The 230,686-nt window shown below is 35.5% G+C and carries 222 protein-coding genes and 9 pseudogenes (2 of these 231 running past the window's edge); 54 read left to right on the top strand and 177 right to left on the bottom strand.

The features are described 5' to 3' along the window. From DFR56_RS02190 to DFR56_RS02180, 3 genes and pseudogenes are all read right to left on the bottom strand, one after another. Window positions 1–328, bottom strand: the beginning of a protein-coding gene (locus DFR56_RS02190; RefSeq protein WP_244916400.1) for a DUF6179 domain-containing protein. It extends 1,112 nt beyond the left edge of the window; 328 of the gene's 1,440 nt are visible here — the first part of the coding sequence; it begins with the start codon at window positions 326–328; the stop codon falls past the left edge of the window. Then, entirely contained in the window at window positions 328–798 is a 471-nt protein-coding gene (locus DFR56_RS02185; RefSeq protein WP_110393768.1) for a DUF6323 family protein, read from the bottom strand. Before DFR56_RS02185 ends, DFR56_RS02190 begins: the two co-directional genes overlap by 1 nt. Window positions 799–1,150: 352 nt before the next feature. Then, window positions 1,151–1,409, bottom strand: a pseudogene (locus tag DFR56_RS02180) (conjugal transfer ATPase TcpF); the annotation flags it as partial. Between the two features lie 309 nt (window positions 1,410–1,718). Between DFR56_RS02180 and DFR56_RS02175 the strand changes: the two are divergent. From DFR56_RS02175 to DFR56_RS02135, 8 genes and pseudogenes are all read left to right on the top strand, one after another. Then, window positions 1,719–2,480, top strand: a complete 762-nt coding sequence (locus tag DFR56_RS02175; RefSeq protein WP_110393766.1) for a MerR family transcriptional regulator — start codon at window positions 1,719–1,721, stop codon at window positions 2,478–2,480. 6 nt (window positions 2,481–2,486) lie between these two features. Then, window positions 2,487–3,401 carry an ABC transporter ATP-binding protein gene (locus tag DFR56_RS02170; protein WP_110393765.1) on the top strand — a complete coding sequence of 305 codons (915 nt, stop codon included), beginning with the start codon at window positions 2,487–2,489 and terminating at the stop codon, window positions 3,399–3,401. After that, window positions 3,398–4,162, top strand: a complete 765-nt coding sequence (locus DFR56_RS02165) for a hypothetical protein (protein ID WP_110393764.1) — start codon at window positions 3,398–3,400, stop codon at window positions 4,160–4,162. The genes DFR56_RS02170 and DFR56_RS02165 overlap by 4 nt, the downstream gene beginning before the upstream one ends. A gap of 379 nt (window positions 4,163–4,541) precedes the next feature. Beyond that, window positions 4,542–4,982 carry a carboxymuconolactone decarboxylase family protein gene (locus DFR56_RS02160; RefSeq protein WP_110393952.1) on the top strand — a complete coding sequence of 147 codons (441 nt, stop codon included), beginning with the start codon at window positions 4,542–4,544 and terminating at the stop codon, window positions 4,980–4,982. Between the two features lie 649 nt (window positions 4,983–5,631). Beyond that, a pseudogene (locus DFR56_RS02150) lies at window positions 5,632–5,739 on the top strand (conjugal transfer protein); the annotation flags it as partial. Between the two features lie 76 nt (window positions 5,740–5,815). After that, a complete protein-coding gene (locus DFR56_RS02145; RefSeq protein ID WP_110393763.1) occupies window positions 5,816–6,412 on the top strand; it encodes a TetR/AcrR family transcriptional regulator in 597 nt (198 codons plus the stop codon). 12 nt (window positions 6,413–6,424) lie between these two features. Further along, window positions 6,425–6,964 carry a GNAT family N-acetyltransferase gene (locus DFR56_RS02140; protein ID WP_110393762.1) on the top strand — a complete coding sequence of 180 codons (540 nt, stop codon included), beginning with the start codon at window positions 6,425–6,427 and terminating at the stop codon, window positions 6,962–6,964. A gap of 10 nt (window positions 6,965–6,974) precedes the next feature. Beyond that, window positions 6,975–7,196, top strand: coding sequence for a cysteine-rich KTR domain-containing protein (locus DFR56_RS02135; protein WP_425326631.1), 222 nt, complete (start codon window positions 6,975–6,977; stop codon window positions 7,194–7,196). Window positions 7,197–7,298: 102 nt separating this feature from the next. Here the strand turns inward: DFR56_RS02135 and DFR56_RS02130 are convergent, their stop codons facing one another. Then, the gene (locus tag DFR56_RS02130) at window positions 7,299–8,237 is read right to left on the bottom strand and encodes a helix-turn-helix transcriptional regulator (protein WP_110393760.1); all 939 of its coding nucleotides are present in this window, start codon (window positions 8,235–8,237) and stop codon (window positions 7,299–7,301) included. An 83-nt stretch (window positions 8,238–8,320) separates the two neighbouring features. On the opposite strand from DFR56_RS02130, the gene DFR56_RS02125 reads away from it, so the two are divergent. Then, window positions 8,321–8,749: a VOC family protein gene (locus DFR56_RS02125; RefSeq protein ID WP_110393759.1), complete on the top strand. Its 429-nt coding sequence runs from the start codon at window positions 8,321–8,323 to the stop codon at window positions 8,747–8,749. Between the two features lie 485 nt (window positions 8,750–9,234). On the opposite strand, the pseudogene DFR56_RS23380 reads toward DFR56_RS02125, so the two are convergent. The 4 genes and pseudogenes from DFR56_RS23380 to DFR56_RS23270 form a co-directional block, all read right to left on the bottom strand. Continuing rightward, window positions 9,235–9,579 (bottom strand): annotated as a pseudogene (locus DFR56_RS23380) (GrpB family protein). 177 nt (window positions 9,580–9,756) lie between these two features. Beyond that, the gene (locus DFR56_RS02115) at window positions 9,757–10,446 is read right to left on the bottom strand and encodes an MBL fold metallo-hydrolase (protein WP_110393758.1); all 690 of its coding nucleotides are present in this window, start codon (window positions 10,444–10,446) and stop codon (window positions 9,757–9,759) included. Window positions 10,447–10,582: 136 nt separating this feature from the next. Continuing rightward, entirely contained in the window at window positions 10,583–10,864 is a 282-nt protein-coding gene (locus DFR56_RS22760) for a hypothetical protein (protein WP_244916415.1), read from the bottom strand. 132 nt (window positions 10,865–10,996) lie between these two features. Further along, window positions 10,997–11,179, bottom strand: a complete 183-nt coding sequence (locus DFR56_RS23270; RefSeq protein WP_211320590.1) for a MerR family transcriptional regulator — start codon at window positions 11,177–11,179, stop codon at window positions 10,997–10,999. A gap of 965 nt (window positions 11,180–12,144) precedes the next feature. Here DFR56_RS23270 and DFR56_RS02100 point away from each other — a divergent pair. The 5 genes and pseudogenes from DFR56_RS02100 to DFR56_RS02080 all read left to right on the top strand — a co-directional run bounded on the left by DFR56_RS02100 (window position 12,145) and on the right by DFR56_RS02080 (window position 16,513). Continuing rightward, window positions 12,145–12,801: an NAD(P)-dependent oxidoreductase gene (locus DFR56_RS02100; RefSeq protein WP_110393756.1), complete on the top strand. Its 657-nt coding sequence runs from the start codon at window positions 12,145–12,147 to the stop codon at window positions 12,799–12,801. An 11-nt stretch (window positions 12,802–12,812) separates the two neighbouring features. After that, the gene (locus DFR56_RS02095) at window positions 12,813–13,349 is read left to right on the top strand and encodes a hypothetical protein (RefSeq protein ID WP_146214231.1); all 537 of its coding nucleotides are present in this window, start codon (window positions 12,813–12,815) and stop codon (window positions 13,347–13,349) included. Between the two features lie 45 nt (window positions 13,350–13,394). Beyond that, window positions 13,395–13,709 (top strand): annotated as a pseudogene (locus tag DFR56_RS02090) (Hsp33 family molecular chaperone HslO); the annotation flags it as partial. A gap of 14 nt (window positions 13,710–13,723) precedes the next feature. Continuing rightward, a complete protein-coding gene (locus DFR56_RS02085) occupies window positions 13,724–14,440 on the top strand; it encodes a MerR family transcriptional regulator (protein ID WP_110393753.1) in 717 nt (238 codons plus the stop codon). 249 nt (window positions 14,441–14,689) lie between these two features. Beyond that, on the top strand, window positions 14,690–16,513 hold the full coding sequence (locus DFR56_RS02080; protein WP_244916399.1) for an IS1182 family transposase: 1,824 nt from the start codon (window positions 14,690–14,692) through the stop codon (window positions 16,511–16,513). On the opposite strand, the gene DFR56_RS02075 is transcribed toward DFR56_RS02080, so the two are convergent. The 9 genes from DFR56_RS02075 to DFR56_RS22755 form a co-directional block, all read right to left on the bottom strand. Beyond that, the gene (locus tag DFR56_RS02075) at window positions 16,472–17,680 is read right to left on the bottom strand and encodes a tyrosine-type recombinase/integrase (RefSeq protein WP_110393752.1); all 1,209 of its coding nucleotides are present in this window, start codon (window positions 17,678–17,680) and stop codon (window positions 16,472–16,474) included. The genes DFR56_RS02080 and DFR56_RS02075 overlap by 42 nt on opposite strands. Continuing rightward, the gene (locus DFR56_RS02070; protein WP_077604216.1) at window positions 17,673–17,879 is read right to left on the bottom strand and encodes a DUF3173 domain-containing protein; all 207 of its coding nucleotides are present in this window, start codon (window positions 17,877–17,879) and stop codon (window positions 17,673–17,675) included. The genes DFR56_RS02075 and DFR56_RS02070 overlap by 8 nt, the downstream gene beginning before the upstream one ends. 412 nt (window positions 17,880–18,291) lie before the next feature. Continuing rightward, on the bottom strand, window positions 18,292–18,546 hold the full coding sequence (locus DFR56_RS02065; protein WP_110393751.1) for a helix-turn-helix domain-containing protein: 255 nt from the start codon (window positions 18,544–18,546) through the stop codon (window positions 18,292–18,294). Beyond that, on the bottom strand, window positions 18,539–18,967 hold the full coding sequence (locus DFR56_RS02060; RefSeq protein ID WP_110393750.1) for an RNA polymerase sigma factor: 429 nt from the start codon (window positions 18,965–18,967) through the stop codon (window positions 18,539–18,541). The genes DFR56_RS02065 and DFR56_RS02060 overlap by 8 nt, the downstream gene beginning before the upstream one ends. Before the next feature lie 374 nt (window positions 18,968–19,341). Continuing rightward, window positions 19,342–19,644, bottom strand: a complete 303-nt coding sequence (locus tag DFR56_RS02055; RefSeq protein ID WP_110393749.1) for a metal-sensing transcriptional repressor — start codon at window positions 19,642–19,644, stop codon at window positions 19,342–19,344. 102 nt (window positions 19,645–19,746) lie between these two features. Beyond that, window positions 19,747–22,167 carry a heavy metal translocating P-type ATPase gene (locus DFR56_RS02050; protein ID WP_110393748.1) on the bottom strand — a complete coding sequence of 807 codons (2,421 nt, stop codon included), beginning with the start codon at window positions 22,165–22,167 and terminating at the stop codon, window positions 19,747–19,749. Between the two features lie 114 nt (window positions 22,168–22,281). Continuing rightward, complete coding sequence (locus DFR56_RS02045; protein ID WP_110393747.1) at window positions 22,282–22,497, bottom strand: copper ion binding protein; 216 nt, start codon at window positions 22,495–22,497, stop codon at window positions 22,282–22,284. A 148-nt stretch (window positions 22,498–22,645) separates the two neighbouring features. Beyond that, a complete protein-coding gene (locus DFR56_RS02040) occupies window positions 22,646–22,927 on the bottom strand; it encodes a glutaredoxin family protein (protein ID WP_110393746.1) in 282 nt (93 codons plus the stop codon). Between the two features lie 71 nt (window positions 22,928–22,998). After that, window positions 22,999–23,169 (bottom strand): hypothetical protein, encoded by a 171-nt coding sequence (locus DFR56_RS22755; protein WP_158525462.1) that lies wholly within the window; start codon window positions 23,167–23,169, stop codon window positions 22,999–23,001. Between the two features lie 185 nt (window positions 23,170–23,354). On the opposite strand from DFR56_RS22755, the gene DFR56_RS02035 reads away from it, so the two are divergent. Then, a complete protein-coding gene (locus DFR56_RS02035) occupies window positions 23,355–23,882 on the top strand; it encodes a hypothetical protein (RefSeq protein ID WP_110393745.1) in 528 nt (175 codons plus the stop codon). A gap of 35 nt (window positions 23,883–23,917) precedes the next feature. Here DFR56_RS02035 and copZ read toward each other — a convergent pair whose 3' ends face one another. Then, window positions 23,918–24,127: a copper chaperone CopZ gene (copZ, locus tag DFR56_RS02030; protein WP_110393744.1), complete on the bottom strand. Its 210-nt coding sequence runs from the start codon at window positions 24,125–24,127 to the stop codon at window positions 23,918–23,920. 233 nt (window positions 24,128–24,360) lie between these two features. On the opposite strand from copZ, the gene DFR56_RS02025 reads away from it, so the two are divergent. Further along, a complete protein-coding gene (locus DFR56_RS02025; RefSeq protein WP_110393743.1) occupies window positions 24,361–24,897 on the top strand; it encodes a CueP family metal-binding protein in 537 nt (178 codons plus the stop codon). Window positions 24,898–25,079: 182 nt separating this feature from the next. Here DFR56_RS02025 and DFR56_RS02020 read toward each other — a convergent pair whose 3' ends face one another. Further along, the gene (locus tag DFR56_RS02020; RefSeq protein ID WP_110393742.1) at window positions 25,080–25,382 is read right to left on the bottom strand and encodes a hypothetical protein; all 303 of its coding nucleotides are present in this window, start codon (window positions 25,380–25,382) and stop codon (window positions 25,080–25,082) included. Beyond that, complete coding sequence (locus tag DFR56_RS02015) at window positions 25,369–26,580, bottom strand: D-alanyl-D-alanine carboxypeptidase family protein (protein ID WP_244916398.1); 1,212 nt, start codon at window positions 26,578–26,580, stop codon at window positions 25,369–25,371. The genes DFR56_RS02020 and DFR56_RS02015 overlap by 14 nt, the downstream gene beginning before the upstream one ends. A 241-nt stretch (window positions 26,581–26,821) precedes the next feature. On the opposite strand from DFR56_RS02015, the gene DFR56_RS02010 reads away from it, so the two are divergent. Continuing rightward, window positions 26,822–27,346: a hypothetical protein gene (locus DFR56_RS02010; protein WP_110393741.1), complete on the top strand. Its 525-nt coding sequence runs from the start codon at window positions 26,822–26,824 to the stop codon at window positions 27,344–27,346. 535 nt (window positions 27,347–27,881) lie between these two features. On the opposite strand, the gene DFR56_RS02005 is transcribed toward DFR56_RS02010, so the two are convergent. From DFR56_RS02005 to DFR56_RS01985, 5 genes are all read right to left on the bottom strand, one after another. Next, a complete protein-coding gene (locus tag DFR56_RS02005; RefSeq protein WP_110393740.1) occupies window positions 27,882–30,293 on the bottom strand; it encodes a heavy metal translocating P-type ATPase in 2,412 nt (803 codons plus the stop codon). Continuing rightward, window positions 30,286–30,651, bottom strand: a complete 366-nt coding sequence (locus DFR56_RS02000; RefSeq protein WP_110393739.1) for an ArsR/SmtB family transcription factor — start codon at window positions 30,649–30,651, stop codon at window positions 30,286–30,288. Before DFR56_RS02000 ends, DFR56_RS02005 begins: the two co-directional genes overlap by 8 nt. 320 nt (window positions 30,652–30,971) lie before the next feature. Further along, window positions 30,972–31,391, bottom strand: coding sequence for an arsenate reductase (thioredoxin) (gene arsC, locus DFR56_RS01995; RefSeq protein WP_110393738.1), 420 nt, complete (start codon window positions 31,389–31,391; stop codon window positions 30,972–30,974). Between the two features lie 14 nt (window positions 31,392–31,405). Next, complete coding sequence (locus DFR56_RS01990) at window positions 31,406–32,704, bottom strand: arsenic transporter (protein ID WP_110393737.1); 1,299 nt, start codon at window positions 32,702–32,704, stop codon at window positions 31,406–31,408. A gap of 15 nt (window positions 32,705–32,719) precedes the next feature. Next, on the bottom strand, window positions 32,720–33,064 hold the full coding sequence (locus DFR56_RS01985; RefSeq protein ID WP_110393950.1) for an ArsR/SmtB family transcription factor: 345 nt from the start codon (window positions 33,062–33,064) through the stop codon (window positions 32,720–32,722). A gap of 267 nt (window positions 33,065–33,331) precedes the next feature. On the opposite strand from DFR56_RS01985, the gene DFR56_RS01980 reads away from it, so the two are divergent. Further along, a complete protein-coding gene (locus tag DFR56_RS01980; protein ID WP_110393736.1) occupies window positions 33,332–34,297 on the top strand; it encodes an arsenic resistance protein in 966 nt (321 codons plus the stop codon). A gap of 80 nt (window positions 34,298–34,377) precedes the next feature. On the opposite strand, the gene merA is transcribed toward DFR56_RS01980, so the two are convergent. Continuing rightward, window positions 34,378–36,018 carry a mercury(II) reductase gene (merA, locus tag DFR56_RS01975; RefSeq protein ID WP_110393735.1) on the bottom strand — a complete coding sequence of 547 codons (1,641 nt, stop codon included), beginning with the start codon at window positions 36,016–36,018 and terminating at the stop codon, window positions 34,378–34,380. A gap of 21 nt (window positions 36,019–36,039) precedes the next feature. Further along, window positions 36,040–36,432, bottom strand: a complete 393-nt coding sequence (gene merR, locus DFR56_RS01970; protein WP_110393734.1) for a mercury resistance transcriptional regulator MerR — start codon at window positions 36,430–36,432, stop codon at window positions 36,040–36,042. Between the two features lie 264 nt (window positions 36,433–36,696). Here merR and DFR56_RS23375 point away from each other — a divergent pair. Beyond that, window positions 36,697–36,942, top strand: a pseudogene (locus DFR56_RS23375) (AAA family ATPase); the annotation flags it as partial. 460 nt (window positions 36,943–37,402) lie between these two features. Here the strand turns inward: DFR56_RS23375 and lgt are convergent. Further along, a complete protein-coding gene (gene lgt, locus DFR56_RS01960) occupies window positions 37,403–38,236 on the bottom strand; it encodes a prolipoprotein diacylglyceryl transferase (RefSeq protein ID WP_110393733.1) in 834 nt (277 codons plus the stop codon). A gap of 275 nt (window positions 38,237–38,511) precedes the next feature. Between lgt and DFR56_RS01955 the strand changes: the two genes are divergently transcribed. The 3 genes from DFR56_RS01955 (at window position 38,512) to DFR56_RS23800 (ending at window position 39,976) form a co-directional block, all read left to right on the top strand. After that, window positions 38,512–38,925, top strand: coding sequence for a cupredoxin domain-containing protein (locus tag DFR56_RS01955; RefSeq protein WP_110393732.1), 414 nt, complete (start codon window positions 38,512–38,514; stop codon window positions 38,923–38,925). Window positions 38,926–39,097: 172 nt separating this feature from the next. Beyond that, window positions 39,098–39,355: a hypothetical protein gene (locus DFR56_RS23805; RefSeq protein ID WP_342353135.1), complete on the top strand. Its 258-nt coding sequence runs from the start codon at window positions 39,098–39,100 to the stop codon at window positions 39,353–39,355. Between the two features lie 81 nt (window positions 39,356–39,436). Further along, window positions 39,437–39,976, top strand: a complete 540-nt coding sequence (locus tag DFR56_RS23800) for an endonuclease (protein WP_342353134.1) — start codon at window positions 39,437–39,439, stop codon at window positions 39,974–39,976. 104 nt (window positions 39,977–40,080) lie between these two features. Here DFR56_RS23800 and DFR56_RS01945 read toward each other — a convergent pair whose 3' ends face one another. Together DFR56_RS01945 and DFR56_RS01940 are read right to left on the bottom strand one after the other, a co-directional pair. Beyond that, on the bottom strand, window positions 40,081–40,485 hold the full coding sequence (locus tag DFR56_RS01945) for a hypothetical protein (protein WP_110393731.1): 405 nt from the start codon (window positions 40,483–40,485) through the stop codon (window positions 40,081–40,083). Window positions 40,486–40,576: 91 nt separating this feature from the next. Then, complete coding sequence (locus DFR56_RS01940; RefSeq protein WP_110393730.1) at window positions 40,577–42,658, bottom strand: heavy metal translocating P-type ATPase; 2,082 nt, start codon at window positions 42,656–42,658, stop codon at window positions 40,577–40,579. Between the two features lie 568 nt (window positions 42,659–43,226). On the opposite strand from DFR56_RS01940, the gene DFR56_RS01935 reads away from it, so the two are divergent. Both DFR56_RS01935 and DFR56_RS01930 read left to right on the top strand, forming a co-directional pair. Next, window positions 43,227–43,553 (top strand): four-helix bundle copper-binding protein, encoded by a 327-nt coding sequence (locus DFR56_RS01935; RefSeq protein WP_110393729.1) that lies wholly within the window; start codon window positions 43,227–43,229, stop codon window positions 43,551–43,553. A gap of 94 nt (window positions 43,554–43,647) precedes the next feature. After that, window positions 43,648–44,103 carry a YdhK family protein gene (locus tag DFR56_RS01930; RefSeq protein ID WP_110393728.1) on the top strand — a complete coding sequence of 152 codons (456 nt, stop codon included), beginning with the start codon at window positions 43,648–43,650 and terminating at the stop codon, window positions 44,101–44,103. A 208-nt stretch (window positions 44,104–44,311) separates the two neighbouring features. On the opposite strand, the gene DFR56_RS01925 is transcribed toward DFR56_RS01930, so the two are convergent. The 15 genes from DFR56_RS01925 to DFR56_RS23645 form a co-directional block, all read right to left on the bottom strand. Beyond that, the gene (locus DFR56_RS01925) at window positions 44,312–44,548 is read right to left on the bottom strand and encodes a hypothetical protein (protein WP_110393727.1); all 237 of its coding nucleotides are present in this window, start codon (window positions 44,546–44,548) and stop codon (window positions 44,312–44,314) included. Window positions 44,549–44,787: 239 nt separating this feature from the next. Then, a complete protein-coding gene (locus DFR56_RS01920; protein WP_110393726.1) occupies window positions 44,788–46,314 on the bottom strand; it encodes a multicopper oxidase family protein in 1,527 nt (508 codons plus the stop codon). A 370-nt stretch (window positions 46,315–46,684) separates the two neighbouring features. After that, complete coding sequence (locus DFR56_RS01915; RefSeq protein ID WP_110393725.1) at window positions 46,685–48,160, bottom strand: multicopper oxidase family protein; 1,476 nt, start codon at window positions 48,158–48,160, stop codon at window positions 46,685–46,687. 99 nt (window positions 48,161–48,259) lie between these two features. Beyond that, window positions 48,260–48,925 (bottom strand): response regulator transcription factor, encoded by a 666-nt coding sequence (locus DFR56_RS01910; protein ID WP_110393724.1) that lies wholly within the window; start codon window positions 48,923–48,925, stop codon window positions 48,260–48,262. Continuing rightward, window positions 48,918–50,306: a sensor histidine kinase gene (locus DFR56_RS01905; RefSeq protein WP_110393723.1), complete on the bottom strand. Its 1,389-nt coding sequence runs from the start codon at window positions 50,304–50,306 to the stop codon at window positions 48,918–48,920. The genes DFR56_RS01910 and DFR56_RS01905 overlap by 8 nt, the downstream gene beginning before the upstream one ends. A gap of 9 nt (window positions 50,307–50,315) precedes the next feature. Further along, complete coding sequence (locus DFR56_RS01900) at window positions 50,316–51,047, bottom strand: cytochrome c biogenesis CcdA family protein (RefSeq protein WP_110393949.1); 732 nt, start codon at window positions 51,045–51,047, stop codon at window positions 50,316–50,318. A 34-nt stretch (window positions 51,048–51,081) separates the two neighbouring features. Then, window positions 51,082–51,996: a F510_1955 family glycosylhydrolase gene (locus tag DFR56_RS01895; protein WP_110393722.1), complete on the bottom strand. Its 915-nt coding sequence runs from the start codon at window positions 51,994–51,996 to the stop codon at window positions 51,082–51,084. 249 nt (window positions 51,997–52,245) lie between these two features. Then, window positions 52,246–52,374, bottom strand: coding sequence for a class I SAM-dependent methyltransferase (locus DFR56_RS23655; RefSeq protein WP_280523435.1), 129 nt, complete (start codon window positions 52,372–52,374; stop codon window positions 52,246–52,248). A gap of 16 nt (window positions 52,375–52,390) precedes the next feature. After that, on the bottom strand, window positions 52,391–52,516 hold the full coding sequence (locus DFR56_RS23650; RefSeq protein WP_280523434.1) for a class I SAM-dependent methyltransferase: 126 nt from the start codon (window positions 52,514–52,516) through the stop codon (window positions 52,391–52,393). 177 nt (window positions 52,517–52,693) lie between these two features. Beyond that, entirely contained in the window at window positions 52,694–52,915 is a 222-nt protein-coding gene (locus DFR56_RS01880; protein ID WP_110393719.1) for an SHOCT domain-containing protein, read from the bottom strand. Between the two features lie 278 nt (window positions 52,916–53,193). Next, complete coding sequence (ccsB, locus tag DFR56_RS01875; protein WP_110393718.1) at window positions 53,194–54,384, bottom strand: c-type cytochrome biogenesis protein CcsB; 1,191 nt, start codon at window positions 54,382–54,384, stop codon at window positions 53,194–53,196. Further along, window positions 54,377–56,056, bottom strand: coding sequence for a cytochrome c biogenesis protein ResB (resB, locus tag DFR56_RS01870; RefSeq protein WP_110393717.1), 1,680 nt, complete (start codon window positions 56,054–56,056; stop codon window positions 54,377–54,379). Before resB ends, ccsB begins: the two co-directional genes overlap by 8 nt. A 22-nt stretch (window positions 56,057–56,078) precedes the next feature. Beyond that, window positions 56,079–56,654 (bottom strand): thiol-disulfide oxidoreductase ResA, encoded by a 576-nt coding sequence (resA, locus tag DFR56_RS01865; RefSeq protein WP_110393716.1) that lies wholly within the window; start codon window positions 56,652–56,654, stop codon window positions 56,079–56,081. Between the two features lie 54 nt (window positions 56,655–56,708). Further along, the gene (locus tag DFR56_RS01860; protein WP_110393715.1) at window positions 56,709–57,416 is read right to left on the bottom strand and encodes a cytochrome c biogenesis CcdA family protein; all 708 of its coding nucleotides are present in this window, start codon (window positions 57,414–57,416) and stop codon (window positions 56,709–56,711) included. A 389-nt stretch (window positions 57,417–57,805) separates the two neighbouring features. Then, on the bottom strand, window positions 57,806–57,964 hold the full coding sequence (locus DFR56_RS23645) for an aspartyl-phosphate phosphatase Spo0E family protein (protein WP_110393714.1): 159 nt from the start codon (window positions 57,962–57,964) through the stop codon (window positions 57,806–57,808). A gap of 243 nt (window positions 57,965–58,207) precedes the next feature. Here DFR56_RS23645 and DFR56_RS01850 point away from each other — a divergent pair, with 243 nt between their 5' ends. Beyond that, on the top strand, window positions 58,208–58,435 hold the full coding sequence (locus tag DFR56_RS01850) for a helix-turn-helix domain-containing protein (RefSeq protein WP_110393713.1): 228 nt from the start codon (window positions 58,208–58,210) through the stop codon (window positions 58,433–58,435). Between the two features lie 326 nt (window positions 58,436–58,761). Here DFR56_RS01850 and DFR56_RS01845 read toward each other — a convergent pair whose 3' ends face one another. The 36 genes and pseudogenes from DFR56_RS01845 to DFR56_RS01660 all read right to left on the bottom strand — a co-directional run bounded on the left by DFR56_RS01845 (window position 58,762) and on the right by DFR56_RS01660 (window position 90,702). Beyond that, window positions 58,762–58,992, bottom strand: a complete 231-nt coding sequence (locus DFR56_RS01845) for a hypothetical protein (protein ID WP_110393712.1) — start codon at window positions 58,990–58,992, stop codon at window positions 58,762–58,764. Between the two features lie 271 nt (window positions 58,993–59,263). After that, entirely contained in the window at window positions 59,264–60,175 is a 912-nt protein-coding gene (locus DFR56_RS01840) for a conjugal transfer protein (RefSeq protein WP_110393711.1), read from the bottom strand. A 15-nt stretch (window positions 60,176–60,190) separates the two neighbouring features. Further along, window positions 60,191–61,201: a bifunctional lytic transglycosylase/C40 family peptidase gene (locus DFR56_RS01835; protein WP_244916413.1), complete on the bottom strand. Its 1,011-nt coding sequence runs from the start codon at window positions 61,199–61,201 to the stop codon at window positions 60,191–60,193. Between the two features lie 8 nt (window positions 61,202–61,209). After that, window positions 61,210–63,387, bottom strand: coding sequence for a CD3337/EF1877 family mobilome membrane protein (locus tag DFR56_RS01830; RefSeq protein ID WP_110393709.1), 2,178 nt, complete (start codon window positions 63,385–63,387; stop codon window positions 61,210–61,212). Window positions 63,388–63,391: 4 nt separating this feature from the next. Further along, window positions 63,392–65,845 carry a conjugal transfer ATPase TcpF gene (gene tcpF, locus DFR56_RS01825; RefSeq protein ID WP_110393708.1) on the bottom strand — a complete coding sequence of 818 codons (2,454 nt, stop codon included), beginning with the start codon at window positions 65,843–65,845 and terminating at the stop codon, window positions 63,392–63,394. Further along, window positions 65,829–66,230, bottom strand: a complete 402-nt coding sequence (locus DFR56_RS01820; RefSeq protein WP_425326632.1) for a conjugal transfer protein — start codon at window positions 66,228–66,230, stop codon at window positions 65,829–65,831. The genes tcpF and DFR56_RS01820 overlap by 17 nt, the downstream gene beginning before the upstream one ends. Window positions 66,231–66,281: 51 nt before the next feature. Continuing rightward, window positions 66,282–66,782, bottom strand: coding sequence for an antirestriction protein ArdA (locus DFR56_RS01815; RefSeq protein ID WP_110393707.1), 501 nt, complete (start codon window positions 66,780–66,782; stop codon window positions 66,282–66,284). A 168-nt stretch (window positions 66,783–66,950) separates the two neighbouring features. Continuing rightward, on the bottom strand, window positions 66,951–67,172 hold the full coding sequence (locus tag DFR56_RS01810) for a hypothetical protein (RefSeq protein ID WP_050349780.1): 222 nt from the start codon (window positions 67,170–67,172) through the stop codon (window positions 66,951–66,953). A 25-nt stretch (window positions 67,173–67,197) separates the two neighbouring features. Further along, a complete protein-coding gene (gene mobT / locus DFR56_RS01805; RefSeq protein ID WP_110393706.1) occupies window positions 67,198–68,400 on the bottom strand; it encodes a MobT family relaxase in 1,203 nt (400 codons plus the stop codon). Between the two features lie 226 nt (window positions 68,401–68,626). Next, window positions 68,627–69,967 carry an FtsK/SpoIIIE domain-containing protein gene (locus DFR56_RS01800; protein ID WP_110393705.1) on the bottom strand — a complete coding sequence of 447 codons (1,341 nt, stop codon included), beginning with the start codon at window positions 69,965–69,967 and terminating at the stop codon, window positions 68,627–68,629. Then, on the bottom strand, window positions 69,967–70,347 hold the full coding sequence (locus DFR56_RS01795; protein ID WP_110393704.1) for a YdcP family protein: 381 nt from the start codon (window positions 70,345–70,347) through the stop codon (window positions 69,967–69,969). The genes DFR56_RS01800 and DFR56_RS01795 overlap by 1 nt, the downstream gene beginning before the upstream one ends. A gap of 13 nt (window positions 70,348–70,360) precedes the next feature. Continuing rightward, on the bottom strand, window positions 70,361–70,675 hold the full coding sequence (locus DFR56_RS01790) for a YdcP family protein (RefSeq protein ID WP_110393703.1): 315 nt from the start codon (window positions 70,673–70,675) through the stop codon (window positions 70,361–70,363). 107 nt (window positions 70,676–70,782) lie between these two features. Next, on the bottom strand, window positions 70,783–70,977 hold the full coding sequence (locus tag DFR56_RS01785) for a hypothetical protein (RefSeq protein WP_110393702.1): 195 nt from the start codon (window positions 70,975–70,977) through the stop codon (window positions 70,783–70,785). A 68-nt stretch (window positions 70,978–71,045) separates the two neighbouring features. Further along, on the bottom strand, window positions 71,046–72,107 hold the full coding sequence (locus DFR56_RS01780; RefSeq protein WP_110393701.1) for a DNA cytosine methyltransferase: 1,062 nt from the start codon (window positions 72,105–72,107) through the stop codon (window positions 71,046–71,048). 1,333 nt (window positions 72,108–73,440) lie between these two features. Continuing rightward, on the bottom strand, window positions 73,441–74,181 hold the full coding sequence (gene erm / locus DFR56_RS01765) for a 23S ribosomal RNA methyltransferase Erm (protein WP_110393699.1): 741 nt from the start codon (window positions 74,179–74,181) through the stop codon (window positions 73,441–73,443). Window positions 74,182–74,238: 57 nt separating this feature from the next. Continuing rightward, window positions 74,239–74,298, bottom strand: coding sequence for an ErmCL family antibiotic resistance leader peptide (locus DFR56_RS23900; protein WP_146214239.1), 60 nt, complete (start codon window positions 74,296–74,298; stop codon window positions 74,239–74,241). Window positions 74,299–74,792: 494 nt separating this feature from the next. Then, window positions 74,793–74,918: pseudogene (locus DFR56_RS23895) on the bottom strand (IS4 family transposase); the annotation flags it as partial. Window positions 74,919–75,651: 733 nt separating this feature from the next. After that, window positions 75,652–75,855 carry a hypothetical protein gene (locus tag DFR56_RS23265; protein ID WP_211320589.1) on the bottom strand — a complete coding sequence of 68 codons (204 nt, stop codon included), beginning with the start codon at window positions 75,853–75,855 and terminating at the stop codon, window positions 75,652–75,654. A 215-nt stretch (window positions 75,856–76,070) separates the two neighbouring features. Further along, window positions 76,071–76,592, bottom strand: coding sequence for an RDD family protein (locus DFR56_RS01755; protein ID WP_110393697.1), 522 nt, complete (start codon window positions 76,590–76,592; stop codon window positions 76,071–76,073). Between the two features lie 108 nt (window positions 76,593–76,700). Next, the gene (locus DFR56_RS01750) at window positions 76,701–77,285 is read right to left on the bottom strand and encodes a phosphotransferase-like protein (RefSeq protein WP_110393696.1); all 585 of its coding nucleotides are present in this window, start codon (window positions 77,283–77,285) and stop codon (window positions 76,701–76,703) included. A 57-nt stretch (window positions 77,286–77,342) separates the two neighbouring features. Beyond that, window positions 77,343–78,146 carry a nucleotidyltransferase domain-containing protein gene (locus DFR56_RS01745; protein WP_110393695.1) on the bottom strand — a complete coding sequence of 268 codons (804 nt, stop codon included), beginning with the start codon at window positions 78,144–78,146 and terminating at the stop codon, window positions 77,343–77,345. 662 nt (window positions 78,147–78,808) lie between these two features. Next, window positions 78,809–79,171 (bottom strand): hypothetical protein, encoded by a 363-nt coding sequence (locus tag DFR56_RS01735; RefSeq protein WP_110393694.1) that lies wholly within the window; start codon window positions 79,169–79,171, stop codon window positions 78,809–78,811. Window positions 79,172–79,349: 178 nt separating this feature from the next. After that, entirely contained in the window at window positions 79,350–79,937 is a 588-nt protein-coding gene (locus DFR56_RS01730; protein ID WP_110393693.1) for a TetR/AcrR family transcriptional regulator, read from the bottom strand. A gap of 14 nt (window positions 79,938–79,951) precedes the next feature. Then, window positions 79,952–80,734 (bottom strand): annotated as a pseudogene (locus DFR56_RS01725) (DNA alkylation repair protein). Between the two features lie 22 nt (window positions 80,735–80,756). Then, window positions 80,757–81,164: a VOC family protein gene (locus tag DFR56_RS01720; RefSeq protein ID WP_110393692.1), complete on the bottom strand. Its 408-nt coding sequence runs from the start codon at window positions 81,162–81,164 to the stop codon at window positions 80,757–80,759. A 221-nt stretch (window positions 81,165–81,385) separates the two neighbouring features. Beyond that, window positions 81,386–82,207, bottom strand: coding sequence for a CPBP family intramembrane glutamic endopeptidase (locus DFR56_RS01715; protein ID WP_110393691.1), 822 nt, complete (start codon window positions 82,205–82,207; stop codon window positions 81,386–81,388). A 433-nt stretch (window positions 82,208–82,640) separates the two neighbouring features. Next, entirely contained in the window at window positions 82,641–82,859 is a 219-nt protein-coding gene (locus DFR56_RS01710) for a DUF1516 family protein (RefSeq protein WP_244916396.1), read from the bottom strand. After that, complete coding sequence (locus DFR56_RS23640) at window positions 82,829–82,900, bottom strand: hypothetical protein (protein ID WP_280523433.1); 72 nt, start codon at window positions 82,898–82,900, stop codon at window positions 82,829–82,831. The genes DFR56_RS01710 and DFR56_RS23640 overlap by 31 nt, the downstream gene beginning before the upstream one ends. Before the next feature lie 46 nt (window positions 82,901–82,946). Continuing rightward, a pseudogene (locus DFR56_RS23890) lies at window positions 82,947–83,159 on the bottom strand (DUF899 family protein); the annotation flags it as partial. A gap of 222 nt (window positions 83,160–83,381) precedes the next feature. Continuing rightward, window positions 83,382–83,831, bottom strand: coding sequence for a GNAT family N-acetyltransferase (locus tag DFR56_RS01695; RefSeq protein ID WP_110393690.1), 450 nt, complete (start codon window positions 83,829–83,831; stop codon window positions 83,382–83,384). A gap of 260 nt (window positions 83,832–84,091) precedes the next feature. Further along, entirely contained in the window at window positions 84,092–84,754 is a 663-nt protein-coding gene (locus DFR56_RS01690) for an MBL fold metallo-hydrolase (protein ID WP_110393689.1), read from the bottom strand. Then, window positions 84,751–85,392, bottom strand: coding sequence for a TetR/AcrR family transcriptional regulator (locus DFR56_RS01685; RefSeq protein ID WP_110393688.1), 642 nt, complete (start codon window positions 85,390–85,392; stop codon window positions 84,751–84,753). Before DFR56_RS01685 ends, DFR56_RS01690 begins: the two co-directional genes overlap by 4 nt. Before the next feature lie 772 nt (window positions 85,393–86,164). Continuing rightward, a complete protein-coding gene (locus DFR56_RS01680) occupies window positions 86,165–86,626 on the bottom strand; it encodes a DoxX family protein (protein ID WP_110393687.1) in 462 nt (153 codons plus the stop codon). 909 nt (window positions 86,627–87,535) lie between these two features. Next, window positions 87,536–88,345, bottom strand: a complete 810-nt coding sequence (locus DFR56_RS01675; protein ID WP_211320588.1) for an alpha/beta fold hydrolase — start codon at window positions 88,343–88,345, stop codon at window positions 87,536–87,538. Window positions 88,346–89,282: 937 nt separating this feature from the next. Then, window positions 89,283–90,065: an alpha/beta fold hydrolase gene (locus tag DFR56_RS01665; protein WP_110393685.1), complete on the bottom strand. Its 783-nt coding sequence runs from the start codon at window positions 90,063–90,065 to the stop codon at window positions 89,283–89,285. Between the two features lie 295 nt (window positions 90,066–90,360). Continuing rightward, on the bottom strand, window positions 90,361–90,702 hold the full coding sequence (locus tag DFR56_RS01660; protein ID WP_110393684.1) for a MerR family transcriptional regulator: 342 nt from the start codon (window positions 90,700–90,702) through the stop codon (window positions 90,361–90,363). Between the two features lie 333 nt (window positions 90,703–91,035). On the opposite strand from DFR56_RS01660, the gene DFR56_RS01655 reads away from it, so the two are divergent. Next, window positions 91,036–92,223 (top strand): MFS transporter, encoded by a 1,188-nt coding sequence (locus tag DFR56_RS01655; protein WP_110393683.1) that lies wholly within the window; start codon window positions 91,036–91,038, stop codon window positions 92,221–92,223. A 27-nt stretch (window positions 92,224–92,250) separates the two neighbouring features. Next, window positions 92,251–92,910 (top strand): NAD(P)-dependent oxidoreductase, encoded by a 660-nt coding sequence (locus DFR56_RS01650; protein ID WP_110393682.1) that lies wholly within the window; start codon window positions 92,251–92,253, stop codon window positions 92,908–92,910. 163 nt (window positions 92,911–93,073) lie between these two features. Here the strand turns inward: DFR56_RS01650 and DFR56_RS01645 are convergent, their stop codons facing one another. The 10 genes and pseudogenes from DFR56_RS01645 to DFR56_RS01605 all read right to left on the bottom strand — a co-directional run bounded on the left by DFR56_RS01645 (window position 93,074) and on the right by DFR56_RS01605 (window position 100,956). Next, on the bottom strand, window positions 93,074–93,463 hold the full coding sequence (locus DFR56_RS01645) for a helix-turn-helix transcriptional regulator (RefSeq protein ID WP_244916395.1): 390 nt from the start codon (window positions 93,461–93,463) through the stop codon (window positions 93,074–93,076). 11 nt (window positions 93,464–93,474) lie between these two features. Then, window positions 93,475–95,637, bottom strand: a complete 2,163-nt coding sequence (locus DFR56_RS01640; protein WP_110393681.1) for an ATP-binding cassette domain-containing protein — start codon at window positions 95,635–95,637, stop codon at window positions 93,475–93,477. Between the two features lie 254 nt (window positions 95,638–95,891). Beyond that, window positions 95,892–96,037, bottom strand: a pseudogene (locus tag DFR56_RS23355) (IS1595 family transposase); the annotation flags it as partial. A 9-nt stretch (window positions 96,038–96,046) separates the two neighbouring features. Next, window positions 96,047–96,598, bottom strand: a complete 552-nt coding sequence (locus DFR56_RS01635) for an alpha/beta hydrolase (RefSeq protein WP_110393680.1) — start codon at window positions 96,596–96,598, stop codon at window positions 96,047–96,049. A 116-nt stretch (window positions 96,599–96,714) separates the two neighbouring features. Beyond that, the gene (locus DFR56_RS01630; protein WP_158525458.1) at window positions 96,715–97,188 is read right to left on the bottom strand and encodes a DinB family protein; all 474 of its coding nucleotides are present in this window, start codon (window positions 97,186–97,188) and stop codon (window positions 96,715–96,717) included. Between the two features lie 263 nt (window positions 97,189–97,451). Next, the gene (locus DFR56_RS01625) at window positions 97,452–98,066 is read right to left on the bottom strand and encodes a dihydrofolate reductase family protein (protein ID WP_110393678.1); all 615 of its coding nucleotides are present in this window, start codon (window positions 98,064–98,066) and stop codon (window positions 97,452–97,454) included. A 72-nt stretch (window positions 98,067–98,138) separates the two neighbouring features. Beyond that, a complete protein-coding gene (locus DFR56_RS01620; protein WP_110393677.1) occupies window positions 98,139–98,930 on the bottom strand; it encodes a helix-turn-helix domain-containing protein in 792 nt (263 codons plus the stop codon). A 557-nt stretch (window positions 98,931–99,487) separates the two neighbouring features. Beyond that, window positions 99,488–99,865, bottom strand: coding sequence for a YisL family protein (locus tag DFR56_RS01615; protein ID WP_110393676.1), 378 nt, complete (start codon window positions 99,863–99,865; stop codon window positions 99,488–99,490). A gap of 62 nt (window positions 99,866–99,927) precedes the next feature. Next, window positions 99,928–100,362 (bottom strand): DUF4267 domain-containing protein, encoded by a 435-nt coding sequence (locus DFR56_RS01610; RefSeq protein ID WP_110393675.1) that lies wholly within the window; start codon window positions 100,360–100,362, stop codon window positions 99,928–99,930. A 3-nt stretch (window positions 100,363–100,365) separates the two neighbouring features. Continuing rightward, window positions 100,366–100,956, bottom strand: a complete 591-nt coding sequence (locus tag DFR56_RS01605) for a TetR/AcrR family transcriptional regulator (RefSeq protein ID WP_110393674.1) — start codon at window positions 100,954–100,956, stop codon at window positions 100,366–100,368. Window positions 100,957–102,038: 1,082 nt separating this feature from the next. Between DFR56_RS01605 and DFR56_RS01595 the strand changes: the two genes are divergently transcribed. Both DFR56_RS01595 and DFR56_RS01590 read left to right on the top strand, forming a co-directional pair. After that, a complete protein-coding gene (locus DFR56_RS01595) occupies window positions 102,039–102,290 on the top strand; it encodes a DUF3173 domain-containing protein (protein WP_110393946.1) in 252 nt (83 codons plus the stop codon). Then, window positions 102,283–103,461: a site-specific integrase gene (locus tag DFR56_RS01590; RefSeq protein ID WP_110393672.1), complete on the top strand. Its 1,179-nt coding sequence runs from the start codon at window positions 102,283–102,285 to the stop codon at window positions 103,459–103,461. Before DFR56_RS01595 ends, DFR56_RS01590 begins: the two co-directional genes overlap by 8 nt. A gap of 66 nt (window positions 103,462–103,527) precedes the next feature. On the opposite strand, the gene guaA is transcribed toward DFR56_RS01590, so the two are convergent. Beyond that, window positions 103,528–105,063, bottom strand: coding sequence for a glutamine-hydrolyzing GMP synthase (guaA, locus tag DFR56_RS01585; protein WP_110393671.1), 1,536 nt, complete (start codon window positions 105,061–105,063; stop codon window positions 103,528–103,530). A 111-nt stretch (window positions 105,064–105,174) separates the two neighbouring features. On the opposite strand from guaA, the gene DFR56_RS01580 reads away from it, so the two are divergent. The 4 genes from DFR56_RS01580 to DFR56_RS01560 all read left to right on the top strand — a co-directional run bounded on the left by DFR56_RS01580 (window position 105,175) and on the right by DFR56_RS01560 (window position 109,230). Continuing rightward, a complete protein-coding gene (locus DFR56_RS01580; RefSeq protein WP_110393670.1) occupies window positions 105,175–106,056 on the top strand; it encodes a PucR family transcriptional regulator in 882 nt (293 codons plus the stop codon). Window positions 106,057–106,820: 764 nt separating this feature from the next. Next, window positions 106,821–107,918: an ABC transporter ATP-binding protein gene (locus DFR56_RS01570; protein WP_110393668.1), complete on the top strand. Its 1,098-nt coding sequence runs from the start codon at window positions 106,821–106,823 to the stop codon at window positions 107,916–107,918. A gap of 80 nt (window positions 107,919–107,998) precedes the next feature. Next, complete coding sequence (locus DFR56_RS01565) at window positions 107,999–108,709, top strand: glycerophosphodiester phosphodiesterase (protein WP_110393667.1); 711 nt, start codon at window positions 107,999–108,001, stop codon at window positions 108,707–108,709. Window positions 108,710–108,774: 65 nt separating this feature from the next. Then, window positions 108,775–109,230 (top strand): GNAT family N-acetyltransferase, encoded by a 456-nt coding sequence (locus tag DFR56_RS01560; RefSeq protein WP_211320587.1) that lies wholly within the window; start codon window positions 108,775–108,777, stop codon window positions 109,228–109,230. 71 nt (window positions 109,231–109,301) lie between these two features. Here the strand turns inward: DFR56_RS01560 and DFR56_RS01555 are convergent, their stop codons facing one another. The 20 genes from DFR56_RS01555 to DFR56_RS01460 form a co-directional block, all read right to left on the bottom strand. Beyond that, window positions 109,302–110,195, bottom strand: a complete 894-nt coding sequence (locus tag DFR56_RS01555; RefSeq protein WP_110393665.1) for a fumarylacetoacetate hydrolase family protein — start codon at window positions 110,193–110,195, stop codon at window positions 109,302–109,304. A 111-nt stretch (window positions 110,196–110,306) separates the two neighbouring features. Continuing rightward, window positions 110,307–110,771, bottom strand: a complete 465-nt coding sequence (locus DFR56_RS01550) for a RidA family protein (protein WP_110393664.1) — start codon at window positions 110,769–110,771, stop codon at window positions 110,307–110,309. 13 nt (window positions 110,772–110,784) lie between these two features. Continuing rightward, window positions 110,785–112,332, bottom strand: a complete 1,548-nt coding sequence (locus DFR56_RS01545) for an N-acyl-D-amino-acid deacylase family protein (protein ID WP_110393663.1) — start codon at window positions 112,330–112,332, stop codon at window positions 110,785–110,787. Window positions 112,333–112,363: 31 nt separating this feature from the next. After that, window positions 112,364–113,461, bottom strand: coding sequence for an alanine racemase (locus tag DFR56_RS01540; protein ID WP_110393662.1), 1,098 nt, complete (start codon window positions 113,459–113,461; stop codon window positions 112,364–112,366). An 89-nt stretch (window positions 113,462–113,550) separates the two neighbouring features. After that, window positions 113,551–114,393 carry an amidohydrolase family protein gene (locus DFR56_RS01535; RefSeq protein WP_110393661.1) on the bottom strand — a complete coding sequence of 281 codons (843 nt, stop codon included), beginning with the start codon at window positions 114,391–114,393 and terminating at the stop codon, window positions 113,551–113,553. A 22-nt stretch (window positions 114,394–114,415) separates the two neighbouring features. Further along, entirely contained in the window at window positions 114,416–116,128 is a 1,713-nt protein-coding gene (locus tag DFR56_RS01530; protein WP_110393660.1) for an IlvD/Edd family dehydratase, read from the bottom strand. A gap of 20 nt (window positions 116,129–116,148) precedes the next feature. Then, window positions 116,149–117,033, bottom strand: coding sequence for an SMP-30/gluconolactonase/LRE family protein (locus tag DFR56_RS01525; protein WP_244916394.1), 885 nt, complete (start codon window positions 117,031–117,033; stop codon window positions 116,149–116,151). 40 nt (window positions 117,034–117,073) lie between these two features. After that, entirely contained in the window at window positions 117,074–117,826 is a 753-nt protein-coding gene (locus DFR56_RS01520; protein WP_110393659.1) for an SDR family NAD(P)-dependent oxidoreductase, read from the bottom strand. Between the two features lie 47 nt (window positions 117,827–117,873). Further along, window positions 117,874–118,764: a carbohydrate ABC transporter permease gene (locus DFR56_RS01515; protein ID WP_110393658.1), complete on the bottom strand. Its 891-nt coding sequence runs from the start codon at window positions 118,762–118,764 to the stop codon at window positions 117,874–117,876. After that, window positions 118,764–119,657 carry a carbohydrate ABC transporter permease gene (locus tag DFR56_RS01510; RefSeq protein WP_110393657.1) on the bottom strand — a complete coding sequence of 298 codons (894 nt, stop codon included), beginning with the start codon at window positions 119,655–119,657 and terminating at the stop codon, window positions 118,764–118,766. Before DFR56_RS01510 ends, DFR56_RS01515 begins: the two co-directional genes overlap by 1 nt. A gap of 67 nt (window positions 119,658–119,724) precedes the next feature. Continuing rightward, window positions 119,725–121,014: an ABC transporter substrate-binding protein gene (locus DFR56_RS01505; RefSeq protein ID WP_158525455.1), complete on the bottom strand. Its 1,290-nt coding sequence runs from the start codon at window positions 121,012–121,014 to the stop codon at window positions 119,725–119,727. A gap of 43 nt (window positions 121,015–121,057) precedes the next feature. Beyond that, entirely contained in the window at window positions 121,058–122,347 is a 1,290-nt protein-coding gene (locus DFR56_RS01500; RefSeq protein WP_244916393.1) for an aspartate aminotransferase family protein, read from the bottom strand. 46 nt (window positions 122,348–122,393) lie between these two features. Beyond that, on the bottom strand, window positions 122,394–123,143 hold the full coding sequence (locus DFR56_RS01495) for an IclR family transcriptional regulator (protein WP_110393655.1): 750 nt from the start codon (window positions 123,141–123,143) through the stop codon (window positions 122,394–122,396). 304 nt (window positions 123,144–123,447) lie between these two features. Beyond that, entirely contained in the window at window positions 123,448–124,941 is a 1,494-nt protein-coding gene (locus DFR56_RS01490; RefSeq protein ID WP_110393654.1) for an amidase, read from the bottom strand. Between the two features lie 143 nt (window positions 124,942–125,084). Next, entirely contained in the window at window positions 125,085–125,798 is a 714-nt protein-coding gene (gene nagB / locus DFR56_RS01485; RefSeq protein WP_110393653.1) for a glucosamine-6-phosphate deaminase, read from the bottom strand. Window positions 125,799–126,440: 642 nt separating this feature from the next. Further along, window positions 126,441–127,154 carry a glucosamine-6-phosphate deaminase gene (gene nagB / locus DFR56_RS01480; RefSeq protein ID WP_110393652.1) on the bottom strand — a complete coding sequence of 238 codons (714 nt, stop codon included), beginning with the start codon at window positions 127,152–127,154 and terminating at the stop codon, window positions 126,441–126,443. Next, window positions 127,151–128,323, bottom strand: coding sequence for an N-acetylglucosamine-6-phosphate deacetylase (gene nagA, locus DFR56_RS01475; protein ID WP_110393651.1), 1,173 nt, complete (start codon window positions 128,321–128,323; stop codon window positions 127,151–127,153). The genes nagB (DFR56_RS01480) and nagA overlap by 4 nt, the downstream gene beginning before the upstream one ends. Window positions 128,324–128,338: 15 nt before the next feature. Continuing rightward, a complete protein-coding gene (locus DFR56_RS01470) occupies window positions 128,339–129,214 on the bottom strand; it encodes an ROK family protein (protein WP_110393650.1) in 876 nt (291 codons plus the stop codon). A 44-nt stretch (window positions 129,215–129,258) separates the two neighbouring features. Further along, on the bottom strand, window positions 129,259–129,990 hold the full coding sequence (locus DFR56_RS01465; protein WP_110393649.1) for a GntR family transcriptional regulator: 732 nt from the start codon (window positions 129,988–129,990) through the stop codon (window positions 129,259–129,261). Window positions 129,991–130,019: 29 nt separating this feature from the next. Next, a complete protein-coding gene (locus DFR56_RS01460; RefSeq protein ID WP_110393648.1) occupies window positions 130,020–131,321 on the bottom strand; it encodes an ABC transporter substrate-binding protein in 1,302 nt (433 codons plus the stop codon). Window positions 131,322–132,016: 695 nt separating this feature from the next. On the opposite strand from DFR56_RS01460, the gene DFR56_RS01455 reads away from it, so the two are divergent. Further along, on the top strand, window positions 132,017–133,039 hold the full coding sequence (locus tag DFR56_RS01455; RefSeq protein ID WP_110393647.1) for a glycoside hydrolase family 3 N-terminal domain-containing protein: 1,023 nt from the start codon (window positions 132,017–132,019) through the stop codon (window positions 133,037–133,039). Between the two features lie 60 nt (window positions 133,040–133,099). On the opposite strand, the gene DFR56_RS01450 is transcribed toward DFR56_RS01455, so the two are convergent. The 8 genes from DFR56_RS01450 to DFR56_RS01415 form a co-directional block, all read right to left on the bottom strand. After that, window positions 133,100–134,473: a serine hydrolase domain-containing protein gene (locus DFR56_RS01450; RefSeq protein ID WP_110393646.1), complete on the bottom strand. Its 1,374-nt coding sequence runs from the start codon at window positions 134,471–134,473 to the stop codon at window positions 133,100–133,102. Window positions 134,474–134,700: 227 nt separating this feature from the next. After that, complete coding sequence (locus DFR56_RS01445; RefSeq protein ID WP_110393645.1) at window positions 134,701–136,053, bottom strand: MATE family efflux transporter; 1,353 nt, start codon at window positions 136,051–136,053, stop codon at window positions 134,701–134,703. Window positions 136,054–136,461: 408 nt separating this feature from the next. Beyond that, the gene (locus DFR56_RS01440; RefSeq protein ID WP_110393644.1) at window positions 136,462–137,184 is read right to left on the bottom strand and encodes an amino acid ABC transporter ATP-binding protein; all 723 of its coding nucleotides are present in this window, start codon (window positions 137,182–137,184) and stop codon (window positions 136,462–136,464) included. After that, on the bottom strand, window positions 137,184–137,825 hold the full coding sequence (locus DFR56_RS01435) for an amino acid ABC transporter permease (protein WP_110393643.1): 642 nt from the start codon (window positions 137,823–137,825) through the stop codon (window positions 137,184–137,186). Before DFR56_RS01435 ends, DFR56_RS01440 begins: the two co-directional genes overlap by 1 nt. Before the next feature lie 155 nt (window positions 137,826–137,980). Beyond that, window positions 137,981–138,817 (bottom strand): transporter substrate-binding domain-containing protein, encoded by an 837-nt coding sequence (locus DFR56_RS01430; RefSeq protein ID WP_110393642.1) that lies wholly within the window; start codon window positions 138,815–138,817, stop codon window positions 137,981–137,983. Between the two features lie 236 nt (window positions 138,818–139,053). Beyond that, a complete protein-coding gene (locus DFR56_RS01425) occupies window positions 139,054–139,776 on the bottom strand; it encodes an amino acid ABC transporter ATP-binding protein (protein WP_110393641.1) in 723 nt (240 codons plus the stop codon). A gap of 5 nt (window positions 139,777–139,781) precedes the next feature. Then, window positions 139,782–140,528: an amino acid ABC transporter permease gene (locus DFR56_RS01420; protein WP_207521160.1), complete on the bottom strand. Its 747-nt coding sequence runs from the start codon at window positions 140,526–140,528 to the stop codon at window positions 139,782–139,784. A gap of 100 nt (window positions 140,529–140,628) precedes the next feature. After that, entirely contained in the window at window positions 140,629–141,453 is an 825-nt protein-coding gene (locus tag DFR56_RS01415) for a basic amino acid ABC transporter substrate-binding protein (protein WP_110393640.1), read from the bottom strand. A gap of 501 nt (window positions 141,454–141,954) precedes the next feature. Here DFR56_RS01415 and DFR56_RS01410 point away from each other — a divergent pair. The 4 genes from DFR56_RS01410 (at window position 141,955) to DFR56_RS01395 (ending at window position 145,949) form a co-directional block, all read left to right on the top strand. Further along, window positions 141,955–143,796, top strand: a complete 1,842-nt coding sequence (locus tag DFR56_RS01410) for an SLC13 family permease (protein WP_110393639.1) — start codon at window positions 141,955–141,957, stop codon at window positions 143,794–143,796. Between the two features lie 180 nt (window positions 143,797–143,976). Next, window positions 143,977–145,086, top strand: a complete 1,110-nt coding sequence (locus DFR56_RS01405) for an MBL fold metallo-hydrolase (protein WP_110393638.1) — start codon at window positions 143,977–143,979, stop codon at window positions 145,084–145,086. Beyond that, window positions 145,087–145,344 (top strand): DUF3006 domain-containing protein, encoded by a 258-nt coding sequence (locus DFR56_RS01400; RefSeq protein WP_110393637.1) that lies wholly within the window; start codon window positions 145,087–145,089, stop codon window positions 145,342–145,344. Between the two features lie 8 nt (window positions 145,345–145,352). Continuing rightward, window positions 145,353–145,949: a class I SAM-dependent methyltransferase gene (locus tag DFR56_RS01395; RefSeq protein WP_110393636.1), complete on the top strand. Its 597-nt coding sequence runs from the start codon at window positions 145,353–145,355 to the stop codon at window positions 145,947–145,949. A 44-nt stretch (window positions 145,950–145,993) separates the two neighbouring features. On the opposite strand, the gene DFR56_RS01390 is transcribed toward DFR56_RS01395, so the two are convergent. The 5 genes from DFR56_RS01390 to cshA form a co-directional block, all read right to left on the bottom strand. Then, on the bottom strand, window positions 145,994–146,872 hold the full coding sequence (locus DFR56_RS01390; RefSeq protein ID WP_244916392.1) for an LCP family glycopolymer transferase: 879 nt from the start codon (window positions 146,870–146,872) through the stop codon (window positions 145,994–145,996). 181 nt (window positions 146,873–147,053) lie between these two features. Then, window positions 147,054–147,989 (bottom strand): MBL fold metallo-hydrolase, encoded by a 936-nt coding sequence (locus tag DFR56_RS01385; RefSeq protein ID WP_110393634.1) that lies wholly within the window; start codon window positions 147,987–147,989, stop codon window positions 147,054–147,056. Window positions 147,990–148,105: 116 nt separating this feature from the next. Then, on the bottom strand, window positions 148,106–149,674 hold the full coding sequence (locus DFR56_RS01380) for a PH domain-containing protein (RefSeq protein WP_158525454.1): 1,569 nt from the start codon (window positions 149,672–149,674) through the stop codon (window positions 148,106–148,108). After that, window positions 149,667–150,146 carry a PH domain-containing protein gene (locus DFR56_RS01375; protein ID WP_110393632.1) on the bottom strand — a complete coding sequence of 160 codons (480 nt, stop codon included), beginning with the start codon at window positions 150,144–150,146 and terminating at the stop codon, window positions 149,667–149,669. The genes DFR56_RS01380 and DFR56_RS01375 overlap by 8 nt, the downstream gene beginning before the upstream one ends. Window positions 150,147–150,457: 311 nt before the next feature. Beyond that, window positions 150,458–151,927: a degradosome RNA helicase CshA gene (cshA, locus tag DFR56_RS01370; protein WP_110393631.1), complete on the bottom strand. Its 1,470-nt coding sequence runs from the start codon at window positions 151,925–151,927 to the stop codon at window positions 150,458–150,460. 482 nt (window positions 151,928–152,409) lie between these two features. Between cshA and DFR56_RS01365 the strand changes: the two genes are divergently transcribed. After that, the gene (locus tag DFR56_RS01365) at window positions 152,410–153,324 is read left to right on the top strand and encodes a DMT family transporter (protein ID WP_110393630.1); all 915 of its coding nucleotides are present in this window, start codon (window positions 152,410–152,412) and stop codon (window positions 153,322–153,324) included. Window positions 153,325–153,411: 87 nt separating this feature from the next. On the opposite strand, the gene DFR56_RS01360 is transcribed toward DFR56_RS01365, so the two are convergent. The 4 genes from DFR56_RS01360 to DFR56_RS01345 all read right to left on the bottom strand — a co-directional run bounded on the left by DFR56_RS01360 (window position 153,412) and on the right by DFR56_RS01345 (window position 157,429). Next, window positions 153,412–154,140, bottom strand: coding sequence for an alpha/beta hydrolase (locus DFR56_RS01360; protein WP_110393629.1), 729 nt, complete (start codon window positions 154,138–154,140; stop codon window positions 153,412–153,414). Between the two features lie 658 nt (window positions 154,141–154,798). After that, on the bottom strand, window positions 154,799–155,245 hold the full coding sequence (locus tag DFR56_RS01355) for a YppG family protein (protein WP_110393628.1): 447 nt from the start codon (window positions 155,243–155,245) through the stop codon (window positions 154,799–154,801). A 131-nt stretch (window positions 155,246–155,376) separates the two neighbouring features. Next, a complete protein-coding gene (locus tag DFR56_RS01350) occupies window positions 155,377–156,741 on the bottom strand; it encodes a hypothetical protein (protein ID WP_110393627.1) in 1,365 nt (454 codons plus the stop codon). After that, complete coding sequence (locus DFR56_RS01345; RefSeq protein ID WP_110393626.1) at window positions 156,734–157,429, bottom strand: ABC transporter ATP-binding protein; 696 nt, start codon at window positions 157,427–157,429, stop codon at window positions 156,734–156,736. The genes DFR56_RS01350 and DFR56_RS01345 overlap by 8 nt, the downstream gene beginning before the upstream one ends. 87 nt (window positions 157,430–157,516) lie before the next feature. Between DFR56_RS01345 and DFR56_RS01340 the strand changes: the two genes are divergently transcribed. Together DFR56_RS01340 and DFR56_RS01335 are read left to right on the top strand one after the other, a co-directional pair. Further along, window positions 157,517–157,744: a YuzF family protein gene (locus tag DFR56_RS01340; RefSeq protein WP_242694913.1), complete on the top strand. Its 228-nt coding sequence runs from the start codon at window positions 157,517–157,519 to the stop codon at window positions 157,742–157,744. A 73-nt stretch (window positions 157,745–157,817) separates the two neighbouring features. After that, complete coding sequence (locus DFR56_RS01335) at window positions 157,818–158,711, top strand: manganese catalase family protein (protein ID WP_110393624.1); 894 nt, start codon at window positions 157,818–157,820, stop codon at window positions 158,709–158,711. 267 nt (window positions 158,712–158,978) lie between these two features. Here the strand turns inward: DFR56_RS01335 and DFR56_RS01330 are convergent, their stop codons facing one another. Continuing rightward, the gene (locus tag DFR56_RS01330) at window positions 158,979–159,398 is read right to left on the bottom strand and encodes a hypothetical protein (protein WP_110393623.1); all 420 of its coding nucleotides are present in this window, start codon (window positions 159,396–159,398) and stop codon (window positions 158,979–158,981) included. A gap of 889 nt (window positions 159,399–160,287) precedes the next feature. On the opposite strand from DFR56_RS01330, the gene DFR56_RS01325 reads away from it, so the two are divergent. Then, entirely contained in the window at window positions 160,288–160,935 is a 648-nt protein-coding gene (locus DFR56_RS01325) for a VOC family protein (RefSeq protein ID WP_110393622.1), read from the top strand. A 31-nt stretch (window positions 160,936–160,966) separates the two neighbouring features. Here the strand turns inward: DFR56_RS01325 and DFR56_RS01320 are convergent, their stop codons facing one another. Beyond that, window positions 160,967–161,773 carry a DUF368 domain-containing protein gene (locus tag DFR56_RS01320; protein ID WP_110393621.1) on the bottom strand — a complete coding sequence of 269 codons (807 nt, stop codon included), beginning with the start codon at window positions 161,771–161,773 and terminating at the stop codon, window positions 160,967–160,969. A 400-nt stretch (window positions 161,774–162,173) separates the two neighbouring features. Between DFR56_RS01320 and DFR56_RS01315 the strand changes: the two genes are divergently transcribed. Beyond that, window positions 162,174–163,670 carry a catalase gene (locus DFR56_RS01315; RefSeq protein ID WP_110393620.1) on the top strand — a complete coding sequence of 499 codons (1,497 nt, stop codon included), beginning with the start codon at window positions 162,174–162,176 and terminating at the stop codon, window positions 163,668–163,670. Between the two features lie 1,440 nt (window positions 163,671–165,110). On the opposite strand, the gene DFR56_RS01310 is transcribed toward DFR56_RS01315, so the two are convergent. From DFR56_RS01310 to fadH, 9 genes are all read right to left on the bottom strand, one after another. After that, entirely contained in the window at window positions 165,111–167,273 is a 2,163-nt protein-coding gene (locus tag DFR56_RS01310) for a Tex family protein (protein WP_244916391.1), read from the bottom strand. A 526-nt stretch (window positions 167,274–167,799) separates the two neighbouring features. Next, window positions 167,800–168,591 carry an RNA polymerase sigma factor SigB gene (gene sigB, locus DFR56_RS01305; protein ID WP_110393618.1) on the bottom strand — a complete coding sequence of 264 codons (792 nt, stop codon included), beginning with the start codon at window positions 168,589–168,591 and terminating at the stop codon, window positions 167,800–167,802. Further along, window positions 168,569–169,048 (bottom strand): anti-sigma B factor RsbW, encoded by a 480-nt coding sequence (rsbW, locus tag DFR56_RS01300; protein ID WP_110393617.1) that lies wholly within the window; start codon window positions 169,046–169,048, stop codon window positions 168,569–168,571. Before rsbW ends, sigB begins: the two co-directional genes overlap by 23 nt. 13 nt (window positions 169,049–169,061) lie before the next feature. Beyond that, window positions 169,062–169,391 carry an STAS domain-containing protein gene (locus DFR56_RS01295; RefSeq protein WP_342353136.1) on the bottom strand — a complete coding sequence of 110 codons (330 nt, stop codon included), beginning with the start codon at window positions 169,389–169,391 and terminating at the stop codon, window positions 169,062–169,064. Between the two features lie 66 nt (window positions 169,392–169,457). Then, window positions 169,458–170,468 carry a SpoIIE family protein phosphatase gene (locus tag DFR56_RS01290; protein ID WP_110393615.1) on the bottom strand — a complete coding sequence of 337 codons (1,011 nt, stop codon included), beginning with the start codon at window positions 170,466–170,468 and terminating at the stop codon, window positions 169,458–169,460. Between the two features lie 251 nt (window positions 170,469–170,719). After that, on the bottom strand, window positions 170,720–171,100 hold the full coding sequence (locus DFR56_RS01285; protein ID WP_110393614.1) for a DUF4870 domain-containing protein: 381 nt from the start codon (window positions 171,098–171,100) through the stop codon (window positions 170,720–170,722). 461 nt (window positions 171,101–171,561) lie between these two features. Beyond that, the gene (gene cypC, locus DFR56_RS01280) at window positions 171,562–172,854 is read right to left on the bottom strand and encodes a CYP152 family fatty-acid peroxygenase CypC (protein WP_242694719.1); all 1,293 of its coding nucleotides are present in this window, start codon (window positions 172,852–172,854) and stop codon (window positions 171,562–171,564) included. A gap of 380 nt (window positions 172,855–173,234) precedes the next feature. Further along, on the bottom strand, window positions 173,235–175,595 hold the full coding sequence (locus DFR56_RS01275) for a penicillin acylase family protein (protein ID WP_110393612.1): 2,361 nt from the start codon (window positions 175,593–175,595) through the stop codon (window positions 173,235–173,237). Between the two features lie 83 nt (window positions 175,596–175,678). After that, window positions 175,679–176,446 (bottom strand): 2,4-dienoyl-CoA reductase, encoded by a 768-nt coding sequence (gene fadH / locus DFR56_RS01270; protein ID WP_110393611.1) that lies wholly within the window; start codon window positions 176,444–176,446, stop codon window positions 175,679–175,681. Between the two features lie 942 nt (window positions 176,447–177,388). Here fadH and ectA point away from each other — a divergent pair. From ectA to DFR56_RS01255, 3 genes are all read left to right on the top strand, one after another. Beyond that, window positions 177,389–177,892, top strand: a complete 504-nt coding sequence (ectA, locus tag DFR56_RS01265) for a diaminobutyrate acetyltransferase (protein WP_280523432.1) — start codon at window positions 177,389–177,391, stop codon at window positions 177,890–177,892. Between the two features lie 59 nt (window positions 177,893–177,951). Beyond that, window positions 177,952–179,235 (top strand): diaminobutyrate--2-oxoglutarate transaminase, encoded by a 1,284-nt coding sequence (gene ectB, locus DFR56_RS01260; RefSeq protein WP_110393609.1) that lies wholly within the window; start codon window positions 177,952–177,954, stop codon window positions 179,233–179,235. A 107-nt stretch (window positions 179,236–179,342) separates the two neighbouring features. Beyond that, a complete protein-coding gene (locus DFR56_RS01255; RefSeq protein WP_110393608.1) occupies window positions 179,343–179,732 on the top strand; it encodes an ectoine synthase in 390 nt (129 codons plus the stop codon). A gap of 284 nt (window positions 179,733–180,016) precedes the next feature. Here DFR56_RS01255 and DFR56_RS22740 read toward each other — a convergent pair whose 3' ends face one another. Together DFR56_RS22740 and DFR56_RS01250 are read right to left on the bottom strand one after the other, a co-directional pair. Further along, a complete protein-coding gene (locus DFR56_RS22740; RefSeq protein WP_158525452.1) occupies window positions 180,017–180,157 on the bottom strand; it encodes a hypothetical protein in 141 nt (46 codons plus the stop codon). A 71-nt stretch (window positions 180,158–180,228) separates the two neighbouring features. Next, complete coding sequence (locus DFR56_RS01250; RefSeq protein WP_110393607.1) at window positions 180,229–180,492, bottom strand: metal-sensitive transcriptional regulator; 264 nt, start codon at window positions 180,490–180,492, stop codon at window positions 180,229–180,231. Between the two features lie 268 nt (window positions 180,493–180,760). Here DFR56_RS01250 and DFR56_RS01245 point away from each other — a divergent pair, with 268 nt between their 5' ends. Together DFR56_RS01245 and DFR56_RS01240 are read left to right on the top strand one after the other, a co-directional pair. Further along, complete coding sequence (locus DFR56_RS01245) at window positions 180,761–181,120, top strand: rhodanese-like domain-containing protein (protein WP_110393606.1); 360 nt, start codon at window positions 180,761–180,763, stop codon at window positions 181,118–181,120. 207 nt (window positions 181,121–181,327) lie between these two features. After that, window positions 181,328–182,083, top strand: coding sequence for a class I SAM-dependent methyltransferase (locus DFR56_RS01240; RefSeq protein ID WP_110393605.1), 756 nt, complete (start codon window positions 181,328–181,330; stop codon window positions 182,081–182,083). 515 nt (window positions 182,084–182,598) lie between these two features. On the opposite strand, the gene DFR56_RS01235 is transcribed toward DFR56_RS01240, so the two are convergent. The 3 genes from DFR56_RS01235 to DFR56_RS01225 form a co-directional block, all read right to left on the bottom strand. After that, window positions 182,599–183,618 carry an acyltransferase family protein gene (locus tag DFR56_RS01235; protein ID WP_110393604.1) on the bottom strand — a complete coding sequence of 340 codons (1,020 nt, stop codon included), beginning with the start codon at window positions 183,616–183,618 and terminating at the stop codon, window positions 182,599–182,601. 755 nt (window positions 183,619–184,373) lie between these two features. Beyond that, window positions 184,374–185,150, bottom strand: coding sequence for an aspartate dehydrogenase (gene nadX / locus DFR56_RS01230; RefSeq protein ID WP_110393603.1), 777 nt, complete (start codon window positions 185,148–185,150; stop codon window positions 184,374–184,376). 182 nt (window positions 185,151–185,332) lie between these two features. Beyond that, the gene (locus DFR56_RS01225) at window positions 185,333–186,301 is read right to left on the bottom strand and encodes an MBL fold metallo-hydrolase (RefSeq protein WP_110393602.1); all 969 of its coding nucleotides are present in this window, start codon (window positions 186,299–186,301) and stop codon (window positions 185,333–185,335) included. 84 nt (window positions 186,302–186,385) lie between these two features. Between DFR56_RS01225 and DFR56_RS01220 the strand changes: the two genes are divergently transcribed. The 4 genes from DFR56_RS01220 (at window position 186,386) to DFR56_RS01205 (ending at window position 190,307) form a co-directional block, all read left to right on the top strand. Beyond that, window positions 186,386–186,808, top strand: coding sequence for a hypothetical protein (locus tag DFR56_RS01220; protein WP_110393601.1), 423 nt, complete (start codon window positions 186,386–186,388; stop codon window positions 186,806–186,808). A 231-nt stretch (window positions 186,809–187,039) separates the two neighbouring features. Further along, on the top strand, window positions 187,040–187,681 hold the full coding sequence (locus tag DFR56_RS01215; protein ID WP_244916390.1) for a TetR/AcrR family transcriptional regulator: 642 nt from the start codon (window positions 187,040–187,042) through the stop codon (window positions 187,679–187,681). Between the two features lie 85 nt (window positions 187,682–187,766). Then, window positions 187,767–188,672, top strand: coding sequence for an ABC transporter ATP-binding protein (locus DFR56_RS01210; RefSeq protein WP_110393600.1), 906 nt, complete (start codon window positions 187,767–187,769; stop codon window positions 188,670–188,672). 33 nt (window positions 188,673–188,705) lie between these two features. Then, the gene (locus DFR56_RS01205; protein ID WP_110393941.1) at window positions 188,706–190,307 is read left to right on the top strand and encodes an ABC transporter permease; all 1,602 of its coding nucleotides are present in this window, start codon (window positions 188,706–188,708) and stop codon (window positions 190,305–190,307) included. A 1,958-nt stretch (window positions 190,308–192,265) separates the two neighbouring features. Here the strand turns inward: DFR56_RS01205 and DFR56_RS01200 are convergent. The 3 genes from DFR56_RS01200 to DFR56_RS01190 all read right to left on the bottom strand — a co-directional run bounded on the left by DFR56_RS01200 (window position 192,266) and on the right by DFR56_RS01190 (window position 195,239). After that, window positions 192,266–193,894 (bottom strand): hypothetical protein, encoded by a 1,629-nt coding sequence (locus tag DFR56_RS01200; protein WP_110393599.1) that lies wholly within the window; start codon window positions 193,892–193,894, stop codon window positions 192,266–192,268. Continuing rightward, window positions 193,891–194,685 (bottom strand): ABC transporter ATP-binding protein, encoded by a 795-nt coding sequence (locus DFR56_RS01195; protein WP_110393940.1) that lies wholly within the window; start codon window positions 194,683–194,685, stop codon window positions 193,891–193,893. The genes DFR56_RS01200 and DFR56_RS01195 overlap by 4 nt, the downstream gene beginning before the upstream one ends. 74 nt (window positions 194,686–194,759) lie before the next feature. Continuing rightward, a complete protein-coding gene (locus DFR56_RS01190; protein ID WP_110393598.1) occupies window positions 194,760–195,239 on the bottom strand; it encodes a PaaI family thioesterase in 480 nt (159 codons plus the stop codon). A 159-nt stretch (window positions 195,240–195,398) separates the two neighbouring features. On the opposite strand from DFR56_RS01190, the gene DFR56_RS01185 reads away from it, so the two are divergent. Next, window positions 195,399–196,601 (top strand): MFS transporter, encoded by a 1,203-nt coding sequence (locus tag DFR56_RS01185; protein WP_207519986.1) that lies wholly within the window; start codon window positions 195,399–195,401, stop codon window positions 196,599–196,601. A 653-nt stretch (window positions 196,602–197,254) separates the two neighbouring features. On the opposite strand, the gene DFR56_RS01180 is transcribed toward DFR56_RS01185, so the two are convergent. From DFR56_RS01180 to DFR56_RS01165, 4 genes are all read right to left on the bottom strand, one after another. Further along, complete coding sequence (locus tag DFR56_RS01180; RefSeq protein WP_110393596.1) at window positions 197,255–197,896, bottom strand: hypothetical protein; 642 nt, start codon at window positions 197,894–197,896, stop codon at window positions 197,255–197,257. Window positions 197,897–198,519: 623 nt separating this feature from the next. Then, window positions 198,520–199,257 carry an SDR family NAD(P)-dependent oxidoreductase gene (locus DFR56_RS01175; protein ID WP_110393595.1) on the bottom strand — a complete coding sequence of 246 codons (738 nt, stop codon included), beginning with the start codon at window positions 199,255–199,257 and terminating at the stop codon, window positions 198,520–198,522. Window positions 199,258–199,505: 248 nt separating this feature from the next. Then, window positions 199,506–200,213, bottom strand: a complete 708-nt coding sequence (locus DFR56_RS01170; RefSeq protein ID WP_110393594.1) for a Crp/Fnr family transcriptional regulator — start codon at window positions 200,211–200,213, stop codon at window positions 199,506–199,508. Between the two features lie 15 nt (window positions 200,214–200,228). Beyond that, on the bottom strand, window positions 200,229–202,112 hold the full coding sequence (locus tag DFR56_RS01165) for a heavy metal translocating P-type ATPase (protein ID WP_110393593.1): 1,884 nt from the start codon (window positions 202,110–202,112) through the stop codon (window positions 200,229–200,231). 482 nt (window positions 202,113–202,594) lie between these two features. Between DFR56_RS01165 and DFR56_RS01160 the strand changes: the two genes are divergently transcribed. Next, on the top strand, window positions 202,595–203,203 hold the full coding sequence (locus DFR56_RS01160; protein ID WP_110393592.1) for a protein kinase family protein: 609 nt from the start codon (window positions 202,595–202,597) through the stop codon (window positions 203,201–203,203). A gap of 551 nt (window positions 203,204–203,754) precedes the next feature. Here the strand turns inward: DFR56_RS01160 and DFR56_RS01150 are convergent. The 25 genes from DFR56_RS01150 to DFR56_RS01030 all read right to left on the bottom strand — a co-directional run. Then, window positions 203,755–203,976 carry a heavy-metal-associated domain-containing protein gene (locus DFR56_RS01150; RefSeq protein WP_110393590.1) on the bottom strand — a complete coding sequence of 74 codons (222 nt, stop codon included), beginning with the start codon at window positions 203,974–203,976 and terminating at the stop codon, window positions 203,755–203,757. A gap of 91 nt (window positions 203,977–204,067) precedes the next feature. Then, entirely contained in the window at window positions 204,068–205,060 is a 993-nt protein-coding gene (locus DFR56_RS01145) for a coiled-coil domain-containing protein (protein ID WP_211320586.1), read from the bottom strand. Between the two features lie 302 nt (window positions 205,061–205,362). Then, the gene (locus DFR56_RS01140) at window positions 205,363–206,004 is read right to left on the bottom strand and encodes an L-fuculose-phosphate aldolase (protein WP_110393588.1); all 642 of its coding nucleotides are present in this window, start codon (window positions 206,002–206,004) and stop codon (window positions 205,363–205,365) included. Between the two features lie 40 nt (window positions 206,005–206,044). Continuing rightward, window positions 206,045–206,845 carry a DeoR/GlpR family DNA-binding transcription regulator gene (locus DFR56_RS01135; RefSeq protein ID WP_110393587.1) on the bottom strand — a complete coding sequence of 267 codons (801 nt, stop codon included), beginning with the start codon at window positions 206,843–206,845 and terminating at the stop codon, window positions 206,045–206,047. Window positions 206,846–206,883: 38 nt separating this feature from the next. Further along, window positions 206,884–207,927, bottom strand: coding sequence for an S-methyl-5-thioribose-1-phosphate isomerase (gene mtnA, locus DFR56_RS01130; protein ID WP_110393586.1), 1,044 nt, complete (start codon window positions 207,925–207,927; stop codon window positions 206,884–206,886). Between the two features lie 15 nt (window positions 207,928–207,942). Then, on the bottom strand, window positions 207,943–209,151 hold the full coding sequence (gene mtnK, locus DFR56_RS01125; protein WP_110393585.1) for an S-methyl-5-thioribose kinase: 1,209 nt from the start codon (window positions 209,149–209,151) through the stop codon (window positions 207,943–207,945). A gap of 16 nt (window positions 209,152–209,167) precedes the next feature. After that, entirely contained in the window at window positions 209,168–210,145 is a 978-nt protein-coding gene (locus DFR56_RS01120; RefSeq protein ID WP_207520022.1) for an ABC transporter permease, read from the bottom strand. Window positions 210,146–210,176: 31 nt separating this feature from the next. Beyond that, window positions 210,177–211,667, bottom strand: a complete 1,491-nt coding sequence (locus DFR56_RS01115; RefSeq protein WP_110393939.1) for a sugar ABC transporter ATP-binding protein — start codon at window positions 211,665–211,667, stop codon at window positions 210,177–210,179. A 222-nt stretch (window positions 211,668–211,889) separates the two neighbouring features. Next, window positions 211,890–212,966, bottom strand: coding sequence for a sugar ABC transporter substrate-binding protein (locus DFR56_RS01110; protein ID WP_110393583.1), 1,077 nt, complete (start codon window positions 212,964–212,966; stop codon window positions 211,890–211,892). Between the two features lie 836 nt (window positions 212,967–213,802). Further along, window positions 213,803–214,579, bottom strand: a complete 777-nt coding sequence (locus tag DFR56_RS01105; RefSeq protein ID WP_110393582.1) for a 3-hydroxybutyrate dehydrogenase — start codon at window positions 214,577–214,579, stop codon at window positions 213,803–213,805. A gap of 81 nt (window positions 214,580–214,660) precedes the next feature. Continuing rightward, window positions 214,661–216,139 (bottom strand): class I adenylate-forming enzyme family protein, encoded by a 1,479-nt coding sequence (locus DFR56_RS01100; RefSeq protein WP_110393581.1) that lies wholly within the window; start codon window positions 216,137–216,139, stop codon window positions 214,661–214,663. Between the two features lie 13 nt (window positions 216,140–216,152). Then, window positions 216,153–216,893: a 3-oxoacyl-ACP reductase FabG gene (gene fabG, locus DFR56_RS01095; protein WP_110393580.1), complete on the bottom strand. Its 741-nt coding sequence runs from the start codon at window positions 216,891–216,893 to the stop codon at window positions 216,153–216,155. Window positions 216,894–216,904: 11 nt separating this feature from the next. Further along, entirely contained in the window at window positions 216,905–217,786 is an 882-nt protein-coding gene (phaZ, locus tag DFR56_RS01090; protein WP_110393579.1) for an intracellular short-chain-length polyhydroxyalkanoate depolymerase, read from the bottom strand. Beyond that, window positions 217,787–218,806 carry a 3-oxoacyl-ACP synthase gene (locus DFR56_RS01085; protein ID WP_110393578.1) on the bottom strand — a complete coding sequence of 340 codons (1,020 nt, stop codon included), beginning with the start codon at window positions 218,804–218,806 and terminating at the stop codon, window positions 217,787–217,789. 21 nt (window positions 218,807–218,827) lie between these two features. Continuing rightward, the gene (locus tag DFR56_RS01080) at window positions 218,828–219,784 is read right to left on the bottom strand and encodes a branched-chain amino acid ABC transporter permease (protein WP_110393577.1); all 957 of its coding nucleotides are present in this window, start codon (window positions 219,782–219,784) and stop codon (window positions 218,828–218,830) included. A gap of 4 nt (window positions 219,785–219,788) precedes the next feature. Beyond that, complete coding sequence (locus DFR56_RS01075; protein ID WP_110393576.1) at window positions 219,789–220,649, bottom strand: branched-chain amino acid ABC transporter permease; 861 nt, start codon at window positions 220,647–220,649, stop codon at window positions 219,789–219,791. Between the two features lie 12 nt (window positions 220,650–220,661). After that, window positions 220,662–221,369: an ABC transporter ATP-binding protein gene (locus DFR56_RS01070; RefSeq protein WP_110393575.1), complete on the bottom strand. Its 708-nt coding sequence runs from the start codon at window positions 221,367–221,369 to the stop codon at window positions 220,662–220,664. Then, a complete protein-coding gene (locus DFR56_RS01065) occupies window positions 221,347–222,120 on the bottom strand; it encodes an ABC transporter ATP-binding protein (RefSeq protein WP_110393574.1) in 774 nt (257 codons plus the stop codon). The genes DFR56_RS01070 and DFR56_RS01065 overlap by 23 nt, the downstream gene beginning before the upstream one ends. Before the next feature lie 231 nt (window positions 222,121–222,351). Further along, entirely contained in the window at window positions 222,352–223,560 is a 1,209-nt protein-coding gene (locus DFR56_RS01060; protein WP_207520025.1) for a substrate-binding domain-containing protein, read from the bottom strand. Window positions 223,561–224,298: 738 nt separating this feature from the next. Beyond that, the gene (locus DFR56_RS01055; protein ID WP_110393572.1) at window positions 224,299–225,531 is read right to left on the bottom strand and encodes a substrate-binding domain-containing protein; all 1,233 of its coding nucleotides are present in this window, start codon (window positions 225,529–225,531) and stop codon (window positions 224,299–224,301) included. A 51-nt stretch (window positions 225,532–225,582) separates the two neighbouring features. Further along, complete coding sequence (locus tag DFR56_RS01050) at window positions 225,583–226,593, bottom strand: 3-oxoacyl-ACP synthase (RefSeq protein WP_110393571.1); 1,011 nt, start codon at window positions 226,591–226,593, stop codon at window positions 225,583–225,585. Continuing rightward, entirely contained in the window at window positions 226,586–227,002 is a 417-nt protein-coding gene (locus tag DFR56_RS01045; protein ID WP_110393570.1) for a MaoC family dehydratase, read from the bottom strand. Before DFR56_RS01045 ends, DFR56_RS01050 begins: the two co-directional genes overlap by 8 nt. A 4-nt stretch (window positions 227,003–227,006) precedes the next feature. Then, on the bottom strand, window positions 227,007–228,488 hold the full coding sequence (locus DFR56_RS01040; RefSeq protein WP_110393569.1) for an o-succinylbenzoate--CoA ligase: 1,482 nt from the start codon (window positions 228,486–228,488) through the stop codon (window positions 227,007–227,009). 17 nt (window positions 228,489–228,505) lie between these two features. Then, window positions 228,506–229,075, bottom strand: coding sequence for a TetR/AcrR family transcriptional regulator (locus DFR56_RS01035; RefSeq protein ID WP_110393938.1), 570 nt, complete (start codon window positions 229,073–229,075; stop codon window positions 228,506–228,508). A 327-nt stretch (window positions 229,076–229,402) separates the two neighbouring features. Further along, window positions 229,403–230,686 carry the 3' end of a BTAD domain-containing putative transcriptional regulator gene (locus DFR56_RS01030; protein ID WP_110393568.1) on the bottom strand. The gene runs 1,926 nt beyond the window's last position, so only the last 1,284 of its 3,210 coding nucleotides appear in the window; its start codon lies beyond the right edge, outside the window — the gene reads right to left on this strand; its stop codon occupies window positions 229,403–229,405.

The following is a 230,686-nucleotide window of genomic DNA, read 5'->3' as shown; positions in this document are numbered from 1 at the left end:
TGTCATTTTTTAACACGTCGATTGCCTTTTCCGGATTTTTAAAATGTAACAGATACGCATCAACGGCATATAAAACAGAAGTTAATATACTTACCGCTGTTTCAGACGTTACGGAAGAGCTTTCTCCTTGGGTGTACCGTCTAATCAAATTCTCTAATATAGACATCAATTGCCTCTCTGTACCATATACATCTTCACTATTTAGTAAACCTACTCGTAATCCTTCATTCAAAATAGATATCGTATACTGGTTTTGTAACAGACGAGCTTGATTCATCTTTCCTTGTGTCACTAAGGAGTGATTATTGCATCGTTCTTCTGATTTCACTATCGTTCATCCCTTTCAAAAAAAGACTTCCTAAATGGAGTATCACTTCTAAACCGTTCCGCAAATTCTTCAAGCTTACTCTTTAAAAGTTCCAAAGAACCGCTGCAAATATCATCAAAGTAATCCTTCATCATGCCAATCAATTGAAAATCGCCAATCATATCTTCCGTCTCATTTTTTAAGTAGTAAAATATCTCTTGCAACTCATATAGAGTAGATACATAATTCTTATCATCAACATAGGGAGAGGTACAAAAAACCTCGGCTAACTCTTTTGTTACTTCAACACTTAACTCTACTCGACCATAGCTATGGAGTACTTGATTTCTAGAAACAATGATATTTTTTATTTCATCCCGAGTTAACACAAGCCCAAATTCTTTTGCTTTTTGATTTATCTTTATTATTTCATCCGTATATTTTTCCAACGTCACGGAATCTAGGGAATGAAATATTTCAGCTAAAAACATATACCCATTACCTCCTTTAAAATCCCCCAAAAACTATTGACTTTAATCCCTATTCATGTTACAATTTAAATAGGTGCGTAAATTTTTATTAAGATTTATAGTTTACTCTTTTCTTCGTTCTTTGTCAACGTCTTTTTCTTCTCTTGAATAGTCTGAACATTATAACAACTTTCAGGGTATCTACATACTTTGTCATAAATAACAGTTCGCGCGCAATCCTGCAAGTACCTGTTTTGACAGATATTAAAGCGCATGGACTTTCATTTCTTTTCACTTATTTAACAATCATCCAGTTAGAATCCTTTTCTAATATAAGCTCTTACTGTAAAATTTGACCTCTTCTTCATTTATTTAAAAGCTTAAAACCGATGAAAAAGCAATAATCGACTTGATGTTCACCAATCATCGAAACAAGCTCTTTTGTCTGGTCATCGATGCATCATACGCAATGTCTTGTAAACTGCTTTACTATGTTCCTGCACTGTTCGGATGCTTCTTGCAGCACTAATTTGTAAAGCATGAAATTTCCCGTCTAGATTTTTTGCAATCAACTGATGAAATTGATCACGTGCTTGTATTTTTTCATCTGGTGATAAAAACGAATAATAAAAGCAATTCATAAAACATAATCGTGTGGAGAACGATAAAAACTAACGTATGTTTATAGAATGATGTTTCATACTTCGCCTACAAAATTAAAATTACAGCTTATTAATCTATTTTAAAAGTCTGAATTTTTTTAGTATAATAGTACAAAATATCCAATCAAATGACCACCTGCTTAGTCAGGTGGTCATTTGATTTACATAATCGAGTTTAATAACTTCGTAGATATTAAGGATAATTTATATTTAAATTCTTTTATAACACTTGCATATGACGTAACGTAACATGATTTAATTAATTTAGGAGGACTTGGAATGAATGAAAAAAGGTTATATTCGGTGGGGGAGTTGGCTGTATTATCGGGAACTACAATTAGAACGATTCAATATTACGATAAAATTAATTTACTTAAAGCAAAACGAGATGAAAGTAGAAACTTAAGGTATTATACTCAAGCAGATTTATTAACACTTCAGCAAATCTTATTTTATAAAAAACTGGGTGTCTCACTTAAGGATATTAAAAAATACCTTGTGAATACTAAAAACTTATCTGAAATTAAAGAGATTTTAAAAAAACAATCTGAGATCCTATTTCAAAAAGAAATGGAAATAAAAATGAATATAGCCATTATCGAAGCTATCGTAGCAACACTCGATACCGACAAAAATTATGACTTAGAACCAATGATGAAGATTGCACTTGGCTTGAATAAACAATCCATCTTAGATTATACCAATATTGAATTTGATCAAAAGACAAGTGAAAAATTTGAGGAAAAATATCCAAATTACAATGACGTAATTGAATTTTATTGGCAGTGGAAACAGCTAATTTTAGAAGCAACATCTTATAAGCTAAATAACACGCCTTATCAAAGTGACATAGGTTATCAGTTTGGCAAGAAATGGGATGAATTTGTTAAAAATGCCACAGGCAATGATCCTGAAATGATTGCGGCTTTTGAAAAAGGACTTGAACAAAGTCATCAGTGGCCCGAGGAAGACATATTTTTATATAACTTTTGTAACGATTTTATAGAAGGTACACATAACTATTATTGTAAAAAAAGGTGATGCATAATGATTAAATTAGATAATTTAACAAAGAAATATGGGGATAAAACTGTTGTAAATCAACTAAGTCTAACCCTTAAGCCTGGTGTAGTTACTGGTTTATTAGGACCTAATGGCTCTGGTAAATCTACAACCATGAAAATGATTATCTCCCTCGTTCATCCAACCTTTGGAAATGTTACAGTGGGTGAAAAAAAATATAGCGATCTTCTTAAACCGACTGCAAAAATCGGAACATTAATTGATCCTTCTGCGGTAGATAACAATCTTACAGCACGACAACATCTGTCCTTAATTTCAACAGCTGCCAATATTAATAAAAGTAGGGTAGATAAAATGCTGAAAATTACTGGGTTAGAAATGGCTCAAAACAAAAAGATAAAAGATTATTCCCTTGGCATGAAACAACGACTAGGTATTGCGACCGCCTTAATGGGCAACCCAGAAACTGTTATTTTAGATGAGCCATTTAATGGGCTGGATGTGGATGGCATTAAATGGCTTCGGAAACTATTTAATCAACTTGCGGCAGAGGGAAAGGCGGTTATCGTATCAAGTCACTTAATGAGTGAAATACAAGCCGTTGCTGACCGGATTATCATTATTGGACAAGGGAAACTACTCGCGGATATGACAATGGAAGAAATGAACAAAAAGAGCCTTAGTTCGTATATCTACGTTAAAACTAATAATATAGATAAAATGTCAAGAGTTTTAACAGAAAATCAGGCAATGGTTCAGCAACTTAATCAAGGATTAGAAGTTCGAAACATAGAGGCAAGAGAGGGTGGCCAGTTAGCTTATGATCATCATATAGTCGTTTATGAACTTAAAGAAGTACAACCAACGTTAGAGGAGTTATTTACTGAAATCACCTACGGGAAAGTGGATTATGTTTCACAAGGAGTTGAAAATAAATGATGCATTTAATTAAAACAGACTTCAAAAAAATTACCTACCTATCAGGGTACAGAAATTTTTTGATTGCCACATTTTTACTTAGTATCTTATTTGGTATAACATTCTTATTCACCATCGACATCACCCAAGGAAAAAAATTAACGGAGCTATCCAGTATTGAGGTTCTTGATATTACATTACTCGGAATAGATGTAACAGCTATCATGTTAATCATTTTTACAGCCAATTTAATCTCCAAGGAATTTACGACAGGGGCGATTCATACATCTTTAGCAATTACACCTTTACGTCGAAAATACTTTATGTCCAAGATTTTGTTTATTGCAATACTATCTTTTCTAGTAAGTATAACTTTAACATGCTTCATTTTCGCAATAAATCAATTTGTTTTATCGATATACAACCTGGATAGGTTACCTCTCTTTGAACAAACATTATTCATAAAACTCATTGGGATTATTATCATGCCAATATTCTACAGTTTACTAAGTGCGGCGGGTGCATTTTATATGAAATCAGCTTCTGGTGGAATAACCTATGCATTAGGTGTAATGTTTTTACCTGCACTCATTAAAATGTTCCCAGCTAATTTTTCAGATGTTACTTTATCAATTTTTCCAGAAAAATCTCTTCATATGTTTTCAGAAATAAATACAAATTCAATTAGTAGTTCACTGATTTATGCAGTACTAATTCTTATGTTGTGGATACTTATTTCCTGCTCTTTAGGAATTAGGAAATTTAAAAAATCCAATTTCTAATTAAACATCCTATTGATCATGGATAGAAAGGAAATAGGAAATGTTAACTAAAATACTCAATCTTCCAAATTTAAAATCCTAGACGAAGCCCTAAATCGCTTAATTAAAACAATGAACCATGTTGGTCATGGATATTCTTTTGAGGCACTTAGAAGTGTGGCACTCTAAACAACCTTCGCTAAGTAAAGTCCTTGTATTATTCTTTCTTGATTATTGTGATTATGGCAATTTTTACTTAGATTATCATTGATGGATACGATTTCTTCAAATTTGCTACAGCGGCTTAATCAATAAAATAGTTTAAAATTATATGAAAAGGAGAGATAGCATGAGCAAGCTCGTTAATAAAGGTATTGTAAAGGCAGCAGGGTTTATGAATATGAAAAATAGAATTAACTATTTCAAAGTGGCACCAAATGCTTTAGAAAAAGTAATGGGGTTGGAGCGATATGTTGGAAAATTAGTCATTGATAAAAAATTAGCGGAACTAATCAAGTTAAGAGTATCGCAAATTAATGGTTGCTCCTATTGTATAAACATGCATACAAAAGGGGCAAAAAAGTTAAAAGTAACAAATGACCAGCTTGATCAATTAAAAACATGGAATGTAAGTGATATTTATAGCCCAAAAGAGAAAGTGGCACTACATTTAGCGGAAAATATGACTTTAATTTCGGAAAAAGGCGTTAGTGATGAGTTGTATGACCAAGTAAGAGAGCATTATGATGAAAAAGAATATGTAGATTTAGTGATGATTATTAATCAGATTAATATGTGGAATAGGCTATCTATATCCATGGGCAATCAAGCTAGTGAGTAAATGACAATTTGATTAACATATGAAAGTGCTCAATAATAATTGCCATTTTAAAATTAGATATTAAAATGAGAGATCTTTTGAACCTACGGCATATTTCTATATTCACTAATTTTATAGATCCCGAAGGTAAGAATGCTAGTCAATAGTATCCATAAACTATCACTAATTTTTTGCGTGTTCCAACATCCCTTACTTTCGGTTTTTTAGATTTTGTTTCTAGCGTTTGTTTTTCTTTTTTCTTAAAAAAGCTTTTCATTTGTTCCAATCCTTTCTATTGTTTAATACGTCCAGCTCCAACTGTAGGCCATATAAAGTAACTATTTTCATTTTACCAGCGACGTCAAAAATATCTTCGCATTTTTCAATATCAATCAACCTTCAATTTCTAACCCATCCCAAACATCATCTAAATGGGCATCTACATGAATTAATGTTGCATTGTTTTTAACCTTCCCTGCTAATTTGTACAGTTCCCATGCTGCAAATGCCTAATTATGGTTAGCAGATATGTAAACTTTCTTATCAGGAAAGCAATTTCTAAAGTTTCTAGGGATCTTCATAATTTCTCTCCTTAATTCCTTATTGAGGGAACCTTCCCTATAGTTTAAAGTATCATAACATACACAGCACAGTCATAAGGCCAGTGATAATTATGTTGACTGTGAAATATATCGACAAACAGACAAAGGCAACACAAGTTTTACAGTTTGATTTGGTTTTGGAAAAGAACGAAGATATTTGGAAGATTGTTAAGTAAAATATTGACAAATTGAATTTATAACTCTACACTAAAATAGACACATGTGTCTATTTTAGTGTAGAGGAGATTATCCATGCCACAGGTAAGTAAAGAATATTTAGTAACTCGAAGAAGTAATATAGCAAAATCTGCTATAAATGTCTTCTCTAGAAAAGGATATTCTAACACTTCAATGAAAGATATTATGAATGAAGCTAAAGTATCGAGAGGTGGATTATATGCACATTTTGAAAATATTGATTCTGTTTTTATAGCTGCATTAAAATATGATGATTCATTACAAGTCAATCAATTATTAGCTCCCAATATAAAGGAGCCTTTACTGCCTCAATTAAACGACTGGATTTCTGAAATAGTTCTTTCCATTCAAGATAAAGAAATTAATTTAGTTCGTGCCAAGTCAGAGTTTTTTCTTGCTCATAATATTGAAGAAGTTCCATATTTACGAGAAAGGCATGAAAGGCTATCACATAATATTCAACAATTTATTAATATCGGGATTGAAAAAGGTGAATTTCAAAAGCACATTGATGTAAGTTCTTTTTGTGAATTGCTTATTTCTATGATTGATGGAGTTATGCTACATCAATATTATCAATATTCTTCTAGCAACAACCTTTCAGATATACTTAATTTAGTGAATAAAATGATTGAAAATATTTTAACTTAAGGAGAGATATGAATGTTTGAAAATAAAATTATTAAATTACGGAAATTATCTGCTAATGATTATACAACTTATCATGATTGGCGTAACGATATAGAAGTCATGGAAACTACTAGTCCTCAACTTGACATATACACTTTAGAAGAAACGGAACAATATATTTCTGCAATTGTTTCTCAGTCTACTGCTAAAGGTTATCTAATTGAATATAAAGAAACTGAACAAACTGTCGGTATTGTTTCTCTAATTAATATAGATTATAAAAATCGTTCTGCTGAATGTATAATTGATATTGGTGTAAAAGATATGTGGGGAAAAGGTATTGGAACAGCAGCTATTTCTTTAATACTTGATTTTGCATTTAATGAATTAAATTTACATCGAGTATATTTACAAGTGTTTTCTTTTAATGAAAGAGCAATAAAACTTTATGAAAAAATGGGATTTATACATGAGGGGAAATTTCGACAAGCACTTTATCGTACGGGAAAATGGCATGATATTGTCATTATGGGCATTTTGAAAGATGAATATAACCAACATTTTGTGAAATGAATTCATAAAGATGTATTCAGGAAAGGATTATGTTGATTATATGAATGAAAAAAGCAAATGGATATTCTGCCCTATTTGTAAATCAAAGACACGTACTAAGGTATGTGTAGATACGGTATTAATTAACTTTCCCCTTTACTGTCCTAAATGTAAACAAGAAAGTTTAGTCAATATAAATAAATATAAGATCACTTTAGTTAAAGAGCCAGACGCTAAGACGCAGAGCCAATAATATGAGATTTCAACTCATATTATTGGCTCTTTGTAGATTTTTCATCTATTAATCACAATTACATTGCATTTAAAAAGTGATCATACCTTTAAATTAGAAGTCCTAGCTATTCTGATACATTGCTAAGACTTCCTCTAACTCGTTGGTTATTTTCTGTATTAAAGGCGCTGGGGAGACTACTTTAATATGTTTACCCATTTTACTTAGTAAAGAGGAAATAAAATTCAAATCCTTTTCATTCACATACGTTTCAAAGAGATACATATTATCGCTTATTCGGGAAATCGTTACGCTATCCCAAAGATGATTCTTTAGCATATTGAGACCTCTCTCCTGACAATGAATTTCTATTTTGATTTTATTATCAGGACGAAACATATACTTTTGAAAGTTATCCATCGTTATCTTTGGTATTTCCTTCATTTCAGTTATTTCTTGAAGTCCATTAATTTTTTCTGCATTTAGAATCTTGGTACAGTTCATCGATTCATTTATAATAACCATATACCAAAGTCCATTTTTAAAAAGAAAGCCAATGATAAAATAAAGTCCGTTCATTTTTGTATCAGCATAAATAATATGCAGCCATTTCTTTTTAGCCATAACTTGAATAAAAGGAGTTACATCAAACTCACTCTTATTTACATGGATATGATGGTACTTCACTTTATTTTTAAAGAAATCAATGCTATCCCTCTGTTCAGTAGTAGAATTGGTGTATATTTTATGAAAAATATCTTCATAAGTAGTGCTGAATGGCAGAGAATTCATATTCGAAATGCTGGTTAAGGCAAATATCAGAGCGTTACTTTCCTCATTCGTTAAATCAATTTTTGTTAAATTTCTTTCTCGGATGATTCGATATCCGCCGTGTTTTCCAGCTTCACTATATATGGGAACGCCAAGTATTTCCATTTCTTGAATATCTCGTAATGCTGTTCTCCTTGAAATATTAAATTTCTCCATCAAATCAGAGAGGTTGAAGAAGGTCTTTGTATTGACAAAGTGAATCATATGATATAAACGCATTGATTTTTTCATACAATATTCTCCTTAAGGTGCCGTAAAGTGGCACCATTTAATTTTATACTTGTATTATATCAAAATGATAAGGAGGATTTATAATGGAGTTTGAAGTATCGCCCTATTTTTTAATAACAACCGATGCAGAAGAAGCACGATTGTTTTATGAAGAAATTTTTAATGCAACAACAGTCTATATGCAAAGGGTGAAAGACAGACCAGAACAAGCAAAGAAAGGTATTTCTAAAGATGATTACAATCGAATTGACCAATCCGTACTACAATTTGGGAATATTAAAATAATGCTGGCTGATGATACAGAAGGTCTTCCTATTACAGAAGGGACTAATGTTTCTATTTGTCTCACCTTTAATACAGCGGAAGAAACAAAAGCTATCTATGACAGAATGATTGAAAAAGGTTCAAGCATATTAAGAAAATACAAAGGCGATTTTTATACAGAAGGTTATGGATATGTAAAGGATCCATTTGGAGTATGCTTCCATTTATTTACGAAAAGACGAGCATGAATTAATCTGATTGGCGTGAACATTTATCACTGGTGCAAGTATCACACTGGAAAATAGCATGACATTGTCATCATCAGTATTTTGAAAAATGAACAAACTTCAATACTCTTAATAGGGCGTTCAAGTCTTTGAACGTCTTTTCATTTGTCTAGTCACTTAACTTTTTCCAAGTGAGTCTAACAGTTTCAATCCACGTCAAAAACCCAGCCAAAAGTTTCACTGTTATACTCACCTAATTGGCTGTGAACGGCACGATTTAAAACACCTGTAATATCTATATCAATGATCTTTCACCGATAGTAATGATATTGTTTTTTGATAAAATGTTAGTTATTTTTACTTAGACCAAGTCGTTGACCATCGAGATTGTTCTTTTCAACTAATTTAATCAATGTGTTTTCTAACTCAATTCTTAATCCTGCAAGAGCAAGTTTTGGATCTCTCATATCTTAATTTATTTTGCAATCGAGCCCGATTGCGGCATTTTATTTATAACCCTTTTCTTCCTTTGCCTTTTTAATAATCTCTCGAATAAACGCCTCTTTAGGTTTCGTGTAAGCAGGTCTGTCAAATTTACATTCTTTTTTTAACTGATGATATTGCTTTCGTACAGATGAATGGCTTTTTAAGTAATCCCGAAATAATATTTTATGATTCCAATCCTCACTTTCATATTTATAAAAGGGCAGATGATGCGTGCCAGCTCTTCATACTCCTTTCCGAAAGAATCCTCTGTTGGGAAATTCCATATGAACAACATGCTCATATCCCATTTTCTCAAGAGGAATAATGAACTGATTAACCTCTTCCAAATCACTGACACCAACCATAATATCTAAGATTGGTTTTGCCCCTAATCCTGCAACAGATGTACTACCAATATGCTCTATCAATAATTTTTCCGTTTAGTATTTTCCATAACGCGTTTTTCTCTTGTTCATATTCCTTCAACCAATCTGAATTGTAATCTTCAATAACAACTGGTTCATTCATATTGTCTCCCCTTATCACCTTACAAATAATGTTCCACCATGATAACAATAGTAATTCACAGCTTTAAGCCTTTTAATTTTTGTTAAAGACTGTTCTGCTTTCTCAACATTTAAACAAAAGTGTGGATTAGCAATGACCAATTCATGATTCTCATGAACAGCTGCATCACCTGTAATTACACTTTTTACACTTGGAAAATATAATGAAATATGCCCTGAAGTATGCCCAGGTGTTGCTACTACTTTACATTTATTATCTAAAATCATATCGCCATCATGTACCTTTTCATCAATTGAAACATGCTTTAAATTCTTTAATTGCTGTATAAACCATTTACCAAATTCGCTTTCTTCATTTGGCATATTTTCTAACATTTCTTCGGCTTGAATCAATCTCTCTGACTTCATTTCACCACTAATGTATTTTGATTCCATTTCACTCGCTATAATGTTAATCCAAGGATACTTTTCTTTGAAATCATATAAGGAACCTATATGATCATCATCATAATGAGTAATAATTATATTCTTTAAATTCTTTATTTCATATCCATTTTTTAAAATTTCATTTTCAATTAAAGTTAAAAAATTTGTATATCCTGTATCGACCAAGGTTAATTCATTATTCAATATAATTAAGCTAGGATAAATGTAATTTTTTTGTCCATTAAATTCAAATTCAATTGGTAGTTCTAATATCTCCATTTTTCTTCCTCCATACTGCTCGTTAGTTTTAATACATCGCACGAACTTTAAAGTACGTTAAAATATTTTAATAACTCAGTTAATCTAGTTTACAATAATTCATCTTAGAGTTATCACTATAAATATTTGATATCTTCTACAAAAGACTATAGAACTTTTCAAAATCCCCCAATAAATCATTCACCTTTTCTATCCCTTTATCTATACCTGTTTCAAGATCGCCTCGATTATAATTCTGTAATTTATTTTGTACTTTAATTGGTTTTTCTAAATTCTCCTTAATATTTTTCTCAAAATGTCTTTTCGTTTCTTTGTATACAATTTCGGACATATAAAAAGTTAAGTCCTTACACTCTCTAGCTAATTTTAAAAAATTCCGGTTATAATTTCTTTTGAAAAATGGGTCTGAAAAGGTAATAGTTGTATCTAAATAAAAATATATTCATAGTTTTCCTCACTTATATATTTCTTAATCTCATCTAAATCTGGCATCATATCAGCTAGCTTACGAAAAGCCTCGTTTAACGTAACCATCCGTTTTTCCACTTTTTTAATCGCTGCATTTAATGAAAACCTTCATTATCATTTCTTGAATAAGGAGCATCTTTTTCACATTTAAATAATTATATCTTCTCGTGGAACCTTCTGCACCGGACTCAGATTGAATGGCTCCTTTTTCTTCCCAGATAACGAATTTTACGAGTCGGAATTCCAGTGATTTTGGATACCCCACCGATTCCAACCACCAGCTTCAACAAATTTAAGTCCATCAGAGCATTAGATTTTGATCCTTTTCATTCATAAGGCACTCTCCTATCTCATTATCAGAATCACTTTCATATCTATTCATTTCTTCTATGTTGTTGGAGAAATACTGCTTTCTATTTTTAGAAAGCTTATTTACGTTGTACCTTGTAACTATTCTACAATAAAAGTAGTTAATCTACAAATCACCTATTGACTTGCATTTGCAATTAAATTACAATATACATCAATAGATTTCAATTTAAGTAATTTATATTCAATAGGAGGTTTGTTATGGAGTTAAGTAAAGAAAATACATCCCTACACCATGTTTACTGGACTATTAATGTTGACTTTTAGTACATTTGCAGTTCCCATTTTTAACAACTTATCTTGGGTGATTGCATTACGTTCTATTCAAAGATTCGCCGCAGCGGAATGAAGACGGAATCTTATATGTTCGAATGGTTGGAATTATTGGGATGGTATTTGCACCTTTTGCAGGCAAATTAGCCAATAAATATAACTTACTTACCGTTTTGCGAGGTGGGCTTACGGTAGGAGTGATAGGTATCTTTGTTGTTGGGATGAGTACCAATCTCTTTTTCTTAGTTGTGAATGAGTGTAGTATTTGTTACCAGCATTGCTATCACCGTACCTACTCTGATTTCCTTAGTAGGTCATCTTGGCGGAAAAAATCATGGGGCAGTCTTGTTTATTGGAACGAGTCTTTGCCCGATCATAATCGTATTGTTATTAAAAACAGGAAGTTATATGATTAGCTTTTGTGTCATTAACGTAAATCTTCGGAATGGGATTAGCCATTTCATTTTTTATAACTAAACGTAGACAGTGAAAAGGGACTTTCGCTGTTCTTGAAATTTTTTAGTTTGAGGTAAGAACACAGATCAGAGAAAAAATAAATTATAACAAACTTTGAGGAGTTGATTGTCCATGACACGTTTATTACTTTTAGGAGCGACTGGACGCACAGGAAATTCGATTCTCAGACAATTATCAGAGTATGAGCATATTCAGGTGACAGCAGCCATACGAGATGTAAGTGATTCTTCTAGGCTTCCAAAAATTAAACGACCTATTCACACTACGATTGTAGATATAGACGATATATTGAGCCTACGTAAGGCTACATTTCAGGCTGATATTATTGTGAATGCAATTAGACTCAGAGGGAATATTCCTCGGGCAGCATTGGTCACACTTGACAAGCGGATTCGGGAAGGCGTTGGAGATATGGAGGGTCGTTTAATAATCACCGTGGGTGGTGCCGGATCTTTACATACGCTTTACGGCCAGCGATTTTGGCAAGATTCTACTTTTCCTAAACGCACATTGCCTAGAGGCATAGCACACGCTGAGCTACGCGATTATCTAGAAGAATTACCTCAAGCTTCGTGGGCTTACTTAATTCCACCACCAGCCTATATTCCTGATGGACTGCGTGTTGGAACTCATAAACGTTGGAAAGCCTCAAATGACGAAATGGAGTTTTTGAAGAAAAGTATCAGTTATGAAGATTTTGCAACAGCTGTGTGTGATGCGGTAAGAGAACGATGGCAAGGTGTACATCTCATTGCAGGTGTCGATTAAGAATTAAAACATTGATATTAAAGTCAATACTTATTAACTTTCACCCAACTGTCTTATATTCAGTTGGGCTTTCTTTTTTCTTTAAAAAATCTCTCAATCTTTTGTATCTTAAAGGTGAATCTATCACCCACCCTCGCAACAAGGAAATGCGTGAGAAAGCCTATCGTACAGAGCAGAATGACGAGCGTGGCTTACTAAGTATACGAAAAAAACAATACTTGTGTATCACGTTACGTGATATAGTAGAGTTGATCTTAGAGGTGATAGAAATGAATAATATTATAAAAATGCTTTCCGTAAATCAAGACTTTAGGATGGTTATTGCTGATACACATAAAATTTTAGAAAAGGAATTAAATAATTTTACAGGGGCCAAGTGTATACGCAAGTTTTTAGAGCAAATTATTACAAATTGTACACTATTATCTGCTATAAATGACTTTAATACAAAAATAAGTTTTTACTTCCAACTTTCTCAAGGAATATCTATCTTTTGTCAAATCAACGATTCAAATTTCAGGATGGAGTATAAAGATAAACTTAATTAATTCGATGGAAGTGTAACTGATTTTTTTGACAATAAATCTGTATTATCAATTACAACAGGAGATTGGAAAACAGGATTACACACAGGAACCGTTGAGGCGCATATGGATAGTATCGATATGATATTGTCTCATTTTACAGTACAGAGTGACCAGCTTCCAAGTCATTTTATAATGGCAGGTGACAATCATTCAAGAGGAGTTTTGATGCAACCTTTACCTTTTGCTGATAAAAAATTAATTTCTAAAAGTGATGATGAATTGGTATATTTATCAAAGGAGTTAGAACAAGTAAATTGGAATAATGCCGCAAATATATATAGTCATATAGCAAATATAATAGCAGAAAACAAGATAGAATAGAGTGTGTTTAAGTTATGGAACAATATATAAAAATTAAAGAGCTTTCAGAATTGACTGGTGTAAGTGTACGAACATTACAATACTATGATGAAATAAACCTACTTAGTCCAGCATATACCAATGAGTATGGTCATCGATTTTATGATTCAAATTCTTTTTCAAAAATGTTCGTCATCATTTCACTTAAGAATATGGGAATGAGCCTAAATAACATAAATCAGTATGTAAATAATAATGACTTTGATATCCGACTTTTTATTAAAGAAGAAAAACGTAGGATTGAGGCTGCAATTACAGATTTACAATTACGGTTAATGCGATTGTCCAGTCTTGAAGAGCAAGTTGGCGAAAAACAGGATATAACCCCTTATATTCTTCCGTTTTTTTCACAAATAACAAATGATACTAGCATTTCAAAGTTACAGATTGAAAACTTAATACCGAATCAAGATAAAAATTTCACCTTCAATATAAAAGGTTGGAATGAATTTATAAAAGACTTGAATTTTTGCTTGGAGAATAGATTATCTTCGAAGGATAAAAAAACAATTAAATGTATGAAATATTGGAAGGAAAACATTCTTGAGGCAAATCAAGTATCAGATGATATGATAAAATTTGCAGAAGAATATTATCAAGAAAATCCTACAAATACTTTTGGTATTACAGAAGAAAACTATAAATATTTAGTCGGAATGATCAATGAATATGATAATAATCAAAAAATCTAATATGAAATTAAATAATTATATTTAAGGACTTAGAAACAAATAAATCAATAACAATGAAATAAAAATAGAGTAAAGGAGACTGGGACAAATCCCCAGTAAATGTAAAAAAGAAGTGTGGTATCCGCCACTGTAATTTGGCGGATACCACACTTCTTTTATTTTATTAAAACATTTAAACTTTTAGTAAACAAAAAGGACACCATTTGATAAAATTAAAGTAACTACACAATAACTATCGGAGGTGTCCTTATGTTTAAACATTATACCATGAATCAGGTAATTTTGCCTTTAGATCTAGAAGTTAAATTAGATAAAAATGATATTGCTTTCGCTATTAATGATTTGATTGAAAGTATTCCAGAAAAGTCTTTTGAAGATTTTGCACGCGAAACAGGGTGTCCTGCTTATCATCCTCGTATGATGATGAAAATTATTTTATGTGCATATACACAGTCCGTATTTTCCGGACGGAAAATAGAGGCATTATTAAAAGACAGTATTCGTATGATGTGGTTAGCTCGAGGCTATGAGCCGAGTTATCGTACCATTAATCGCTTTCGCACGAATCCTCTAGTTGCGGAATTATTACGTCAATGTTTTGTTCAATTCCGCTCTAAACTAGTTCAAGAAAAGGAAATCGATGCAGAAGCTATTTTTATAGATGGCACAAAAATCGAAGCGAATGCGAACAAATTTACATTTGTTTGGCGTAAATCGGTTGAAAGATACAGTTCAAACCTCATTGAGAAATCTAATATAATGTATGACGAGTTATTGGAGAAAGAAATTATTCCGGCGATTGAACGTGAAAATAAAGAAGAACTTTCGGTGAAAGAATTAGAGTCTATTGTCAAAAAGCTAGACAACACAATTGACACGTATACGAAAATGATTGACAAGTCTGATGTGGTAAGTGAACGTAAACAATTGCGCTCAGAGCGCAAAGATCCTAAGAAGTATCGGAAACAATTTGGTGATTTTCTTATCAGGAAACAAAAATATCAGCGCGATATGGAAATCTTTAAGAATAGAAATAGTTACTCCAAAACAGATCATGACGCAACGTTTATGCGGATGAAAGATGATTATATGAGAAACGGCCAATTGAAAGCTGGATATAACTTACAAATTGCGACGGAAGGGCAATATGCGCTAGCGTATGAAATCTTTCCTAATCCGACAGATACACGCACATTGATTCCGTTTTTAAATACGATTGAAAAGGATTATTTTGACTTACCAAATTACATTGTTGCTGATGCAGGTTATGGCAGTGAACAAAACTATGATGATATCTTGAATAAACGTAATCGCACACCACTTATTACATACAATCAATATCGGAAAGAGAAGAAAAAGAAGTTTAAAAATAACCCATTTAAAACTGCGAACTGGGAATATGATGAAGCAACAGATTCATTTATCTGTCCAAATAATCGAAGATTAAACTATTTATATGAATCCAATCGTACAGATAAATATGGCTTTAAAAGGACATTTAAAGTTTATAAGAGCGAAGACTGTTCTGATTGTCCATTACGTTCCTTATGCACAAAGGCTGCAGAAGGTAAAAACAGAAAGTTATTTTACAATGAAAAATGGGAATTCCAAAAAGAATATGTGAGAGAGAAGCTTTCAAACGAAAAAACAGGTGAAATCTATGGGAAACGTAAAATAGACGTTGAGCCAGTTTTTGGATTTTTGAAAGCTAATTTGGGCTTCACTCGTATGTCTGTACGGGGAAAACCTAAGGTACATAATGAATTAGGATTTGCGTTAATGGCGGTAAATATGAGAAAGTACTCCGCCATTAACAATGAAAATGGGACATTTTCACATAAAGACATGAGAAAAAACGGTTGTGTTTATCTTTTAGTGATAAACACAACCGTTTTTATTTGTTTGAGGCTAGTTATGTCCCAGCCTCCTCCTTCTACTACTCCCACTCCAAGTGTGCAGGTGACGTCAAAACATTGTTACATCAACGTTTATCATACCTTCAACTTATTTTGGCGGGGATTCTGGCGGAACTTATTTTTTTACTGCTTGGTTACCATTAAATGCTATACCTGATTTTTCCGCAGTTCGTATATTAATGTTACCTGTCATCTCTTCCGCAATGAGTTCATCTACACCTGACCACATATGTGAATAATGCTTTAACGTAATTTCGGGGCTGGAATGTCCCATCCGCTTTGATAAAATCAAAACAGATACGTTAAATTCATTAATGAGATAAGATGCATGTGAATGTCGAAGCCCTTTAGCTTGAATACGATGAACATTTGCGAGCTTTGCATAGCGTTGAATAATTCTAGCAAGTGTCGATTTAATCATCGGTGTTCCATCATAACTAAAAACAAAATCGTCAATCCCTATTTTTGATTGTCGTTGTTTCCATGCTTGCAACACTTGTATCGTATCTTCATCCAAAGAAATGATTCGTTTTCCATCCTCTGTTTTCGTATAATCTTTTCGCTTCCAATTACTTTTATTTCGTAAATACAAGGAATGATGGACACGAAGTCGTTTGTTTTTAAAATCGACATCATCCCACCATAAGGCTGTTCCCTCACTAACTCGTATTCCTGTCATGAAATACGTCCACAACATCACAAAACATAAGTGTTCATAAAAATCATCCAGACAAATCGTAGAAATTACCTTCTCAAATTCCGTTTTTGTCCAATAAGGAACAACCGCTTTTCCTTTAGGAATAGCTTTTACTTTTTTAGATACATTTACTTCTAGATATTGCATATCAACTGCCATATCCAGACTTTTTCGAAACATACCAAATACCAAACTTGCATATGCTTGGGAATACCCAGCTCCTTTATCAGAAAGTAACCAGGTTCGATAACGTTGGACATCTTCTACCGCTATAGAACGAAGCTCAATATTTGCAAAACGGTCTCTCATACTTTCTAACGTTCGTTTACGAACATAAAAGGTACTTTCTTCTACTTCCGTTTCATATGCGGGAATATACACGGTATTCATGAACTGACCATAAGTCATATGGTAATTTCCATAACCATTTACTTGATGGTATTCATTTTTCACTCGTACCAGTTCTTTATAAGCTTGCAAAGCAGAAGTAAACTTTCTTCCTTGTTGGTTCGTACGTCCTTTTTTTCGAAGTCTTTTTCCAGTAATGCGATCCGTTCCTAACTCCGTTTCATAAAAATATTGGCCATTGTTATCAATATAAACCCCTACATATTTGGTTTTAGCCATGACTGTCTTCCTCCAATTCTAGTTCACAACCTAGAATTGATTCGACTGTCATTTTTGGTACACGCCCTAAGCGTTTATTATTATAAAATGGATACCCTTTTTGTACCATGATTTGTTTGGCTTGTCTAATAATTCGTATCGAAGTATATTTAGGATACCCAAGTTGAATTAAATCATCTTTTGTAATCAGTTCTTTCATTATATATACCTCCTTTTCAGTAACAGAAGAATACATACTAGAAACAACGATAATTTAATACTATTAAAAAATCAGACGGCTGTTGGTACAGCTCCACGGGAATTTCACCCCTGCAAGTATTTCTTCCAGCCCTACTCATAGCTTGCGACGCTTTGAACGCTCGAACCATGACGATAGGGGAGTATCATTATCCATACTGATGGGTTATCGCCAGCAATCCACCACGATTGCATTAAATTCATAGATTTTCGCTCGTTTCTAACGAAGTTCATGGCGTATGAATCAAAATAGCTCATCATCAGTAAAACGTATCTGATTTTTTTGTGTATACTGCACGGAGTTATCTTCCGTGCTTTCTTTGTCAAAGAACAAATATATGATTAATGAAAGGGAAAACCTAACCATTATTTCATCAAATCTTGAAAGCTAAAATAGATTGCATAAGCTTCGCTCGTAAGCGTTCGCGTGTATCTTCATCAATGCCCCAGTAGGTACTTCCTTGTTCATCACGCAGCTTACGCATGGACAGACTTGTCATATAGCTCCCATAATGCAGAACAACTACTTTCATTGCTTCGGCTTCACCCTTATTTGCAGCTAAAATAATTGGGTACGGCAATAAACCACTTTCGTTGTTTTCAGTAATAGAGTTATTCCTCCTATTCATCTGCATGTTCCTCCAAAAATCGCTTTAACCGTTCAAAAGAACTTGTCCGTCTATACTGAACTGTACTGCGTGGAATATCGAGTAGTTGAGCAATTTCCACATCAGACAGTTGAAAGAAATAGTATAGTAGGACAGTGATACACTTTTCTTTTGGCAAGGTACGCATTGCTTCAGCAAGCAATTTCGGAGTAATTTTCTTTCCAGCCACTTGAAAACCTTGTATTTCTTCTCCATCATATTGTTTATCTAAGGAATAGAGTTGATTTTCTTCTTGTGGGGTGAGATCAGAAAACGTCATCTCCTTTGCTTGTCGTTGTCTCCTTTCGTTGTAAATATTGATTGCTTCATTCTTTAATACTCGTTTACAAAAGGCATTAAATGCACAGCGAACTTGCCACTCAGTGCGATCTGGTTCTATCATGCATTTCCTCTCCCTTCGCAACTGCAAAGGTGGGTGATGATTTCCCCTTTCATAACCTTCAACAAGTTTTTTTATAAAATGCCAAAATTAACGGTAATTTTATTGAAAGAAAATATAATATAAGAAAGCCCAACTGAATATCAAACCAGTTGGGCATAATAATTTAAATATTTTATTTCGAAATAGAGGGGGAATCTACTTAATAAAACTAAAGCATCTAAAATAAGTAAATCAGTATCCTATAATACCGTGATAACTAACAAAAAGTATCTCCTCATCTAAACTTTCACAACCAGATTTGAACTTTCGTTTTACAACAGTGCTAGATAAGATGAGATGGTTTTGAAATCACTTCTAAAGCTAGGTAACGCATTTCATTTGGAAAAATGTTTCATGACTTCTAACAATTCTTCAATTGCCAAATCACCTTCACCATCATTAATCGCATGGCTAATACAATGCTTCATATGACGTTCTGTAACCGTATGACCAACTTTTTTTAAGGCCGCATTGATGGCACTAATTTGTACTAAAATATCTACACAGTAACGATCTTCTTCAACCATACGTTGAATTCCACGAACTTGCCCTTCAATTCGTTTCAATCGATTGATCACAGCTTGTTTTTCTTCATCTGTTCTTGGCACAATCGGATTTTCATGAAGAAACTTTTCCATTTTTTTAACCCCTTTCTTAATGGGAGAGAGTCTTTCTATCATATGACTCTCTCCGTATATAAATATTTTAACTTGTGCTTTTTTAACGATATGACCTAGAATTTACTTTTTCAAATCAACACGTTGTAAGCGTAAGGCGTTTAACACAACCGATACAGAACTAAATGCCATTGCCGCACCCGCAACCCATGGAGCAAGTAAACCAATTGCCGCAATCGGAATGCCAATCGTGTTATAAATAAACGCGAAAAATAGATTCTGTTTAATGTTACGCATTGTCTTTTGACTCATGATGACTGCATCAGCAACACTATTTAAATCTCCACGCATGAGTGTGATATCGGCTGCTTCAATTGCAATGTCTGTTCCTGTTCCTACAGCCATTCCGACATCTGCCATTGCTAATGCTGGAGCATCATTAATTCCATCTCCAACCATGGCAACTTTTTTCCCTTGAGCTTGTAATTTTTTAATTTCATCACTTTTTTGATCTGGTAATACTTCAGCAATAACTTGGTCAATGTCGACTTGTTTCGCAATCGCATCTGCTGTTCGCTCGTTATCACCGGTTAACATAATCACTTCAAGTCCGAGCTTATGCATTCTGGCAATTGCTTCTTTGGATGTTTCTTTTACTGTATCTGCTACTGCAATGACTCCTGCAATCTGTCCAGCAATCGCAATGAGCATCGCTGTTTTTCCATCTTGCTCTAATTTCTCCATCATTTTTTCTGTTTCATCTAAAATTGAAATTTCTTGTTCTCGCATTAATTTTCTTGTTCCAGCGAAAAGTTCCTTCCCTTCAATTACGGCGCGAATACCATAACCAGGTAATGCTTCAAAACTTTCTGCTTCAAGTAATGCGATGTTTTTTTCTTCCACACCTCGAACAATTGCTTGTGCTAATGGATGTTCCGATTGATTTTCGGCAGTTCCTACTAATTGTAGTACATCTTTTTCTTGAAATCCATCTGTAACAACAAGGTCTGTTAATGTTGGTTCTCCTTTTGTTACTGTACCTGTTTTATCTAGCACAACGGTATCAATGGATTGCGTCGTCTCTAGGTGCTCTCCGCCTTTATAAAGCAAGCCCATTTCTGCCGCTCGTCCAGAACCTGCCATAATCGATGTTGGTGTCGCTAATCCAAGCGCACAAGGACAAGCAATGACAAGAATCGAAATCATTGGGATTAAACTTGAGCGAAAATCTCCTGGTGTGACAACAAAATACCAAATCAAGAAAGTAGCAATCGCAACAACGACAACAATTGGAACGAATACACCGGAAATTTTATCGGCTAAGCGTTGAATATCTGCTTTGGAACCTTGCGCATCTTCTACGACTTTTACAATTTGTGCAAGTGCTGTATCTTTACCAACATTCGTTGCTTTTAATTGTAAAGAACCATTTTTATTTATTGTCGCACCAATGACTAAATCACCAGGAACCTTGTCAATCGGGATACTTTCTCCTGTTAACATAGATTCGTCAACTGCTGATTGTCCTTCGATAATTTCCCCATCAACAGGCACTTTTTCCCCAGGGCGAACAATAATCGTATCGCCGACAATCACTTCTTCAATCGGTATCTCCTGTTCAACACCATCTCTTACAACACGAGCTGTCTTCGCTTGTAAATCAAGCAGCTTTTGAATCGCTTGGCTCGTTTTCCCTTTGGCTCGTACTTCAAATAATTTTCCTAAGACAATTAATGTAATAATCACTGCAGCAGCTTCAAAATAAAGTTCTGCTTCACCGACACTTCCTGCGTTCATCCACTCAAAGGATAAATATAAACTATAAAAATAGGCGGCACTTGTACCGAGCGCTACTAAAACATCCATATTCGCACTTTTATTTTTCAGTGACGTATAAGCACCTTTATAAAATTGCGCTCCTACAATAAATTGAACAGGTGTTGCAAGTACTAATTGGAACCAAGGATTCATGAAAATATCCGGTAAATAAATGAACGATAAAAAACTAAAATGCGCTACCATCGTCCACAGTAATGGTAAAGTTAAAATAGCAGAAAAAATGAACTTTCTATATTGCTTTTTAATTTCTGCCTCTTGATGATCCATTTTCTCCTCGCTACTCTGCTTCGGAATCAGCTCATATCCTAGTTTCTTTACTGCAGAAACCATATCGGGAGTTTGCACTTGTTTCTCATCATATGCTACCGAAATTGTTTCCAAAGCAAAGTTGACATTTGCATTGGATACCCCTTCCATCTTGCTAATTCTTTTTTCAATTTTTGTTGCACATACTGCACAAGTCATACCGGAAATATCAAATTCTGCTTTTTGGTGTATAACTTCGTAACCGAGATCCTTAACTTTTTCCTTAAATTCTTCTACATTTGTTTTATTTGGGTCATACACAACTGTTGTACGTTCTAATGCAAAGTTTACATTAGCCTTTTCCACACCATCTATTTTAGAAATACCTTTTTCAATACTTGCTGCACAAGCAGTACATGTCATTCCACTAATTTGTAATGTACTTTCTTCTGTTGCCATATCTTTTCCTCCAATACGTGGTAGGGGTATATTATTTTTGAAAAGAAAGATCATACCTAAAAGTATAATCTCCTATCAACCGATTTTCATCCCCCGAATGCTATCGGCAAATGCTTATTTTTCATTCGAGACGATTTGATATCCTTGTTCTTCAATCTTCCCTTTAATTTGTTCCATCGTTACTGTATCATCATTAAATGCTACCTGAACTTCTTTATTATCCACGTCTACCTCTACAGAAGAAACACCGTCCAATTGATTGATGCCCTTCTCAACTTTACCTACACAACAACTACATGTCATTCCTTCTACTTTTAATGTCTCTTTCATTTTTCAATGACCTCCTGATCGTTTACTATTTATATCTTACAATACCCCCCCATAGTATGTCAAGAGTAAAATTTTATTTCTTAATTAAAATATAAATCGGATCTATTCGTTTCAAAAACCGAATAAGATCGAATTCTACCTTCAAAACTTAGGTATCTATCTTTAAAATATTTTTAATTTCATCCAAATTATTTTCATAACCAATCATCACTTTTGGTTTACTCAACCAGCCTAATAAAGACTTTTCTTTAAAAACAAACGTAGGAACCATTCGAGTACCAGTTAATTTACGCAAGTCTTTTTCCATTTCGGGATGGACAGATAAATCATAATCGATATATGGTATATCGTGTTTTGCAAGAAATGATTTTCCTGCTTGGCAATCCGAGCAAGTTGGATGAGTATAAAGTCCTAATTGTACTTTCTGCATATTTCACACTACTTTCTATTTAGAATAGAAGCCATGTACTCACAACATTACACGGCTCCCTCTTTTTTTGATTAATTAACTTTTATAACAAAAGGATAGGCATTAACTTGATCACCAAATTTAAACTCTGCCCACATTTTATATAATCCTGGTTCGTCAAATTGCGTAACAAAGATTGTTTCATCTTCAGCATGTGGGTGAACGTGAATAAACTTTTCTCCCGATTCGTCTGTTATAACCACATGACCTAAAGCACCTAAATAAGGCTCCGGTTTACCATTTTTTATGTAAAATTAAACGTGACTTCTTTATTTACCTCTATTTCTTCAGTAATCAATTCTACCGTGTACCCATTGCAGGGTACAATGTCTTTACTACAAAAGATAAAGAACAAAATCTTGCTACAAAGGAATTGGAGGAAATAAGTATGGATCATCAGCATCATGGAAGCCATGGATCACATGAAATGAGTGAGGTAAGCCCTAATGTAACTTATAAGGACGGAGAGCTTCTAATCGAGTTAAAGGATAAGGATGGTAACGTCCCTGAATTAGAAGTTTCTCATGAGAAAATGATGCACCTCGTTGTTATCAGTTCCGATTTAAGTGCATACCATCACCTGCACCCAGAGGATAGAGGTAATGGAAAGTATGCACAAAAAATAAAGCTACCTCATGACACTTACAAAGTTTTTGTTGATATTAATCCAAAAGGTTTGAATTATTCAGTAAAACCTATAGATTTAACGATTGGTGAGCCAAAGAAAGATTTAGGTGAAAACGAGCTAGTAGCTGATACGGATTTTACAAAAAAAATGAATAATGAGACTGATACAAAAGACAGATGTGAAGATCCAAACGCCATTCATTTAATCATATACTTCTCCTACTTTCGTTATATTTTGAAGCTATCTACAAAGAGAAGGTATATTTTAAAAATAATCATGCCGATGTAGGCATGATTATTTATGAATAATGTTCCTACGAATGGTTACGCAGCTACATTATATCCTTGATCTTCAATTTCATTTTTTATTTCTTCCAGACTAACTGTATTTGGATCATACTCGACATCTACAGTACCATCATTTAAATTTACCTTAACAGATTTTATCCCGTTTAAGTTGCCTACACTTCCTTCAATTGAATTTACACAACTTCCACAGGACATCCCTTGTACTTGTAATATAATTTGCTCCATGTATATAACCTCCTATTTTTAAACTCAACTCCATTTTACTATACCCCTGTACAGTATTTCAAGTGTAAAAGCTTATAAAGTTTCTATTTAGTTTTACACATAATAGAATTTTCATGCTGTTATAAATCTACTTTTAAAAATGAATATATTGTGTCTTTTCTAGGAAAAGCATATGTAAAAGCGATAGAAGTAGTATAATGATATAGAATTAATTTAAAATGGAGTGAAATTTAATGAGAAAAAAATTCATTGCAATCATCTTATTGATGTTAGTTTTATTAGCTGCTTGTAACGGAAAAAGCGCCAATGAAGAATTAGAATCCAAAGATAATGAACCGACAGATATTAAGGAATTAGTATATAATTATAGTGTAGGAAAAATAAAAAATCAATCAGCTTCAATTACATCAAAACAACTTATTGTAACTGACAGCGACGACAAGGAGTTAGTCTATGACTTACCTGAAGAGGAATTTTTTGTTTCTATCGCACCTTTCATCAATGAAACTCACCCCTGCGAAAATCATAGTTTAACTGGATGTCAAGGAGAATTGGTTAATCAGGATTTTGATCTTTACATTGAAGACATGGATGGTAATGTAGTACTTGATGAAACGATGAACTCAGAATCGAATGGATTTATTGACTTATGGCTTCCACGAGATAAGACATATAATGTAAATATTTCTCACGAAGGAAAACGAGTGGAATCAGAAATTTCTACATTTGAAAAAGATGGCACTTGTATTACCACTATGCAATTAACATAAAACAAAAAGTATAAACTGAACAATAAAAAAGGTATAAGACCCCTTCTCACAATCGATGGTATTTATACCTTTTTTATTTGTACAATTTTGGTATCATTCAAAAGGCTCTAAGTGATTACCAACTTGAGATTTTTAGTCACTCTAATTGAAATTTAGTTTTTAGTTTAAGCATCAAGATTTATTTATTCAAATGGTCTTAAAATAACATATTTGTTTACCACGTCAATAAATACCTTAAAACATTCTATTCCTTTTAACCGAAAATGATTACGAACTTCAGTAGGGATGTAAATCTGCCCCCCCTCACCTATTGTACTTGAAACTTCAGTAGTATATTGATTACATGCATTTATTAAAATTGAGTTATTTTTGATACGTATTTTAGCGATATTTCCTTGTATAAAATTCATTTCTTCTCTCCAGGGTGAAGGCATTCTAAATGAAATACGACTTGACATTTTTACTGTTTTTCTAATTGGTATCATCAATCTTCCCCTTCTTAACTATAAAAAATGTTTTCCTCGTTTGAATAATAAATATTATACCTATAATTAATAAACCGAATATTGCTATTGTAGTAAAATGATTCTCAAATAGTTTGTTTGTCTCTACATTCTTTTTCTCTTCCCTAGTAATCTCCTTGGGTGTATTTATTATATTAGACTTCTTTTTAATTTTTTCTAAAGGTAACGCGGTTATAACTATATCATCTTGATTAATCATCTCTACTGTCCCGTTATCTTTAATCTCTTGCTTAATTTGATCATCTTGAGAATGGGTATAATATAACTTTGTACTTGTCTTATATTCTTGTTCATCTAACATGAATGTGGTTCCCTCTGGAATACTAGATGTTTGGAAATTATCAAATGCATAATCTAACAGATTTATAGTGTCGTTATATGCTTCGGATTTTAGGTTACTATTTAGAGTAATCACGATTAAACTTAAGTTTTCTCTTTCAGCCGTTGTAGCCAAAGTAAAACCTGATTCGTTTACAAATCCAGTTTTCCCACCGTTTATTCCTTCATAAGGTTTTTCTCTCAATAACTTATGATGAGTAAATAGAGTGGTATCCCATGATTGTCCATCCCATTCTAATTCTTTAGTTCCAAATATTTCCCTAAATAACTGATTATTCATCGCATATTGCGTTATTTTGCTCATATCAGTTGCTGTTGTAACATGATCGGGATCAAAAAGGCCGTGTGAATTTTCAAAGTGTGTATTTTGCACACCAACTACGTTTTTTAAATACTCATTTATGTCAAAAGAGAACTGATCCATACTTCCACTCAAGTGTTCTGCGATTGCAACTCCTGCATCGTTACCAGAATTAATTAACAATCCTTGAATAAGCTTTTTTATAGATACTTGTTCTCCTTCTTCTAAATAAACTGATGATCCTCCCGTATTACTTGCCTTTCTACTAACTGTTACTATTTCTTCGATGTTACCCTTTTCTATTGCATAGATAGCTGTTGCAATCTTAGTTAGACTTGCAGGATACATATGAGTATTTGAATCTTGTTCATAAAGTACTTTTCCAGTTCTGGATTCTATAACAATTGCTGCTCCACTGTTTAGTGTTGGGGGAGAAATATCAGGATGTCCAAAAGTATGATTGGTAGATATGGTATTTATGATTACTAAAATAATGAAAAACAATATAGCTTTTCTCACGTTGTCACCTATTTCAATTAACGTATTACTTTTCGAGTACTTGTCCAATAAAATTATAAACCTTTTTTAATATTAACCTTTTTTTGTGCAGAAATTATGGAGTTACATTGTACGTAATAAACACGTAATATTGTTAACTGTTTGTAATAATATTTACGTTTTATAAAGCTTCATATTAAACATATCTTTCGTTTGTAGATACATATAGTAAAATAATGGACGGGCTGAAAGGGTGATAAAAATGGGTGCGACATTATATTTAATGTTTATAAGCATTGTACTTCTATCAATCTTCATCATTTACAAAACTATATACTACAGAAATAAAATAACATCTATGACAGGGATGATGATTGCTATGACCCTAGGTATGAGTGTTGGCTTAACTGTCGGAGTTATATTAGGGATATTGATATCAGATAACTTTTTTATTGCAACTGTTTTCGGAATGCTTGCAGGAATGTTTGTAGGGTTTTTAGCGGGTTTACCCATAAGTCTTGTCGCAACATTGGACGGATTACTTTCGGGGCTTATGGGTGGTATGATAGGAGCTATGCTTGGTGAAATGATTACAGCAGAATATCAAGATGCAATCGTTAAAATAATGTTTTTTTTATTCCTCGGTACATTGTTAATTCTTGTTAAGATGATTAACCAAGAGGTAAATAAAGCGGTGAATTTTTATAGGAGTCTGTATATCACAGTTGTTCTTTTTGGAATGCTCTTTGTTATATTTGAACAATTGGGTTCAATTTTTATTCAATAATTGTCACTTTAGACGCTATCTTGCACCTGTTTTAATTGATATTTTGCATGTAGGGCTACCGCCAACTTCTGGATTTTTTGTAGACTAAATTTTAACTTATTAATTTTACGGGTTATTTATATTGCACATAGGGGTCTGATAATTATGGATCTATTTAATCAATTAGCCGTTCAATTACTCATGTTAAAACTATCCTATCGTGCAAGATTAAAAAAGTAACTGCAAATAACCAATAAGATGGATATAAGTGTAAATTCCTTCCAATACTGGTTATTGCAAATTTCTGTTTTAAAAAGGGATATTTGATTTGCCTAAATGGTATTTATAAGTGATGGAACATATCAGCAGAAATAACATTTAAGAATGACAGAGTTTTTTTCAATATATGCTTATACAACAGCAAGAGACCTGGACACAATGCCCAAAAAGTCCGTAACAGTTGAAATAGATAATGATGAATAATAGAGTTATCATGTAGCTAATTGGTAAAGTCCCAAGAATTAGAGTCACACTCTAACTCTTGGGACTTTGTGTACTATTCTTTTACTTTCATAAGTCGTAAACTATTCAATGCTACTAAAATAGTGGCTCCCATATCGGAGAGAATCGCAATCCAAAGGGTTAACCAACCTGGAATAACCAATAATAAAGCAATTAATTTAATTCCAATAGCAAATGTAATGTTAGCTTTAATTATATTAAGAGTTTTTCGGCTGAGTCTTACGGCAAATGGAAGCTTACTTAAGTCATCTCCCATTAAAGCAATATCAGCCGTCTCAATGGCAGTGTCCGTACCAGCCCCACCCATTGCAATCCCAACAGTGGATGCTGCTAAAGCCGGAGCATCATTCACACCATCGCCAATCATGGCTACATTGCCATACTCGGCTTTCATTTCTTTAATATAAACTAATTTATCCTGTGGCATCAATTCAGATTGAATATCAGATACACTTACATGGGCACCGATTGCATCTGCAGTACCTTTGTTATCACCTGTTAGCATAATTGTATTCTTGATTCCTAACTGATGAAGTTTTTGTATCACATCTTTACTTGTTTCACGGACTTCATCTGCTACAGCAATCACTGCTAGGATAGTTTGTTCCGTTCCAATAATCATGGCAGTTTTTCCTTGGTTTTGTAAGACTTTCACCTTATTTTCAAATTCAAGGCTAAAATCAGAAACATTTAGTTCTCTAAAAAGCCTTGGACTGCCAATATAATAGATTGTTCTATTTATAGTCCCTTGAATACCACGTCCCGTAATAGAAGTAAAATCTTCCACTCTAACATCCGAATAGGAAATATTATCTTGCTCTGCTTTCTTCATAATCGCTGAAGCAAGCGGATGTTGTGATCGATATTCTAAAGCTGTAATGATGGAAAATAGCTCTTTTTCTTCCACTTGATCATTTACAACCTTAAAATCTGTGACCACTGGTACACCTTTTGTCAATGTACCGGTCTTATCAAATGCGATTGCCTTAACGGAGCCCAATTCCTCCAGATAAACACCGCCTTTGATCAACACACCTTTTTTCGCGGCATTTCCGATTGCCGAAACAATCGAGATTGGAGTAGAAATAACTAATGCACAAGGACATCCAACTACAAGTACTGCTAATCCTTGGTAAACCCATGTATCCCAACTTCCCCCAAAGAATAAAGGTGGAACGATTGCAACTAAAGCTGCAATAACCATAATGATAGGAGTGTAATATTTTGCAAACTTGTCTACGAACGCTTGGGCTGGAGCACGTTCCCCTTGCGCTTCCTCGACAAGATGAATAATCTTGGCAATCGTTGTGTCCTCTACATATTTCGTTATTTTTACTTCTAACAGACCCTCTTCGTTAAGCGTACCTGCAAACACTTCATCATCTACCGTTTTGGCAACAGGAACTGATTCTCCTGTTATAGCTGCCTGATTGACAGCCGATAAGCCATTCACAATTATCCCATCCATGGCAATTTTTTGGCCTGGTTTGACAATCATAATATCTCCTACAGCAATATCATCCACATTAGTCATTATTTCCTGACCATTTCGTCTTACAAGTGCTTCTTTTGGGGAGATAACCATCAATGAGCGAATAGATTGTCTTGCTCTATCCATAGAGAACCGTTCAAGTGCTTCACTGATTGCAAAGAGAATGACAACAATGGACGCCTCTGCCCATTCACCGATGATGGCAGCTCCAATAACGGCCACTGTCATCAGGGTTTTCATGTCAAAATCGAAGCGTATCAGGTTTTGAAAACCGACTTTAAATAATGAATATCCACCAATTACAATCGAACCTACAAATAACATTGAAGTTACAAGATTATCTTCTCCATTCACAAAGTGGGAAAGGTAACCAAAAGCAATGAGTAAAGAAGCAAATAATAACGTACTATGTTTTTTATAAAATGGTATTTTTTCTTCTTTAGGACCCTTATTAGCTTCTTTGACCTCTTGTATCGATTGATTCTCCAATTTTTCAGGAAACACTTTAAGATTCTCGAAGGCACCTGCTTTTTCAAGTTCTTCCACTGATGTATTTCCAAAAACATCAATTTTGGAAGCACCAAAGTTTACTTTTGCATCCCGGATTCCCGGTAATTGTTTTACATTTTTTTCAAATTTTCCTGCACAGTTTGCGCAGGAAAATCCCTTAACACGGTAAACATTTTTATCTTCAATTATCACCGGTTCGACCCTTCTTCTAGTTTTCTCTGGTGCCACTTTAAGATTCTCGAAAGCACCAGCTTTTTCTAACTCTTCAAGGCTTGCATTACCGAAGACATCAATTTTAGAGGCTCCAAAATTGACCTTTGCATCCTGTACTCCTGGTAATTGTTTTACATTTTTTTCGAACTTCCCTGCACAGCTTGCACAGGAAATACCTTCAACACGATATACATTTTTATCTCCTGCTAAAGTTTTTGCAGCATTATCCAACTTTTATAACCTCCCTCTGATGTTCGAAGGCTTTTTCTATGAGCAGTTCAACATGTCCATCATCTAATGAATAATAAACCAACTTCCCTTCTTTGCGATATTTTGCTATACCTAAGTTTTTCAATAACCTTAAATGATGGGATGCTGTAGCCGTTGAAGACTCTATAATATTCGCAACATCACAAACACATAATTCTCCCTCCATAGACAAAACATATGCAATTTTAACTCTTGTATCATCTGACAGAGCCTTAAAAACCTTTGCTACTTCCGTGGGGTTTTGTTTAGCAAGGTCACTTTTAGCTCTGTTAACTTTATCTTCATGAATACAGGTGACTTCACAAATATCTTTTGCCATAATTACCCTCCTCATTCAAACAGTTATTTGGATATTATTTATACTTATAATATATTCTATTACAAACAAATAGTCAAATGTTTGTTTGAATGATACTTGTTAATAATACAATAAAAAAGGTTAGTTTCAATCAATTGAAATGGACTAACCTTTTTTGGAAATTTTAATCTTATTTATTATTTAAATGAATCTCAAGCTAGCCTGAGATTCAATCAGTTTTTATAAAGAATTAATAAAACAACCATTAACATTTCGATTCTTATAGGTTTATTTATTAATACAAAGAATATCTCTATAACAAAAATACCGAGGGATTTTTGTTATTCCCCTGTCTCAGCGAATCGTTTAATTCGTTCACCAATTTCGTCACGAACACGTTGGAAAACAGCCCATTTCTCTTCATCTGTTCCCTGTGCCTTCGCAGGATCATCAAAACCCCAATGTTCTCTTCTAACATGTGGCGGTGTCATTGGACAACGATCAACTGCATCACCGCAAAGAGTTACTGCTAAGGTCGCTTGATTGAGATACTCATTATCAATCAGTTCTGATTTTTGATCAGAAATGTCTATTCCTGCTTCATTCATTGCTTTGACAGCATTCGGGTTCAAGCCATGTGCCTCAATTCCAGCACTTCTAACTTCCCATTCATCTCCAAGAAGTTGCTTCGCCCAACCTTCTGCCATTTGGCTTCTGCAAGAGTTACCAGTACATAAAAAGTAAATTGTTTTTTTATCCATACAAATGCTCCTTTTTAGAATATAGTCAACGTTAAATATAGACCTAATAATGTGATGAACAGGATTGGTATTGTTAAAATAATACCAGTTTTGAAATAGGTACCCCAAGAAATCTTAATACCTTTTTGAGATAACACATGGAGCCATACTAAGGTTGCTAAGGATCCTATTGGTGTGATCTTTGGACCTAAATCTGCCCCGACAATATTTGCATAAACAAGTGCTTCCCTTAACACACCAGAAGTATTTGTTTCAGCAATTGCTAAAGCGTCAATCAATACCGTTGGCATATTATTCATGATAGATGATAGAAAAGCAGCAATAAACCCCATACCAACTGTAGCAACAAATAAGCCTTCATCGGAGACAGCTTGAATCACACTTGCTAATGCAGATGTGAGACCAGCATTTCCTAATCCATACACTACAACATACATTCCAATGGAAAAGAACACAATATCCCAAGGTGCTCCCTTAATAGCTTTTTTTGTATTCACTGCACTACTTTTTCTACTCATAGCGATGAAGAATATGGCGATGGTTCCCGCAATAATAGAAACAGGTATATTAATAAATTCGCTAGTAAAGTATCCAATTACTAATAACCCAAGGACATACCATGATAAACGAAACATTCTATGATCCCTAATTGCATCTTTAGGTTCACTCAATTTAGTAACATCATATGATTTTGGAATACTTTTTCTAAAGTAAATTAGCAGCACCGAAATGGTTGCAACTAGTGAAAATAAATTCGGTATAACCATTCGTAAAGCATATTCAACAAATCCAATCCCAAAGAAGTCTGCAGACACTATATTTACAAGGTTACTTACAATGAATGGTAATGAAGTTGTATCAGCAATAAATCCACTCGCCATGATAAACGGAAAAATCATTTTTTCTTTGAAATTCAAATTACGCACCATTGCAAGTACGATTGGTGTTAGGATCAATGCTGCACCATCATTCGCAAATAAGGCGGCAACAATTGCACCTAATATACTGATATAGACAAACATTTTTATTCCATTGCCCTTTGCAAATCGGGCCATATGTAAAGCAGCCCATTCAAATAATCCTATCTCATCTAATATTAAAGAGATAAGAATAATGGCAACAAAGGCAAGGGTTGCATTCCATACAATTTCTGTTACTTCGATTACATCACTAAACCCTACGACTCCCACTAATAAAGCAATAACTGCTCCGCCCATTGCAGACCAGCCAATGTTTAAACCTTTTGGCTGCCAAATTACGAAGACTAGGGTTGCTACAAAAATTAATATTGCGAGTAAAAGCGTTGTTGACAAAATAATACCTCCAATTTAACAACAAAAAATTCGTGTGCCTTTTTCTTCTAATTCCTTTATTTTATCGTTTTGGCTTGGCAATTGATCGAGAATATCTTTAATAAAGGAATAATACTCATTATTCTTATTGACCGAGTAAAAAATCCATTGCCCTTTTCTTTCTTCCTCAACTAATCCTAAATCTTTTAGCTTACGTAAATGTTGACTAATTGCTGGTTGACTCATTTGAAATATTTCCACGAATTCACATACACAACAAGCATGATCATCCATTAGTTTCATCATTGTCAGCCTCGTCTTGTCACCAAGCAGTTTTAAAATGTTCACAGCTTTATCCATTTCAATCGTTGTTTTTAGCATAACCATTCATTCCCCCTTCTTGATTATTATGAAATAAGTATATAACTATTTGCTTATATATACAATGTAAAAGAACGTAAATATGTGATATTTTTGTAACAACTGCTAATACCTTTAATTTTATCTGTTTAAACTAGAGTATAAGCCACGTCTCTATATTGCGGAATAATAAATCGAAATAAAAGCAGTAATTATTAAATTGTATTATACTAATTTGTAGGAAAATTAATTGTACACAACGACATTTTAAATGAAGAGAGATTTTTTATGGGGATATTAGATAAACTACAAACCATTATTATACTATTTGCTGTCGGCTTAGGTTTTTTATTGGGACAAGTAAACATAATTGAACAATATGCGAAGACTTTAGTTATTCCATTTCTATTTTTGATGCTATATGGGTTGTTTTTAACAATTCCATTGCAACAATTAAAAAGGGCTTTTTTAAATATTCAATTCCTTGGAGCAAACACAATCATTAATTTTATATGGACACCAGTAATGGCTTGGGGTTTAGGTTCCATTTTCTTAGCTGATTATCCAGCTTTATGGATCGGTTTTATTATGCTTATGGTGACACCTTGTACAGATTGGTATCTAGCATTTACTGGCATAGCAAAAGGAAATGTATCTCTCTCAACCTCAGTTTTACCGATTAATTTAATTCTACAAGTCGTACTTTTGCCAGTATATTTGTTACTATTTGCTGGAACGATTGAAACGATACCTATATCAACGCTTGTGGAAAGTATATTAATTGTATTGGTTATTCCTTTTGCACTTGCTCGCCTTACACAATTCTTATTAAGAAAAAAATCCGTTTTAAATAATAAGATTATCCCTTTTTTCGCCAATGCTCAGATATTCTTTTTATCATTAGCTATTATGGCAATGTTTTCTTCTCAAGGTTCTTACTTACTTGAAAACCTGGAAGTCATTTACATTTTAATTATTCCAGTTTTATTGTTTTTTATTATTAACTATATAATAGGACGCTTGGTTGGAAAATTTTTAAAGTTTTCCTATGATGATTCGGTTAGCTTAAATATGACGATTATTGCTAGAAATTCACCGGTCTCTTTAGCTATAGCTGTGACAGCATTCCCAGATCAGCCTCTCATTGCTTTAGCTCTGGTTATTGGACCATTGATTGAATTACCAGTGCTCGCCATTGTTTCGCAAATACTACTTTACACAAGTAAAAAGAAGGCTGTCTTTAAGTTTGGATAGCCTTTACTCTTTATTTCACAAAATGACTCGTTTGTGATGAAACGGAAACAACTACTAACCTGCCCCATAAAATCAGAACTTTACCCTGCACAACAAGATAATTTTGAAACATCTTTATCAAATGTAAGTGCAGCTAGCCTTAGCCCTTCAGCCATTGTTAAATATGGTGCAAGGCTATCTTTTAAATCGTTCACAGTTAAACCATGTTTTACTACTAGCGAAGCTGCATAAATCACATCACCTGCATTTTCAGATACAATATGAACCCCAAGAACTTTTAATGTTTTAGCATCAGCAACGATCTTAAATACACCAATCGTTTCATGATTTACTAATGCCCTTGGAAACGCATCTAAAGATAATACCGATGTTTTTACTTCATAGCCTTTTTCATTTGCTTGTTCTTCAGTTAACCCAACTGTTGCAACCGATGGATTTATAAACGTGACAGCAGGAACAACGGATAAATCTAATTTTTTATTTAACCCACCAATCGCATTATCAGCAACAATTCCACCTTCATAGGCTGCTACATAAACAAATTGGGCCCCTAATGTTCCATCTCCTGCTGCATAAATCTTCTCATTACTTGTTCTAGCATAATCATTTATCAGGATTTCATTTCGTTTTCCAATTTTAACACCTGCTACACTTAAATTTAAAGAATCCGTATTTGGCTTTCTTCCTGTTGCAATAAGTAGTTGCTCTGATTCCACGACTTTTTTCTGACCATCTACCGTTATATTAACCTTTTTTATCTCTCCAACTTGCTCTATACGTTCATAAGTTACCTCTTTAATAAGGTTTATACCCTGTTCGATTAAAACTCTTTCTACGGCTTCTGAAATTTCTGGGTCATACTCTTTTAATAGGCGATCACTTCTTTGTATAAGCGTGACTTCTGAACCTAAATTATGAAACAGTTGCCCAAGTTCCAATCCGATATAGCCTGAACCAATAACAGTTAATCGTTTAGGCACCTTTTTTAATTCGAGTAGCGTTGTACTTGTTAGATAGTCCACTTCATTAAGTCCTGAAATCATTGGTATAGATGGCGAAGCACCTGTTGCAATTAAAAAGCGTTTTGCAGAAAGTTTCTCCCCATTTACCTTAACTGTATTTTCATCAACAAACCTAGCTTCACCCTTTATTAAATCAATACCATATTCATCAATTAAATCTATATATTTTTGACTTCGAAGTTCGCTAACTAATTCATCCTTTTGATTCACCAAAGAGGCTAAATCGACTTCCCCAGCAGATGTTTGTAAACCTGTGAACGGATTTGCCTTTGCTAAATGATTGATTTCCCCCGCCCTAAGAAGAGTCTTTGATGGAACACAGCCAATATTTACACAAGTACCTCCTACTGTTCCACGCTCAACCATTCCAACTTTTGCATCGTATTCAATAGCTTTAATTGCAGCAGAGAAGGCAGCACTGCCAGAACCAATAATAAGAAAGTCATAATCTTCTTCATTATCTAAAACCATATTTTCTTCTGGTGATACTTCTTCAATTTCTCTGGGACGGTAATTTGCTTCATCAATCACATTTTTTACACTATCAATCCCGATATCGTCTGGCAATTCAAATACTGCTTCACCACGACGAAAACTAGCTTCAACATTTTTAGCACCTATATTTTCAAGTGCTGATGCCACGTGTTTTTCACAGCCTGTACAAGTCATTCCTTGAATGATTGCTTTAAATTTATTCATAAAAAAACTCCTTTCGCAATCTCAGGTTAATGTTTCTATTATTGGACAAGAATGTAATTGCTTTTCATCTGGACATCGTTGTTTTAAGTCATCTAACATTGTTTCAATTCGTTTTAAATCCTCTATTTGCTTTTGAACTTCCTCTTGTTTTCTAGAAACAAATTCAAACATATCTTGGCAACGAACTTCATCTTTATCTACAACCCCAAGTAATTTATAAATTTCACTTAAAGAGAAACCAAGCTCTTGTATTCGTTTAATAAATCCTACACGCTTAACGTCATCGTCTGAATATATCCGATACCCAGATTCCGTTCGGGGAGGTTCTTTTAATAAATCTTTTCGTTCGTAATACCTAATCGTTTCTTTGTTAACTCCACATTTATCTGCAAACTCACTAATACGATAAATCACTTTATTTCACCCCCATAAAAATTATAAACCGCGTACCATAGTACACGGTCAAGTAAGTATAGTTTCTTGTTCCAGGATTCTGCCCGTTGTACATTGTTTCACAAACTTTCATATATCATTTCAATTATATCTATAAATTCAGTTTACACTAAGGCAATATGCCAAGTTCCTTTCAGAAATTTGCCAAACGTTTGTAGAATAAGTAATCATAGGAAAACACCTCTTATAATTGGAAAGTCTTTAAAACATTAAGTTTGATAAACTAATAAAGATGAACCCAACCATAATTTAGAGTATAAATGGAAAGAGTTAGGACTTTCTATAAAACTTGGGGATTTTTCCAATTACGCAGCAATTACAAGCATTATTAAGATTACTGGAGGAAACTTCAGGCTAATATAAAGACTCTTCACCCAGATTGAAAGAATACTTGAAATCAATAATTTTGAAACCATCACAACAGAAGTTGTCGAAGTTGCACGAGACAGTTTAGTTATCGCAATCAAGTAAGTATTAAAATCTATCTTCTAAAGTGAAGATAGATTTTTTATATGTCAGATAGTGTAAAATAATACTTAAAATACGTGCAAAATAAAATCAAAAGTGACAAATAATTTAGATAATCTAAAAATATTTATTTATAAAAATTGACGCTGTTTTAACGATACAAATCAGCATCAATTTGTTACACAAATATAACCCTAAAGGTGAAAAATCTAGTGTGGACGTTTTATTGTCCCAAAATAACTCAATAATTTCTTTCAATGTTGCATTTGTTACTATCGTTTAATACAATTCCAGTTTATTAATAATACCCTCATGAGCTGCCAAATTATTCACCCATTAATCCCAAATCTATAGATGAGATGGTAACTATGCCATGACAACACCTCTTAATTGAAATTAGATTACTTACCACACCGTATAAAATCCATTTAAATTAACTACCCTAATCACGCTTAAACTATAGTTAAGTGCTTTTTTTAATAACGCTTTTATCCTCATAATTTTCTTGTCCCATTTTACGTCGATAGAAAATTAATGAAATTGCTCCAACAATTAATAGAACTGAAACCAATTGTGCAACTCGAAATTGACCTAAATACAAACTGTCCATACGCATACCCTCAATTACAAATCTTCCAATTGAATATAGCGTGACATAGCTTAAAAACACTTCCCCCCTTAATGGATTGTATTTTCTTAATATTAATAACAAAATAAGGACTATAATATTCCAAAACGATTCATATAAAAATGTCGGATGGTACATTACTCCATCAATCGTCATTTGATTCATAATAAAATCTGGTAAATATTGATGAAAATTGTTATATATAGTCTCTGATATCGGCCCGCCATGGGCCTCCTGATTCATAAAATTTCCCCAGCGGCCAATTGCCTGACCAAGAATAAGGCTTGGTGCCAAAATATCAACTATTTGCCAAAAGGATATTTTTTTTATATGTGTATAAATAATCACTGTTAGTACAGAACCGATTATAGCACCGTGAATGGCAATACCACCATTCCAAACTGCAAAAAGTTCTGAAAATGGTTGATTCACATATTGTTTCCATTCGAAAGTAACATAGTAAATTCGTGCAAAAATAATAGCAATCGGAATTACAAATACCATTAAGTCAGTGATGATATCTTTTTTCAATCCAAGCCGGTCTGCTTCCTTATTTGCTAAAAATATCCCAATAATAATTCCAGTGATAATAATGACACTATACCAGTAGATAGTAAAAGAACCGTATTGGAAAAAAATACGATCTATCGCAGGGGTACTATTACTCAAAAGAACCACTCCTTCTTTATTTACATTATTATTTTTTGAATATGAATTTGTAATCAAGTCTAGCGATTTTTTGTGCAGTTTCTATCAATTATTAATTACAAAAGTTTTCAGAACGGTGTTTTGGGAAAAAGTAATAACGATTAATCAATCATTTCTATCAATATCCCATTTTCGTCTTTATTTCTGCACAGTTAGTTGATATTTAGGCGATATAATTGTTTTTGTAGGGATTTTCTGACTACCAATTAAGGAAAATCAAATAGGAGGGAATTTGTTTGAAAAAAAGTATTTTAGCAACAATATTTCTAGGTTTAATTCTAGTACTTGCAGCTTGTGGGGGAAGTAACAATGATAGTGACGCGAGTAACGAGATAGACGACTCAGCTGAGGAGACAGAAGATAATAGTTCTCGGGAAAATTCCACTGCTAATAATGATTTTGAAATCGTAGCAACAAACTGGGATTTCGACCAAGCTGAGTACACCGTAACAGCTGGTGAAGAAGCTAAAATAACCCTAGTAAATGAGGAAGGAATGCACGGAATTGCCATTGATGATCTTGATGTAAAAATTGATGGTGATGGAGAAGCAACTTTTACACCAACAGAGCCTGGAGAATACACAATATATTGTAGTATTCCTTGTGGGCAAGGTCATAGCGACATGGTATCTACTTTAATTGTACAGTAATTTGGAAAAATGCTACATATGGCTTTCTATTTAGAATTGTAAATCTTTAGGATATAAAGCTTGGGTAAACTTTTGTTATCCAAGCTTTTTGGTATAATTTGATTTAAGCATTAATACAATCTTGTCAATTGATAGGAATGAAAAATGTAATTGAAAGGTAGCTGATTAAGATATGATCCAAAGCGAACTCGAAAAATTAGAGTGTATGGAAAAATGCGATCCAAATGTCCTTATTGCTGAATTAATAGATAATCAACGTAAAATTAAAACAAATTATGAATTATACTATGATGAAAAACAGGATCAATCTTGGATCAACCATTATTACTGTAATATTTCCCCTAATACAAGAGATTTATTTCAAGAATATCATGAACTTATTACAAAGATGCATCAATATAAGCACCGATATTATATTAGTAAAGACTAGTATTTATACACATGGGTAGATCTCCAGCCAAATGGACAACTAAAGAGTATTTACTCAGGAAAGAATAAAAACCCTCAAACATTGATAGAGGAAGATTTTAAAACAATTCAAAAGCGATTTGAAAGCTATCGTAATCTAATTAATATTCAAAGATTTTCCAATGACAGGTTAATAGATCATGTACAAAGAATTTCAAATCAACATAAATTTAACACAGAACATGTAGTTCCTCAGTCTTGGTTTCGGGCAAGGGAACCAATGAAAGGCGATTTACACCACCTATTTGCTTGTGAGCCTACATGTAACAGTTTACGATCCAATTTCCCCTATTATGAATACGAAGTAGAAGTATTCCCATTAAACTATCGGAGCGATTGTGGTAAACAAGAGATGAATCGATTTGAACCATCATATGGGGAGGGCATCGTTGCACGCGCTACTTTATACTTTTTATTACGATACCCTAAAAAAATAACGAGAAAGTTCCGCAAAAGTATTGATATACCCTTACTTACTCGCTGGCATGATCAGTTTAAAGTAACAGCATATGAAAAACATCGTAATAAAACAATTTTTGAAATTCAAGGAAATAGGAATCCGCTCATTTCTAGAACTAATTAGTAAAATTTATTTTCCTATTAGTTAAATGTAATATCCAGTTAAAATAACCCTAGGTAACAAGGTATACCTAGGGCAAAGATGATTAATCATTTAACTTGGAGTGCTTAAATAATAGTTTTAACATATCCATCTTCTGTATATGGGTCTATTTCAATGGTTTCACCGGGAGATAGACAACGATGTTTCATCATATTATGTGGCATGATAAATTCAATTTCATCTCCATTTTCCAACAATACTTTTTGATTACAACGACTAAGACCTTCCTCATCCTTTTCACAGTTTTCATCTGTCAAAACTTCTCCTTTTATTTCTTCTTCAATTTCCCCTTGAATTAATTTAACTATATATTCTCCTCCTTTTCCGTTATGTTGCCAATCAAAACTTTCTGGAGTAAATTCTTCAGATTCAGGAATGTTTCCAGCTGTATTATCAATAATATAAACAGTCAATCCCAATAAGATGCCAGCAAAAATTGTAAAATATAATACCTTGTCGAACATTGTCATTACGTCGTTCACTCACCTTCATTTTAACGGAATCAAGATACTTTTATAAAAAAACAATTTTTGCTAAATCACCGTAAATTAAAATTCCCTTTTACGCCTTCAATAATTTCGCATTGATCGCTACAATTATCGTACTTAAACTCATTAAAACCGCCCCAACTGCTGGACTTAAGATAATACCAATTGGTGCTAAAATTCCCGCAGCCAATGGGATTGCAAAAATATTATATCCTGTCGCCCACCATAAATTTTGGACCATTTTCTGGTACGTCTTTTTCGATAAATCCATTAAATCGACAACATCTTTAGGATTACTTTTAACTAGCACAACGTCTGCGGTTTCCATTGCTACATCCGTTCCAGCACCAATTGCAATCCCCAAATCAGCTGTTGCAAGGGCAGGGGCATCATTTACCCCATCACCTGTCATCGCTACTTTCCATCCTTTTGATTGAATTTCTTTTACTTTATTTGCTTTATCATCTGGTAACACTTCTGCATAAACTTCATCGATATCCAACTGTTTCGCTACCCAATGAGCCACTTTTTCATTGTCTCCTGTTAGCATGATGGAATGAACTCCTTTTTCCTTCAACTCGGAAATGGCTTCTTTTGCTGACTCACGAATGATATCTGCAAGTGCAATCATACCGATTAGTTCCTCATCTAGTAATACAAATATTACCGTTTTACCTACTTCAGACATTTCATTGAATTTTTGTTTGTCATAATCCATATTGTTACTATTAACAAAACCAGGACTTACAGCATTCACTTTTTTACCCTCGATTATTCCCTCGATCCCTTTACCAGTTATTGAATTAAATTCAGTTATAGACTTAAGGGCAATACTTTGGTCAAGTGCTGACTTTACAATACCAGCAGCAATTGGATGCTCTGAATTTTGTTCCAAGCTTGCACCCCAGACCAGAACCTCTTCTTCACTAAATCCTTCACTAGGTATAATATCTGTAATCCCAAATTTACCTTCCGTAAGTGTACCAGTTTTATCAAAGACGACCGCATTTAGATTACGTGCATTTTCAAAATTTGCACGGTTACGTATTAATAACCCTTTATTCGCTGATAACGCAGTAGAAACTGCGACAACAAGTGGCGCTGCTAGACCTAAGGCATGGGGACAAGTAATAACCATTACTGTAACCATACGTTCTATTGCAACATATAAAGGGTAACCCAACGTCAACCAAATAAACAATGTTGCAAATCCAGCCCCTAGTGCAAGATAAAACAGCCATTTAGCTGCTCGATTCGTTAAATCTTGTGTTCTTGATTTCGATTCCTGTGCTTCTTTTACCAATGTTATAACTTGAGATAAATAGGATGCTTCCCCTGTTTTTTCAACTTGGATGGTCAGAGACCCTTCATTATTCACTGAACCACCGATAACTTCATCTTTTTTACCCTTTTCAACAGGTACTGATTCACCAGTTAACATTGATTCATCCACAGTTGATTTACCGTCAAGGATTGTACCGTCTACTGGGATTTTCTCTCCGGGTTTAACGAGTACCCTATCTTCATGCTTGAGTTCGGAAATTGGAACTTCATGAACTTCATCATTTTCATCAAGTTTATGTGCTTCATTCGGCATCAGCTGTACAAGTTTCTCTAATGCATTAGAGGCCCCCATGACAGAACGCATCTCAATCCAATGACCAAGTAACATAATATCAACTAGTGTTGCTAGTTCCCAAAATAAATTATGCCCTTTCCAACCAAATACGACAAAGGAGCTATAAACGTATGCAATCGTAATAGCAAGACCGATAAGTGTCATCATTCCGGGATTCTTGTCTTTTAATTCACTAATACCGCCAGCAATAAAGGGCCAGCCCCCATAGAAAAATACAAACGTGGAAAGGACAAATAGAATATATTGATCATTTACAAATCTCCAGTCCACTCCCATAAAGTCCTGAATCATTGGTGATAATGCAAGAATTGGAATGGTAACGATTAAAGATATAAAAAAACGTTTTTTAAAATCTTCTACCATGTCACCGTGGTCATGGTGACCGTGTCCTCCGTGAATGCCATGGTCATGACCATGACTTCCGTGATCAACGTGACTATGTACATGCTGGTGGTCTTGATGGTTATGATGCTCGTGTTCGTTGTGCCTTTTCTTCTCATCCTGATGTTTTTCCATTAATATCACTCCTTCTATATGTATTTTATACAATAAACCCTTTCTTATTTCACTATAACACACAATACCCCTATATGGTATTTGTTAAACCTTATTATTTAAAATAAATGTAGAACTACCGTGATTAAGATAGTTCTACATTTTATATAAACTAAGGGGGATTTATACACAATTAAATTGAGTTATCCATCGGAATCTTTTCATTAACAGTATGTGACAATCTTGATACGTGCACTTCTTTCCTATTTGACGGCATAACTGCAAATGGTCTAGCAAGTTTCTACACCATCACTATGTGGGAAGAATACATTACCTATGCATAAAACTAAAGTAGCTATTATTGCATAGATACCATCTTCTTTCCATTTCCAACCCTTCATTTACCATATTAAATTGAAAGTATCAAGAATTTATCAAGAAAATGTTACAAATCATACATATGGTTTAAATTATTGCAAACCTTCAAACATTATGCACTTTTTGTCGAGTTTCATATTTTTTGTTTATAAAAATTAATGTTGGGAAATTTATATATCATAAGACGAAATTTAATAAGGAGGATTTAACCATGGCACATGAGCAACATCAAGAACTACTGCAAATTTTGCATGAATGTATGACGGCATGTAACCACTGCTATGATGCATGCTTGCAGGAAGCCGACATACAAATGATGGCTAATTGCATACGATTAGACAGAGAATGCGCAGATATTTGTGGCTATCTGGAACAAGCCATCACAAGAGGTACACCATTTATATCTGAATTAGCATCAGTTTGTGCAACTATTTGTGAGGCATGTGGAAACGAATGCGAAAAACACACCCATGATCATTGTAGGCAATGTGCAGCAGTATGCTTCAAATGTGCAGAAGCCTGCGGAAAGATCGCTTAACCTTTGTATTAACTCAAAGTTGCTCAGTATGACAGATATATTGGGCAATTTTATATTATCTTAATACATGATCCAAAAGAAAAGGATTTTAGTAATGAAATTTAAAAGATCCATTGTAGTATTTATTGCAATAATTTCCTTACTAGCGTTAACCGCTTGTTTAGGAAGTAATGGGGAACAGAATATGGACAATAATAGCACAAATGTGGAAACAGAACCTAATAAGACTGAACCAGAGAGTGAATCTGAATCTCATGAGGATATGAATCATTCGGGTTCAGGCGAAGTTCCCGCAGGATTAAAATCTGCAGAAAATCCAACTTATGAGGTTGGTAGTAAAGTAATCATAAAGACGGATCATATGAAGGGGATGAAAGGGGCGGAAGCAACGATTGTGGGTGCCTTTTCTACAAATGCCTATGCAGTTTCTTATACCCCTACAACTGGTGGCGAAAAAGTAAATAATCACAAATGGGTTATCCAGGAGGAAGTGACAAACCATAAATGGGTAACAGAAAGTGAACTCTCACCACTAGATAAAAATAAATAAGTACATTAAGGAAGACCTTTCATTATTGCTTACGGGAAAGTTTTATGCTCCTATGGATAGAAAAGCAGCCAAAGTATATTCAGTTTTGGAAGTATAAATGTTAATATTAATAACACATCAATAACATCATAAAGCCCAGACTCCAGTTTGGGCTTTAAAATGTTAAAGGGTTACTATTTTTAAGGGAATAAACATTTCATTAACTCGATTAATTAGTCCGTTTACCACGATATTTTACAATCATTGCAATTCCTGCGATTATTTCAAGAGTGGCCAATCCAAATACGTATAATCCAATTGAAGGAAGCGATAAAATCCCCAAGGCTATATGGAAAAGTGCAGCAATATATAATCCCATCGGTTTTTTTAAATATACACTAAAAATTGCATAAAATAATACAGCGACTATGAGTCCCACAGTAATCCAAGAAACCCAAGATGACATTGAGATCCCCTACCTTATAGCGTTTTTTATTGATTGTTACAACATTGCTCCCTTGATACATTTAATGTCCTTTACAAGATCCTTAATTGTAAATATTAACCACATTAATAAGCACTATTAGACTTGGCATCCAATCAATTTTTGGCTGTGATCTTCCACAATATTAAAAAGTCCAATTTCTCAATTTAATCTTGAGAAAATTGGACTTTTTCCCATACATTACGGTTTTAAATTGAAGCTTACTCCACCTTGACCTGAGACATCATGCCGTTGTCTTCATGTTCAAGAATATGGCAATGGAGCATATACACGCCTTTATTCTTAAACTGCACGGCTACTTTCACCGTCTCATCAGGTTCCAGTGAGAAACTGTCCTTCCATCCCTGCTCATTTTCCGATGGCTCTTCTCCATTTCTAGAGAGTATTTTAAACTGGGTTCCATGAATGTGGACTGGATGGATCATTCCACCCATATCATCCGGTTTATTGTAAAATTCCCACACTTCAGTGACACCTTGTTCTTGTGTGAAATCAATTCGATCTTTATCAAATTTCTTTCCATTTATCGTTACTTTGTCCATCATCCCAAAGAATTCCACATTCTTTGTAACTGGCAAGTTCATCTCTTCTTCTGTTATTGTAAAATCATTCATCTTTTCAGGAATGTTGCTGTCTTCCCCACCTTGTTCAGAAACCTGAAAAGGTAAAAGTATCGATCCATCCTCATCATTTATTAATGCCAAATCGTCATCTGTATCAAGCTTTGAAAAGTCAATAATGATTTCAGCTCGTTCAGATGGTGTCAGTGTAATTTCTTTCAATGTTACTGGTTCATTCAAGAAACCTCCATCTGTCGCGATCTGCTCAAAGGAATCCCCTGTATTCAATTTAAAAGTAAAATTCCTCGCATTAGATCCATTTAATAGACGAAGTCGAACCTTTTCTTTCTTGACAGACAACATCGGATTCAATGTCCCATTGATCAATAACGTTTCACCGATTGTTCCATCCTCATTCATTGCAGCATCGTAATTCAATTGATACTTATCATCAAATGTTTTATCTTGAAAAATCAAAGGAATATCATTCTGCCCATACTCATTTGGTAAACCAAGACTTTTCGAATTATCATCCTCAATATATATTAATCCTGCAAGTCCATTGTAAACCTGTTCTGAAGTTGAGCCTTCAGGATGGGGATGAAACCATAATGTTGAAGCCTCTTGTGTCACTTTAAATTCAACCATATTTTCTTCCCCCGGTTTTAACGATGCATGTGGTCCCCCATCTGCATCCCCAGGTACTTCTAGTCCGTGCCAATGAAAAGTTGTGTCCTCATCCAGTTCATTTATCAATTTAATTTTAACCGTATCACCCTTACTGAGATGAAGCACCGGTCCTAAAAATGCCCCATTGTATCCAAGCGTTTTTGTTTTAGTACCATCGAATATTTCAGTCTCTCCCTTTTGAGCCCGAACAGTGTATGCAATTTCTTCTTCTTTTGCATTCTCGTCTTCAAGCACTGGAGGTATCTTCAATTCATTTTCCCCTGTTGAGTCATTTAAACTTACCACTTCATCATGACTCATATGGCCATCCATTCCCTCCATGGAATCAGACCCTTCTTTGTTCATATCCATATCTTCATGGGATTCTTCCCCTGTATTAGCACCATCATTTGGAGTGGGTTCTTTATCGCCGCTGCAGGCTGCCAAAACCAATGCTGTAATTAAAGCAAGTAAACCTAGTGTTATTTTTATTTTCAAATTTCTTCCTCCTACCTAAGACTTGGTGATCAAATTTATTTTACAAATATACCCATACACAGTATATTTATCAAAGTTTAATTATCATAGTTTCTTCTATACTTTGTTCAAATAATCCCTCATTTCTTAAAATGTGGCTGAGAATGTGTGGGAAGTTAATGGAATAACTAGAAGAATTAATAAGATTAAAATGAATGCCATCGAAATCCTACTTCTCACCAGTAACCACCCCTGTATAAGGTATACTTTATTATATAAGGTTCTAGACTAATAGCAGGTGAAAACTACAACTGAAGTATCTCTTTTAACAAATTGAAGAGGGACAAATCAAATGACGGTTCCTCTTCATTCAAAATAGGAAAAATGAATATTATTCTACCTTAATCTGTCCCATCATACCATTATCCTCATGCTCTAAAATATGACAGTGATACATAAATACCCCTTCTTGCTCAAATTTTACAGCAATTTTTGCCTTATCACCTGGATCTAACGCAATTGTATCTTTATATCCTTGTAAATTTTCAGGAGGATCTTCCCCATTAATAGAAATCACTTTGAATTGTGTACCATGGATGTGAAACGGATGAATCATACCACCCATCATGTCAGGTTTGTTATAAATTTCCCATACTTCCGTTTCTCCTACTTTTTGTGTGAAGTCAATCCGATTCATATCGAATTTTTTACCATTAATCGTAACGTGCTGCATCATTCCAAATAACACAATTTCTTTACTCACTTCTTTTTGCATTTCTTCTTTAGTAATTGTAATAGGATTTTGCGGTTTTTGTATTTCCTCTTGAACCTTGTTTTCTTCATTTTTTACTTTAAACGGTAATAGAACGGTACCATCATCCATGACTAACTCCACATCTTCATTTTCTTTAATTTTAGAAAAGTCAATAACAATTTCTGCTCTTTCCGAGGGTGTTAATTGTATGTCAGTTAATTCCACTGGCTCATTTAATAACCCACCATCTGATGCAATTTGCTGAAACGATTGGTTGTTACTGAGTTTAAATGTATAATTTCTCATGTTGGAACCATTCAATAATCTTAAACGAACTTTTTCTTTATTAACTGTTAAACGAGGGTGTAATGTACCATTTATAAGTAATGTTTCCCCCATTGTCCCATCCGCATTTTTTACAGTTTCATAATCTAATTGCTTCTGATCGTTAAAGGTTCTGTCTTGTATAATTAAAGGAAAGTCATTTTCTCCATGTACATATGGATCGTCCATGTCATCTTCAATATACATTAAACCAGCAAGCCCTTCGAAAACTTGCTTTGCAGTTTTTCCTTTGGGATGGGGATGGAACCATAATGTCGCTCTTTCTTGCTGTACATCAAAAGTGATTTCCTTTTCTTCTCCAGGTTGAATAACATCGTGTGGTCCACCATCTGCATCTCCAGCAATAATGAGACCATGCCAATGAAAGGTCGTTTCCTCATCCAAACTGTTTTTTAACTTTATATGTGCCGTTTGTCCCTTTTTTAGCTTCATCACTGGACCTAAAAATGTTGAGTTATATCCTAATGTTTCTGTTTGAAAGCCTTCAAATATTTCAGTCTGTCCTTTTTGGGCTTCAATCGTATAATAAATGTCATTTCCCTCTAATTTATCACTTTTTAAAATAGGGGGGATTATTAACTCATTTTCTCCCGTTGAATCTTGTAATGAGATATTACCATGCTCATGTCCCATCATCATTGAACTTCCAGAACGATCATCAGAAGAAGTCATCATTTGGAATGGATTCATGTTACTAGGATCCGTACTGCATGCCCCCAAAATCAAAATAAAGGTTAAGCTCATTGAGATTAAAATAATTCGTTTCATTCAAAACACCCTCTGTATATTCACGACTTTCTTATTATGTTAAATATATATTGTGCAGAAAGTGTGTAGAAAAAGTTACAACTTGTAAAACCTATCTTTTCACACCCACTTATAACCAACACCCCATACCGTTTTAAAGTGATCATCAATTGGAAAGCCTGATTGACGAATTTTATCCCTCATATTCCGTACATGAGAATCAACCGTCCTACCCTCCGTTTCTGAATCAAATCCCCAAATCAAATCAATTAATTGTTCCCTTGCAAATACTTGATTTGGGTTTTTCATAAAATGACCAATCATAATAAATTCTTTAGGCGTTAATTTTATTGGGACAGTTTTATAAGTTAAATTGAATTTCTCCTTGTTCCACAGTAAACCATTTACTTCAACATGAACCTTTGGAACCCTTCTACGTAATATAGCTGTCATTCTAGCTAATAATTCATCTTCATTAAATGGCTTTGTAATATAGTCATCGGCGCCTAGTTGCAACCCTTTTATAATATCATCTCGTTGGTCACGTGCAGTTAACATGATAATGGGGACATCGGAAACACGTCTAATTTCTTGACACAATTCCCACCCATCCACCTCAGGCATCATTATATCCAGTAAAACAATATCAAATGTTTCATCCTCTATATATGACAATGCTTCATTGGCCCCTTGTGCTTTTTGACAAACATAATTATGTGGACGTAAATATAATGCAATCAGATCCAACATTCGTTTCTCATCATCAACGATAAGAACTTTATTCATTTAGGTCCCCCCTTACCAACTTAATAATCACACTCGTTCCTTTTCCTGGTTCGCTTTGTACCTCAATACTACCATCATGGGATTCAATAATTTCCTTCGTAATGGAAAGCCCTAGCCCAGCACCACCACTTTGTCTTGAGCGTGATTTTTCTACACGGTATAATCGGTCAAAGATATATGGTAGATCTTGTTCATGAATACCTTCTCCTTCATCAATAGTTGTAATAGTGATATGCTGGTTAGTCTGTTTCACCTCTATAGAAATTTTTGAGCCTCCATCAGAATGTTTTTTCGCATTATCCAAAATATTTACTAATACCTGTTGAAATCTTTCCGGATCAATAAAAACTATCAATTCATTAGGGCAATCCACATGAAGCAATATTTTTTTCTCAGCCAATACTGGCCGGATACGTTCAATTATATTTTGGAGAAATTCACATAGTTCCACACGTTCTCGTTTAATTAGAAAATTATTTTGATCTATTTTAGCTAGTTGAAATAGGTTCTTAATTAATACCGTTAATTGCTCTGTCTCCTCTCGAATTATATCAACATATTCTTTTACTTCTTCTTCAGACGTATCTGGGCGATTAATGATATCGGCATATCCTTTAATATATGTTAGTGGTGTCCTAAGTTCATGTGATACACTTGCTAAAAATTCATTTCTGGCCGTTTTCAATCTTTTTAGGTCTTGCGATAACTTTGTAATAGAATTGGCTAATTCACCTAATTCATCTTTCCGTTCTGTATGGAGCTCAACATTGTGATTTCCTTTACTTAATTGTTCTGTCGCTTCTTTCATTTTTATTAAAGGATGAGCGATAAACCTAGATAAAATAAATATTGTAACAATTGTTAATACAACAGTAACGAGGCTAGCAATTAAAAACTGGTTGCTAAGCTGATCAACCGCTCTTATTACATAACTTGTCTTTGCAAACATAAACACATGTCCCTTATGTTCGCCATTTATTGTAATTGGACTATCTGTCGCAATATACTTTCCTTCATTCCACTGATCATCAACGATTTTACCTTCTGTAGGTATTTCATCGTTATTAATATGGTTTACTACATCCATCATGTCCTCTTCTACTGGGTCAGATGAAATAATAATATCTCCATATTCATCTGTAATGATGACGATAAATTCAGATGCTGATTCCATAATTCCAACATGCTCTAATGTTGGTTGATCAAAATGATCCTCCAAAACATCACGATGTGTATTCCCACGTGCCAATAAGCTATTCATAACTTCTTCGATCCGATTATTTGCTAGGTTTGCGTATAAAATAAAAAATAAAAAGGTTTCGATGATTAGAATAAACACAAAGAACAGTAATCCAATTTTAAATGATAATTTATTAAACATAGTACACCTCTATAACCAATAAGTAAGTGTATCCAATATACCAATAATCATAAGTAACACACCAGCGATCTTTTGGGTGATAGCTCCTATTTTTTTACTTCTTTTTAATATTGCACCACTAGCACCAAAATACCAAATTAAAAATATAACAATCAATAGTGGAAGAGACGTACCAACTCCAAACACTGCTGGAAGGACTACTCCATATGGAGTAATCAACACAATCGGCATCAATGTTAATAGGAATAACACGAACATCGTTGGACAAAAGGCTAACGTAAAGCTTACACCCATCAAAAAGCTACCCATATAACTATCTTTAAATACCTTTGTTGGTAAATTGAAAATACGCCATGTTTTCTTCCATTTAAATAGTCCAATCATAAATAATCCAATGATGATGAGTAATGGACCTATCATCTTTCGTAAAATGGGCATGATTTGTGATAGCGTACTATATGCCTCTTTTCCTAAAAGCCAAATTACAATACCTAGAACTGAGAATACAACGATCTTCCCCAATACAAAAAACAATACATGCAACCAAGGAACCTTGTCTACCAATGATATATTGCCATAAATCGTTATCGCACTGACATTACTTGTCAGCTGGCATGGTGCAACAGCCCCCACTACTCCGAGAAAAAAGGCAAATAAAAATGGTAAATGTTCCAAGCCATTTGCGATATCCATAATTGGACCGATTAATGTACTACTAATTTGGTTAAAAAGATCATACAACATAAAAATTCAACTCACTATTTATAAATATTTTTTACTTAACTCTATTATCAATTAATATTTGTTCCCATGTTTCCGAGTAATCACTTGATACATAAGCCTGTCCCTTAATTGTATAGATTGCAAGCTGTTTAGTGTCCTTTGGATTCTGAGCAATGAATACTGGTCCATCATCGTATAATTCTGGTAAGTACATATTTTCTATTTCATCGTTATCTATATTAAATTTTTCAAATTTAGGATTTTTATCGTAACTAACAAAATATAAATTTTCTTCATTAAAAAACACAGCGGTACCAACTGCTTCTCGTTCTGAGATTAGTGTGAAATTTCCTCCTTTATCACTGGATAAATACACACCACTATTGGTAGCAGCAGCAATATATTTCGAGTTAGAAGGGTGGATACTCAAGGAAAGGATGTCACCGTCCAATCCTGAAGCAGTTACTTCTATCCACGATTCCCCATTATCCTCACTAAGATAAATTCCTTCTACAAGTTTGGAGTTTTTCTGTTCATTAAGTAAAATAATATCATGACTACTAAAACCAACTGCCATTACGTGAAAATCACTTTCCCCTTCAAAACCAATCTTTTCTAATGTTTTTCCCCCGTCAAAACTTCGTTGTAATCCAATAGGGTTTGGTAGGTTAGAATCTTCCCCGGGATGACCTGATGAATAAAAACCTTTATTAACTGCAGCAAATCCCATATAATCATTAAAGTTTTCTGACGTTTTGAACCATTTACCATTCCGGTAAATTTTCAATCCAGTATGTGAAGCAAAATATAGTCCTTCATCGTTTCCGGCATAACCTAGTCCATGTACGTGATCCATAGTGCCATCAAACGGGACTTCAAAAGCTTTATCGTCTTGATTACTACAACCTGCTACAAATACACTGACAATTATTGTTAGAATAATCATTACTTTGTTTTTGCTTTTCATATTAAGTTTATCCTCCAAATGTATAAAGTATCTTGTCTTAATTTTGATTAAAAATTATGCTGATGCCTGTTAAAATTTACAAGGGATTTACTTGTTTCGCGATATTAATAGTTTCCTCATAATTGATATTATAAGAAAGCTTTGTTTTTCAATTTTCGACTCTGCTTTTTCAATGCTCTTGATTGTATTGCTGTTTACATTTGCACCTATAATTCGGACTGTAAGCGAGTTGAGCAAATCAAGTATTATTCAAGTAAAATAATTTTCACTACGCATATGTTCTAACATAAGTATTTTCCCTTCAGGTTTTACTACTCTGCGGATTTCTTTCAAGCCTTGAACAAGGCTAGGAACGGACCAAAAGACACATGTAGAAATAACAAAATCAAATATGTTATTTGGAAAACTCTATCCGTTGTGCATCCATTTCTCTTAATATAATCATCGACTGTGATTTACCAATTTTTTCATACGCTTTTCCCAACATTTTTGGGCTGAAATCAATCCCTGTTACTTGCACATATGCAGGGTAATAGAGAAGATTATCCCCTGTACACACCGACCTTCAATACATTCCCTTGTAAAATTTCAAGTAAGTCTTTTAGTGGCTCGTATCAAATGATCCATTACATTAATAAAGGGGAAATTCTATCATATCTTTTCTTTATAGCTTCTATTATGCTTGTTCAATTGATTACTACTGTCTATCCTGCTTTATTATTGATTTTATCCGCTCATACTCTGTTTCATCTATTTCACCTTTAGCTAAACGTTCTTGAATAATTTGTAATGAAGTTTTCTTATTACCACCATTAATAAAATTCTTTATTAGAAATATACCAAAGCTAATTAATCCTACCCAAAAGATAATCATCATAATCATTGACAAGAATGATCCATATCCATGCATCATATGCATCTATAACACCTTCTCATATTTTCAATATACATCCATTATAACTTCTATTTATCAAGAAAGTTTGCATTTATGGAATTATAAAATGGATTTTTTCCCACAAAAAACTTGATTAATATTGCCCTTGTCAAAAGCATATTAATTTTGTGTTAGTTCATCCTATGATGGGTTAAATATCATATTGTTAAATAACTGACGATACAAGAAAACCGATTACCAATGCAAAAAATCGTAATCGGTCCTCCCATAATAAAACGTTATTTTAATATTGATATAGAAGATTATGCATAGGAATGTAACCCAGCTATAACTAAATTCACAACAATTAGGTTAAACATAATTATGGCAAATCCTATAACCGCCAACCACGATGATTTTTCACCATGCCAACCTCTTGATAACCTTAAATGTAAAAATGCTGCATAGAAAAACCATGTGATTAATGCCCAAACCTCCTTGGGATCCCATCCCCAAAAGCGATCCCAAGCAATTTGCGCCCAGATGGAAGCAAATATTAATCCTCCTAAAGTAAACAGAGGAAATCCAATTGCTACCGCTCGATAGGTTATTTCGTCAACAAGATCAGGCTTAATATTTTTCAGTAACGGTTGTATAGCTGCCCCTATTCTTCTTCTAAAAACCAATCGAATTAATCCGTAGAGTACAAGCCCAGTTGCAAATGACCAAATAAGAGTATTGAATTTTTTGGCAGCATTCCTTCCTTGTAACCAACCTGGTGCCTCAAACAATGCACCATTTGCACCTTCAGTAATTAATTCACCATCTTGAGGTCCTGCAATGGCTGGCAAATTATATTCCACTGTTAATGTTCTATCACCTGATGGATACTCAAAAGTTGCACTATAGTCTAATATATTAAATGTAATTGTCGAAAGAATAAATCCTACACAAGCAATTAATGAAAACAAGATGAGCTCTAACCATATATTCTTTTTACTTCGTTTCTTCTGATCAACTTGTTTAATCAGGTATATAAGACCAGCAACAAAACTGATTCCTAAGATTCCTTGGGATAAGGAAACAGTCGTTACATGGATATAGAGCCAAGGACTTTGTAATGATGGTACTAAAGGTGATAGATCTGTTGGGAACATACTTGCATAAGCAATAATAATTAACGCAATTGGCAATGCAAATAATCCAAGAATATTTAATCGATAGATAAAGTAAATAATAATAAAAGCTAGAACGATACTCAAACCTAAAAATGTCATAAACTCAAACATATTTCCGACGGGAGCATGTCCACCTGCTATCCATCGTGTAATAAAATAGACCAATTGTGCAATTAGTCCAATAATTGTTATAGAGATTGCAATAGTTCCCGTCATTCCTTTTTTGTTTTGTTTCTTTTTATCTTTGATTGTTACACCAAACATGATGGTTGCAATTGAATAAAATGCAATTGCTGTATATAACATTGTACTACTAAATGTTGCTAAGTTACCCATTATGACCCTCCTTATTTTTTTCATTTCCTTCTACTTCTTGCTGATCAATGACCATTTGTATAGCCGTATCTGAAATTGCCTTTTCAATATCCTTTTTAATACCAAACCAATTTTTATTTGTATGTGCTGCTAACAAAATACTTTTATCTTTAGGGTGTATCCAAATTCTTCGATGTTGCCAGTACATTCCTTGAACCACACCAATCATAAATATTAAGGCTCCTAATCCGAAGAAAGGTAATGTATAGTCCTGACGTAATGTCATCCCACTAGCAAAATGTGTTTCAAAATCGACAATGCCTAATTTATACTTGTTTTCACCGGTTGCATCGATGTTTTTACCAATTCCAATAAAGTTGATTTCTGGACTATCAGTCTGTGGTGGATACACAAAAATTACGAATGCAGGATTTTTCGGATATTTACTCTCAGATCTTGGCTCACCATCATCAAGATAATACTCTGGATAGTATTTATCCATAACAACTCGGAAACCACTTTCAAACTCATATTCAGTTTCCGGTGCTGTTAAATCGATTGTGAACGTTTCTAATGCTTCTTGATCGGAGTCATTTGTTTTATGTATTTTAAAGGACATGCTTGAAAATTCATTTTGTTGGTATCCTGACTGATATAAAGTGTAGCCATCGAATTTAAGTGGATTATTCATCCATACTTTGTCTTCCAATACTTTTTCAAGTTTTGGCTCCGCACCAGGGAGGTCTGCATCAACATTTTTATAAATGATTACATTCGTTTGATAGTTTTTGTGTACTTCCCCGCCCCTACTTTCTATTAGTTCTAATGCATCTTTAAATTGCTCATCATCTTCATCATACTTCTCTAATATAAACTCTTTATTTTTAATATAATACTTATTATCAGTTCCAGGAATAACTACTTGTTGTCCTTCTCTTACCCATACATAATCATCCAAATATAGCCATGGAGTCATTCGAAATAATGAAGCAATTAAAATAATAATTAAACCAATATGGTTAACATATGGACCCCAACGTGAAAACCTGCCCTTTTCGGCTAATATATGTCCATCATCACTTCTTACCTTATACCGTAATTTTTCCAGTTTTTTAACCACTTGTTGTTTCTCTTCATTTGAAACATTTGTTGATTCGCTATATAGTCGTTGTCTGTTAATAAATGTTTCATGTCGTTTTGGTTTTTGCATTTTTAAAGCCCGATGTAATGGAACAACTCTATCAATACTACAAATAACTAATGATATGCCAATTAAAGCAATTAATATCATATACCACCAAGAACTGTATAAATCATAAAAGCCAAGTTGGTAGTATATCTTTCCAAGAATTCCAAAGTGGGCTTCATAATAAATTGCTGGATCACGTGATACTGCTTCAGCAGGTATATACATTTGTTGGGGGAAGATTGTTCCTAGTGCTGAGGCGAATAATGCAATAACGATAAGCCAAACTCCAACCTTAACAGATGAAAAAAAGCTCCATATTTTATCTATGATTGATCTGTTATACGTTAAAGATCTTCTAGCACTACCATCATAGCGCATATTAATTAATTTTGTTTTGTCGTTCCCGTCAATATGTTGGTTCTCCTCAATCGGTTTACCACATGCTTCACAAAGAACGGTTCCTTCAGGATTTACATGACCACATTCACATTTGAGTTTCTTCATTAATATCTCTCCATTTAATTAATCATTCATCAGGTAGAATTTGTTTAAAATATCCTTCCAAACGCTCCAATGTCAATGCTCCTTCTACTTTTTCTACAATTTCTCCTTCGGGGTTAATAAAAAAAGTTGATGGGATGGGACCAATTTTATAAAGGTCCAACACTTGGCTTCTGCTATCATGTGGAATTGGAAAAGTAAGATCATATTTGTCAATGAATTGATGAATAACGGGTTCAGTCGCATCTAAACTAACTGCTATAATCTCTATACCCTTATCCTTATATTGCGGATATAACTCCTCCATATAAGGCATCTCTATTTCACACGGTTTACAATAGGTCGCCCAAAAGTTCAGCATTATCCCTTTTCCTTTAAAGTCACTTAATCGAATTGTTTCTAAATCGTTATTTTTATTAATTTGCTGTAGTTGAAAATCAGGTGCTTTATCACCAACACTATATATTGTGCTATCTTTTTTAGCATTCGTTATTAATGCAAACACAACTGCCGCTACTAATACTGCTAGAATAATTGTCCTGAAAATTAATCGATTCCGTTTTCTGTCTTTTTTCTTTTCTCTTGCCTTCTCTATACGCAAATAAATCACATCCTAAAATGTTTATTATCCAGGTGAAATTCATTTTATTTTTAATCAAAATCCTGTAAATCCACCAAATAACGGGATCAATAGAGCAATAATGACTCTCATCCAATCAAAATACAATAGAACTCCCATTAAAATCATTAAAATACCGCCAAATATCATAAAACGATTTCCATGTTTTTTTAAGAAAGTCATTTTATCAATAAAAAACGTCATTATTAAAAATGGTATGGAAAATCCAAATACATAAAATGACATGTAAAATAGCCCCATACCTGGATTAGCAACCCCTAGAGCCATTACTCCTGCGAGTATAGGACCAGTGCAAGGCGTCCATCCTGCAGCAAATCCTAATCCAATTAATATGGAACCTAAATAGCCTGTCGGCCTTTTCTGAAACTGAATTTTTTTATCAGAAAGTAAAAATTTGAAACGAAGTACGCCAGTTAAAATCAAACCAAAAAACACTAATAATACAGCACCTAGTTGTCTTAATAGTCCTTGATAAACTATAAAAAATGATCCAATAAAAGATGTAGTTAAACCTAGTGCTAAAAATATAATCGAAAATCCTAATAAAAATAGAATTGTATGTATAAACGCTTTTTTTCTTAATATGCCACGTTCTTCTTTTAGTTCATTTACAGTCATTCCAGTAAGATAGGAAAGAAAAGCTGGATATAAGGGTAGTGCACAAGGAGATAAAAATGATAAAAACCCTGCACCAAATGCCAAAAATAGGTTAACTTGTTCCAATTAAATATTCACCTGCCTCTAGATTAATTGTCTCAAATATGATAACCAATGATTATCAAGAAACTATGCAGAATTAACGAATGTCACAATTTGTTCGGAAATAACTTGGCAATTCTTATAATTTTGGGCTGAATCGAATAAACAACGTTATCATTAATATCATTTTTTGACACCGACTAAATGTCAATTTTTTTCATAGCTACATCCAGTATTTGCGAACTGACCTTCTATCCAGCAACTTGTAAACCTTGTATTTTTTCTCTCTTGTGTCGGTTATCTAAGGTATAGAGTTGTTTTCTTCCTATGGATTAGAAAATGCATGCTAAAAAGAACATACCAATTAACATGTAAACCACAAAAAATAGCACTACATAAAAAGTTATGTAATGCTACTTTTTTTGTGTTAATTTCATATATTCATTAATTAACCTGTCTAATTTTTGGCTAATCTGTATAGTTAAGTGATGATTCATGCCCTTTTCATTACTGGTCTTAATCATTCTGGTTTTTAAGAATTTAATTTTTACGCATAATTCTTTTTTTGACATCAATTCTCTACTCCTGTTTCTTTGTTCTGTCATAAACAAGTGACTGTCTAACATAGATCATTTATTTGAGATAAATAATTTCCTAGTTTTTCGGCAATTATAGTTGGGATCTTGATTAACGACTCCTTTCTTTAAGCTTTCACTATTTGATACTTAATAGCATTCCATACGCATATGCGTAATGAACTCTTCTCATTGTAATGTACGCTTAAACGTAAAGTCAATTTATGAGGAGCTATTTCAATGAAGAAAGTTAAGTTACAAATTAATCAACTATTATCTGATCGTGATATTTCTCTTACTCAACTTCATGTTAAAACAGGCATTCGCTTAGCCGCATTAAGTGAACTCGCAAATGGAAAAAGGCAGCGAATCCAGTTTGAACACCTAGACAAAATTATTCAAGCACTCGATATTGAAGATATGAATGAAATTTTTTCTATTGTTAAAGAAGATGAAGATACAAAGTAAGTCACTCCATGACGACGTACCACAAGGAAGCTTCTACGTAATTCACTGGAAGATGTTATTTCCTCGCTCTATAGGAAAATTGAAGAGAGAGAAATATGGATTCATTATCGTGAAGTAGAAAAATATACATTTAGTAAAATCGCAAATATCATAAAAGTGTTCAAGACAAAATATCCCGACTTAAGTGCAGAAATAGAATCTGAACACGTAAGGTAAAAGGATAAAAAGTCTTTGATCTAAGATAAATCTTTATAATTGTGAGAGAATAATTTGTCGCTCTATTTATTCCTTTTGATACGTTTATAAATTATGGATTCGAGTTATACTTAATTAGATAATTCCAATATACGATTAATTTCGAGCATGATAGCTTCATGTTCGAGCTCAAGGAGATTAATAATTTTAATCAAATCAGGAATAGCGCGGTCTATTGTGTACACATTGTCCGCCATCAAGCTAAAGGTGACTCTGACTAGTCTTTCTTCTATTTCTGAGAAATACAATTTTTGATTCAATACATGCTTTAATAAACGTTCTTTTTCGTTATCTTTAATCATATAATCCCTCCTTTATTAGCCCAATTCCTTACACATACGTATAAAAGTTTCATTTATTATATCGCGTATTAAAACGGAAAGTCAGCCTACAAAGGAGATAAAAAAGATTTTGTCAGTCGTATGAAGTAAATTGGCAAATGAAAAACAATGAATTACTTTAGGGTGGCAATTATAAAATCATTTTTTATATTGAGCATGATAAAATACACCACTTATTTTTTTCAGTAAATAAGTGGTGTATTTTTATACATGTAGATGTACTAGATTATTTTCATTCTATAATCATCCAGTTCCTGTCTTTCTCTAAAATCAATTCATACTGTGAAAATTGTGTCGCTCTGGTTGTTTCATCTAAATATTTTACTGTGACCCATACTTTTATTTGATTCTCTTTTTCTTGAAATACAGGATTGATTAATTCAGAAAAGACATGTGCCTGATTAATTAATGGCAAGGCATGATCTTTTACATAGTAGGCAAGCTCTTTATCTGTGGCAGTCGGATAAAAAGAAAAAAATGTTTCCAAAAACTCAATCACTTCTTGCACCGTGTCGGAATCAACTGTTCCGTTACTTTCAGGTTGTTGTGACTCATAATCCGATTTATTCGGTATGCTCCATAAAGTAGGGTTTTGTGTAATCACTAAGTTTCCTGTATTATCTTGATGTAACAAGATTCGGTAAGTGGATTGGACTCTTTCGCTACTTTTATCTTCCGTAATTTTTTGATCTACCGAATAAACAACCGCATAGGTATTATCATTTTCTGGTGTCACAGACCAGATATTAATATTACTCACACTGGAACTAGTAGGAATATCATCTCTTATGGTATCGGTATTTAATGCTTGTAAATCCTCTGTCAAGTAGTCATTGATTTTTTCAGTCCATTGTTCAATGGAATCTTTTTCGTTTTGCCATGTGTAATAGTCTTTCACAAAATTTTTCGTGAAACTCTCAATCGCATTCGTATCTATGATTCTAGTTTCAATGATTTCTCTTTCATGAACGGTATGCTGATCAATCGCTGTAAAGTTTTTATAGATTCCAAAGGCTAGACTACCAAGAAGTAGTATCCATAAAAGAGTTACTGATTTTTTTCGTGTACCGACAGTCCGTACCTTCGATTTTTTTGGTTTTGTTTTTAGCCGTTGTTTTTCTTTTTTCTTAAAAAAGTTTTGCATTAGATTCAATCCTTTCTATTGTTTAATACGTCCAGCTCCAATGAGGTGCTTTTGCCAATAAGAAGACGTCAAATCAGCATAACCAATCGGATCTCCTGCGTTATACATTTGGTTATTTCCAATGTAGATTCCAACATGGGTGACATATGTTCCTGCATTATACGTGGAGTGAAAGAACACTAAATCGCCTGGATTTGCTTCTGATAAAGGAATCGACTCGGTTGCATCATATTGCTGCTGTGCTGTTCGGGGCAAATTAATCCCTGCTTTCTGGTAACTCCATTGCGTTAGTCCACTGCAATCAAAAGAAGTACTCGGATTGTCTCCTCCAAAGACATAGGGATATCCCTCATACTTTAAAGCTTCATCCATAACACTCTGAACTAATTCATCATCAAATTGCGGTGACATAAAATATTGACTCACTAAATCGACATAAAACATATTGCCATAACGGTAACGCCAACCGCCGTTTTTCTTTACGGCTATTGGGTTCGAGTAAGTAACTTTGCTGCCACCTGAACGTTCCTTCGCAAAGTTCTCTGCAAGTTCAAAGTTGTACTGGGAACCTCTCCTTGCGACATAATCAATAAATGCACCGCCATAGTTATAAGCTTGAATGACTACATTAATATCGCCCCCATTTTTTTCTACGGAACGTAATAGATCTGAAAAGTATTTAGTTCCTTGTTTAATTGAAGCTTCGGTATCTAAAGAATTGGGAGGAAGTCCCAATGATTCACTTGATTGCATCACGTCTGGAACTTTTCCACCACTCTCTACTTGAATAATGGCGAGTAGTGTTGAGACATACTCACTAATTCCATACTCTTGTGCATATTTTTCTACCATTGGCTGATGTTTTAACACATCTTCGGAGACCGATACATCGCCTATATCATAAATAAAATCCACGCTATCTGATGAATGTTCTTCATTTGATATAAAAATGGCTACAAATGCCAACAACCCTAAAAAGGCAAAAAAGCCTAATCCCCCAGCAATTAACATAACCTTTAATTTCATGACTTTCATTAGCGTTTCCTCCTAACAGCATGGATTGGACGCTTACTCATTTGTTTCTGATTTGTACGTTTCAACGGTTTAGAAGGACGATTGATGATTGTCCGACTATTTTGGGGTCGAGATCGTTCTTCATTGGGAGATCGGTTTTCTTTTTTAACAGGTAGTTTAGGATTATCAGTAAAATGTTTTTTTCTGTCTGGATCCGATAACTGTCGTTGTAATTTGAATTGCTTCATATGCTCGTTTTTTGTAACAGGTCTTGTTTTTTCTTTTTGTTGAACAGTTGGGTTCTTTAATCTATCCCGATGTGCAGATTCATTGACATTTTGCGTGACTGGTCGTTCATGACTGGCAGTCTTCCGAGAAGGGGTGCGCTTTTTGTCCAATGCTTGTCGTCTACCTGCAATGGTTTGACGATGTTTTGCTTGACGTTCTACATCTACTTTTTGTCTCTTTTCCTTTGCTTGTTTCATACCTTCTTTAAAATCACGGGCAGGTTTTGTAAGCTGCTCTTTTCCTTGCATCACCGCATATTGGGCAGTAGTAGGTAAATCATGCAGTTGTTCTTTGCGATGATCTATATTCGCACGGAACTGATTTTTCGCACCAACCATTTTCCCTGTAACTTGACCCATTTTCTGACTTAAAGATGTTGGTTTCGTACTATCAGTTGGACGTTTTTTGTTATCTTTTGTAGTCGATGTTAACCGTTGCAATGGACGTAGGGGGGAGGACGAACCCTTTTTTGTTTGCTTTGATTTTCCAACCATTGCCCCGACTGTTGCTCCAGCTGTTGCACCTGCAAGCGTGCGTCCGATTGTTCGCTGTAATCGGCGATTACCCCGATTGAACATTCGGTAAGGACGACGCATGACTTGACGTCCGACTTGTTGCGAATCATTACTTTGCAGTTTAAACATGCTCATAATGTCACCGAGTTTCATGTAAATACCTGCAAACGTCACAATCTGTAAAAAGGCAATCAAGAAAAACGGGTAACTTGTCGTTAAGCTGTAAAGCATGGATGAAATGCTAAAGGCAATTGTAATAATCAATGTAATTCCAGCCCGAAGCATAATCACATTAAACAATTTCATAATCGCTTGTTTTCCCATGTTTTCAAAAGTCGGTATCATGGACAATAAAAAACTAATAGGCAAAAACATCGCATAGATAATAAACAGAATTTGCGAGAAAATCATAGTTCCCGATAGAAGAAATACGAAAATGGAAATCCCGATATTGAATAGAAATAAAAAGAAGACCATTCCTAAACGTGTGGTGGTCTTCGTAATGGTTAAGTTTTTATTGTCATGATCTTCAATTTCTGCTTTTACAGCATCTTCCCGATCTTGTCCGTTATTCGTATCAGGATTGATAGAAACCAAGCTTTCAACACGTTCTTCGCCAATCGTTTCTTTATCCGAATCATCAAACTGCAACAGCATCCAAGGCTGTTCCACTTGAATGGAAAAGAGGTTATTTCGTATCAAATCAACACTATCTTTTCCCTGACTAGAAGAGCTAGGCATCAAGATTTTTGTTCCTAAGTCCAAACTTGCTTGACTAATATCAGCAGAAAAGTCATTAATTTTAGTAATATAGGTTGGCGCATAAGCGATAAAAGACGCAGACAAAATAAACACGACTAAAAAGTTTAGTATCGCTCGAATGGCTTTCGTCGTTTCTCGTTTCATTAAACCTGTATAAGCCACGTAAATCCCGATTATTAAAATAAATATAAGCAAAAAACCAACATAAAAGCCCGAACTACTAAATCCACTTGCGGTAATCCCAGCTAATGTTTGCATATTCTTTCCAATGGCATCTGCCGTTTGTGATATAAAGTCGAGTGAGTAGGCTTGTTGAATTAGGTAGCCCGTTGCATTAGACAAATACAAACTTATAATCCAGATGAAGTTTGTTATCGTGTATAGCCCATACATGACTTGTTTTCCGATTCCATCGTTCCAATTCCACGGGAGCCAATCCCAACCTGTGTCCACATAAAAATCGAGTTGGTAATGGTCAAGGGCATATTTGGAATACAAATTATCTTCCGATACCGTATCATCAACTAATCCAGCAGCTTGAGCAAAGGTACCAAGTAAAAGAAGACATAGAAAAACGGCAGCACCAATGAGTACCACCGTTAGAACTATCTTCTTTAGTTTTTGTTTGTTCATATTGTCACCTCGTTTCCTTTTCACTTACAGGAGGTCGGGTATCGAAAGCATGAAATAAATCTTCAAAGACAGGATGGACTTGAATAATACCTACACGTCCATATAAGTCTTGAATTAAACATTGTCCGTTTTCCAGTTCTCGTAATCGCCTTTGATTGGATTCATCTTCCGAATCCACACCAAAGAATTGAAGTGTTTTCTTTATTTCTGTCATATCTCTAGAACGAAAGGCGAACTTTACACCGATATTATTCTTCAGTTTTTCATCGGTTAGATCATCCGAATTCTGTGTAACAAAGTAGACGCCGGCATTCATGGCACGACCTGCTCGTACTAGTTTGTTAGATAAAGTCTTTCCTTGTGCAACTTGTAGGAACGACCATGCTTCGTCTAAGTCCACGATTTTAAATATACTGCGATCTGAATGAATAAAATCTAATGCAAAAGTAGAAATAACAATCAGCATAGCAACACTCAAAAGCTCCATCGTCGTATATTCTTCAAAACCTGTTTCTGCATCTGGTAACACCAAATCCGCCACTTGGATCATATTCAACTGTTTTTCTAAACTAATCGAATTTTCCACAGTCCCATCCGAAAACAGAAGGTGAGCGAAGTCATAGTCAGTAAAACTTTCGATATGGTCAGCAATCGGACCAGCTAATGGATTAGGATCACTTCTTAGTTCCTGAATGACGAGAAGCAAGCCACGTTCCTCCTGTTGGCCGACAGCTCGAATCGCTCGTCGTAATACAGGGAATTTATCTCCATCTCGACTCGATATACCTGTGAGGAAGGTAAGAATATCAATCGCAAGACTTTCCGAATCCTTTTTCTTTTTCATAATGACATACGGGTCAAGTAATCCTTTATTGGTATCGTCACTGGTTAAATTAACAATATTTATTTCATGAGCAATTTCAGGCAACGTTTTTTTCCAATTTCCTCGTTCTGCCTTTGGATCGACAATGAGGGCCTGACCACCAAAGAGAACCGCATAATAGACAAGTAGATTATTGGAAAAAGATTTACCACCACCGAGTGAACCTAAGAAAGCAGAAGCTAACGCATTGGTGACAGAACCTTTCACACCTTGACTGGCTAGGCTTGGGTTGAGATACACATTTCTTCCCGTATCTAAGTTGTAACCAAAATAAATACCTTCCGTTTCTCCTAGCATTTGTGTTGCACCAAACCCAAGTCCTGCAAGAAAATCAGATGTGACATACTGAATATAATCATTCATATATCGTTTACTGGCTGGGATAAATTCACTGTGTAAACCGATCATATCTCCAAATGGACGAACGAGTTTTACGTTCAAATCATCATAAAAATCTTTTACCTCATTACAACGCTGTTTAAGTTCGTCCAAGTTAGGAGCAGACACGCGAATCACGTAGCTTAACTTATACATCGATTCTTTACTTTGGTCGAGTACATCTTCTAATTCATTTACCTGTTCCAACGCATCGATGACATTGCTGCCCGTTTCGTTATCGGATTCCCAGGCATGGTTATCTAAATCTTTTAGCTCCTTTTTCTTATTCCGCACCGTAGACAAGGCTTTTTTGTTCGTGACTATTTCCACATTCATGGATGTATCAATCGGAAAATCGAATTGTTGTTGTTGATAATAAAAGATTTCATCTGATGGAAACTCAAGATCACCAACAATGGAATTAATCGTAAAGTATGCCACATACGTTGTTTGTTCTTCCTGCTCGATTTTTAGATAGCGTTGTTTTTCTTCAATCAAACAACGAGCCGGTTTAATCAGATCATAACGCTTCACTAAAGTTTCCCTTTTTAATTTCTTTAGAGGTAGGGCATAATCATATTCGTCATAAGCTATTCCAGTTTGACCGTGAAGATGTTCAATCAGATAACCAAAGTCATTTTTATCTAGCGGTCGTACCTTAAAACGTCTAGAAATTTTGTTTTGTAATAAAGATTCCATTTTAGAGAAACGTCTAATTTCTTCATGAGGCATGGAAACAAAATCTCCCATCAGGTGATGGTTTACATCACGGACAAATGAAGATAGTGAATTTTTAATGTTTTTCCCCATTGCTTTCATACTGACTTCTTCTTCATTCAGCAATAGTTTAAAACCGATATAAAAACGATAATCTACTTGATGTTCCCCGATCATGGAAACTAGGGCTTCCGTTTGGTCATCAATACGCTCATAAGCAACTTCTTTTAATCGTCCTGTCACTAACTCTTTACTTCGTTCCTGTACCGATCGGATACTGCTTGCCGTACTAATTTGTAAAGCATGAATTTTTCCATCTTGATTTTGCGCAATTAATTGACGGAAGTGATTGTGTACTTGTATTTTTTCATCTGGTGAAAGAAACGAATAATTATAAGGGAGTAATTCATAATACACAAAACATTCCCCGTCATGGTTAAAGACAAGATTGTTTTCAATATATTTAATCGGATAACGCATGTATTTCACTCCTAACAGCCGTTAAAACTTTATTTACCTTTACATGTTGTAGTTTGATAGGCTTTCCTGCATACGTAACTTTAGGTCGCAACCAATAGGTCAATCCAGACTTGAGAAAGCTATATGGTTTTTTGCCATCAAATGTTTTCTGACTCATAAACCATGTCAAACCAACTGGTATTCCGACATATTTTAATAACGCCCCTTCGATCAAAGAGAGTGGGGGAAGATTTCCAAGTAACATCACCATCAGAAGAGAGATAACAAACCATGACATTTGATTGAATGTGACGGGAAAAGGCAAACGAAAATCATTAATGGCATAAATTACTTTCTCGACTGACCAAATACGTGTATAGCTCTTTAGCTTTCTCAAAACAATCACCCTTTCATCAATAGAAAAAGCAGCCTGTACGATAACAAGCTGCTTTGCCACTTACTGCGTATATTCAAATACACCATTTGACGTAATAAGAAAGCTACCCTCAATTTCTAAATCACGCCCAAAGGCTTCATAATCAAAATAGTTTTGTAGATTAGCAGGGACTTCTCCTAACATTCCTGTTTCTTCCACCAACACTCTCGCGACATCTGCCATATTCTCACAATCAGGATAGTACATAATATCATCTTGGTGTTCCAGCAATTCTTCTATACTGTTAAACCAATAGCTTTGAACTTCAGAAAGAGAATCATAAAGTGGTGTCCCGGCAATTTCTTCCACCATCGCACATAAACGGTTCACTTCTGAAATAGGTGTATATTCACCAATTTCAAAAGGGAGTTCGTAATCAAAGATGGCATATTCTTCATACTCTCCATTCAAACCGATACGTTCTTTTACTTCCTCAAAATCAATGGGTGGTGTAAACCAAGCACCATTAACTTCCCCCTCATTATACTTACCGAGATTCGTTATAAAAACTTGCATTTCCATAAAAATTCACATCCTTTTCATTAAAAATAGCCATAAAAAAAAGCAGCAGTGTTTTATCTGCTGATACACAAAATAGACTTGTTAATCCCTACCGCACTACCGTTTGGTTCACCATATTTTTGCAGAACATAAGAAGAACACTTATCTTCCACAAAAAAACGGTACAATTTAAGCCCCTATGATTCGATTAAATAAGTTTAACAATACATCTTTCACTCCACTTGCATTAAAGACTAATCCAACCGCAACCAGAGCAACAATTAAAAAGCCAATCAGCTTAGAAAACTCTCGTTTAAAACCCAAGTAAATCCCAATCACGACTATCGCCATCAATACCAAAGATTGTGCATTACTTAAAAACCAGTTGTACAGGTTCTGCCCAAAGTTCATTTAAATTTCTCCCTTCATTAGTTAATCATTCATTATCTGATAGTGGTTGAATCACTTTCTCGATAGGGATGGTTTGTTGCATGAGTATCTTTTGGTGTCGTTCGGATAATTCTACCTGTTCCAACATGTCCTTGATTACACTCGTTTGATTAAGTTCATCTATTTTTGTTGCTAATTTCCAAGTAGGAGCAACTTGTCGCGCCAGCCATCTTAATGATTTATCAAACGTATAAGGTTCAGGTTTTGTCGTTAAAGAAATTTTTCTATTCACGCCTAAATCAATAAATCGTTGCCATTCCTTATTCATTTTCCAACTGCTTCGGCGTTTTTCCTCGTCTTTATCGACAAAACGAATATACCGATTAATAATCGAGAAGGCGGTTCGTCCAGCATCTTCATACGTCATTAAATCTACAACCGCATGATAAGCACGATCATTCTTTAAACGGATTTCAAAACGATTTTTCACATCTGTATCTTCGAGTGATGTTCCATGTTTCACATATTGTTCGTAATCCTTTTCATACGTACAGAAGTACACATCACTTTTTAAAGAACCGATATATAAGGTATTTCCCATGTCAGGCTTTTCTTCATTCTGTACGAGTTCACCAGAACGATAACTTTTGAAACTACGAAAAACAGAGATACATTCTTCTTGACGGCATTTTTCTGTTAGAAACGGAATATCCAATATGCTTGTCTTATCGTTTATCGCAAGATCAATTCGTTTAAAAACCCCACCAACACGAAATACGTCCATAAAAAAATCGAACCATGTTCGTTGCTGTGCTAGTAGGAAATTCTCAAATTGTCTGCATCCTTTTCCTTTAAGTTCGAGCAAACAACCTTTATCTTCATCTGGTGAAACCATGACGACTATATCACCAAAAACGTATTGTTCCATATAAGAGTAAAACGCATAATCCTCATGTAACATGTACTCCATTTTGAGTTTCAAAATCTCTTCAATGACAGGCTTCGCGTTTGTCGTTAAAAATCGAATCCGTACATAATCAAACAAGATTTCCAGTGGTGCATCTGGATTAAAATGCTCTAAAATATCGAATATAGCATTTTGTAATGTTTGAGTTGGAGTTACTTTTCCTGTTTCAATTTCACTAATATATTGTCTTGAAATGCCAATATGAACAGCCAGTTTATTTTGCGATACACCATATTCCAATCGTTTTTCTCTTAATTGTTGATACCAAGGTACTTGATTCATGTGCATTCCTCCAAATTAAAAAAAGATGTCAACTAAAGGTTAAAAGCTGACATCTTCTTCATATGCTCCAAACCGTTGTGCCATTAGGTGTTATTGGTCTTTGGAACAGCTTCTTATTGTTTTTCTACCCCCCTGTTAGAAATGGGGGGTAAGGCGTGGCTATCGCCACGCAGGCTTAGCCCAGCACGTCGGCTTTCGCTTCGCACGCCGCCGCACTGTGCAGCCTTTATTGGGCGAGTTTAGCAATTTCATTTAAAAAGTCATGTTCTTTCGGGACAAGTGGTGTATAAAATTCTGAAATGATATTATCGCCTTTATCAACATATCCTCGTCCTTTGATCTGTTTTAAGAAAAATTGTTTTTGTACGTCCGTTCCAAACATCATGCCATACCCAAGTTCACTCATACGACCTAAAGCAACCCGAAAATTAAATTGATCACGAATGCCATCCCCAAGGTATTTTGCGTCTGGTCGTTGACAGGCAAGAATAAGAAAGAATCCTGCTTGTCGTCCTAGCATAACAATCTGTTTTAGTTTGGTTAATACGGCCGTATTTTCCTTAGAAACAAGCATTTCCATAAATGCCACGTACTCGTCAAAAACTAAAAAGTGAGGAGATAAGCCTAAATAAGCATAGTTTTCTCCTGTCTTATAGTTAGGCATCTGTTTCATTTCTTCACTACGAGCCATCATATCTTCATAAAATTGGTCAATACATGTCATCATATCTTCTTTTTTATAATACACATCAGGCATAACTGTGGCTAAATCCGCTAAATCGGCATTTTTTGGATCTAGGATATACAATTTTGCATCTGTTTTTAGTAAAGCTTCAATCAGTGTAAGAATAAAATACGTTTTCCCACCGCCAGTACCACCAGCAATTAACATATGTGGCAACTTATCATATTCCCAATACATCGCATCCATGAGCTTTAAACTACCATTTTGTGCAATGACTTCATCAATGGAAATACGACTATTAATTGTGTCATAGAGCAAGGTATATTCCACAAAAGAATCATGTAACTCTTTCGATACCAATTCACAGTACAAACCACTTTCCAGTTTATTTTCGAGGTTTAGTAACTGTTCTTGATATTTTCCCAATGTGATTTCTGTTTGAATATGGAGCAATTCTTTTTCAAGCCGATAGTACATTTTAGGAAAGTGACTAATTTTATCTTTTGCTTTCCCATTTGGTATGTCTTTAAAGAAGCTACTTGATTGTACTTGTTTCTTTTCATACCAACCATTTTCCGTAATCATTTTAGCAAGCTTCTGACGGTGAATAACCTGTCTGATACGGTCATACCGATAGCGATAATAAAGAAAAGCACAGCTAGCTACTATCACTAAACTAATCACCAATGAAATCAATCCATACGTACTCATAAAATGTTTTTGAAATAGATCAAGCCGCCACGTTGTAGAAAGTAAAAATAACAGATGAAAGGGGATAAAAGAAGCGAACCATACACCAACGATTCCAAAGAATATAAATTGAAAAACGAGGGATACATCACTCGCTCGAATTCGTTTCCCTCGTCTTTTAAAAGTTTTCATTATTTGTCTTTATTTGGACTAGATTTTGGAATGTTACTTGTCGATGCTGTCGCTTTTCCCTTTAAGATTAAATCATCTGCTTTAATGTACCAATCAACATCCGCTCCACGAAATGTTGCATTTGCAACTGTATCTGCGACGGGATTAATAATTTCTACTTCTGCATTATAATCAAATTCTTTTAAGGGAACAGAAGCAGGAATACTTACTTGAATCATGCGCCCTTGTTCCCTCGATTTTAAGTCATAGGTGCGTTCTTTAACTTCGGTTGATACTGTACCATCTTCGTTTTGCAGAAAAACTTCACGTCGTAATGCAGAAAACTTCAATAAACCAAAAGTTTTTTCTTTATCAATGACAATACCTTGTGCTAATCTCATACCTTTTTCCTCCTTATGCTTTTACCATGTCATCTGCATGTAAAATATAATTTGTGAAACCACGTTCTCCAATTTTATAACCCTCTGCGGTGATTCTTGCATTGACTAGTTTTATTTTTTCCTCATGTTCAAAGAACTTTTCTCCTGCTTCTTGGGGGAGAATCACCTCAACATCATCTGCACGTTGAATATCAGAATACAGATTATAGCTTCGAGAAAGAGTGGTCATGCGTCCATTAATCCGTCGCTGTTCAACTTTGCCTTCTCCTGCATATTCTAAATTTCCAAAAGTTTTTTCCATGTTTGGAATAACATATTTCAATTCCATTATATAAACCTCTTTTCTTGTTTTAATTTTTGGTTATCTATTCATATGGAAAGCAAGGGCAGAGGGGAGGGGAACGAGAAAAATACATCTTCATTTGTCAATCACTCCTATGATTCTTGTAGCCGATAATCCACACGTCCATAAATCACACACCAAAATACAACCATTGTTTCTCCATTTTCATCACGTATCAATTTCCCATAAGGAAAAAAAGGAAAGTCTTCAATCTCAATTTCATTCATAACAAAATGGTCCTCAATCCATTCCATCACCTTTGTTTCATTCTCTTCCAAAGAAACCACACTCCTTCATGGATGAAGCAATAAAAAAAGCATGACAGATAGAATTTGTCACACGTTAGTTTGTTTATCTATAAAACTTCCGCAATACCAGCCATAATATATGCCACACATGGTACAGCTATCGCATTTCCAAGCGCTTTGTATCTTGCATGATCACTAATTGCTTCATCTTTGTGTCCTAAAGCTGTCCAACCCTCTGGTAATCCCATCAAACGTTCACATTCTAATGGGGTAAGCTGACGAATAAATCCTTCTTTTTCTTCTCCTTCGTACCAAAATGAAAAATAATTTACAGAGCCTGCGAGCAAAGTGGGGAAAGGGTCATTTGTCCGTCCAAAACTTCCAATGAACCCTGATTTGTTTTTATCTTTTGCGGCACTTCGCATACGTCTTTCTTGAAAGGGTCGGACGATGGGTATTTTCCTCCTTGTTTTTTCAGTAAATCTTCGACTGGCAACGGAGGAGGGCAGCCTGCTTTCTCCGCAAGACGTAGGAAACGACTGCAAATCGCGGGTTTTAAATAGTATTTCTCTGGCACGTGTTCCTCCAAAATCTGCCACGAGGAAGATACGTCTTCTTCTTTGAGCAAGCGTGGGGATTTCCCAATATCGGGCGTCCAATAGTCGCCAACACACTTCAACATCCTTCCCTCGGACCATTCCAGCGTTTGCCCATTCTCCAGAAGCAGGCATTGGAACAGCGGTTTTTGTGAACGACTCCAACACGGCTTTAAAATCCAACCGGTTATTTGATGAAAAAGCTCCCATGACGTTTTCCCAAACAGCGATAACTGGATATGTTCCATTCGTTGCACACCTCATTTCTTCAATAATTCGGATTGCATGATAAAATAAACTAGATTGACTTCCTGCAAGACCTTCTCTTTTTCCGATATTTGATAAGTTCTGACAAGGTGAACCAAAAGTAATGATATGAACAGGCGGTATTTCTCCACCATCTATTTTTGTGATATCCCCGAGATGAAGCATGTTAGGGAAATGCCGTTTTGTAATAGATACAGGTGCTTTCTCTATCTCACTTGCCCATGTTGGTATAATTCCGTAACAAGAACCAGCTAGAGGAAATACCCCGATTCCATCAAATAAACTTCCCAATGTAATAACTGTCATAGGTAATCATCCTTTGGCGGAAAAATTTATAAATGACATTTATAAATGGAAATAATATTTTTAATTACTCCTCTCACTTTCTAATCATACATGTGCAAAAAATACTGATAAGCAGTGACTTCAAAAAATGAAGGAACAAAAAAAGAGATATTGCTTTTACACAACATCCCTCATTTTTCTCCGTTTCCTCTGGCGGAATCTTGGCGGAGAACCTATTCATTTTTGATTGTTTTATCCATTTTACGTACCATCAAAATGCAGTCAAATCAACGTTTTCACTTCAAATGCTCTTAGTGAATTACTCCCACTCAGTACTTCGCCAATACAATATGGTGCAATATTGTTGATATGAAGGGATTTAAAGAAATATCAAAAACAATAAAAACATGTAAATTGATATAAAGTGTGCCACGACTGTGCCACAGATTTTAATAAATCACAAAGCTGAAATCAGAAATCATTTCAGCTTTTTCATTCATTTTAAGGAATGTTATTTGAAAGTGTTAAAAATCTACTTTTCATATAATTATAACTAATGATAAAAATACGATGTAACTTTTGAATTTTACAAACCAAATGTCTACACCATGGCTTGTAAATAAAATTGCTAAAATAAGCACAATAAAGGCTGCCCAGTGCGGCGGCGTGCGAAGCGAAAGCCGACGGTACTGGGCTAAGCCTGCGTGGCGACAGCCACGCCTTAACCCCCCGTTTCTAACAGGGGGGTAGAAAAACATCAGGAAACAATTACAAAGTTCCTTAAAGCCTTTAGGCACAACAGTTTGGAGTATAGACAACGATGTCAAATTTTAAACGTTAGTTGACATCTTTTTTAAACAGGAGAAATATTGCACATGAATCAAGGATTTTAAAATTAAAGGACAGCACCCTAGCATACAGGTACTTTATAATCCTGTATCGTTGTTAGATGTATCTGTGTTAAAAGTAGTAGCAGAAATTACTTTGGTTGGATCTAATTCATAATCTAATAGAAACAAAAGCTCTCCTTCTGCTTTAATAACAAGAATATCAACCTGTACTTCTATTGGATGGTTCTTATCATCTAGGATAATATTTTTAACTTTCCTATCAAATTCTGACCCTTTGATAAATGTGCATAACTAAAAGGGACGAATTCTTTTGTATTCTTTTCATTGCCATAATATCCTTCGGGATGTTAGTTGCGTTTATAATGTCTGACCAAAAAAATAACCCCTCGTATGCTTGATGGGCAATTGAGGGATCATTTTCGCTCTTGCGCCGCCCCTCTTGTTGGGTTCGGTCTATTATACCGTAGGCGTTAATCGCATTATTCCATGCTCTCAAGTTTATATCACTTTAAATTATTAAACAATTTGTAACTATTGAAAAGGGATAAAAATTGATTGAAACTAATATTTCTTAAGTCATTTATCCCAGCATGTTTTAAAGCTTTATTAAATTGGTTCTTTGTGAACAATTTTTTATATTCCTTTTGAACCCAATTCATCAAAAAGTATTTATATACTTTTCTCTCTTTGACTGACATTCTTATGGATTTTCGTTTCAACACGATTAATACACTATTTACTCTAGGTTTCGGATGAAAATAGTCCCTAGGGATTTTTTTCAGGATAGAAATATCTACCTCTGTCATTAAAAGCAATGCTAATGACCTATTTGTATTTAATAATCTTTTCGCAAATCCATATTCTACAATTAAATAACTAATTGTAGCTGTACTTTCGAAAGCAATTTTTCGAACAATATCTGTACTTATATTACACGGTATATTTCCATATATTTTATAGGTTTTTCGCTTTGGAAACTTAAAACGCAATATATTAGCATTAATTATTTGATAATTAGAGTAGTTTAAAAGCTTATTGCGTGTTATCTCACATAATATAGGATCAATTTCTATTGACGTTACATGATTACATCTTTTAGCCAATTCCAACGTGAAATGACCCTTACCCGCTCCTATTTCAAAAATATTATCTTTATTTTTTAAATTTGTTTCATTTATTATTTTTTCTACATGAGATTTTGAAGTAATAAAATTCTGAGTAACTTTTATGTCTTGTTTGTTCATTATAACCCTCTCCAATCAGGCTACAATGAATGTATTTCAACAATTCATTATAACCTTTTATTTTTCGTTAGGTTGATAATGAAATGTATCTATTGCATAAACAGAAAAAACACACATATATATTCTCCTTCATTGTTTGACATGATTAACAGTGACAAAGAAAATAATCAATTACAAAATAGAGTATAGAGGCTTTAGAATTCCTCCTTACATTTGAACCTATATTAGCACAAATATTTATTAGATTCAAAAAATATTTGACTCATAAATTTATTCAAAACAATCATTCATCTGTTTGTCTATCCACCCAGGTCCAATATCCTTGGCTGTATATAAGAAAAATTCATCAAGCGATACATTGAATAGCGATATATATTCGTAAAGTACTTGTATGTTAGGATTCTGCACTTGAATTTTTAACTCTAGAATCCTTAAAATAGAATTTCAATATATCTGCAATTTTTTTATCACCAGTGTTGTATAAACGTTGATAGACTTTCAGTTAGTGTCTTTACTGTCTAGTGTCAAAAAATAAATACCCAACTAAAGGTGGTCCATCCATTTGGATTTCACTTACAATTACACTAGTGAGACTACGACACTTTATTCTCTTAAGGAACGTCCTTTCCTCCAATTTTTCGAAGCCAGATTTGCACTTGTTTCCATAAAGCAGCCTTTAAATAGCGGCTAATCTGTAAAGTTTTATACTTGCTAATCCTTTCGATTTGAATGAGGACAACAACCCAATAGATGCAGGTATAATCCAGAGAAAAATACCAAGAAGAAATGAATGAATAAATATTTGTTCTAACAGATTATATCCAGCGCTTATCTTATAGATTTTTTATGTCCTCATAGCTTCTACATCAATTCTTCTTTCACCGTCCAGATTCTTTAGTTTTCTTTTATCAGTTGTACTAAAAAACAATTCTCCTTTTTTATGATATGCACCAAGTTATCTTTACACACGGTTTTTCACATACTATATCTGATCTACCTGCTATTTTACTGCTTTCCAAATTGTCCATCTATCTTTTTCAATTATAGTAGTATTTGTTGAGTACGATTTTTCTATATGACTTATTAGTAATTGCAATTCTTCACCATTTAATTCGTGTAATATACTTCTCCCAGTTCTTTCACTCAAATTCTTTAGCAGTTCCTCTTTATGACTGTAAACCTTTCTTGTTTCCCATAGCTTAACTTCTACTATAGATAGATTTTAATCCAACTGCCTGTAGGGTGTCAATGGTTGATTTCGCGACGAGTAGGTCTTGATTTACCTAACGGGCCAGCCAATACTTGTGGTTTCCCACCTTTCTATGAATATGTTATTCGTAAACTGTTTGAACTTGGCCATTTCTTCCGTTGTAAGTCCGCATAACAGTCTCTACATATTTTCGATCACGAATCTTCGTTCTTCGCAAATTAATGTTCTATTAAGCTTTTCACTACTCTCAAATAATTATATTACCGCGATCTGTTAGACTTAGAAATATATGCGAAACCCGGAATAATTATCATACTGATAAAGGTAAATACTAGAAACAGACTACTATATCTAGCTGAAAGACCCGAGTAAATAAACGGCTGAAAGACCGTGAACGATAATCCCTTTTCTAAAAATGCTCCTATCATACCCGTTGCAGCAGCACCAGCTATAAAATTAAACATGGAGAAAAATCCCATACCTATACCTACTGAATCTTTAGGCAATGTTTTGGAAATTGAATTCGACAGCGCTACCCGTATAAAAGTCGCCCCTACATTCCCTAAAATGAGAACAGCCATAATCCATATTGGATCAAACTCCATAAATACTGTGATAAGTACATATCTCCGAGTTGTTTTCGTAAGTCTCAAGGTCCAACATTATTCCACAACTACGGCTACTTATGACATTGAACAACCTCTGTTCCTGCTATCCAATCATACACATTTTTCCTTTTTTTATTTGTGAAAGGGATGATCAAATATACTAATATTGCAAAATAAACAATACCCAATATGATATAAATTATCATGTCTGACATGCTTGATGGCAGCATTAATTGCCATATAGTAAAATGAGCTAGTTCCCAAGGAAGAAACTTAACAGTAGTTCGCACTATAGAACGTCCAATGCCTATACGTTGACCAGAATTGTCAACAACACAGATGCCCATTTTTCTTTTGCCCAAAGTGCCTTGCCATTTCGAACACTCGCATAAAATAAAGTAAAGCGAAACTGGAAATGTTATCATGAGAAAACCTGTAAGTTCTGCTACTATAGAAGAACTAGAAAATAGGAATTGAACATATGGGCGAAAGACAAACGAAATAGTGCCAAGGACAAAAACTCCGTATATCATAATGACAAGGTAATCTAATAAGAAGGCATAAATCCGAATATTAAATGTTGAATTGATCATAAATTTCCTCCCTCTAAGGTATAATTTTCAATGAAAAACTGTTATATTTCTATAAATGAAGATGTCGAATCTATTCCGTGTCTTAACAGAATGGGACTGTCTATTTTTCTATTCCATATCCCTAATTAATTGGAAAGCAGTTTGGGATGGCAGATCTCTTAGCTTTTGATGAATAAGATGTGCACATTCATCAGAACTCATTATGGAAGTAACGACCTCCAGATCATAGATTCCTAGTATATGAACGTAATGTTGCCATCGTTTGACTGATTCCGGAATTGCCCCATTCTTTGCGTAACCTGTTCCCCAAGTATCCTTCCGCCGTTTCATGATTTCCCCAATTGGACAATGTACACCTACAAACACAACTGGATACTTCCTTAGTATACGCGCACAGGTGAGGAGAATCCTTCGTGGGGCGGAATAGGAGTCATGATGTTCTACATCTACCACCACATTTATTCCTTGACGACTATGTGCAGCAATTGATTCATACATTGCTTTATAAACTTGCATAATTATAGGTTCAAGACCAGGCCGTTCACCGCCAGGTCGCAATCCAATTCCAGGCTGATAATTTTCGGGAGTCATTTTCATAAAATGATCAACCCCTAGATTCATCCACAATCCTTCAAATGTATTTTGAATTAATAACTTCACCTCCAAATATAACAGTATATTCAAATAATTCATTAAAGAACATTACATTCGTTTTGATGATATCCTTGTTCAACGATTGAACCAATTCGTTTAATTAGAAATATTTGCTTCATGTATAAAGTTCGTTCTAGCCCATTCACCCTCATTCATAAACAAATCAAATACAGTCTTTCGATCCATTGGCGGTTCATCTATCCAATTTATCAGGGTACAAATAATAGCTTCCTTCTCTGGAAAATAGGTAATAAAAACTTCAGCCTGTTCAGAAAGACGAGTCGTCCAAACTTGGGAACGAACCATTACCATGGAATAGTATGTTCGAATGAGTTTACGGGAGAAGTTTTGTGCAATTGTAATCCATTCTTTGTCTGAAGCAGTCCTTAATCTGTTTAACGTTCGTGCGAGAACCTTACCAATATCACCATTGAAGCGAATGGATATCTCAGATGTAAGTTTATACGGACCAAATCGTTTTCCTAAATCCTCTCCGTAGACACAAACACAGAGTTCCTTCAAAAATGCATTTTCATAATAATTTGATGGGTCCATAGTATAATCGTAATACGCAACAGCTATACCAACTTCACGGACTAAGGATCGATATCTCTCGGAAAGTTCACCAGCAAGCTTTTTTAATTCAGTCAATTGTTCTGAACTCAGATTGCCATTAAACATCGCGATAAGATCTAAATCAGATTTAGAAATAACAGCATCTCCTCTTGCTACACTTCCATAAACATAAACACTGTGGAGTTGTTGATAAAATAATTTTCGAAGACTCTTAACCGATTCTTGGATGCAGGGCATGAAAGAAAGCTCAATTTTCTCTGAGCTTACATCACTGACAATATATCCGTTAGCATTTAGACCGTAACCAGCATTTAAGTTTACCATTTGAAACCACTCCTCTTTATCTTCTTAATCCTCATATGTTGCTTTAAAACCTAGCCATTCATGAAATCTTAATGCATTTGGTCTATTTTTATTAGTTATCAGTTGCACTAATGTACTCCAATCACTTCATTGCCATCACAAGCGATCACTAACTAGTTATGAGGGTCTGATGTAATAGCTTCAAATGTTTTTAAGTAATTGTTGGGGAGAAAAGTGATGCAGTAAAAAATGTTATGATGAGCATTAAAGAATAGGCAGTATTTTTAAACAATCGATAATTAACAAAAGGATTGCTATGTTCTAATAAATGATTAAAAGTATTGCCCATGGCCTCCTTTAATTGGGGAGAAGAAGCGTTCACTTCTTTAAACGTATGAATAACACGTTGTTTGGCTTGATGAAGATACCTTTAATAAATAACTAAATATTTCTATTCTTTATTTACACAAAATTGCACGCCATTTACAGAGATATCATTAAAAGGTGCAGCATCTCTTTGAGTTCCATTTTTATTGTTAATTATATCTATCATCCTCACAACATAAAGTTTCGTTAAGCGTTATTAACTACATGTTGTGAGCTGATAGTCATTATTGTAATTATAAAATTTCGCACGAATGATTTTAATATTAGAGAAAATCTCATACGATCAACACTAAATACTATTTTCTTGAATTGATTCTGAGGATCGTTCCAGATGGATCCGAGATCCAGTAACCATCTGAATTTTCATGCACCTCCACCTCATCTCTTCTATTAATGTGATTCTCCTTTAGATAATCTGCAGCTGCTTTCATATGATCTGTCTGAATCTCAAGCCACACATCTTGTTGAGAATAATTGTCCATACAATCCAACCATAATGTGGCATCACCAAACTGAAAAGCATGGGATTCAGATATGAAACCTAAATAAGGCAGCTTAATTACTTCCTTATAAAAATGCACGGTTTCGTCGTACTTGAATTTAGGTATTTTAATAGCAATGTTATTACCACCTTTGAATTCAGTTCTTGTCCTTTTCATTCTAATGACCTCCTTAGTTTTCATTAGTTTATTACATATACTTATCAAAGATTTCTTTTCGATTGCTCAAAAATCCTTTTAAGCTTCAAAAAAGTGCATATTTTTGTTGAATTGCATACAATTTTATAATTCTCCTTCATTTCTCAATTTCTTTTGTACATACCCATCATTTTGTGGTTCACCTATTTCTCAATCCTTCTAACAAATGCTGTAAAACAATTATCGCTTCCCCCATTGAACCTTTCTGATCAGAATGTCCAGAAATCCATAAAACTGCTTCATTCATAGCACCAGAAAGAAAATGAGTCAGCGCATCTAAAGAAATAGGCTTTATGATATCCTGTTCTAGCATTAATTGTAATTGTTCCTTCAAGGAATTCATCGAATATTTTTCATCCATTTTTCTAAAGGTATCCCAGCCTAACACAGCCGGACCATCAATTAAAAGGATCCGTTGATGGCGTGATTCCACAGCACTTTCTAAAAATGCTAGGCACCCATTGAATAATTGCTGCCAGCTATCGTTACTCTTTGCTGCAGCTGTTTCGACATACTCCCCCATCTCTTTTTGAATATCTTCGAATACAGCGAGAAAAAGCCCTTTTTTATTTTTAAAATGATGATAAAGGGCCCCCCTTGTTACATTTGCTTCTTTTGCAATCTCTTCTAGAGTAACTTTCGCATATCCATAATCCGTAAAATGCTGTCGCGCTATTTTCATTAAGTTATTTATAGTGTGTTCTGTTTCCGTTTTGCTTTTTCTCATGATGTCTTCACTCCTTATTCCACCTGATGAAGTAGCTCTAATGCATGTTCATTCTTTGATTTTATTAACGTTCTTAATCCATTTATTATAATACTAGGATTTATATTATTTTTATCAGCTATTTTCGATTGCATCCATTCGAGCACTAATTCGCCATTCTCTTTTGTTAAATCATTTATATGGTTAGCTACAGACTTGAGAACATATCGGGAATCGTCACACAATAATTTTTCCAGCAATCGCAAATTGTTTTGTACATTATTTCTTATTGGTGAAATCTTTTTAGCCCAAGGTAACCGCGGTCTAGTTCCCTCACTTACCAGTCTTCTAACATGTGAATTATTATCCTCTAACCAATATTGAAAATAGGCCATGCAGCGGTCAATATCAGTAAGTAAATATGGACGTATAGCATATTCAGAGGTATGTCTTTTTGTAATTTCATACATGGCATGGCAGGATATATCAAAGTGATTTAGTCCATATTTTTCAACAAAATACGCTACCGGCATTAGAAAATAGCCATTGGTAAACATGCCTTCTTCCGTTTTATTTTCTGGTCCTAAAATCTTTAACAAAATAGCTAAAGCTTCTTCATAATCAACTGGAAGATGTTCCCTTAATTCATGTGCTATGACCTCTACTCGCGCCTTTAATTCTTTATTTTCTACTGCTCAAGCTACAGAAATTGTAAAAGACTTATTGGAAAATCTAGGATAGTGTGGCTGAATTAGATTCGCCAGTCGGAGTGCCAATTCTCTACCAAAGTAATACTTTAAGGGAATGTAATCACTCATTTTGCTCTTCCTCTCACATTTACTATTTATATTGGTCTTCAAAAGACTTATCGTGTGGTATAACCGTAATGACATCAATCAATACTCCATTAGGGTCACTAGTTATAAAATGCCTTTGACCAAATGCCTCGTCACGTAAATCGAGGTGTAAAGGAAGCTGTTTTCTTATAATCAAATCCTGATACATTTCATTTACATTTTCTACTTCAAAATTTAGAATTAATCCTTGAGTAGGCTTTCCAAAAGAAGCGGGAACTGTTTCATGATCAAACTGAAGGATCGCCAATTCATCACCAGTTTCTTCTTGTTTCAAACTCATGTACCAATCCGCTTCAAAAACTACCTCGAATCCAAAATACTGTTGATAGAATGAACTTGTTTTCTTTACTTCCTTTGTCATCAATACTGGGTAAAAGCTGTTAAGTCTCATTTTTTTCACTCCCTTTTTATTTAAACTTATTTTAACATACATACAGTATGTATGTAAATGATTATTATTTCTTAAGATGTATTCTAATTAACCTCGTACAAACTTGCTGTCCATACAGAAAAGAGCTATATATAGCAATGTCATCGTAATACACAGTAAAAAGTAGAATTTCCATAGAAACGTTTTACGTTAATAGTTGTTACCACCGATTTGATTAACTTTTATGACACCAAAGGTTCTGTTTTACGCCAATTGTGGTTGGAGTAAATAAATGACAATACAGTCGCTCCAACAACAGATGGTAGTAAAATAAACGCAAAAAATTTAAGTGTTATCATCCCACTCACGTCAAAATGTCCGTGACTGGGCCCTAAAATTTGAAATGCGGTCATAATAGCAACATGAAAACCAATGGATGTCCATACACTTCCCGATATCGCCCTTAATAGACCTAAAATGATTGCAAAGCCGGGAATAAATTGAAATTGTTCCACAGAATACATTGCTCCTATAAAATAAGCAAATAATGAGAACAATATTGTTTGTATGACTATTGTGATCCAATGAGGAAAGACCGCATTTAAATACCGATATACATATCCTCTAAAAACAAACTCTTCAGGTAATGCTTCTATAAAAAATACAGTTATGAATAAAATTAAGATACTCATTAGTAGGTGGTTCGGATCTGTATGAACCTTTATTTCAACCCACCCAAGCATGATACTAATAATTATCCCAATAGATGCAGGAATTACCCAGAGAAATAAGCCTAGAAAAAATGAAAAAATATTCTTTTTAAAAGTTCCTTGTCCGAGTTGTTTCCACGAAACTTTGTCAATTTTAAGTGCTGCTTGAATGAGAACAAAGGTTAATATGGTAGTAATTACAGCAATGAAGAAATGATTAATTCCACTATATTCTTCACCTATAAATATATCACTGAGGTAAGTTATAAAGTGCCAAATGATGATGCCTAGGATCAATACAACTAAAATTCTCATCCATATATTTTTCATATTAAGCGTTTCCCTTTCACCCAATATAATTCACTCCCTTTTGCATATTTGATTTTTAAATTCCTTCTTCTTGCTTAAACCTAATTTTAGTTTAGCAAGAAGGTATACCTTTTTAAGATGATCATTCAAATAGCACTTTAAGTTATATCCCAATTCCTTTAATACACAAATCCACTGAAAATTAATTACTCTATAAACCTATCAATAAAGTAATCACCACGTTGATTAAACACAAGGGTTCTCCAAGACCTGCTTCAATCACTTCAAATCCGTCTGTCTATTGCTATGATATTTTCGTAAAAGCGAGGGTTACCTTAAGCTAACTTCCTACATAGCAATCTTCATTTTTATTAGGCTAACTTATACTTGAAATTCAGGCAACTCCCTTTTCCTAAAATATGACTAATTTGTTAAAAGTCTAAAAATGTTTCGATATTCCTGCTAAAATACTTCGCCCTTATTGAAAAAACAGAAAGCCCATCGGCAAACAGAAGAATCCGAGAACAATAACAATTATTAGAGCTATCCAAAACTGAATCCAATCTGCTCTATTCGTCTTCCCCCTTTTTGTTTCTGTTAATATTAGTTCCATCAAAACTACAATCCATCCTCCCGCAATTGCTTTTACAATCACTTCGCCAAACATTAGCATTTCATAGCCTTGAAATAATCCCAAGTTAACAGACCACCTGTTATAATGATAAAGAAATATATCATCCGCAAAATCATGTGTGCGATAGTGGCGATTTTTTGATTTCTTTTTTTATACTTTGGCTATGTGCAATGGTAGAAGAATTGGAAGAATCGCCAATTTATCATGAACTAATCTGAAATTCAAAGCTATTGGTTTGATAGTTTCGCCTTCATCAGTTGTTGCCTTAAAATCATAGTTATAGTCACTGTCATACGAGGAGTACCAGGGAAAACTCCACCCCTTTGAATTATTGTACTTCTCAATTTTCCCTAGTGGAGCACGGACACATAGGCGAAAGAGGTGTTCTGCTCATGCAAATATATCAGAAAGACGTCTGAGATTTGATCGACAACCGTGGAGCAATCGGGACAACCCTTATCCCAACACGCCTTTAATTGAACAGTTTATAGCTTTAATTACACTTGCTGACAACCCCAGGAATTGCGCTTCATTGTGAAAGATTAATTTGTTTCTGCTCTACGGCAAACCTAATATTTTAAAAAATTACAATATCAGTTTCATGCCTTCGTGGCTTGCCGAGAATCCTAATTTTTCATAAAAACGATGTGCGTCTCCACGTTGTTTATCGGTTGTTAGTTGAACCATTCCACATTCTTTCGATTTAGCAATTATAATAGCTTCTTTAAATAATTTTTCTCCAATCTTTTTTCCACGATAGTTTCGATCAACACGTACAGCTTCAATTTGCGCTCGTTTCATTCCTTGTCTTGCTAAACCAGGAATGATTGTCAGTTGAAGACATCCAATTACCTTTTCATTTTCAACAGCTAAAATAATTTGATTACCACCTTGTAATTCTATTTCATTAAATGCCTCAATATATGCGGCTGGTAACGGCTCTTCAAACCGTTCGCGTTGTGAGCCTAATTCATCATCAGCAAGTAATCGGACAATTGAATATACATCATTTTTATTTGCTTTACGGAATTCCATTGATTTTCACCTCAATTTATTATTTGTACCTATATAAGTTCACTTCTTACTATGACCTGCCATCTTTATACTTTAGTCCCTAGAATAAAACCAGCCCCTTTCAAATTATTATCAATTTTTAGTTCCTTACATTACGTCATATGAGACACTCAAGCCATTAGCCCTGAATATTGATTTAATCCAAATCATCTAAAAGACGACCTATCCGGTTAAATTACCCCTTCATCATAGAGTCATATCCTATGAAAGGAAAAAGCTTTTCAAGTCTTATCAATATATTCATCCAACTGATCCGCGGGAAGAAATACCGATTTTCCGTGACAAACCTCTAAACGTTCAGGTTTTAGCTGGCTCACAATCCGACTGCTTTTCACTGCCTGGTTCATATCGGCAGTGAACATGGATATCGGTTTGTGGAGTTTACCCTTTTTCGAAGTGAAAAGGTCCCCCGCTAATAAAACCCGGTCATCATGGTGATAAAAAACAACATGTCCTGGTGAATGACCAGGTGCGAAATAAGGAGTAAGACTGCCGACAGGTTCAAGGTTTTTATTTTCATCTTCTAAGAAAGCATGAGCCAATCCTTTTGCGATAGATGGTATCGCCTTTTTTCGACGTGGATAGGGATAGTCACCTTCCATGTAGGGTATTTCTATTCGATGTGCAAATACTGGTACCGTTTTCACTTTTAAAATACGCTTTATGGCACCAGTGTGGTCAGAATGTCCGTGGGTTAAGACAATCCTTTTCAGTGGCCCAGCGTTAAGCTGTTCAATAAACTTAAGAATTCCCTTAGCCATCGTTGGCAAACCTGCATCAACTAAAGTTACACCGTTCTCTTCTACAACGACCCAAACGTGAATGGGGATGAGCATCCATATTTTTAATGACCAAATATGGTCAGATATTTGGTGAATTTTCATTTGTGCTCAGCCTCCATCCTCACTTTTTGATGAAAGCCATAAAGCAATACATCGATAGTATCGTCAAAAGTCCCATCTAACCGTTTAATCAATTCCTCTGGAGACTCTTCAGAGTTTTCATAGGTGCCCACAATCCCATGTAGAGTATAAAAGTAAATACGACCAAAGGACAACATCCTAGGATCATTATCTTCGATTTGAAGACAGGTCTGAAGGCTTTGTTTAATCAGGTTAAACAATTCAATCCTTATTTTGTTCACTTCAATCTCTGGTTTTTCCTCATCAACTCGGCTTGGCTTCGTATAGAAAAATATATGAACCATGGTGCGATTTGACAGACAAAAATGAATGAATTGCTGACTAACAGTTTTCAATTTACTCTTTGGCTGTAAGTTGGTTTGTTCCATAACTTCCTCCATTTGTTGTTTCAAATTCTGTAATGGTGGCATGGAAAGATAATGCAGCAACGCTAGTTTGTTTTCAAAATAAATATAAATGGTTGTATGTGAGCATCCCGCCTCTTGCGCAATTTCTCGCATTGTCACCACATCAAACCCCCGTTTACTAAAAAGTTTCCCGGCGGCATTTACTATGTCTTGTTTTGTTCTTTCAGAACGTGTAAGTTGTTTTTGAACCATTTTGAATCCCTCGCAATTTTCAAAGTTTAATAATATTCAATCAATTAATAACCATTGGTTACATCATAACCAATGGTTATAAAGATGTCAATAATCAATTATTTAATCAAAGTTATATTAATGTATAAATAAGCCTTTTTATATTAAATAAGAGAGTTACGTCTTTCGCGAGCTAGCCAATCATAAACATTTTTTATTTATATAGGAAATATCGGATATATAAATGTCACAAAATTGAAGAAACTCAATATTATTAAAATGCTTGGTGAGAGTAGAAATTGTCATATGCTAAAAGGAATAACTTACCGTGGAAGGAGAGTAAAAGAAGAACCGAAACCCTTTTCTATATTAGGGTCTAGGCTCTTCTTTCTTCATTTTTCCAACGATCAAAACAAAAGGAAGCTCTGATAAGAAAAATAAAATACGCGAGAACCAGCGAACCACTTCACTTCAAATATAAAAATCACTATATCTTAATGCAATTAAAGCAATGTGTGCTAATTTCATGAGACAAGTTATAGTGGTTGTCACAAATAACATTTCTCTCGCACAATGCTCTCATCAGTTTATTATTGAAAAATGTCATCAAAACTGCGTAGCCGATCGCCTCTTATAAAATTAACAGTGATTGAAGTTAGCTATTTTAATATGAATACTTTGATAAATGAGTTTTTACTACGAAGATATGGGAAAACCCGAATATTTTTTATACCTATTTATTATTCAGGTTTAGTTCAGTTTCACTGTTTTCTATTCTTATATTTTTAGAATGTTATTTTAAAGGCTTATCTTCTTTACTAACATATAACGCCCAAACTATAAATATTGGCTGAAAAAAGATACGTACCCATGACATGGTCTGATTACTAAGTGTTCCTGTTATTTCTATCATATTAAGTGCTTTATAAATATTTGCAGGAAGAACTGCAATGAAGTAAATCGCTATAAGAATACCGCTTAATTTTCTAGTTGCTGGATAAATTAGCCCGATTGCAAGAAATATTTCTATGATACCTGTGATAAAAACAATAAACTCGGGAAATGGTATAAACTCAGGAAGCATTAATATCAATTCATTTTGTTTATAAAAATGACTTAGCCCAAAGAATATAAGAAATATCGCCATGGCATAAGTCGCTAAGATACGATAAGATTTATCCTTAAAGATAAGACCTGTTCGCGATAAAAAGATTAAAGTAAGGAAACTTCCAAATAATATGATCAATGTAATCATCTTTTTCCCTCCGAATTTTTATTTAATACTATTCTGCAATGTCTCTTCCATAAAGCGAATAAAATCATCTGTTTGAAATATTTGGAAAAAACGCACCATTCGTAATCCTAGTGATATTAAGATAAGCGACTCTCCCATTTTTCCACATCAATATTTTCAAATATAACACCATGGTCTTTCCCTGCTTTAATCTACTGCCAAGAATGTTTGGCACCGCTCTCATTACCTTTGCCCTTACTGAACTAGGCTTTAATGCATCGACCTTAGGTTTGGTTCTGTCTGCTGCAGGTATTGGCGAGTAAATGATGGAGAAATTGATGAACAGGATTAGCAAAAACATAACTAATACTATATTCCTCACCGTCTGAAACCATTACGAACAACCTCTATCCGTAAATAAGCCATATAAATTCTGCCCAGCATTTCTAATGCCTCTTTTTTCAGTTCATGGTATCTTGTTCTTCCAATAAACAATTGAGGATAAATGACCTCATCACAGTATCTGGAACCATCATTACGTTTACTCATGTACTTTAATTCAATTAATCTTTGTTCAGCTGGATCAAGTAATTCCACTGCATAAAATAATGTGTCTAACCATTCACTTGCTAAAGCAGATTTTAGTGCAAAATGCTCTGTTTTACTATGATTTAAAATTTGATAAAACCAAGTACTGTCACAGATACGACAACAAGCCTATTGCAAGTGGCTGCAAAACATCTATAAACCCATTCATGTCACTACTGTCATATAAACCACCACCCATGACAATGGATTCCTTATATTAAACTTATAATTAGAATGTAAAATTCTTTAGTATCTCATAGGTTTCTTTTGTGCTACAAACTCGCCCATATGGCATAAAGAATGTAAAGCTTTCTTCTACAATCGCGTTCCGTTAATAGAAGATTACTTGTCTAGACAAATTTCTTTCAAAAAACTTTCAACAACTTCGCGAAATGTAGAAGATGCCTCCAAATGCAAATCGTGTCCAGCCTCAGAAATACAGATATAGCGCCCATCTGTAATGTTTTTAGCCATACTCCTTAAAAGGTCTTGGGAAATAAAGCTTTTTTCTCCTCCAACAACTAATGTTGGGCAACTGATTTTTCTCCAATCCTCCCAGTAATTTTGGGAAACAACATCTTTCATTGAATGGATCATGTCTTCATTATTAAATGCTGGCCAATATCCATCTGTTCGTTTCTCCATCGACTCTGCGAACGTTCGACCATATAAGGTGTCTCCACCGAAAAATCTTTTAGCTTCATCAAAATTCAGAAAAGGCACTGGCCAACTTTCTAACCAATTTCTAATATTATCTTGTACTTTAGGATCCGGATCAGGGGTCGCTTCTACAACAATAAGAGCCTTTACAAGATCTGGGCGTTTCGCAGCAACAAGAAATGCGTTAAGCCCACCCATTGATTGACCAATCAGAACGATTGGAGCATCACAATATTGTTCAATTACCTTAATAGTATCTTGGACATAAGCTTCACGCGAAAAATCAGGAATTTTTGATTGGCTTTGTCCATGGCCACGTTGGTCAAGCGCAATTACATGACCGTATTTAGTAAGCCATTCCGCGGTGCTTTTCCATTCACTCCCACGACCCGCTAATCCATGCAGTAATAAAAAATCTATAGCTTCATTACCTCCGAAGTCTAAAACGTTTAAATTATTTCCTGCTAATTCAATTTGAAAATTATTAATCACAATCACCCACTTCATTCTTCAAATTTTGTTCAACATAATGCCACTTCGTATTATATGGTTAGCCAGTTATTTCTGGTGGATTCTTCGGAATTTAGTGTACCCATGAACATGGCTATGAGGTTTAGATCAGACTTACCTATAATTGCTTCACCTCTTGCAACACTGCCATATACATAGATACTGTGAAGACGACCTGGAAACATCAATTTTAGTTACTTGATGGAATCATTTATGCACGGGAGATAAACAGAATGAACTTTGTCTAGATTAACGTTACTAATGATGTATCCATCTCAAGTCCATATCCAGGTTGTAAACTAACCACTTCGTCACCCTCCTCCTCTCAGATCATATTAAAACCTTGTCGTTTTTTCTCTTTGCCTGATTTTATTTAATGGAACAAAAGTAAAAAATCCTCCGCCCCTCTAAAAACAGTATATGAACGAGGTAGGCTCATTTTCACTTCCTCCGTTAATTCACGTCCTTTATTTTAGTAAAAGAATTATTGAAGTTTCAGCTTAATATCTTCATGTGTTACTTTAAAACCTAGCCGTTCATAAAACCTTAATGCATTTAGTCTACATTTATCATTTGTTAGTTGTACTAAAAGACACTTCTCCTTTTTTGGATATGCACCAAATTATCTTTACGCACGGTTCTTCACAAACTATATCTGATCTAACTGCTATTTTACCTTTCTTGATATAATGAGAGAAATCCAAATAAGATTAAAACAAATAAACATTACAATTTTTAGTTTAGTATTAAATCTTTTTACACGTGATGCATTCGAATATCGAATTTAATTTTATTATTGTTTGACCTAACAAACCTCCAAATAATCCGATTTGCACTTTACATTTTCTTAAATGTTAAATAGGTAATTCTACTATATTCTGAATACCCGAAATAAATCTCATAAAATACAGCTAACAAGTTATTGTTTTAGAAAACTTGAAAGCACCGACAACAACACTTTGGGGTTTGGCATGTGATCTTGTTCCGCGAGCATAATATACTCTGTGTTTGGAATTGCGCCATTCAACTGGTTCGCGACCTGGTGAATGGGAGCAGGGCTCTTTTCTCCAACAATAATTTTGGTTGGAGTTGTAAGATGAGAAACCCTTTTAGTGGGTGGCAAATCGTTGGCAAGAATAGTGTCATAGGCAAGTGTTGGTGCGAGTGCTACCATAGTCGCCCATTGGGATGATTGTCGAAATGCGGTAATAACCTCCTGAGGAATGTCAATACCACTTAAAAAAGAGACTATCGCTTCTTCATCCTTACCGCTATCAAGTAGCTCATATAATCCTTGACTTAGTTCTTTAAATTCATTTTGGTTTGCTTCATCATTTGCATAGGGTGCATCATACATGACCAGCTTATTTACTTTGTCTCCCAGATACATTGCAGCTTCAAGACCAAGTATAGCACCCGAAGAATGGCCATAAATATTTACTGCTCCCCCAGTTTCATCGATTATGGCTTCAATGTCTTCCAGTTCACGTTCAATTTTGTATGGTAGCACGTTACCACTATCACCACGCCCACGACGATCATAATTGTAGACGGTAAATTGCTCCGAAAATACTTTTGCATCATGTAAAACTGGTTCAAACGAGCGAAAACAGGTGGCCCCAGTTATAAATAAAAGGGGAGGTCCATTGCCGAAAACATCATAGACTAATGTTGTGCCATCTTTTGATTGGATTGTTTTCACGATTTTCCCTTCTTCGCTTTCTTTTAGTCATAATTGATTCTCCTCCGATTTCTATTGAATCAAGTTTATATGACCTTAACTTATCTGTCTAACTTAGTGTAACCTGTCCAACACTTGTAATTCAGTATAAATGATAGAATAAGCTCAAAAACATATCCTTCTATTATAAGGTTATTTGATTCAAGCATTTAGGGAGATAAAAAAAGAATTTAAAGAAGGTAATTTTTTTGAACGGAAAATATTTTAGCTCCGTCAAATAAAAGGACAGAGTTTTTGTTTTTATATCTATTATTGTTTATTCCTTATCTTCTGTATCTGGTACTGTATCTGCCAACTTACGAAATGCTTCATTTAACGTAACCATTCGTTTTTCCACTTTTTTGATAGCTGCATCCAATGTAAAACCCTCATCCATCATTTCTTGAATAAGAAGCATCTTTTTCACATTTAAATAATCATATCTTCTCGTAGAACCCTCTGCACCAGACTCAGATTGAATGGCTCCTTTTTCTTCCCAATAACGAATTTTACGCGTTGGGATGCCAGTGATTTCGGATACTTCACCGATTCCAACTACTAATTTTTTCAATAAATCAAAGTCCAACAAGGCATTCAACTTCTGTGTATCTTCGCTCATTTTTTATTCTCCTAACTTCACTTAAAATATTGTTTTATATTCAGGCAAGCACTACATATCGTTGACGAAAACAGCAGCCTTTTTCACTTGTAAGCTGTAACACTATGCAAATCTTTTTTCTTTGTGGTGAGTAAATGTAGTCTCAAACAGTGAGCCCAGAATAAAAACGCCCACTATTTAAAGTTGTATTTTATACAAATTCATTCTTGTAACCATTTTACAATAAAGGTCGCTAATCTACAAATTATCTCTTGACTTATAATTGTAACCAAACTACAATTGATATAACCTTATTACAAACTAGGTAAATAAATTTCATAAAGGAGATTAGTTATGAATTTTAGTAATGAAAATATTAATTCACAGCCGAAATATTCCTTATTAACTGCTGTTTTGTTTTGGTGTGGGTTAGTAGTCGTAGCAAGTAATTATTTGACCATTCCATTAATGTCGATATTTAGTGAGTATTTTCACACTAGCATGACAAATGTGGCATGGACAGGAAGTGCTTTCTCTCTGTGCTATGCAATCGGAAGCTTATTTACTGGCCCTCTTTCTGACCGTTATGGTAGAAAACAAGTCATTTTAATTGGTTTGTTATTGCTGACAGTGGTGACTTTTATACTGCCTATTTCAAACTCTTTGCCTTGGGTCATTGTCTGGCGTTCTTTTCAAGGATTTGCCGCAGCAACCTTTGCACCAGTTGCTATTGCTTATGTAGTGGATAAATTTCCCTCTACAAAAAGAGTGACAGCCATTGGGTTTATCAGCTCTAGTTTTTTAATCTCTGCCATCGTTGGTCAAATATTCAGCAGTTATATTAGTCAACAATTTAATTGGCAAAGTGTTTTTTATTACTTTGGCGGGATTTATTTCATAACCGCTATATTGGTTCTTACTCTACTCCCAAAAATATCCACTAGCCAAACAAAGAGTAACCTGAAGTTCATGTTCAGTCAGTTTTACCGTTTATTAACCGATAAAAGCTTGATCCAGGTATATAGCATCGCTATTACCTTACTACTCACTTTCGTAGCTTTTTATACTATTCTCGGTGAGTATTTGACAGAGGAATTTGCTATGAGTTCGGACGGGATTCTTTATGTTCGTATAATTGGAATTATTGGAATGCTATTTGCTCCATTTGCAGGAAAGTTGTCCAATCAATTTGGGTTAATGAACATTTTACGGGGGGCACTTATTATTGCGGTGCTAGGTTCTTTATTCATTGGAATCAGTTCTAATTTAGTATTCTTAGTTTTAATGAGTGTCGTCTTTGTGGCTGGAATTGCATTGACTGTTCCAACACTTATCTCTTTAGTAGGTCAGCTTGGTGGAAAAAATCATGGAGCAGCCGTTTCTCTTTATACTTTTATTTTATTTATCGGTACGAGTCTTGGTCCGATAATCGCTGTATTTTTATTAAAAGTCGTAAATTACGGGATGGCTTTTCTATGCCTAGCTATGTTGCTTGGTATTAGCCTGATTATCTCGTTTTATATTAAAAATGTTCAATCATAAAAATTCTATTTGAGGAGTGGAACTTTAATGACAAACGTACTTATTTTAGGGGCAACTGGACGTACAGGTGCTTCTGTCTTACAACAATTATCAGAATATAAGCATATCCAAGTTTTTGCAGCATTACGCGAGGAAAGTGATATTTCAAGACTGCCAAAAACGAAATACCCTATTCAGACAAGACTTGTGGATATAAATAATATCTCTAGTTTGCATCGTGCCACAGAGATGGCTGATGTTATTGTGAATGCCATTCGAATGCGTGGAGAGATTCCTGAAACAACTTTGGTTGACCTTGACAAACGTATTCAAAAAACTGTTTCTGGAAGAGAAAACCTACTAACGATTACGGTGGGAGGAGCTGGAAGTCTAAAAATGCATAATGGCAAGCGATTTTGGCAAGACGTTGCTTTTCCAGAACGCACATTACCTAGAGGAAAAGCACATACCCGATTACGTGATTATTTGGAAACATTACCTGCCTCAGAATCATGGGCTTATTTAATTCCACCACCAGCCTATATTCCTGATGGATTACGTGTTGGAGGTTATAAACGTTGGAGAGCCTTAAATGATGAAATTGAGTTTTTGAAGAAAAGTATTAGTTATGAAGATTTTGCCACTGCGGTATGTGATGCAGTGTTAGAAAGATGGAATGGTGTCCACCTGATTGGGAATGACAAATAAATTTTCATCAATGAATCTTAATCGATTCATTGATGTTCCTGACCCATCTCTTATTTTGTTGACAGCTAGACAAGAAAGGAAATAAATTTGTAGAAATGAAGAAACAATTATTCCTTCATTTTGTTAGATTTCTTAATGCCGTTTGTTAAAAATTCCATTAATATTAACTCTCTTTCTGTTTCGAATGCGAAATTTGTAATTGGATATTTTTACCTTGCGTGAGTACTGGGTCAATTAATTGATTAATCTTCGAGATCAAATCATTGATATCTTCAAATCCTGTAGCCTTTTCAATGCTTTTCAACGCCCACTGTATAGAGAGTAATTCATCTAAAGTTAGATACTTTTTATCCAGTTTGAACCCATCCATTAATTCATAACCACCTTCTTGCCCAGGAAGCGATACAATGGGAACTCCTGCACGATTAAGAGAATCGATATCTCTATATATCGTTCTCTCCGATACCTCAAAGTACCTCGACAATTCAACAGCCTTTATTCTTTTTCTATGAATCAGTAATACAATGATTCCCAATAACCGATCAAATTTCAAAGGTAATCCTCCTATATATCATTTTTTAGATATTGTGCGGTTAGGGAGTTACTCTCTGATACAAATTCATGTGGTGTGCCTGTGAACATGATTTCCCCTCCTTTCTTTCCGCCACCAGGTCCAAGATCAATAATCCAGTCTGCTTGTTTCATTATATCAAGATTGTGTTCGATCACAATGATGGTGCTACCGTTATCAACTAAACGGTTTAGAATGGATAATAAATGGCTAACATCAGACATATGAAGTCCAGTTGTCGGCTCATCCAGAACATAAATGTTACTAGATTGGTTCAACTCGCCAGCTAATTTAATTCTTTGACATTCTCCACCTAATAATGTGTTCAACGGCTGACCTAATGTCATATAGTCTAATCCTACATCTGATATTGATTTCCCATCTAACTTATACTGAAGGACTTCATCTTTGAACCGTTTCCCATTACATGTTTCACAAGTCGTTCTAATACTTTCAAGAAATGCAAGATCCGTATTAATAAATCCATTCCCTTGGCATTCTGAACAAGCACCTTTTGAGTTAAAACTAAAAAGTGATTTACTTACTTTGTTAGCAAAGGCAAAGGAATCTCGAATTGCATCCATAATACCCGTATAAGTCGCTGGGAGAGACCGAATCGAGGTACTCACTGACTCTTGGTCGATAACAATGGCATCTAGATGCTGTTTTAAAAACTCATCAAAAATCAATGTGCTTTTCCCCGAACCAGCTACGCCAGTAATTACAGTAAGGGCACCACATGGAATATGAGCAGTAATGTTCTTGAGGTTATGTTTCGACGCTCCGAAAATGGAAAGGTATCCGTTACATATACGGGTTTCCTTTTTTAATGGTTGTTTAGACCTCATATATCTTCCAGTCAGTGTATCAGCTTCGTATAATCCATTGAGATTTCCTTCATAGACAACTTCACCGCCATTTGTACCTGCACCTGGTCCAACTTCGACAATATGATCTGCAATTTTAATTACATCCTTATCATGTTCAACCACTATAACAGTGTTTCCTTTGTCTCGGAGATTTTGTAGCATCCGATTGAGTCTGTGTACATCATGAGGATGCAATCCAATACTTGGTTCATCAAAAATATACATCATATCTGTTAAACTGCTGTTAAGATGTCGTATCATCTTTACACGTTGTGATTCTCCCCCAGACAAGGTAGATGTTTCACGACTCAGCGTAAGATAATCGATTCCCATGTCTACGAGAGATTTCAACCGACTTGTCATATTTAAAATGATTGGCTCTACAATTGGATCTTTGATCATTTCTATTAATTTTATCAATTCACTTGCTTCCATCCCTGCAAATTGGGCAATGTTGTAACCATTAATTTTACAATTTAATACTTCTTGACTTAACCGAGATCCGTTGCATACAGAACAATCTTTTAATGTTATAAAACGCTTAATTTTATTCGATAATTGATTGCTTTCTTGTCTTAAGTAAATACGCTTGAACCTATCTATCACCCCTTCAAAATACTTGACAGGTTCATTTTTCAAGGGCAATATGATTTTCTTGTCCTTACCATGTAATAACGATTGCCACTCTGTATCTGTGTAATTTTTTAACTTTTTATCTGGATCGAATATGCCTGAGACTAAATGTTTCTGCCAATACCAAGTTCCCACAGCGAAAGTGGAAAATAAAATGGCTCCTTCATTAAGAGATTTCGTTTTATCAAATAACTTCCCAATATTCGGTTCTATATTTCGTCCGATTCCCTGACACTCCGGACACATCCCTTTTGGATTGTTAAAAGAAAAAACATCAGATTCGCCAATAAAGGGCTTTCCTATACGAGAAAATAGTAATCGTAATAATGAATAAATATCTGTGATCGTACCAAGCGTTGAACGTACATTTCCTCCTAGGCGTTTTTGATCAATCACCACAGCGGGGGAAAGATTCTCAATGGATAATGCGTCTGGTTGACTGTATGTTGGTAATCGGTTTTGTATATACGTCGTAAAAGTCTGATTCAACTGACGTTGTGCTTCTTTACTTATTGTGTCAAATACGATTGATGATTTGCCAGATCCTGAAACACCTGTAAATACAGTGATTTTCCTTTTATGTATATTTAGAGTTACATTTTTTAAGTTATTTTCCTTTAAGCCAAAAAGTCTAATAAATTGATTCTCAACCATAATTAACCACTCCCGTAAAGTTAGCATTATATAATATACATCTCATTATACATAAGTACCCTGACAACATAGTGTCAGGAATGTAAAAACATATAAAATTCTTAGGTATAAACATGGTTCAATACTGTAGATTGAAGCTAACTTCTTAAAGTGCAGAGAGGTTTAATATTTGGATTTCTTCCCAATTGCTTAATATATCTCTTTTGTATTATCTTTTTCCATTAACCAGCTAGTTTGTTAATTAACATTAATGTTTATATTGTAAACTTAGTCAACCTAGCTGTACATATGTTCCTTATTTTGTATTAAATTCATTAATAATCAAATCTCTCATAATAACTTCATTTCTTTGGTGTTGGATTATTTCCCAAACCTGAAACCAAACAAGGTAATTGTGCATAACAATAAATTACAAACCTTTGATATCATCGATGAGTTTGGGCAACCCATTATTGAAATAATGTTCATCGTCATCGAGTATGTGTGTATAGGCCTTGGGAAGCTTTCGTTTGTAGTATTCTAGGTGCTTCGACGGCACGACTTCATCATGACGGCTGTGATAAAGAAATATATGCGATATCTGAGGAAGTTTCGTGGCAAAATCCTTCGATAAGGTATACGCATTAGCCTGCCAATCATCGTCCTTTCCCCAGTATGGTGCTGCAATCATAAACAACCCGGAAATGGTGCAATTAGTCGTTTTCTCGGAAAGATATTTCAACAATACTGAGGCTCCCAAAGAATGGCCGATAAGAAACACCTTACCACCTAATGCAGCAAATTCTTTTTCAAGTTGAACTTTCCAAAGTTTGTACTCAGGATTTTCAGGATTAGGCATCTTGGGATATAACAAGTTGTATTCATCACCAAGTAAGTCTTTTAAATATGCTAATAGGTTACTGCTCCCTTTGTGAAAATCCTGGGTTCCTGCACTATGAATGAACAACACTTGCTTCTTCACATTATTTACTCCCTTCTACTAGCTAAGGTCATATAAAAACCCACCTTAAAGTTACTTTTGCTCCCGCAACGCTTTAATGGAATTCTAAAAAATATACCTTTGAAAAACACGAAAACCTATTTTATTGCCCGCTTCATACCTTTTATTACACCTTGATGTAATCCTTCATGCCAGATGGTGAATATGAATAAATCCCCTATTATCTTCAACTTTTTATCCTTAAATTCAAACACATTGGCTGCTGGTTCTCCTAATCTTCCATAAAATGTTTGTCTCATTCTTTCCTGTTGTTCTAATAACAATTCGCGTATTTCATTCAAAGTAAGTGGTGAGGTGGACCAATCTTCTGGACTTGTCCCAGGTTCGAAAGCTTCTCTTATTTTCTTAGTAATATCTCCGGGTTGATTCATCCCAAAATAATACATGACGCCCTCCTGCGCGACGAGAATATGCCCTAAGTTCCAACGTAAAGAATTGCGATGTCCATAAGGAATCACATCAGCTTGTTCTTCAGAAGCAATGGAATCAAGCAGTTCGATCGATGATTCCCTACAAAAATCATATTGTTCAAAAATTCCTTCTTCTTTCATTATTGTTACACTCCCTCTTTTTGTGGTTCCTTTTAAGATTATCATAGGTGGTTGTTAAGGAATTCTTCTCGATTGCTCTAAAGCCAATCTTTTTCATTCAATAACCAACTTATAAAAAGTCAACCTTTTACGCTAAAAAACTCTTAAAATACGATTTAATAATTTAAGGATAACAAACTCCAATAGCCTTCATTTTCGGAAGGCTAAAAGCATACTCTTGCTGCTAACTATTTTTAAGTTTTTACTATGTTTGCAACTAATTTTTACATCTTAGCTTGTTTTTTAGGGATTACCTTATATCGGATATGTGTTACATTGGACGCATGTATCACTTCAATAATTTCAAGTGGAGTAAACGCTTTAAAAAATCGCTTCCCCTTCCCTAAAATAACAGGAACAATATGCAAAAATAATTCATCTACAAGTCCCGCATCTAAACATTGCTCTGACACATGCGCTCCTGCTACCCCTATCTCCTTATCACCTGCAACTTCCTTTGCTTTTGCAACAGCTGAGGTCACACCATCTGATACAAATGTAAATGGCGTTGTCCCTTGTGGCACGAATTCAGGGTGGTTATGTGTCACAACAAATACCGGAACACCTTTATTAGGATGACTGCCGCCCCATCCATTGACAATATCATATGTTCCACGCCCAACGATCATAGCTCCCGCATTTTTTTGTGATGCATCCAATACTTCTCGATTTATTTCCGACAACTTGAAAAATTCATTCACATGGCTGACTTGATCCCCTGAAAACAACCAATCATGTAAAACTGCTGCATTTTCCCCTAAAGGTTGTTCAGGACCATCATTTTCTCCAGTAACGAATCCATCCAATGAAATAGACATATCAATCACAACTTTTCCCATATAAAAAACTCCTTTTTTACAATTTGTTTATTCTTCTTCATCCTATCACGATGAACTTCTTAATGTTTCTTATCAATTGCTATGTTCACGAACCCGATTTAAAAAACGGTTCATCAACGAAGGAAGGGAAACCAATATGGGTGGATCGTCTAATTTCGGCGGATAAAGTGTAATATCTTGGTGTGGAACTATAGAATTGGATTGAACAACAATCGGGGCTTTCGAACGAGTACGTAATGTTGTATGCGGAAGAAGAATATCCATAGATGGCATCTCCCAGGAAACTGAAGTGGCCATTAAATAATAAGTGCCTGGACGAACATTCATAAAACTAAAATTCCCTGTTGAAGAAAGCAATGTACCATACAAGGGAAATTCTTCAGGAATTGGTTTGGAGAATAAGCCAATCAAAATAAAACCATTAAAAGGGTGTGCCGTTTGAATGGTCCCTTCAACTGTTGCATATTGGTAAAAAGGAAATGAATTTTCTTGCCAATTGCTCAGCTTTTGCAATGAATGTATATAGTGGTCCACTTGCATATACGATTTCCGAAATTGAGACGGAGTGATACCAACTTTTTCAGTAAAGCGGGTGGTAAAAGTCCCCAGACTCTGTTGTCCAATTTCCAATCCGATATCACGAACAGTTAAATCAGTATTCAATAACAAGTCTTTGGCCTTTTGCAGTCGCATAGAGGATACATAATAAAGTGGTGAGAGGCCTGTTCTTGCTTTAAAAATTCGTGTAAAATGATAGGGACTATAGGAAACATGATTGGCCAGTTGTGACAGAGATAACGGTTCACAAATATTCCTTTGAATATATAAAATCGCTTCTTCTATTTCTGGATATGTATTAGCCATGAATATACTCCCTTCTAGTATAAACTACTCCCATTTTTTGATTTAAATTTATACATAAATTCCTTCTTCTTGCTTAAACCTAATTTTAGTTTAGCAAGAAGCTATACCTTTTTCCACCTGATCATTCAAATAACACTTTAAACTATATCCCAATTTCTTTAGTACAAAAATTCCTAGTAATTTATTTATTCTACAATTCTATCAACAAAGTAATAACCACGTTGATTAAACACAAAGGTCCTCCAAAACCTGCTTCAAACACTTCAAAATCCTCTGTCTATTTCAATTAGCTATTGTTCCTACTTAAAACAATTTCCTTAATTTTTTATAAATAGCACTACTATACTGCAGAATAGCTCGTTTATGAAATAAATCATCTATAAAAAATGATAACTGGCAATATTTTATACTCATTCAGGGTTTGTGAAATGAAAAGGGCTCAAGATAAAAATTAAAATAGCGTTTTATAAGGTACAAAAGTAATCTTTTCCCATAAAAACTGACTAATTTGTTAAAATTTAAAAGCGTCTCGATATTCCTGCTAAAATACTTCACCCTTATTGAAAAAATAGAAAGCCCATCGGCAAACGGAAGAAACCGAGAATAATAACAATTACAAGAGCTATCCAAAACTGAATCCAATCCGCTCTATTCGCCTTCCCCTTTTTTGTTCCTGTTAATATTAGTTCCATCATCACTACAATCCATCCTCCTGCAATTGCTTTTACAATCACTTCGCCAAAAATTGGCATTTCATAGCCTTGGAAATAATCCCAAGTTAACTGACCGCCTGTGATGATGATAAAGAGATATATCATCCGCAAAACCATATGTGCGATAGTAGCAATTTTTTGATTTCTTTTTTTATACAAATTTAGAGCAATGATAAATAGAATCAATCCTAAAGTCCAAGCTGTAATATGCATATGCGCCATTAACATTTCCCCCTTATAATTCTATTCCAAGAAAAACAATTCATTTTGAACTAAAATGTCTTTTAGGATACACCTTTTGATATATCCATCCCTTTCTCTCTCCATAGTAAGAATGCTATTAAAAGAACGCCGATCATGGTAATGAAATGTTGCAAGCTATTCTTGAATTCACCACCATATTGTGTAAGCACCATGATTCCATCAATCAAAGGGATGATTGCAGAGACTAATGAAAAAGCAATCAAAACCTTTTTTATTCTTAAAATAACAAAAACAATGATACTTATTCCAAGTGCTAAATCTCTTGTTGCCTTCACTCGGACATATCCACTATCTAATGGATTCAAAATTTCTAACCCAAAGGCTCTTGAAGCAGCAATAGGATGAATAAATCTATTAATACCTAAGCAAATCAAACCACTTGCACATAAAATCGTTAGCCAAAAAGACAATGATTTCGGACCCCAGCGTTTTACTTTTCGAAGTTTCTCACTCACTTCCTAATCCTCCCCTTTTCTTAACATGTTTAAGACGGCTTGCACTGCAAGTTCCTCGGCTTGTTCTCTCGTACCATATAATCTGCCGGACATAAATAAGGACGATATTCCGTGCAATGTTCCCCATGCGGCATTCACATAATCATTAATCTCTTCTTCGTTACAATAAGGCATGTAAGAAGTAAGCACTTTTTTACTAATTTCTCCTATACGCATGCCTTCTTGCCAGGTCTGCTCGACCCCAAATGGTATCCCATCCATGCCATACATAATCCGATAATAAGCTCCATCTCCCCAAGCAAAAGCACAATATGCTTTTCCCAAAGCTATTGCTTTTTTTTGTGGATCTGAATATTTACTGACTGCTTCTTCAAGTTGGTTAGCTAATAATTTAAAACCGTTGCGTAAAAGTTCAAGGAAAAGATGTTTTTTATTTTCAAACAACTCATAAACTTTAGTCGTACTGTACTCAATTTCACTAGCAATTTTTCTTATGCTCACATTTGACCATCCCTCGGATTCAGCAATATGTAAGGCTGCTTTAAGAACCTTTTTTCTTAAACAAATCTGCTCCCGTTCAAATCTACTTTTCATAAACTGATCCCCTTTATTAAAAATTTCACCTTTCAATAACAGTGTTATTTTTTATAACATAGTTATATTCTATATTTTTTTATGTTTTGTAAAGCTAAAAAACGGAAATATAAAGAGATTTCGGAATATTTAGTGGTGATTTTAGGCAAACAATTGTAAATTAATTTTTATCATTGACTATTATAGACAATAACACAATATCGCAGCTAGCTGAACCTATATAAATAAAAACTTTTATTAATTTTTTTATAAATCATGCAGCAAATCGACCTTTTGTGTAGGGACTAAGTATAAGGAGAGGTAAAAGTACATTCTTATGTCCATCCCATTTTTAATATTCTTACTTTGTAATCCATTTCTCACAAGTTGTTTTGTAAAAAATAAAGATTTCATTTGGCATTTCACAAAAAATCTTGTTGAAGGTTATGAAAGGGAAAATCATCTCCACTTTTGCAATTTCCATATGAAAGAGATGATAAACAAGATTTTCAAGAGGCCCAACTTGCTGAAACACTAAAAGTAGTCACTCTGATATATGAAATGCTTACTACACACAAGCACCGTGTTGAACAAGAAACTATGCTACGTATCAGCGGATGGATAAAAATACACATGATTTCGGCTTATGCAATCTGCTTTAGCTTTTACCACTTGATGAAAGAATGGTTAAGTTTTCCCTTTCATTTATTATAATTTGTTCTTTGACAAAGAAAGCACGGAAGATAACGCCGTGCAGTATAAACAAAAAATCAGATACGTTCTACTGATGACGAGCTACTTGATTCATACGCCATAACTTTCATTAGAAACGAGCGATCATCTATGAATCTAATGCAATCGTGGTGGGTTGCTGGCGATAACTCATTAGTTAGGATAATGATACTCCCCTATCGTCATGGTTCGAGCGTTCAAAGCATCGCAAGCTATGAGTAGGGCTGGAAGAAATACTTGCAGGGGTGAAATTCCCGTGGAGCTGCACCAACAGCCGTCTGATTTTCAATGTTCGCTCTATCAAAAAACATCATGAAGCGTGGTATAATAAACATATATTGTATTGGCTCGACCGAGAAAGGAGCAATATGATAGTAACTATAACCCGAAAGGACTTAATGGATTTAGGTTATGGTCCCTCTTTCTCCCGAGACATTATCCGTGAGGCTAAATGTCTTATGGTGCAGAAAGGCTATGGTTTCTACAACACGAAAAAATTAGGTCGAGTGCCTGTGGAAGCCGTGGAAGAAATATTGGGAATAACGCTTAGTCAGACAGATTTATTAAAATCTTGTGGTTCCAGTGAGGCTGCTTTAATCAAGGAAAGGAAAAACAATGATTAAAGTGAAGAAACACCCCAATGGAACATATCAATTTAGGGTAAGTTTAGGATTTGATCCGGTCACAGGAAAAAGAATACAAAAAAGAATGAGTGGATTTAAAACTAAAGCGGAAGCTGAAAATGCTTATGCTAAATTGATTTTAGATAATAGTGAAGGTGCTTATAACCCAAATAGTAGTATGACTTTTGAGAAGTTTACGAAGGAGTTTTTTGTACCTTGGTATAAGAACCAAGTTAAAGAAAGCACTTTTGAGAATAGGCAACACACAATCAATAAACACTTTGCTTATTTTTATAACGTAAGTCTATCAGATATCACGCCATTAATCTTGCAAAGATGGCAATTAAACGCTACCGAAAAATACTCTAGTCAATACGTTCGAGGCATACAAGGTTTATTATCCTTAGCTTTTGATAGAGCGATTGTATTAGGTTTAATGAAAGAAAATCCATCAAAAATAATTGGAAATGTTAAAAAAGTTAAAGCCGAAATTAATTTTTGGACGAAGGAAGAATTTGAGGCTGTTATATCCAAGATTTATCTAGGCGATTACTTTCAGCATTTTCAATTTATCATTATCTGGCTTTTATTCATGACAGGCATGCGTATTGGTGAAGCCTCTGCCTTACAATGGGATGATATAGACTTTGAGGAAGGAACGCTAAACATTTCCAAAACGCTTTATTACAAGAATGCTTCCAACTATCGTTTTACAGATCCTAAAACAAAAGCAAGCATTCGGGTTATTGCTTTAGATTCAGATACACTAAGCTTATTACGAGATTGGAAAGAAGCACAACAGAAGCAATGTAAAACCAATTTCATTTTATCGTATAATGGAATCCCAACTCAAAAATACACTGTTTCCCATTCTATTAAACGCTTTGCCAAGGCTGCAAATATCCACAGGATCAAAATCCATGGATTAAGACACTCTCACGCTTCTTTGTTAATTAGTATGGGAGAAAATCCTTTAGTGATTAAAGACAGACTTGGACATGAGGATATACAAACGACTTTAGGTACGTATGGACACCTCTATCCAAATAGCAATTTTCAAGTTGCAGACAGATTAAGTAATATTATTCAGCTAAAAACAAGTGATGATACACAAATTGAACATTACAGCAGTAATCAGTTTATGCAGACAAAATTTCAAAGTGTGCCATAACTGTGCCATGAAGAATAATAAAGCCCTGAAAACCATGTGTTACCAAGGCTTCTAGGGCTCCTGTTACTATTCCCACTCTATCGTGGCAGGAGGCTTACTCGTTATATCATACACGACACGATTGACGTGATCCACTTCCGCTACAATCCGATGCGAAATTTTATCTAAAATCTCCCAATCAATTCGTGCCCAGTCTGAAGTCATTCCATCAACAGAATGTACAGCTCGAAGTCCTACTGTATAATCATAAGAACGTGCGTCGTCACGTACACCTACACTGCGAATATTCGGTAAAATCGCGAAGTATTGCCAAATGTCACGATCAAGTCCAGCTAAGGCAATTTCTTCCCGTAAAATGGCATCAGCCTCCCGAACGATTGTCAATTTTTCTCGTGTTACTTCACCTAACACACGGATACCTAGACCCGGTCCTGGAAAAGGTTGACGCCAAACGATATGGTCTGGTAATCCAAGGGCTGTACCGAGTTTACGCACTTCATCTTTAAATAATGAACGAATTGGCTCAATTAACTTGAATTCCATATCTTCAGGTAATCCACCAACATTATGGTGTGATTTTACCTTTTGTCCAGTCTCTGTTCCACTTTCAATAACATCACTATATAGTGTACCTTGAGCTAAATAGTCGACATCTGTTAATTTAGCCGCTTCTTCATCAAAAACTGCAATAAACTCATTTCCGATAATTTTACGCTTTTCTTCAGGATCATCCACACCAGTAAGTTTTGATAAGAAACGATCTGCCGCATCCACTTGGATAATATTCATATGAAAATCATCTGCAAGTAGTTCCATTACTTCATTCGCTTCATTTTTTCGTAATAACCCGTGATCAACGAAAATACATGTCAGTTGATCGCCAATTGCTTTATGAATTAGTGCTGCAACGACAGAGGAATCGACCCCACCGCTTAGGGCACAAAGGACTTTTTTATCGCCGACTTCCGCTTTTATATTCGCAATTTCTGTGTCAATAAATCGTTCAATGGACCATTCGCCAGTGCAACCACTAATCGTAAATAAAAAGTTCTTCAGCAACTTTACGCCATGCTCAGATTCTTGTTTTTCTGGATAAAATTGTACTCCGTACATTTTTTCTGATTCATTACTAAAGGCAGCAATATCTCCTGCTACATCCGTTGCATCAACCTCAAATTTTTCCGGAAGTTCCGAGATTGTGTCTCCTTTACTCATGTAGACTACTTGTTCTTTATCCAATTCACTAAATAAGCCAGCTTTGTTTTGTACTTTTATCGTGCCAGCTTCATATGAACGATCCGCATGATGTGTTACTTTTCCACCAAAATGGTCTGTGATCAATTGTGCTCCATAACAAATTCCTAAAATTGGAATACCAAGCGTAAATATATTTTCATCAATTCGATAACGATGTTGATCATGAATATAATATGGTCCACCAGATAAAATAATCCCTTTTGGTTGTAAAACTTTTACCTCATCAACCGAAATGGTATGGGGACGCAATTCACTGTAAATACCAAGTTCTCTAATACTCCTCGTTAATAATTGATTGTACGGACTACCAAAATCAATGACTAAAACCGATTCGTTATGACTCATCTTATCTTCTCCTCACTAACTTGTCCTACTCGAATATTATACAACATTTCCTACACTTTTTTGGTAAAATAGAGTTGAAAGTACGAAAAACGTCACGAGGGAGTTTTCCTTATGTTGAAACAATTGCAGAAAATTTATCCATCTATTATTCCATTTACTAAAAAGAATACAGTTCCCTTTCACCAATATGTTTGGTATGTCACAAATAAAAATGATGTATTCGGCATTCATGAGGACGAACTAACTAAAAAAGATGTACAATTATTAGATACCTTTTTCAAAAGATACAATCAATTTATACCAGATAAAACAGTTCAAGAACAAACTTGGTATGATCGTATCAAAACACCGGTTGTCGAAACCCCTTCCCTTCCTTATCGATTCGTCTATTTTTCCATGACCAAAGATCAAATTGATCCCATCTCATTTAAGGAAGCAATATCTGAATTATTTAGTAAAACAACCCCCATTTTGTGGGAAGATGAAACTAGTGGAATCATTGTCGAGGAAATTACACCGACTGATGAACAAATTAATTATGAGCAAATCATTGATATTTTTATGGCTGATCTTTCTGTTCATATTAAATTTTACATCGGCGATATGCAACAAAGTTTTAAAAACCTCCCCCATTATTATGCATCTTTACTTGAAATTGGCTCACTAATATTCCAAATTTCAAATAAAGAAGTGATTAACTATGTGGAGTCGGTTCCATATTTATTATTACACGATCTTGATGAAGAGACAAAAGATCAATTATGTACAGCTATATTAAAAAATTTCCACGAGGATGACGATATGATCAAAACGTTAGAAATGTTTCTTCACTCTAATTTAAATGTATCGGAAACGGCGAAAAAAATGTACATGCACCGCAATAGTTTACAATATCGAATTGATAAATTCATCACTGAAACTGGAATTAATATACAAAAATTTGACGATGCAGTCGCTGTAAAATTGGCATTATTAATAAAAAGAATGAAGTAAGATTTTTAGGAAACCGTGCCAAATGTTAGTTCTTACAATTTGCTGATGGGAAATGGCCCTTAGGAAAGCACCACGGATCACTTCTTACACTCTTCCGTCGAGAAAGGGCACGAGCGACGGCGCTGCGGAACACTTCTTTCACTTTTCCGACGAGAAAGGGTACGAGCGACGGCGCTGCGGAACACTTCTTTCACTTTTCCGACGAGAAAGGGTACGAGCGACGGCGCTGCGGAACACTTCTTTCACTTTTCCGACGAGAAAGGGTACGAGCGACGGCGCTGCGGAACACTTCTTTCACTTTTCCGACGAGAAAGGGTACGAGGGATGGCGCTGCGTGTCACTTCTTTCACTTTTCCGACGAGAAAGGGTACGAGGGAAGGAACCGCGTAACACTTCTTTCACTTTTCCAACGAGAAAGGGTACGAGGGATGGCGCTGCGGAACACTTCTTTCACTGTTCCGACGAGAAAGGGTACGAGGGATGGCGCTGCGTGTCACTTCTTTCACTGTTCCGACGAGAAAAGGTACGAGGGATGGCGCTGCGTGTCACTTCTTTCACTTTTCCAACGAGAAAGGGCACGAGCGACGGCGCTGCGGAACACTTCTCCAACGTTTTTGAAGTAAAATGGCACGAAGAGAGCCTGGCGCGAGGATTTCTTGTCAGATTGCACGAAAAGGAAAAAAATCTTTGTGCACGTTTCCCATATAAAAAAACGTTTTCATTTCTTACAATGAATGTAACATTAGATTTTGGGGGATGAAGAAATGGCAGAACTTAAATTAAACCATATTAAAAAAGTGTATGGTAAAGACGTAGTAGCAGTAAAGGATTTTAATTTACATATTGAAGATAAGGAATTTATCGTATTTGTTGGACCTTCCGGGTGTGGAAAATCGACGACACTGCGAATGATCGCTGGATTAGAAGAAATTTCGGATGGAGAACTATATATCGATGATGTTTTAATGAATGATGTCGCTCCGAAAGATCGTGATATTGCCATGGTGTTTCAAAACTATGCCCTCTATCCACATATGAATGTGTATGATAATATGGCGTTCGGATTAAAGTTACGTAAGTTTAAAAAAGCCGAAATTAAAGAACGAGTCGATAATGCAGCAAAAATTTTAGGATTGGAAGACTTTTTAGATCGGAAACCAAAAGCGTTATCAGGCGGTCAGCGTCAGCGTGTTGCTTTAGGAAGAGCGATTGTCCGTGATCCGAAAGTATTTTTAATGGACGAGCCATTATCGAATCTAGATGCAAAACTTCGCGTGCAAATGCGTGCTGAAATCCAAAAGCTTCATCGTCGCCTACAGACGACAACGATTTATGTCACACACGACCAAACAGAAGCGATGACGATGGCGACAAGACTTGTTGTCATGAAAGATGGAATTATTCAACAAGTTGGATCGCCGAAAGAAATTTATGATAATCCAGAAAATGTTTTTGTCGGTGGATTTATCGGATCGCCTGCGATGAACTTTTTAAATGGGAAAGTCGAAAATGGGCATATTCAATTAGGTGATGTAGCAGTAAAACTCCCTGCCGATAAATGGAAAGTACTTGAAGATAAAGGATTTACAAATAAAAATGTTATTCTTGGCATTCGTCCTGAAGATATTTATGATGCAACGGCTAAACCAGAATTGTCTAGTGATACAAATATAGATATTACGGTTGACGTTGCAGAATTGATGGGATCAGAAACAGTCGTGTACGGTGAAGTAAACGGGCAAAACGTCGTCTCAAGAATTGATGCTCGTACTGGTATTATAGCAGGCTCGAAATTAAAATTACATTTTGATATGGATAATAGCCACTTTTTCGACCCTGATACAGAGCTTAAAATAAAGTAGGACACACGAACCTCTTACAAATAAGTAGGGGGTTCGATTTTAATTTTCTACATATACTTTTTATAAAGTAGGTGTATATCATGAAGATCATTGCTCATCGGGGAGCTTCCACTTATGCCCCGGAAAATACAATTGCTGCTTTTAAAAAAGCAATAGAACAAGGAGCGGACGCCATTGAATTGGATGTTCGATTATCTAAAGATAACATTCCTGTTATTTGTCATGACGCAACGATTAATCGAACAAGTAATGGAAAAGGTTATATACATAATTTAACGCTAAAAGAAGTAAAAAAGCATGATTTCGGCTCCTATTTTCATAAAAAATATAAAAATGAAACGATTCCGACACTAGAAGAAGTTCTCCAGTTCATTGGAAATACCCCTATCATTTTACATATCGAATTAAAGAACGGACCAATTATTCCCGAAAATCTTGAGCAAAAAGTGTTGGATGTCGTTTATCGTCATAATTTTCAAGGACGTGTCGTTTATTCTTCCTTTGATCATCTTAGTTTAAAACGACTGGCGATGCTAGATCCGCAAGCAAAAATCGGACTCCTTTTTCATATGAATTTAATTCATCTATTTGATTATATTTCAAATACAGGAATAAATATTCATAGTATCCATCCTAATCATTTTTATGTAGATAAAGAGATGATCCATCAGGCAAGAAATCGAAATGTAGAGGTAAATATTTATACTGTAAACAATCTAAAAATAGCACTTGAGTATAAAAAAATGGGAGTGGATGGTTTAATTACAAATGATCCACTAATTTTGACATAACAATTTATTGAAACCAAATGTTAAACACTATTATCTTTTTTGTTTAATGGAGAGGAGCAATTCATATGAAATTAATACCTGTTTCAACAGAGAATAGGTCAGCCTATTTAAACTTATTACTTCTTGCGGACGAAAGTGAAGAAATAATTAATGAATATATTCATGAGGGTGAAATGTTTGCCATCGAATATGAAAATAAAATCGTAGGTGTGGCGTTATTTACGTTTCCTATAGAGCTAGTAGTAGAACTTAAAAACATTGCAATAGATCCAAATTATCGCGGGAAAGGTATAGGAAAATTAATTTTGAGTGATGCATGTACTATTTATCAAAATAGAGGTTACTCAAAAATGATTGTTGGAACAGCTAATTCAAGTATCGAAAATATAGCATTTTATCAGAAAGCTGGATTTCGAATGTCCGAAATAAAAAAAGATTTCTTTAAAAAATACCCAAAGCCAATCTATGAAAATGGCATTCAAGCATTAGATATGATTATGTTTGAGAAAAAATTTCGTTAATTAAAAATCTGCTGCGTAGAAGCTGAGCCAAAAATTTCAAGCCAACGCCTTTTAGCAGCAGATTTTATTCACTATTTGTCTTCTACAAATTTGTTTGTTAACCGTCCCACCTTCTCTATTTCAACAGTTACTTCATCCCCAGATTGTAAATATACTTGTTTTTCCTCTGGATAACCAAATATTACTCCTTCTGGTGTTCCAGTTAAAATAATATCACCAGGAATTAAAGTCATATAGTCAGAAATGTAACTAATAATTTCATCGCAATAAAAAATCATATCTGCCGTATTAGAGTTTTGTCTTTCTTCTCCGTTAACATACGTCTTTAATTTTAAATTATTCGGGTTTCCCACTTCATCACTCGTCACTACATATGGTCCAACTGGACTAAAACCATCGCATGATTTCCCAAGCAGCCACTGGGAACTTACAAATTGTAAATCCCTTGCCGATAAATCATTTGCCGTAACATAGCCAAATACATGATCAAGTGCTTCTTCTTTAGATATATTTTTCGCCTTTTTTCCAATAACGATCCCTAATTCTACTTCATAATCAAGCTTGTTCGTCACTTTCGGAATCACAATTTCATCTTGATGAGCTGCTAGTGCATTATGATATTTCGGAAATAAGATCGGCGTTTCTGGGTACGGGGAACCTGTTTCATCCGCGTGCTTTCGGTAGTTTAACCCAACACATATAATTTTATTTGGTTTAGGTACTGGTGATCCCCAAGCTACCTCATTTTCTTGGATAAGATAAGATTGCTCTTCTTCTGGCAAACTATCAATATATTTTTGTAGCTCTGATACCGTTTCTTGACCTCCTTTAATAACTTCCGTGACATTAGCGGAAATATGTTCATTAGGGTGATTTACTAGTGCTTTTTCAATATCAATAATTCCTCTTGCTGTTTTTACTCCTAAAGACTGTACTTTATTTTTTTTAATTGTTAAAAGTTTCAATAGTTTCCCTCCAAAGGTAATTTATTTATTTAAAATGATTTTTGGACACTTTTTTATCTATACAGCTATATCTACGAATATATCAACGATACCTTCACAATTGAAATATTGTTAGGGTTTCAATTTAGCAGTGAATTCTATTTCAACAGAAGCTCCTAAAGGCAGTGTATGCATACCAAGTGCCGCCCTAGCGTGCTTCCCCGCTTCACCAAAAATATCGACTAAAAGTTGACTAGCAGCATTCATCATATCTGGATGTTCGGTTACTTGATCCGCACAACATAAATAACCTGTTACTTTTAATATCGTTTCTACTTTTTCTAAGCCAACTTCATTATCTAAAATATCAAGACAGTTTATCATTGCAAGTTGAGCTGATTTCTTGCCTTCTTCAACTGACAATGTCTCACCAATTCTACCTTTATACAGAACTTCACCATTTGAAAAGGCTATATTTCCCGAAACATAAACTGTATTTCCATCTACCTTTATTCCTACGTATGGTTTTGTTCCTACACTTACTGTAGGTTTATATCCAAAGCTTTGTTTTATTTCCTCAAATATTTTTCGGTTCATATTCTCCACCTACTTATTTCGTGTTTACTATTTTTCCATTTAAGTTTGACGTTGCTTTACCTTTTTCTACAGCTACTTTTCCATTAACAAAAACATAATCAATACCTTTAGGATCTTGTCTGGCATTTTCAAAAGTCGCAGGTCCTGATACTAAGTTAGGATCAAAAACTACTATATCTGCAAAATAGTTTTCTTTTAACATCCCTCGCCATTTAATATTAAATCTTGTTGCAGGGAAACCACTCATTTTATAGATTGCTTGTTCATAAGTAAGCCATCGATTTTTACGTACATATTCATCAAGTACTTTAGCAAAACTGCCAAAACCTCTAGGATGTGGTCTTTTTCCGACATAAATTCCGTCTGTTGCGACCATATGAAGAGGATGTTTAAACGTTTTTTCTAAAAATGGAATACGTTCAGGTAGCCAATGATAAATCATTAATGCCTGTAAATCAGTTTCCAATAAAATCTCACAAACAGTGTCAGTTACATTCATTCCGAATTGTTCCATTACTTGTCCTAAAGATTTCCCTTCCCAACCAGTTGGTTTCTCGCTTCCAACCGCTGCAAAGACAACTCTGTCCAATGGGAATGTTTTAGTTAAATGTTCCGTCATTTCTTTACGAATCTTTTGGTCTTTTAATCTTGCTTTTACTTCTTGTGGTGTTCCCGATTGCAAATGAACTGGTAATCCCATTAATAAATGGGTACATCCAGCAGGATAAGGATACATATCAAATGTCACATCGATATGCTGCTCTATCCCTTTATTTATTTCCGTCTCTGCTTGTTGATCCACTGTAAAATGAGAAATATGAACAGGAATATTTGCTTCTTTCGCAATAGCATATGTTTCCTGACACCCTACTTCAACATTGTCACCATATCCTCTTTGATGAGCGACATAGATACCACCATATTGCGCAGCTACTTTGGATAGCTGAATAAGCTCTCTCGTATCCGCATGACGCATAGGTTCATACTCTAAACCAGTACAAAACGAAACTGCTCCCGCTTCCATCCAATCCCTTACTAATAGTTCCATTTTTACTAATTCATCATCCGTTGCTGAACGATTATCCCACCCCATCACTTCAACCCTTACAGACAAATGAGGAACTTGTAATACTAAATTAGAGGGGATGTTTCCATCAAAAAGTGTTAAAAAATCATTTAAAGTCATATCATTCGTTAATTTCAATCTAGAATCTTTATAAAATACATGTAAATATTCTTGTACTTCTTTTAATTTATCTTTATTTAAAATAGCCCATGAAAATCCATCTGGACTAGATAATTGTGTAGTTACTCCCATTTTAAGAGGGGCATATTGATCTATCCCACCTAGTAATTCCAGTTCGGAGTGCACATGAACATCGATAAAACCTGGAGAAATCATTTTTCCCGTTGCATCAATCAGTTCTTCTGAAATAGCTCTTGATAAATCACCTATTGCAGCAATTTTTTCCCCGATAATACCGATATCAGCCTTTATTCTTGGTGCCCCTGTTCCATCGATTACCGTTCCATTAGCAATTATTGTGTCAAAGTACATCATCAACCCACTCTTTCTTTGTAGAAAATTTTTACTATCTATTTTTCCCCCTACCACTAATTGGTATCATTCGTTCTAAAATCCCTTTTCTAAATCCATACATTTCATCCGCAAGGTTTATAGACGGACAAATATGGTTCGGAATGATTTCAATCACATCACCGATAGACAAACCCGTTTTCCCTTGAATTTCTACTGTTCCATGTTCTTCTGACAATGATTTAATGACTAAATTATCATGGCCTCGAATCTGACCATGACCGCCATGCCAGAATACATCGGCTGCCAATGTTTTGCTCCCCGCATCAATAATAAATCTATCATTATTTGGCTTTGAAACTACTGTAGCAAAAATACTAACCGCACAATCTTCTTCCTTTGCTCCACCAGTCGACATAACAAATCTGTCATTATACACATACATTCCTGGTCTCATTTCCGTTGCATAAGGAATTTCTTTGATAAATCGTGCTGTAGCTGTTGCTCCCACACTAATTTCCGGTATATGTAAACCCTTTCTTTCTAGTTCGATTTTCGTTTGATGCATAAGAGTTGCATCCTCTATTGCAACATTTAAGATAGCTTCTTCGCTTCCTTCTTTATATGCATGTCCTGTATGACTCATTAATCCTTTGATTTCAAGGAAAGGAAGTTTTGCGATTTCTAATATATGGACAACACTTTCTTCTGGATCTCTACCCATTCGTCCTAAACCAGTATCCACATCAATGTACACAGGTATTTTTTTTCGATGGTATTCGCCCACCTCGTTTATTCCTTGGCCAACAACTATATCATCAAAGGCGACCATTAAGTCTGCATGGTGTAATAAACGGCTAAATCGGTTTAATTTTTGCTTACCTACTAATGGAAATGCAATTAAAATATCATTTATACCGCTATTAGCCATTACTTCGGCTTCCCCTAAAGTAGCTACTGTTATCCCCGAAGCCCCTGCTTCCAATTGTTTTTTAGCTACATAAGGACTTTTGTGAGTTTTTGTATGAGGGCGTAATTTTACTCTAGCTTCTTTAGCAAGCTTTGCTATTGATGTAATATTACGTTCTATCACATCTAAATCAACAGCTACAAACGGTGTATCCGTTAAAAGATCCAAATCATTTATTTGCATACAAATCTTTCCTCTCTATTACTTAAATCAGGATTAGTGAATGAGTTTTTGTCAATTTCAATTACCGCTATTTTTTCTTGCTTATTTTTTTATTTAAACAAACCTAAAATTTCTGGTGTATTACGATGAATAATATCTTCAATTATTTCATCTGTTATTTTTGGCATTTTTGTCCCTTCTGCGACATCGTTTACTTTTCGTAATAGGTCCATCGTTTGATGTGCTGTGAAAAATGGATAATCTGAGCCTAATAAAATTTTATGGGTAACTCCATATTCCATTGCTAAGACAAGTGCATTATAAAACTGCCACGGCCGTCCTCCCAATGCAGATAAGTCCATATACATATTTGGATTTTTACGGACAACAGAAATACATTCCCCAATCCATGGATGTCCCATATGGGCAATAACAATTTTCAAATCTGGAAATGCTCTAGCAATTGGATCAATTGCTGCTGGACGTGATGCATCTAAATATCCTTCTGGAACAAAAGAAGTTCCTTGATGAAATAATATAGGAATATTAAGCTCGTTTGCTTTTGCATAAAGCGTAAAATGCTTGCGATCGTCTGGATAAAAATTTTGATAAATTGGACCTAGTTTTAATCCACTCAAACCCATTCCTTTAATAGTTTCCTCCAATTGAAAAGGTGCAAGATCATTATTAGGGTCTACACTAGCGAAGCCGAATAATTTACCGGGTTTTTGCGCTACATACTCCGAAACATACTCATTAGGGACTTGTATACCAGTTGCAGGAGCATCAAATGCTAAAACAATCGCACCATCAATGTCTTTAACACTTTTCCAATGATCCTCTGGTAAAGCAATTAATTCATGTTCTTCTCCCCATGCTCTTTGTGCAGCAGCCTTCATTGGTCCTTTAACATGACCTGGTCCAAATAAATGTGTATGACAGTCAAAAATCATATAAGCCCTCTTTTCTAACATATTATTTTTTTGGTCGCAATTCCTTCGGTAGTAAAAAGTCAAAGTCACAACCTAAATCTGCCTGAAGCACTCTTTCCTCAAACAAAAGACCATATCCACGATCATAATGTTGTTTTGGCATTGTCCAATTACCTTTTCGCTCATTTAATTCTTCTTCATTAACCCGAAGATGTAAACGGTGGGCTTGTAAATCAATCTCTATTTCATCACCATCTTGGACAAAGGCTAAAGGTCCACCGATCGCAGCCTCTGGAGCAGCATGAACAACAAGGGTTCCATAAGAAGTACCACTTATTCTACCGTCAGATATTCGAACCATATCTCTGACACCTTTTTCTAATAATTTTTGTGGAATTGGAATTTGTCCAACCTCTGGCATTCCTGGAGCACCTTTTGGTCCTACGTTCTGTAAAACGAGCACACTATCTTCATCTACGTCTAGATTTGGATCGTCGATTCTATTATGTAAATCTTGTAATGAATGAAAAACTACTGCTTTTCCTTTATGTCTTTTAAACTTTTCACTTACAGCAGTTTTCTTAATTAACGCGCCATTCGGTGCTAAGTTACCTTTTAATACAACTATTCCTCCATCTTTCTCAATCGGGTTTTCTAACTTATAAATTACTTTTGGATCTTTCACGGAAACTCCATCTAAGTTTTCCTTAACCGTTTTTCCAGTAACAGTTAAACAATCTCCGTGTAATAATGGTACTAATTCCTTCATTAATGCAGGAACCCCTCCCGCTTCAAAATATTCTTCCATTTGATATTCTCCTGATGGTCTAACATTTAATAGAAAAGGAGTCTTTGCACTAATTTCATCAAACGTATCTAAAGGCAATTTCATCCCTAGGCGCTGGGCAATCGCAATAATATGAATAATTCCATTTGTAGAACCTCCACTTGCCATTGTTACTTTTATCGCATTTTCAATTGCTTCCTTCGTCATAATATCTCTTGGCTTTATATCATTTACTACTAATTTAACTATCTGTTTCCCTGTCATTTCTGACATATGACGGCGTCTTGAATCAACTGCTGGAATTGCTGCACATCCAGGTAGTGCCATACCTAAACCTTCCGCTATCGAAGCCATTGTACTTGCAGTTCCCATAACCATACAATGTCCATCACTACGACAAATTGAATTTTCTACTTCAGATAATTCATTGTCAGTTAAATTCCCTGCTTTATGCTCTAATGTGAAACGATAACAATCTGTACAGGCACCCAGGTTTTCTCCATTTAATCGTCCATTTAGCATCGGTCCACCTGTTAAAACAATAGCAGGAATGTTCACACTTGCAGCAGCCATTAATTGTGCTGGGACTGTTTTATCACATCCACCAATCAATACAACACCATCGATCGGATGTGCCCTCATCATCTCTTCCGTATCCATAGCCATTAGATTTCTTAGTAACATCGTTGTCGGTTTAACATAAGGTTCCCCAATTGAAATAGTTGGAAATTCCATTGGCACTCCTCCCGCTTGCCAAACACCACGTTTAACGTATTCAACAAGTTCATTAAAATGGGAATGACATTTATTCAATTCACTAAATGTATTACAAATACCAATGACTGGTTTTCGAATATCTTCTTCTGTATACCCCATTGATTTTGTAAAAGAACGATGAACAAACCCCCACATTGTATTATCCGAAAAATACTTTTCACTTTTTCTTTGCTTGTTATTTTTATTAGCCAAGTCATTTTCCCTCCTAGATCTTATCTCATTTTAAAGGCAAATGTCGGTAATCCTCGAACAGCCATTTTCACCCGGAATAATCCTCCAGAAAAGGGGTATTTTTTTATCGTTTCTTCATCTAAACCATCTCTTGCACTAGTCACATAAAGTTCATTTAAATTTTTTCCTCCAAATACACAAGAAGTTATTCGAGGTGCTGGGAAGTCGATATACTCCAATAATTCTCCGTTTTCAGGATTCCATCTACACACTTTTGCTGCATCCCAATGTGCTACCCATAACTTTCCTTCTGTATCTGCCGACATACCGTCCGGAAGTTTATATTGTTCCGGGATTTTTACGACAATCCTTCCTTTACTAATTGCTCCCGAAGATAGACAATAATCAAATGCTTTTATGTTAAAGGCTAATGTATCGATATAATACATAGTTTTATAATCAGGAGACCAAGTAATTCCATTTGAGCAACCGACAGAGTCCAAAGCTCTTTCAACTTTTCCATCCATATTTAAGCAATACAAAGAACCAGTAAATTTGTAGGCATCTTTTGTATTGACAGTTCCCGCCCAAAAACGTCCTTTCGGATCGCATTTACCATCGTTAAAGCTGTTATCCAAATAATCTTTTTCTGGGTCAACAATTGGATAACATTTTTCCGTTTGTAAATTCAAGACATGATACCCACTTTTTAATGCTAAAGCAACTTCATTTTCTGATTTTGGAACAACACAGCCAACTTGTTCACCAAGTTCAATCGTACGATTTGTTTTTTTCGTAGGGTCATAAATATGAAGATACCCTTTCAAACTATCAATCCAATATAATACTTCATTATGTGCATCCCAAGAGGGGCTTTCTCCTAAAAGGGCTTTTTGATCTAATACCAATTCCCAATGTCTCTTCAATCATCTCTCACCTCTTTCTAACAAAATATGTTAATGAAATTTAGATCACTGTCCACCCATTATCAATTTTAAATTCAGCCCCAGTAACAAATTTTGATTCATCACTAGCTAAATAAACAGATGCATTTGCAATATCTTCGGGTTTACCAAGTTCACCAGTTAAACATTTACTATACAAATATTTAACTTTTTGCTCATCATCAATATTTGATTTCGTTTGTGGAGTTTCAATAATCCCCGGACAAATTGCATTACAACGAATTTTATCCTTTCCAAAATCAACGGCAATCGATTTACATAATTGTATGACTCCTGCTTTTGCCACGATATAAGCGACATCATCTCTAAATGCAACAATTCCACCTACAGAAGCTGTATGGATGATAGAACCACCACCTGATTTTTGCATGAAAGGAATTGCATATTTACTTAGTAAAAAAGGTGCAGTTAATGTAATATCCATCGTTTTATTCCAGTCTTCCAACGATGTATTAAGAACATTTTGTTTCGGTGCCCACCATGTATTAGTATGCAATACATCGAGAGTTTCATATTCTTTTGAAACAAAGGTAAAAAGATCTTTTATGTTCTGCTTATTACTTACATCAACCTTGAAAAAAGCTGCCTTTCCACCTTCATCAATAATTTTTTGTTCTGTTTTTTTACCTTCTTCCTCATTGATATCTGCTAAAATAACATCTGCACCTTCTACAGCTAATTTTTCTGCTACACCTTTTCCGATACCTTGTGCAGCCCCAGTAATAACACAAACTTTATTTAGTAATCTACCCATGAAATGACCTCACTTTAACATAAAATACTTTTTATAGATGAAAATATTTAACCTTTGATAGAACCTGAAGCCAACCCTTTAATTAAATATTTTTGTAGGAATAGGAATACTGTAACAACTGGTAATAATACGAGAGCGATTCCACCGAACAATAAGTTTAAGTCCACATTTCCTTTACTACCAAAGAATTTATATAGACCAATACTTACGGTTGGATAATCAGACCCATTTAATATAACTAAAGGAAGTAATAAGTCATTCCATATATAGATAAATTGCATAATTATTAATGTAGCAGTAATCGGTTTTAGCAATGGAAAAATAATTTGGAAAAACAGCCTAAGTGTTGAACAACCTTCCATTATTGCAGCTTCTTCTAGTTCAATTGGGATTCCCCGTATAAAGCCTGAGTACATGAAAATACAAAATGGAGAAAGGATCGCAATATAAACTAAAGAAATTCCAAAAATATTATTGTATAAATCAAAGTGTTTTAAAATAAAAATTAAAGGAATGAATGCTGCTTGGACAGGCATTAGGATACACGATAAAAACACCCAGTAAGCTGCTTTGAAAATTTTTCCAGACATACGTACAATTGCATATGCTGCAAGAGATGAGAGAACAATCATACTAACTAATGCAATAGCTGATATTGAAAACGTAACTAAGTAAGACTTCACAATATCCATTCTTTGAAAAGCCTCAACTATATTTTGAAACCCTACCGAAAAGTCAGGTAAAGATAATGGTGCTTTTAAAATTCGGTCATGAGTTTTAAACGTATTAATGATTATTAAATAAATCGGTATGCTAAATAATAAAACGAAAATAATAACTACAATTTCAAAACTGGGCTTTTTCAACATTTTCAAGCGATTTTTTTTATGTTTTATTCTATTTGCTTCCGTTTTTTGGGTGGTTGAATTTGAATACATTACATCACATTCCTTTCATATCTACGAGATAAGCTTACGAATAGTAACGTTATAACTAGTGCAACTAGCGTCATAATAAATGAGGCTGCCATACCGTAAGATAATTCGGTAGATTGAAATGCATAGCGATAGATTTTAATAGCTAATGTTTCACTGGCTCCTGCTGGTCCACCACCAGTTAAGGCGTACGGTAAATCAAATATGCGAATACCATTAGCTAAGCCGATTAAAATATTTACCGTTATTCCAGGTGCAATCATCGGTAATGTAACATTTAAAAAACGCTTCACTTTAGATGCCCCATCGATTTTAGCTGCTTCAATTAAATCTAGCGGTACCCCTTGGAGTGCAGCTAAATAGACAATCATGACTGGACCTATCATTTGCCATGTAGAAATCATAATAATTGTGGGTACTACATAATCTGGTGAATCGATCCATGGAATATGGATTGATTCTGATGAAAATGTAGAAAAAAACTTGTTTGCAAGTCCATTGTTATAATCCAGAATATAACGCCAAACAAATGCAGCAACAACAATAGGTATGACGTTAGGTAAATATAAAATAGTTCGTAATATGTTTTTTGTTTTCAAAGCTTGGTCCAAAACAAGTGCAAAAGTTAAACCAATTACGTTTGTTAAAAAAGCAATACTTAAACCAACATAAATAGTTAACAATAACGAATATTTAAATGAACTATCATTAAATATATTGATATAATTTTTTAATCCTATAAAACTATATTCTCCTACTCCTCTCCAATCGGTAAAGCTGTAATACATCGTTTGCAGAATTGGCAACAAAAGAAAAGTGAAGATAATAATACTTATAGGTGCAATAAAAAATATGCCGGTTAAATACCTCTTCCTATTGCCATTCATAAACTTCATCCATTTATCCCCATTTCTATACTTTTTTATAAAACCGGGACTGCTGCCCCGGTTTACAGTTTACATATTACTCTTTAAAGGAGTTATATTCATTAATAAATTCGTCTGCTGCTTTTTCAATATCTCCATCAAAGGTAACTTTTTGTGCTGTTTCTCCTAATTTAGTAATAACCGCTTCTTCAATTGGTCCTGTATTTGCAAATGAAATTACTCTATCAGTCTCTAACCATTGTGGAATATCTACGTAGACCGGATCTAACTCTCCAACACCTTCCATGGCAGACGTATTTGCAAGCGTTTTAGTAATATCTTCATAAATTTCTTTAGAAAATAACCAATCCAAAAATGTTTTAGCTGCCTCAAGGTTTTCCGATTTTGAATTAATTGCTAGTCCATCTTCAGCAGTATAAATATAACTATTGTCCGTTTCAGCATCATATGGAAGATTCATAAAGGAATGCTCGAAACTTGGATTTAAATCTCTAATTTGACCAATATCCCAAGATCCACCCATGACCATTGCACTTTCTTCATTAACAAATGCCTGTTGAGCATCACCATATTCAGAAGTAAAGCTTCCGGTGTACACATACTCATTTAATTCGTTAAACTTTTTAAAACCATCCATTAGTATTTCTCTATATTCAGGTTTTGACCAATCAATTGAATTGGAAAGATACGCTTCTTTAAATTCTTGGTTTTTTAAAGCATAGTTACCAAATGTCCAGTGAAAAACGTTGATTAATCCTGTTGTCCACTTTCCTGAATAAGCTAACAAACTTTTATTATCTGCTTTTAATTTTTCTCCTAAATCTAATAATTCGTCCCACGTTTTTGGCGGTTCTTCAAAGCCCGCTTCTTTTAACATATCAGCGTTATAGTGAAAACCTAGCACTCCGACCCCCATAGAAAAGGCCGCATGTTTTCCGTTTAGTTGTGTTCCCTCTTGTATTGCATTTGAAAAGTTACTTGCTGAGTTTAACTCATTTAAATCATAAAGATAACCTGCGTCTTCAACTAAATAACTAATTGAATGGCCAACATTAATTTGATAAATATCAGGCATTTCATCTGTTGAAACCATTACTCGTAATCTTTCATATATTTCTCCATGTGGAACCGTTTCCAATTTTACTTTAATATCTGGGTTATCCATTTCAAATCGGTCAATAAAGCCTTGCATAATATCAGCCGATTTAAATAAATCTTCAGCGATAAAAGCACTAATTGTCACTGGTTCACTACTTGAACCTCCATCACCTGAAGAAGATGATGCCGAATCATTATCCTTTCCACAAGCTACTAAGCTCCCTAATACGAACAACAACAACCCTAACCATATAACGCTTTTCTTCATGAAAACCCTCCCCATCAAATAAAAATTTGTTTTTACATAATTATTAAATTATTTCTTTTAATACGTCTTCAATTGCTTGTAGGGCATTTTCAATATCTTCTTTCGTATGACTATAGCTAATATGATTACGTTTAATATTCATCGGCATTTTAAAGAACCCGCGTTCAAGTAATTTTTTACGATATTTTATATACAAATCAGCATCGTTTTGCATTAGATCAGTATAATTTTTCGGTTCAAAACTCATAAAGTAAGTTGTCCATACAGATCCAAAACCTGCAACATAAGCGTCAATTCCCAATCGGTCATGGATTTCTCGAATTCCTTGTCGCATTCTTTCACCTAGTTCAAAAATATGTTTATGGACTGGTTCCGTCTCCATTATTTCCATTGTCGCTATTGTGGCTGCAGTTCCAATAGCGTGACCGTTATAAGTACCTGCAAACCAAACATCTCCTCCAGGGTATGTATTATATCGTTGCATGTATTCTTTTTTACCTGCTACTGCGGCCATTGGAAACCCATTCGCCATCGCTTTACCCATCGTTGTTAAATCCGGGGTGACAGCGCATACATTTTGGTATCCGCCAATATTATGACGGAATCCAGTGATAACTTCATCAAAAATAAGCATCGTACCATTTTGGTCACACAAGTCACGTAATCCTTTTAAAAAGCCTTCTTCCGGCATAATACAGCCGATATTATGAGGGATAGGTTCCACAATTAATGCAGCAATTTCTCCTTTATTATCATTGAAGGTTCGTTCTACATCCTCCAAATCATTAAAAGTACAAATTAATGTGTTGTCTATTGCTTCATCCATCATCCCTGCAGAACCCGGATCTCGTTTGCCAATCATATGAGGTTCACTTAACATATTGCGAGCTACATAATCGTGCCACCCGTGATAACAACCTTGAAACTTAATCAATTTAGTGCGTTCAGTTACCGCCCTCGATAAACGTATTGCGTGGTATGTCGCCTCAGAACCTGAATTACAAAACAATACTTGTTCAGCAGATGGTACATGTTTTGTAATTTTTTTGGCACATTCGATTTCTAAATCGGTTGAACCAACTCCATAGAGGTCCGTTCGATTCAAAGCGTCGATTACCCGATCATTAACTTTTTTATAATTATGTCCAAGAATATAAGGGCCAAATGCTGCTTGAAAATCAAGATACTTATTTCCATCAGCATCATAAATATAAGCCCCTTCCGCCTTCGTAAAAACGAGATGTGGCTCTACATTTCGAATTGATGTATGAACCCCACCCGGAGAATATTGATTTGCCTCTTTATACAATTCCATGCTTCTTTCGTTTAACAATTTTATGCCTCCCAATATTTGCAAAATGACGAACAGTTGAGTATGATTAAATATTCCTTGCTATTTCCTGTGCCGTTTCCCGAACAAATTGCCCTATCTCTGCATATCGTTCTTTAGATAGTGCTGAAGAATGTGCGGTAATACTAATCGCAGTTGGTGTAAAATATCGCGCATTTAGAATTGGAGCTGCGATACATCTAACTCCTATTTCACCTTCCTCGTCCTCAATGGCATAACCATTTTTCCGAACAACTTCTAAAGATTTTTTAAATTTATTTGCAGAAGTAATTGTATTGGGCGTAGCCTTCCTTAAACCAATTTTGTCAATAATTTGATCTAATTCTTCCTCGCTTAAATATGCTGAAATAGCTTTCCCAAGCCCAGATAAGTGTAGTTCCGTTTTTAATCCAGGATAAGTAGAAAACTTAATAAAGTTATCTGACTCTTCTTTTGCTATATACATTATTTGATTCTCATGTAGAATACCTAAATGTACTGTAAAACCTGTTTCTTCCATTAATTTTTTCATAAAAGGTAATGACAAGTCCACAATGCTGTTGTTCGAAGCATAAGCCATTCCAAGCTGAAACATTTTAGGACCTATTTGGAATTTTCCTGTTCCATCTTTTTGTACCATATGATAATATTCCAAGGTACTCATCGTTGTAAAAACAGTTGCTTTTGGAAGTTCGAGGTTTTCACATATTTCTGTTAAGGTGAACTTTTCATTTGAATTACTTATTAATTCTAATATGCTTATTGCCTTTTCCAATGCAGGCACATTATATTTCCCCAAAGTATCCCTCCTTTATATACACTCGAGTTCGACTAACTAAACTGAGTTTATTATTTTAAACAAGTATAGTATTGCAATCAATGTTTTGTCAAGAGGTAATTTTCAGTTATTTAAGTAAATTAAAATAAATTCACTATTTTTACACCTTAAATAATTCATTCCTTTTCTCAAAATGTGTAAGGTAAACAATCAATAGTTATAGAAAAAATAAAATCCCCAAGACTTCAAAATTTCTTTTGAGTCTTGAGGATTTTATTAGATGATCATCAAGATTTTAGTTAATAAAATAAATTCTTTAAATTGATTAGATAAAATACGGGTTTCCTTTCAGTCCATTCCATAAACTTGTCTGTTCTAGTTGAAAAGCGAGCTTTAATAATTGATGCTCTTCTCCTTTTGGAGCCATTACTTGCACCCCTATTGGCAAGCCTTCTTCTGATACATGTACCGGCATACTCATTGCTGGCTGTCCCGTTAAGTTAGCAAGTTGCGTAAACGGTGTATACGTTAAACTAGGTAAAAACATTTTATATATAAGGTCTTGTTGCTCTTGTGGATCTGACCATTCCATTTGATGACGTAGCTCGGTTTCTTTTTTTGAATGATGTGTCAACTCACCAATTTTCGGTGCTGTAAACGCTGTTGCAGGTGTAATATAAAGATCATATGTATCGTGAAATGCTGCCATTTTTGCTGCTGCTACATCCCAAGAGGCGAGGCTTAATGAAAATTCTGCAGCTGAGACGTTTTTACCCGCAACATGTAAAAGCCATGTTTCAATTTCTACATCATTTGCCGTTACTTTTTCTTTCATCATTCCTTCTAATTGCATCATAAGGGCAGAAATTTCTCCACTATTCATTAAAAAGTAATCACGCATTAATTGGATGCCGTCTACCTCATTGTCCGCTTCTTCTATGAAATGTCCTTGTTCCTCTAACCATGTGACTGTCTTTTTTACCGCTTCTTTTGCATCATCCGAAACAGGTGTGTTTACTGGTGATTTGGTTGTAAAGCCAATTTTTAACGGTTTATCGAAACCCTGTTTCATTACTTCCTCATATTGTCCTTCAAAAAGAGATGTGTGAAATGCTGCTTCTTGCTGAACTACTTGTAATACATTTAACATCCGAGCACTATCTCGAACAGATTTCGTTAATACGAAATCAATCGCTGCTCCTTGCCATTGTCGACCAACACCAGGCCCTACAGGGGTTCGACCTCTCGTCGGTTTTAAGCCGAATAGTCCAGAAAAAGAAGCGGGAATACGAATGGACCCACCACCATCACTAGCACCCGCAATTGGCACGACTCCTGATGCTACCAAGGCTGCTGCACCACCACTTGATCCGCCTGGTGAATGATTTTTATTCCAAGGATTACGTGTAGGTCCATGTATTTTAGCTTCGGTAATATTTTTTAGGGCAAATTCAGGTGTCGTTGAATAACCTAAACTTAAACAACCGGCGTCAAGCAATTTGCGGACAAAATGAGACGTGTTTGGTGCCATTGCTTTTTGTAGCAAACGTGCACCGCCCGTATTAATTTCTCCCTGTATCGACTGGGAAATATCTTTTAGAAAAATCGGAACACCATCAAAAGGAGCTTGATTTCTGTCAATTTTCGATTCTGCTAACACTTTTTCCTTTCTAGTAGATGTTACTGCATTTAACTCCCCATTTACTTTGTCTAATTGGGCAAAACTAGCATTTATTAATTCTTCCTTTGTTACTTCTTTCTTTTCTACTAGTTTAGCTAAATCAGTTCCATCAAGTGCAATATAATCGGATAAGTTCATCGTTTTACACCTCGAATATAGTAATATTACTATTATCATACCAATAATCTACTATGAAACGAAATAGGCTTTTTTATCCACTCATTACGTTTTAATAAGCATGTAAAAAGCACAACACTAAAATGTGCTGTGCCACTGTTCATTTACAACTCAATATCTGTAATGATTGTAGTGTTCGGATGTCGTTGTAAAATCGATGCAGGAACCTCTTCTGCTACTTCACCATGTACAACCTTTTTAAGAATTTCAGCTTTTTTAACCCCTTGCACTAATAGCATAATTTCTTTCGCTTCCATGATCGTACCTAAGCCCATTGTAAGAGCTTCTGTTGGGACTTCATCAAGCGAATCGAAAAAACGGGAATTTACTTCTCTCGTTGATTCCGTTAATTCAACAACGTGTGTTCGTGAATCAAATGCCGTTCCAGGCTCATTAAATCCAATATGACCATTTAAACCAATACCTAATACTAGAAAATCCAAACTTCCTGCTTCTATAATACGCTCATCATATGTTGTACATTCCTGTTGTAAGTCACCTGCTAATCCATTTGGGAGGTGAGTGTTTTCTTTTTGTATATCAACATGATTAAATAATTTTTCATCCATATAATATCGATAGCTGTTTGGGTTATCTGCTGCAAGACTAGCATACTCATCTAAATTAAACGTGATCGCATTTTTAAACGTGATATCACCAGCTTGATATTTTTCTGTTAATTTATCATACATTCCTTCTGGAGTTGAACCTGTGGCAAGACCGATTACTGGCTTTTCTAATCGGTTTAAAGCATGAACAAAAAGTTCTGTCGCTTTCTCACTTAATTCTTCCTTGTTATTGACCTTCACAATTTTCATCTGTTTCACTCCTCGTAAGTTCATTCTTAGCAAATTTGCTATTTTACTGATGGAAAACAGCTATGTGAAATACACCCTTGTTTCAACTTGCTAAGCACTTTTTTAACCTTTTTATTTTAACATATTATTACGATTTTTATCATTAAAATTATATTCTAGGCTAACCTACAGCAAGCCAAAATAAAACAAAATAAAGATTGTCTAGTAATCAAAGAAATCGCACGAAACGTCCCAGTGCGGCGGATTGAGCAATGTGTGAAGTATGTTGCGAATAGATTCCGATGTTATTCGTTACCCGTAAAACGAAAAAAAAGCTTTTTAGGACTCGATTCGAGGAGATTCATTACCGTAAACAAGAAAATGGCTTTTTGTGGGTACGATTAGAAGCAATTCGTTACCGTAAAACGGAGAAATAGGCATTTTAACGGTACAATGAAGATAGCTTGTTCAATTAGGGACAAATACGAAGGGTTAAAAGTTCTCATGTGGATCGAGAAATCAATCGCACTCCCCTGTAGTGTAGCTTGCTTTAGCTGAACAGGGGGCGATTGTTAGTCGGCTACTTGAGTAAAAGCCTTTAATCTCAAACTGTCTACATACGAATCTTTCCGAAAGCCATATAATTAAACGAACCCACAGTCATTACACATCGATATCAGTGATGATCGTAACATTTGGATGACGCTGTAAAATGGATGCTGGGACATTTTCGGAAACGTCTCCATGAACAACTTGTTTTAATATGTCAGCTTTTTTCTCCCCTATAACGAGGAGTAATATTTGTTTTGCCTCCATAATTGTGCCAATTCCCATCGTTAATGCTTGTGTTGGAACTTCATCAAGATGGGAGAAAAACCGCGCATTCGCTTCTCGAGTAACTGCATCAAGAGCTACAACATGAGTGCGTTTATCAAACGGAGTGCCTGGTTCGTTAAACCCGATATGCCCGTTTAAGCCTAACCCTAGAAGCTGCAAGTCGATACTCCCTGATTGCTCGATCAACTGTTCATACGATTTACATTCCTCTTCAATATCCAGTGCCAAACCATTCGGGATAAATGTCTTTTCTTTTTTTATATCAATATGGTCAAATAGATGTTTATTCATAAAGTAACGATAACTTTGCGGATCTTCTCCAGACAACCCTGCATATTCATCTAAATTAAACGTCGTGACTTTAGAAAAAGAAACTTCTCCAGCACGATTTTTATCAATTAATAGTTCATACAGTTTTTCTGGAGTTGAACCAGTAGCAAGCCCTAAAATGGGTCTTTCTTTACTCGATATGGTATTCAGAACAAACTGTGCCGCTTTTTCACTAAGTTCGATATTATTGTTTACTTTAATAATATTCATTCAATTCCCTCCTCATAAGCTACCATTCCTCTACAAATGGTATACTTAATGTTTAGCTCATCATTAACAAGTAAGATATCCGCATCTTTCCCTTCTTTTATACTTCCTTTTTGATCGAATAAATGAATTTGTTTAGCAGGATTTACAGATGCCATTTGAATAATATCCCTAATGGAAACACCTTCTATTTTCAACATATTTTGAACTGCATCATCCATTTTCAAAATACTACCTGCAAGTGTTCCCTCTTGTAATGTTGCCTTGTTATTTTTCACTTCAACCTTTTGTCCACCGAGCTCAAAGTTCCCCTCGCCTAACGCTTTTGCTCTCATAGAATCCGTAATTAAAATCAATCGTTCACTACCAATATTTTTATACACTAATTGCAACATTTCAGGCGAAAGATGGATTTCATCAGCGATTACTTCTGCCAAAAGCGAGGGAATGATAAAGGCAGCACCAACTGCTCCAATATCGCGATGATGCAGACCTGTCATCGCATTACATAAATGGGTTAATTGATGAACCCCTTTTTCTGCTGCCTCTTTTATTTGGGCAAAATTCGCACTGGAATGTCCAGCTGAAACATTGTATCCATTTTCAGCTAAATACGAAATTAACCCGTCGTCATCACATTCTGGAGCTACTGTAACGGTCTTAATTTTACCAGCGGCGATGTTTTGCCACCTTTGAAACAAGTCTAAATCGGCATTCATAATAAATCTTTCTGGTTGAGCTCCCTTTTTTTCTTTGTTAATAAACGGTCCTTCCAAATGAACTCCGATCAATTCCGCGGCAGCATGTTTATTTTCATAGATGGCTACATTATGTAATGCTTTTTCAATGTTTTCTGTTGATTGGGTAATCGTCGTTGCTAAAAAGCTTGTCGTTCCTTCTTTTGGTAATGCACTTGCAATCGTATCTAACGCATTTTCTGTTGCGTCCATCATATCGGCACCTTGAGCTCCGTGAATATGGCTATCAATAAAACCTGGAATGACCGAAAGTCCTTTTCCATCAATGAGTTGAATCTCTTCACTCTCGTCTACTTGGATAGGATCTTTAGAGATAGTTGCAATCTTACCGTCTTTTATGAAAAGATGGCCATCTTCCAAAACGTCATTTTCGGTGTAAATAGTTGCAAATTGAATGATCATTTGATTAGACATACATATTGCCTCCTTTTACAGATGAAGTGATAATGCTCCTAGCATTCCTGCTTTATTTCCTAGTGTCGCTTTCATAATATCTACATCGCTGAAACTTCCGAGCACATTTTTTTTCACTTGTTTAGAGATCATTTGCACGATTATTTCTTGTTCCATAATCCCACCGCCAATGACAATGGTCGGCGGATTAAAAATATGAATTAATGAAGATAAGCCAATGACAATTTCGTCCACCCAATGATGAACTACTGTCTTAATCTCTTCATCCCCATCATGATATTTTTCAAAGATTATTTTCCCATTGAGATAAGCCGGATTTATTTTCTTTGCTTCTCGTACTAATGCTGTTGTTGATGCATATGTTTCATAACAACCGAGCAAGCCACAGCCACATTGTCTACCTGATCCATGGGTAATCATATGACCGAATTCACCCGCAAATCCACTTTTTCCGTAAAAAATCTCTGAATCTGTCACAATGGCTCCACCAATACCAGTTCCATATGTAAGAAAAAGAAAGTTTTCTAGGTTTTTACCAACACCAAAATGATTTTCCCCTAATGCTGCCGCGTTTACATCATTTTCTACTGCTACTGGAATAGTAAAATGATCCTCCAACATTGCTTTTACTTGAAGGCCACTTGTATCGGGAATATTAGCTGATCCTTGCACAATAATGCCTCGTTTATTATCAACTTGTCCAGCCGTACTTACCCCAATTGCATCAACCGCTCCGAATTGTTCGATTTTTTCAATGATGTGTTGAATGATAGAACGACCGCCTTGTTCACTATTTGTATCGTATTCAATAAATTCAAGCGTCGTACCTTCTTGATTAAAAATTCCTAGTTTAATCGAAGTTCCACCAATATCTACTCCTGCTATTCTCATTTCTTTCTCCTTTTCCTGCATTATTTACCCATTCATCATTTCGTTTACATTTTCAATACCATTTCAAATTTATGTTTATCAATCCGGTAGACTGATTTTGTAAACTCGATTACTTTGTCTTCTTTTGTATAAGTCGTTCGTTTAAATAAAAGCCCTAATGAGTCGTTCGCTAAGTGGAACGTATTTTTTTCAAATGTATTTAATCGAACTGGTTCCACTATTTGTTTAGAATAATGAGGAATGAGCCCATATTGATGACGCAACACATCGTATAAAGATGTATTCTCAATCAAGTTACGGGTTAAATTCGGACATTGTGCTGGATGTAATAATACTGTTTCAATAGCGTACGGCTCCCCGTCGACGATTCGTAGTCGTTTTACTTCTATCGCCTTTTGTCCATCAGCTAACCCGATGATGGATGATTCTACTTTTGAACAAGGAACAAGTTGAAACGATAGTATTTTCGTCTCCACACAATATCCTAATTCTTCCATCCCTTCTGTTAACCCTTTTAATCCAGACAGTTGATATTTCGGTTTTTTATCGGCAACAAATGTGCCTTTCCCTTGTTCTCGATATAGAATCCCTTCATTGACTAACGTCATAATTGCTGTACGAACTGTCATCCGGCTAATTTGTTGAATTTGACAAAACTCGTGTTCTGTCGGTATCGGATCATGTGGTTGTAGTTCGTCATTTTCAATCATTTCTGTAATGATATCTTGCAACTGGGCATAAATAGGAATCGGGCTATTTTTCACTACTTTTCTCAAAACTTAACACCCTTCCTAATGGATAATGTTTACTCATCAAGCTCTTCTGCACCTTGCAAAACTTGTTCAGCTGTTAGTTCACCTAATACAATTTTGGTCATATTTTTACGAATATACGTAAATGCTTCAGGTGATATTGTTGAATCAAGCGGTACATTTAAAGATGTTGCTTGAATAACGAGTTCATGACCTGAATCCGTAGCAGGTGAATCATTTGTAAGCTTCTTATTAATGGCAGGTGTTCCGCCATTGGCTTCTGCTATTTGTTGGATCGTTTTTGTAGAAGTAAGCTCTTTTAACAATTGAACAATTGGTTCTCTTTTTAGTTCGTCCTCAAAGCTTGCCTTACTAAGATAAAATCCGGATGTAAAACCACCAATAATATCTCCATATGTTCCCTTCCCCTCTGGCGGGATAGGCATTGGCATGATTTGTATCGATTCTTCTATCTCATCTGGTATATCTGGTAAAACCCAAGATCCATTTAGCATCATGGCGGCCTTTTCTTCTGTAAATAATTGTTGGGCTTCTAGATCATCTATTGTTATCGTGTTCTCGGGAAAAGCTCCCATGTCATAATGTTCCTTTATTAAATGAAGACCTTCTATCCAAGAATCATGGATTCCATGATGTAAGGTTGCTTGATGTCCTTCTTGCCCTCCTGCTGCAAGAATATAATGTTCAATCAAATAATAGGACTCATTAATCGAATTCGCTAAAGGGATGATCCCATTTTCTTTCAATGTTTTCATTGCTGTTTCATATTTTTCCCAATCTGTAGGCAGATCCAGCCCATACTGTTCAAATAAAGCTGTATTGACAAATAATCCTTCATAAAAGCCAGTTGTAGGTATGGCATAAATATGGTCATCATCTGCTTTCACTTGATCCAAGACAGCTGGAATAAAATCGTTTGACCAAGCTTCATCCTCTTTCAGAAGTGGCTCCATTGGAATAACTTTCGTTTCCGTAATAAGTTTTTCCGCAAGTTCTCCTGTATAGAAATAAGTGATGTCTGGTGCTTGATCCGAAGAAAATAGGTCATACACTTTTTTTTGATATTTTCCTTCTCCAGGCATCATAGCTTCACTTTTAATCGAGAAACCGGAACGCTCTTCTTCCACTTGGTTAAAAATATCCTGTAATATCGAAGCTACTGGATCTGCTTCAGTAAACATAGTGAAAACATTTATGTCGACCGTTTCTATTGAATGATCATTTTCGTCTTCTATTTTTTCTTTACTATCTGTTTCATATTCTATGTTTGTACATGCTGTTATAACGATCAGACTAATGAAAATGCTACTAATCTTTACTATGTATTTTCTCAATTGTCATACCCCCTTCTTAATAGTGCGTCTTCAAAAAGGTAGATAAAAAGGCTCAAGCTCGGTTAAGATCGCTGGCGTCTCCTATACTCGCAATTATTCGGCACAATCAACATTGCTAGCAAAGCCAACACTAGCACTTCCTACATCTACAATTACTCGGCTGCAATAAAAACATGGTACGTCGCAGTTCAAGACGGTGTAGCTCTTTAGCAACGGGGCGTAAGTATTTTAAAACGTAAGGAACGAAAATGCCAGCTTATTAGAAAACTTGGCATACGTTAAAGAACCCACACACCGATTAGCAAGCCGTTTTGCAATGATCGAGGTGATGTTGCACTTACGACGCACAGAACGTGTTAGTACTGGCGCCCGCGACAAATGTTTTCGATGGGACGAACGAAATAGCAAAGGGATTCGATTGGACGAGTAAGCGCAGTCCCAAAACGGCGCTTTTAGCTAGTGATTTGGAAGAAAGTGTTTATACTTTCTTATCGGCCAAAGAAATGCGAGCACCATTTTTACTAGACTTTTTGAACAACCTTTTATACCATCTTTTTTCATATTGATAATATGTATGTAATGCGATATTATATCAAGTAAGATTCATTGTCTATACAATTAGTATAGAAGAAAGTCCCAAAATTGTCTAGACAACTTTTTATTAGTTTATTTTTTATAAGGGGTGGGCCTCATTTATGGATATTCAATCAATGTCAATCGAAGAAAAAGTCGGTCAACTATTTATCGCCGGCTTTAACGGAAAACGGATAAATGGAGAAGCAATCAATTTAATTACGACGTATCATATTGGTGGTATTCATTTTTTTAATAGAAATGATAAAAATCCACGTCAAATACATAAGCTTGCGACGAATCTACAACGGTACATAAACAAAAATATACCGTTATTTTTAGTAGCCCAACAAAAAGGTGGCGAACAAAACAGTTTAATAGAAAAGGTAACGATCAGCCCTAGCCAAAAACAGCTCGGTAACATAAATAACCGCTTGTATACGAAACAAATTGCTGAAATCGTTGGTGAAGAATTACGTGCAATCGGGATAAATATGAATTTTTCACCTACATTTGACATAAATGAGGAAAGTGAAACTTCTTTCGGAGGAGAAATTGATCTTGTCTCTAAACATGGCATCGCTGCTCTTCAAGGTTTTGCACAAGCGAATTTGATTCCGACCGTCAAACTCGATCATTATATCAAAGAAATTTTTACCCATGATTTATGGAATCGGACTGCTTTACAACCAAATATTGATAAGTTGCAACAATTACTAGACACAATCGTTATTTCAAATCAATTTATTACGGATTTTAAGCAAAGTTCCCCAGCACCTTGCTCACCTACAGTCATTACCGAATTTCTTAGGGAGAGTGTTTCTTCTAATGGGATTATTATTGCTGACCATTCAGAGATTCAAAGTAAAGAAGCTGTCATTGTTTCATTTCAAGCAGGTGTCGACATCGTATTGCTGAATGATACGTACGAAAATCAAATAAAAACAATAGATACAGTCATCCAAGCAGTACAATCTGGTAAAATAAGCGAGGAACAAATAGACAGATCGGTTGAACGGATCGTAAAACTAAAAACAGAACGAAACATCGGTTTGATTGAACCTTATAACGAGGAAAATTTTATGCAAAAACGTTCTCTTGCATTATCTGAAAAATTGACGCATTTAGCAGCCAATCATTCATAATTTAACATGAAAACTTCCTTTGGCATCTGTTTCGATCAAAGGAAGTTTTCATTTTCATCTCTATGTACATTTCTGTAAATAACGCATACCTCTAAAAATACCTGTTATGTTCCCTTGTCCATCTGTTAAAAAAGCGACCTTTTTTCCATCAGGGAGTTGGAATAGATTTTCTTGATAAGGTGCAACGGTAACTGTGTTATGCTGAATGTGTAAAACTAACCCATTCTCTTTTTCCCTTACTTCTATTTTTTGACCCTCATGAGATTGATAAATTCCACTATATTTAGTTAGTTCCTCTGTTGAAAGTTGATAAGCAGATTGACCTAATTTTGGTTCTTCAAGATCGAGTATATACCGAAAAACTGTAAGTGCTAAGTTTTCAGCAGCAACTTCTGCAATATTGGTTAATACCGTAATCGTAATGCCTTCTTTTTTAGCAAGTAGCATGTAAGAGGAAACCCCTTTTACCCCACCACCATGACCAACGACGTCGACACCTTTGTATTTCCCAATCATCATACCGTATCCATATTGATTCTCATTCGGTGTAGTGCAATAAGCTGTGAGCATCTTGTCGATTCCTTTTTTCGAAACAATTTGTTTTCCATTGACATTTCCGTCATTTCGAAAAACTTCTAAATATTTCATCATATCTTTTGCAGAAGTCTTCAATGCTCCTGCCCCATAAATATTCCCACTCTCCCACCAAGTTGGAGAATGATACGCATCCTTTTTTTTATCCTTTGTAAACGCATATAATTGTGTAACATCTGAAAAAGTTCGTAAATCTGCTACTTTAAAAATGGAGCGATCCATTTCTAGCGGTTCAAAAATCATTCTCTTCATCAACTCTTCAAAAGATTCCCCACTAGCACGCTCGACAATTTCTTGTAAAAGTGCATAACATTCATTCGAGTAATTGAAAAGTTCGCCGGGTGCACCGATAAAATCTTCGTCAAATTCATTCATTTTTTCCATCATATCAGGAACACCTTTCACTGCTCCATTAGTTGTGGGAATTTTGCCAAATAAATATCTTCCATCCGGATCACGAGTGAGACTTTCTAGCCGAGCTAAATGAAAGGAAGCCATGCCAGGATATCCTGCTGTATGGGTAAGCAAATGATGGATCGTCGTTTTTGGTTGAATGAACGTTAATTGAGGTAACCATTTGATAACATTATCTTGAACAGATAATTTCCCTTCTTCTTCTAAGATCATGATCGCAAGTGCAGTAAATGATTTTGTTAAGGACGCCACTCCAAAAATCGTATCCCCTGTTACAGGAAGTTGTGCTGCTTTATTTCTATATCCTACATAATTTTCATATATTACTTCACCATTTTTAGCAGCAATGAGAGCCATGCCAGGAATTTTAGCTTTTTTACACATTTCTATTAAATTCTTATCTAACTCAGCTACATTTTTATTCAAACTACATCACCCTCCTATTATTTTACAGAAATTAAGAGCTCCCATAATTGGAAATCGTTGCGGAAGTTTGAGCACCTATGGTGAAATTAGAATCGATGATTACAGCATTTTACCGTTTCAGTTGCGGAAATTTTTGAGTCATTGCGGGATTTTCTCGCTCCACTGCGGAAATTTCTCCTCCATTGCGGAATTTCATCGCCCCGTTGCGGAATTCGAGCCATCAACCACTAAAGATTATGATTCACTTCAAGCGTATGAGCACGCATGACGCCTTTTCTTGCAAAGATAACAATCAGACAAGCGATCAATGCTTCCGTAACAGGTAGAACTAACCAAACCCCAGTCAATCCAAAGAAAAACGGAAGTGAAAGTAATAAAATGGCAAAAATAATAAAGTTACGAAAAATAGTGATCCATAATGCGGGTTTTACTGAACCGATCGACTGAAAGTAAGTAATATAAATAAAATTAATTCCCATAAACAAATAACTGATAAAGAAAAGGCGAATCCCTTTGATAGCAAGTTCTGAAATTACTTCAGATGTTATGCCAAATAGTGAAACGAGATAAGAGGCACCCCAAAAACCACCAACAAAAAATAATGTACCGAGAATGATTGCCGTTTTCTCTGCCAGTTGAACTGTTTCTCTCATTCTATCAAATAGGTTTGCTCCATAATAATAACTGATCATCGGTTGAATGGCAGAACCTACTCCAATAAACACTAAAAACATAAAAAAGTGTAAATAATTGATAACAGAAAATGCTGCTAAACCAGTTGTGCCAGCGTAATATCCAATGACGATATTATAACCTATGATAAATACGCCCACTCCAACTTCGGATAAAAAGCTAGGAAACCCGATTGCGTTTATTTGCTTTACTTCTTTCCATTTAAATTCCACTGTAACGAATTTTAACTGACTAGATTTTTTAAAAAAATGTGAGCTTAATACGAGTAATCCGATAACGATGGATAAAACTGTCGCAAGTGCTGCTCCTTTTACTTCAAGCCCTAATATAAAAATCATCCAATAATTGAGCACAATATTTAATAGAGAAGTAACAATTAATCCAATCATCGCAAGATTTGGGTTTCCGTCATTACGAATAAAAACACTTAATGTCGTTTCCCAAACCATAAATAAGGAGAAAATCAATAAAATTTTCATATAATCAATGACATAGGCAAGTGTATCTTCGTTCGCACCAAAAAACAGAGCGATATTCTCCAAAAATAAATAGCAAATACCAGAAACGATTATCGTGACAACCGTAACAATACCAATAGAAATCGTAAAAACATGCTGCGCCTGCTCCTTATCCCCGCTACCTAAAGCCATGGAATAAATTGCACCACCGCCTACACCGATTAAAAGCCCGATCGATAAAATAACCGAATACATCGGAGTTGCGATATTAACACTTGCCAGTGCAACAGAACCAACCCCATGCCCAACAAATATCCCATCAATCATAATATTAACAGACAAGAGCCCCATCCCAATTAATGACGGAATTAAATACCGAAAAAAACTTTTTACTACTGGTTGATCATATAAATGATTTTCGACGGCCATTTGCACAGTTCCTCCAATTTACTTTTACTTTAAATTTTAACACTCCAAGTACTATTTTGCATATAGCGAGACTTTGAAGGGTTAAATTATAACATTGCCCTAATACGAGCGGCTGAAATACGACCTAAGCGAAGTTTAAAGACATGAGCGTGATGTGGGAACTTTTTGAACACAAATTGAGAGAAATAAAACAACAAAAATGGAGATTTTAGTAGGAGAATACACGAAGACATCTGTGAGAAAAGCAACAGTCGAAAGTCCCGCAAAAAGCTGCTTTTTGCTTTTAAGGAATTGAGACATTGCCTGCAGAAAGCATAATATTAGTGCGATCAATTAAAAAAGACTGTCGAGGGTTTCACGACAGTCTAGTGGAGGCCATTATGTGTAAATCGTCTCCTCCTTAATAATTTATAAAATTTGACCTAAAAATGATTGTAATCTTTCACTTTTAGGATCGTTAAACATTTCTTGTGGATCTCCTTCTTCCATAATGACACCTTGATCGATAAAAATAACTCGATCACCAACTTCCCGAGCAAAGCCCATTTCATGGGTAACAACAACCATTGTCATTCCTGATTTAGCCAAGTCTTTCATTACCGCCAACACTTCTCCAACTAATTCTGGGTCAAGTGCGGAAGTAGGTTCATCAAACAACATTACTTTCGGATTCATCGCTAGTGCTCGTGAAATGGCGACTCGTTGTTTTTGACCACCTGATAAACTTGCTGGGTAAACCGACTCTTTATCAGCAAGCCCAACTTTTTTGAGGAGTTCTCGAGCTGTTTTTTCCGCTTCCTCTTTTGATTGATTTAACACTTTAATAGGTCCAAGTGTAATATTTTCTAACACCGTTTTATGAGGAAATAAATTAAAATGTTGGAATACCATGCCGACTTGTGCTCGAACTTTTGGTACATCTGTCTTTCTATCGGTTATTTCAACTCCATCAATTGTAATACTTCCTGATGTCACTTCCTCCAATAAGTTAAGACATCGTAAAAAAGTACTTTTCCCGGAACCGGAAGGACCGATTACACAAACAACTTCTTTCTCATTGATCGTATTAGAAATACCTTTTAATACTTCGTGGTCTCCAAACGATTTATGCAAATCTTCTACTGTAATCATTACACATCAAGCCTCCGTTCCACACGACGTAAAATAATACTTGCTGGTATGGTTATTGCTAAATAAAATACTGCAACCATTAAGTAAGGTTCAAAATACGTAAATGCAGCAGCAGTATATGCTTTACCTTGATACAACACTTCACCAACGGCAATCGCTGAAAATAATGACGTATCCTTCAAACTAATAATGAACTGGTTTCCAAGTGGTGGGATCATTCTTTTCAATGCTTGTGGCCAAATAATATACCACATCGTTTGCCTTTTTGTAAGTCCTATTGAATCTCCCGCTTCAAATTGTCCTTTATCAATCGACTGGACTCCACCTCGAACAATTTCAGCAATATATGCCCCTGCATTAATCGCAATAGCAATAATCGATGCGGTAACTTTATCTAAATTAATCCCTAATAAGTCCGATAAACCAAAATAAATAAATAATATTTGCACTAAAATTGGGGTACCACGAATAATCTCTACATAAGTAGTACAGAGCCAATAAATTATTTTACTTTTAGATAATCTACCTAATCCCGCAAAAGCACCGATAACAAATCCCAATGCTACACCAACAATAGTGATTAAGAAAGTATACTTAATTCCCTCTAATAAATAAGGTAAAACTTTTATAATATGTTCCATGCAACATATCACCTCTTCCAAAAAAATAAGCTAAAATTACTACTATACTATCAAACTAAAAATACCCTATTGAAAATAATGTACATTATTTTCATTTAAATATAGAAAAGCGTGATATGTTCACGCTTTTCCCATCATTCTTTTTAGTTTTTTTATTAAGTGCCTTCTGGACGCTCTCCGAACCACTCTTCATAAATGTCATCGTACGTACCATTTTCTTTTAATGAAGTAAGTGCATCATCAATGACATCACGAAGTTCTGAACCTTTCGGGAATGCGATTCCATAATCTTCCCCTGTTAATTTTTCACCAACTGTTTTTAATTCTCCACCCGCTTCTTTTTCAGAGTAGTAAGAAACATTCGGTAAATCATATAACACTGCATCCGCTCTTCCAGCTAAAACATTTTGGTATGCTTCTATAATTCCAGGAAAAGCTTCAGCATTTGCTTCCGTATTTGCTTCTAAATATTCTTGACTCGTAGAACCAGTACGTGTAGCAACTACTTTTCCATCGACATCATCGATTGATTGAATCTCTTCATTTCCTTCTTTAACCGCTAGAATTAATCCTGCTTCATAATAAGGCTGTGTAAAATCAATTGATTCTTGTCGCTCTTCTGTAATTGTCATTCCTGCAATACCGACATCAAATCGACCTGAACTCACACCAGCTACAATTCCATCAAACTCAAGTACTTCAAATTCGATTTCAATTCCAGCTTCTTCTGCAAGCGCATTAATTAAATCGATATCAAATCCAACAAGGTCTCCCGAATCTTCATCAATGAATTCAAATGGTACATATCCATTGTCCGTTGCAACCGTATACACTTCTTTGTCTGAAGCGTCATCATTTGTTGCCTCTTCTTCGTTAGCGCTTTCACTTTCGTTCGTGTCAGACTTCTCTTCATCTTTAGACGAATCACCACATGCTGCCAAAACACCAATTAATAGTCCTAAGATTAATGCTAATAAAAATTTCTTATACATTGTAAACCCCCTGTGTAGTAATTTGTCGAACTATAAACGTATTATAACATAGAAAATGTAATAAAAAAGGATTATTCTAATTTATAAGAATAATTCGCTATATTCTAGTAACCGTTATTTTCACTAGAAACATAGATAAAATATAGGTAGTAAGCCTCAAAAATGAAATGAAAAGTTTTTTCCAATGAGTTATATAATTGGATAGATTGGCACCATTTTCATTTAACATTAATTTCTTACAATATTTTGCCTAAAAATGCCTTCGTCCGCTCGTTTTGTGGATGACCAAATAATTCCTCAGGTGTCCCTTCTTCAACGAGAAAACCACCATCAATGAAAAGCACCCTATCAGCAACTTCTCTTGCAAACCCCATTTCATGTGTGACAACGACCATCGTCATTCCTTCTTTAGCCAAATCTTTCATGACGTCTAATACTTCTTTCACCATTTCTGGATCGAGTGCAGATGTTGGTTCATCAAATAGCATTACTTTCGGTTTCATCGCAAGTGCTCTTGCAATGGCGACACGTTGCATCTGTCCACCTGAAAGCTGTTCTGGATAATTGTTTGCTTTATCACCTAAACCAACCTTTGCCAAAAGTTCATGAGCCAGTTCCTCCGCTTCTTTCGGATCCATATGACGAATCTTTCTAGGTGCAATCGTAATATTATCTAACACATTCATATGTGGAAATAAATTAAATTGTTGAAATACCATTCCTACATCTTTACGAATGTCATTTATATTTGTTTTCGGATCATTCACTTTTACATTTTCAATATATATTGCACCATCTGTAATTTCCTCAAGTAAATTAATACATCGTAAAAGCGTACTCTTACCAGAACCACTCGCTCCAATAATACAAATCACTTCTTTTTCTTTTACTTCATAATCAATTCCTTTTAAAACTTCAAGTTCTCCATATGATTTTACGAGCCCATCAATTTTTATCATTTTTATCACCTTCCGCCCGTAAATGTTCGACTAAGCGAAAAGATTTTCGGCCTTTTCGACGGAACATAACTTGTACTAAACCTTTTTTCTACATAAGCAACTATTTTTGTAACGATATATGTTAAAAATAAATACATAATCGCAGCAAGAATATATGGTTCCCACACTCTAAAGGTAGCACCTTGAACAATTTTAGCTGCATATAAAATATCTGTTGCCGCTATAACAGTAACCAAGGATGAGTCCTTTAATAAAGCAATTAATTCATTTCCAAGTGGCGGTACCATACGCCTTAATGCTTGAGGTAAAATGATATGTTTCATTGCCATATTATGTGGCATCCCCAATGAACGAGCTGCTTCCATTTGTCCTTTATCAAGTGACTGAATTCCAGCCCGAATAATTTCAGCTGTATAAGCCCCACAGTTCAGTGATAGAGCCAAAGCCCCTGATACAAAAAATCCTAATGATTGACCAAAAATAGTAGGAATGACTGCTATGTGGATAAGTAAGATTTGTACAAGGAGCGGAGTGCCACGAAAAAAGTCTATATACCATCTACTAGGATAATGAATCCACTTTTTATTGGACATTTTACCAAGACCAAATAATAAACCAAGTATTATTCCACATGTATAGCCAACTACCGTTAGTCCTAACGTTATCCAAATCCCATGAATAAAAAGACTTCTATAATTCCAAAGAATATCGAAACGAATTGATTCAAAAAATTCGATGATGACCACCTCCATAATGAAAGCTTATCCTGTAAAAAAGGCTATCTGTCCGTAACGTAAACGGACAGATGGTAAAAGTCTTTTGAAAAGAAATAACTCTAATTAAAAATGAATGTTACTCGACTTTAAAACCAGTAATTTCTTCTAATTTTCCATTTTCTTTTAACTTTTGAATACCCTCATTTAATAATTCCACTACTTCTGTATTCCCTTTTTTAACCATCAACCCGTAATATTCTTTTTCAAAACTACTATCCTCAATCGTTGTCACCTCTACATTTGGATTGTTTTTGATGTATTCATTCACTGTTGAGTTATCTCCAACAGAAGCGTCCGCATTTCCATTGATCATTTCACTAATTGCTAGTGGCATCGTTTCTGCTGCAACAATATTCGTACTTGTCTCTCCTTGTAACTCTTTTACGACGATATGTCCTGTCGTATTTATTTGTACGGAAACTTTTTTATCTTTTAAGTCGGCAAAACTAGAAATATCACTATCTTCTGGAACGAGAATTAATTGATTGGCAGTATAATAAGGATCTGTAAAATCAAACTCTTCCTCACGTTCTTCTGTAATCGTTATCGAAGAGACTGCAAAATCAACCTCTCCATTTTTTACCGCAGGAAATAATGGATCCCAACCAATATTTTTAAACTCTACTTCGATCCCAACTTCCTCGGCAATTGCATTGACGATATCGATATCGATACCGACGATTTCTCCGCTGTCATCCATATATTCCATTGGAGCGTAAGTCGCATCTGTCCCAACTACTAGTTTTTGTATTTCACCATCAGAATCAGCAGGTTCACTTGTCTCACTAGAATTACCTGATGATTCCTTATCTGTTCCACTGTCCCCTCCACAAGCAAATAACAAGGCAGTTAGACTAACCAAAAGAAAAGTAATCGAAAGAAAACGCATCAACTTTTTCAATTGTTTATCCCCCTAGATAATTATTTTTTTGAAACCGCTTTCAACAATGAGAGCAACTTTTATCATTTACCCCCTTTTTTCAATAATTTCTATATTCTAGTATCTATTACAAACATTATACTTTAATACATTAGTCTATTCAATAAAAATTCAAAAAACTTGAAAGATGATTTCATTATCCGAAACGATTGATGGATAGCTTTATAAATAACAATATCAGGGTTCGCGATAACGAATAACGATAGGGAAACGTCTTTTGCGGTTTTTTGGATAACGAATAATCACTAATCGCGACTGAGAAAAGCTTTTTCGGTCTTTAAGGTAGCGAACAGCGATTAATCGTAACCGCGAAGTCCATTTATTAGATATTGGGTAACGAACAATCGCAGCGGCAAAATATCCTTTTTAGTTTTGTGGGATAAATGTGCTTATATATACATAGATTCCAATGTCAGCCTTTGTTATGATAATAGTGATTAAGAACGAGGAGAATGTACCTATATGAAAACTACTTTTATTATTCTAATCATCACGACTCTTCTTTTTATGTATGGAAAATATCGTTCTGATATTATTGCTATTGGCTCTTTATTAGCACTAACTTTGTTTGGAATCATTACTCCTTCAGAAGCTTTGGCTGGATTTTCAAATTCTGTCGTTATTATGATCGCAAGTTTATTTATCGTTGGTGCAGGTATTTTTAATACAGGACTGGCAAAGCAAATTGGTAATAAGTTAATTCAACTTGGTAATAATAGTGAAAATAGACTACTAGTTATTATTATGTTTACCGTCGGGATTTTTAGTGCCTTTATGAGTAATACTGGAACAGTTGCTGTTCTTCTCCCTGTTGTTATTAGTATCGCAATAAGTATGAAAATTATCCCAACAAAATTATTAATTCCTTTAGCATTCGCAAGTAGTTTAGGAGGAGCTCTTACTTTAATAGGGACACCACCTAACCTTGTCGTAAGCAATATGCTCAAGGATAATAACTATGACCCGATGAGTTTTTTTGATTTTACGCCTATTGGCCTTGTAGCACTTATTTCCGGGATTATATTTATGATGACAATCGGAAAAAAACTGTTGCCAAATCATACTGTAAATGAAATAAATAATGATACAATCGACCCAAATCAATTAGCTGGTATGTATAAGATTTATCACTTTTTACATATGGTTGAAGTAAAGAAGCATTCCCGTTTAATTGATCAAACGCTCGCTTCATTACAATTAACGAATACATATAATATCACTGTCGTGGCGATTGAACGAAAAAATGGACGTGGTCTTTCAACTTTACAACAATGGACTCACGTTATTCCAAAAGCTCGAACGACATTACAGGCAGGAGATATTGTCCTGCTTTTAGGTGAACCAGAAGAAGTAAGTAGATTCATTGAACGTTATGATATGATACAACTTTCAGAAGAAACAACGTTACAAGCGAGAAAATATTTATTATCTAATCGGTTTGGCATTTCAGAAATGATCATACCACCGCATTCTAATTTTGAACATCAAACAATTCGTGATCTACATTTTCGGAAAAAATATAATTGTTCGGTTCTTGCAATATATCGAAACGGAAAATACATACAAACAGATGCATGTAAAGTTAAATTACAACATGGTGATGCCCTACTCGTGCATGGTGAGTGGGATAAAATAGAGGCACTTGCTAAAACATCAAATGATGTGATTGTGGTTGGCAGGGTTTCAGATGTGGCTTCTACAGAAGTTGCTCGTGGAAAAGCACCAATTGCTGCAGCCATTATGCTATTGATGCTCCTTTTAATGACGTTAGAACTTATTGATCCTGTTATTACGGTACTAGTTGCAGCATTTTTAATGGTTGTAACTGGATGTGTTCGCTCCATTGGAGATGGGTATCAAAAAATAAATTGGGAATCGGTCATTTTAATTGCTGCTATGCTTCCAATGGCAACTGCATTAGAAAATACTGGTGGAGTAAAATATCTTAGTGATTCTGTTATTCAATTATTAGGTGATTATGGACCACTTGCTGTATTAATAGGGTTTTATCTATTAACTACGACATTAAGCCAGTTTATTAGTAATACAGCAACAGCAGTAATTTTTGCCCCAATCGCCATTACTACCGCTATGGAGCTTGGAGTTAGTCCATATCCATTCGTGATTACGGTTGCAGTTGCTGCAAGCATGGCTTTTGCCACACCTGTTGCATCACCGACAAATGCGCTTGTCATGAATGCTGGCGGATATCGTTTTAAAGACTATGTAAAAATCGGTATACCATTACAATTATTTTTAGCCGTTATCCTTATTATTTTCATCCCAATTTTCTACCCTTTTTAATCTGTCAATTCATCCAATCACTGGTTAACTTTTTTAATCGGTGATTTTTATTTTTAAGGTTATGAATCTATGTTTTGCTACATTGTAACGAACAAAAGCACCAACTATTCACATTTTTTCTGGAAATTTTCTATCATGTCTGTTAGTCTAGCCATACGATAAAAAGAATGGAGTAATCGCATGCATAAACAGATACAGATCATGTTTCTATTTTTGATTCTTTTATTAGGCTGTCAAAATACCACAGCAGGTAGCCCAACGAAGCAAATTGGAAACAGTACAGACGAAGCAACAAAAACGGTACAAAATCAATTAACTGTCCATTACATCGATGTTGGACAAGGAGATGCCACTTTATTTCAATATGTAGATGAAAATACAGAGTATACGATCTTATACGACACAGGAGACTGGCAAGGAAACGAAGTAGTTCCTTATTTACAAAAGGAGAATGTACATTTTATCGATGTCATTATTATTAGCCATCCACATGCCGACCATATTGGGCAATTGGAAAACGTAATGAAAAATTTTGACGTTGGAGAAGTTTGGATGTCTGGAAATAGCACGAATACGAAACTTTTCCAATCTGCAATGGAAGCGGTACTTGAAAGTGATGCTAATTATGAAGAGCCAACAGCTGGTGATATTTTTGATATTGGATCACTTGAACTAGTTGTCCTACACCCAGAGAGTTTAACTGGTGGGCTAAATGAAGATTCTTTATCGATTCGTTTTACTTATGGAGAAGTTTCCTTTTTATTTACTGGGGATGCTTATAAAAAGCAAGAACGCCAAATAATCCAGAGAACTGACGACATTCAGGCTGATTTTTTACAGCTTGGGCATCACGGTTCTAAAACGTCAAGTGATCCGGAGTTCATTGAGGCTGTTCAACCGAAATATGCTATATATAGTGCTGGGGCTGGCAATTCATATGGACATCCAAATGAGGAAGTTGTGGACCTATTTGCAGAAAAAGAGATTCCTTTATATGGAACTGATATGCATGGGACGATTATGGTCAAGACTGATGGTGTTAAGTCAACCATTGAAACTGAAATTGACGCGAAAGAGGACAAGAAGCCAAATGACGATTGTATTGACATCAATCGTGCAACAAAACAAGAACTAGTAAAGATTGTCCATATTGGTGAAACTAGAGCGGAAGAAATCATTCAATTGCGACCTTTTCATTCGATTGATGATCTAATGAGGATAAACGGAATTAGTTCGGCGAGATTAAAGGATATAAAAGCGGAGGAAAAAGCTTGTATAGGAGGAAACTAAATGAAAGGTGTACTTGATCGCATAGAAGATGGTATTGCAGTCGTTCTCGTTCATGAGTTGAATGCAGAATTTACATTACGTGCGGAAGATCTACCTTCTGATAGTGAAGTTGGCACTTGGTATCATATTGCAAAAACAGCTGGAGAATTTACCATATTATCGATCGATGAAAAGGAAACAATTCAGGCAAAGAAAAAAACGCAATTATTAATGAAAAAGCTTCAAAAAAAGAAACAGGGAAGTAAATTTAAGAGGTGAATAAAAATATGCCAAAAGAAAAATGGGATAACCAATTTTCAGAAAAACCATTTACATATGGGAAAACAGCTAACGCTTTTATTCAAGAAAAGAGTTATTTATTTCCCTCTTCTTCAAAGATAGCTTGTTTTGCTGAAGGGGAAGGTAGAAATGCCATATATTTAGCAAAGTTAGGGTATGATGTTACAGCTTATGACTTATCTTCCGTTGGTCTTCGTCATGCAATATTACTAGCAAAAGAAAATAATGTTACCATTAAAACAGTTGAAGCAGACTTAACGAAGACGAAGCCGGAGAAAAAATATGATGGTGCGATCATGGTTTTCGGGCATGTTGAAAAAACGAATCAAAGAAAATTTATTACGAATATAATTGATTCGGTTCGATCTGGTGGTTATGTTCTTTTTGAAATATATTCTGAAAAACAAATAAAATATGATACAGGTGGCCCTGGTAATATTCATTATTTATACGATCCGATCGATATACTAAATTGGATCAAGCCATATGAATGTAGTCATTTTTATTATGGGGAGGCAAATCGGCAGGAAGGATATCGCCATACTGGTGTCGGACATGTTATTCAAGTCGTCATTCAAAAATGATAAAAATCCTATGTTAGAAAATAATCTAACATAGGATTTTTCCATTACGATTGGGTTAATAAGTCATGCGCTTTTTGTACTTCTTCATCAGGAACAATTAAATAGTAGATACCATCGATCGTTTGCCCCTCACCATCTACCATGTATTCGGTGACATTTCTACGTGTATCTTTATAACCGGCGAATAGTTTTTTCATATCTTCAAAGTCCATATTTGTAGTCATATTATTCCCTAAAATATCGACCATTCCACTAAATTTCGGTACTGAACCGACGGAAGCACCTTCATGTAAAATCCCCTCAATTACTTTACGATGACGAGTGGTACGTCCAAAGTCGCCAGAAGGGTCTTTTTTACGCATTCTTACATATGCCTTCGTCTTATCACCATTCATTTCGACGATCCCTTCAGGGAAATCAAAACTTTTGTCTGTCCAAGCTATATCATTGCTAACGGTTATTGTTCCAAGTTCATCAACTAACTCTACTAAACCATCCATATTAATACTAACATAGTAATCTATATCAATATCAAGAAAGTTTTCGACTGTCGCAATAGACATATCCGCTCCACCAAAAGCATAGGCATGATTGATTTTATCTTGGAATCCTTTACCAATAATTTCAGTGCGCGCATCACGCGGAATACTAACAATTTTCATTTCATCCGTCTTTGGATCTAATTGCATGATCATGATTGCATCAGAGCGACCATTTTGGTCTTCTTCTGCATCGATTCCTAGTAGTAATACATTTAACCGTTCTGTCGCATTTAATTTTTTCTTCGTTAAATCGGTATCAATCGTTTCAACTGGATCATGCATTCGATCATTTACGGTTTTTTTCGTATTATGATAAATGGAATATGCATAACCACCAATTCCTAAAACAAGTACAACAATAATGATTAATGGGATTTTCAACCACAATCTCCGTGGTTTTTTACGATCACTTCTTCTCAAATTATACACCTCAGATCAATTCTTCGATTATTATAAAAAATCAGCCGAAATTACTAGTCTCACAAATTATATCATATTCTTTTATTTGTTCAAAGACAACTTTTTATCATGTAATAAATGAGAAAAAATAGAATTACTTTTTTTATGTATAAACCCATTTCCCATTTTGTACTTCTCTATTACACTCACCTTTGTCACGTAAATATTCTAAATGGGCAATTGTTTCTCCTATAGCAAATTGATAATCATATACATTTAATTGCTTAGTAAATAACTTCTCACATACTTCAAAGACAGTTGCACCTCCACCGATTGCGTCAATCGTTTGTGCAAATCTCTCTTCATGATGTTGCCAAATCTCGTCAATCCGTTTGTTCGCATCATAAAATGGCTCTCCATGGGATGGAATAACATAGTCAATATGGAGACTTTTTATTTTCTGTAAAGATTGCTCATAGGACAAGAGCGGATTTTTATCTCCATAAAACCAATAGGCGATATTCGGAGTGATTTTCGGTAAAATATGATCGGTTGATAGTAAGACACTTTTTTCACGCTGATAAAAACAAACGAGTCCAGCAGAATGTCCTGGGGTGAAAATGACTTCATATTGTTCTTTTCCGATTTGAATTAGTTCTCCCTCTTGTAAATAAGCGTCTATCTTCGGTCGTGGTGTTACGGAGGGGATAAAATTTCTAGTCAAGGTCAATATGCCATTCGCTAACTTTTCTGGTACTGCTGATCTTTCGTAATCTTGTTTTAGTGTCGGTATTGCTTCATCTATCCAAATTTTGTCCAATGCTTTGGCATCGATTTCTGACATGGACACGGTTGCATCCAATTTCGTTTGCAAGATTCCAGCATAGCCACAATGATCTGGATGTAAATGAGTAAGAATAATTTGTTGTACATGTTTCTCGTTCAGTTCCTTTTCCCATCTGGACTGAGCACTTTTGTCGTTTAATCCTGTATCAATAACGATGTAGCCCTTTTCTCCTTCTGCTAAAAAACAATTTACATGGTCAAGCCGAAACGGTAATGGTATCGTAATCATATCAATTCCTAATTGCTGAATCATTGATGAAACCTCCTTAAATGAATGATCATTCATTTTTAGTAAAAATAAAAGTGGGAGAAGAAGCCTCCCATTCTCATTATGAATAGCTTAGCTTATTTTTTTAGGATAGACAAGTGTTAAATTCCATTCTCGTCCTCTGTTTTTCGGTAACTATACCAATCCGCAATCTTATTTGCATCTTCATCTGTTAAATGTCGTAGCGTATAATGAGTTCCAAGTCCACCAGAACCAATTAATGATATACCTGTTGTTGCCATTTTTTCTATAGCTTGAAGTTTATGTTGTGATTTTTCAATCGATTGAATCCGTCGATGATAGGTTGTAATCGTCACCTTATTTAGTCTACGTCTTCTAATCGTAATTCTTTTGCCAGATATAAAATAGCCACCATCTTTATGTTGAAGCCAACCGAGTGTTAAACTTAAAATGATTAATATGATGGGAATCCAACTATATGCTGGAAAAAAATAAATAACGGGGATTAATCCTAAAATGAAAAGGATTGACATGCTAAATAAATAGTATTTTCTTCCTCGTTTATCTAATGAAACCAAATCTGTATCAGTTGCAATATTATGCTCAGAAGTAAATTGTGCTAAAAACTGTTCTGCTTCCTTCTCACGTAAAATTGGGAAAAGGACAGGGAATGGCTCCGATTGGTCAAATGAGCCTCCAGCAACGACTGCAAAAATTCTAACGAACTTAAATGGTTGCCGAATAATGCTTTGTTCGATTCCTACTGCTTGAATTCGATCAAAAGGAATGGTTAATTCTTTCGTTTCTAATAGCCCTCTTTTAATAAATAATTCTTTTTCCCGTTTTTCAATCGTAAAATTACCGTATTTGATCATCGTACCTGCAATTCCTAACAGCCATAAAACAAATAGTCCAACAATAATAAATCCAATAATAAATACGATACCTAAACTAGTAATCCAGACAAATGTAGAATTATAGATTTTTCGTGGAATAAGATCTTCTATTTGCGAAAAACCAGCAAGCATGGCAATAAGAATAAATCCAACACTTCCAGAAGTTGTCCCTGCAATGAACAGTCTTTTCCACGTGATTTTTTTTGTTGGATTTTTTGTATCCTCTTGATTCTTCTCCATCTTCGTACTCTTTTTACCCGATTGTAATGCCTGCCGCAATCGCGCACCATCAGCTATTGTTACCGCACTTAACATAACTTCTGCCCCATCACCACTACTGGCTGTATCAATTTGGACTTTTGTTAATTTAAATAAACGGTGAACAACATCAGCAGTTAAGTCGATTTTATGAATCCTATTAATGGATATGTATCGTTTCTTTCGAATAAAGACGCCTTGTTCAATTCTCAGTTCATTTTCTTCCACTCGATATGTAAACCTTAACCAAGATAACACACTTGAAACGATTAATAAAAGAAGAAAGATTGACACGAATATAACAAAATAAAACAATGATTCTTTTAGCGTAAAAACAAGTCCAATCCCTAATCCAAATATCGTTTCCTTAATAACTTTAATTAAGTTGAAATACATTGCTGCTGGATGTAGGCGACGTGGTTTCTCTAGGCTGTCTTTTGGGTTAGATGGATCTGGGTCCTGTTTCCTAAAGTGACCTTCTACTTCTACTTCTTGTTCTATTTGCGTATTTTTTTCTAAATGATTCTTTTTTACATGATCTTGTTCTTTACACATCGTCTTCATCCACCCTTGCAAGTGTTGAAATCCGATCACGTAATTGTGAAGCATCTTCTTCTAGTAATGCTGGTATCTCATGTGTCGTTGCAGCAGTAGAAATAGAAACAGTTGCCAAATTATATTTTTTTAAAATCGGTCCTTGCTCTGTATCTACGTGTTGTACACGAATCATTGGGATAATTGTCCTTGTTACGATTAATATCCCGTGCTGAATATATATTTCTTGTTCAAAGATTTCATAACGCCATCTTTTATATCTTAATTTTGGGATAAGAAAAACAAATACATAAATGCAAACAAGTCCAATTACAGCACCGATACCCGAATAAATGATTGGAAAATGAAAAATAACGGAGACTACTATTCCTGCAATAATAATAAGCCATAAAATAACCATAAAAATAGAAGCCGTTATCCGCCAAGCTTTAATAGCATCAGGTGCAATATTATTTTTCGGTTGCTTTCTCATTAAGTTCCCTCCTACTGTCCAATTTATTTTATCATATTTAATATGGAAGGATAAAAATTTGATAATTATTTTAGATTTGAAGATGGTTAATCTCAATCAGTTAGGGTAAATAGTTTGAATTCAGCTGAATAACATTCGATTATGTGCCGGGCTCACGAAGTATGTGCTAAGAAAATCAATTATGGGCTGTTTTCTTGGATTAGTTCCGTGAAACAAACTCTCAAGTTAGCTGCACAAATTGCAGATTCACCCGAAGAAACTTGAAGTACGCTAGACGTGGAAAAAGCCCCTTTTAAAGGAGCTTTTTACTTTTACTTTTGACGACCACGGCGTTTTTGAAAATTCCCTTGACGACGGCCGCCACGTCCTCCGCCACTACCTTGTGGGCGTTTACCGTAAAATCGTTTTCCACCACTACCACTTTGACGTCGTTTAGACTCGCGGCCACGAACGTTTTTTACACTTATTGGTTGTACAGATGAAATGCGAACTGGAACATCTTTTCGTTCTTTCGTTAGCAATTTTAATGCTGCAGAAACAACCGAAATAGAGTCATGATCTTCTAATAATTCAGTTGCTGTTTGATTGAATGATTTTAAATCTTCCTTTTCAATCGTTTGTAACATTTTCTCAGCTGATGCTTGTTGTTTCCCTCTTGCCGCCTCTTGATTTGTCGGTGGCACGAGACGCTTCATCTTACTCTTTGTTACTTGTTCGATTAGTCGCAAATGAGACATTTCACGCGGTGTGACAAATGAAATTGCTTCACCTGTTCTACCCGCTCGTCCAGTACGACCAATGCGGTGCACATAGCTTTCAGGGTCTTGTGGAATATCAAAATTATATACATGTGTCACACCAGAAATATCAAGACCACGTGCAGCAACGTCTGTCGCAACTAAAACCTCAATTCGGCCATGTTTAAATTTATTTAATACAGACATTCTTTTTCCTTGTGTTAAATCACCATGTATTCCTTCCGCACGAAATCCTCTTACTTGTAAACCGTCCGTAATTTCATCCACACGTTTTTTCGTACGAGTAAATACGATCGCAAGTGTTGGAGAATGAATATCAAAGTGATTTGTTAATGTATCGAATTTAAAACGCTCTGGAACTTCCATAAAATACTGGTCAATATTTTCGACCGTCATTTCTTTCGCTTTCACTTTAATTTCAACTGGTTGCTTCATTAATGTCGTTGCAATTTCGCGAATTTCTTTTGGCATCGTTGCCGAAAATAATAATGTTTGGCGCTCTGTAGGAATGACATTTAAAATTTCTTTAATATCATCAATAAAGCCCATGTTTAACATTTCATCTGCTTCGTCTAAAACAGCTACTTTAATATCATGTAAGCGAATCGTACGACGGCGTAAATGGTCTAATAATCTACCTGGTGTTGCAACAACAATTTGCGGGCGATCTTTTAAGGCTCTAATTTGCCGATCCATATGTTGCCCACCATATACCGCTAATGCACGAATGCTTTTAAATTTTCCTAAACGATTAATTTCAGCTGCTACTTGAATGGCCAGCTCTCTCGTCGGTGCTACAACAAGTCCTTGTACAGCTTTTATGTTTGCATCAAATAGTTCAATCATCGGGATACCAAATGCTGCTGTTTTTCCAGTCCCCGTTTGTGCTTGTCCAATAACGTCCTTTCCCTCAATTGCGTGTGGGATCGTTTGTGCTTGTATTGGTGTTGCCTCTTCAAACCCCATTGACTCCAACGCCTTTAAAATTGGAGCTGATACGTTTAATTCTTTAAAAGTTGTCATATTTTTTCTCCTTTTCCTACCTTTGTAAAATTTTACATAAGCGGAAACCTTCTATCTAATACTTTAAGAGGTCGTTCAAAAAAATTCTTTTTAACATAACAACTGTTTACTTAGAATGAAACAATATCAGCGAACTTTTTGAACGTACACTTTATAGATAACACGTTATCTATATATCACTTTTCCTTTATATATCTTAAAAGATTGGTCCAACATCAATTAAGTTTTTTCCATTATTGAATCCTTAAAGTTGCAGGAGGCTTCCTCCATCATGGCTGCTTTTCTCCATCACTCATGTATATACAGCTTTATAAGTATAGCATATTGTTTCCATGCATATCCACTAGTTACTGTTTTCACATTTTGGATAATGATCTTTAAAAATTATTCGTTTTTACTTTTCTTTTTTATGATTAAAAGACAAAATACGATATAATACTAATGTTACCAATAAATATTGATACTTAAAAGGAGAAGTTATCTTGCGTTTCCCTCCATTTAATCCATACATCGCAGTTGTGGTCGGTGTAATCGCCGTCTCGACATCTGCAATCATTGTAAAATTAGCAAGTGATGCACCAGCAGGAATGATTGCATTTTACCGATTATTTTTTGCTGTTCTTATGATGGCTCCCTATATTGTTTTAAAATATAAACAAGAATTGCGTTCGATTATGAAACGTGACTGGATCTTGGCAACATTATCGGGTATTTTTTTAGCACTTCACTTTATTCTTTGGTTTGAATCTTTAAACTATACATCTGTTGCAAGTTCAGTCGTTCTCGTTACATTACAGCCCATTTTTGCTTTTATTGGGACATACTTTTTTTTTGGTGAACGTTTTTCGGTCGCAGCTATTATTAGTATGCTGATTACTTTATTCGGAAGCTTTATTATCAGCTGGGGAGATTTTCATATTAGTGGTCTCGCATTACTTGGTGATATCCTTGCCCTATTAGGTGCTGTAACCGTAACTGGCTATTTTTTACTTGGACAAAAATTACGTCGTCGTCTTTCATTAATGACCTATACATTTATCGTTTATGGCATCAGTTCGATTACATTATTACTCTACAATGTAGTACTTGGAAATAATTTCTTTAGTTATTCTTCTTTCCACTGGGGATTATTTATAGCTCTTGCCATTATACCGACGTTTTTAGGACATACACTATTCAACTGGGCGTTAAAATGGATGAGCACATCGACGATCTCCATGGCAATTGTTTTTGAACCAATTGGTGCAACTGTCTTAGCCTACTTTATTTTAGGGGAAAGTGTCACCTATTCCCAATGGCTTGGTGGAACCATCGTCATTTTTGGTCTATTTTTATTTATTATGAGTACAACTAGAAAATCACGTGTCACTATTTCCCATAGTCGTTCCTCTGATTAACTCAACTTTCGCAGAGTGAGATGGACAAAGAAGCCTCATTTTAGTGGTGTAAAAGTTGAATGATTAAATAAAAAGAATCTACATAAGTTATAACGTAGATTCTTCTGTTTCCTTCATTTTATCCAATTCTTTTTGCGTTAAAAAACGATAAATCATCTTATTCAACACCTTACTATCATCTCCTAAACATATGAGATGGTCTGATTGCTCGAAAAAGACAATTTCTTTATGTTCAGAGCCAATTTCTTCATCTAATGCATAGGCCGCTTTAAACGGAACCATTTCGTCTTTCTGCCCTTGAGCAATAAATACGGGCGTTGTAATATCTTTTAAATATGGTTTCGTATGGTTAACAAGCTTCATAAATTCGATATTTGCCTTTAACGGTACGGCACCAAATTTACTCTTAAAATGTAAATACAAATCATTTTCTTTTAATTTCCCTTTAAATCCATCTCCAATCATCTCAGCAATATATTGACTTAAATATTTAAATGATAAATATCTTCTAGCGGTTGCGAGCAACACAAGCTTATCAATTTTCTCCGTTGCGGCTAAATAAGCTGCAATCATCCCGCCCATTGAAAACCCAATTACATATACTTCATCACATACCGATTTTAATTGTTGTAGTGCCGTTTGTGCTTCCTCTAACCATATTTCATGTGTTACCTCATCTAAATGAAGCTCCTCTCCATGACCTTTTAAAACGGGCACTTCAATTTTCCAGTCTGTCCTTTCATTTAAGTAAGCCTGTAATGGTTCAACTTCGTGCGGCCCACCTGTAAACCCATGTAAAATAAGACACCCAATCAATTCCACTCACCTTCCATTTCTTATCAACACAGGAATGAACAACATTTTGTCATCAATCTTATTTTTACTATAACTATTTATGTTATACCCTTTTCCTACGTTTTTTAACTTTTTGTGAGTTTTAGGCGGTCGTTTTTTACAGTAAAACATAAAACACATGTTCAAAAAGATGAAAAGGACCAGGGTCGGCTAAAATCACTAGCGTCCTAGGACTCCGTTAAATGCCCATCCCATCGAAAAACTTGTGCTTGTGATTAACTCAGCACATTAACCATTGCCAGCGCCGACACTAGCACGTCCTTAGACTGTGATAAATCTCGTCCCAACGAAGACCGTTGCACCTGCGATTACTCGGGTGCAATAAATATTGTGCGTCGCAGTTCGAGGCGGCGTAGCTCCTTGCAACGGGGTATATGCATTTAAATACATAAGTAGTTAAAAAAGCAAGCCAATTAGAAAACTTGGCATTCGTTAAAGTGAACACATCGATTGTCAAGCTACAAAGCGGTGACTAGGTTGCACATATATGAAATAGTGATCACCTTATTTACCAAGCCTTTGCTGTGAGAACTAAAGCTCCACTCATACAAATTTTATGCTTTTTCACCAGCTAAAGAAATGCGAAGTGGCATTTTACCGGACTTTTTGAACAACCTCTTTAAGCACGAAAACTTCGAACTAAATCATTCAACTGCTTGATAACTGGTGAAACTTGTTGTACTGTATCTGCAAATTGACCGACAGTTTTAAGCATTTTTTGAATATCCACTTGACCATTTTCATCTAAAAATTGTTGCATGACCCTACTTGGAGCAACACCCTCTGTAGATGGTTCCGTATAATATGCATTTGGAGAATGGGATACATCATTTAAATAAGTAGGCATATATCCCCCACTCATAGGAGAAGGTGTATATCCTCCGTTCATATAATGTGGCATATATCCTCCATTCATCGGTGGCATATATGCACCTGCCATATTCGGTTGATAATAAAACGAGCGATCATCGTACATCTCATTATAATATATTGGCATTTGCATCGGCTGTTGGTAAAACTGATAATAAGGCATCGTCGGTCTTACATATTCATTTTCATTTACCATGAATGACACCTCTCTACTATTGTTTACTAGTCATAATATATGCATTTGTCATGCAAGGTGTGTATCACGGTTTTGCTCCTAAGGTATACCCCAAAATAAGCGGGTGTCCCAGTAATATTGAAGCACTATGATTATCTTCGGCCCTGAAAAAATGGAATCACTCCAATAATGAAACAGCCCAAAATTAATAATAATGGATACATATTACTAAATATAAGAATGAGTAATAATCCATAAACAAGGAATTCAACCCATTCTCGTAATTTTTGTGTGTCATCAAATGCTTGAATCACTTTTTCCAACTTCATTTTTATTAAAAATCGAAACGTAAACATAATAATGATAAATTGAGGCAATAACCAAAATGAAAGATGATAATAAGCAAAAATGGCATACGGAAATATAAAAATGAGACTAGGGATGACTGACCATTTTAATAGCGTCTGTTTAAAAACATTCAAATCCCAAGGTAATGCTTCGACAATATCCGTTACTAACCGATCTCGAAACATACTAACAATTAAATTTGTATAAATATGAATCGTTAACGCGATCGCAAATAAAAATAATGTATCTTTAATAAAGACAAAAACGAATAACATAAGTAAGAGGGCACCAACGATTTGCAAAACAAAGCTAATATTCTTTTCAATATATAGATGCCATAAACGATGGTATACGGCTTTTTTTTCGTACGGAAATGGTTTTTTCCAAAAAGATAACCGTTGCCAAACACTATATTGCCGTTCCTTTTTAAATTTCACTTTCGATGCGTGTGAGACGATAACCATATTCCACAATTTAAAATCGCAAGCAGCTGTAACCTTATTCCAATCAATCCCTTTAAATAACTTTGGTGCCGTTCGTATATTGTAAATGATTAACAAAGTAAGAAAGCTTATTCCTATCCAAAAGGATGGGATAATAAAAGACAATATATTAAGTATGATGAAAAAGAGTGTTATCCCCATTTTCCCCCAAATATGTAGTTGAAAAAACTTCCACTCCGGAATGGTCATTAATACATTTAAGAAAAGCATTAGACAAACATACGTGACGATTAGCGGAAAGCTTGTCGGTGAAAACAAGTAAAGGCTGGTGCCGGCAATAAGATAAATAATTAGTGCTCTAATCCAACGTTTTATAGCAACTGCTAGCCATACATATGCCCTTGGATTCGGTAAACTAGTTAATAAATACTCAGCAGTCGTAAATAAAACACCTGGTTGTTGATATGCACGTAACAGATGAAAAACAGGAAAAGCCGTGACAATGAACCAAAACCGATCTTTCGAAAATGCTTCCACTCCAATAAACAACTCATCTATCTGCTTTAACATATTCCCATCTAGAAATATTGCTATAAACATATAGCCAATAATAAATAAGGAATAAATAAGTGTAGTGAAATCAAATGTAAGGTGAAAAACTTGTTTATTAAGTTTCCACTTTTTCCGGGCTCGATTTTTCATTAAAAAAAGATGTGTCTTAATCATGGAAACGCCCCCGAGTGATCGTTTCAAACTGTTCGATCGCTCCTTCATCTTTTACTTGTCCATGTTCAAGTAAGAGAAACCGGTCGGCTAAAGTTTGTAATTGGTTAAGCTGGTGTGTCGTTAACAAAATACTTGTGCCTTGTTCTACTTTTTCTTTCACAAGTTTTAACAAATAATCAACCGCATAAATATCTAACCCCATAAAAGGTTCATCTATTAAGAGAACTGGTACATCAGGTAAGAGCGCACAAATCGTTTGTACTTTTTGCCGCATTCCTTTCGAAAGTTCTTCTGGATAAGCTTGTAATTTCGTGGTTAGTTCAAATCCTTTTACAAACCGATCAAGCCGTTGATTGAAAAGAACTTCATCCATATCGTAACTCATCGCGTAAAGCTGAAAGTGTTGCATGACTGTAAGTTCGGTCAATAAGATTGGTTCTTCAGGTAAATAAGATAGATGTTTTTTAAAGGATAAAAACTGTTCATCTTGATCATATTGCTGGATCGTAATTGTTCCCTTTCGCTTTTCTAACATTCGCATAATCGTTTTCATTAAAGTAGATTTTCCTGCACCATTATGGCCGACTAAAGCAAGAACTTCCCCTTCACGTAAAGTAAATGATACCTCTTTAATTAGTTCTTTATCATCCAATATTGTTGTTACTTGATCTACTTGTAAACTAACCATTCATATCACCTTTCTTTTAAAAAGTTCTGGCACATTTACCCATATATTGCATAACATAGAAACGATTACATTGGAGGAGTGATGATAATGGATAATACCAATGAAACGATCGATATGATGACGATGATTGATCCTTATTTATACGAATTAATGCTGCAATTTGTCGACGATGAGGTCGTTATACAAACAACGAGAAATTCGTTACAAGGAATGTTAATGAGTGTGATGCCAGATCATGTAGTCATCCAAGTCGGTGGTACCCTTTTTTATGTAAGAATTGCTGAAATAATTTGGATTACAAAGGGGACACCATAAGGTAAGATTATCATAAAAATGGATCATTTTTTTACATTTTATTATATCTTTATGAATGGAGGATTCACTTTTTATGTTTAAGCGGGTGAATAAATTATTAATCGAACTTCCTACCCCTGAATATGGTGATGCAAATGCGGCTGCGGCAGTTCAGGATTTGCTCGGAGGCAAGTTCGGGGAGATGTCAACATTAAATAATTATATGTATCAATCATTTAACTTTCGCGGAAAAAAGAAGTTAAAACCTTTTTATGATCTAGTAGCAAGTATTACCGCAGAAGAGTTTGGTCATGTAGAACTTGTAGCAAATACAATCAATTTAGTGCAAAAAGGCACTACCTTTACTGGAGACCCTGATATTACTCCGATGCAAAATGCGACAGACAAACGAAATACAAATCATTTTATCGCAAGTGCACAAACAGCCCTTGCAAGTGATTCGATGGGTTTTCCCTGGAACGGCACCTACGTTTTTACAAGTGGGAATTTAGTACTTGATTTACTTCATAATTACTTTTTAGAAATTGGCGCAAGAACACATAAAATGCGTGTATATGAAATGACAGATCATCCGACAGCAAGAGAAATGATCGGTTATTTGCTTGTCCGGGGTGGTGTTCATATTCTTGCATATGCGAAAGCTTTAGAAATTGCAACTGGAGTCGATGTTAGTAAAATGCTCCCTATTCCCAATGTAGATAACAATCAATTTGACCATGCAAGAAAATATGAAGAGCAAGGTGTCGGAAACGTCTTATTTACGTGGAATAATGAAGGAGATTATGAAGGTATTAGAAAGATATGGAAAGGGACGAATCCGTTGAATGGTGAGCCGCTCGTCGTTGAAGAAGGAACACCAGAAGGAGCGCCAATTCCAGATTTAGATGAGCTTCCAGAAGAATTTGCTCCAGGAATAGGGCCAGAAGAGTTTCAACATATCGCTAAACGGTTAATGGAGAACATTTGAAAATGACTAAGGTTCAGTTGGTACTCAATTTGAACCTTAGTCATTTTACGATGGACAAGTTATCTAGTAATTACGCTTCGAGCTATTATTGTAAAACTTCGTGGAGTAAAAGGTCTTCCTCTTCAAAAACGAGGACAGTTTCTCCATCCAAATAAATTCCTTCTAAAACGCGTTCAAATTCAATATTTTCTAGCAGCTCACCACTTTGAGCATCAAAGACAGAAACTACATTAAAACTTTCGCGTTCTTCTGGATCCCAAGCTTCTGTTAACGTATATACTTTATCGTTACTGTTACAGCTTCCAATGAATAACTTACATCACTGTCTAGAATATCACTTCTAGACTGCAGTGCTTCTCCAACAGACATGGACCAAGCGATATCTCCACTCTTCTTATCAATTGAGATTAAATCTGCGTAATTTTTTATATACAAATGGTCACTATCCTGCTCGATCCCAAACTCTTCCTTACGAGGGATGTTCAATACTTGTGAATAAATAATGTCACTTTCCATTTGTGTCATATCGGGGTAACGGTGTAATTCGAAGATCATACTATCATAATCATCTGTATCCTCATCTGTTTCTACTAATGCATATAGTGTATTACCGTCTATCATTGCTCCATGATGTTTTCCATCATTAAACCAACGTTCTTTTCCAGTTTCCGTATCAAAAGCTAGCATCCCATACTCCGTAGGACAGTCGACCCCTAGGACTGCGCTTACTCGCCCAATCGAAGAGCTTTTGCACTTCCGTTCGTTCCACCGTAAAGATTTGCGGGAAAAGCAAATGTTCTTCGATGGGACGATCATTTAGTATTTAGCGCAGTCCCACGTATCTAAAGACCCTGCTGGAATGATTAGCACCTATTTATACCCTATTTTTCCACTTTTACTTCTTACTTGGGTACGATTAGAACCTATTCGTGCCTTACTTTGCTACTTTTACCTCATACCTGGGTATGATTAGTGCCTATTCGTGCCTTACTTTCCCACTTTTACCTCACACTTGGGTATGATTAGAACCTATTCGTGCCTTACTTCGCTACTTTTACCTTATACTTTGCATGATTAATAACGTAACATTTGTACAAGGAGGCCGTTTTTTCTTCAGGCAGGTTAAATGCGCGACGTCCTTGGCCCCGCTAATGCTCGTCCCACCGAAAAACATTGTTGCAATACCTGGGTCTGTGATTCCTCGCCCCACTGTAGAAATTTGCACGAGCACGTCCTGTCATTTGGAGGATAGCCGTGCCGTATAATTCAATGTTGATATTCCGACTAGAATATCAACATTGAATTATGCACAGTTTAGTTCTCATGTGTAACAGAGCAACAAGTCTATTTGGTAGGAGAAGTATTTGCATTCCTCGTCCTTTGGAAAACAGTTTATGATACCAAGGTTATCAAGGATATTATTGGAAGCATCCGAAGCCTGATCAAGTGACTGCTTGATCTCATTTTATTGGTGCGAAAGTTGAGGAACTAACATAAAAATTGTTTTAAAAGCGAATCGTAACGATCATTTTGTTATAATGTTGGAAACTGAGTAAAAAGAAAGGATTTTGCTAATATGCTTTCATTAGATCACATCGTTTTTTCCGGACTTGATATTGAAGAAGCAAGTGAAAAATACGGAAAAGAATTTGCTCTTAAATCGGTGAAAGGAGGAGTTCATGAAAATTGGGGTACATATAATTATTTAGCTCATTTTTCAAACCATTGTTATGTAGAATGGCTCGGAATAAAGGATTTACAAAGAGCAGAGCAGTCTGAAAACCCATTAATTAATCATTTGGTCACTATTCTAAGGAAAGGAAAACAAGGGCCTTTTCAATTTGCTTTACGAACAAATAAATTGGATGAATTTGTAGAACATTTTAACGATGTAAATATTCGTTTTATTGGACCTGTCCAAGGAAAACGTAAAACACCTGAGGGAACATTATTAACATGGCGCATGCTTTTCCCACTATATGATGTATCAAAAGAAATGCTACCTTTTTTAATTGAATGGGATCAACCAGAGGAAGATCGAATTGACGTAAGTTTAGTAAATGGCCCAGCAATTACAACTGTTTATTATGGGGGAACGACGATTGAACGTTTTACCAAGATATATAACCTTTCGTTCAAAAATAGAATAGTTAATAAAATATCACTTAAAAATGCTTCCATCGTGTTTACAGATAAGGATAGCTTATCGATTAATTTAATGTAAAAAAACAGGGACCAGATAAATAGTTCCCTGTTTAATATTCAACTCTTCCTAATAAATATGCGGTTAAAAGTCCAACAGTAAATACAATCAGAGTAATAATTAACTCAGAAACATTTGTCATCCATCCAGGGAAGATAACATATATAGATCCGATTACAAGTCCGATAATAAGAGCAAATGTTGCGATCCGATAATGTTCAAGAAAATAGTGGATGATTTTACTCATCGTTATGATTCCTAGGAAAATCCCAATTCCGACAACGATAATGACTTTGAAATCTAATGTAGTTAACGCATGAATCACTGTTTGATATACGCCAATAACGACCAATACAAGCGACCCACTTATTCCAGGTAAAATCATGGCAGCACTTGCGATAAAACCAGAGAAAAACAATAATAAATAAATAGACAATGTTTTATGTTCAATAATCGCACCTTCATCTGGATTTAAAGGGAGTAAACTAATCAATATTATCCCGATAATAAGCAATACGTAATGGTACCATTTAAACGTATGTTTTGCGTCAGATTCACGAAATAAGTAAGGTAATATTCCGATAATAAGACCAATAAAAAAGAAATGTGTTGGTTGTTTATGGTGAGTTAGTAACCAATCCATTAAATGGCTAAAAGAAAAAATTGCAGCCCCCATTCCAATGCCTAGCGGGATAAGAAATGCTAATTGTTTCTTCCATTCCCTTGAAAAAAGTCGGTTAATGGAGTCGATAAGCTGATGATAAAATCCAAGGAGAACGGCAATTGTACCTCCACTTACTCCGGGAACTAAGTCACTAATTCCCATACACAAACCACGATATATATTTCTCCATTCCATGTTTTAATCTCCTTTTTGAAAACGAATATGACTTGATACTTTTATGCATAACGATATCATATCAAAAAATACTTCATTTTGATATGATAGTTGTCCAATTTACTATTATTTAACTTTTCAAGACTACTATTCATTATCATTTATTTCCTCACAGTTAATAAAAATGCTTTCAAATTATTCCCCCCACTATTCATTTCATTCTGTCTAACCTATTGAATAATCATCTGTATACATATGATTTACTGCGTTTTTGATTTTTAAAAACGTTCATAATCATTGCTTCATTATAATTAATGTGATATTATACTAATTATAAAGTAGCTTGCTTATGACGAAACCAATTGGTGAAATGAATGCGTAGTTGCTATTTTGTATAAAATATGTGGAGGTGCTTTGTTTCATGAGTAATGATCAAAACAAGGAAGACAAGAAAAAACTTACAACTGCCGCTGGTATGCCTGTAGCCGATAATCAAAATTCAATGACGGCAGGTCCAAGGGGACCAGTTCTGTTACAAGATTTTTGGTTGATTGAAAAATTAGCACATTTCGACCGAGAAGTCATTCCTGAGCGGCGAATGCATGCAAAAGGTTCGGGAGCACATGGAACATTTACAGTCACAAATGATATTACAAAATATACGAAGGCAAAAATTTTCTCTGAAGTTGGTAAACAAACAGAAATGTTCGCACGCTTTTCAACAGTGGCAGGAGAACGTGGTGCTGCTGATGCAGAACGTGATATTCGTGGTTTTGCATTAAAATTTTATACGGAGGAAGGTAACTGGGATTTAGTTGGAAATAATACTCCTGTTTTTTTCTTTCGAGATCCTTTAAAGTTCCCTGATTTAAACCATGCGGTAAAACGAGATCCACGAACGAATATGAGATCACCTAATAATAACTGGGATTTTTGGTCATCATTACCTGAGGCACTACACCAAGTGACAATCGTGATGAGTGATCGTGGAATTCCTAAAACATATCGTCATATGCACGGATTTGGTAGTCATACATTTAGTATGATCAACGCTGATAATGAGCGAATTTGGGTCAAGTTCCATATGCGTTCACAGCAAGGAATTGAAAATCTTACAAATGCTGATGCGGAAGGATTAGTTGGAAAAGACCGAGAAACGCATCAAAGAGATTTATATGAAAGTATTGAAAACGGTAATTATCCTAAATGGAAAATGTACATCCAAGTGATGACAGAGGAAGAGGCAAATAAGATGCCATATAACCCTTTTGATCTTACAAAAGTATGGTATAAAAAAGATTTCCCACTAATTGAAGTTGGAGAATTTGAGCTTAATAGAAATCCAGATAACTATTTTGCAGAAGTGGAACAAGTAGCTTTTACACCTGCAAATATCGTTCCAGGTATCGGATTTTCACCAGATAAAATGTTACAAGGAAGACTTTTCTCTTACGGTGACGCACAACGTTATCGCCTTGGCGTAAACCATCATCAAATTCCTGTTAACGCACCAAAATGTCCTTTTCATAGTTACCATCGTGACGGAGCGATGCGTGTGGATGGTAACTTAGGAAGTACATTACACTATGAGCCTAACAGCTATGGGGAATGGAAAGAAACCCCTGGAGTAATGGAGGCGCCTTTAGCTATACACGAAGACGCTACTCATTGGGACTTTAGAGAAGATGATGACAATTACTATGAACAACCAGGAAAGTTATTTAACTTAATGTCAGATGAGCAAAAAGAGGTTTTATTTACTAATACAGCGGCAGACTTTGATGGGGCGGAAGATCATATTAAAATTCGTCACATTGTCAACTGCTATAAAGCCGATCCCGCATATGGTGAAGGAGTAGCAAAAGCAGCCGGCATCTCCATGAGTGACGTAGAGGCGGCTGTAAGTGAAAGTGAATAATGAATGATCTTGATCACTGCTAGTTTTTAACTGGCAGTGTTTTTTTATTTACATTGTTTAAAACCCAAGTTCAAAAAGGTCTATAAAACAATTGCCCATGCAGAATTTTGGGTGCGTCATTCAGTGTCGGTAAAAAATTATTTTTGACTAATAAGGAGCATTTAACATACGATAAACCTTGTTTGGAATAAAATTTCATTTTCAAGTTGGGACTAGTAACCTAGCGAAAAGTGGATTGTCTACTTTTTCCTCTACGAATCTTACTGAAGTAAAGTTGTTTACATATCATTCATCAAAAGATATATAAACAGAATGTAATGAATTTTAAAAATCAGAAGATATCGTTTTGCATAAAGGAGAAAACGTGATTCTTTGGGGATGAATGGATGTTAAAGCGGTAAGCAGTACACAAGAAAGAAGAAAACGACATTCCCCCTTGGGAAAACAAAATATGTTTTTCAGTAGCCTAGGGTGAACTTCGCAAGTCACTTTTAATGCTTTTGGTCTAAAAACATACCTAAGGGAGGGTGCCGCGAGCCACTTCCTAAGCATTTCTAAAAAGTTCAGGATCGAGGGAAGGCGCCGCGAGCCACTTCCTAAGCATTTCTAAAAAGTTCAGGATCGAGGAAGCGCGCCGCGAGCCTCTTCCTAAGCATTTCTAAAAAGTTCAGGATCGAGGAAGCGCGCCGCGGACCACTTCCTAAGCATTTCTAAAAAGTTCAGGATCGAGGAAGCGCGCCGCGGACCACTTCCTAAGCATTTCTAAAAAGTTCAGGATCGAGGGGGGCGCCGCGAGCCACTTCCTAAGCATTTCTAAAAAGTTCAGGCCCGAGGGAGCGCGCCGCGGACCTCTTCCTAAGCATTTCTAAAAAGTTCAGGATCGAGGGAAGGCGCCGCGAGCCACTTCCTAAGCATTTCTAAAAAGTTCAGGATCGAGGAAGCGCGCCGCGGACCACTTCCTAAGCATTTCTAAAAAGTTCAGGATCGAGGAAGCGCGCCGCGGACCACTTCCTAAGCATTTCTAAAAAGTTCAGGATCGAGGGGGGCGCCGCGAGCCACTTCCTAAGCATTTCTAAAAAGTTCAGGCCCGAGGGAGCGCGCCGCGGACCTCTTCCTAAGCATTTCTAAAAAGTTCAGGATCGAGGGAAGGCGCCGCGAGCCACTTCCTAAGCATTTCTAAAAAGTTCAGGCCCGAGGGAGCGCACCGCGGACCTCTTCCTAAGCATTTCTAAAAAGTTCAGGCCCGAGGGAGCGCACCGCGGACCTCTTCCTAAGCATTTCTGAAAAATTCAGGATCGAGGGAGCGCGCCGCGGACCTCTTCCTAAGCATTTCTAAAAAGTTCAGGCTCGAGGGAAGGCGCCGCGAGCCACTCAAATAGCACGCGGGAACATCCAGCAATGCAGCACTGTTTAGTTACAGAACCCTCATTATTAAATTCCTTATTTCAACTTTACCATCGATAGTGCAATCCTTCCTCGTTTTACATCTACTTCATCAACCCATACAGTAACGACATCTCCTACCGAAACGACATCCATTGGGTGTTTTACAAATTTTTTCGCTAGCTTAGAGATATGTACAAGGCCGTCTTGTCCGACTCCAATATCGACAAAAGCACCGAAGTCAACAACATTTCGAACGGTCCCTTCCATTTCCATCCCTTGTTCTAAATCTTCTAATGATAAAACTTTTTGCTTCAAGATTGGTTGTGGAAAATCATCACGTAAATCCCTACCAGGACGGCGAAGTGCATCGATAATATCATGCAGTGTTGGCTCGCCTATTGCTAGCTTTTGGGCCATTTCACTAATGTTTACAGTTGCCAGTTTTTCTCGTAATTTCTCTGATCCAATCTGTTCCAACCCAAAACCGATTTCCGCTAATAATTTTTCTGTTACTCGATAGCTTTCCGGATGAATTGGTGTTTGATCCAGTGGATGATCGCCATCAACTATTCTTAAAAAACCGATGCTCTGTTCATATGTTTTTGGTCCGAGTCGTGGAACTTTTTTCAACTGCGAACGGTTATTAAATTTTCCAAGCTCATTTCTTTCTTTAATAATATTTTTTGCAGTTGTTTTACTTAGTCCAGCAACATGTTCCAAGAGTGAACTAGATGCTGTATTTACATTGACTCCAACTTGGTTTACTGCGGTTTCAACGACAAAGGCAAGTGAATGATTCAGTTCTTTTTGACTGACATCATGCTGATACTGACCAACTCCGATTGACTTTGGATCAATTTTCACTAATTCAGCAAGGGGATCTTGGACACGTCTTGCTATGGAAACAGCACTTCTCTCTTCCACTTCTAAATCCGGAAATTCCTCACGTGCAAGCTCCGAAGCAGAGTAAACACTGGCACCTGCTTCATTAACAATAATATAGGGCATTTCTAGATCATTCTTTTGAATCATATTTGCGATAAACTGCTCCGTTTCTCTTGAAGCAGTACCATTACCGATTGCAATTAATTCGATTGTAAACTTTTCTACTAAATCAAGAATAACTTTTTCCGCCCCAGCAACATCATTTCTTGGAGCAGTCGGATAAATGACATTAATTTCAAACATTTTCCCAGTTTCATCTACAACAGCAAGTTTACAGCCTGTTCGAAATGCTGGATCGACTCCTAAAATGGTACGACCTTTTAACGGTGGTTGCAGTAACAGATTTCGTAAATTCTCGGAGAATACACTAATCGCTTGTTCTTCCGCTATTTCTGTTAGCCTATTTCGAATTTCCCTTTCGACAGACGGTTCAATCAATCGTTTATAACTATCATCAATCGCCTTTTTGATCACATAAATACAAGAATCGGAAATAGCATTTTTTACAACTTTTTCGTTTAAATATGTACTTATTTTATCGACAGGTGGTTCAATAACAACACGAAGTACGTCTTCTTTTTCTCCCCGATTGATTGCTAATGTCCGATGAGACACAAGTGAACGTACGGCTTCTGCGTATTCATAATACATTTTATAAATTTCTTTCTCATCTTTTTTTGCATCTTTTAATTCTGTATGAACAATCCCGTGTTTCCACGTAGTTTCACGGATAAAATCACGATAAGTAGGATCATCTGAAATCCACTCTGCAATAATATCATTCACACCTTCAAGTACCTCTTCAACTGAATGGAGTTCGTGTTCTTCAGAAAAATATGGTTCCGCTTCTCCTGATAAATCTTGGACCTCTTGGTTTAAAACTTTCTCAGCAAGTGGTTCCAATCCTTTTTCTTTTGCAATGGTCGCTCTTGTACGACGTTTTTGTCGATAAGGACGATATAAATCTTCTACCCGTTGTAATTTAGTTGCTTGATTAATTTCATTTGCGAGTTCTTCGGTTAATTTTCCTTGTTCATCAATTAAACGAATGACCTCTTCTTTTCGTTCTGCTAATTGAACGGCATATCCCCAAGTATCTTGAATCGTTTTAATTGCTACTTCATCCAGTCCCCCTGTAGCCTCTTTACGATATCTAGCAATAAATGGTACTGTATTTCCTTCTTCCAATAATTCAATAACTTGTTTAATAGTTGATTCTTTCTGTTTTATTTCTTTGGCAACTAGTGTAATAAGTTCTTTTTTCACGCACATTCTCTCCTTCCACATTACCATTTTATCAAAGATAGGAAGGATAATACATTGAAATTGAAATAGTTTAGATGGAGATTAGATAAAATGCTCATATTAGAAGTTATAAGCATAGAAATGATAGGAGAAGATTCATGCAAGAGTACGATTAAGAAGCATACCATACTTTGATAAAAGTGATTTTCCGCGTGTGGTAGGGACGAAAAAAGGACATGACTTTATCAAGAAAGTCCGTATTGATTAGGCTCGATTATCCACCTAAAACATGTCCGAATGGCTTCCATCGATGTCTCGTGACCGTTCTTAACAGAATAATGGAGGAAGGGGACGCGGCGTTTTCCAGCGTGACCTTCCTCGGCAATTGCCAGCGTGCCCTTCTTCAGCGAAAATATGGAAGAAGGGAACGTGGCACAGCCCATCATACCGTTCTCATCAGAAAAATGGAGGGAATACGCATCAATTTTGGGTCTTCAAAGATGGAGGAAACCAAGCATGGGGAATGTAAGGATACTTTACTCTCCTCACCTTCTTAATCAATGGCGTAGTTTTCAGTTTCTGATTCAAGCATTTCTCTTAATTTTCGAAGAGAACGTCTTTGTAATCTTGATACATGCATTTGAGAAATGCCAAGCAATTCTCCTACTTCTTGTTGACTTAAATTATCGAAAAAAATGTATTTTAATATTTGTTGCTCACGTTCTGGCAAAACAGGGAAAACACTTTCAAGAACCATATGTATGTCTACTTTATCGTAACTTTCTTCTTCTGCACCGACTAGATCCAAGATAGACACTGCTCCACCGTCGGCATCGACCTCATGTTTGTAGTCAACCGATAGCGCCTTGTAACTTTTTGACATTTCCATCGTTTCTAATACTTCTTCTTCCGATACACCTAAATAGTGAGCAATTTCATAAACGGTTGGAGATTTTTGAAGTTCATTTGTTAAATCATCGACTGCTCGGTTTATTTTAGGTCCCAGTTCCTTTATTCTGCGAGGGACATGTACACTCCACGTTTTGTCACGAATAAAGCGTTTAATTTCCCCTATAATGGTAGGAATTGCAAATGCTTCAAATGATTTTCCGAAGTCTTTATTAAACCGTTCTACCGCAATAAGTAATCCAATCATTCCAACTTGTGCTAAATCTTCATGATTCCCACGATTATGTGAATACTTTCGAGCTAGAGAGTGAACAAGGCCTTCATAATGAAGGACAAACTTTTCTTTTATCTCTTGATCATTTGGATGTTTTTGTAAATGATCAATCCAACTGTATACATCCCCTTCTTCCTCATTATTTTGTTTGGATTTGGTCACTTAGCTCCACCTCAGTTTCATCGAGATATTTCGTCATTAATACGATAACACCGTATTCATTATTAATTTCGACTTTATCCATAAGTGCATTAATTAAAAATAAACCAAATCCTCCTTCACGCATTTGTGATATCGGTTTTACTTCTTCCTTTGCACTTACAGGTCCAATTCGATTTTTAATTTCATCAAACCTAAAGCTCTCACCTTGATCGGAAACCATAATTTCCAATCGATTATCATAGACACCGAAACCGATATTCAGTTCCCCACTCCCATTACTTTCATAAGCATGAGCAACTACATTTGTAGCAGCTTCTGATATCGCGACTTTTAAATCTTCAATCGCATCATAGGAAAACCCCATTCGGCTAGCTATCCCAGAAATACTTAGCCTTATCACTCCAACATATTCCGCTTTTGCTGGCACTTTCATCTCAATAAAATCAAAATGCTCCATTGTTATATCCCCCCTATCTTTCATCTATTTCCAGATTCATAATTTCATGTAAACCTGTTACTTGAAAAAGTCGTAGTACTCTATCACGAACATGAATCAGCTTGAGATTACTATTATTCTGTTTTGTAGATTTATATGCACTAATAAATACACCTAGACCCGTACTATCTAGGTAAGTTGTATTTGCAAGATCGATTTTAATTTTATTCCCTTCCTTTTCTGTTAAAGGGAGAAGTTTATCTTTTAATTTTGGTGCTGTATATACATCAATTTCACCAGTTAGTCTTACAATATAATTATTTTCTTCCCTCAATATATCAATTTTCAAATTCAACCTTACCACCTCATCTATGTATAAAATCACATAACTTCGTCCCTTATTCTACCATATACCCATACTTTCGAACTATTAAACTTTTCTTTTTATAATAATTAATGTAAAATCATCTTTTAATTCGAAGTCATCCAGTTGATGAAAATGTCGATAAACTTGTTCGACATGTTGTTGTGCAGGAAGATCAGCATACTTCTCAATTATTTCAATAACCTCTTCCCTTTTAACAAATCTACCACCCCGGCTACATTCCGTTACCCCATCCGTGAGTAAGATAATCATATCGTCTTTTTCGATTTGAATTTCGTATTGGTTATAATATGTATGTTTTAATACACCTAGAACAATTCCCTTTGCGTCTATCTCCATAAACTTCTTTTTCCTTGCACGATAAATAAATCCTGGTTCATGCCCAGCCGAAGCAAATCTAAAAAGGTTGGAGGCCGAAAAAAATTGTCCATAAAACATTGTAATAAACATATTTGATGCTACGTTTCGTTCCACTACTCTATTCAAATTTCGTAAAATGGCACTTGGACTCATCGATTCTTCGTAGAAACTATCCATCGCATATTTTATCATTGACATACTTAAAGCAGCTGGAACTCCTTTTCCAATAACATCAGCGATTGCAACTCCTAACGCTCCATCCTCGCCTTGAACAAAGTGAAAATAATCACCGTTCATTTGACGGAACGGTACACTTATTGCTCCAATATCTAAACAATCTATTTCCGGTACTTTTGTTGCTAGTAACGTTTTTTGCATATTTGCAGCCACTTGTATTTCTGACTTTAATTCATATTGTTCTAATTTTAACTTTTCGAATTCTTCATGAGCCTTACGGTATGCAATTAATGCCTCTAGTAAAAATTGAAGGGAGCGTTTATAGTCATTAAACATTTCCCCATACAACGAATCAATTGCCTTCATATGTATTCGAACTATTTCTTCTGGATAAATATTTCTGCTAACAAATGAAATGCTCATTCGCTTTGCTTCATCTAAAAAACTGTTATTATCACTTTCTAAATATTGTCGCAATAATTTTTTATATACTTGTCCATCCGCTTCTATTTTATTCATATGCTAGTCTCCCTGTATATTTTTTCTCATTATGACCGTACATATGTGTAGCTTTCATTCACGCTTCATTTCTTATCATCATAACAAATATTTCCTTTATAAAAAGACATTGTTTGTATACATTCTAACAATTCAATTACCGTCAGATTACAATTAAAAAAGGTGCATTTCATTATTTTTAATAACGAACTCTTGTGCTAATTAGGTATAAAAAAACGAGCACAATAAAAAATTATATGCCCGCAAAAAAACTACTTTATAATTCGGAAGATGAAAGGGATTTGATATCTTTCACCATTAAATGCTTTTACTGCAGCAATAATGGTAAATACAAATGCGGCAACTCCTACAATCGGGGCTAAAATAAATCCAATCAATATTAGCACCGATAACCCTGCAACTATTCCGTACACAAAATAAGAAATAATAAAGTTTAAATATTCTTTTCCGTGAAAGTCGATAAAAGAAGATTCTTCACGTTTTATAAGCCAAATGATAATCGGCCCAATAATCGTTGTAAAAAAACTTGTTACATAAATGAGCATCGCTAATAATCTTTCATCATCTGTCGTTCCCAATTGTCCACCTCTTTCATCCGGATCAATAATGATAACGTCATCTCTATCTGACATTGTTCCACCTCTTTTTTATGATATGACATTAAAATGTAATCATGACTTTTATTCAATAATATCACTTTTTTCCAAACTTTACTATGGTAAAAAAGCCATGCTTTTAGTTAAGTTTCGTGTCCAAAAAGGAGAAGGAAAAATTCCAATTGAATGAAAAGTGCGGGAATCTTTAACAGAGTACGGTAAATTTCAACAACGTGTTGAAATTCGATCGATGTGCGGAAAATGTCGGCAAAGTGCGAAATCCCATTGAAGTTTCATCTTCAAATCAACATTACTACCGTAAAGGTCGCACCATAAACAGGTTTCCTTTTACATTTGCATTTTCGTAATGCAAATAACGTGCTCCTTTTAGCTCAGGCATTTGCACATCGTTTAGCGATCGTTATCCTGATGAATACAGCATTTGAACCTAGGATCGCTTGAGCACAAACTCCATTTTCTTCTATCCTCTACTTACCTCACTCTCTACGAGTTAGGTCTGTCATAATAAATCCAGTTTTTAGCATCGGTGGCATTCGGTTGAGACTAACATCAAGTTTTTGTTTTGGTACAGTATAAGATAATTTTCGTGCTAAGAAATCAAAGCTCTGCTCCATTACTGTAATTGTTACTATTTCGCCAGCACAACGGTGGTTTTTAATAAATTCGCCCCCGCCTTGTGGAATAAAATTATATTTAGTTACATTTTTTTCAGCAAATCTTTCAGGTGCAAACTCGCTAGGATTACCCCATATACGATGATCATGATTCATCCCATACACATCGAGCAAAACTAACGTATTTGGTTTAAATAGATGTCCACTCCATACAAATTCATTCCTCACCCTTGCACCGACAAAAGGAGTAAATGGATAAAAACGTCTTACTTCTTGCGTAAACATACGTGTATAATCATCTTCACTTTGCTGAAGTCTTTTTTTCACTTTTGGATATTGATATAAGGCAAGTGCTCCAAATGTGATATATAAGCTAATCGCAACAATCGGACGTAGTATATTAATAAGCTCTACAGCAGCAACCTTTATGTCTAGATTCTTTCCATCTTGTTCATTGTAAAAAGCAATGTTAAATAATGGTGTGTTTTTTTCAACTTGAGTTATACCTGACCGAACGGATGATATGATCTTCTCTATCCACCGCTCACATCTTTTTCTCGCTACTCTACCTTGCCAATACCTAACCCCTACAGCTCCAAAAGCATCGACTAACGACCATAAATCATTTGCTACGTTTTCTATTTCCGTTGCTTTTAATGGGACATTTGCCCACTGACACGCTACTTGACACATTATTTTTTTCGCCTCTTCAAATAAGTTAATTTCGCTCTTCGGTTCCAAAGTTAAGAAAGCTTGTTCCCAGCATGTTGACGTTATTTGCTTTAATGTATCAAGGTGTTCGGGAGTAAACAAAGACATAAACAAAGCTTTACGCCTTTTATGTGATTCATCATCTAATGTTTGGACCCCATGCTCACCAAATAACGTTTTTTGAATTCGTTTCGGTGCTGCACCTTTTCTTTTGAAATAGTCTGTTTGATAGAAAACTTCTGCCGCTTCTTTTCCACTCATGCAAATTACTTTTTGGCCATATAATGTTGTTTCAAATAGATCGGATTGTAATTTCCGACGCCGATTAGGAATAAAGCGATATCCTTCTTTTAGTAAACAAAGTGTACTATCGATCTGTTCGTCTCGTGGAATTTCAATTCGTAACGTCATAAAATAATCACATCTTTCTATTGGACTAACCATATCATTTCCTATATAGAAAGAAATAAACGAAAAAAAACTTGTAAAGAAAAACGTCTGTTTCTCTTTACAAGAGGTTGTTTAAAAAGTCTGGTAAAAATGACACTTTGCATTTCTTTGTTACTTGCTTTTTTTAGCTGCTCACTTATTAAAATACATACGCTTCTTTCCTTGAAAAAGGAGACCACTTTTCCGGCGTGTTAAGCATTTGCTCAAAGGCTACGACGCCTCGAACTCGACGCACAATGTTTTCCGGGTGGGACGAGCATTTAGCACAAATGCACTTCGGCGGGGCGAGCGTAAGCGCAGTCCCTAGACGCTAGCGATCTTAACCGACCTCGATTTTTTTATTCTCCTTTTTGAACACGCACTGCAAGCTTAGTTTATTGTTCCGGAATTAATTTTAGTTCCATTCCTTCTTCATTTGAAATAGTCGTCTCATGATAATTTCCTTCGACCCAGTCTTCCACTTGGTCATTATACCACGGACTCTTTACATGTCCGGATTGTCCAGGACCTACAATATGGTGACCGACTGAAATATCGTCTAGATCAATAACAAACCGCCATGATGCACCATGATACACAATCCCATTATCATAATGTCTAGCTGCTAATGGTGTAACTCCACTTCCGTTTACTGGTAGTGGTTTTTCCGCATTGAAATAATAACCCAACACTTTATTTGCACTGGCAAGTGGATGCTTAAATTCCACCTTGTGGTAGTCGCCCCATTTCCAACTTTCTTGTTTTTTTCCATATGCGTCTTCTAAATTTGCTACTGTTTTGGTTAATGATTCCTTCAAAATGGACTTTATTCCTCCGTGGTCGTCGATCCAAATCGAATCATTTCCAAGTCTGAGTAGTTCATCTGTCGATTGACCCATATTACTAAATAAATGCATCACATCATCAGAAATCTCTTCATACATTATTGCCTCTATCTCAGCAAACCACTCATCAAAAATGAGCGGACCTGCGAGATCAACATCATCTACATAATTCCATTCCCTTAACACGGATAGTGCATTTTCCTCTGCTTCCGATAGTTGTTCTTCTTTTAATGTTTGAATAAATATAGGAACAAATTCTCTTGCCCGTAAATTGACTGCATCCATTTGTAAATCTTTCATATCTTGTACGGTTAATTGATCATTTTCCGCAAGCACTTCAAAAATTCGCTCATATCGATAAGGTTGAGCCCATACATTACTAATATGGTAAGGATAGGATTCACCAGCAACTTTATTATTCGCTGTTGCAATAAAGCCTTTTTCAGGATTTACTACTTTAGGCAATTCATCAAATGGAATAAAATCGTTCCATTCATATTTTTGGTCCCAACCTGGTAGTGGCAAAAGTGCATCTTCACTATTGTCGTAGATCGGAATTTTCCCATTTGCTTTATAAGCAATCGTTCCATCTATTGAAGAAAAGACAAAGTTTTGGGCTGGAGCATGAAAATCTTCTAATGCTTTTTCAAATTCTTCCCAGTTCGATGCTTTATTTAAATTCAAAATGGCTTGAAGCTCTGTAGTTGCATCAAGTGCAGTCCATCTAAGAGAAAGAACAGCATCTTTTCCGCCATCTTCAGCAAATTCTGAAACGACAGGACCGTGACGTGTTTCGACGACTTCATAGTCGACCGTTTCTTTCCCCTTTACTTTAATCGGCTCTTTGATCATATTTGCCTTTTCCCATTCCCCTTCAAATAAATATTCTTCCTTATTTTGTGGATTGCGCTTTTCCATATATAGTTGTTGGACATCTGGCCCAGTATTTGTAACACCCCAAGCGATATTTTCATTATGACCTAGAATAATTCCTGGAACGCCTGCAAAAATAACTCCACTAACATTTAGATCATTTGATTCTAGATGCATTTGATACCAAATAGATGGAGTTCCAAGCCCTAAATGTGGATCATCTGCTAACAGTGGCATTCCTGAAGCCGTTTTCTCTCCACTGATTACCCAATTATTACTGCCGTTAAAAGGCTCAGGAATGATAGCTTCTTTAAAACTTGCTGCAATATTAATTTCTTCTTCATCCAAAATGGTCATTCGACCTTTAGGGTATGACGGAAATAATTCATACGCTTTTTCTAACGAAAATTGGTTTAACAAATAATAATTAAATGCCTGCCTTTCCCAATGCCCCCCCAAATCAAATGCCATATATTTACCGATTGTTAATGAATCGATTGGAGTCCACTCTCCAGGTTCCGTACCGATAAGTGTAAACTCTACTGGTAATGTTCCATTTGCTTTAGCATCTTTTATATAGGCGTTTACCCCGTCACTAAACCATTGTAATACTTTTTTCGCATCTTCTGAATAATGGTCATACGACTTTTCTGCTGCCCTTCTTAAACCGAGTGTTCGAAAATATTTATCACTTGAAACAGTTGCCTCACCAATTAATTCACTTAATGTTCCAGATGCTTGCCTTCTCGATAACTCCATTTGAAATATCCGGTTTTGTGCTTGGACATAACCTTGTGCCGTATATAAATCTTGTGCATTATCTGCTTTAATATGAGGAACCCCGTTTTCATCTGTATAAACGACAACTTCGCTACTAACCGGAATTTCAATCGTTCCTTCTACTTGAGGAAGCGATTTATTGATATAATGATGAACAAAAAAGAATCCAAAAATAAGACCGATGACAAGAACTCCGATAAAGCTAACAATTATTTTTTTCCAATTCCACCGCTTCTTCTTACTTTTCTCTATGGACATGCTGATCCCCCCTCGTTTTTTAGCAAATTTCTAGTGGTACTGGTTCATAAAATTAATCAAAAAAGCACCACAAATAGGGTGCTTTAAAACGGTAATTGATTTAACCACTGTCCGCCATCCATCGTAACAACTTCCCCATTAATATATGATGCATCATCTGACAAAAGAAAACAAGCAAGTCCAGCAATTTCTTCCGGTTTTCCAAATCTTTTTAATGGGACAGACTGTCTCGTTCTCTCTGCCATTTCTGGTGATAACATTAATTTCTCTGCACCACCTGTTCGCTCAATCGGACCCGGTGCAATCGCATTGACACGAATGCCATATTTACTTCCCCATTCAACTGCAAGCGTCCTCGTTAAACTTAACACCCCCGCTTTAGCAGCTGCACTATGAATAACACCAGCACCTGCATCCCATGCATACGTTGCTACCATGTTTAAAATGGTTCCTTTCCTTTTTTCCTTTATCCAATATTCCCCAACTGCCTTACTACAATAGAATGTTCCATTTAAAACGATGTCAATAACAGTGTTCCATCCATTGATCGATAATTCTTCTGCTGCAACGATAAAATTTCCCGCTGCATTATTAACGAGATGATCGATCGCCCCAAATTCTTCTACCGCCTCGTCTACCATCCGTTTAACATCGGCAGGCTCCCTCACATCCATTTGAACATACATAACTTTTCCAGTAGCTGTTTCTAAAAGCTCCTCTTTTACTAATTGGAGGCGTTCTTCCTTTCGGCCAGTAATGACAACATTTGCACCTTCATCCGCAAATCGTTTCGCCATATATTTCCCCATGCCGCTTGACCCACCTGTAACGATAACCGTTTTATTATTCATTTAACCATCCCCATTCCATGTAATTGAAATCGCTTCCTTTTTAAAGTAATTTTAATATTAGAAACCTTGGGCTTATCTACAAACCTTCATAGCGAGAACAAAATTGTACGTACGACATATAAGACGTACTAGAGTCAGTCGATGATACAAACGCACAATGTCATTTACAACGAGTAATCGCGTCACAACGCTTGTCGATGGGAAGAACGCAAGCACAGTCCAAAAGCTTTTCCGTGAGACAAGATGTATCATTTCGGGAGGAACTAGTACTGAAGCCCACGACAATGCTTTTCGGTGGAAAGAGCATAGGAGCAGTCCTAGACATTGTACTGATTGCTGGTGAATAAAAATAGCTTTAACGTTCTTATCTGAATGAATTTCATAATAGACTACTTCTAGAATAAAACCGAACAACAAACAAAAGTATAATGTTATCGTTCGTTTTTACATCCTATAAAATTATGGTTGGAACGGCAGGTGGTTGACTCCTGCGGGAGATGAGGCTTATCAGCTGCCCGCGGAAAGCGACCATCTAGAGTGAAAGCCTTTTGCTCAAGCAATATAGTTCGGTTTTTGAATCGCTATATTGAATGATGAAATTGATTCATCTGCTAAAAAAACGCCAAGTGAATAGTCATTCATTTTCACTTTATTTAACTATAACAAACTTTTTACATTATGCAAGTGCAAATATACATGAAAATTGCAGTAATTTAGCTAGTTTTCCCGTTTTTATATGATATCCCCCTCTAAATGAGACGATATGGGAGGGATTTTTAGAAAATGATAAGTTATTTACTCCTCTTCCCATCTTATCTCGAATAATTCGCTTATATGCCACTTCAGTCGATTTGATTTAAATTTTTACAATCGTTACTATTTATACATGTTTAAAATATTAGGAGGTGAACCGCCGTTAGTAAAGTATTAGAACGAACGGCAATAACGACTGGAACAGGAGAAACTATTTTCTTTAGGGAACCAACCGAAGATGATGGGAGTGAAATGTTTCGGATCGTTAAAGAGTCAAAGGTGCTGGATGTTAATTCGTCCTATAGCTATTTAATGTGGAGTAAATACTTTAATAAAACATCCATTATTGCTCAATGTGAAAAAGAAGAAGTAATCGGATTTGTTTCAGGCTTTTTACAACCAGAGTCACCGAATACATTATTCATCTGGCAAGTGGCTGTAGATGAAAAACATCGTGGAAAAGGGTTAGCAACCAAACTAATTGATCAATTACTTCGTCAATTAGAAGAGGAAAATGTGCGTTTTCTGGAGGCGACTGTTACACCAACAAACATCCCTTCAAGTAAATTATTTAAGGGTATAGCCAAAAAACGTGAAACAAATTGTGCCATATTTGAATGTTTTTCAGAAGATCAATTTCCAGATCCTTCACATGAGGCTGAATTGACATATCGAATCGGACCTTTGAAATAAGACACTAAAAATGCATACCAAATTTGAATGAAAAAATAACATGGAGGTTTATACACTTAATGACAATCACATCGGAAGTTCCCAAAGTAAAGATGGAAACATTTAATCAATACGAATCGGAAGTAAGAAGCTATAGTAGAAGTTTTCCGACCGTATTTACAAAAGCAAAAGGATACAAACTATGGGATACAGATGAAAAAGAATATATCGACTTTTTTGCGGGGGCAGGAACACTCAATTACGGCCATAATAATGACGCGATGAAGACATTGCTGATCGACTATATTGAAAAAGATTCCATTACACATAGTTTAGATATGGCGACTGTCGCACGAGGTACATTTTTACAAAAGTTTAATGACATCATCTTACAACCTAGAAACTTAGATTACAAGGTTATGTTCCCTGGTCCAACTGGAACAAATGCTGTCGAAAGTGCCTTGAAACTAGCAAGAAAGAAAACTGGTCGAACTACCATCATGAGTTTTACAAATGCTTTTCATGGAATGACAATTGGTTCCTTATCCATCACGGGAAATGAATCGAAAAGAAAAGGTGCAGGGATTCCTTTAGCCCACTCCATTTCCATGCCATTTGATCAGTATAATGCCAAAACGGACTCCCTTTCACTCATTGAAAGTTATTTAGAAAACGGCGGAAGTGGCATTGATTTACCTGCTGGTATCATTGTAGAAACGGTGCAAGGTGAAGGTGGAATCAATGCTGCAAGTGATGAATGGCTAAAAGGAATCGAAAAAATAGCGAAGAAATTTGGGATACTACTCATTGTTGATGACATCCAAGCGGGTTGTGGACGAACGGGCACTTTTTTCAGCTTTGAACGTGCGGGAATTGAACCCGATATTGTCTGCCTCTCCAAATCTATTGGCGGCTATGGTTTGCCAATGGCTTTAACATTATTTAAAAAAGAACTAGACATTTGGGAACCAGGTGAACACAATGGTACATTCCGTGGCAATAATTTAGCATTTGTCGCTGCAACAGAAGCATTATCCTATTGGGAAACAGATACATTTGCGAAAGAAGTCGAGGAAAAAGCTGATCTTTTAAGCGAATTTATTCGTACTCTTGTCAAAAAATACCCGGAATTAAAAGCGGAACCACGTGGTCGAGGACTTATGCAAGGTGTTGCTTGTCAAGAAGAAGGAATAGCGGAGAAAATTTGTCATGCTGCATTTGAACGAGGATTGTTAATGGAAACTTCCGGACCTAAAGATGAAGTCTTTAAGTTTTTACCGCCATTAATTATTGATAAAGCTGGCCTCCAAAAAGGCTTTCAAATTATTGAAGATAGTCTAAAAACTGTTTTAAAAATTAATTAAAAAAGGAAATTTAATTAATAAAACACATTTATTGTTAGGCTTTCATTTTGGAAAACCATGCTATTAAACTATACTAGTATGTAAAATAGAAAAAGGAGACATAAAACATGATTGTACGAAATTTAAATGAAATAATCGGATCAGAAAATGAAGTAAAGGCAGAAACATGGTCAAGTAGGCGTTTATTATTGAAAAAAGATGGCATGGGTTTTTCTTTCCATGAAACGATTATTTATGCTGGTACGGAAACACATATTCATTATAAAAACCATTTGGAAGCCGTTTATTGTGTCGCTGGTGACGGTGAAATCGAAACAATAAAAGATGGTAAAGTATATCCAATTAAAAACGGGACGATGTATGCATTAAATGAAAATGACGAACATTACCTACGTGGCGGAAAAGAAGATATGCGCTTAATTTGCGTATTTAACCCACCACTTGTCGGTACGGAAACACATGATGAAGATGGAGTTTATCCAATACTTGAAGACTAATTGAATTTTTGATAGAAAAATCCTTCACTCTGAATTTAGAGTGGGGGTTTTTTGCTTTTGGAAATCTTCCGGCATTATACCTAATTTATGATTATAAAATCTAGGCAGGAAAAATCACTCGATTTTTCTTACTTCTTTTTCTTGCACTTACTAATCTAGTGAAATCATATGTATGATCACTTATATGGAAATAGATACTATTCGGGAGGCCCAAACATCGGTGATACAAAAACATCTTGCATCGAACTAATTCTAGGGAACTTCATATACTGTAAGTTTATAATCTAAATAATAGTAATATAAAGCATCCGATCTTTAATAATCGATCCCTCGATTCTGCGATCATACCGGAAACAAATGCTCTGATAAAGCGAATAAGAAAAAGGAGGATGTTCATCGGTTCGATTGGCATCTTTATCAACCATCCCCTATTCCTCCTCAAAGACTCCCTATACAGATATGGATACAATAAAAATAAAAGAAAAGAGTCTATAACTTAGCGACTCTTTACAAGTAAATTAACTGCCTCTTGAACTAGTTCTTCCTCTGTTCTTTGATCATGTTCATCTCTATTTTGAATACATTCGATTAAATTTGTACTTACGATGACACCAATTGTACGGTCAATGGCTGAACGAGAAGCGGATAGTTGTGTAATAACATCTTTACAATCTTTATTTTCATCGATCATTTTTATTATTCCTTTTATTTGCCCCTCAATACGTTTTAAACGATTCACAACTTTTTGATCATACTCCATGTTTTGGCACGCTCCTCTCCTTTATTCATCACTTCCATGATATGCCCTGATAGGTATGTTGTCAATAGTTTGGCCTTATACTAAAACATCCATATAGTAAAATAAATTCATTGCATTTATATACCCTGTATAGTATATTAGTTTTTACACCTTAATTACTGCCTGGGGTATATGGGTGTTTAGACTATTTACAGATCAACTACTAGCCCAAAACGCTTAATAGGATGCTTAAGCAGCGGAAAATAGCAAAACATAGGGGGAAAAACAAGTGGATTTACTTTTTTGGCTTATTTTATTTTTTGTCATTATTCTCTTTGGCTCACGATTGGTACCAGTAAAAGGTGTTCAATCGATCACAACAAAAGAATTAAAAGAATTGATTTGCGATCAAAATAAACAATTTATTGATGTGCGTACACCCGGTGAATATCATCACAATCATATTAAACAATTTAACAATATTCCATTACATCAATTAGGTGCATCGATTGGAAAGCTGGATAGATCAAAAGAAACTGTACTTATTTGCCAAAGTGGTATGCGTAGTTTACAGGCGGCAAAGCGATTAAAAAAAGCAGGCTTCACACATATTATTAATGTTAAAAACGGTATGAATGCTTGGTATTAACAATACTAGAAGAACATTTCATCTATCGATGGGATGTTCTTTCCTCTTTGTTTAGCAAAATACTCTCGGGAATGTTAATCGAATAGTACAACTTTGAAAACGATAGATAATAAATTGTTATCGAATTAGATTATATTTTAATATTTTACTTATTTTACATTTGTATTATATTTAAGATGTACTATTTTAAAAAGGAGATGGTTTAAAATGAGAGAGAAAGAAGCCGTGAAACAAGTTTTTACAAAAAGTGAAGATGCTTATATTACAAGTTCCACCCACTCAACAGGATCAGACTTGTTATTGATGAAAAAATGGTTAAAACCTGAATCAGATATGCTTGTTCTCGACATTGCAACGGGTGGTGGTCATGTTGCTAAACACTTATCTCCATATGTGAAAAGTATTTTTGCCACTGACCTAACAAAAAGCATGCTTGAACATACTTCAGACCATTTACAATCATTTCAAAACATCCATTTTATTATCGCTGATGCGGAAAACTTACCTTTTATAGATGCAACATTCGATATCGTAACTTGCCGAATTGCAGCACACCATTTTCCTCATCCTGAAACATTCATCCATGAAGTTCAAAGAGTATTAAAACCAAAAGGAAAGTTTTTATTCATTGATAATGTAGCATCTGAAAATGGCTCATTGGACAAATTTGTGAATCGTTTAGAAAAGAGGCGTGATTATAGTCATGTTCGGTCACATAAAATTTCTGAATGGAAAAAATTCTTACAATCATTCAACATAGAGCAAGAAATGATTCGAAAAAAAACATTACCGTTTGAAGAATGGGTAAATCGAACATTAGATGATGTTCAAGATCAAACGGATGTGGAGAATTTACTTTTACATGCAACAGGTGAAATACAAGATTATTTTGAAGTGAAAACAGAAAACAACAAAGTTCAATCATTTGCCATTGACGAATGGATGGTATTATGTACCAAATAGAAATACTAAAGTGGGATTAGTTTTTCATTCGGTTTATTGAAAGTTGACTCTTCTCGTCTTATTGCGAAACACTTCTTTCGACTTTTGCTGAGAGTGAGCCTGGGACATAAGTGTTTTTATCAAAGAAAAATCCGAACAACAGTTGTTGCATATAATCCGTTCTAGAAATATAATTCGCGCATCCTAAGATGTCTGGGTGGTAAGCCTTCCGCCGCACCGGTCGTGCTAGTGCAAGCTTTATGACAATGATTTTCGATGACGAACGTAAGTGCAAATGCTCATCGATGGGACGAATAAGCGCAGTCCCAGGACGTGCTAGTGTCGTTGGTTACAATTCTCTACGTTGGCACAGTCCTAGGGCGCGATTTTTAGCCAGCCGAACGGGAGTCTATTTCCTCCACTTAGGTCGTATCGTATTCTTCTTTAGATGGATCGTTTTAGTTTTATCCCAGCCTCTTTCATAAAGAGAAAAACGTGGCAGTTTCTTTTTCTAATAGCCTAGTTACATTATTTTATTAAGCACTCATATTTTTATCATCGACTTCTTCTTTTTCAAAAAAAGCTTTCAACCTTGTAGTGCTTCCTTCAATTAAAGGTTGCCAAATAGTAACGACAAATTTGCTTGATAATCCAATCACAATTACGACTGTGATAACGACAATTCCAAATAAATCGAGGATATTATCTACACGAAGCCACTCTATTTCCCTAACATATTGAACGATAAAACCATGTAATAAATACACATAAAGTGTTCTTTCACCTAATTTTGTAAAAGAAAACCGTTGTTGCGGAATCCAAGCTAATATAGATGCAGCCATTAAACTTGAAGTTGCATAAATAATTAATCGTGCAAATCCACCATATACATCCAGTCCCAATGTACTATATGATTTAGAAGCGAGCAACCAACCGGAATTAATATGTGGTAAATAATAAATCGCTACGGCAATACTTAACATGATAAAAACAGATGCAATCTTAACGCTTTTTCGTTTTAAGAATGTCATTTGTTCTTTTGATAACCAATATCCAATTAAAAAATAAGGGAAAAACACAAATGTTCGTGACAAACTAAACGTATGCCCGAAAGAATCAAAAAAGCCAATCAATATTCCAATAAGTAATGCTAGACCTATTCCAACTCGTGGTGGTATTTTCTTATACAGAATTAATAAAAGATGCCAACAAAATAAACTAAAAAGAAACCATAATGACCAGTGCGGATAAAAAATACTATCTGTTAACCAATTACTCTTACCAATTAAAAAATAATAACCAGTATACATTATTTGAAATATGATATACGGAATAATTAACTTTTTTGCAAGTTTTAATATATACGAGAGATTGCCAGATCCTTTCGCAAAAAATCCCGCTAACAAGATAAAAGCTGGCATATGAAACGTATAAATCCACGTATATAAAGTGCCGATTCCTTCTGAGTCTGAGGTAAATGGCTGAATCAAATGACCGAAAACGACGAGCGAAATTAATAATATCTTCGCATTATCAAAGTAAGCATTTCTTTCCAATTGAATTCATCCTTTTTAACAAACGTTTCTTTTTAAAAAACGTGTTTTATAATACTACTGTAAATAAAATATACCTCATCATTCAAGCGATCAAGCACAAATAACAATGATTTAATACATTTGTAAATTATTTGTAAAAAAGTTTACTATTATCTATTCGTTCAATTCTTCCCTTCAATATCTTAAAAATCAACCATGTTCTAATGTTGCAAGTAGTTCGGTGCGATGTATTTATTTAATTTTTGTTACATAATTATCATGGTAGTGTTTATTAAAAATGTTCATAAAAAAAGTTGGGACATAAATGTATTTACCAAAAAACCCGAACAATAGTAGGTGTCCGTAACCCGCTTTTGAAAATATATTTTGTGCATCCTAGTGTAAGCCAGCTAGTGAGCCTTAGGCGTACAATGTTTACTACACCGAGTTTCGCGAGTGTAATGGTTTTCGATAGGACGAGACTTATTGCAGTCCCAGGATGTACTAGTATCGATGACGTCACAATTCTTTACAGTGAAACGAACAAAATGAAAAGGCTTTTCGATGAGACGAGTAAGCGCATTCCCGGGACACACTAGTATCGGCGTAGTCACATGGGCGTGACCGTTTTAGCCAACTGGGAGTCTACGTATAGTTCCCCGCCCGCTAAGGTTACGCATTGTTCTTCTTTAGACTCGATTATTTTTTATGGCTCACCTTCTTATGTTCCAGTCATTTCCCGGGCAATTATGATAAAAAACGTCAATATGCCTCATTTACATGCCAATTTTGATGGATGATGTTAGCCTTTTCAACGTTCCAATGATACTAATTGCTGCTAAATAACTTGTATTGGGATTGGAAGGTAGTGGTTTGTTCGTTATGGAAAAGGTAGCCTGTCCAAACTCTCCGTTGACAGATATAGTATGTAGATTATTTTCGGTATGTGGATCAGCGATTATTTTTACCTTTGTATCATCAAATCCTACCCCGGCCAAAGCAAGAGCGATGGATACATTGATGTTTTTGGGGAATTTTTCAATTGCTTTTCTAGCTGTTCCTTCAAAAATAATTTGCTCCTCGTCAATTGGAGCATTCACTAATGTATTAGCTGGTTTTCGAGTTTCAAGTAATACATTTTTAATTTTTCCAACGGCTGAAACATTTTGTACTAGATCAAGTCCACCGATCGCCCCGGAAGGTAAATAAATATGTCGTTGATTTTTTTCTAAAGCGCATTTTATTTCGTGTAAAAACTCCTCTTCAGCTAATGCTCCAATACTGATTACTACCGCATCTTTTTGAGTAATAATTTCAGGCAATAATTGCTTTACCGCTTCAATATTTGCAGCCTCCACAACAATATCAATATCCGCCTTTAAAAATTGCTCCAAGTTTGTATAGAGCCGTATATTATATTCTTCTTCAAGTCTTTTATATTTTTCATGATCCCTAACATATAAACTAGTAATCTGTATGTTTGTTTTATTCTCATTTAATTCGTTTAATAAATATGTCGCAATGGCCCCTGCTCCGATTATTCCAATATTCAATTTATATCCTCCTAAACAGCTTCTTTTTCCATCATAGCACTATTGTCCTTATGTTGATCCCTTTCTCTAATGGTTACATCCTTATCTTACCATTTACACACGTACCGAAAGAATTTATCTTATCTTCTAAAAATGAGAGTAATGCTAAATTCATCATGAGAATGCATGATTATTGGCATCATTTAATCCACCTTATAATAATATACGTGATCACGCTGCTCTATCCTAACTTCCCCCATCAACTCCAATCGATCTAAATGACCAATAACTTCAGACATGACGAGTGGAAGTAGTGGTATATACCTTTCTTTATACAGCCGTTTGGCGATTGCAGCAGCCGTTTTTGGGTAGGATAATAAACGTTTAATTCTTTCTGCTTTTCTTTCGATCCTCCTTAATTTGTTTTCAATTACTTGATGCGGATTGTGAATGACTGCTCCATGACCCGAGTAAGCGATAGTCCCACGTAATTGCAATAGTTTTTGTAATGATTGTTCATATAAATAGAGAGATCGTATCCGGTCTCCATTTTTACCAAGTTCAACTAGTGCATTACTTGGTGAATGTTCGATAATATGATCCCCAACTAACATGATCCCACTTCCCTCATGATAAAGGACGATATGATCTGGTGCATGACCAGGGACTTCGATTATTCTGAAACCAAAAATTTCATCGCCATCAAGTAATGTGTTAATTTCTCCAGTAATTATTTGATGTTTATTTTTTTCAATCGATCTCTTAAGTCGTTCCAATTGATCAGACGCCTCTTCTTTGCACCCCATCTCTTTATAAAGATTCTCAAAAAAATGGACACGTTTTTGTAAAAATGGAGTTTCCCTTTTTAGTCGAGTAATTGCATCTTGATGGGCATAAAGTGGAATGTCCATTTTACTTCGAATTTTATTTACTAAGCCGATATGATCAGCATGATTATGCGTTATTATAATCGCATCAATTTCATCCATTTTTCGTCCAGTTTGTTTTAGGGTATTGATAAAAGCATGCCAACATTCATCTGTATTGACACCTGCATCTACTAGAAATAATTTCTCTTCATTTTCAACAAGATAAAAATTAAATGTTTTAAGGCTAGATGTTGTCGGTACAATGATTGGATGGATCGTTGGTGTTTTTATAGAAACTTTCATTCATATTCTCCTTGCAACTGATTGTTTACTTATTATACCATGGAAGATAATCGGTAAATAAGTAATTGGATTGGGGAGTACATAATGTTCAAGCGAATGATGATCGTTATATTTTTTTCTTGCATTCTCTTCATCTTCGGTTGTAATGGACAAGATAAAAACTGGCGACAAAATGGCAGTGTCTCAGTAGCCGATGTCGATTATATTGGAGCCGAAGCTAGTTTTGGTATAACAAAAATAAACGGAGATCCAAATGAACCGCACTTTTTAAAGGATCAAGGTCGTCTGTACCAATTAAGTTTCTTTGATCATACCGATCAGCTCGTCGGAAAAACATACACTTTAATAGCTACCCATGAGGATACTGGAAAAATAGTTGAATTATATAAAGATGAAATTCAAGGAGAAAATGCTGCAAAGATTGGCTTTGATGAACGTGGATTTTGGACAATTGACGTCATGATTGATGAAGAAGTATATACTAGTTTTGTCATTGAAGTTGTCTAAACATTAGAAAACCCGGCATTCGTAAACACACCGATTGGCAAGCCGACAGGTGTTGACTAGGTGATGTTGCACGTATGTAAATAAATGAGCCAAGCCTTTACTACGAATGCCTAAGGTTGCAATAATTTAAGTAAGAAAAGGTTGCATCTTACCGACAAAAAAAGACCATTGACCACAGTGGTCTATTATGTTACACTAAAATCGACCAGTTCGGTCTATTTCTTTTAGGAGGTGGAGAAAATCAAAACATTTAACAATCTAGATAAGAATAAACAAACACAAATATTAAATGCTGCAATGAAAGAGTTTGCCGAAAAAGGGTATGAACTAGCATCAACAAATAAAATAGTTCAAAATGCCAATATCGGTAAAGGAATGCTGTTTTACTATTTTAAATCGAAACAAGACCTTTTTTATTACCTACTGAATTACAGTCTTGATTTTGTTGAAATGGAATATTTTAAGAAAGTGAATACAAAAACAACTGATTTTATCGAACGGACAAAACAAGCAACAAAAATTAAAATGGAGGCTTACGCTAACCACCCAGATTTATTTCATTTTCTTGGGAATATTTTTATCGATCAGCAAACAAAGCTTCCGGTGCCAATCCAAGAAAAGTTTGAGAAATTTTCCAAGCTTGGGTATTCGTTATTATACGATAATATTGATACTTCTTTATTTCGATCAGACCTCGAAGTAGAGAAAGCTTTTCAATTAATTCAATGGGCAATCGATGGCTATCAAAACAATTTAATTGCTCAACTACAAGGTAAAAATTTAACAGATGTAAATTTTGATCCTTATTGGGATGAATTTTTTGCCTACTTAGACGTGTTAAAGAAAGCTTTTTATAAAGAAGCGTTGCATTAAGACGGAGCGCTAAAACCCATTCGCATATGGGGCTCTATGTTTTGATTGGTGGGTATACCATAGGAAAATAAAGGGAGGTAGGGAAATGAGTTTATTGAAAACGGTCGATCTGACGAAAAAATTTGGAAGTTTTACAGCACTTGATCGCGTGAATATCGAAGTGCATGAAGGCGAAGTGTTTGGTTTTATCGGACCAAATGGAGCGGGGAAATCGACAACCATTCGCATTTTGCTCGGTATTTTGAAGGCAACATCTGGTGAAGCTACTATTTTTGGAAAAGATGTTTGGAAAGATGCTGTCTCTATTCATAAACGAATTGCATATGTTCCTGGTGATGTGAATTTATGGCCAAATTTAACAGGTGGAGAAGTAATTGACCTTTTTGTAAAACTGCAAGGAACAAATAATCGTAAGCTACGCGAAGAATTGATCGAACAATTTAAATTAGATCCTTCCAAAAAATGCCGTACTTATTCTAAAGGAAATAGACAAAAAGTAGCACTTGTAGCAGCTTTTGCTTCAAATGCTGATTTGTATATTTTCGATGAACCAACATCGGGACTTGATCCGCTCATGGAACGAATTTTTCAAGAAAATGTATTGAAAGTAAAAAATTCCGGGAAAAGTGTTTTATTATCAAGCCATATTTTATCTGAAGTTGAAAAATTATGCGACCGAATTGGGATCATTCGTGACGGGCAAATCATTGAAACAGGATCACTTACCCAGTTACGTCATCTTACACGGACAAATTTACAAGTTGAAACAAAAACGCCGATAACTGGATTAGAAAAAGTTTCCGGTATCCACAATATCGCTGGAAAAGACCTGTCTATTTCCCTTCAAGTTGATACAGAACAACTTGATTCTGTCATTAAACATATTAGCGATTTTGGCATTAGTAAATTAGAAAGTGCTCCACCAACACTTGAGGATTTATTTATGCGCCATTATGAAGGGACGGAAAAATCCTCTATAGGTACAAATTAATGATGAAAGCAATTAATGGAGGTGTGCCAATTGATGACTCAATCTTTTGAGAACTGTGGAACTCTTATGCGGTTTCTCATTCGAAGAGATCGTATTCGAATTCCTATTTGGATTGCTTCTTTCATCCTAATTACCTTTTTAGTCGCGGAAGCTTTCCATCGTTTATATACAACTGAAATAGAACGTCAAGGAATGGCTGAAACGATGAAAAATCCTGCAATGATTGCAATGGTCGGCCCAGGATATGGACTTGATAACTATACAATTGGAGCAATGATGGCTCACCAAATGTTATTATTTACAGCCATTGTTGTTGCCATCATGAGTATTTTACTCGTCACTCGGCACACAAGATCAGATGAAGAAGCTGGAAGAATCGAACTTATTCGTTCCATGCCAACTGGTCGCCTAGCCAATTTATCTGCCACAATGACGATATTAATCATCGTTCATTTTCTACTTGCGATTGGAATTGGTTTTAGTTTATATGCTTTAGGAATCGAAAGCATGGATTTAGAAGGATCTTTATTGTATGGAGCTGCCTTAGGTGGAATTGGAATCTTTTTCTCCGCTCTTACTGCTGTATTTGCGCAACTGTCGGAAAATGCACGAGGGACGATTGGGCTATCTATTGCCGCTTTACTTCTTTTTTATCTTGTTCGAGCAGTCGGCGATGTAAGTAACGAGGTTCTTTCATGGGTATCTCCTCTCGGGTGGATTTTACATTCGAAAGTGTTTGTCGAAAATAATTGGTGGCCTGTTTTAGGAACGATAGGGATCAGCTTATTGCTTCTATTTTTTGCTTTTTATTTGCATGCGAAACGTGATTTGGAAGCAGGTTTACTACCAGCACGACCTGGGAAGAAATTTGCAAGCCGTTTTTTACAAAGCCCAACTGGTTTGTTTTTACGACTTCAACGAACCGCCATTATTTCATGGGCAATAGGACTATTTATTTTAGGGGTATCTTATGGTTCTATATTTGGTGATCTTGAATCATTTTTTAACGATAATGAAATGATGCAACAATTATTAGCTGCAAATGAAGGTGTTTCTTTGACAGAGCAATTTATGACATTATTAATGAAAATAATGGCGATGGTCAGCTCCATTCCCCCACTTATGATCATGTTAAAAATAGTAAGTGAGGAACGAAAAAATCGCATAGAGCATTTATTCAGTCGAGCAGTTTCCCGAAATACACTTTTAGGTAGCTCCCTTATCATTGCCATTCTTGTATCCATTATGATGTTATCCTTAACTGGATTTGGCCTTTGGGCTGCTGCTTCAACTGTGATGGAAGATCCTATTAGTTTGATGCCTACTTTGAAAGCAGCTTTCGTTTATTTGCCTGCTATTTGGCTGATGATTAGTTTAACTGTTCTATTCATCGGGTTTATTCCAAAACGCTCAAGTGTTATCTGGTTTTACTTAAGTTATTCATTTGTTGTCATTTATTTAGGGGCTTTATTACAACTACCAGATTGGCTTGGCAACCTATCACCATATCATTATATACCTGAAATCCCAGTCGAAGAAATTAATTTGACTGAAATGGCAGTGTTACTTTTTATAACTGTTTCCCTTTCCATCATTGGCTTTATTCGTTATAATAGACGAGATATTTTTGGATAAAAAAATAGCCTGTGCTCCCTAGGCACAGGCGTCCATTTCCTCTTTTAAACCTTTTCCAACAATAAAAAGTATGAACCATCGTCATTCTCCCTACCGAATGAACTTGTACTCTTGAAATTCACATGAACTTAGAAAAACGTATTCATTTTACCAACTTACATGTATCTTGAAAATGAATGGAGTGGAGTTGTTAGGACAATCAAGATAAGTATGGAGGCAATTGATTATCACATTGGCGATAAAGCCAGGTTCATTTTTCAAGACATCATGTTATGACATATTCATTCGCTCCCCCTTTCGTTAGCTAAGCGAGTGACTAGCAACGAGTGCCTCTTTAGAAGCTAGTAACTTTTACTTGCACTGTAAGCATAACGGAATCCGTTTTAGCAGTCAAAAGGATAAAAGTGCATAATAGCAATGCTCAGACCCTTCAAAATGGCTTTTCTCTCTACACAAAATTGCGTTTTAACTAGTGTCAGGTTCACGAAAACACTATTTTATATATAAATTCAACTTTTTTTAAAAAGATTATTATCTCAACTTTCTCAGTGTGGAATGGACAAATAAGCTTTCGGATAATTATGTTTGGATAACTATTTACTCTAAAGCAATTTGTATATTCTATATTCCCTTGCTCTTTCATTTATTTTGTTTCTTTTTATCACGCATTTGAAATAAACTGCGCAGAAACATTTTAGCCAACCGCTAAGGAAATGCACTCCGCTTTCACCACAGGCATAAGAGCGACATCTGTTCTAGCTACGTTTTCACTTGCTTTCACAGTGTCTCCTTTACCGTGGGCGGCTGGTGAGCCTCCTCACTTTCCCCCTTCGCTAAGGAATGTCAGAAGCAAAATGTAGAGTTCAATACAAGAATGTGCAGTTCATCGGAATAATGCAGAGTTCAATACGGGAATCCGCAGTTCATGCGACTAATGCACAGTTCAATACAGGAATCCGCAGTTCCATCGAATAATGTAAAGTTCAATACGGGAATCCGCAGTTCATCGGAATAATGCAGAGTTCAATACGGGAATGCGCAGTTCCATCGAATAATGCAGAGTTCAATACGAGAATGCGCAATTCATCGGAATAATGCAGAGTTCAATACAGGAATGCGCAGTTCCATCGAATAATGTAAAGTTCAATACGGGAATGCGCAGTTCCATCGAATAATGCAGAGTTCAATACGAGAATGCGCAGTTCCATCGAATAATGCAGAGTTCAATACGGGAATGCGCAGTTCATGCGACTAATGCAGAGTTCAATACGAGAATGCGCAATTCATCGGAATAATGCAGAGTTCAATACAGGAATGCGCAGTTCCATCGAATAATGCAGAGTTCAATACGAGAATGCGCAGTTCATGCGACTAATGCACAGTTCAATACGGGAATCCGCAGTTCCATCGAATAATGTAGAGTTCAATACGGGAATGCGCAGTTCCATCGAATAATGCAGAGTTCAATACGGGAATGCGCAGTTCATGCGACTAATGCACAGTTCAATACGAGAATGCGCAATTCATCGGAATAATGCAGAGTTCAATACAGGAATGCGCAGTTCCATCGAATAATGCAGAGTTCAATACGAGAATGCGCAGTTCATGCGACTAATGCACAGTTCAATACGGGAATCCGCAGTTCCATCGAATAATGTAGAGTTCAATACGGGAATGCGCAGTTCATGGGAAGAATGCACAGTTTATATCTTATAGAAAAAAACAACAAATCTATTTTGTTGGAAAAATATTGGCAGTGCCTCTTTTGGAATACAGTTTTCCATACCAAGTTTGTCAAGATATAATTAGAAGCATCCCAACCTTAATCAAGCGAACTGTTTGGACTCATTTTATTGGTGCGAAAGTTGAGTTATTATTATGGTAGTAAACCCGTTACTATTACGCCGGATCATATAGAAAGCACAAGTGCCTTCCTACATAAAGCTACTCCAATAACACTATTCCATCGACTTTTTCGAAAATAAATTTCTCCACAAAATAAAAATGGTCACTATTAATACGATCAAATAAACATACATACCATAAGGAATTAATATCATCACATAATGTAGACCCGCTAAAAGTGCGGTAAAAATCATTATCAGAATAACCGTAACAGTACTCCCACCGCCTTGTTGGATACTTTCAAATGGTTTTGAAAATGGAAATTCACCTTTGCTCGTTAAAAAATAAGATAAAATGGCTAAAAGGATAGCAGCTAAGAATACGATAAAAAGATGTACAATAATCCGTGGCGAAAAGATAAAACAATAGATTGTCCCCACAATAAAAAAGATCGGTACATACAATTTCACAAGAAATGCTTTGATCGTTGCTCCATTCATTTCATTAGGATGCTCTACTCCAGCCGCTTTAAAAATCCACGCACCTTTATATTTGCCGGAAAAAGATAACATATGGACAACGATTCCGACAATAATATTAACAAAATATATTTGTAAAAATGAATTTCCTTCTCTTATCTCCTCTAAAGATAGATAACTTAAATCGTTAAAAATAAAGATAAACGGGAACACAAGAGCGATCCCGAGTGATGGATATACTTTTAGTTTAAATTCTCGCTCCGCACCCATTATTTGATTGGCAAATCTGAAAAACATTCGCTCCTCTTTATGAAAACAAATGATTTTTTCCCATAAGGTACTAAATTGCCATCTTTTACGTCTAGCTGTGCCCGATTCTTCCTTTAATTTTTTTAAATTTCGTTCAAAGGAAGGCATTAATGCGTAATAGAGCAGGATAGAAATAATTGGAATTATAACTGCAAGAACAGTTAAAACAATGATTCCACTAGAAAAGTTCCTTGCTATCAACAATTCAAATGGAGCAGCAAACCACATGGGAGGAATAAATACATTCCACCATGAAAAGGTAAATTCAAATGTGAAACCAGCATATTCAAATGCTCGAATGACAATTTGATAGCCAATAATTACTCCAGCCGATAGGATGATTTGTATATAATTGATCAGGTCTTTTAACTGTTCCCCACTAAAAAAGCGTAGCACAAACATGTAGATAAGAGACGTTAAAGCGATAATAAATGATACGAATAAAATAATCGTCAAAAGAAAAAGAAGAAAAAAGAATAGGCCTTGTGAAAAAAGCATGACCAACGCGGGAATAACTGTAAACGCACCTGTAAGTAGAGTCATATAAATGATAACATGAACCATTTTTGCTGCATTAATTGTCCGTAAATGAACTGGTTTTGTATGTAAAATCGTTTTATCACGAACATCGAGTAAAACAGATGAAAAATCTGCAATCATAGAAGTCATCAGTAAAAACATGGAAATCCCAAAAACGAAACTCATTTGAAACATATATTGATCCCCAAAAATAAAGAAAAGCAAAATTAAACTATACAGCATATAAATCAAAAGGGACTTCATAAATTGGTTGCCTTTTTGTTTTGTTGAACTACTAAAAACAGTCGGTACACGCCTTCCATCCATCAGCAATTTTACTTCGACTATTTTTCTCATCACTACATAATCAATCTTCATTTTTTCAAACAAGGGACGAAAAAAATCGACTACTTTAAGTGGTTGAAAATATGTCATTCTTGATCGCTCGCCTTCCCAGTCACAATAGAGACGAATGTAGCTGCTGTCTCCTTATGAGCGTCAAAACCTGTTAATTGATTGAAAATCCCTTCTAACGACCCTTCTTTATTTTGCTCCTTTAACTCTTCAAAGGTTCCATCAGCGGCAATTTTACCGTTGACAAGTAAAATAATTCGACTACTAATTCGTTCCACAACGTCCATCATATGGGATGAATAAAAGATTGTTTTCCCTCGTTTTTTCAACTCTTCTAAAATATCTTTAATGACCATAACACTATTTGCGTCAAGTCCGCTTAATGGTTCATCTAAAAAAATAAGATCTGGATTGTGGATAAGACTAGAAACAATTAATACTTTTTGCCGCATTCCTTTCGAAAATGAAGAAATTCTTTGATGAAAAACGTCTTCCATCTCAAATTGAGTAAGGAGCTGTAACCCTTTATCTTCTGCTTCTTTTCGTGTTAATCCATATAATTCTCCAACAAAAGTGATATACTCACATGCCGTTAAATTGTCATATAGGTCTGCATTTTCTGGAACATAACCAATCCGCCGCTTATAAGTGACATCACCGCTTGCAATATCTTCCCCAAATAGTTCAACATTGCCTTCATAACCATCGATTAAACCGAGCATAATTTTTAATGTCGTACTTTTCCCAGCTCCATTTGGACCAATATACCCGATAATTTGCCCTTTATAAACGTCTAAATTGATACCATTTAGTACTTGCTTTGTCCCGAAACTCATCTCTACATCGCGCAATTTTAAAATTATTTCTTGCATCATAATAAAACCCACCTCCAATAGGAACTAATTACCATTAGTCTAACATACGGGTATTAGCAATTAAATGGTAATTATTTTTTCATAAAGGTATCTGGCATAACAGCGGCAATTACTTCTCCTTTTGCACAACACACATCCCCAGCAAAAACTTCTGTAACTACTTTCCACTTTTTTGGATGAATTTCTACTACTTCTCCTATTGCACGTAAAGGAATACCTTCAGGAGTTGGTTTCATAAAGTCAACATGTAAAGAAGCAGTGACAAAACGTGGTGCTTCTACTCCATCTCCTGGTTCATGACCCAGCTTTCGGTGTAAGGCAAGTGCTGCTGATCCTGTTCCATGACAGTCGATAACAGAAGCGATTAATCCACCATATATAAATCCTGGAATTGCCTTATGTTCTTCTCGAGGCGTATATATTGTTAACGTCTTATCCCCTTTCCAACCTGTACGCAAATGAAGACCTGACTCATTATTTCGCCCACAGCCGTAACACCAAGCATAATCATCTCCATAGTCATCTTGAATCGCATTTTTTACTTCATTCATTTTATATCACCTTTCTTTTTAAGATTTTATTCTTCTAACCTTATTTTCAAGTTATATAGTAAGCTATTTGAATTTCATTATACTATACTAAAAATACGATACGTAAAATTTTCTTCCGTAAACAATGTTTGCTAACTTTATTTATGAATGGGTGTTTACATGAATAAACAAAAATATACGATGAAAGATAAAGCATTTTGGAACATCGTTATCGGTTTAGGAACATCAGCGTTCTTTATTTTTGGAACAATGTACTCGATGCAGCCAATTTTACCAATTTTAACAAAAAATTATGATATTACCATTTCATTTGCTAGTTTGTCCATGTCACTCACTACTGTCGGACTGATTATTGGTTTAATTGTAATCGGCTTTTTATCAGACCTTAAAGGACGTACATTTTTTATTCACTTTTCCATTATCAGTACTGCATGTTTATTATTCATCATCCCGATGATGAATTCTTTTTTGCTCATTATTTTCTTTCGATTACTTCAAGGATTTACCCTTGCAGGGGTACTTGGAGCTGCGCTTGCGTATATGACAGAAGAAATTGACCAAAAACATGTCGGATTTGCGGCGACTTTATATATTGCTTGTAACAGTCTAGGTGGGATGATCGGAAGATTTATAACAGGTTTTTTAGCTGAGGCAATTTCTTGGCAGATAGCTTTATACATATTAGGTGCATTTGGATTGCTTACTTTTGTATTCGTTTTTCTTACTTTGCCAAAATCAATGCACTTTGAACGATCAACTGGAAATTTTACGGAAGAAATGAAAGGATTTCTTGTCCATTTTAAAAATCCTACCTTATTATTAATGTTCGGGCTTGGGATTGTTTTACAGGTTTCCTTTACCGGCATGTGGACTTTTCTACCATTTCATTTACTAGATGCACCATATGAATTATCTTTACAACAAATATCTTATTTTTATTTTGCGTATAGTTTAGGGGTTGTCGGTGCTCCAATTGCTGGCTTGTTTGCAAGTAAATATCGTTTAAGCACGATTCGGATAACAGGGATAGTTTTTTTAGTGCTCGGATTGTTGATTACATTAGGCAAGTCGCTTTTTGCCATTATTATCGGCCTTTGTATCATTTGTCTCGGATTTTTTGTTTCTCATTCGATTGCAACGGCAACTGTTTCACAAGAAGCACAGCACCACAAAGGTAGCGCATCAAGTATTTATCTAGTCGCTTATTATATAGGAGTATCTACAGGAACAACATTACTTGTGCCACTTTGGGAAAAGTTTGGCTGGCATGGAATCGTATTATTTACCACCATTTTACCAATTACTTATGTAATCATCGTAAAACTGACTCAATTTCAAATGAATAAAGTGACTAGTCATTAATTTTAATGAGGTGATTATGTTGAAATATTTTCATGTAGATGTTTTTTCATCAGTACCATTGAAAGGAAATGGACGAACAGTCGTTTTTCCTGGAAACGAATTAATTAAGTAAACTACTTTAATACTTTCCCTTGTAGTGCGTGTTCAAAAAGGTCGATAAAAAGGACCAATAAATTCAAGGCGGAGTACTCCCGGGAACGGACTTTCACAGGATGTGATGACTTCCGTGTTGCCCATAACTCTTTTCGATGGGACGAGCGAATGCGCAAATGCTCTTCGATGGGACGAGTAAGCGCAGTCCCAGTCCCAGGACGTGGGCGAATGTAACGGGATCCTCTAAAGCTTTTACATACGTAAGTACCTAAAAAAGCAAGCTTAGAAAACTTGGTATTCACTACGCCTTTACTGCAAGAACTAAAGTTGCACTTATGCGAGTCAAGAAAGGAATGCTTTCTTATCTGCCAACGCAGAAATTCGATGCGTCATTTTTGTTTTGAACATCCATTTTATAGACTTCTTGGTAAAGGATCGTTAAATATCAACTATAAATGGATGAAAATTTACTCTTTTGCACTAGTTCATATTCCTAGATTCAAAGTGGTTAAAGCAGAAAAATCGCCAAACCCTTATATTCGGAATTTAGCGATTTGTTTTTATTTGTTTACATCCATGTCATTCATTTTCCATTTTCCATCTTCCTGTACAAATTCAAAGTCGATAACAAAACTATATTCTTTTTCATAATCAACTGCTGCAAACCCAACGACAACTGAATCTGCATTATTTTCATTTGTATATCGAAACTCTAAATCACCTGCAGTTTTCTCTGTAAATAATGCTTGTTCATGTGGATAGGTAACATTTTCAAACATAAATTTATTGTTCTCCTTGTCCAATTTAGAACCTTTTGAAAGGATCGACTGCAGGAAATCATAATCCTTGTTAAATTGAGCGTTAAAAATGTTATTCGTTAACTCAACTAATTCGTCATGTTCATTTCCTTCCGGTTCCTCGTTCTTTTCTGAAGGACTATGTTCGTTCGTTGCGTTATTATTACTTGACTCATTTTCCTGCGCTGGGGCTTCTGTTTGATTTTCATCCATTTCTTCTGTAACTTCTGGTTCATCATTCTGAGTTGCTTCATCCACTTCCCTGTTCGTCTCATCTTCCAGATCGTCTTTTACTTCTTCTGATACATTGCTGGAGCCATCTGTGTCTTTAGGGCTTGTCTCTTGAGGAGAGTTACAAGCTGCTAAAAGTAAAATAAACAACGTGAATATAGTTAGTTTTTTCATTGTGGTACCTCCTTATCTTATGTATAGAATACCATAATTTTAAGTGGTTAATAAATAAAAATACGATTAAAACAATTCATTAGGCCTAATACTATTGGAGAACGAACTATAGCAGACAGAGTCATCCGAGACTTTAGGTGTATAAATTCATATTACTCTCATATAACTTTTTTGTCATTTAAATGGGTAATTAATATACAAATTTTATCAAATACGTAGACTGCTCCTACCAAATAGATTTGTTGTTTTTTACATATAAGAGATAAACTGCGCAGTAACATAGTTTGATATTTCGTCTATAAACCTACCTAGTCACAGCAACGTTAAATTCCGCGGGAAACGGCTTCAGCTTCCAAATGACAATGTTTATTGCGACGAGTAATCGCAGTCGCAGGACGTGCTAGTGCAATTAGTTAATCCAAATTCAACTTGATCACTGCTGTATCTTCATCCCTCTTCATTTTAGGACGGCTTTTTTTGTCTATTTCACTTTGCGAAAATTACGTTTTTAATTACGTAATTCATTTAGGTTTATTTCCAAATCCATCATTTTGTAAACATGCAAAAAAACAGCACATGGGCCAATTTTGATCACATGTGCTTTCGATGAACAAAACGTATTACTACATTGCTGAATATCCACCATCGATTGCTAATTCAGCTCCGGAAATATAAGACGCATCATCACTTGCTAAAAATAAAATCGCCTTTCCAACTTCCTCTGGTTTTCCTAGTCTGCCAAGAGGTGTTAATGCATTTATTTGCTGTAATGCTTCAACGCTTGACTCTAACTTTTCCGTCATTGGCGTTTCAATCACACCTGGAAATACGGCGTTTACACGTATGCCATTTCTACCGTACTGTGTTGCGGCTGCTTTTGAAATGGCTCGTACAGATCCTTTTGATGCGGTGTAAGAATTTAATCCCATGCCGACTTGCGCTGTAACAGAAGATACATTTACAATTGATCCTTGATTATTTTTAACCATGGTAGGGGCGACATATTTAATACCGAGCATCGTGCCGAAACCATTTATTTTCAGTAAAAATTCCCAATCAGCATAATCAACTTGTTCAATTGGTTTTTCTGACGTAACACCAGCATTATTAATTAAAATATCGATACGTCCAAACTCATTTTCTACCTGTTGAACGAGTTCTTGCCAATTCTCTTCTTTGGAGACATCGAGTTTCATGCCTACAATTCGGTCACTTTTTGTACTTATTTTTTGTAGGGCTTCTTCATTAATATCAGCTGCAATTACCGTCGCACCTTCCTCAACAAATAAATGTGTTAACGACTCTCCGATTCCTGATGCACCACCAGTAATGATTGCAATTTTTCCATTAAGTTTTCCCATTTCTTGCACCTCCAAGTTGGAATAGTTCATTATACCTATCCACTCCTATCATACACTTTAATAACCATGTTTTTTCATCGAGTGATTACAAATTTATGACTTTACGTATGATACAACTATGTTGAGAAAGTAGATGAAAATTATTCACATTTAATTTACTTTTAATATAAAAAAATTCTTATAGTGCTTCATTCACCATCATTTACTTGATAACTAACGAATAGTTCTCATGATAAAAGCCATTTCTTTTACCCCATTAAAAGTAACCCATCAAGATCGAGTATTTCGATTTTCCTTTGTCCTTTTTGTTTGATTAGACCTTCTGCCTCAAATTCACTTAAACGCCTACTTAATGTTTCAGGTGTCGTACCTAAATAAGAGGCGACATTTTTTTTACTCATTGGCAATTCAATCATCGTGCCTTTTTCACTTTCTACACATTCGGCTAAAAAAAGAGCGATTCTCGTTTCGACTCTTTCCGTTGCAAATCGAGTCGTCTGCTTTTCCGAAGTGTCTAATCGATTCGAAAACTCAGTTAAAATTTTCAGTGAAATGGTCGGGTATTTTACTAATAATTTATGTAACTCATCTCGTTTAATGAGGCATATTTGTGTATGCACCATTGCTTCTGCGTATGCCTCATGGTCGGACTCCTGAAATAAGGCGAGTTCTCCTGTAAAATCACCAGGATGTAAAATCCGGACAAGTTGTTCTTTACCCGATTCAGATAGACGATAAATTTTTATTTGTCCCCGATTGACGATATATAATGAATCAGATTCATCACCAGCGTGGTAGATAATTTCACCCTTTTTATATGAAACACTTTGAACAGCTTGCATAATTTCATTCATTTGCTCTTCTTCCAAATGATTAAAAATCGGTACGAGGGATACACATGCTTTATGCGTACCCACCCCTTGGTCGTGGTGTGGGTACGCTTTGTTTTTGTTCATTCAATAACCTCCCTTTTATGCACTTTTCAATTGTAATTCGTTTTCTTCTTTCCTCTTTTTTCGATTAAAGGTAATCAGACGCATTCCATTCAAAATAACTAAGATGACACTTGCTTCATGAATAAACATTCCTGAAGCTAAATGGACTTGACCTTTTAAAACACCGATTAGAAGGAGGAATACTGTGCCAACTGCAAAGTATGTGTTTTGCTTCATGTTACGGATGCTTCCTTTTGAAAGAGAATAGGCGTGAGCAAATTGCATTAACTTATCAGCCATTAATACAACATCCGCCGTTTCCATCGAAATATCTGTCCCGCCTTCTCCCATTGCAAGCCCGATGTCAGCTGTTGCAATGGCAGGTGCATCATTAATTCCATCTCCAGCCATTGCTACTTTATGTCCGGCTGCTTTTAACTTTTTTACATAATCTACTTTATCTTGTGGAAGGAGCTCTGCATGGTATTCATCAAGTCCAAGTTGGTTAGCGACGAGTGTTGCAGTATGTTCATTGTCACCTGTAAGCATGATCATTTTTTTAATACCGTTTTTGCGAAGGTCGGCTAAGGCCCGATGTGCATCTTCCCTAATTTCATCTGCAATCGAGATGATTGCTGCCATTTTTCCATCGACACTTGCAAAAATTGCTGTATTCCCTTTCTTTTCTCTTTGCACTGCATATGCTTCCATTGTAGGGGTAACTTCAATGTTTTCTTGATTCATTAATTTTCGATTACCGATAACAAAAAGACGATTTTCTACTATTGCCCGAATGCCGTTTCCCTTAATGACTTCTCCATCTGTTACTTTCCCTGTTACAGCTAAGTTCCGTTTTTCTGCTTCTTTGACGATCGTTTTCCCTAAATGGTGTTCAGAAATCATTTCTGCTTGAGCAATAAGCTGGAATAAATGTTCTTCCTCTTCATCGATGAACAATTTGAAATCTGTTACTTCCGGCTGCCCTTTCGTTAATGTACCTGTCTTATCAAACACGACCGTATCCACTTTAGCAAATGTATCCATTACTTCCCCACCTTTAATGAGGACACCATTTTTTGCTCCATTTCCAATTCCTGCAACGGTTGAAACAGGTGCACCGATAACTAATGCCCCAGGACATGCTATAACGAGAAATGTAATGGCAATATGAAGATCCTTCGTGAGAAAATAGACTAGGACAGACAAAACAACAATACTTGGCGTATAAATACTGGCAAATTTATTTAAAAACTTCTCCGTTTTTGATTTCGATTCTTGTGCTTCTTCGACAAGTTCAATTATTTTGGCGAAAGTAGTATCATCACCAATTTTTTCTGCGATCATTTCCATATAACCATTATCTACCATTGTACCACTAAATACTTCATCATTAACTTTTTTCAATGCTGGAACAGATTCCCCTGTAACTGCCGCTTCATTTATAGATGCTTGCCCGGAAACAATTTTTCCGTCTACAGGAATCTTTCCACCGGAATGGATAATCACTCGGTCGCCTCTTACTACTTCTTCTACTGGAATTGTTTCCTGAACCCCGTCCCGAATGACGACTGCTTCCTGTGGTGCCATATCGACTAGTTCTTTTAAGGATGATCGTGTTTTTTCTAGTGTTCTTCCTTCTAAATAATCACCGAATAGGAACAAAAACGTAACAACTGCCGACTCGACATATTCTCCAATAAAAAGGGCACCAATGACAGCGATCGTCACGAGTAACTCAATACTAAATGTTTTCATTTTTACCGCTTGATATGCTTTGAGCGAAATTGGTACCCCTGCGATGATCGTTGCGATAATTAGAGCAACACTTTTCAGTTCTCCTCCCAAAATAAATGCAAGTACGATTAATCCAAATGAAATGACTGTCAACTGATTTTTATACTTATGAATGATTAGTTGCATGTTCACCCACTCCTTTTCTATCTATATCTTAAAACCTTTTCGAGAAAAATGAATTGACCGTAATCAAGTTTGTTCAATAACTTCGTGGAAAATATAATCTGACGCTTGGCCGAAGAATTATTAATACAGAAAGAATTCTTTTTTTAAAAGAACTTTATCCCCTATTATTGGAAGCTTACAAAACCCATTTTGAATTGACACCATGGCCTTTTCTACATATAATAGATGTACAAATTTATAAATATTTCTCCTATAAGGGGAGTAGCTATATTACAATACAGTCGTCAGCACAGGGGTTTTATCCTCCTCGGCTTTATTGGCAACATAATGTTGTTAGCGAGACCTTACCTGGTATTTTGGTGAGGTCTTTTTTTGACGTTAAGAAAGTCTAAAACTTTCTTTACACAAAGTACAACTTAAGTTCTCGCCATAAACAGTTGGCAATAAGCCGAACTTTCTAATAATTTTTTGGAGGTATTCCTTTGACTACTTATGAAGAACTTGCGAAAACAGTTATAATAAATAAAAAAAATCGACTAGTTAGCTACGATCATTCATTGATGTTTGTTGGCAAAGGTAGGAGTGCATATGTTTTTAAATTGAAGGCATCCAGTGTGGCAATTAAAGTCTTCTTTCCGACAAATACATCGATTGCAAAAGAAGAAGCCACTATCTATCAGATACTTAAAGGTGTTCCATATTACCCAACGATCCATGATTCAGGACATAATTACATTGTGATAGATTACATTAAGGGACTAACACTATTTGAATGTATAACCAATGGTAAAACAATAACTTCAGCTCATATTAAAGAGATCGACTATGCACTATCATTAGCGAGAAATTTAGATTTAAATCCATCCGATGTTCATTTGCGCAACATATTTATTACCAATCATAATGAAATTAAACTGATTGATGTTGCCCGGTTTAGACAGAAGAAAAACTGTAGACAATGGGAAAATTTAAAGAAAGCCTATTACCAGTTTTATCGTAAATATTATCTCGCTAAAAAAATACCCGCAACTTTACTTAACATTACGGCTGTACTTTACAACAAGGGTCTGATACCGTTTTACCCGAATTAGTAGTTATTAGCTGAAGGATCATCAAATATGATTAGCTTAGACTATGCCAAGGGAAAAAGAGCGCCCTAATTACTTTAGGCACTCTTCTCATCCATTTAAAACTATTTATCTATTTTACTGCTAACCGACTTGACCTGAAGTATCGTCTAACTCTACCTTTGTTCGATCTTTCACCGTCCAAATGGCAATCAATGAAATTGAAGCCCGTTAACATCATTTGAATCTCTCATGATTAGAGCAGGGACATAACGAAAACGATCAAATCTAAAAACGAGAAATGCATTACCTTAGCGGAGGAAATATACGTAGACCCCTGGTCGGCTGACACTAGCACGTCCTAGGTGTTGCGGGGAGAAAGGCATCGGTGAGACCCCTTGCCCAAGCAAGGGGTCTGCCGACGTTGGCCGCAAAGGCCGTTTTTAGTTGGCCTTCCTTTCATTTCGCACGAAGAGACTCACCAGCAGCCTTAGGAGGCGCGAAGTATGTTTCCGGAGCGGGTTATATGCAGCTACCTTTGTCGGATTTTCTGATCTCAGCCTCTTGATATATTTTTATGATACTTTTGTGTTCATCACAGGGTAACCGAGTTTTTGAATAACAGTTGCTAATTCATGAGCTTCTACAACTTCACTCTCAAATTCTACCTTTACCTTTCCAGAATTAAACAATACTTTTGCCATATTCACACCTGTTGTTTTCGTTAAGGCTGTTTCTATTTTTTTAACACAAGATGGACAAGTTAATGGTTCTAATTGGAATATTGCTTTCGTCATGTTCATTCCCTCCCTTGTTTTATTCTATCTCTATTGTAGCCGATGGAGTAGACAAATAAATTGATATAAATCAAGTTTGGAAATAAAGATGCTATCTAACTCGTTTTAATTCAGCCTCTTGATCGATGGACCTTCTTGCAAGCAAGTCGATTGTAACTTCGTGCTCTTCTTGTGTTTTTTCAATTCTTTTTACCGTTCCTGCTATTTCCTTAACATCTTGTTGTAAAACAGTAATATGTTCAGAATTCAAGATCACATGCTCGATTGTGCTACCTGTTTTATGATCGATTTTTTCTAGTTTTTCATCCATACTATCAAGACGGGTTCCCATTTGATCGACTGTTCCTTCCACACCACCAAGACGTGTATCCATATGGTCAACTTTTTCCTCTAGACTATCAACTTTCGCATCTAAACCATCAACTTTTCCTTCCAGATTGTCAACATTCGCATCTAAACTATCGACTTTCCCTTCCAGATTGTCAACATTCGCATCTAAACTATCGACTTTTCCTTCCAAACTGTCGACCTTCGCATCTAAACCATCAACTTTTCCTTCCAGATTGTCAACATTCGCATCTAAACTATCGACTTTTCCTTCCAAACTGTCGACCTTCGCATCTAAACTATCGACTTTTCCTTCCAGATTGTCAACATTCGCATCTAAACTATCGACTTTCCCTTCCAAACTGTCGACCTTCGCATCTAAACCATCAACTTTTCCTTCCAGACTGTCGACTTTCACATCTAAACTATCGACTTTTCCTTCCAAACTGTCGACCTTCGCATCTAAACCATCAACTTTTCCTTCCAGACTGTCGACTTTCACATCTAAACCATCAACTTTTCCTTCCAGACTGTCGACTTTCACATCTAAACTATCGACTTTCCCTTCCAGACTGTCAACTTTCCCATCTAAACTATTGACTTTCCCTTCCAGACTGTCAAATTTTCCATCTAAACTATCGACTTTTCCTTCCAGACTGTCAAATTTTCCTTCTACCTTATCGAGACGCTCGATGACAGGGATAAGTTCTTGTTTAAAAATGGTTTGTACCGTTTCAATCCATTCACTATTTTGCAAAACTTTCACCCTTTCTACCTTTTATTTCGACAATGTTATGAATAGTATACCATGAATAGTGCAACAATTTGATTGAATGTCAACGTCGATTATGCTTCATTATTTGTAGCTTACTTTACCGTTTAATTAATGTCAAAAAGTGAAAAATGTATTTTAGAGTGTCATTTTAACTTCAAAATTCGTTTTCCCTATAGTGAAAATTTCATTTTGAATGTATCCTTTACACTCAAAATACAATTTGCTTATTTAAAAGAAATAAGACCTACCCTAAAATAGAGTAAGCCTTACGGTTATCATTTATTTTATCTTTGACCATATGTTTGAAAAGCATCTTCCATGCGACCCATTTCCGTATCATCTAAAATCACCGGTTCTCCAATTGATTTGGCACGATAATAGACTTCAGCACAAAACTCAATTTCTTCAGCAATATTAAAAGCATTTGCAATATCTTTTGCTCCCGTAAGTAATCCATGGTTCGCAAGGAATACAGCTTTTCTATTTTCCATTGCTTGAAAAGCATTTTCTGCTAGTTCTTCCGTGCCAAAACTCGCATATTTAGCACATCTAACATCCTTACCAGCGTAAGCGACAAGGTACGATACTGCTGGTAAGTTCCACCGCAATGATGATAATGTTTTGGCAAAAGTAGAGTGCGTATGAACGACTGCATCAATATCCTCTCTTTTTTTGTAAAAGATCGAATGCATAGCTAGTTCACTCGATGGTTTTTTCGTTCCTTCGACAATATTATGCTGTAAATCTAGTACGACTACATCTTCTGGTACTAAACGATCGTATTCAATTCCACTTGGGCTTATTGCCATAAAGCCTTGTTCTCGATTAAAAATGCTTATATTGCCACCAGTTCCTTTTGTAAGTCCAGTCTGAAGTAGTTTTTGACAATATTCAACGATGTCTATTCTTTCTTTTTCTAGTAGCAATGAAACTACCCCTCTCTTTCCAAATAACGATTAAAAATATTTATGCATTCTTTTCTGCAATGACGACATTGATTCCATTTTCGCGAAACGAATTGATACACTCTTGTTGCCCTGTCGTAAATGGTGCAAAGCCGTCAGTGAAAAGTGTATCAATCCGCGTAGCTGGACATATCTTAAAAAATGCCAATGTGTCAATTTTAGAATGATCGGCTAACATGAATAATTGATTTGAACGGTGGATGATTGCTTGTTTTGCCTCTCCTTCATCCATCAATGAATCTGTTACCCCATCATCATAGTTTAATGCTTTACATGAGATGAACGCTTTATCTATATAAATAGATTCTAAATATTTAGGAATAGACGAGCCAATTAGTGAAAGGGAAGTCCTTCTTACAAAACCACCTAATAAAATCACTGTAATTTCTGGATCGCCTGACAATTCAACAGCGATATTTATATTATTCGTAACGACGGTAACACTCTTGTTAAATTTAATCATCCGGCTCAACTCATAGGCCGAAGTACTTGCATCAAAAGCAATGACATCCCCATCTTGAATGTAATTTACTGCTTCTTGTGCTATTGCTTGCTTTTCCGACGTATTCGTACTTTTTCTTTTTTCAATTGGATCCTCAAATTCACGGTCGCTCATTTCTTTCAACCGCACACCACCATATACCCTACTTACTTTATTTTCTGCTTCCATCTTTTCAATATCACGCCGGATCGTCATTTCAGACACTTGAAACCTTTGACTTAAATAAGATATCTCCGCATAATCTTTCGTTTTTAATATATCAATAATTGCTTCCCTTCTATCTGTTGGTAAAAGAACCATAAATATTCTCTCATTTCTATACTAATTTTAATCGTTTTTTATGCAAAAAGTGCTCGTAAATTTTCTGCAAAAGGAGCACGAACAATTCCTTTTTCTGTCACAATAGCAGTTACATTTTCAGCAGGGGTAACATCAAATGCTGGATTATAAACAGCGACATCTGCTGGTGCTGTATATGCGCCAAAACCTTTGATTACCTCTTCTTTTTCTCTTTCCTCAATTGGAATATCTTTTCCCGTTTTTGTTTCTAGGTCAATGGTCGGTGTTGGTACAGCGACATAAAATGGGATATTGTAATTTTTTGCCAAAATAGAAACGCCTAATGTTCCAATTTTATTTGCGACATCTCCATTTGCTGCTACCCGGTCAGCCCCAACAATAATCGCATCAATCTTTCCTTGTGACATAACAACAGCTGCCATACTATCCGTAATTACAGTAACATCAATGCCTGCTTGATACAATTCAAAAGCAGTTAAAGTGGAACCTTGTAATCTCGGCCGTGTTTCATCTGCATAAACTTTCAAATTCCAGCCACGTTCTTTTGCCAAGTACATAGGCGAAGTAGCTGTACCATACTTTGTTGTAGCAAGTGCTCCTGCATTACAGTGTGTTAATACACCCATACCATCTTTTAATAAGCCTAATAGATTTTCTCCAATTTGTTTATTTATTTCTTCATCCTCGTGATGAATTTCAATTGCTTCCTCTATTAGTCTTTCTTTTAAGTGTGAGATTGGTAATGTTTTATGATCTATAGCAACTGATTTCATGCGATCAATTGCCCAAAATAAATTCACCGCAGTAGGTCTTGATGTTGCCAAATAATCGGTGCCTTTTTGCATCACTTCCCAAAAAGCATCAAAAGAAGTTTCTGGTGCATCTTTTATTCCCAAATAGACCCCATATGCTGCGGCTACCCCAATGGCGGGAGCGCCCCTTACTTGCATTACACGAATTGCTTCCCATACAGACTCCAAAGACTCATATTCGTTATAGACGATTTCATTCGGTAATAATGTTTGATCTAACAATACTAATTTATCATTTTTCCATTGAATTGTTAATAGTTGTTCTGTCATGTGGCACCTCTATATTTAATATTTTTTCATTACTTCTTTTAATGCAGTGATAAAGTCTTTCCCCGTTCTAAACGTATCACGGTCTTTTATGAATCGTTTTGCTAGTGTTAAACAAATTCGTTCAGCACGAATACGCTCTGCTTCCATTTCAATCGATGTAATATCTTTTACTTTTGCAAGACCGACAATCCGGCGAATCATTTCTAGTCCAGCTACACCTGCAGAGTCACTCAAAACACGATCCAAATACCATTCTTTAAACCCTGTTTCTTTCGCCATTTCATCCGTTACATGCTCATCCCAAAAGGCGGTAAATTTTTTATTAAATAAGTCAACTACTTCCATGATCGTATTCTCCGCCCAGTCAACGAACGGTTCTTTTCCGTAAGCATCACCATGAATAAGTGCAAACGTTAAATTGGCAATAATATTTCCTACGTCATATCCAATTGGACCATAAAAGCCAAATTCAGGATCGATCACTTTTGTTGACTCTTTCGTTACAAATAGGGAACCTGTATGGAGATCACCATGAATTAATGCTTGTGCATGATTCATAAACTCAAACTTCAATTTAGCTGCCTCAAGCCTTAACACATCATCCCGATAGATTTCAGTCACAATCCATTCTTTGTTTGGCTCGAAAAGTTCATTTCGCTGATTGTAATCATTAAATGGTTCTGTATAAACGAGTTCTTCTGATATATCACATAACTCTGGGTTCATATATTCTTTTACGTTTACTTTCTTTTCCTGATGATCCATCACTACATCTGTTGTAGGTAATAATGTTTGAACCATAAAGGTAGAAATATGATCTGCAAGCTTTGGAAATGTTTCAAATTGTAAAAGGGCTTCACGTAAAATCGTATGATCTGATAAGTCTTCCATAATGCAACAATTCATGACATTATCATATAAATACACTTCTGGTGCATGACCTTTCGCAAGTTTACCATGTAAAATAAGAATATCTGATTCAATTTTGATTCGGTTTGTCGATAATTTAATAGCGTCGGAAATTCGTGCAGTATCTCCAGCTTGCTTAACGATGACCGATTTATCTCCCGCCTGATCGACGACACGGTACACATAATTTAAATTACCATCACCAATTTCATCACAAAGTAACGCACTATTTTCGTTAAAAAAGGACGTTTTTTCTTTCACATAATGAATGACATCCTCATTTTCCATTAAAAAATATTCATCGAACTTTGCCATTATAGTTCCTCCTAAATTAATGATGTTTTCTGTTGTAATAAGTAGATGCAAGTGCTAAAGCTAACACTAATCCTTTTACAATATTTAACGAATAATAAGGAACAGACATCATAACTAGTCCATTTTCCAAAATCCCGACTAATACAGCACCAAAAAACGTCCCGATTGCATTCGGTTTTCCTTTTCCTGCAAAAGATGCACCAATAAATGCAGCTGCAACAGCTGGCATTAAATATCCGGCCCCAGCATTGATTTGTGAGGAGCCGACGTAAGAGGCTAATATAATTCCACCTAATGCTGCAAACAAAGTCGAAATGATGTATGCTAACGTACGGTAGCGATTTACTGGTATACCTGATAATCTAGCAGCTTCTTGATTCCCACCAATCATGTACATATATCGCCCATGTTTCGTATGGTTTAAAAATAAATGTACGATAACAACGACGACAATCATAATAATGATAATCCATGGTGTTTGCCCTAATTTTGTAAACAGTACAGGTAATGTCCCTTCCGTTGGTGAACCATCTAAACGTGGCATGCCAACACTAATAGAACCGCCTCCAGTATACGTCATTGCAACCCCTTCAAAAATAAACATCGTTGATAGCGTTGCAAAAAGATCTGGTATTTTAACTTTTACAATTAAGAAAGCGTTGACTCCAGCGATAATTAATGTAACAAGTAATGCGAGTGGAATAGCAATACCTGCTGGCATACTGTACCAAACAAAAAAGGAGACAATTAATGAACTTGCTAAAGTAGCAGATGAACCAATCGATAAATCAAATCCATCGACAGACAAAGAAACAGTTAGACCTATTGCAATAATCGTTACAATCGATATACTCCTCAAGATATTAACAATATTGGATCCCGTTAAAAATAAATCTGGTAAGGCAACGGTAAAAAATACAATTAAAGCGATGATGGCAATAATAGTACCCCAATTATTGATCGATTGCATCCATCCAGTAGCAGATAATTTCATTTGTTTTTGCTCTTTATTTTTCACCATCTTCTTAATTTCCTCCTGTAGAGTAATGCATTATTTCTTCTTCGCTCGTATTTTTCGTTACTAGTTCTTTCACAATTTTATTATCGTACATGACATAAATTCTATCTGTAATCGCCATTATTTCTGCTAATTCACTTGAGGCATAGATAATCCCTTTTCCATCATGGGATAGAGCATCAATCAGTTGGAATATTTCTTTTTTAGCTCCAACGTCTACACCTTTTGTAGGCTCGTCAAATATATAGATATCAGCTTCTGACATTAACCATTTTCCAACTGCTACTTTTTGTTGATTTCCCCCTGATAATAAGGCAACTTTTTGGTTTTCAGTCGGGGTCTTAACTCCGATATCATCAATCATTTTTCTTGCAGCAGCTTTTTCAAGGGAAGGTTTTAAGAAGCTGAATACTTTCGTAAACTTTTTTAAACTTGCCGCAGATAAATTACTATATACTGGTTCTTCAACAAGGACGCCTTCTTTTCTTCTTTCTTCTGGTACGAGTGCAAGTCCCTGTTTTACTGCATGGTATGGTGATTTGATTGTTAGTTCTTTCCCCTTTAAATGGATGGAACCTTTTTCTTTTCCCATTGCACCAAAAATTGTTTTACATAATTCTGTTTTCCCTGCTCCGACAAGTCCTGCGATACCGATTACTTCTCCTTCACGAACATCGAAGCTAATATCTTTTACTTTCCCTTCTTTATCATGAAGATTTACCACTTCTAAAATGGCATCTCCAATATCTTTTTCTGATCGTTGATATTCTTCATGTGAAGAGTTTCCAAGCATACTTTCCACCACTTTTTGTGTGGTCATTTCTTTCATTGGTTTCGATTCGACAATTTGACCATCTTTCATAATCGTTATATCTTCACAAATCTCAAATAGTTCCGGTAAGCGGTGGGAAATAAAAATAATTCCAACATTTCGTTTTGTCGCTAATTCCCGAACAATTCGAAACAGCTCAGCAGTTTCTTTATTACTTAAAGGAGCTGTTGGCTCATCTAAAATTAAAAATTTACGTTCTTGAACGATTGCTCTTGCAATGAGGACCATTTGTTTTTCCGCTAAATCTAACTCAGCGACACCTTTTTTTGTGTCAATTTTTATATTTAAATGTTCTAATATTTTCTTTGCTTCGAAATGCGTTTGTTTCCAATTAATAAATTGTCTTTTCCCCATATCGTTTACAATAACGTCTAACATAATGTTTTCCCCTACTGTTAAATAGGGAATCAATGCTGTATCCACTTCTTGATAGACGATATCGATACCAAGGTCTTTTGCCTCTTTGGGAGAACGAATCATTACTTCTTCATTATTAAAGAAAATAGTACCTGTATAATGGCTATATGCTCCTGATAATACTTTCATCAATGTTGACTTTCCGGCTCCATTAGCACCAATAAGTGCATGGATTGTACCTGTCTCCATTTCAAAATCAACATCTGATAATGCTTTAACACCAGGAAATTCAATTGAGATGTTTTCCATCCTTAATGTTGTTTTTTTCGTTTCCACTATATCTCACCTATCTATTAATCTAAAATTTAGTTACCTATAGTGTAAAAATATAGGATTGGGACAAAAGAAATAAAATCCGAACAATGATGGTTGTATAGAGCTCACTCTCATAATCTACTTCGCTAAGGTAGTGCATTGTCCGTCTTTAGATTTGATCGTTTTCGTTATGTCCCAGCCCTATGAAGCATCGATTTAATTCTCTCTTAATTTCTTCATCCAATCTTCATCAAAATCTTCTGAAACTCCCCAACCGTCGATTACATCATTAAGATTTGTCATATTCGTTTCAGCAGTAAGGTCTTCTTGTTTAATTAATTTTGGTTCAAGCTGGTAATGATCAGGTGTTTCTTCTCCAGCGATTTTTTTCGCTAGTAAACGCATATTCATGACACCGATTAATGATGGGTCTACAGCAGCCGTAGAAACCCAGTTACTATTTTCTTCTAACATTAAATTAATATCTTGATTCGAAATATCGATCGAAATTAATTTAATATCTGAACGATTATTATCTTTTAATGCGTTGTATCCGCCTTTTGCAAGCTCGTCCCATGAACCCCAAATGGCATCCACTGACCCTGCTGGGTGTTTTCCTAGAATGGAGCTTACTCCGGCTGAGACATCTCCTTGAACATTTTGCATGTTTGCAGGTCCAATTGTTTCAACTGTTTCGATTTTTCCTTCTTCTTCAAACTGTTTATAAATTTCTTCACGGCTATCAAGCGGAGGTATTCCACCTAACCAAAGTTTAATCACTTTTACTGGTTTTCCGTCTTCTGACAAATTAGCAATTTCATTTAGACTTAATTCGGCCAGTTGATGGTCGTCTTGTACAGTAGTTGTAACACCTTCTAAATCTACTACTGTATCAAATGTGACAACCTTCATCCCTTTATCAACCGCAGGCTGAATCATTTCATTTGAATACGCTTCCTTACCATGTGAAATAATTAAACCATCATAATCTTTTTGAATCGCTTGTTTAACAAGATCCTGAAACTTCGCATCATCGCCATCAGAAATAAAAGTATCAACTGTGAAACCAAATGCTTCCCCTTCTGCTCTTGCACCATCCAAAAACTGTTTTGTATGGTCATCAGAAGGTAAGTTTCTAATAACTGCAATTTTTACATCCTCCTGGATCGCTTCAGGAACACCATCAATTTTTTCTTTTGACTTTGATGATGACTCACTTTCAGAATTTTTTCCCCCACATGCTGAAATAATTAATACTGTTGCTAACATAAAAACCGTTAAAAACTTTCTCAACAGAAATACCTCCCCTAATTTTTTCTCGTAAGCTATTAATAGAATGATGTTGTTTTCTGTAAAAAACATCCTACTTTCTTTACCTTTTACGCAAAACAACTTTTTTAACATGTACTCTAACATTAAATCGCTTACATTAACATTTATATTAAATATAATAACACAAAGTAACATTAAGTCAAACATATTTTTACTTATTACCATAAGGAAATAATTTCATATAGAGTATATTTAATATTAATGAATGAATTTCATAATAGACTAATTCTAGAATAAAACCGAACAACAAACAAAAGTATAATGTTATCGTTCGTTTTTACATCCTATAAAATTTCGGCTGGAACGGCAGGTCGTCGACTCTTGCGGGAGAAGAGGCCTAGATAAGACCCTGCCCCGGCAAGGGGTATGCCGACGTTGGCCGCAAAGGCCGGTTTTAGTTGGCCCTCCGCTAATTTCGACTGAGGAGGCTTATCAGCCGCCCGCGGAAAGCGACCACCTAGAGTGAAAGCCTTTTGCTCAAGCAATATAGTTCGGTTTTTGAATCGCTATATTGAATGATGAAATTGATTCTAATATCAACCTAACATACTATTATTCATACCTTTTTTAAATATGTAATAAGCTTGATATCCTTTTGGGATAAATGTTAAATATGTTAAATGTGTTAACTATTACATGTTTTTTAAAACAAAGAAAATCCAAAAGGTTTCCCCTTGGATTCTCTACTCATCATATGAATTCATGTACACTCTTAGGATATGTCGGCGTTGTCTGATGAAGCTTCCCGTAGTTATCTTTGTAAATATTCGTTATCCATCGTTCCATATCATTTCATCTCATTGCGCTGTATACCCACCATCGATCACCACAGCTTGACCAGTAATACCTTTTGCTTTTTCACTTGCTAGAAATAACACATAATCAGCCACTTCTTTCGGTTCCAATAATCGTTTCTGAGGAACGAATGGGTAAATTACTTCCATTAAAACATTTTCCAAAGTTGTGTTTCTATTTTTGGCTAAATCTTTTAATTGATCTCTAACAAGTTGAGTGTCAACATAACCTGGGCATAATGCGTTTACCGTGATGCCATCTTTTGCACCTTCTAAAGCTGCAACTTTCGTCAAACCAATCACACCATGTTTGGCACTATTATATGCAGCCTTTCCAGAAAATCCGATCAGTCCATTAATGGATGCAATATTGATAATCCGACCAAACTTTTGTTGTTTCATAAGTGGAAAAACAGATTTAATAGCTAGGAATGGTGCAACGAGCATCACTTTTATCATCTGCTCAAATTTTTCAACTGGGAAATGTTCAATCGAAGCAACATGCTGTAAACCTGCATTATTAATCAACACATCAATTCGTCCATGAATATCAATCGTATTTTCTATCACATGCTTCATATTCGCTTCTTTTGTCACATCACACGACATACTAATACAAGCATCTCCATCCTGTTGTATTCCCCTCATTGCCTCTGTTAATTTTTCTTTGTTTATATCAGTGAAAACAACTTTTGACCCACTTTTTACACATTCCTGTCCAATATGTAAACCTATACCACTTGCTGCACCTGTAATAACAACCACTTTCCCGGCAACCATCTGACATCCCTCCCTTTAGAAACTCGGCTTCCGCCAAGCCTTTAATGGCGAGAACTACCGTTGCACTTATATCATTTTTAGTTATTTCCCAGCCTCTTTAAGTAATCTTTTGGCTAATTTACTTTTATCTATTTTTCCAACGTCCGTTTTAGGTATCTCATCAAGGATAAAGAAGTCTTTCGGTATTTTATAATTGCCAAGATATTTTTTACAATAATTTCTAACCGCTTCCTCATCATAATGCTGTTGATGATAGACAGTGATAAATGCAACTACTCTTTCTCCCCATTTTTCGTCTGGTATACCTATTACTGCTACTTCATTAATGTGCTCATGATTTAATAAACATTGTTCTACCTCTTGAGGATATACATTTTCTCCACCAGTTATGATCATATCTTTTTTTCGTCCGACTATATAATAGTCCCCATCTTCATCAAATTTAGCTAAATCACCTGTTTTGAACCATTCTCCAACAAAATTCACTTCCGTTTCTTTCCGCTGATTCCAATAATATGAAAATAAGTGATTTCCTTTTACATATAATTCTCCAACTTCACCTGAACGACAAGGCGTTCCATCTTCTTTTACAATCATCACTTCATTTAAGAGCATACTTTTTCCAACTGACCCTATTTTAACTTGTGCTTGTTCTGATCGAATAAAAAAGTTGTTTGGCCCCGCTTCTGTTAATCCATACCCTTCTTTAAAATGTAACTTTTTCTCGTGAAAATGGTGATAAATGTTTGGTGGACATGGTGCACCTCCAGAAAGAAATACGTTCATCGAAGGAAATGTTGATGTTTGAAAATAAGGATGGTGAACCATTGATTGATACATTGTTGGCACAAAAAGGGATATCGTAGCTTTGTATGTATCTGTCGCTCGTAACGCTTCCTCTGAGTCAAAAGCATCTCCAATGATAACTGTTCCACCTGCCATTAAAATGGGAATACTTAGTGCATTGATCCCCCCTGTATGAAAAAGTGGCATATAATTTATTGTTTTGTCTATCTCGGTTATTCCCCAACTAACGATCGTGTTCATTGCGTTTACATTTACAGCTTCATGGGACAAAACAACTCCTTTTGGTTTACCAGTTGTTCCACCTGTATAAATCATGAACCAAGGGTCGGATCTGTTTACATGTAACGCCGGCTTCATTTGTTCTGTATTATTTATATGTAGGTTTACTTTAGGCTGAAAAGGAACAGATTCAATTTGTTTTTCTAATTGTTTACCATATAATAAAATCGCAGCACCACTATCCATTAATAACTCATTTATTTCTGTCTCACTTAAGCGAAAATTTAAAGGAACATAAATGAACCCTTCTAGGCCACAAGCGAAAATGATCGGAAAAAGTTCGGGGCTATTTCGCGCTAATACAGCTATTCTATCGCCTTTATTAAGGTTTTTTTTTCTAAATAAAGCAATCCATTGTAAAATTTCTGATTTTAATTTTCGATATGTCCATTGTTCGTCTGTATGCACATTTATTAAAGCAATTTTATCGGGAGAAAGCGCTGCTCTTTGTAAAATCCAGTTCGGTTTTATCATCCGTTTTTCCCCTTTACATCATGATCCCGCCATCCACATGGAGTACATGTCCATGCACATAATTTGCTTCTTCACTAGCAAGAAAAAGATAAGCATTCGCTATATCTCTTGGCTTTCCAAGTGTTTGTAAAGCTACGTTCCCTTTCATTTTCTCAATTATTTCTTCAGGCATTTTTTTGACCATTGCTGTCAATGTAAATCCTGGTGCAACTGCATTTACGTTAATTCCTTTTCTACCTAATTCCTTTGCCCATGTTTTCGTCATCCCGATAACAGCTGCTTTTGATGCAGCATAATTCGTCTGGCCAAAATTCCCGTATACTCCACTAACAGATGACGTATTAATAATTTTTCCTTTTCCCTGTTCGATCATTGTTGGTGCTACTGCCTGTGTACAAAGAAACACCCCTTTTACATTGACATCAAGCACACGGTGAAACTGATCAATATTCATCTTTACAAGTGTTGCATCATCGGTAATTCCTGCATTATTAATTAAAACATCGATCTTTCCATATTTTTTTTTCGTTTCTTTAACGAGCCGACACACACTATCTTCATCTGATACATCCACTTGGATAAAGTCAATTTCATTACCTTTTTCTCGAATTTTCTCTATTTGATTATTTGCTTCCATTTCATTAAAGTCAGCTAGCACGACTTTTGCACCTTCTTCTAAAAACCGTTCACAAGCGGCTAAACCAATTCCACTTGCTCCTCCGGTTATAATCGCTACCTTTTCTTTTAATCTCATCTACCATTCTCCTAATCTATAAATTTTTCCATTTCAGTTTTTACTTGTTGCAAATCATCAATCATTGGTGAATGTCCCGTATTTTTCAAACGAATAAACCGTGTCACATGTCCCAAATCTTCGATAATTTCCTTCGTCATTTGTTCTGTCACGACATAATCTCGATCTCCATATAAAACAAGTATTGGAATTTCAATCAAAGCGGCTTCATTTGTCCCTTTATTTATGCCGTTATCGACGGAACTTATATTGAATGTATTTAACGCATGATAAACATCGGCTAAATTTCTCTGTGTTAGCATATCGTCAATATATTCCTCATACTTCATTTCATCTGGTCTTTTATCTGTATAAATAACAGCATTCCAAACCGCTTTTAACCCTTCACGATCTTTACTATCATATAAATACTGCATGCCGATCGTTCGACTATCTTGTTCAATGTCGCTAATTGACTGTAACCGTCTCTCTCCATTTGCTGTCCCATCTTCATTCGTCTCAAACATTGGATATCCTCTCGTTGATCCGGATGCTAACAGAACCATTTTTTTACATAAACATGGATAGTCGATTTCAAACTGCATGGCGACAGCTCCACCTGTTGACCAGCCGATGATAGAAAAGTTCTTTAATCCAATTGCATCAACAAATCCTTTTACATCATCTGAAAAGTCTTTGATCGCTTGAATTCGGTTCCGATAGCTCGAAAAGCCAAATCCACGTAAATCGACCGCATATAGTTTATAATTCGAATCGAATGCTTCCATTAACAGATCCCAATGTTTGGACGACGTCATATTTCCATGGATGAGTAAAATAGGTTTTTCACCACCTTCTCGTTCACGATAGGCAATTTCTTCCCCATTATCTAACAGCACTTTTTTGATATTCATTTATTCTACCTCCGCTTCTCCCCATCTGATCGTTGTCGCTCCCCACGCATAACCAATTCCAGCACTTACTAATACAACAATATCACCTCGCTTTAACTTCCCTTCTTTTGCAGCAAGTTCAAGCGATAAAATTTGATCAATTTGCCCAATATGTCCATATTCATGTAAGTATATGGACTGCTCCTCCGCCAAACCTAGTTCATTTAATACATAATCATGAGCTGACTTTTTCATATGTAACATTGCAATATAATCAATCTCTTTTTCTGTATAACCACTTTTTTCAAGAGAGCGTCGAATTACCTTTAAAAAATGTTGCAATGATTTTTGTTCTAAACGGGCTTTCATTCCCGTTGGATCAGGCACATCTAAACGGTATAATCCTTGCTCGATATGTTCTTTTGTTAATGGTTTCATCGTGCCTCCAACTGGAACGATCACATCTTCGGAAAAAGAACCGTCCGTAATCATATGAGAAGCTAAAAGGATATTTTTCGTACAGTTTCTTTGTAAAATAAGTGCTCCTCCACCAGCAGCTAGATTGAACATAAATCTCGTTCTTTCATTCGAATAATCGATTAAATCATTATTCCGATAGCCACCTGCAAGTAGAACGGTATGAATCGCAGGATCTGTTTGCATCATCGCTTTTGCAATTTGCAATGCCATAATTGTCGTGCCACAACGCAATGCTACATCAAATCCCCAAGCATGATGAGCACCTATTTCTTCTTGGATTTTGATTGCAGAAGTCCATAATGGATATTCTTTATGTTCTTCCCCAATAGAGATAATTAAATCAACTTTTTTCGCATCCACTTTGCCATTGGCAAGCGCTGTTTTTGCCGCCTTAATCCCCATCGCAACAGTATGATCATTTTCACCTGGGATAGGCTTTTTCGTAATCCCCATTTTTTCCTTCACAACATGGACTGGCAAATTTGCTTCTTCGGCAATCTCAGTGGCAGTCATTCTTTTTTCTGGTAAATATATTCCTGTACTTACAATTCCAATTTCCATTTCGAAACCTCCTCTTTGTCCTTATGATTTCCTTCCAAGTTTTTCACGGATCGTACCAACAACCCCTTTAGGAAAGAAAATAACTGCCAATATATAAATAATTCCGAAGAAGATAATCCAACGTTCAAAAATTGGGTACGTCTTTGCTAAATTCGATAAATTATGCTGAGCAAGTTGAATGATGGCGGCACCTAAAATTGGTCCAACTAATGTACCAACCCCACCAATAATCGTCATTAACAGTGCATTTAATGTGATATCAATACCCATGACACTCGTATTGACAAAACGTAAAGAGACAACATATAACGAACCTGCTAAACTAGCAACGACTCCAGCTACAACTGAGGACATTACTTTATAATAAATTGCCTTATATCCTAAAGCAGCTGATCTCGTTTCATTTTCTTTTACAGCAATTAAGACACTCCCGAATGGTGAATGAACAAAAAGTCGTAACAAAAGAAAAATAATCAGCAAACAAGCGAGAACGAACAAATAGAAAGTTGTACGATCTGCAAAAAATTCAGGAGCTCGAAAAGTAAACCCATCATTTCCTTGTGTTAATGTTCGCGATTTTTCAGCAGCGACAAGAAATAGTCCTGAAACTGCTAACGTAAACATGGCGAAAAAATGACTTTGTAGCCGTAAAGTTAAGAGTCCAATAATAAAGCTAACTATTCCGGCAAGGAGCATTCCAACGATAATGGATAAAAAGAAAGACAACATCGTCGGTTCTGTTTTCTTTAAGATAATTGCCGTTGCATAGGCACCGATTCCAAAAAACATTGCATGCCCGAAAGAGACAATCCCTGTATATCCGAGTAATACATCGTAACTCATCGCTAAAATCGCAAAAATAAATATTTGTGTTAGTAAAATCGTTAATGTTCTAGAATCTGATACGAACGGAAACAAAGCTAAAGCAATAATAATGATCGTTAATAAAAGATAATTCCCTCTCATCTTCGCTATCATGTCCTCACCCCTTTACTTGAAATAAACCTTGCGGACGGAATATTAATACGATGACCATAATAATCATATTGACAGCGAGTGATAGATCTGGCACATAATAAGCCATATAACTACCCGCTAACCCTACTAATATCGCAGCAAGTAATGAACCCGGAAAACTTCCCATGCCCCCAATAACAACGACGATAAAAGCTAATATGGCAAAATCCATCCCCATTTCAGCGTAAATAACGCCCGAATATGGTGCCATAAGTGCCCCTCCAAATGCAGCAAGAGCTGCTCCTGTCATGAAAACGAGTAGAAAAACTCGTTTAATGTTAATGCCAAGTGCTTGCACCATCTCTTTATTAAGAACGCCCGCTCTTACGATTAAACCAATTTTTGTTCGCTTTAAAATATATTGAAAAATACCAAAAACTAAGAAGCCAATGATAATGATGAATAAGCGATATTTAATAATCAGAACGTCGCCAAACTCCCAACTTCCTGATAATGCTGGAGGAACTTTTGCCGCAATTTGATTCGGGCCCCAAACGACTTTTAACATTTCTGATAACACAATCATAAATCCGAGTGTAATTAAAATTTGTTGGACATGGTCGCCATATACAGGTGTAATAATTAGTTTTTCTGTTATAAATCCGAGCACAGCACCAGTTAAAATTGCGCCAATTAAAGCGAGTGTAAAACTATTTGTCACAGTATAAAACCAAACACCAGCATATGCACCCCACGCAAACAGTCCACCATGTGCAAAGTTTAACACACTCATTAATCCAAAAATTAACGTTAACCCAGATGCTAATAAGAAAATTAACATACCTGTTGCGAGTCCGTTTACCGTTAAATTAATCCATAATTCCATCACGACACCCCCTTACCCAATTCCTAAATATGTATGTTGTAGTTCATCATTTGCAATAAGTTCTTCCATCGTTCCAGTATGAACGGTTTTGCCATCATCAATTAACGTATACGTGTCACCGATTTTACTTGCCATTAAAAAGTTTTGTTCAACGAGCACAATTGTCGTCGTTTTCTTCATCTCTGTCATCGCTTCCATTACTTTTTCAATGACAATTGGTGCTAAACCTTTTGACGGTTCATCAATTAACAAAAGTTCGCCTTCATTTATAAATGCTCTTGCCATCGCCAGCATCTGTTTTTGTCCACCTGAAAGAAATGCACCATCTTTATGCCAATATTTCTTTAAATCAGGAAAGAGTGACAAGATATATTCCTGTCTTTCGAGTGTTGTGTCATCTTCTTTTCTCATGGCCACCCGCATATTTTCTTCAACGGTTAATCCTGCAAAAATGGCTTGATCTTCTGGGACATATCCGATATGCAGATTAGAAATTTCATATGTTGGTTTCTTCGTAATTTCGGTTCCTTTAAACATAACTGTACCTTTTGAAGCAGGGGTAAGACCCATAATTGTTTTTAATGTAGTCGTTTTTCCAGCTCCATTTCTTCCTAATAAAACACTTACTTCTCCCTGTGTTGCTGCAAAAGAAACACCTTGTAAAATATGATATTGCCCTATATACGTATGGAGGTTTTCAGCTTTTAATAATGTCGTCATCGTAAAGTCCTCCTAAATAAGCGTTTTCTACCATTTCATTGTTCATAATTTCCTTAGGACTCCCATCAGCGATAAGCTGACCATTAAATAACACCATGATCGAGTCAGATAAATCTAAAATTAAGTCCATTTTATGTTCAATTAATAGAATCGTTTTTTCTCCTGCAAGTTTAATATTTCGAATAACATCTAAAATAATCGGTACTTCTTCTAAAGACATTCCAGCTGTCGGTTCGTCAAGAAGTAATATCGTCGAATCAAGTGCAATAAGCATGGCAATTTCTAGCTTTCTTTTTTCACCATGAGAAAGTTGGCTTGCAATCGCATCTTTTTTATCCACTAAAATAACTTCCGATAATATTTTTTCAGTTTCCTCAATTAACTGTTTATAACTGCTAGAATAACGAAACATTTGATAACAGATTCCTGCACGTGATTGAACAGCTAACCGAACATTTTCAAGTACGGTTAAATTTGGAAATACGTTCGTTATTTGAAAAGATCTACCGATTCCTTTTCGCGCTCGTTCCACTGATGATAACTTGGAAATAGATTCCCCTCTTAAAAAGATATCTCCTTCTGTAGGCTTTAGTTCTCCACTTAGTAAATTGAAAAAAGTTGTTTTTCCTGCCCCATTTGGACCAATAATTGATTTAAAATGTTTTTCAGGAATCTCACAACTAACATGATCTACTGCTACTTGCCCACCAAATTGAATCGTTACATTTTCTGTTTTTAATATTGGCTGCATGTCGTCTTCTCCTTCCTTAATCCCTATCCAACTTACAAAATAATAGTTTGTACGTTGGATAGGAATATTTGCCCATTTGAACAATTTTCCCTATGTAGAGGTTGTTCAAAGAGTCCAACAAAAATGACACATCGACCTTTGAACGCACTATGTAGGGGTTGCGAACCAACCAAAGTCAATCCGCTTGAGGTTATCTTTGCCCCGCTATCGTTTAGCAACCCCTATTTTGCATCAATCATTCATAATCGGTGGTGCGGTTTCATCAGGTGTAAGTTCTCTTATTAACACTGGAACGGGGTAAGGTACACCATCTTGTTCTTCCAACTTTATCGAGTAAAGTGTTTGTAATGCTTGATGATCCTCTTCTCTAAAGGTCATCGTTCCTTTTGGTGTTTCAAAAGTCATCCCTTCCATCAAGTCAATTAACTTATTTGCATCAACATCTCCTTCAGATTGCTTCAATGCTTCTACGATTGCAATCGCTGCCGTCATTCCACCTGGTGTAAATAAGTCAGGTACTTCACCATCAAATCGCTTTTTATGTTCTTCTACTAACCAATCGTTTATTTCATTATCTGGCAGTGTATGATAATAGACTGTAAATCCTTCCATTCCTATGAGTGCTTCCATCGTTGATAACGCTGGAATATCGGGTGCGCCGGTTGAAATTTTGATCCCTTTGTCTTGGATTTTCAAATCGGCAATTTGGTTCCAAGGAGAATTTGCTCCAGCCCAAACGACGAATAAATAATCTGGTTGTGCTTCAATAATCTTTTGCAAATGAGAAGTGAAATCTGTCGCTTCAGGATCTGCATACTCTTCCACTACAATTTCCGCACCGAGCGTTTCGGCCGCATCTTTAAATGCTTCAATCCCATCCCACCCAAAAGAATAATCTGGAGCGAATGTTGCAATTTTTACACCTGGTCCTGCAATCGCTGCCGCACCAGCAACTGCATCTTGCGAAGAATTACGTGCTGTTCTAAAAATGTACGGGTTAAATTCTTCACCAGTAATGCTATCGGCTACGGCGGGTTCAACGACCATGATTTTTTCATATTCTTCTGCAAGTGGTAAAACAGCTAACGTATCTCCTGAACTTGAAGAACCGACTAAAAAATCAACATCGTCGTCTTCGAGCAATTTTGTCGCCTTCTGAACCGCGACCTCTGGTTTTGTTTCTGTATCTTCAAAGACAACTTCAATTTTATTTCCTGCAACTTCCATCGTTCCATCCGTGGCATATTCTAATCCGAGTTCAAACCCTTGTTGTGTCTGTTTTCCATACGATTCAAGTGCTCCTGTTAATGATGCAAGCACCCCAATTTTAATCGTTCCATCTGTTTCAGTAGCTGCTTCTTCATCCGTATTTGTTTCCGTCTCTTGATCAGAACTTGTCGTATCACTACATGCAACAAGGACGAGTAAGAAACTTAGCATAAATAAAAACAATAATCTCTTCCTCACGGATCATTCCTCCCCTAAGTTTGATAACGCTTACACATTTAATGTACAAGACAGCAGTTACAAATGAGTTACAAAGTGTGAATATCCTAGATTAGTGTAGCGTGATCAATCTTTAGGGAATCCGCTTCATTTATGCAATTTAATTAGGAATTACTGAACAACTAAAATAGGTTCCATCCTACCGTTGTCTTCCACGAAATGTGACATGCTTTCCCCGGGCACGGCTTCAGCCTCCGACGCACAATGTTTATTGCGACGAGTAAGCGCAGTCGCAGGACGTGCGGGTGTTGCGACAGTGCTTTTCGGTGGGATGAGCATTTAGCGGAGTCCCATGGACGTCGCGTACTTAACCCGCCTCGGAAGAAAACCACTTCCTGCGGAGTCTTCAGACTCGCGCTTTTCCCGCTGGAATCAGTCACTTTTCGCTCCAGTCAACTAGAGTAGTTCATTTCAATAAGATTCTAGCATCCACTTATGTGCAAAGTTTTTTTGGTCTAACAGTCAAACCCTTTGCACTTCTATTACGTTCAACATTACTCCAATTTATCCTGGAAATACCCTTCATCATCATGATCTAGTGACTTTGTGCACAAACTGTTCATTGACTTGCTCTCGTTCGGTTCCTCCTAAATTACCTTGCACTTTATATCTACAAAAACGAGTACAAACTATTGATTTAGATGGAATTTTTGTTTGTTCAGTCAACCCTAATTAATCGTTCATAATTGGTGGAGCTGTTTCTTCTGGTGATAACTCCCTTATTAAAATTGGAACAGGATGATCTATCCCTTCTTGTTTTTCTAATGTTACCGAGTAAAGTGATTGTAAAGCTTGATGGTCTTCCTCTCGAAATGTCATCGTACCTTTTGGCGTTTCAAAAGACATTCCTTCCATCACTTCAATTAAAGTAGTTGCGTCTACATTTCCATCGGTATTTTTTAAAGCTTCCACTATAGCAATCGCTGCTGTCATCCCACCTGGTGTGAATAAATCAGGTACTTCATTAAATTGCTTTTCATGTTCTGCAATCAACCAATCATTTACTTTATTATCTGGCAAAGTGTAATGATAAACCGTAAATCCTTCCATTCCAACAAGTCCTTGTAATGTTGGTAATGTAGCAATATCAGCTACTCCTGTTGAAATCTGAATACCTTTATCTTGAATCTTTACATCTTCAATTTGATTCCATGGAGTATTTGCTCCCGCCCATACGACATAAAGATAATCTGGATTTGCTTCAATAATTTTTTGCAAATGAGACGTAAAATCTGTTGCTTCGGGATCTGCATATTCTTCTAAAACAATTTCCGCCCCAAGCGCTTCCGCGGCTTGTTTAAAGGCAGCAATTCCATCCCAACCAAATGAATAATCTGGAGCAAATGTCGCTATCTTCACACCAGGTTCTGCAATCGCTGCTGCACCAGCAACAGCATCCTGAGAAGAATTGCGTCCTGTTCTAAAAATGTACGGATTAAATTCTTCACCAGTAATACTATCGGCTACAGCGGGTTCAACGACCATTATTTTTTCATATTCTTCTGCAAGTGGTAAAACAGCTAACGTATCTCCTGAGCTTGAAGAACCGACTAAAAAGTCAACACCGTCGTCTTCGAGCAATTTTGTCGCCTTCTGAACCGCGACCTCTGGTTTTGTTTCTGTATCTTCAAAAATAACTTCAATTTTATTTCCCGCAACTTCCATCGTTCCATCTGTCGCGTAATCTAGCCCTAATTCAAATCCTTGTTTCGTCTGTTTTCCATACGATTCAAGTGCCCCTGTTAATGATGCAAGCACACCGATTTTGATCGTCTCACCATCTGCTGACTCATGTCCCTTTTCCCCTTTATTGTCTTCACTGCTGCTATCTGTCGAATCTCCACAAGCTGACACAATAAGCAACAGGATGACAAACATTAATAAACCGAATAATTTTTTCCTCATTTTATTTCCCCCTTTTCCTTCATGACGATTTGTTTTCCTCCTATTAACTTATTACCACCCCTTCCATTTAATAGCTGTAGCTGCCCACGTATAACCTGTTCCAGCACTGACAGCTAAAACAATATTATTTCTTTTTAACTTGCCTTTTTTTTCGGCAAAATGTAACCCAATACAAGGGTCAAGTGCCGACATATGTCCATGATGATCTAAATAAATCGCATTTTCTTCTTGTAAACCAACAATTTTAAGTAACTCTTCAAACATCGACCGTTTCGTATGAAGTGGTAATAAAACTTGTACGTCTTTCATTTTTAAACCACTTTTATCGATTGCTTCTTTTATCACACGTTCAAAGTTTTTGATCGAGACATCATCAAGCCTTGCCTTCATATCTGATGGATCTGTCACATCGATATAATGTTGCTTGTTTTTCACTGTCTCTTCACTTGGAAAGTTTTGAGAACCACCAGCTGGAACTAGCACATCATGATAAAAGGAACCATCTGTTATGATTGCACTATTTAAAATCTCACTTTGCCTACTTTTTCTCGTCACTAATGCGGCAGCTCCGCCGTCTGCAAAATTAAACATAAATCGTGATCTCGGATTATCATAATCGACTATTTGTGATTCTTTACAGCCACCTACTAGTAGAATATTTTCGATTGATTCGTCTGCAATTATCATATCTTTTGCAACTTTTAATGCGATTGGAAAACAAGAACTAACATTCATCATTTCAAATGCATACGCATTTTTTGCACCTAATTCATGTTGAATTTTTGCTGCTGCAGACCATACATAATAATCTTTATGAGGACTACCGAAGTAAATAATGACATCAATTGCGAGCGGATCAATCTTAGTTAATATTGGTCTTGCAGCTTCAATCGCTAGATCGGACGCATGCATCTCTTTTCCTGCTACATGCTTTTTGAAGAGTCCGAATTTTTCAATTATTATTTGTTCAGGTATCCCAGTCTTTTCAGCTAACTGTTCAGCTGTTTCAACCCCATCTGGAAAATATGCACTCGTTCGTTCAATTCCAATCGTACTATTCATTTTTCTTTCCCCCTGGCACAAGCATCTTTGCTTTTCCTGTTAATACGAGTTCTTTATCTTGGTTATGACATTCAGTTAGTAATGTTACAGTATTTTTTAATGTATCGATTTCCTTAATAATTCCTGTAGCGGTAATTGTATCTCCAATAAAAACTGGTGCAGTAAAACGAATTGTTTGATTCATATAAATAGATCCTTTCCCCGGTAAGTGCACACCTAATAATTGTGACAACAAACTAGAAGTTAATAATCCATGTGCAATCCGCTTTTTAAAACGTGTTTGTTTGGCATATTCTTTATCGATATGAATCGGGTTAAAATCACCGCTAAGACCCGCATACATAACAAGATCTGTTTCTGTAATCGTTTTACTACATGATGCACGTTGTCCAATTGCTAATTGTTTCATCCTGTCACCTACCTACGATTGTTAATAAAATACTTTTTTGAATTTTTCCTGTTGAATTTCTCGGCATTGATTGGACAAAAATAACTTTTTTTGGAACTTTATAACGTCCTAAATAGTTTTTACAATGGGTCAGGATTGCTCTTTCTGTTAACATCTCTCCCTTTTTTACGGCTACAAAGGCGATTGGTACCTCTCCCCATCTTTCATCTGACATACCAACAACAGCTACTTCACTCACTTCTTCAAGTTGATTGATCACAACCTCGACTTCTAGCGGATAAATATTTTCTCCACCGGAAATAATCATTTCTTTTTTTCGCCCTACAATATAAACAAATCCTTCTTCATCTAACCGAGCTAGATCGCCTGTATGAAACCACCCATTTTGCAACGCTTCTTTCGTTGCAGCAGGATTATTCCAATACTCTTTCATTACATTCCCACCTGACACGATTAAGTTACCAACCACTCCTTTTTCCACTTCCTTTCCAGCTTCATCAATGATTTTAAAATTGCAATATAATACTGGTTTTCCAACTGAACCTATTTTTCTTTCGGCATCTTCTCTCGATAGTAAAAATACGGTTGGCGATGTTTCTGTTAATCCGAATCCTTGCCCAAAGAGAAATCCTTTATCAAAAAACGCTTTGATCAAAGAATGCGGACAAGGTGCACCACCACTATAAAACCAACGTACGGAAGCTAGATTTGTTTCGTCAAATTGGGTACTTTCAATTAATGCTTGATGAATAGCAGGCACTCCCATCACAACCGTAACGCGATATTTCTCCATCATTTGTAAAGCTTTACTTGGATCAAATTTACCTAGTATCAGAATCGTTCCCCCAGTAAATAAAGTTGGAAAAGCAAATAATCCAATTCCACCAATATGAAAAAGAGGCAATAGAACGATCGTACGATCATACGATGTTAAATCAATCGTTATCGCATTGTTAATTGCATTAATATGCATATTTTTTTGTGTTAATACAGCTCCTTTTGGCTTTCCCGTCGTTCCTGACGTATAACAAATAATATAGGGAGCACTTTCATTTACTGATAATGTGAAATCGCTTTCATCAATTAAATGACGAATGGACTCTAATTGTATTGTTTCAAGCCCAACAGTTTTTATTAGATCTTTACTAGTTTCCGAGAATTCATGCTCGAAAAATAACAACTTTGTCCCACTGTCGTTTAATTGAAATGCAAGTTCATGCATATTTAAGCGAACATTTAACGGTACTGCGACACATTCTATCTTTGCAATCGCAAATAACAAAACGACAAACTCTAAGCGATTATGAGATAAAATTGCAATCCGCTCTCCTTTTGCAATATTTTTTTCTTTCGTTAAAAACGTTACTGTTCGTTTTACGAGCTCGTTTAGTTGTTTATATGTAATTTCTTCCGTTTCTGTAATGATTGCGATACGATGTGGATGTGTTTGTGCCCTTTTTTCAATCCAATAATGAATTCCTTCCATTCATAACACCCTTTTAATCATTTTTTTAAACCGTCAAAAATCAACGTCATCGCTGCTTCAAATACTTCTTCTGGAACGTCTTCTTTTTCCCAATAAATCCACCTCATACCGAGAAATTGCCCAACAGACATTAAACTATAAGCAACTGTTTCTTTATGAAGATCTTTAAATTCACCATCATTTACGCCAGCTGTTAAACTTTTATAAAATCCATCGGCAAGCTTACCATAATACCAACGATAAAGTTCTTCATCTACAACGACCGCCTGTTGAACAATACTGTATAAATCTGGTCTGTTTTTCACCCAAATAAAGAATGCTTCAAACCCTTTGCGCTGTGCATCTTCATGACTGTTTGCCATCTCCATCGCTTTTTTTATACTTAAACGTAAATCACGACTATATTCCTTAATTAACTCTTCGAAAATTTCTTTCTTCGTCGTAAAATAGTTATAATATGTACCGTTAGCGACATTTGCTTCCTGTGTAATATTAACGATCGATGCATCATAATATCCATTCTTACCAAATACTGTTTCAGCAGCTTTTAGTAATTTGCTTTTCGTCTCTAAACCTTTTTTTGTCATTTGTTTTTCTGACACCTGAATCACCTCTCATATTTTGATTATAAAAACTATTTTCTAATTTGTCAAACTATTTTTAAAAAATATTTTTTAGTGATATTGTCCATTTCGTTAAATGTCTTAAAGAATTTGCAATGGATAAGAATTAGAAAAAATGGCAAAAAAGCAACCTGGTCTTTTTCTATAAAGTGCTATTTGCGACTGAAAAACGGAGAGATTCACAAAAGCGGGCAGATTAGTGGAAATTACCATTACAAAATGCCGTGGAGGAGTAAAATATTATACTCCTTATCCCCCCAAAAAAAGGTGACATGAACATTCACATCACCTTTACTCTTCCGATTTCGTTATCATTTGAAACAGTTCATTTGTTGTTTCCATGGGATGTATATTTAATTCATTTTGTAATACCGCCACACATTTTTCATACCACTTTATTGATTGTGATCTATTTTGTAATCGATAATAAGCAAACATTAATAAACGGTAAGCTTCCTCCCATGTTTGATCCTTTTTAAGTAATCTTTCTGCCCATTTAATTACTTGGTTATAATCTTTTACGTGCAAATAGTTTTGTGCCAACCGTTCCGACACTTGAATATACTTATTTTCAAGGGTTTCCTTTTCCCGAATTAACCACGCCGAATCTCTTAATTCTTCAAAAGGAGTTTCTTTATACACCGTACATGCTTTTAATAGATAAAAAATAGACGTTCTGGGCTCCCTTTCGTCTAATCCTTTCATTGCAAATTGCATAAATAAATCGATATCGCTTACAATTTCAGCCTGTGGACTTAAACGATACATCTTATTTTTTCTTAGAATAAAAAAAGATTGTTGACGAGCTTGCCTATTCGGTTCTAATACTTTTAATAATGCATTCATCGTTACTTTAAAATTTCGGTCGGCCGTTTTTTCATCCATACTTTCCCAAAGTGCTTGCATCATTTCTTCTTTACGTATATACCTATCTTTATTAATTAAAAAGTATAATAATAATTCCTTCGACTTTTCACGTTGCCAAGTTTGCTCTTCCACAATGTCCATCCCTAGCCTCAATTGTAATCTACCAAAAGTTCTCATAAATAGATAGTAACCAGGATGATGTACATTCGCATCCAGATTAATTTCTTTCGCAATAAAATGTACATATGTATCCTTTGGTCGAAGTTCTCTTATTTTATTAACTATTGGATAAATAATTTGTCTGTCCAAAGGGCCAAACATCGTATTTTTCTTTAGAAAGAATAAGTAGTTCTCTTTGATACAAATGATGAAAAAACGTTCAGAACTATAAGTTAACCGTTCCAACTCTCCTACTAGAAAGAAAATGTTCATTAGCCAAAATAAAGTAATCATTTCACCATATAAATCTCCACCAGAGCGAAATAGTTGCTGTGCTAAAACAAAATGATGTTCGGAACGTTCAAAATCTTTTTGATAAAAATAAATAATCCCTAAACTAACTTGGATTAATCCTGACATCCATTCATCATTTACTTTTTCTGTTTCTTGCAAAGCAGCTTCCCCATAATGGATTGCTAATTGATATTGACCTTGCCTTGCTTTTAATATCGCTAGTCCCATCAACGGCTCCGCCTTTACCCGTGCTAC

It is taken from the genome of Pseudogracilibacillus auburnensis, from assembly GCF_003201975.1.
In the GTDB taxonomy this organism is placed as follows: domain Bacteria; phylum Bacillota; class Bacilli; order Bacillales; family Amphibacillaceae; genus Pseudogracilibacillus; species Pseudogracilibacillus auburnensis.
This window is presented reverse-complemented; position numbering and strand designations above follow the sequence as displayed.

Bases quoted from the DNA above. Each gene is read 5' to 3' on its own strand.
- DFR56_RS01490 (WP_110393654.1), bottom strand. From the start codon at position 124,941: ATGAACTTATCCGATTATATTGCACTTGATGGAACTGATTTAGCTAAA.
- DFR56_RS02040 (WP_110393746.1), bottom strand. From the start codon at position 22,927: ATGCAGAAAGTACAATTAGGACTTTATACTCATCCAACTTGCTCGGAT.
- DFR56_RS01070 (WP_110393575.1), bottom strand. From the start codon at position 221,369: ATGACGACATTATTAAAAGCTGAAAACCTCCATACGTATATAGGGCAA.
- DFR56_RS01580 (WP_110393670.1), top strand. From the start codon at position 105,175: ATGTTGAAACAATTGCAGAAAATTTATCCATCTATTATTCCATTTACT.
- DFR56_RS01915 (WP_110393725.1), bottom strand. From the start codon at position 48,160: ATGAAACGAATTATTTTAATCTCAATGAGCTTAACCTTTATTTTGATT.
- DFR56_RS02145 (WP_110393763.1), top strand. From the start codon at position 5,816: ATGCCACAGGTAAGTAAAGAATATTTAGTAACTCGAAGAAGTAATATA.
- DFR56_RS02140 (WP_110393762.1), top strand. From the start codon at position 6,425: ATGTTTGAAAATAAAATTATTAAATTACGGAAATTATCTGCTAATGAT.
- DFR56_RS01720 (WP_110393692.1), bottom strand. From the start codon at position 81,164: ATGAGACTTAACAGCTTTTACCCAGTATTGATGACAAAGGAAGTAAAG.
- DFR56_RS01115 (WP_110393939.1), bottom strand. From the start codon at position 211,667: ATGGAAAACATCTCAATTGAATTTCCTGGTGTTAAAGCATTATCAGAT.
- DFR56_RS02060 (WP_110393750.1), bottom strand. From the start codon at position 18,967: ATGATAGAACCAGATCGCACTGAGTGGCAAGTTCGCTGTGCATTTAAT.
- DFR56_RS02025 (WP_110393743.1), top strand. From the start codon at position 24,361: ATGAGAAAAAAATTCATTGCAATCATCTTATTGATGTTAGTTTTATTA.
- DFR56_RS01620 (WP_110393677.1), bottom strand. From the start codon at position 98,930: ATGGCTAATACATATCCAGAAATAGAAGAAGCGATTTTATATATTCAA.
- DFR56_RS02035 (WP_110393745.1), top strand. From the start codon at position 23,355: ATGGATCATCAGCATCATGGAAGCCATGGATCACATGAAATGAGTGAG.
- DFR56_RS01455 (WP_110393647.1), top strand. From the start codon at position 132,017: ATGGATATTCAATCAATGTCAATCGAAGAAAAAGTCGGTCAACTATTT.
- DFR56_RS02175 (WP_110393766.1), top strand. From the start codon at position 1,719: ATGAATGAAAAAAGGTTATATTCGGTGGGGGAGTTGGCTGTATTATCG.
- DFR56_RS01755 (WP_110393697.1), bottom strand. From the start codon at position 76,592: ATGATCAATTCAACATTTAATATTCGGATTTATGCCTTCTTATTAGAT.
- DFR56_RS01660 (WP_110393684.1), bottom strand. From the start codon at position 90,702: ATGAGCGAAGATACACAGAAGTTGAATGCCTTGTTGGACTTTGATTTA.
- DFR56_RS02050 (WP_110393748.1), bottom strand. From the start codon at position 22,167: ATGGCAACAGAAGAAAGTACATTACAAATTAGTGGAATGACATGTACT.
- DFR56_RS01425 (WP_110393641.1), bottom strand. From the start codon at position 139,776: ATGATAAAAATTGATGGGCTCGTAAAATCATATGGAGAACTTGAAGTT.
- DFR56_RS02100 (WP_110393756.1), top strand. From the start codon at position 12,145: ATGACACGTTTATTACTTTTAGGAGCGACTGGACGCACAGGAAATTCG.
- DFR56_RS01880 (WP_110393719.1), bottom strand. From the start codon at position 52,915: ATGCATATGATGCATGGATATGGATCATTCTTGTCAATGATTATGATG.
- DFR56_RS01905 (WP_110393723.1), bottom strand. From the start codon at position 50,306: ATGTTTAATAAATTATCATTTAAAATTGGATTACTGTTCTTTGTGTTT.
- ectB (WP_110393609.1), top strand. From the start codon at position 177,952: ATGACAATCACATCGGAAGTTCCCAAAGTAAAGATGGAAACATTTAAT.
- DFR56_RS01375 (WP_110393632.1), bottom strand. From the start codon at position 150,146: ATGAGAAAGCAACCGAAAAATAATATTGCACCTGATGCTATTAAAGCT.
- DFR56_RS02000 (WP_110393739.1), bottom strand. From the start codon at position 30,651: ATGGCAAAAGATATTTGTGAAGTCACCTGTATTCATGAAGATAAAGTT.
- DFR56_RS01690 (WP_110393689.1), bottom strand. From the start codon at position 84,754: ATGAAAATTCACCAAATATCTGACCATATTTGGTCATTAAAAATATGG.
- DFR56_RS02010 (WP_110393741.1), top strand. From the start codon at position 26,822: ATGGGTGCGACATTATATTTAATGTTTATAAGCATTGTACTTCTATCA.
- DFR56_RS01505 (WP_158525455.1), bottom strand. From the start codon at position 121,014: ATGAAGAAAAGCGTTATATGGTTAGGGTTGTTGTTGTTCGTATTAGGG.
- DFR56_RS02130 (WP_110393760.1), bottom strand. From the start codon at position 8,237: ATGAAAAAATCAATGCGTTTATATCATATGATTCACTTTGTCAATACA.
- DFR56_RS01315 (WP_110393620.1), top strand. From the start codon at position 162,174: ATGAGTAATGATCAAAACAAGGAAGACAAGAAAAAACTTACAACTGCC.
- DFR56_RS01540 (WP_110393662.1), bottom strand. From the start codon at position 113,461: ATGCAAATAAATGATTTGGATCTTTTAACGGATACACCGTTTGTAGCT.
- DFR56_RS01380 (WP_158525454.1), bottom strand. From the start codon at position 149,674: ATGTGTAAAGAACAAGATCATGTAAAAAAGAATCATTTAGAAAAAAAT.
- DFR56_RS01385 (WP_110393634.1), bottom strand. From the start codon at position 147,989: ATGATTCAGCAATTAGGAATTGATATGATTACGATACCATTACCGTTT.
- DFR56_RS01350 (WP_110393627.1), bottom strand. From the start codon at position 156,741: ATGATTAAGACACATCTTTTTTTAATGAAAAATCGAGCCCGGAAAAAG.
- DFR56_RS01730 (WP_110393693.1), bottom strand. From the start codon at position 79,937: ATGAGAAAAAGCAAAACGGAAACAGAACACACTATAAATAACTTAATG.
- fadH (WP_110393611.1), bottom strand. From the start codon at position 176,446: ATGAATAATAAAACGGTTATCGTTACAGGTGGGTCAAGCGGCATGGGG.
- DFR56_RS01745 (WP_110393695.1), bottom strand. From the start codon at position 78,146: ATGGTAAACTTAAATGCTGGTTACGGTCTAAATGCTAACGGATATATT.
- DFR56_RS01355 (WP_110393628.1), bottom strand. From the start codon at position 155,245: ATGGTAAATGAAAATGAATATGTAAGACCGACGATGCCTTATTATCAG.
- DFR56_RS01060 (WP_207520025.1), bottom strand. From the start codon at position 223,560: ATGCTAAGTTTCTTACTCGTCCTTGTTGCATGTAGTGATACGACAAGT.
- DFR56_RS01470 (WP_110393650.1), bottom strand. From the start codon at position 129,214: ATGAGAATAGCAGGAGTAGATATTGGTGGAACTTCGATTAAACTAGGA.
- DFR56_RS01080 (WP_110393577.1), bottom strand. From the start codon at position 219,784: ATGATAGCGAAGATGAGAGGGAATTATCTTTTATTAACGATCATTATT.
- DFR56_RS23645 (WP_110393714.1), bottom strand. From the start codon at position 57,964: ATGTCAAAAAAAGAATTATGCGTAAAAATTAAATTCTTAAAAACCAGA.
- DFR56_RS01065 (WP_110393574.1), bottom strand. From the start codon at position 222,120: ATGCAGCCAATATTAAAAACAGAAAATGTAACGATTCAATTTGGTGGG.
- DFR56_RS01055 (WP_110393572.1), bottom strand. From the start codon at position 225,531: ATGAGGAAAAAATTATTCGGTTTATTAATGTTTGTCATCCTGTTGCTT.
- DFR56_RS01980 (WP_110393736.1), top strand. From the start codon at position 33,332: ATGGGGATATTAGATAAACTACAAACCATTATTATACTATTTGCTGTC.
- DFR56_RS01835 (WP_244916413.1), bottom strand. From the start codon at position 61,201: ATGAAATTAAAGGTTATGTTAATTGCTGGGGGATTAGGCTTTTTTGCC.
- copZ (WP_110393744.1), bottom strand. From the start codon at position 24,127: ATGGAGCAAATTATATTACAAGTACAAGGGATGTCCTGTGGAAGTTGT.
- DFR56_RS01930 (WP_110393728.1), top strand. From the start codon at position 43,648: ATGAAATTTAAAAGATCCATTGTAGTATTTATTGCAATAATTTCCTTA.
- DFR56_RS02115 (WP_110393758.1), bottom strand. From the start codon at position 10,446: ATGGAGATATTAGAACTACCAATTGAATTTGAATTTAATGGACAAAAA.
- DFR56_RS01290 (WP_110393615.1), bottom strand. From the start codon at position 170,468: ATGAATAAAATAGAAGCGGATGGACAAGTATATAAAAAATTATTGCGA.
- DFR56_RS01780 (WP_110393701.1), bottom strand. From the start codon at position 72,107: ATGACAGTTATTACATTGGGAAGTTTATTTGATGGAATCGGGGTATTT.
- cshA (WP_110393631.1), bottom strand. From the start codon at position 151,927: ATGACAACTTTTAAAGAATTAAACGTATCAGCTCCAATTTTAAAGGCG.
- DFR56_RS01735 (WP_110393694.1), bottom strand. From the start codon at position 79,171: ATGAAAAGGACAAGAACTGAATTCAAAGGTGGTAATAACATTGCTATT.
- DFR56_RS01545 (WP_110393663.1), bottom strand. From the start codon at position 112,332: ATGATGTACTTTGACACAATAATTGCTAATGGAACGGTAATCGATGGA.
- rsbW (WP_110393617.1), bottom strand. From the start codon at position 169,048: ATGGAGCATTTTGATTTTATTGAGATGAAAGTGCCAGCAAAAGCGGAA.
- mtnK (WP_110393585.1), bottom strand. From the start codon at position 209,151: ATGGCAAAGTTCGATGAATATTTTTTAATGGAAAATGAGGATGTCATT.
- DFR56_RS01085 (WP_110393578.1), bottom strand. From the start codon at position 218,806: ATGGAAATTGGAATTGTAAGTACAGGAATATATTTACCAGAAAAAAGA.
- DFR56_RS01100 (WP_110393581.1), bottom strand. From the start codon at position 216,139: ATGATAAAACCGAACTGGATTTTACAAAGAGCAGCGCTTTCTCCCGAT.
- DFR56_RS01420 (WP_207521160.1), bottom strand. From the start codon at position 140,528: ATGGAGGTGGTCATCATCGAATTTTTTGAATCAATTCGTTTCGATATT.
- phaZ (WP_110393579.1), bottom strand. From the start codon at position 217,786: ATGAATATCAAAAAAGTGCTGTTAGATAATGGGGAAGAAATTGCCTAT.
- DFR56_RS01180 (WP_110393596.1), bottom strand. From the start codon at position 197,896: ATGAAAAAACTAACTATATTCACGTTGTTTATTTTACTTTTAGCAGCT.
- DFR56_RS01400 (WP_110393637.1), top strand. From the start codon at position 145,087: ATGAAAGGTGTACTTGATCGCATAGAAGATGGTATTGCAGTCGTTCTC.
- DFR56_RS23265 (WP_211320589.1), bottom strand. From the start codon at position 75,855: ATGTTTAATTTTATAGCTGGTGCTGCTGCAACGGGTATGATAGGAGCA.
- DFR56_RS01830 (WP_110393709.1), bottom strand. From the start codon at position 63,387: ATGAACAAACAAAAACTAAAGAAGATAGTTCTAACGGTGGTACTCATT.
- DFR56_RS01590 (WP_110393672.1), top strand. From the start codon at position 102,283: ATGATTAAAGTGAAGAAACACCCCAATGGAACATATCAATTTAGGGTA.
- DFR56_RS02080 (WP_244916399.1), top strand. From the start codon at position 14,690: ATGTTTAAACATTATACCATGAATCAGGTAATTTTGCCTTTAGATCTA.
- DFR56_RS02160 (WP_110393952.1), top strand. From the start codon at position 4,542: ATGAAAAATAGAATTAACTATTTCAAAGTGGCACCAAATGCTTTAGAA.
- DFR56_RS01310 (WP_244916391.1), bottom strand. From the start codon at position 167,273: ATGTGCGTGAAAAAAGAACTTATTACACTAGTTGCCAAAGAAATAAAA.
- DFR56_RS01565 (WP_110393667.1), top strand. From the start codon at position 107,999: ATGAAGATCATTGCTCATCGGGGAGCTTCCACTTATGCCCCGGAAAAT.
- DFR56_RS01940 (WP_110393730.1), bottom strand. From the start codon at position 42,658: ATGGAAAAACATCAGGATGAGAAGAAAAGGCACAACGAACACGAGCAT.
- DFR56_RS01695 (WP_110393690.1), bottom strand. From the start codon at position 83,831: ATGGAATTCCGTAAAGCAAATAAAAATGATGTATATTCAATTGTCCGA.
- DFR56_RS01345 (WP_110393626.1), bottom strand. From the start codon at position 157,429: ATGGTTAGTTTACAAGTAGATCAAGTAACAACAATATTGGATGATAAA.
- DFR56_RS01395 (WP_110393636.1), top strand. From the start codon at position 145,353: ATGCCAAAAGAAAAATGGGATAACCAATTTTCAGAAAAACCATTTACA.
- DFR56_RS01845 (WP_110393712.1), bottom strand. From the start codon at position 58,992: ATGATTAAAGATAACGAAAAAGAACGTTTATTAAAGCATGTATTGAAT.
- tcpF (WP_110393708.1), bottom strand. From the start codon at position 65,845: ATGCGTTATCCGATTAAATATATTGAAAACAATCTTGTCTTTAACCAT.
- DFR56_RS01535 (WP_110393661.1), bottom strand. From the start codon at position 114,393: ATGATTTTTGACTGTCATACACATTTATTTGGACCAGGTCATGTTAAA.
- DFR56_RS01445 (WP_110393645.1), bottom strand. From the start codon at position 136,053: ATGGCCGTCGAAAATCATTTATATGATCAACCAGTAGTAAAAAGTTTT.
- DFR56_RS23805 (WP_342353135.1), top strand. From the start codon at position 39,098: ATGATCCAAAGCGAACTCGAAAAATTAGAGTGTATGGAAAAATGCGAT.
- DFR56_RS01240 (WP_110393605.1), top strand. From the start codon at position 181,328: ATGAGAGAGAAAGAAGCCGTGAAACAAGTTTTTACAAAAAGTGAAGAT.
- DFR56_RS01405 (WP_110393638.1), top strand. From the start codon at position 143,977: ATGCATAAACAGATACAGATCATGTTTCTATTTTTGATTCTTTTATTA.
- DFR56_RS01340 (WP_242694913.1), top strand. From the start codon at position 157,517: ATGGATAATACCAATGAAACGATCGATATGATGACGATGATTGATCCT.
- mtnA (WP_110393586.1), bottom strand. From the start codon at position 207,927: ATGACAGAACAACTATTAACAATTCAATGGAAAAATGATAAATTAGTA.
- DFR56_RS01185 (WP_207519986.1), top strand. From the start codon at position 195,399: ATGAATAAACAAAAATATACGATGAAAGATAAAGCATTTTGGAACATC.
- guaA (WP_110393671.1), bottom strand. From the start codon at position 105,063: ATGAGTCATAACGAATCGGTTTTAGTCATTGATTTTGGTAGTCCGTAC.
- DFR56_RS02170 (WP_110393765.1), top strand. From the start codon at position 2,487: ATGATTAAATTAGATAATTTAACAAAGAAATATGGGGATAAAACTGTT.
- DFR56_RS01120 (WP_207520022.1), bottom strand. From the start codon at position 210,145: ATGAAATTATCTGCTACTGGATGGATGCAATCGATCAATAATTGGGGT.
- DFR56_RS01210 (WP_110393600.1), top strand. From the start codon at position 187,767: ATGAGTTTATTGAAAACGGTCGATCTGACGAAAAAATTTGGAAGTTTT.
- DFR56_RS01945 (WP_110393731.1), bottom strand. From the start codon at position 40,485: ATGACAATGTTCGACAAGGTATTATATTTTACAATTTTTGCTGGCATC.
- DFR56_RS01175 (WP_110393595.1), bottom strand. From the start codon at position 199,257: ATGGGAAAACTTAATGGAAAAATTGCAATCATTACTGGTGGTGCATCA.
- DFR56_RS01320 (WP_110393621.1), bottom strand. From the start codon at position 161,773: ATGGAATGGAGAAATATATATCGTGGTTTGTGTATGGGAATTAGTGAC.
- DFR56_RS01605 (WP_110393674.1), bottom strand. From the start codon at position 100,956: ATGAAAAGTAGATTTGAACGGGAGCAGATTTGTTTAAGAAAAAAGGTT.
- DFR56_RS01810 (WP_050349780.1), bottom strand. From the start codon at position 67,172: ATGAACTTTGGGCAGAACCTGTACAACTGGTTTTTAAGTAATGCACAA.
- DFR56_RS01255 (WP_110393608.1), top strand. From the start codon at position 179,343: ATGATTGTACGAAATTTAAATGAAATAATCGGATCAGAAAATGAAGTA.
- DFR56_RS01150 (WP_110393590.1), bottom strand. From the start codon at position 203,976: ATGACGAAAGCAATATTCCAATTAGAACCATTAACTTGTCCATCTTGT.
- DFR56_RS02085 (WP_110393753.1), top strand. From the start codon at position 13,724: ATGGAACAATATATAAAAATTAAAGAGCTTTCAGAATTGACTGGTGTA.
- DFR56_RS01510 (WP_110393657.1), bottom strand. From the start codon at position 119,657: ATGAAGTTTATGAATGGCAATAGGAAGAGGTATTTAACCGGCATATTT.
- DFR56_RS01050 (WP_110393571.1), bottom strand. From the start codon at position 226,593: ATGAATAGTACGATTGGAATTGAACGAACGAGTGCATATTTTCCAGAT.
- DFR56_RS01935 (WP_110393729.1), top strand. From the start codon at position 43,227: ATGGCACATGAGCAACATCAAGAACTACTGCAAATTTTGCATGAATGT.
- DFR56_RS01650 (WP_110393682.1), top strand. From the start codon at position 92,251: ATGACAAACGTACTTATTTTAGGGGCAACTGGACGTACAGGTGCTTCT.
- DFR56_RS01895 (WP_110393722.1), bottom strand. From the start codon at position 51,996: ATGAAAAGCAAAAACAAAGTAATGATTATTCTAACAATAATTGTCAGT.
- fabG (WP_110393580.1), bottom strand. From the start codon at position 216,893: ATGAGATTAAAAGAAAAGGTAGCGATTATAACCGGAGGAGCAAGTGGA.
- nagA (WP_110393651.1), bottom strand. From the start codon at position 128,323: ATGTCTAATCAAATGATCATTCAATTTGCAACTATTTACACCGAAAAT.
- DFR56_RS01440 (WP_110393644.1), bottom strand. From the start codon at position 137,184: ATGATTACAGTAGAAGATTTGCATAAATCGTTTGGAGACCACGAAGTA.
- DFR56_RS01560 (WP_211320587.1), top strand. From the start codon at position 108,775: ATGAAATTAATACCTGTTTCAACAGAGAATAGGTCAGCCTATTTAAAC.
- DFR56_RS01325 (WP_110393622.1), top strand. From the start codon at position 160,288: ATGCTTTCATTAGATCACATCGTTTTTTCCGGACTTGATATTGAAGAA.
- DFR56_RS01985 (WP_110393950.1), bottom strand. From the start codon at position 33,064: ATGCTAAAAACAACGATTGAAATGGATAAAGCTGTGAACATTTTAAAA.
- DFR56_RS02045 (WP_110393747.1), bottom strand. From the start codon at position 22,497: ATGAAAGAGACATTAAAAGTAGAAGGAATGACATGTAGTTGTTGTGTA.
- DFR56_RS01040 (WP_110393569.1), bottom strand. From the start codon at position 228,488: ATGGAAGGAATTCATTATTGGATTGAAAAAAGGGCACAAACACATCCA.
- resB (WP_110393717.1), bottom strand. From the start codon at position 56,056: ATGAAGAAACTCAAATGTGAATGTGGTCATGTAAATCCTGAAGGAACC.
- erm (WP_110393699.1), bottom strand. From the start codon at position 74,181: ATGAACAAACAAGACATAAAAGTTACTCAGAATTTTATTACTTCAAAA.
- DFR56_RS02055 (WP_110393749.1), bottom strand. From the start codon at position 19,644: ATGGAAAAGTTTCTTCATGAAAATCCGATTGTGCCAAGAACAGATGAA.
- DFR56_RS22740 (WP_158525452.1), bottom strand. From the start codon at position 180,157: ATGGTTGATAAAGATGCCAATCGAACCGATGAACATCCTCCTTTTTCT.
- DFR56_RS01285 (WP_110393614.1), bottom strand. From the start codon at position 171,100: ATGTCAGATAGAGATGACGTTATCATTATTGATCCGGATGAAAGAGGT.
- merA (WP_110393735.1), bottom strand. From the start codon at position 36,018: ATGAATAAATTTAAAGCAATCATTCAAGGAATGACTTGTACAGGCTGT.
- DFR56_RS01815 (WP_110393707.1), bottom strand. From the start codon at position 66,782: ATGGAAATGCAAGTTTTTATAACGAATCTCGGTAAGTATAATGAGGGG.
- DFR56_RS02125 (WP_110393759.1), top strand. From the start codon at position 8,321: ATGGAGTTTGAAGTATCGCCCTATTTTTTAATAACAACCGATGCAGAA.
- cypC (WP_242694719.1), bottom strand. From the start codon at position 172,854: ATGGTTAGTCCAATAGAAAGATGTGATTATTTTATGACGTTACGAATT.
- DFR56_RS01045 (WP_110393570.1), bottom strand. From the start codon at position 227,002: ATGAAACAATTAGCAATTGGACAACGTGCATCATGTAGTAAAACGATT.
- DFR56_RS01800 (WP_110393705.1), bottom strand. From the start codon at position 69,967: ATGAAAACTTTTAAAAGACGAGGGAAACGAATTCGAGCGAGTGATGTA.
- DFR56_RS01910 (WP_110393724.1), bottom strand. From the start codon at position 48,925: ATGAATAAAGTTCTTATCGTTGATGATGAGAAACGAATGTTGGATCTG.
- DFR56_RS02070 (WP_077604216.1), bottom strand. From the start codon at position 17,879: ATGAAAGAACTGATTACAAAAGATGATTTAATTCAACTTGGGTATCCT.
- DFR56_RS01570 (WP_110393668.1), top strand. From the start codon at position 106,821: ATGGCAGAACTTAAATTAAACCATATTAAAAAAGTGTATGGTAAAGAC.
- DFR56_RS01640 (WP_110393681.1), bottom strand. From the start codon at position 95,637: ATGGTTGAGAATCAATTTATTAGACTTTTTGGCTTAAAGGAAAATAAC.
- DFR56_RS01680 (WP_110393687.1), bottom strand. From the start codon at position 86,626: ATGATTACATTGATCATATTATTTGGAAGTTTCCTTACTTTAATCTTT.
- DFR56_RS02065 (WP_110393751.1), bottom strand. From the start codon at position 18,546: ATGAATAGGAGGAATAACTCTATTACTGAAAACAACGAAAGTGGTTTA.
- DFR56_RS01515 (WP_110393658.1), bottom strand. From the start codon at position 118,764: ATGTATTCAAATTCAACCACCCAAAAAACGGAAGCAAATAGAATAAAA.
- DFR56_RS01105 (WP_110393582.1), bottom strand. From the start codon at position 214,579: ATGGTTGCCGGGAAAGTGGTTGTTATTACAGGTGCAGCAAGTGGTATA.
- DFR56_RS01625 (WP_110393678.1), bottom strand. From the start codon at position 98,066: ATGGGAAAAGTTGTGATTGATATGTCTATTTCATTGGATGGATTCGTT.
- DFR56_RS02185 (WP_110393768.1), bottom strand. From the start codon at position 798: ATGTTTTTAGCTGAAATATTTCATTCCCTAGATTCCGTGACGTTGGAA.
- DFR56_RS01430 (WP_110393642.1), bottom strand. From the start codon at position 138,817: ATGTATAAGAAATTTTTATTAGCATTAATCTTAGGACTATTAATTGGT.
- DFR56_RS01170 (WP_110393594.1), bottom strand. From the start codon at position 200,213: ATGAACAAAAACAAAGCGTACCCACACCACGACCAAGGGGTGGGTACG.
- DFR56_RS01750 (WP_110393696.1), bottom strand. From the start codon at position 77,285: ATGAATTATTTGAATATACTGTTATATTTGGAGGTGAAGTTATTAATT.
- DFR56_RS01615 (WP_110393676.1), bottom strand. From the start codon at position 99,865: ATGGCGCATATGCATATTACAGCTTGGACTTTAGGATTGATTCTATTT.
- DFR56_RS01220 (WP_110393601.1), top strand. From the start codon at position 186,386: ATGTTCAAGCGAATGATGATCGTTATATTTTTTTCTTGCATTCTCTTC.
- DFR56_RS01925 (WP_110393727.1), bottom strand. From the start codon at position 44,548: ATGTCATCTTGGGTTTCTTGGATTACTGTGGGACTCATAGTCGCTGTA.
- nagB (WP_110393652.1), bottom strand. From the start codon at position 127,154: ATGAATATTATTAAAGTAAACAATAATATCGAACTTAGTGAAAAAGCG.
- DFR56_RS01790 (WP_110393703.1), bottom strand. From the start codon at position 70,675: ATGGAATTGAAATATGTTATTCCAAACATGGAAAAAACTTTTGGAAAT.
- DFR56_RS01410 (WP_110393639.1), top strand. From the start codon at position 141,955: ATGAAAACTACTTTTATTATTCTAATCATCACGACTCTTCTTTTTATG.
- DFR56_RS01435 (WP_110393643.1), bottom strand. From the start codon at position 137,825: ATGGAACATATTATAAAAGTTTTACCTTATTTATTAGAGGGAATTAAG.
- mobT (WP_110393706.1), bottom strand. From the start codon at position 68,400: ATGAATCAAGTACCTTGGTATCAACAATTAAGAGAAAAACGATTGGAA.
- DFR56_RS01205 (WP_110393941.1), top strand. From the start codon at position 188,706: ATGACTCAATCTTTTGAGAACTGTGGAACTCTTATGCGGTTTCTCATT.
- DFR56_RS01520 (WP_110393659.1), bottom strand. From the start codon at position 117,826: ATGGGTAGATTACTAAATAAAGTTTGTGTTATTACTGGGGCTGCACAA.
- DFR56_RS01165 (WP_110393593.1), bottom strand. From the start codon at position 202,112: ATGCAACTAATCATTCATAAGTATAAAAATCAGTTGACAGTCATTTCA.
- DFR56_RS02135 (WP_425326631.1), top strand. From the start codon at position 6,975: ATGTATTCAGGAAAGGATTATGTTGATTATATGAATGAAAAAAGCAAA.
- DFR56_RS01200 (WP_110393599.1), bottom strand. From the start codon at position 193,894: ATGACATATTTTCAACCACTTAAAGTAGTCGATTTTTTTCGTCCCTTG.
- DFR56_RS01035 (WP_110393938.1), bottom strand. From the start codon at position 229,075: ATGACAAAAAAAGGTTTAGAGACGAAAAGCAAATTACTAAAAGCTGCT.
- DFR56_RS01225 (WP_110393602.1), bottom strand. From the start codon at position 186,301: ATGAAAGTTTCTATAAAAACACCAACGATCCATCCAATCATTGTACCG.
- DFR56_RS01655 (WP_110393683.1), top strand. From the start codon at position 91,036: ATGAATTTTAGTAATGAAAATATTAATTCACAGCCGAAATATTCCTTA.
- DFR56_RS01850 (WP_110393713.1), top strand. From the start codon at position 58,208: ATGAAGAAAGTTAAGTTACAAATTAATCAACTATTATCTGATCGTGAT.
- DFR56_RS02020 (WP_110393742.1), bottom strand. From the start codon at position 25,382: ATGATACCAATTAGAAAAACAGTAAAAATGTCAAGTCGTATTTCATTT.
- DFR56_RS01135 (WP_110393587.1), bottom strand. From the start codon at position 206,845: ATGGTTCTTTTACCAACAGATAGAAGGGAAGCAATTATTGATATATTA.
- DFR56_RS01330 (WP_110393623.1), bottom strand. From the start codon at position 159,398: ATGCTAGCTTTTGATACGGAAACTGGAAAAGAACGTTGGTTTAATGAT.
- DFR56_RS01630 (WP_158525458.1), bottom strand. From the start codon at position 97,188: ATGAAAGAAGAAGGAATTTTTGAACAATATGATTTTTGTAGGGAATCA.
- DFR56_RS01190 (WP_110393598.1), bottom strand. From the start codon at position 195,239: ATGAATGAAGTAAAAAATGCGATTCAAGATGACTATGGAGATGATTAT.
- DFR56_RS01195 (WP_110393940.1), bottom strand. From the start codon at position 194,685: ATGCAAGAAATAATTTTAAAATTGCGCGATGTAGAGATGAGTTTCGGG.
- DFR56_RS01075 (WP_110393576.1), bottom strand. From the start codon at position 220,649: ATGGAATTATGGATTAATTTAACGGTAAACGGACTCGCAACAGGTATG.
- ccsB (WP_110393718.1), bottom strand. From the start codon at position 54,384: ATGGGTAACTTAGCAACATTTAGTAGTACAATGTTATATACAGCAATT.
- DFR56_RS01685 (WP_110393688.1), bottom strand. From the start codon at position 85,392: ATGGTTCAAAAACAACTTACACGTTCTGAAAGAACAAAACAAGACATA.
- DFR56_RS01335 (WP_110393624.1), top strand. From the start codon at position 157,818: ATGTTTAAGCGGGTGAATAAATTATTAATCGAACTTCCTACCCCTGAA.
- DFR56_RS01795 (WP_110393704.1), bottom strand. From the start codon at position 70,347: ATGAGATTAGCACAAGGTATTGTCATTGATAAAGAAAAAACTTTTGGT.
- DFR56_RS01840 (WP_110393711.1), bottom strand. From the start codon at position 60,175: ATGCAAAACTTTTTTAAGAAAAAAGAAAAACAACGGCTAAAAACAAAA.
- DFR56_RS02165 (WP_110393764.1), top strand. From the start codon at position 3,398: ATGATGCATTTAATTAAAACAGACTTCAAAAAAATTACCTACCTATCA.
- DFR56_RS01250 (WP_110393607.1), bottom strand. From the start codon at position 180,492: ATGGAGTATGATCAAAAAGTTGTGAATCGTTTAAAACGTATTGAGGGG.
- DFR56_RS01275 (WP_110393612.1), bottom strand. From the start codon at position 175,595: ATGTCCATAGAGAAAAGTAAGAAGAAGCGGTGGAATTGGAAAAAAATA.
- nagB (WP_110393653.1), bottom strand. From the start codon at position 125,798: ATGAAAATTGTGAAGGTCAATAACAAGGAAGAATTAAGTGAGAAAGCG.
- DFR56_RS02075 (WP_110393752.1), bottom strand. From the start codon at position 17,680: ATGGCTAAAACCAAATATGTAGGGGTTTATATTGATAACAATGGCCAA.
- arsC (WP_110393738.1), bottom strand. From the start codon at position 31,391: ATGGATAAAAAAACAATTTACTTTTTATGTACTGGTAACTCTTGCAGA.
- DFR56_RS01550 (WP_110393664.1), bottom strand. From the start codon at position 110,771: ATGAACCGAAAAATATTTGAGGAAATAAAACAAAGCTTTGGATATAAA.